Here is a 227,914-nt window from a genome sequence, read left to right as displayed (position 1 = left end):
TGAGCTTCTTCTTGGCCAGGTCGCCCGTGACACCGAACAGGATCAGGCTGCACGGCCCGGCGATGCGGGGGAGACGACGATCGGTGGGGTCGCGCAGAGGGTTGACGTGCTCCGCCGTCATGCCAGCAGCTCCCGGATGGTCGCGAGCCCGGCGGGGACGTCGTGCAGGTGCAGCCGCAGGACGGGGCGCCCGTGGTCACGCAGCACTGCGGCGTCGCCGGCGGCCTGCGAGTCGATGAACGAGCCGAAGGTGAAGTCGCGACCGGCGATCGCGAGATCCTCCTCGGGCGTCCCGGTGACCTGCAGGAACACGCCGTTGGGGGTGCCGCCCTTGTGGTACTGACCCGTCGAGTGCAGGAAGCGCGGACCCCAGCCGAACGTCACCGGGCGGGCCAGCCGCTCGGCCGCGACCTCGCGGACGCCCGCGAAGTCGGCGTAGGCGATGCGGTCGAGATAAACCTGGATCGCGAGGTAGCCGTGGTCGAGGTCGACCTGGCCGAGCAGCTCCTGCACCGCCTCGGTGAGGGACGAGCCCGAGCCGTAGACGTCGATGCCGTTCTCGGAGAAGTCGGGGTCGGGCACGCTGCCGCTGCCGCTCAGCAGCTCGCGGGCGGCCTTCTTGGCGCTCTCGACGTCGGGCTGGTCGAACGGGTCGATGCCGATGAGCCGGCCGGCCACGGCGACCGCGACCTCCCACAGCAGCATCTGCGCACCGAGATCGCCCTGCAGATCGGCCGAGAAGCCGGACTGTGCCTCGGGCGGTCCGTCACCGCCGATCGTGACCAGGATCGAGTCGGGGGTGCTCGGGTTGAAGTTGGTCGCGTTCTCGAACGGGACCACGACCGGCAGGATCCCCTTGCCGAGCTTGCCGGTCGACTCCGCGACGAGCTGCTCGATCCAGTCGCCCACACCGTGTCGGGTCTGGTCGGAGATCACGAGCTTGTCGACACGGTGCTGGTTGGCCACGCCGAGCAGGACACCCAGGCGAAGGGCGGGGTTGTCGGCGCTGTCGGAGTAGAGCAGCTTCTCCTCGGCCTCGGCGCTGGACAGCAGCGCGCCGATGTCGACACCGGCCAGGCCGCTCGGCACGAGACCGAAGGCGGTCAGCGCCGAATAGCGTCCGCCGACGTGCGGATCGGCCCGGAAGACGCGATAGCCGGTCTCGGTCGCCTCCTCGTCGAGCGGGGAGCCGGGGTCGGTCACCACGATGATCCGCTCGAGCGGGTCGATGCCCGCCTCGGTGAACGCCTGCTCGTACGCCCGGCGCTGGCTGTCGGTCTCGACCGTGCCGCCGGACTTGCTGGACACGACCACCACGGACCGGTCGAGCCGGTCGGCGATCGCGGCGCGCACCATGTCGGGGTGCGAGGAGTCGAGCACCGTGAGGTCGACGCCCGCCGTGTGGCAGATGACCTCCGGCGCGAGCGAGGACCCGCCCATGCCGCACAGCACGACGTGGTCGAGGCCCCGGGCCACGAGGTCCTCGCGCAAGGCGCTGATCTCGGCGACCAGCGGCCGCGACGACTCCGGCAGGTGCGTCCAGCTGAGCCGGATGCTGGCCTCGGACTCCGCATCAGGACCCCACAGCGTGGGGTCCTGGGCGTCGATCCGGGAGGCGACCCGATCGGCGATCGCGCTCTGCAGCGCGTCCTCGAACTCGGACTGCGACGGGACAGTGAGCGCGACCCCGATCACGGCCTCAGGCCTTGTCGAGCTCGGCCGACACGGTCTCGAGGAGCTCGTCCCACGAGGCCTCGAACTTCTGCAGGCCCTCGTCCTCGAGGATCTTGACCACCTCGTCGTACGAGACGCCCTCACGCTCGAGCGCGGCGAACGCGTCGCGCGACTCCTCGTACGTGTTGTGCACCCGGTCGCCGAGGACCTCGCCGTGATCGGCGAACGCCTCGAGCGTCTTCTCCGGCATCGTGTTGACCGTGCCGGAGACCACGAGCTCGGACACGTAGAGCGTGTCGGGCAGGTTGGGGTCCTTGACGCCCGTGGACGCCCACAGCGGACGCTGCGGGTTGGCGCCCTTCGAGACCAGGGCCCTGAAGCGGTCGGAGCCGAAGATCTCCTCGTACGCCTCGAAGGCGAGGCGGGCGTTGGCGAGCGCGGCGGTGCCACGCAGCGGGCTGTCCTCGGGCAGACGACGGTCGACCTCGGTGTCGACGCGGCTGATGAAGAACGAGGCGACCGAGTGGATCGTCGACAGGTCACGGCCGGCGGCCGCGGCCTGCTCGAGGCCCTCGAGGTAGGCGTCCATCACGCCGCGGTAGCGCTCGAGCGAGAAGATCAGGGTCACGTTGACGCTGATGCCCTCGGAGATCGCCGCGGTGATCGCGGGGAGGCCCTCGAGCGTGGCGGGGATCTTGATCATCAGGTTGGGTCGGCCGACACGCTCCCAGAGGCGGTGAGCGAGCTTGATCGTGCCCTCGGTGTCGCGGGCGAGATCGGGGTCGACCTCGAGCGAGACCCGGCCGTCGAAGCCGTTGCTCGCGTCGTAGACGGGACGCATGATGTCGCAGCCCATCTGCACGTCGGTCGCCGTGAGCTCGAAGACGGTCGTGGCGATGTCGGCGCCGGACTCCTTGAGCTTCTTGACCTGCGGCTCGTACTTCTCACCCTTGGCGAGGGCCGAGGCGAAGATCGACGGGTTGGTGGTGACGCCGACGACACCGGACTCCGCGACCAGCTTGGCCAGGTTGCCGGACTCGATGCGCTCGCGGGACAGGTCGTCGAGCCAGACGGATACTCCGGCGTCGGCGAGGGCCTTGAGACGGTCGTTCATGTGTGCTCCTTCGTGACGAAGATGGCAGCGCGTCAGTGGGTGGGCGCGTCTGAGTTGTCACCCGGACCGACAGGTCCTGCCGGACGGGCGTGGAACGGTGCGACGGGCTCGCCCGCAGCAGCGGCGATCGAGTCCTTGGCGGCTGCGACGACGGCCTCGGCGGTGATGCCGAAGGCGTTGTACAGCGTCGTGTAGTCGGCCGAGGCCCCGTAGTGCTCGAGGCTGACGATGCGGCCGGCGTCGCCGACCACGTCACGCCAGCCGAAGGCCACGCCCGCCTCGACCGAGACGCGTGCCCGCGACGTCGGCGGGACGACCTGGTTGCGGTAGGACTCGTCCTGCTGCTCGAACCACTCACGGCTCGGCATGGAGACGACCCGGGCGGCGATGCCCTCGGCTGCGAGCAGCTCGCGGGCCTTGACCGCGATCTGCACCTCCGAGCCCGTGCCGAACAGGATCACGTCGGGATCGCCCTCGGTGTCGAGCAGGATGTACGCACCCCTCGCCGTGAGGCTCGCCTCGGCGTAGCCGTCGGTGCCGCGGGGGAACGTCGGCAGGTTCTGCCGGCTCAGCGCGAGGGCCGACGGACGATCGGTGTTGCCCATGATCGTGCGCCAGGCCTCGATCGTCTCGTTGGCGTCGGCGGGGCGGATGACATCGAGCCCAGGGATCGCGCGCAGGGCCGCGAGGTGCTCGATCGGCTGGTGCGTCGGACCGTCCTCGCCCAGACCGATCGAGTCGTGGGTCCAGACGTACGTGACGGGCAGCTCCTGCAGGGCCGCGAGGCGGACCGCGGGGCGCATGTAGTCGCTGAACACCAGGAAAGTGCCGCCGTACGGGCGGGTCAGCCCGTGCTGGACGATGCCGTTCATGATCGCGCCCATCGCGTGCTCACGGATGCCGAAGTGCAGCACCCGGCCGTACCAGTCGCCGGAGAACTTCTCGGAGGAACGCTCCGGCGGGAGGAAGGACGGCTCGCCCTTGGGGGTCGTGTTGTTGGAGCCGGCCAGGTCGGCCGAGCCGCCCCACAGCTCGGGGAGGCCCGCGACGGCCGCCGACAGGAAGTCACCGGAGGCGACACGCGTCGCGACGCCCTTGGCGTCGGCCTCGTAGACGGGCAGGTCGGCGTCCCAGCCGTCCGGCAGCTCGCGCTTCTTGAGCCGCTCGAGCAGGGCTGCGCGCTCGGGGTTGGCCGAGGTCCAGGCGTCGAGCGACTCCTGCCACGTCTTGCGCTGCTGGGCGGCCCGGTCACGTACGGACTGGGTGTGGGCGATGACCTCGTCGTCGACGATGAACGTCTGGTCGGGATCGAAGCCCAAGAGCTCCTTGGTGGCGCGGATCTCGTCGTCGCCGAGCGCCGAGCCGTGCGATCCGCCGGTTCCCTGGGCCGACGGCGCCGGCCAGGCGATGATCGTGCGCAGCTGGATGAAGCTGGGACGGTCGGTGACGGCCTCCGCGGCCTGGTAGGCGTCCCAGAGTGCCTGGACGTCCTCTTCGTAGCCTGTGCCGCCGTTGGTCCAGTCGACGGTCTGGACGTGCCAGCCGTACGCCTCGTAGCGTGCGGCGACGTCCTCGGTGAAGGCGATGTTGGTGTCGTCCTCGATCGAGATCCGGTTGTCATCCCACAGCAGCGTCAGGTTGCCCAGCTGCTGGGTGCCGGCGAGCGAGGAGGCCTCGGCCGAGACGCCCTCCTCGAGGTCGCCGTCGGAGCAGATCGCGTAGACGTGGTGGTCGAACGGGCTCTCGCCGGGCGCGGCGTCGGGGTCGAGCAGTCCGCGCTCGCGGCGGGCCGCCATCGCGAAGCCCACGGCGTTCGCGACGCCCTGGCCCAGCGGACCGGTCGTCACCTCGACGCCGGGGGTGTGGTTGTACTCGGGGTGACCGGGGGTCTGGCTGCCCCACGTGCGGAGGCTCTTCAGGTCGTCCAGCGTCATCGAGTAGCCCGCGAGGTAGAGCTGGATGTACTGCGTCAGGCTCGAGTGGCCGCACGACAGCACGAACCGGTCACGGCCGGCCCAGTGCGGATCGGTCGGGTCGTGGCGCATGACCTTCTGGTAGAGCAGGTACGCCGCAGGCGCCAGGCTCATGGCCGTGCCGGGGTGGCCGTTGCCCACCTTCTGCACAGCGTCGGCGGCCAGCAGGCGGACAGTGTCCACGGCCTTCTTGTCGAGGTCGGTCCACTCCAGCGCGGGGGTTCCGGACGTCACAGCGGTGGCTCCTGATCGTCGTTCGTGAGACTTGGAAGACAGGCGTCGAAGCCCGTCACGCCGAGCCTACTCGCGTCCATTAGACTGATGCACGTGACTGCCGTAGATGTGAACTCCGCCAGCCATGCTGACGTACCCACATCGCCGCAGTTCAGCGATGTCGTCAAGGGCTACGTCGCACTGACCAAGCCGCGGATCATCGAGCTCCTGCTCCTGACCACCGTGCCGGTGATGTTCCTGGCCGAGCAGGGCGTGCCCTCGCTCTGGCTCGTGCTCGCGACGTTCGTCGGCGGTGCGCTGTCCGCGGGCAGTGCCAACGCGCTCAACTGCGTCGTGGACGCCGACGTCGACCAGCTCATGCGGCGCACGTCGCGCCGTCCGCTGGCCCGCCACCAGATCCCGACCCGCAACGCGCTGATCTTCGGCCTCGTGCTCGGTGTCGTGTCGACCGCGATGCTGGGCTTCTGGGTCAACTGGCTGTCGGCTGGCCTCGCGCTCGCGGCCAACGTGTTCTACGTCGTCGGCTACACCATGATCCTCAAGCGCCGCACCACCCAGAACATCGTCTGGGGCGGAGCGGCCGGCTGCTTCCCGGCAGTGATCGGCTGGACCGCCGTGACCAACGAGCTGGCGCTCGCGCCGTTCGTGCTCTTCCTGGTGATCTTCTTCTGGACGCCGCCGCACTTCTGGTCGCTCGCGATGCGCTACCGCGAGGACTACTCCGCGGCCAGCATCCCGATGCTGCCGTCGGTCGTCGGATCGGCCGAGGTGGCCCGCCAGATCGTGATCTACACGTGGGTCATGGTCGGCACCTCGCTGCTGCTGTGGCCGCTCGCGACCGGCTGGTTCTACCCCGCGGTCGCGATCGTGCTCGGCATCGTGTTCATCGTCGAGGCGTACGACCTGAAGTCCCGCGCTCAGGACACCGAGGAGCTGTCGGTCATCAAGCCGATGCGACTGTTCCACTACAGCAACGCCTATCTCGCGCTGCTGTTCGTCGCCGCCGCGATCGATCCCTTCCTGCGCTAGGGCGCCGGTGATCCGGCAGCTGGGGCCCGACGACTGGGCCGTCTGGCGTGCCCTGCGCGGCCGCTCGCTGAGCGAGGACCGTGCCGCGTTCTCCGCGTCCACCACGATGTGGACCGGTGACGATGACACCGAGGAGCGCTGGCGCGGACGCGTCGCTGACGGCCCGTGCTTCATCGCGTACGAGGACGAGCGGCCGGTCGGGATGGTCGCCGGCCAGCTTGCCGGGGAGACCGCCTCCCTCACCTCGATGTGGGTCGCCCCCGAGGTCCGCGGACGTGGGGTGGGCGCCGAGCTCGTCTCGGCGGTCGTGCGATGGGCCGCAGGCCGCGAGCTGTCGTTGCGCGTGATCGACGGCAACACCGCGGCCGTCGCGACGTACGAGGCCGCGGGCTTCGTGCTGCTGGACGGCGTCGACGACGAGGGCTGCCGGCGCATGGTGCGTCGTGCGCTGCCGCACCGGTTGGTGCAGCCCTCGGCCGGGAGCGCGACCGTGGCGTGGCTGCGGCGGGCCCGCCGGGTCGGGCTGCGCGGGGTGCTCGCCGACCTCAACCGGAGCGGACGCCACGTCGACGTGCCGGCCGAGGCCGCGGCGTACGGGATGGCCTGGCAGCGCACCGACGAGGACACCCAGCGGTGGTTCCCCCAGGGGATCACGACCTCCGCGGACGCCTACGGACCTGAGCCGAGCGGCGGCACGTACGAGGGGCACGACGTGGTGCTCGCGAGCTGGTACGGGCACGGGCGCATCGGTCGTCGGCTCGGCGCGCGCATCTCGGTGATCGACTGGCACGACGACGAGCCGCCCCGCTACCGCCACGTGCTGCTGGTCGAGCCGCGCCGGCTGGGGCCGCTGCACCGGCTGCGCCGCGTGAGGGTCCACGCGGGCGGCATCGTCTGGTACGGCGACCACCTGTTCGTTGCCGGCAGCTCGGCGGGTCTGCGCGTCTTCCGGCTCGACGACGTCGTGCGGGTCCGCAACCGCCTGCGCACCGGCGGCTACCGCTACGTCCTGCCCCAGCGGACCGTCTACGCCGCGGAGCACGACGGCGACGCCGGGCCGATGACGTACTCCTTCCTCTCCCTGGACCGCGGCGGCGTCGGCGACGACCATCTCGTGGCGGGGGAGTACGGCCGCAAGGGCGGCAGCCACCGGCTCATCAGCTATGCGATCGACGGTGCCACGGGCCTGCTGCGCAGCGACAGGCGCGGACGTGCCCAGCCCACCGACATGCACGAGCGCCAGGTGGCCCGCATGCAGGGCGCGGTCGTCGCGGACGGACGCTGGGTGCTCACCTCGAGCAACGGCGAGGGCCTGCCCGGAGATCTGTGGATCGGCCGACCGGGACGGTTCACCCGTCACCGCGGCGTCCTGCCGACGGGTCCGGAGGACATCACCTGGCTCCCGCAGCGGCGCCAGCTCTGGTCGCTCACGGAGTGGCCCGGCCGCCGGTGGGTCTATGCGATCGAGGCCGACCGCTGGTTCGCCCTCAAGCGGTGAGGCGCCAGCCGGCGACGTCGATCAGGAAGTGCGAGAGCACGAGCGCGCCGAGGTAGAACGTGGACACCGCGAGCGCCGCCGCCACGCGGTGGACGAGGTCGAGGCGGCGGGTCGCGCGGAACGCCACCGCGGTGGCCCACCCCAGCGCAGCCTCAGCCGGCAGCACGTACACCGCGACGCCCGCGAACCGGTGCGTGTCGCCGGTGGGCTCCCACAGGCCGAGCCCCGGCGCGGCCAGCTCGGCGCCGAAGAAGATCGCGGTGGCCAGCACCGCGGCGACGGCGGGTCGTCCTCCGCTCAGGGCGACCGCAGCGAACAGGGGAGCCACCCACATGCCGGCCATCGCCAGCGGGATGACGTCGTCGACGCGCACCCCGCCGGTGTCGGGGAACCGCAGCGTGCCGATCAGGTCGGCCAGCACCCAGTCGGGCAGCAGCTGGAACACCGAGACCGCCACCAGGAACGAGGCGAGCGCCTCGAGATCGCGGGCACCCGCACGCCGGCACGCTGCCCGCAGGGCGAAGACGTATACGACGACCGTGACCAGGACGCCCCAACCCTTCGCGGGGGCGTCCAGCGAGAGCACGACGGCACCGGCGACGGCGAGGGCGACGTGGACGCCGAGGACCGGCGCGAGGCTGGATCGGGACGCGGTGAGGGTGGGCACAGACGAACCGTAGGTGGTCAGCGTGTCAGCCTGCGAGGCTGACCGCTGGTTCAGGCACGATGGGCGTCCCAGCGACGAGCGCAGCACCGAGGAGACAGCATGAGCGTGGACCCGACCGGCAACGACCTGAAGCGCTATCTCGCCGAGGACGAGGGCGGCCCGGTCGTGATGCTGAACCTCCTGCGGTTCGCGCCGGACGGTCGCCAGTTCTACGACCAGTACGCCCGCGAGATCGGCCCGCACCTGCAGAAGGTCGGCGCCCGCGTGGTCTACATCGGCGACACCTCGACCGCGCTGGTCGCTCCCGACGGCTTCGACTGGGACGCAGTGCTGCTGGTGGAGTATCCGACCCGCGCCGCGTTCAGCGCGATGGTCGCGGACCCGGACTACCAGCGCATCACCCACCTGCGCACCGAGGCATTGTCGGAGGCGGTCCTGCAGGCCACGACGCCGCGCCGCTGACGTCGCTCAGGCGGCGACGTACTCCATTGCGATGGGGGGTACGGGTAGGTAGAGCTCGATGACGATCGGCTCAGCGGGTGGCGGCTTCGGTGGACTGGTGGACCAGTTCAGGAGTCCGTGTCCCTTGAGATTGTGATGTCTTCGACACAGGGGTCCCATGTTGTCGCCGTTGGTGGGGCCAACTGGGTGCGGTATCCGGTGGTCGAGGTCGCACCGTTCTGACGGCACCCTGCACCCCGGCGCCTGACACACACCGTGGAGGAACCGAAGCGCCAGAGCGAGGGAGTCCGGTGCGAACCGGCCCACGTATTCGTGTGAAAGGACGTCGTCGGTGACGGGGTCGACCACGATCCGGTGCCAAAAGGTGCTGCCGGTGGCGATCACGTCTGCCAGCCAGGGTGCGGGAACGGCCCAGCCGCCGTCGGTGGACTCCGCGAACCCGGAAGCCGCACCAGCGAGGACGTCGGCTCCGACGGTCACGGCGATGTTCGCGTCGATCGCCGAGGCGGTGGCCTTGGAGCTGGCGCACCAGCCGACCAGCAGGTCGGCCTCACGCTGAGCGACGGTGCGGTCGTCGTCCGGATCGGCAGCCTTGCGGGCCTCTTTGCGGAGACGAGCCTCTATGGCGGCTGCTTGATGAGAAGGCAGGTAGGCGTTGAGCCAGGACATGGAGTCGTCCCCATGGGTTACCGACACGTGCCGGTTGGCGCGCTCGGCGTCGGCCCGTTCGGTGGCGAGGTCGGCCTCGACCCGCTGGACGAACCGGCGCAGCCATTGCTGCAGCTCGGCCCCGGTGTGCTCAGTGGCGTAGGCGATGACCCGATTGTCGAGCCGGGCGATCGACTCGGGACGGTGCAGCTTCTCGATCGTCGCGCTGATATCACGGACCCGGGAGAAGTCGATCAGCCCCTCGACGAACGCATCCCACACCTGCGGGGTCTTCTCCCGCGCGCGGTCAGCGATCGACAGCCGCAGCTGGATCTGTGACTCCGACATCCCGGTGGCCTCGCCGATCGTCAACGCGATCGCGGAGCGCTCGATCTTGCGTCGAAGCGGCGACTCGATCAGCGCGGTGCGAGCCATCTCCACGTCCCGGCAGCCCAGCATCGTCAGGATCGTGTATGCCTCGGCCCGGGCCTGCCACCGCACGGCGTCCGACAGCTGCTCTGTCATCGAAGCTGTCGTCGTGGCCATACCTCAAACCTAGAGGTCGCCACCGACACTCTCTTCTACGCGAGCGCAGGGCGTTTCGCCATTGGGGACCAACGTGTTCAGAGACCGCCGGCCGAGCGGCGAGGAATCAGTCGCGGCCCCCGATCTGGGGTCGTTCGTAGCACTTTCGGGGGAGAGAGACGCAACTCCGCGGAACCTCCGGTCAACGAGAAGACGATGCCGCGCGTTCACGCCGCCGGTCGTCCCATGCCGCGATCAAAGCAAAGACCACTAGCCACACCACCAACGCAAGGGCAGCGACGACGGCTGCGTGGAGAACCGACCAGTCGTCTGGCACGAGAATGGCCCACACGATCCAGGGAACCACCATGATCGTCCACAGGACTGGCCGTTCTCTGGGCTTGATCGGCCGGAATAATGCGCGCAGCACTGTTCGGACACTAGCAGCGTCGCGACGACATCGTCGGGCGATATGCGATCGCTTACGTACGCGCCCGAGTCGCGGGGAGTCGCTGCCGACCAGGCGGCCATCGCGCTTCTTCGACCCGCGCCACGGACACAGGCCTCGCCAGAGCGCGAGCGATTATTCGTCCCTGATTGAGCGCATCTGCCGCCGACGCGCCGTCCGGGGCGTCGACGTCAGGCCCCCGTTGAGGGAGTGGTGCAGATTGCAGTATCGGAGGCGGTTGTGTTGCCGTCGGCAGACGCCCGGTGGCTCCGAATGAGCCGAGCCAGCTCGCGCAGGGTCAACCAAAGCATCAACATCCAGGGAACGCCGATGACGATGGTTGCCCAGCGAACGATGCCGAGCGTCAAAGGCCCCAGGAATGCAGAAGACAAGACCAGCATGACTAGCGTGAACGAACCCAGCTGGCTCCAGTGGGCCAGACGAGATGGCATCGAGATCAGTCGGTGAAAGCTGTTGCCGATCGTGACCAGAGGAACGGCCAGGATCACGAGGTTCACCGATACCCATAGGACGCCGCTTTCCGGTTCTCGCTGGAGGCTGATCGCGGTTCCGTTGGCCAATAGCGCGAGCACGAGCGCAGCGACCGGGGTGAACGGGCTGGCCGGGGCCGAGGAGAGCAACGTGAACGTACGTTCGGCGCCCTGGCTCATGCCGCTGATTCTGCCGTACTCGGCGGCGGGGGGGCCCGATCATGACGTTGCGATCCTGGTTTGCGTTGGCCCGGCGGAACATTCCGGACCGCGGGCCGCATGTAGAACTGGGCCGCGCCCTCCGACGTACATTCCGCTGGATCCGGACTCTGGGCTTATGGGGCCAATCAGCCGCCTAGTATCCGCCGGTTCCGCACGCGATCTTTACGGCCTCGAATAGCGGGTGCTGGAGGCTGATCTGAATTGCCTCTCGCACATCGCGGGACACCAGTCAGCCTCAGTTACAACGAAAAAAAACGGTGGAGTGGCGGGCCTGTTGAAGCGTCTCAAATGTCGGCCTACGTGCGTAGGGGCGCTTCATGGAACTTGGATCGCAGTAATCGCAGCGCTATCAGCGATAGCCGCCGCACTAGCCACAGCCATGTCGGGTCGCTTCGTCTGGCAGCAGGTGGGTCACCCCAGCGCAGGCATCGCGGAAGCCTGGGACGGAACTGACTCCAGCCCGCCGGGCCAGCTGGTGCGGAACTCATCCGCGGCTGCCTCGACATCGAATTCCAGGACTTCAACATCGTGCGCCTTGAGCACGTCCAGCACCTGCTCGGGCTTCACCCGGAAGAACTCCCGCCGCAGGTTGACTTTGTTCACTCGTTCCTCCGCGAACGTCCGGTGCAGCATCGCCTCCACTCCTACCGCGTCGTCAGAGAAGAACAGCGCATGCACGTCGAATGTGAAGGGCACCGACGCGTCACCTAGTTCCTTGACCCGATCCATCGGCTCAAGGCGGCGAGTCATGCCGATCTTTACCGTTCCCTCACCCAGGGAACCGACGTTCGAGATCACGTAGACGTAGCCGGCGCGGATGTTAGCCGCCCTGTAGTCCACGTCCTCGATGGCCCGGTCCACGTCAGCCAACTTCTCCTGGAGCCTGGCCATGCCCTCGGTGTCGCCCTTGCTGGCCAGCGCGGCGATCGAGTTCAGATAGTGGTTCCGCTCCTTTTCCAGGCGATCCTTCTCGGCCTTCATTTCTGCTTCGACCCGCTTCTGCTCGCGGAGCTCCGCCTTGCGCTCTCGCTCCATCTCACGCTCCTCCGCTAGGCGTTGGAGGTGCGCTGCGGCGAGCTCCTGCTCCTTCAAGCGCAGCCCGTGGTAGCGGTCATCGATTTTCAGGTCGATCATTGATCCCTGTTTTGCGATCTGATCCTTGACCATTCCGAGACGCTTCTGGGCCGCTGCCAAGTTCCCGGCTTTTGTCGACTTGATCCCGTTCTCGGCCTCAGCGTTGTAGGCACGCAGCATGATCGTCGACATGTTTCGCACGAACTTCGCGCCCTGTGCTGTCGAGTTGTTGAAGGTGAACGCCGAGGTGGCCCTGACCGCAGACTTCGCCTTGACCATGGCTTTTATCTGGTCACGCAGGGCCTCCAACTGGCCCTGCAACTGTGCCGACGTCTGGGCCGGGTGCACGTAGCGGAACAGGCCCGCCTCCTCCAGTGTCGCCTGCTCGCCGGCATCGACGAGTCCTTGGCGGGCAACGCGCAACTGGCTGTCGAGTTCGGACAGCTGTCGTTGCAGTCCCGCAACACGTGAGGACAGGTCATCTGCGCGCCGCGCGCGCTCCGCGACGTCAGCAATTCCGTACTCGGCCAGGACCTGGTCCTGCTGCGCCAACCGGGATCGCAAGGCGCCCACCTCGTCGGCGAGCGCCTCGGCAACCTTCTTCGCATTGAAAGCTGTGATCTTCCGGTCGGCCGCCGGCACGTGACCAAACGCCGCGGGAGCGTGGCCAACGGCGGTGTTGACGCCTGTGGCGACGGCGTCCGCTGCCGGTGATCCCTGGTCGGATCTGGACGGCGCACCATGAGCGCCGCCACTTGCACCCTGATCTTCTTCGAGAACGTCCTCTTGCGCTGAATCATCGACGTGCTGCTCCAGCGAGGGTTCCGTTACTAGGGGAGCCTCATCCCCGGGCGTCTCTGACGCTTGGACTGCCGCGGGGTCATGCGTGTGCGATGTCCACGAGGTGCCGTCCCAGTAACGCAGGAGGCCAACCTCGCCTTCGTACGGACTGGGATACCAGTCAGCAGGCGCGGTCATGTGACTCCTTCGGGACGGCCGTACACCGCGGTCAGCCGCACTGTATCGGGACAGATTGTCCCGATCCTAAGCCTGATGGATGGTTCACCGTGGCGAACGGGTGCAGGAGGGTGGTCCTGGGTCAAAGGCGGGGGGGGGTTGACGCAGATGCGATCTGAGGACGCGATTGGCAATTAGGGTGTCCGGATGGCTGTCGTGACTCGTTGCTTGAGCGTCTTGGTTCTCGTCGCTCTGCTTGTCCGCGCCGTGGTGCTCCTCTCCGGGGACATCATCGGGCGCGATTGGTTCGGCGCTGCCTTCGGCTTGGCGTTCTTGGGTGGGCTTGTCTGGTTCGTGTGGCCGTTCCGGCCCACCTCTGAATAGGTGCGTTGCGAGTTGCAGGCTTGGCCACGCACTACGTCACCGAAGAACGACACGTCGTATCGAAATCAGGCCATCCTGCGAAGAAGGTCTTTCCCTCCCGGGTCTGACCACATCAACACATGGAGGCGCGGGAGCGACCACACATTGAGGGGTTCGAGCGCGGTGCGGATTGAGATCGCCAGTCGTGACAGCCCCTTCCGTCGCTCAGCGAACTACAACAAACGTTCGCGAGGCGCCGGCAAGATGACGACGGGGACGGCCCCTGCCGTCCTCCTCACCTTCACGAAGAGGGCACTCGGCATCGACGGCTGACGAATCTCGGTGGGGCGGTGTTGTATCAACCAGGAATAAGGGGCGCGCTCAGCGAACGACGATGGGCGGCCGCGTACACCCACGGAGCGAACCGTGGCCCATTTGTCTTGCAGACCCACACGCGATGGCCAAGCCTAGTGCGGGTCGGGCCAGCGGGTATCAGAAGGGAAGTGAGTTACACACGGACGACGCGTGTCGTTTGAACGCGAGCAACTTTCCCCAGGCGCTTTCGGGATCAGCATCGGCTCGCGCACGGACATCAGCAGGGACCTCAGATCGATCCGTCAGGACCACGAAGTACGGCGGGGCGAGCCGTGCCACAAACCTCACCGAGTAATTTCGACTGAGGTCCGATTCTCGTCGCTGGTATCGGACGACAGAAGTGACCTGCGACGTGCCGAGGGGCGATCCGGTGCGCAGATTCTGGAGTTCACCAAGTGCGAGGCTAGGGCCGCTTGCATCAGCTGCCACGGGGTGAGCGCTCGAACATACCAACGCGAAGTGGCGTTCACCCCTCGGCCCCGTACCAGATCTGCTCGTCACGACCGAGTGCTCCGGCACTTGATAGGTCATCCCGTCAAGGCCGATTCCAGCGTGCCAGATTGATAGGGCGGTCGGGTTCACATCGATGGCCGCAGGCTGACTACGCATCGGTGAGAAACACACCGTCGGCTCTCTAGTCCGAGCAAGCAGGTCAACGATGGACGGCCTCAGACTGTTGCCAATTCCCCAAAGGAAGGTTCCGCCGTTTGCGGCTCGCTCGTGTTCCTTGCGTTCAAGGATTCGTTCCGCAGGCTCACCCGCTTCAGAGCCGTACTTCGTCCAGCAGAATAGTTCCGGGAGCCCTGACACTGCAGTATCGTTACGCGACAATGAGGGCCGTCCTCACTAGCGGGCTCAACGTCTGCACGAAGCCACCGTAGCGGATGGCGCAACCCACTCGGTGTCGTATCGCGACCGCGAACGGAGCTCAATTCAGAACATGGTTCTTCCCGCCGACCAGCTGCGTATGAAGCTGCGTCAACTTGGACTGTCACAGGACGTCGTTAACGCGGCGTGGCCTAACTGGTGGTCCGATGAGGCAGCGTCCTCCCTGTCAGCAACGGCCGAACTGAGCTACACGGTTGCTCGGCGACTTGGGCTCTCACCATCATCGTTGATCGAAGACCAGCCGCGGTTTGTATGGCACGACGTCGCAAAGTTCAAGAACCTCGAGCAGACGCTGAGTGAGAACGACATTGCAGCCATTACCTCATTTGGTCAGGTGGTCGGGCGTGCCACGATAAAGGCGACCGTGGCTGAGCCAGTGCACGTGTCAAGCGCTGCCGAGCTCCGTCGAGCAATCCTGGCTGGCTCCGAGACAGTAAACCTCGCATCACTCGTGACCATGTGCTGGGCATTCGGGATTCCCGTCGCTCAGCTAAAGAAGTTTCCACTCTCGGCGAAGCGCATGCATGCCATGTCTGTATCGCACCAGGGAACGTTCGCCATCCTGCTTGGTCACGAGTCGACCTCGCCATCGAGGGTGGCCTTCACCCTTGCACACGAACTCGGACACATAGTCCTGAATCACTTGAACGACGGACCCGCTGTCATCGACATGGAAGGTCTCGATACAGAAGCCCTTGAGGACAGCGAAGAACAGGCCGCGAACGAGTTCGCGCTGACTCTGCTTACTGGGCAGCCGGATTTCGAAGTGTTCGGCGTGCCCAGCGCGAGCCCCCGCGAGCTGGCAAGGGAAGCGGGGCGACTCGGCGATGAGCTGCGGATCGACCCGGGCGCCGTGGTCCTGGGGTACGGCCGGTCCTCGGGGTCCTGGGATGTTGTTGCGCTCGCGCTACGGGCATTGGGACAGGGCCGCACTCAGGTCTCGACCGAGTTGAATGCACTGGCGGAAAGTCAACTCGACTGGGAACGACTCTCCCAAGAGTCGAGCCAGTATCTCCGTCTGATACTCGGATTGGAGAACGATCGTGCTTGAAATTGTCATTGACAACGATGTCCTTCTGAAAACGGCGCGCTATGGGGTCGTCGACGCCTTGGACCACATTGACTGTGCAGACGGCTGCCCGCACGAGTCCGGGATTCTAGGAGCGGCGCGATTCGTTGTTGGTAAGAGGCTGGATCGTCTGGCAAGACGGGGCGATATCGGTGACCATCGAGTTTCGGCTTGGCGCGAGGCTCTTCCTAGGTTCATCGAAGTCGAGCCCACCGACGATGAACTGAGGTTGTCCGCCGAGATGGAAGAGAACGCTATCGCGCGCGGACTCGAACTTGATGGCGGGGAAAGCCAACTCGTCGCAATAGCGATCATGCGAGGGGAAGCGATCGTCTTAACTGGCGACAAGCGAGCCGTTGTGGCCGTCGAGCAACTGATGAGTGATGTTCACGAACTTGCCTCAATTGCGGGGCGCGTGGCGTCTTTCGAGCAGGCAGTGCGGCAGTTGGCCACCAGCCTTGACGTCCTTGAATTGCGAGCTTCGGTCTGCGCGGACCGCGCCGCCGATACCGCGGTTTACGTTTGCTTCAAATGCACGGACCCGACGATCGACTCTACTTTTGAGCCTAAGAGTTTGGAGAGTTACATCCGTGACCAGAGAGCATCCGCTCCGATTGTCATGTTTCCGGGAGACACGCTGACTCTTGCTAGTCCCTGACGAGGACCGCGTACGGCGCGCGAAGCCGTGCTGCAAGTTCGATCTTCACAGGGCGGCTGGCGTCCATCCGTGGTGCTCCCACCTCGAAGCACGCCTTGTCCACTCGATGCCCGATGTAATCGATCCCGCTGCGGCCCTTACTAGGACCTACGGCAACACGTGTAGTACCGAGATCGAGTTCGGTCTCGACCTGCTCGAGCGTGTCAATGCACAACGCCATTCGTGAGCCGAGCACATCGATCCCTGGCGGGATAGTCTCCCAGTCGACTCCGTTGGGCGAATACTCCGACGCGCGAACCGGCGTCGCGCTGTGCTTCGACTTCATCGGCTGCATCGCCAAGTAGATCGGGCCGCTCCCGCCCGCGACGAAAGGTTGAACCATGCTGTAGGGGTGGCACGTATTGCCGCCGTAGCCCCACATGGCCCAGCCCTCCGCCTCGATCTCCCGCTGTTTACGCTCGATTATGTCCTCTAAAGTCTCTTGGGCGTGGACTCCGACCTTCATGTAAAGAAGGCGATCACCAGTTTCAAATTGCATGCCTAGACCCTCTCAAAATCTGTCAAAGCGATAGTCGGAGGATGACGCGTGGCTGGGATCGCGCAGCTTGGTGTCGCGAACGTAGCGGACCTCAGGACTGAGTCCGCTCCCATAGAAGTGATCAAGGTCAACGGGATCGACGGCCGTGCTAGTGCTGGCAGGAGTTCCGTTAGAAAGCGGCGAAAAAATGAGGTTGCACGACCTCAACAAGGGGGCGTCGTCAAGGTGGTAGGAGTGTAGTTGCGGCATCATGCGACTCACGTAGTAGTTAGCCGCTAGTCCATAAGATTGGCAACTTTGTAGCACCTCTTTAGTCCACTCCAGCTCCGCGTCATCACCGATGACGATGACGCCGTCGCCCCGGTAGTTGGTGAGCTCAAACCCACGACGCATGAATAGGTGAACGCTGGATCCTTGGTTACTCGCACCCCAAGGCGGGTTTGTATAGAAGTAGTCAAAGGTTTCGACCGGAGGCAATGGGTCGAGGCAATTGTAGAGCTGAGCGCTCAGCCAAGGAATCTCATGCGCTTCTGCAAAGCGATTCACCGAGTTCACCATGCGCTCGTCGAAGTCGAATACAACAATCTCGGAAGGCGTGGTCTCCAGGATCCCTTGTGAATGCATGTGCGCGACGCAAACGCTGATTGCATCCCCGTCACCGACGAAGGCCAGACGCTTGGAGTCGGCCCAACGGGATACGAATTCGCTCTGCATGACCATGTCGCCTGTTTTCATATAAATCTGGTCGAATTCGCGGAGCGGCGGGGGACGGTTTTGAACTACATCCGAGACTGCATTGATTGCAGCCCGCAGATCGATGTCGCTCACGATCTTCTCCGATCAGTCACCCTTATCGCGCCGCGACTGCTGAGGTTGGCTGCCCTCGCGAAGGTTAGCGCCCTTCGATCGTAGGTGACAGGAGGTCATGATGTTGCGATTTCAGTAGACCCCTCGTCGCGAGGCGCGCTCTTCCTAACTGCTGCGAAGACCACAAGCACCGATCGTGAGCCGAAGGACCTCTTCAGGTGTGTCAGTTGCGTCTATGAAGTGCACAGGAACACCTGCAGTGTGGCTGTATGTCAGCGCTAGTGAGGCCTGCAGATCCATGTGGGTCGAAAGATGGAATGGTGTTCCTTCTCGCCTACCAGCTCTGTCGACGTCGTGACGTCGCCCAACGGTGGCTGGGTCGGCGAATAGACAGACGACAGTCGTGAGACCGAGAGATCTTAGGGTGGCGACGTCATATGGAATTGCACGAAACCCATACCTCTCGCGAGTCAGGGCATGAGAGTCGATTACCACGACAGACCGAACACTCTGGGCCACTCGTTCAGCCATGGCACGGTCTATGTCTTGCACAGAACTAGGCGTGATCACCTGGGCCGACTGCCGCCTTAGATCCGCCTGGTCGATGACCTTGTGAGTCTTGGTTAGGAGGCTTCCGTAACTAATTACCTCAGCTCCGGCTAGGCGCTCCAATCCTCCGGCCAGCGTGGTCTTGCCAATGCCAGGAGGTCCTGTGAGATAGATGACGGTCTTCATTCGCTCACGCTAAGGCCTGCTGCACGCTGCAGGCGGAACTCCGTCGAATTCCCAAATGGATATTAACGGTCCGGGCAGTCCAAAGCGCCCTGACCAGACGCGGCAATCCGGGCGGTGGGCACCTGCGTCTAAGTGGGCGGAAAGCCGCACCCTGCGGGACACGCCCATTCTGAGTGAATGCCTGCGTATTGCTGCGCATTTCGAGGTCGATGGGCCCCGGAGGAGCCAACGTCGAGCGGGAGCGACATCCTGCGATTTCCGGCGCCGTCTCGACGTGCGGCAAGCACTGTGAATCTGACCAGTGTCGGCGATGTGGTTGGCGTTCGCCGCGTTGTTCCTGAGCAATAGTCGAGTCGTGACCATGTTCGCCATCGCCGAAGGGTGTTCGTGTCGGCGCGTCTCAGATCCGCCCGACAGCGCCGACGCCCAGACCTTCGCGAGTTCGCAGAGCACGAGAGCACGACGGCGGGGGCAGGCCGAGGACAGGTGGAAAGTTGATCGGGAGGCGGTGGGGAGGCAGACCAGTGGTGGTCGGCCGAGGAGCCCAGGAGGGCCTCAGGCCCGGCGGAGAACGTCGAGCAGCTCTGCGACCGCCTGCGGGTTGCCGGCCACGTGCCAGCGGTGGCCGCGGTGCTCAACGACCTCGGCGCGTCCGCCGGCAGCGCGGACGAGCGCCTGTCCCGGGAGCCAGTCCCAGTCGGGGCACGAGTGCTGGGCCCAAACGCCGACGCGTCCGCCCGCGACACCGGCCAGGTCGCACGAACCGGAGCCGAGGACGCGGGGTGTCGCGGAGGCCTGCACCAGTGCGAGCCACACCTCGCGGACGTCGGGGTCGGCCAGCGTGGACGGGTGGACGTACGTCGCGAGGCTGCACTCGGACAGCGGCCGGTCGGCCAGCGGTGCGACGGGCACGCCGTCGAGGGTCGTTGGGTGGTCGCGTCCTCCGAGCCACGTCTCGCCAGTGACGGGCTGGTGCACCGCCCCCAGCACCGTGCCGTCGGCGTCCTCGAGGGCGAGGGCGCTGCACCAGTAGGCCAGCCCCGAGAAGAAGTTGTAGGTGCCATCGACCGGATCGATGACCCAGCGGCGCCCGGACGTCCCGTCGTGCTGGGCACCCTCCTCGCCAAGCAGCCCGTCGGCGGGGCGCAGACGCTCCAGGGTCGAGGTGACGAGATCCTCCGCCGCGCGGTCGGCCGCGGTCACGACGTCGCTCACCGAGGTCTTCTGCTCCGCGGAGAGGCCGTCGGCGCGCATCAGGGCGGCCAGTGCGCCGGCCTCGCTCACGAGAGCGGTCGCAAGCTCGAGATCGTCCATCGCGGTCAGACCCGCGAGGTGTCGCGGCTCGGCTCGGCGATGCGCCGGGGTGCGTGGTCGGGTGTCAGCAACAGCGCGGTCGCCGCCGCCATGAGCACCGCGGCGCCGATCAGGTGGGCTGCGACGAGCGTGATGGGCAGGTCGTTGAAGTACTGCACGAAGCCGATGAGGCCCTGGGCCAGCTCGACACCCAGCAGCACGATGGCCGCCGTGCGTACCCGCCCGGACTCCTTCCAGATCACCAGGAGCGTCAGGGCGACCAGGAGGTACACGCCCCAGGCGTGGACGTGGCTCATGAGGCGCGGGTCGAGCAGGTTGCGCGGGGACTCGTCGTCGCCGGCGTGCGGACCGCTGCCCGTGACGACCGTGCCGAGATAGACCACGACCCAGGAGACGACGTAGGTCAGCACGATGATCGGGCGACGGGTGCCGACGCGGCCCTCGCCGCGGACCCGGAAGAGCAGCAGGATCGAGGCGGAGACGAGCACCATCGAGAGCAGCAGGTGCAGCGACACGATCCACGGGTTGAGGTCGGTCAGCACCGTGATGCCGCCGATGACGCCCTGGAAGGGCACGCCGAGGGCGATGAGTGCGGCGAGCTGGCGCATGCGACGGTTCGTACCGGACCAGCGCCACACCGCCACGAACGTGGCGACCACGACGGCGATGAGGACGTACGTGAGCAACCGGTTGCCGAACTCGATGAGGCCGTGCATGCCGAGCTCACGGTGGGGGACGAACGACTCGTCGGTGCACTTGGGCCACGTCGGGCAGCCGAGGCCCGAACCGGTCAGTCGGACCAGGCCACCGGTCAAGATGATGATGCTGTTGGCCACCACGGTGGCCCACGCCCATCGCTCGACGATCGTGCGGTCAGGGTCGCGCAGACCCAGAGTCGGTGCCATCAGCTCACTCCCACTTGAACGTTCTCGAGACCATGAGGCTTGCGCACACGGTCCATATCAAAAGTACGACCACCGAGAAAGCGGTCGGGCCGTTGCCGGCGAAGGTGTCGCGCAGTCCCTGGCCGAGCGCGCCGGACGGCAGCAGCTCCAGCACGTGCCGGGCCGGCTCGGGATAGCGGCTCAGCGGCACGATCAGCCCGCCGCCCACGAGCAGCAGGACGTACACGAGGTTGGCGACCGCCAGGGTCGCCTCGGCCCGCAGCGTGCCCGCGATGAGCAGGCCGAGCGAGCCGAACGCTGCGGTGCCCAGCACGATCAGGCCCACCATCTCGACCAGGGCCTTGACCCCGCCGTGCGGCTCCCAGCCCAGCGCGAAGCCCACGCCGGACAGCACCGACAGCTGGACGACCTCGACGATCACGACGGCGCCGATCTTGCCGAACAGCAGCCCCCACCGGGGCAGGGGAGAGGCGCCGAGCCGCTTGATGATGCCGTAACGACGCTCGAAGCCGGTCGCGATCGCAAGCGACGTGAACGAGGTGGACAGGACGGCGAGCGCGAGGATGCCGGGCGTGATGATGTCGATCGTCCGGCCGGGGCCGAGATCGACGACCCCGCTGGCCTTCGCGCCCAGCACGAGCAGCACGAGCGGGATGACCATGGTCAGCAGCACCTGCTCGGCGTTGCGCCCCTGGAGGCGCAGCTCCATCATCGTCTGCGCCCGCAGCATCGCAGCGCGGGGAGCCGCGCCGGGGCGGGGGCTGAGATCGAGCGTGGACGGGCTGCTCATCGCAGGGCCTTCCCGGTGAGCTCGAGGAATCTGTCCTCGAGGGTCTGGCGCTCGACGAGCAGTGACTGGGTGAGGATCCCGTGGGACGCGCACCAGGCCGTGAGGGTCGCGAGCAGCGCGGGGTCGACCTCGCCCACGATGACGTACGAACCGGCCGAGATCTCGTCGACCTTGGTGTCGTGGGGGAGGGCGAGCATGAGGCTCTCGAGGTCGAGACCGGGCCGCGCGGTGAAGCGCACGGTGTTCTTGGCACCCGAGGCGGCCAGCGCAGCGGGGGTGCCCGACGCGATGACCTGTCCCGCGTCGACGATGTGGATGAGATCGGACAGCGCCTCGGCCTCGTCCATGAAGTGGGTCGTCAGGACGGTGGTGACGCCGCTCGAGCGCAATTCGGAGATGAGCTCCCACGTCGAGCGACGGGCGGCGGGGTCGAGCCCGGCGGTCGGCTCGTCCAGGAACAACAGCTCGGGACGACCGACGATCGCCATGGCCAGGCTGAGGCGCTGCTGCTGACCGCCGGAGAGCCGGCGGTAGGGCGTCGTGCCGTAGGAGCCCATGCCGAGGCGTTCGATGAGGAGGTCGACGTCGAGCGGGTGCGCGTGCAGCGACGCCATGTGGCGCAGCATCTCGTGCGACCGGGCGCCGGACCACGCGCCACCGGACTGCAGCATCACGCCGACCCGGGGGCGCAGGAGGTGCGCCTGGGCGATTGGGTCGAGGCCGAGGACGCGGACCGTGCCGCTGTGGGGGGACCGGAATCCCTCGCACGTCTCGATCGTGGTGGTCTTGCCGGCGCCGTTGGGGCCGAGGATTGCGGTGACCGTGCCGGGCGCGACCGTGAGGCTGAGGCCGTTGACCGCGGTGACCGATCCGTAGCACATCACGAGGTCGACGACTTCGACGGCGGGGGTCTCACTAGCCGACTCTGACACCCCCACAGTGTAGGTGTCGCGTCTGCGACGCTCGTCGCTGCGCTCCTCTGGCCACCTCGCCGCTCGTCGCTGCGCTCCTCTGTCCACCTCGACGCTCGTCGCTGCGCTCCTCTGTCTCGGTGCTTAGGCTGTGCTGCATGGATCTCCCCGTCATGCCGCCGGTCCGTCCGATGCTCGCCAAGTCGGTCAAGGGTGTGCCGGCCGCGGACTCGGTCGACGGTGGCCTGTCGTACGAGCCCAAGTGGGACGGGTTCCGCTGCCTGGTCTTCCGCGACGGGGACGAGGTCGCACTGGCGAGCCGCTCCACCAAGGAGCTGACCCGCTACTTCCCCGACGTCGTCGAGGCGATCCTGCGCGAGACGCCCGATCGTTGCGTGCTCGACGGCGAGATCTTCCTGGCGATCGACGGCCGGCTGGACTTCGACGCGCTGTCCCAGCGGATCCACCCGGCGGCGTCCCGGGTCGAGATGCTCGCGAAGGAGACGCCGGCTTCGTTCGTCGCGTTCGACCTGCTGGCGCTCGGGGACGAGTCGTTGATGGACGCGCCGTTCTCGGAGCGGCGGGCGCGGCTCGAGGAGGCGCTCGCGCCGGCGTCCGCGCCGGTCCACGTGACCCGGACGACGACGGATGCGGCGGTGGCGCAGGAGTGGTTCGGCATCTTCGAGGGCGCCGGGCTCGACGGCGTGGTGGCCAAGCCGCTCGCCAAGGCGTACGCGCCGAACGGCCGGCAGATGCTGAAGATCAAGCACGCCCGCACCGCCGACGTGGTCGTCGCGGGCTATCGCCTGCACAAGACGTCCACCGCCGAGCGGCCGCTGCTGGGATCGATGCTGCTCGGCCTCTACGCCGCCGACGGCCAGCTGCAGCACGTCGGCGTCGCGGCGTCGTTCACCGAGGCTCGCCGCGCCGAGCTCGTCGAGGAGCTCGCCCCGCTCGTGGTGGACAGCTCCGACCACCCGTGGGGCGCGTGGCAGGACCCGGACGCGCAGGCGTCCTCGCGGCTCCCGGGCGGGCAGAGCCGCTGGTCCGGCACCAAGGACCTGTCGTTCGTGACCCTGCGGCCCGACCTGGTCGCCGAGGTCGGCTACGAGCACATGGAGGGCGACCGCTTCCGCCACACGGCTCAGTTCAAGCGCTGGCGCCCCGACCGCGAGCCGACCAGCTGCACGTACGACCAGCTCGAGGAGGTCGCGAAGTACGACCTCGGTGCCGTCCTCACCTGACGCCGGGGGCTCCGGCCCGGTCCGGTCAGGAGTCGAGGTTGCGGAGGCGCTCGACGAAGGCCTCGTCGGGGACGACGTCCGAGCCCTGCTGCAGCTCGCGGCGCAGCTCGAGGGGCAGCGCCCCGGCCGTCTTGACCTCGGTGTGGAGCCGCTCCATCGTCACGTCGAGCTCGGTCGCGGTGTCGGCGGCCTGCTTGAGCCCGTCGAGCAGCGACTGGGGGACGTCCTCGCGGTACTTGTAGTGGATCTTGTGCTCGAGGCTGGCCCAGAAGTCCATCGCGATGGTCCGCATCTGCACCTCGACCAGCACCGGCACCTCACCGTTGCTCATGAACACCGGCACCTCGATGAGGGCGTGCAGGCTGCGATAGCCGTTCGGCTTCGGAGTGGTGATGTAGTCGCGGATGTCGACCACGTTGACGTCCGACTGGCTCGTGAGCAGCTCGAACACGTGATAGACGTCCGAGACGAAGCTGCACGTGACCCGGACTCCGGCGATGTCGGTGATCTTCTCGGTGATCGAGTCGAAGGTCGGCTCGCACCCCTTGCGGCCCATCTTCTCCAGCATGCTGTCGGGGTTCTTGAGCCGCGACGAGATGTTCTCGATGGGGTTGGCGTCGTGCAGGTGGGCGAACTCGTCCCGCAGGATCGAGAGCTTGGTGACGATCTCCTCCATGCCGAACTTGTAGCGCATCATGAACCTGGTGAAGTCCTGACGCAGCTGCTCGGAGTCCTCGTCCGTGAAGTCGTCCCCCGGACGATCGAGCAGGCGGCCGAGATCGATCCGCGAGGGCGTGATGTCCACGAGAGCCACTTTAGACAAACGTCCCGAAATCGCTCCGTGTGGCCCACGTCTCACGCCGAGCGCGCGGGCTACGCCTTCTTGGCCTTGCTCGGCTGCACCCGCTTCGGCTCGCCCGGCATCTTCGGGTACTCCGGGGGATAGGGCATCTCGACCGGGTCGGCGGCCCAGAGCTCCAGGAGCGGCTCGAGCGAGTGGTGGACGTCGTCGATCTCGGCCCACGCGTCGCCGTCGGCCGCGAGCTTGTCCGGGACGGTGTGCAGCGTGAACGCCTGCGGGCCGTCGAGGGCCGCGAGCTCGTCCCAGGTCACCGGCATGGAGACCGTCGCACCCGGGGCGGGCCGCAGGCTGTACGCGGAGGCGATCGTGCGGTCGCGGCAGTTCTGGTTGAAGTCCACGAAGATGTTGTCGCCGCGTTCCTCCTTCCACCACGCGGTCGTCACGCCGTCCGTGCGGCGCCCGAGCTCGCGGGCGAACGCGATCGCGGCATGGCGTACGTCGGTGAACGTCCAGGACGGGGCGACGCGCGCGTAGATGTGGACGCCGCGCTTGCCGCTGGTCTTGGCGAATGCGCGGATGCCCAGCTCGGCGAACAGGTCGCGGGCGACCGCGGCGACTCGCACGGCGTCCGCGAACGTCGCGGCGCCGAACGGATCGAGATCGATGCGCAGCTCGTCGGGCCGGTCGTTGTCGATGCGGCGGGTCGGCCACGGGTGGAACGTGATCGCCCCCATGTGCGCCGCCCAGGCCGCGACCGCGATCTCCGTCATGCACATCTCGTCCGCGGGACGGCCGGACGGGAACAGCACCTGCGTGCTCTCGACGTACGAAGGAGCGCCGCGCATCATCCGCTTCTGGTAGAACGCGTCGCCGTGGCTGTCCGCCCGGGTCGACATGACCATGCCCTCGCGCACGCCCTTGGGCCAACGCTCCAGTGCGACCGGCCGGTCCCGCAGGGCGCGCATCAGGCCGTCGGCGACCGCGACGTAGTACTCGGCGACCATGACCTTCGTGACCTCGGGCGAGACGTCGGTCGCCTCGAAGATCACCCGGGTCGGGCTCGACACCCGGACCGACCGTCCACCCGCCTCGATCTCGACCGCGTCGCTCGCCATGGGACGACTGTAGGGCGCGACGTGACGTTCGGCATGGGTCGGACGTGGCGCAAGGGGGTACGAAAGAGGTCCCCGAACAAGGAGTTGGCAGTGAAGGTCCTCATCGTTCTCACCTCGCACGACAAGCTCGGCGACACCGGCAACAAGACCGGCTTCTGGCTCGAGGAGCTTGCCGCCCCCTATTACGAGCTCACGAAGGCCGGCATCGAGGTGACGCTCGCGTCCCCGGAGGGCGGTCAGCCGCCGCTGGACCCCAAGAGCAACGAGCCCGACGCCCAGACCGACGACACCCGGCGGTTCGAGGCGGACCCCGACGCAAAGGCGGCCCTGGCCTCGACCGTGCGGCTCGACAGCGTCGACCCGACGGCGTTCGACGCGGTCTTCTACGCCGGCGGTCACGGCCCGCTGTGGGACCTCGCGGGCGACCCGGCCTCGAAGGCGATCATCGAGGGCGCCATCGCCGCGGACAAGCCGGTCGCGCTGGTGTGCCACGCGCCCGGTGTGCTGCGCGACGTCACGACGCCGTCCGGAGCCCCGCTGGTCGAGGGCAAGGACGTCACCGGGTTCACCAACACCGAGGAGGAGGGTGTCGGTCTGACCGACGTCGTCCCCTTCCTCGTCGAGGACATGCTCAAGGAGAAGGGCGCCCACTACTCCAAGGGTGACGACTGGGGGCCGTACGTCGTGCGCGACGGCCTGCTCATCACCGGGCAGAACCCCGCGTCGTCCGCGCCGGCCGCGGCCGCGCTGATCGAGCTGCTGCAGGGCACCACGAAGCCGTAGACCGCGGTGTCGGCGCCCGTTGCAAGGATGGGCGCATGGGAAGCAGCAGCAGGCAGCGCCGTGACGCCCGGCGACGAGTCGTGGGGCGGTCGACGGCTCCGGACGACGTCGAGGCGCTGATCGACGTCGCGTGCCGGTTCGCCGTCGCCGCCCCGTCCGCCGCGAGGCCCCGGATCGCGGTGCTCAACGAGCTGTCGGCGACGGCGACGGATCGCGCGGACGACCCGGCCGCCCTGGTCGTCGACGACGTGCTCGCGCGCATCGCGGGGGCCTGGGAGCACGGCTGGCAGCCGGCCGACCTGGTGCACGTCGTCCACCGGCGCGGCTCCAAGGGGGCCGCCCGGTGGGTGACCCGCGCAGTCCTCGTCGAGGCACGTCGCTGTCCGACCCGCGAGGCCGCTCCGCCGGCGTGGACGGACCAGCTCCGTACGCTCGAGCAACGCGCGGGCAGCCGGCACGAGCCGGCCGACCTGCTGCCGAGCGGCGGCGGTGCGAGCGTGGAGCAGTGGCTCGACGCTCTGGTCACGCTCGACCTGCTGCGCGTGCTGCCCACCTCGCAGCTGCTCATGCCCCCGCCGTCGCGCTGGAGCAGGAGCAGCCCCGCGGCGTCCGCCTCGCCCCGGCCCACCGAGCAGCGCACCAAGATGCTGTCGAAGGTCCGCTCGCTGCTGGCCAAGGCGGAGTCGACCGAGTTCGCGGCCGAGGCCGAGGCGTTCACGGCCAAGGCGCAGGACCTGATGACCCGCCACTCGATCGACGAGGCGCTGCTCGCGGCCGACGTGGGGGAGTCCTTCGACGTCGGCGGCGTGCGGGTGCTGATCGACCAGCCCTACGCGCTGGAGAAGGCGACGCTGCTCCACGTCGTGGCCGAGGCCAACCGGGTCCGCGCGGTCTGGAACGACTTCTCGGCGTGCGTGACACTGATCGGCCTGTCGGCCGACGTCGAGCAGGTCGACCTGCTGTTCACCTCCCTGCTCGTGCAGGCGACCCGGTCGATGACCCAGGTCCACGTGTCGGGCGCGGCCTTCCGCCGCGCGTTCCTGCACGCGTTCGCGGTCCGCATCGGCGAGCGCCTCACCACGGCCACGCACGAGGCGGAGGCGAGCTACGGCCAGGCGCTCGTGCCGGTCCTGGAGCGCCAGGCCGAGGCCGTCTCCGCGCACGTCGACCGGCTGTTCCCACACCTGACGACCGGATCGCGCCGCCGCCAGCTCGACGCCCGGGGCTGGGACGCCGGCACCCGCGCGGCCGACGCCGCGGTGCTGCCGGCCGGTGCGGTGGAGTCCCACTAAGGCTGTCCTTCGTTGAACCGGCGGAATCAATAACGGCACACTGGTGTTGTGAAATACATGCAGCCAGTGGAGAAGGTGTCGGTCGACGACGCTCCCACTCGTACGCGTGTCACCAAGAGCATCATGGAGAACGGCCCGTCCACCGCCGCCGATCTGGCGCTGCGGCTGCATCTCACCCCGGCAGCGGTCCGCCGCCACCTCGACCAGCTGCTCGCCGACGGGATCGTCGAGGCTCGTGACCAGCGGGTGATCGGCCAGCGCGGCCGCGGCCGCCCGGCCAAGGTCTTCGCGCTCACCGACGCGGGCCGCTCGACGTTCGACAGCTCGTACGACGAGCTCGCGGTCGAGGCTCTGCGCTTCCTGGCCAAGACCGGAGGGGACGACGCCGTCATGGCCTTCGCCCGTCACCGGCTCAGCGACCTGGAGGACCGTTACCGTCCGCTGCTGCAGCTCGCCGACCCGGCCCAGCGACCGCAGGTGCTGGCCGATGCATTGAGCCGCGACGGCTTCGCGGCGTCCATCGGCACCACCCCGGCCGGCTCCCAGATGTGCCAGCACCACTGCCCGGTCGCCCACGTGGCGGTCGAGTTCCCCCAGATGTGCGAGGCCGAGAGCGAGATGTTCGCGCGTCTCCTCGGCACCCACGTGCAGCGGCTCGCAACGATCGCCCACGGCGACGGCGTCTGCACGACCCACCTGCCACACATCCCAGACAGCCCAGACACCCCCAGCTCCACCGCAGCAGAGAGGTTGCCCTCATGACGACCACGTCAGAGACCACTGCACCATCCAACGGCGTACCCAACGCGATCGAGGAGGCCAACCCCGGCCTCAAGGACGTGGGGCGATACGAGTTCGGCTGGTCCGACACCGACGTCGCCGGCGCCAACGTCCGGCGCGGCCTCAGCGAGGACGTCGTCCGCAACATCTCGGCGCTCAAGAGCGAGCCCCAGTGGATGCTGGACCTGCGCCTGAAGGGTCTCAAGCTCTTCGGCCGCAAGCCCATGCCGACGTGGGGCTCCGACCTCAGCGGCATCGATTTCGACAACATCAAGTACTTCGTCCGGTCGACCGAGAAGCAGGCCGCGACGTGGGACGACCTGCCTGAGGACATCAAGAACACGTACGACCGTCTGGGCATCCCCGAGGCCGAGAAGCAGCGCCTCGTCTCCGGTGTCGCCGCGCAGTACGAGTCCGAGGTCGTCTACCACTCGATCCGTGAGGACCTCGAGGCCCAGGGCGTCCTGTTCCTCGACACCGACACCGCGCTCAAGGAGCACCCCGAGCTCTTCCAGGAGTACTTCGCGACCGTCATCCCGGTCGGCGACAACAAGTTCTCCGCGCTCAACTCGGCCGTCTGGTCGGGCGGCTCGTTCATCTACGTGCCCAAGGGCGTCCACGTGGACATCCCGCTGCAGGCCTACTTCCGGATCAACACCGAGAACATGGGCCAGTTCGAGCGCACGCTGATCATCGCCGACGAGGACTCGTACGTGCACTACGTCGAGGGCTGCACCGCGCCGATCTACTCCAGCGACTCGCTGCACTCCGCGGTCGTCGAGATCATCGTCAAGAAGGGCGCCCGCGTCCGCTACACGACGATCCAGAACTGGTCGAACAACGTCTACAACCTGGTCACCAAGCGTGCCGTCTGCGAAGAGGGCGCGACCATGGAGTGGGTCGACGGCAACATCGGCTCCAAGGTCACCATGAAGTACCCCGCGGTCTACCTCATGGGCGAGCACGCCCGTGGCGAGACGCTGTCCATCGCCTTCGCGGGCGAGGGCCAGCACCAGGACGCCGGCGCCAAGATGGTGCACGCGGCCCCCAACACGTCGAGCTCGATCCTCAGCAAGTCCGTCGCGCGCGGCGGTGGACGTACGTCGTACCGCGGCCTGCTGCAGGTGCTCGAGGGTGCCGAGGGCTCGGCCAGCACGGTCAAGTGCGATGCGCTGCTGGTCGACCAGATCAGCCGCTCGGACACCTACCCGTACGTCGACGTCCGCGAGGACGACGTGACCCTCGGCCACGAGGCGACCGTCTCCAAGCTCAGCGACGACCAGCTCTTCTACTTCATGTCACGCGGCATGGAGGAGGACGAGGCGATGGCCATGATCGTCCGCGGCTTCGTCGAGCCGATCGCTCGCGAGCTGCCCATGGAGTACGCGCTCGAGCTGAACCGTCTAATTGAACTCCAGATGGAAGGGGCAGTCGGTTGAGCACTAGCACCTCATCTCTGGCAGAAGCCCTGGAGCTCGCTCCAGTTGAATCACATCTTCACCCCGAGGGGTCGTTCGACCTGGCCGACCACGAGGTGCCCACGGGCCGCGAGGAGATCTGGCGGTTCACGCCGCTCAAGCGCCTCCGCGACCTGCACAAGGACGCCCCGCTCGACGGTGACGACTTCCGTGTCGAGGTCGACGCCGCTCCCGGCGTGACCGCCGTGTCCGTCCCCGTCGCGGAGTCCGCGCGCGGTCTGTCCGGCTACGTGCCGGTCGACCGGGTGTCGGCCCGCGCCTGGGCCGCAGCATCGTCGGTCTTCGAGGTCACGATCCCGGCCGAGGCCGAGATCGAGCAGGCGACGACGCTGCTGCTGCACGGCGGCGGCGTCGAGAAGGCCGCGGCCGGGCACCTGCTCGTCCGCGCCGGCCGGTTCAGCCGCGCGGTCGTCATCGTCGACTACGTCGGGTCGGCCACGTGGGCCGAGAACATCGAGATCGTCCTCGAGGACGGCGCCGAGCTGACCTTCGTGACGGTGCAGGACTGGAACGACGACAGCGTCCACGTCGTCACCCAGCACGCCCGTGTCGGTCGCGACGCGACGTTCAAGCACGTCGCGGTGTCGCTGGGCGGCGACGTGCTGCGCGCCAGCACCTCGGCCGACTACGTCGGCACCGGCGGCAGCGTCGAGCTGTTGGGCGTCTACTTCGCCGACGCCGGCCAGCACATCGAGCACCGTCTCTTCGCCGACCACACGGCCCCCAAGACCAAGAGCGACGTGCTCTACAAGGGTGCGCTGCAGGGTCAGGACGCCCACACGGTGTGGATCGGCAACGTGCTGATCCGCAAGGAGGCCGAGGGGATCGAGACGTTCGAACAGAACGACAACCTCGTGCTGACCGACGGCGCCAAGGCCGACTCGGTGCCCAACCTGGAGATCGAGACCGGCGAGATCGAGGGCGCGGGTCACGCGTCAACGACCGGCCGCTTCGACGACCAGCACCTGTTCTACCTGCAGAGCCGCGGCATCCCCGCGGAGGAAGCCCGTCGCCTCGTCGTCCACGGCTTCTTCAACGACATCATCCGCCGCATCGGCGTGCCCGAGCTGCAGGAGCGGCTCACCGCGTCGATCGAGGACGAGCTCGCCGAGCACGTGGGACGGCTCGACGGATGAGCTTCGTCGAGGCCGCCAAGCTCGCGGACGTCCCTGACGGGGGAGCGCTCGCCGTCGAGGTCGAGGGCACCGAGGTCGCCCTCGTGCGTGACGGCGACGACGTCTACGCGGTCCGGGACGAGTGCTCGCACGCGTCGATCCCGCTGTCCGAGGGCGATGTCGAGGGTTGCGAGATCGAGTGCTGGCTGCACGGCTCGCGCTTCGACGTCCGCACCGGCAAGCCGCTGAACTACCCGGCCACCGAGGCCGTCCCGACCTATTCCACCCAGATCGAGGGAGACACCGTGATGGTCGATCTCTCCACCCCCAGGAGCTGAACATGGCAACACTCGAGATCAAGGACCTGCACGTCTCGGTCAACACCGAGGAAGGCGCGAAGGAGATCCTCCGCGGCGTCGACCTGACGATCAAGAGCGGCGAGGTCCACGCCATCATGGGCCCCAACGGCTCGGGCAAGTCGACCCTCGCGTACTCGATCGCCGGTCACCCCAAGTACACGATCACCCAGGGCAGCGTGACCCTCGACGGCGTCGACATCTTGTCGATGACGGTCGACGAGCGCGCCCGCGCGGGCCTGTTCCTCGCGATGCAGTACCCCGTCGAGGTCCCCGGCGTCTCGGTCGCCAACTTCCTGCGCACCGCCAAGACCGCGATCGACGGTCAGGCGCCCAAGCTCCGCACGTGGGTCAAGGACGTCAACGAGGCGCTCGAGCGGGTCACCCTCGACAAGGAGTTCGCTCAGCGCAGCGTCAACGAGGGCTTCTCCGGCGGCGAGAAGAAGCGCCACGAGATCGCCCAGCTCGAGCTGCTCAACCCCAAGTTCGCGGTGCTGGACGAGACGGACTCCGGACTGGACATCGACGCGCTGCGCGTCGTCTCCGAGGGAGTCAACCGGTTCAGCGCGCAGGGCGACCGTGGCGTGCTGCTGATCACGCACTACACGCGCATCCTGCGCTACATCAAGCCCGACTACGTGCACGTGTTCGTCGCGGGCCGGGTCGCCGACCAGGGCGGACCCGAGCTGGCCGACGAGCTCGAGGCCAACGGCTACGACAAGTACGTCAAGGCTGCTGCCGAGGCTGTGACGCCGGCGTGACCGTCGTCGAGGGCACGACCGCGTACGACGTCGCGAGCCTCAGGGGTGACTTCCCGATCCTGGGCCGTCGCCTGGCCGGCGACCTCCCGCTGGTCTACCTCGACAGCGCGAACACGTCGCAGAAGCCGCGACAGGTCATCGACGCGATCGCCGACCACTACCAGCACCACAACGCCAACGTCGCTCGTGCGATGCACCAGCTCGGTGCCGAGGCGAGCGAGGCGTTCGAGCTGGGCCGCACCAAGGTCGCGAGCTTCATCGGCGCACCGAGCCGCGAAGAGGTCATCTTCACCAAGAACGCCTCCGAGGCGCTCAACCTCGTGGCGCGGGTGCTGGGCGACGCGGGGCGGGTCGGTGAGGGCGATGAGGTCGTCATCACCGAGATGGAGCACCACTCCAACATCGTGCCGTGGCAGCAGCTGACCCAGCGCACGGGCGCGAGCCTGCGCTGGTTCGGCGTCACCGACGAGGGTCGGCTCGACCTGGACGACATCGACGGGCTCATCACCGAGCGCACCAAGATCGTCTCGCTGACCTGGGTCTCCAACATGCTCGGCACGATCAACCCGCTCGACACGATCATCGCGAAGGCCCACGCGGTCGGAGCGCTGGTGGTCGTGGACGCGTCGCAGGCCGTGCCGCAGATCCCGGTCGACGTCGCAGCGCTCGGCGCCGACTTCGTGGCCTTCACGGGTCACAAGCTGGTCGGGCCGACCGGCATCGGCGTCCTGTGGGGCCGCTACGACCTGCTCGCCGAGCTGCCGCCGTTCCTCGGTGGCGGCGAGATGATCGAGACCGTCACGATGGGGGAGTCCACGTACGCCCCGCCGCCGGCACGGTTCGAGGCCGGCACGCCGCCGATCGCGCAGTCGGTCGGTCTCGGTGCAGCGGTCGACTACCTCAGCGCGATCGGCATGGAGAACATCGCCGCCCACGAGCAGGCCATCACGGCGTACGCGCTGGAGGCCATGCAGGAGATCGAGGGCCTCACGGTCATCGGCCCCAAGGAGCCGGTCATGCGCGGGGGAGCGATCAGCTTCACCCTCGAGGGCGTGCACCCGCACGACGTCTCGCAGCTGCTCGACTCGCGCGGCGTCGCCGTCCGGGCCGGTCACCACTGCGCCAAGCCCGCTCACCTGCGGTTCGGTGTGCAGTCGACGACGCGTGCGTCGTTCTACCTCTACACGACCGAGCTGGAAATTGATGCGCTCGTCGAGGCGTTGCACCACACCAAGAAGTACTTCGGAGCCTGAGAGGAGGTCTCGTGAACGTCGCAGCATCGAACATGGACGCGCTCTACCAGGAGATCATCCTGGACCACTACAAGCACCCGCACGGGGCTGGACTTCGCGAGCCCTACGAGGCTGAGGTCCACCACGTCAACCCGACCTGCGGCGACGAGGTCACGCTGCGCGTGCACCTCGACGGCGAGACCGTCTCCGACGTCTCGTACGCCGCGCAGGGCTGCTCGATCAGCCAGGCGTCGGTGTCGGTGCTCAACGACCTCGTCCTCGGCAAGTCCGTCGACCAGGGCATGGCCGTGCTCGACAGCTTCACCGAGCTCATGCAGGGCAAGGGCAAGGTCGAGCCCGACGAGGACGTCCTCGAGGACGGCATCGCCTTCGCAGGCGTCGCCCAGTTCCCGGCCCGCGTCAAGTGCGCGCTGCTGGGCTGGATGGCCTGGAAGGACGCCGTCTCGCAGGCCCTCGTCACCAACGTTTCGTCAACCACGGGAGATCCCGCATGACCACCGATCACAGTGACCTGCCCGAGGTGTCGACGGCTCCCGCCGGCGCCACCACGACCGAGGACGTCCTCGAGGCGATGAAGGACGTCGTCGACCCCGAGCTCGGCATCAACGTCGTCGACCTCGGTCTCGTCTACGGCGCCGAGGTCGACGAGCACAGCAACACGGTGCTGTCGATGACGCTGACGTCCGCGGCCTGCCCGCTGACCGACGTCATCGAGGACCAGACCCGCGCGGCGCTCGACGGCATCGTCAACGACTTCCGGATCGAGTGGGTCTGGATGCCGCCGTGGGGCCCCGACAAGATCACCGACGACGGCCGCGAGATGCTGCGCGCCCTCGGCTTCAACATCGGCTGACGCGCGCCTCCCGTCCGCTGACGCGCGCCTCCCGGCGTGGGGTGACGGAGGGTGAGGGTTTGGGGTTGCTGACGCTGCCGCAAGCCCTCATCGTTCGTCCCGGCTGGCCGCGAGGCGACGTGAGATGAGGGATTGCGGCTGTTGGGGGTGCCGTAAGCCCTCATCGTTGGTCACCTGCGTGTGACTGCAAACACCACAACTCTCCCCTCGGCGGACGTAACCCTCCCCTCAGCGGGGGCGTACGATGAACAGGTGAGTTTCTACCAGCGGGAGTGACGTCGAGCCCTGGCTCCGTCGACCCCCCACTCACCCATATCGAAGGTTGTTCATGCTCACCGTCTCCAATGTGGAGCTGCGCTTCGGCGCGCGCGTCCTGATGTCCGATGTCTCGTTCCGTGTCGACAAGGGCGACAAGGTCGGGCTCGTCGGACGCAACGGCGCCGGCAAGACCACCCTGACGCGGATGCTCTCCGGCGACGGGCAGCCCGCGGCCGGGTCGATCACGTCCACGGGCAAGATCGGCTACCTGCCGCAGGACCCCAAGTCCGGTGACCTGTCGACGACCGCGCGGGACCGCATCCTCGGCGCACGCGGCCTCGACGAGGCGCTCACCGCGATGCGCAAGGCCGAGATCGACATGGGCTCGCCCGATCCGGAGATCGCCGAGAAGGCCATGAAGTCGTACAGCCGCGCCGAGACGCTGTTCGGTGCCGGCGGCGGGTACGCCGCGGAGTCCGAGGCTGCCACGATCTCACACGCGCTGGGACTGCCCGATCGCGTGCTGGAGCAGCCGCTGTCGACGCTCTCGGGCGGTCAGCGCCGCCGCATCGAGCTCGCGCGCATCCTGTTCTCCGACGCCGACACGCTCCTGCTGGACGAGCCGACCAACCACCTGGACGCCGACTCGGTCACCTGGCTGCGCGGCTTCCTCAAGACGTTCAGCGGCGGCGTGGTGATCATCAGCCACGACGTGGACCTGATCGAGGAGACCGTCAACAAGGTCCTCTACCTCGACGCCAACCGCGGCACGATCGACATCTACAACATGGGCTGGGCGTCGTACGTCAAGCAGCGCGAGGCCGACGAGGCCCGGCGCAAGCGCGAGCGCGCCCTGGCGGTCAAGAAGGCCGACGCCCTGACGAGCCAGGCCAACAAGTTCCGCGCGAAGGCGTCCAAGGCGTCCACCGCCCAGCAGATGCTGCGCCGGGCCGAGCAGCTTGTCTCCGGCCTCGAGGGCGAGCGCGTGCAGGACAAGGTCGCCAACATCAAGTTCCCCAAGCCCGCCCCGTGCGGCAAGACCCCGCTCATGGCCGAGGGCCTGTCCAAGTCGTACGGCTCGCTGGAGATCTTCACCGGTGTGGACCTGGCGATCGACCGCGGCAGTCGCGTCGTCATCCTGGGCCTCAACGGCGCGGGCAAGACGACCCTGCTGCGCATGCTGGCCGGCACCCTCACGCCCGACACGGGCGAGCTGCAGCCGGGCCACGGCCTCAAGATCGGCTACTTCGCGCAGGAGCACGAGACCCTCGACACCTCCCGCACGGTGCTGGAGAACATGCAGGCCTCGGCCCCGCAGCTCACCGACACCGAGGCGCGCAGCGTCCTGGGATCGTTCCTGTTCAGCGGCGACGACACCTCGAAGCCCGCAGGCGTCCTGTCCGGCGGCGAGAAGACCCGTCTGGCGCTCGCGAGCCTCATCGTCTCCAGCGCCAACGTGCTGCTGCTCGACGAGCCGACCAACAACCTGGACCCCGCGTCACGCGAAGAGGTCCTGCGCGCCATCCGTACGTACGAGGGAGCCATCGTGCTCGTGTCGCACGACGAGGGCGCCGTGCGGGCGCTCGAGCCCGACCGGGTGCTGCTGCTCCCCGACGGCGACGAGGACCTGTGGTCCGAGGACTACCTCGACCTCGTCACGCTGGCCTGAGAGCGGCCGGCCCCGTCAGCTGACGGGGCTGCGCTCCTTCGCCGGCGCGAATCCGTCGATGCGGGTCGGCTTGCGGCGCTCCTTGGCCTCGGCGCGCGCGAACCAGAAGTAGCCGACGACGGCCAGCAGGGCGAAGAACCACCACTGCAGGGCGTAGAAGAAGTGCGGGCCCTGGCCGAGCTCGGGGTGGGGCTGGGCGGCCAGGTCGTCCGACGCCGGGGGCGTCTGCTCCTGCAGGTTCACGTAGCCGTCGAGCAGGTCGTACGGCACGAAGTCGGCCATGCCCTCGCTGGACACCGCGCGGACCTGGCCACCGTTGGGCTTGACCGCGTCCCCGCCGGCTCCGTTGTTCTGCCGCAGCCAGCCCTCGACGGTGACCTCGCCGCTCGGCGGCTCCGACACGTCGGGGCGGGTGACGTTGTTCTCGGTCTCGACCCAGCCGCGGTTGATGAGGATCGCGTCACCGGAGTCGAGGACCAGGGGAGTGATCACGTCGGCGCCCGGGGCGCCGTCGCGGGTCGTGAACTTGACCGTGACCTCGTGCTCGACGTCGTACGTGCCCGTCGCCCTCACCCGGGTCCACTCCGAGGTCTCGTCGACCTTGGCGCCGGCCGGCAGCGCCTTCGTCAGGTCGATCGGGTCGGCCTTGAAGTGCGCCGTGATGACGTCGTTGCGGTCCAGGCGGTGCTCGAGCTTGTGCATCTGCCAGAGCCCCAGTCGAGTGCAGACGGCCGCCAGGATGACCACGAAGATCGCGAATCCGATCCAGCGCGCACTCAAGATGAAGCGATACACACCCCGACGTTAGTTCGTCGCCCCAAAGATCACTCAGCCGGGCTGGGAGGGGGCGCCTAGGATGAAGCAATGGAGCTGATCGACAGTCACGGGCGGGTGGCGACCGATCTGCGCGTGTCGCTGACCGACCGCTGCAATCTGCGCTGCCAGTACTGCATGCCCGCCGAGGGACTTGACTGGCTGCCCACCGAGGACACGCTGACCGACGACGAGCTGGTCAGGCTGATCACGATCGGCGTCGAGGTGCTGGGCATCCGCGACGTCCGCTTCACCGGCGGCGAGCCGCTGCTGCGTCGCAGCCTGCCGGCGATCATCGCGGCCACCAAGGCGCTGCCGTCCAACCCGCGCACCGCGATGACGTCCAACGGGCTCGGGCTCAAGCACACCGCGCGCGCACTCGCCGAGGCCGGACTGGACCGGGTCAACATCAGCCTCGACACGACAGATCCCGCGACGTTCGAGCGCATCACCCGCCGCAACCGGCTCCACGACGTGGTCGCCGGACTCGCCGCCGCCCGCGACGCGGGCCTGACGCCGGTCAAGATCAACGCGGTGCTGCTGCGCGGCATCAACGACCTCGAGGCGCCCGATCTGCTGCGCTGGGCCATGGACCACGACTACGAGCTGCGGTTCATCGAGCAGATGCCCCTCGACGCCCAGCACGGCTGGAACCGCGAGGCGATGGTCACCGCCGACGAGACCCTCACACTGCTGGGCGAGCACTTCACCCTCACGGGCCTCGACGGACGTGGCTCGGCGCCCGCGGAGAAGTTCCTGGTCGACGACGGACCGCACACGGTCGGCATCATCGGGTCCGTGACGCGGCCGTTCTGTGGTGACTGCAACCGCGTACGCCTGACCGCCGACGGCCAGATCATGAACTGCCTGTTCGCCCGCGAGGAGTCCGACCTGCGCGCCGCGATGCGCGGGGGAGCGTCCGATGTGGAGATCGCCGAGCGCTGGGCGGCGGCGATGATGACCAAGCTGCCCGGCCACGGCATCGCCGACCCGACGTTCCTGCAGTCGTCGCGTCCGATGTCCGCGATCGGCGGCTGACGCCCTACTCGACGGGGACGGTCTGCTTCCAGAAGCCGCGGGCCCCGAGGAATGCGCGGAGCGTCTCCTCGTGCTCGTCGCACGCGAGCCAGATCTTGCGACGATCGGGCGTGTGCAGCTTGGGGTTGTTCCACATGACCTGGTGCTGTGCCTCGGCCGGGCACCCCTTGGCCGAGCAGATGAGCGCCTCAGCCATGGTCGAGGGGGGTCGAGCGGGGGCCTTCGATCTGCTTGCCCGGCTCGGGGCCGAACGGCGACGGGCCGTCACCCTTCTTGCGGACGCCCGCATTGGCGAAGATCACCGCGACGTACGGCAGGAAGATCGCGCCGACGAACATCAGCCAGCCGATCACGGCCCACGGCATGGGCTGCATGACGAGCACGACGCCGCCCAGGAAGCACACGGTGCGGACCAGCATCGAGAACGCATAGCGCTTCTCACGTCGAACCCGATCCTGGGTCTGCGACTCCGCCGCGGACGTGATCGAGAAGACCTGCTGCTTGCGGGGTTCGCGTGACTCGGGCACCCTCCCACTCTACGTCGGGGCTCCGAGGCTGCATGATGGGCACATGACTGACCGCACATACCGCATCACCGAGATCGTCGGCACCTCTCCGGATGGCATCACCGAGGCGGTGGACAACGGCATCAGGCGCGCGGGCCAGACCCTGCGCCACCTCGACTGGTTCGAGGTCACCGGCATCCGTGGACAGATCACCGACACCGACGTGTCGCACTACCAGGTGACGATGAAGCTGGGCTTCCGCCTCGAGGACGACGAGTGATCCTCAGTCCCGGGTCGTGAACGTCCGCAACAGCGCGGCCGACGCCGCCAGCACGACGACGACCGTGCCGTAGACGTACGTCGTCTCGGCCAGACCCAGGTGTGGCGCGGCGATGCCGGCGGCGACCGCCGGCACGCCGAACGCCAGGTAGCTCACGACGTACACCGACGCGAACAGCTCTCCACGCTCGTGCGGTGCCGCCGTGGGTGTGATGGAGCGCATGATGCCGAAGAACGACGCGCCGAAGCCCGTCCCCGCGACGACGGCGGCCGCCACGAAGGCCGCGTAGGAGCCGGCGGCGAGGGCCAGGAGCGACAGTGCCGTCCCGGCGGCCAGCGCCGTGGTGCCGAAGATCGTGACCTGGCGGGGCGAGTGGTGGCGCGCGACGAAGCACGTCACGGATCCGACGCCGGTCAGCACCGCCACCACGAGACCCTGCTCGAGGTGGGTCGTGCCGCCCAGCTCCTGCCCGACCAGGGGAGCGCCGAGCGACAGGTAGAGACCGCCGGTCGCCCACCCCGCGAACACCGCGGGGGCGCTGCGCAGGAACGCTGCCCGGGCTGCCACGGGCAGGCCCACCCGGGGCAGGAACGAGCGCGCGAGTCCCGTGCGCCGGGGTGACGTCTCGGGCACGAGCCACACGGCCGCGGCGATCACCAGGTACGCCGCGGTGAGCCCGCCGAACACGACGGCCGGCGCGGACGACGAGTGGTCGAGCAGCAGGCCCGCGAACAATGCGCCGGCTGCGAGCCCGCCGAGCGGGCTGACGCTGTTGAGGGTCGCGGCCGACCCCGGCCGAGTCGGCGGCTCCAGATCGACCACGGCGGCCGAGAGGGACGACATGAGCAGGCCTGCGGCGACGCCCTGCACGATCCGGGCCGCGAACAGCACGGCGACCGTGTCGGCGTGCCAGAACGCGACCATGCTCACGGCCAGCACGACGAAGCCCGCCGAGACCACCGGCTTGCGGCCCAGGTGATCCGAGAGCGACCCGGCGACCAGGAGCGTCAACAGGAGCGCGACGGCGTACACCGCGAAGATCGCCGTCATGGTGGCGGCGGAGAAGCCGATCTCCTGCTCCAGCACCGGGTAGAAGGGCGAGGGGGCGCTGGCGCCGACCATCAGCGCGACGACGGCGGTCACTGCGAGCGCGAAACCGTAGGTGCGGAGGGTGCGGCCGGGACGGGCGGCGGTGATCACGGTCATGTCGGCTCGCAGATCGTTCGAAAATTATGGAACTCGAGCGACTCTACTCGACTTTCACCATTGTTCAAGTATTCTCGAACCATGGCGACGATTGCACCGCTGCCGCACCCGGCCATCGAGGACGTCGCACTGACCGACGTCCTGTTCGCGCTGAGCGACCCGGCGCGTCTGGAGATCGTGCGCGAGCTCGCGGACGGCCCGCTCGGGATGGCCGAGTGCGGGGCCACCAACCCCGACCTGCCCAAGTCGACCAAGTCGCACCTCATGAAGGTCCTGCGCGAGGCCGGCATCGTCCGCAACGAGCCCGACGGGCGGCGCCGGGTCGTGACCCTGCGACGCGACGAGCTCGACGCCGCGTTCCCGGGCCTGCTGGACTCGGTGCTGGGCGCCCGCGACTAACCGGCGTCGGCGGCGTCCGCCGCCTCGACCTCCTCGCGCGTGATGCCGAGCAGGTAGATGATCGCGTCGAGGTAGGGGACGTTGACCGACGTCCTGGCCTGCTCCTGCACGAGCGGCTTGGCGTTGAAGGCGATGCCGAGGCCCGAGGCGGCGAGCATGTCGAGGTCGTTGGCTCCGTCGCCGATCGCGACGGTGTTCTTGACCGGGATGCGCGCGGCCTCGGCGAACGTGCGCAGCGCCTCGGCCTTGCCCGCGCGGTCCACGATGCGCCCCGAGATGCGGCCGGTCAGCCGCCCGTCGACGACCTCGAGATCGTTCGCGGCGTAGTAGTCGATGTCGAGCTCGGCCGCGATCTTCTCGATGATCTGGGTGAAGCCGCCGCTCACGAGCGCGAACCGGTAGCCGAGGCGCTTGAGCGTACGGATCATGGTGCGGGCGCCCGGCGCGTACGTCAGCGTGTCGTAGACCGCGTCCAGCGCGGACTCCTCGACGCCCTCGAGCAGCGCGACCCGGGCGACCAGCGACTGGGCGAAGTCGAGCTCGCCGCGCATCGCGGACTCGGTGATCCGGGCGACCTCGTCCTCGCACCCCGCGTGGGCGGCGATCATCTCGATCACCTCGCCCTGGATCAGCGTCGAGTCCACGTCCATCACGACGAGGCGCTGGGCGTGGCGCAGGATGCCGTTCTCCTGCACCGCGACGTCCACGCCCTGCTCGTACGCCACGGCGGCCAGGTCGGCCTGCAGCTGATCGGGATCGGCGCCCGAGACCTCCATGCGGATCGCGGTGACGGGATAGCGCGCCATGCGGACGATCCGGTCGATGTTGCCGCCGTCGTCCTTGATCCGCTGGGAGATCGCGGCCATCGCGGCCGGCTGCAGGGGAGCGCCCAGCACCACGACCTGGGACCGGCCGACGCGGCGGGGGCGGTTGTCGCCCGTCCCGTGCTCGACGCTGACCTCCAGCCCGAACGCTGCGCCCACCGAGTCGACCGTCGCGGCGAGGGCGTCGACGTCGGACGGGACGGTCAGCAGGACGCTCAGGATGAGGCGTCCGCGGACGACGAGCTGCTCGACGTCGATCACCTCGACCCCGTAGGGCTGCAGGTCGGCGAACAGGCGCGTCGTGACGCCGCTCTGGTCGGGACCGGTGAGGGTCACGAGGACGGTGGGGTCGGTGAAGTGCAGCGTGGGCACGGGATCGGTCATCGCACCCGAGGCTATCGCTGAGCCTCACCGGGCTCGCGATAGGTTGACACCACCGCCCCGCACCGCCGACCAGGAGGGTTCATGCCTGCAGCTTTCGAGCTCACCCACGTGAGTGTGGAGCGATCGGGCAAGGCGTTGCTGGATGACGTGAGCTGGACGGTCGGTGAAGGTGAGCGCTGGGTCGTGCTCGGTCCCAACGGAGCGGGCAAGACGACCCTCCTGCAGGTCATCGGGGCCATGCTGCACCCGACCAAGGGCACCGTCGAGATCCTCGGCGACACGCTCGGCCAGGTCGCCGTCGCCGAGCTGCGCACCCGCATCGGCCACACCAGCACCAAGGTCGCCGACCGCATCCCCCCGGCCGAGTCCGTCCGCGACGCGGTGCTGTCGGCCGCCCACGCGGTGACCGGGCGCTGGCACGAGGAGTACGACGAGGAGGACCTCGCCCGTGCGGAGCAGATCCTGGGCGAGTGGGGCGTCTCGGCGCTCGCGGGCCGGACCTTCGGCACGCTGTCCGAGGGTGAGCGCAAGCGCGTGCTGATCGCTCGCGCGCTCATGACCGATCCCGAGCTGCTGCTTCTCGACGAGCCGGGCGCAGGACTCGACCTCGGTGCGCGCGAGGACCTGCTGGCGAGCCTCGAGATGCTCTCCCGCGCCGACGACTCACCCGTGCTGGTGATGGTGTCGCACCACGTCGAGGAGATCCCGGTCGGGTTCACCCACGTGCTGCTGATGCGCGACGGCAAGGTCGTCGCGCAGGGCCCTCTGGAGACGACCCTGACCGCGGACAATCTCGGCGTCACCTTCGGCCAGCGCATCGCGCTGGACCGCGCGGGTGGACGCTATGCGGCTCGTCGGGCAGCATACGGACGACGCGCCGACCGAAGCCACCAGACAGGGGACACCGCATGATCGACTGGATGCAGGAGCACGCCTGGGCGACCTGGCTCGGGCTGGCCGTGGTCCTGGCGCTCATCGAGCTCGTGAGCCTCGACCTGGTCCTGCTGATGTTCGCGATCGGGGCCCTGTCGGCCGCGGTCGTCGCGGCGGTCGGTGGCCCGGTCTGGCTCGCGATCGTCGTGTTCGCGCTCGTGTCGGTGATGCTGCTGTTCCTGGTCCGTCCGCCCGTCGTCGAGAAGCTGCACGCCGGGCCGACCCTGAAGACCGGTCCCGAGGCGCTGGTCGGCGCCACCGGCATCGTGGTCGAGCCCGTCACCCCGCTGGACGGACGCATCCTGTTGCGCGGTGAGATCTGGTCGGCTCGCGCGATGGACGACGCTGCGTACGAGACCGGCCACCACGTCCTCGTCACCCAGATCGACGGCGCCACCGCCGTCGTCACCTCCAAGGAGATCTGATGTCAGCAGCACTCATCGTGCTCATCCTGCTCGCCGTCCTGGCGATCGTGGTCGTCTCCATGACGGTCAAGATCGTGCCCCAGGCGCGATCGGGGATCGTCGAGCGATTCGGCAAGTACCGCACGACCCTGTCGGCGGGCCTCAACATCGTCGTGCCGTTCGTCGACAAGGTCCGCTACGTGATCGACCTGCGCGAGCAGGTCGTCTCGTTCCCGCCGCAGCCGGTCATCACCGAGGACAACCTCGTGGTCTCGATCGACACGGTCATCTACTTCCAGGTGACCGACCCGGTCGCCGCGACGTACGAGATCGCCAACTACATCCAGGCGATCGAGCAGCTCACCATGACGACGCTGCGCAACATCACCGGTGGCATGACGCTGGAGCACGCGCTGACCAGCCGTGACCAGATCAACTCCGGCCTGCGCGGCGAGCTGGACTCCGCGACCGGCAAGTGGGGCATCCGCGTCAACCGGGTCGAGCTCAAGGGCATCGACCCGCCGCCGTCGATCATCGACGCGATGGAGCAGCAGATGCGCGCCGAGCGCAACAAGCGTGCCGCGATCCTCACGGCCGAGGGCGAGCGCCAGTCCGCGATCCTGACCGCCGAGGGCGACAAGCAGTCGGCCATCCTGACCGCCGAGGGCCAGCGCCAGGCGCAGATCCTCACCGCTCAGGCCGATCGGCAGGCGCAGATCCTGCGCTCGCAGGGTGAGGCCCAGGCCATCCAGACGGTCTTCCAGGCCATTCACGACGGCAACCCGGACCAGAAGCTGCTGTCCTACCAGTACCTGCAGATGCTGCCGAAGATCGCCGAGGGCGACAACGCCACGACGTGGATCATCCCCGCCGAGCTCACCAAGGCGCTCGGCACGCTGGGCGGCACGATCGGCTCGATCCCCGTCGACGGTGGCGGCAGCAAGACCCGCGTGGACTACGACGCGTCGATCGAGGACGACGTCGCAGCCGACACCGCGGCGACCAACGAGGCGGTCCAGGAGGCGCTGGACGCGGCCAAGGCGGCGGAGAACCCGGCGACCACTGCCGCGGACCTGCCGTCGCAGGAGGAGCCCCCGCCGCCGCCCCCCGCGGGCGGGACTCCGCAGGCCTGACACCGGCTGGGCGAGGCGTTCTGTGCAGACGCGCGGATACTGAAGAGGTGACCGCGTGCACGCAGGACTCCTCGCCCGACCGGGTGCGCCCGTGAGCGCGCCATGAGAAGGGTCGAGTCCAACGGGGACCGCTCGACGAACGGCCTGCTGCTCGCACTGAGCGGCGTCCTGGTCGTCGCGGCCGCGCTCATCGCGGTCTCGGCGCTGACAGTGGGCACCGACGACGTCCCGGACCGCTCCACCGGGCAGCCTCCCGTCACGCAGCAGCTGCCGGCACCGACAGCGACGCCGACCACCACGATGGCTCCGGTCCAGCCGGCCGACGAGGCCGTCAGGCCCGAGCCGGCCCGCGTCCGCTCGGGCGTCGCCCCGGCCTGGGTGGACCGGATCGCGGCGGGCACCGGGATCGGGCCGGTGGCCGTGGAGGCGTACGGCGCGGCGTCGCTGCGCCTGGCCAGGGAACGGCCCGCGTGCCGGCTGGGCTGGACGACCCTCGCGGGCATCGGCGCGGTCGAGTCGGGCCACGGCACCGAGGGCGGTTCCCGGCTGCGCACCGACGGGACCACGACCCGCAAGATCCTCGGGCCCGCGCTCGACGGCACGGCAGGCAGCGGGAGCATCCGCTCGGACCGGGACTCCGCGCGCCTGCACGGTGACGCGCAGTGGGACCACGCGATGGGACCCATGCAGTTCATCCCGTCCACGTGGCAGCGCTGGCGCTCCGACGGCAACCGCGACGGGGTCGCCGACCCGCACAACATCTTCGACGCGGCCTACGCGGCCGGGCGATACCTGTGCGCATCCGGCGGTGACCTGACGACCGGCCCCGGGTGGACCCGGGCGGTGTTCTCCTACAACCACTCCGACGCGTACGTCCTCAGCGTCCTGGCCCGGGCCAACCGCTACGCAGGCGACTGACCCCGGGCCCGACAACCCAGCCCAGATTTGCGGACTCCTGCACGGTTCCGCCCCTCCGGGGCGGTGCAGAACTCCGCAGATCTGGGCTGGGTGGGGGGACGGTCAGTGGGCGTACGTGCCGTGGATGATCGCGCGACCCAGCGTCTTGAACGCCAGGTTGAAGCCGACGACCGCGGGGGAGACGGACGAGTCGACGCCCAGCGTCTCCTCGCCCACCGCGTGGACCACGAAGAAGTAGCGGTGGACCTGATCGCCCTCCGGCGGCGCCGCGCCGGTGAAGCCGAGGCCGCCGCCGTCGTTGCGCACGTGGAACGCGTTGCCGGGCAGGGTGTCGTCGGAGGCGCCGGCGCCCGCGGCGAGCTCGGTCACGTCGGCGGGGATGTCGACGGCGACCCAGTGCCAGAAGCCGGACACCGTCGGCGCGTCGGGATCGAAGCACGTGACGACGTACGACTTGGTGCCCTCCGGGGCGCCGCTCCACGACAGCTGCGGCGACGTGTCGCCGGCGGCGGCGACCTGGTCGTCCTTGAGGGGCTGGCCGTCCGTCACGTCGTCACTCTTCACGGTGAACGAGGCGACGGCGGGCAGCAGCGGGTACGGATCGGGTGTGACGGGGCGTTCGAGGCTCATGGTCGATAGGCTAACGCGGTGGCTGCGATCGTACGACTGGACGACCTCGATGATCCGCGACTCCGGGACTACGTCGACCTGCGCGACGTCCAGCTGCGGCTGCAGCTGGAGTCCGAGCGCGGTCTGTTCCTGGCCGAGGGGGAGAAGGTCGTGCGGCGCGCGGTCGAGTCCGGGCACCGGCCCCGCTCGTTCCTGATGTCGCCGCGCTGGCTCGACGGCCTCGCCGACATCCTCGACGCCACCGACGCGCCGTGCTTCGTGCTCGACGACGCCGCGATCGAGAAGCTCACGGGATTCCACGTGCACCGCGGGGCGCTCGCGGCCCTCGAGCGTCCCGACCTCCCGTCGCCCGAGCAGGTGCTGGCGGACGCCCGCCGGGTCGTGGTGGTCGAGGACCTGGCCGACCACACCAACGTGGGCGCGATCTTCCGCAGCGTCGCGGCGCTGGGCTTCGACGCCGTGCTGCTCTCGCCGCGGTGCGCGGACCCGCTCTACCGCCGGGCCATCAAGGTCTCGATGGGATCGGTGTTCTGGCTGCCGTACGCCCGCGTGGACGACTGGTACACCGCCCCCGACCTGCTGCGCGCCGCGGGCTACACGACGTACGCGATGACGCTCGCCGACGACAGCGTGCCGATCGACGAGGTGGACCACGACGTCGAGCGTCTGGCGCTGGTCGTCGGATCCGAGGGCCACGGTCTGAGCGCGCGCTGGGAGCAGGGGGCGGACCACCGCGTCACGATCCCCATGGCGGCGCAGATCGACTCGCTCAACGTCGCGTCGTCCGTCGCTGTCGCGTGCTGGGAGCTGCGCGCCCGCGCCTAGGTGTCCTGGGTGTCGAGTGCGCGGCCGATGAGCGCCAGCGCTGCTGCGACGACCTCCGCGACATAGACGACGGTCTCCTCCGAGGTCGGCGTGTAGAACGTCGGGTGTGCGCAGTCGTCGCGCCGCTGGAGCAAGATGCCCAGGTCGTCGACCTCGGCGAGATCGACGAGGCCGAGCTGCGACAGCATCTCGAGCAGGAGCTCGCCGCTGGTGTGCATCGAGAGGTCCTCGACGGTCGTGCCCTTCCAGGAGGGGCGGACCGCGCGCACCGCGCCGAACTCGTCGGCCGCGAGGATCGTCAGCGCGGTCGCGGCGAAGGCGTTCCACACCGAGACGTGCGCGGGGCGGTGCAGCTCGTGGCTGAGGCACTCCAGGGCCTCGCTGTGCGCCGCGGTGAGGCGTCGCATCGCGGTCAGCCGCTCGCGGGCGGTGAGCTTGATCGTCCCCGACGGCTGCTGCTGGGTGGGCACGAGGACCGTCACGGTGAAGTCGGAGTGCTCGCACAGCACCAGGAAGCACTCGGCGGTGCGGGCGATGTGGTGCTCGGCGTACTCGGTGTGCCGGCGGATGACCCGGGCGAGGGCCTCTGCCGGCTGGTCGTAGGCGTCGTTGAAGCGCTGGAACAGCGGCGCGTACGCCGACCGCACCGCGGTCGCGAGGACGACGGCGGACTGGTCGGGGCGGCGGTAGCGGCTCCAGATGATCGTGGGGCGGCCGGCGCCGTCGATGAAGCCCAGGGCTCGCAGGAGCCCGACCATGTGGATGCCCTCGCCCTCCGGGAGGCCGTTGGCCTCGAGGAATTGCCCGGTGACCTTGCGGGGGACGGTGGCCGAGCGGATCGTGCGCAGCACGATCGGGATCGACGACGGGACCGTCGTGTGTGGCATCCCTGCCATCGATCCCTCCTTCATTCGTCCGGCCCCAAATCTACCGGGCGGCACCCACAGATCACGCAGCCCGGCGTCGCCGCCGGGAGCGGTGGGTTCAGTCCTCGTCGTCGTCGACGAGGATCGTGACGGGCCAGTCGTCGGGGTAGTTGTCGGCCAGCTCCTGGTGCTGCTTGTAGAGCTTCTTGCGCGCCCGCTCGGGGACACGGTCGCCGAACACGGTGCCGAAGAGGTGATCGGTCTCGTGCTGCAGGCAGCGGGCCAGGAGACCGGTGCCGTGGAACTCGACCGGATCGCCGTTCTCGTCCTGACCGGTCACGTGGGCGACGTCGGGGCGGGCGCACGACGTGAATGCGCCGGGGAGCGACAGGCAGCCCTCGTCCTCGTCCTCGAGGTGGCGGTCCTTGCCCTCGGGCAGCGTGAGGACGGGGTTGCACACCACGCCGCGGACGATGTTGTCGTCGCCGTCGGGGCAGTCGAACACGAAGACCTTGAGATCGACGCCGACCTGGTTGGCGGCCAGGCCCACGCCGCGGGCTGCGTACATCGTGGCGACCATGTCGGCGACCAGGGTTCGCAGCTCGTCGTCGAAGACCGTCACGTCGGCGAGCTCATGGTGCATGACCGGCGTCCCCCAGCGGGTGATGGGCAGGACGGAGCCTCCCTCGGGCAGGGGACGGGACTGGGAGGCGAGGCTTGACACGTGGACGGGGCTCCTTGGGTTCGGTGGCCCAAGGTTATCCGGCTGGCGACCCGGCCCGAGGTGCTGGCCCCCCGGGCCCGAGGTGGAATACGATGGTCACCCCGACCGCGTAACTCCCAGTTACATGGTCGTCGGGGCGGGCATGCTCGCCCGCACACACACTTCGAGGAGTTCTTGTGGCCACTCGGCGAGACCCCATGGGCATCGGGCTGGCGGTGCTGAATCGCATCGCGAGCTCATCGGCCGTCGACAGGCTCGGCCTGCGCAGGACTGCGGAGCGCGCGGTGTACGAAGGGGCGAGGAGCGGTTTCCGCGTCGCGGGCGCCACCAGCCGGGCCTTCCGGCACGTCAAGGGCGGCGGCGCGCCCGCGCGTCTCGCGCGTACGCCCGACAGCGGTGTGTTCGACCTCGAGCCGACCGAGGACCAGCAGATGATCGTCGGGGTCATCCGCGAGTTCGCGGCCGAGGTGCTGCGTCCCGGCGCGGCCGAGGCCGAGAGCGCGAATGACACCCCCAAGGAGGTGCTTGCGCAGACCAGCGAGCTCGGCCTGCCGCTGCTCAACATCCCCGAGAGCCTCGGGGGACTGTCCGAGGATCGCTCGGCCGTCACGGGGGTGCTCGTGGCCGAGGCGCTCGCCGAGGGCGACATGGGCCAGGCCGTCGCGTGCCTGGCGCCGGCCGCGGTCGCCACGGCGATCTCGCTGTGGGGCTCCGACGCGCAGCAGCAGACGTACCTGCCGGCCTTCGCGGGTGACGACATCCCCGCCGCGGCGCTCGCGATCGCCGAGCCCCGGCCCCTGTTCGACCCCTTCGGCCTGGAGACCACGGCAGAGGCCACCGACGACGGTTACGTGCTCAACGGGGTCAAGTCCGGTGTCGTCCGCGGCAGCGAGGCCGAGCTGTTCGTCGTGGCGGTCGAGCTCGACGGCGGCGATCCGATGCTCGTGCTGGTGGAGTCCAGCACGCCCGGCGTCACGATCGAGGCCGATCCGAGCATGGGCCTGCGGGCCGCGGGGCTGACCCGGTTGATCCTGGACGACGTGCGGATCGACCGCGACGCGGTGCTCGGCGAGGGCAGCGCGGACGACTACCGCGAGTGCGTCCGGCTGTCCCGCCTCGCGTGGGCCGGGCTCGCGCTCGGCACCGGAGCGGCCGTCCTGGACTACGTGAAGGACTACGTCAAGACCCGCTCGGCGTTCGGCGAGCCCATCGCGCATCGCCAGGCGGTCGCGTTCATGGTCGCCAACATCGCGATCGAGCTGGAGGGCATGCGCCTGGTGACTCTGAAGGCAGCGTCCCGTGCCGAGCAGGGCCTGGACTTCTCCCGCGAGGTCGCGCTCGCCCGGCGGCTCACGGGGGAGTACGGCATGAAGATCGGCACCGACGGCGTCCAGCTGCTGGGTGGCCACGGCTTCGTCAAGGAGCACCCGGTGGAGCGGTGGTATCGCGATCTGCGAGCCGTCAGCCTGATGGAAGGAGCAGTCCTCGTCTGAGGGCGGACCACGTCATGATCAATCTTGAGACCCCCCGCAAGTTCCGTCCGTTCGTCCAGCAGGCGCACCAGGTCGCGCAGGAGTTCCTGCGCGCCAACTCCCGCAAGTACGATCTCGCCGAGCACGCCTATCCCAAGGAGCTCGACCTGCTCGCGTCCCTCGTCGACGGGATGGCCGACTCGGGCCAGGGGCAGGGCGCGGGCGCGGCCGGCGTACGTCGCGGGGACGACGACGGGGACGCCAGGACGAGCAAGGTCCGCAACGGCGCCAACATGTCGTCGGTGCTGTCCGTGATCGAGATGTGCTGGGCCGATGTCGGCCTGCTGCTGTCGATGCCACGCCAGGGGCTCGGCAACTCCGCGATCGCCTCGGTGGCCAACGACGAGCAGCTCGAACGTTTCAAGGGCACGTGGGCCGCGATGGCGATCACCGAGCCGGGCACGGGATCGGACTCGGCGAACATCTCGACGACCGCGGTCAAGGACGGCGACGCGTACGTCCTCAACGGCGAGAAGATCTACGTCACGTCGGGGGAGCGGGCCGACTCCGTCGTCGTGTGGGCCACGCTCGACAAGAGCCTCGGCCGGGCGGCGATCAAGTCGTTCCTCGTGCCCAAGAGCCTGCCCGGCATCCGGGTCGAGCGGCTCGAGCACAAGCTCGGCATCCGCTCGTCCGACACGGCCGTCATCGTGCTGGACAACTGCCGCGTGCCGGCCGAGAACCTGCTGGGCAGTCCGGACATCGACACCAAGCAGGGCTTCGCGGGCGCCATGGCGACCTTCGACAACACCCGTCCGCTGGTGGCCGGCATGGCCGTGGGCTGCGCGCGGGCGGCGCTCGAGGACACCCGCGAGCTGCTGGAGGCCGCCGGCGTCGTCATCGACTACGACCGTCCCGCGCAGACCCAGTCGTACGCCGCGGCGACCTTCATCGCGATGGAGGCCGACTGGGAGGCGGCCCTGCTGCTGACCCTGCAGGCCGCGTGGATGGCCGACAACCGCAAGCCCAACTCGATGCAGGCCTCGATGGCCAAGGCCAAGGCCGGCCGCATCGGCAACGAGATCACCCTGCGGTGCGTCGAGCTGGCCGGCACCTACGGCTACAGCGAGCGCGAGCTGATCGAGAAGTGGTCGCGGGACTCCAAGATCCTCGACATCTTCGAGGGCACGCAGCAGATCCAGCAGCTCATCGTGGCCCGGCGGCTGCTCGACCTGACCTCGTCCGAGCTGCGCTGAGCGATGACCGAGCGATAGCGACATCCTCTCTCCGCTGTTCCGACCGGAGGGGAAGGGCGTTCGGGGTTGTTCTCTATGATGCAGCCATGACGAGCGAACTCCCGGCCGATCTTGACGTCGACTACGAGCTGACACGGTTCGTCCGCCGTGTACGAGGGCGCAGCCTCCGCTCCCTGGGAGACATCCACCCCCGCCTCGACTACGGCACGTTCACGTTCCTGCTCGCGATCTGCGACGCCCCCGACGGCATCCGCGGATCGGAGATCGCCGAGGAGCTCGGGGTGCACAAGTCGACTGCGAGCCGCGCGATCGCCTCGATGGAGAAGCTCGGGCTCATCAGCCGTGTCCCCGATCCCGACGACGGCCGGGCCCACCTGCTCGTGGCTCGTCCCGAGACGCAGGAGAAGGTCGCGGAGTACCGCCGCAAGAGCCACCAGGTGCTGATCGGCCTGCTCGACGACTGGACGCCCGAGGAGGTCGCGACCTTCGCCCGCAGTCTCACCCGGCTCAACGACCGCGCCGAAGGTGCTCTGTGAGGATCTTCCACCTCGCGACGGCGGACGCGTGGGCCGAGGCGCGGAGCCGCGGGACGTACACGGTCTCGACGCTGGGTCTCGACCTGTCCGACGTGGGGTTCATCCACTGCTCCCAGGAGGGGCAGGTGGACGGCGTCCACGAGCGGTTCTACCGCGAGGTCGCTGAGCCGCTCGCCCTGCTGGAGATCGACACCGACCTGCTGACGTCCCCGTGGCAGCTCGATGACGTGCCGGGCCAGCCCGAGCCCTTCCCGCACGTGTACGGGCCGATCAACGCGGATGCGGTGGTCGCGGCGGAGCCGTTCAGACCGTCAGCATCGACTTGATCGCCGTACGCTCGTCCATCGCCCGGTAGCCGTCGGCCACCCGGTCGAGCGGAAGGGTGAGGTCGAAGACGTCGCCGGGGCGCACGGTCCCGGCGAGGACGTCGGGGAGGAGCTCCTCGATGTACGCGCGAGCCGGTGCCACGCCGCCGCCGATGCCGATGTTGCGGCCGAACATCGTGGGCAGGTCGACGACCGCCTCGTGCGGGATGCCGACGTAGCCGATGCGGCCACCGGGGCGGGCGCTGCGGATCGCCTGCTCCATGCTCTCCTTGGTGCCCACGCACTCCAGGACGTGGTCGGCGCCGATGCCGTCGAACATCTCCTTGACCTGTGCGGCGCCCGCCTTGCCGCGCTCGGCGACGATGTGATCGGCACCGAACTGCTTGGCCAGCCGCTGGCGGTCCTCGTGCCGGCTCATCGCGATGACCGAGGCGGCGCCGAGTCGCTTGGCCGCGAGCACGGCGCTGAGGCCGACGGCGCCGTCGCCGACCACCACGACGTTGCTGCCGGCGGTGACCCCCGCGGCGAGGGCGGCGTGGTGGCCGGTCGGGAAGACGTCCGAGAGGGTCAGCAGGTGGGCGACCATGTCCTGGTCGGGTTGGGTGGGGGTCGCGACGAGCGTCCCGTCGGCCTGCGGCACGCGGACGATCTCGCCCTGACCGCCGTCGTTGTCCAGGCCCTGACGGTCCGGGCTTCCCCAGATGCCGCCGTTGCGGCACGAGGTGTGGACGCCGTGGCGGCACAGCAGGCAGGTGTTGTCGGCGTACATGAACGGAGCGATGACGAAGTCGCCCGGCGAGAGGGTCGAGACGCTCGCGCCGATGGACTCGACGATGCCGACGAACTCGTGCCCGATGCGTACCGGATGGGCCGGCGGGTGGATCCCGCGATAGGGCCACAGGTCGGAGCCGCAGACGCAGGAGGCGACGACCCGGACGATCGCGTCGGTGTCGTGCACCAGCTGCGGGTCGGCGACCTCGTCGAGGCGGATGTCACGGGGGGCATGGAGGACGGTGGCACGCATGGGCGACATTGTGGCAGCGTGGGGATGTGGAAGGATCGGAGCATGACCGAAAAGCCTGAAATCGACTTCATCGAGGGCCCCGCGCCCACCGAGCTCCAGATCACCGACCTCATCGTGGGCGACGGACCCGAGGCCGTCCCCGGTGGCGTCGTCGACGTCCACTACGTCGGCGTCGAGTTCGACACCGGCGAGCAGTTCGACTCCTCGTGGGACCGCGGCCAGTCCGCTCGTTTCCCGCTGCCGCAGCTGATCAAGGCGTGGCAGGAGGGCATCCCCGGCATGAAGGTCGGCGGTCGCCGTCAGCTCGTGTGCCCGCCCGAGCTCGCGTACGGCCCCGCCGGTGGCGGCCACCGCCTCTCGGGCAAGACGCTCGTCTTCGTGATCGACCTCCTGGGCGTCTGACCCCGTCGTCGGTTTCCCACGGTCCCGTGGGGATTCGTCACTTCCCTAGCGTTTCGACGCGAGGGAGGTGCGCAAACCCCACGGTCCCGTGGGAAACCGGCAACCCCCGGCAACCGCGGGCGGTCAGAGGGCGTCGACGAGGGCGGTGACGCGCTTGACCGAGACCGGGAACGCGGTCCGCAGGTTCTGGGCCAGGAGGCTCAGGCGGAGCTCCTCGAGGGCCCACCGGACGTGCTGCACCTCCGGTGAGAGCCGAGCCCACACCGACAACGATGCGGTACGCGCGTGGAACCGGGCCTCCAGCTCCTGCGTCGCGAGCAGGTCGTCGGTGAGCGGCGCGTCCAGCCTGCGCTTGGCCGCCTGCAGGTACAGCGGCAGCCGCCGCAGCTGCGCCACCCCCGCGTCCCGGATGAACCCGGGGTAGATCAGCCATGACAGCTGCACGCGTACGTCCTCGCCCGCCTCGGTCGCCGGCAGCGGCGTCACCTCGCCGAGAGCCTGCAGCGTCGCGATCACCGCGTGGACGGCCTGCTCGGTCTCGTCGTACGCCTCGGCGCGCACGGCGTCGTGCAGCAGGCCGAACGTCACCTCGTCCCACACCGGCCCGCCGTGCCGCACCACGAGCGACTCCAGGGCCGCGAGCCAGCACTCCTCGATGACCGCGGCCGCGTCCTTGTGCGGGCCCGTCGACAGCAGCAGCTTGGCGTGCAGGTCGAGCGCGCGTCCCAGCTGGGGCACGGGGGTCGGCAGGGCGTACGACAGCAGCCGCGCCTGACCCTTGACCATCGCGACGGACTGCTCGGCGGCGGTGTCGAGGATGCGCAGGGCCACGGAGGCCCCCTCGTCCACGAGCGCCGGATAGCCGGTCACCTGGCCGGCCGTGATCGTCGGCTCGATCGTGCCGACGTCCCACCAGCGCAGCCCCGCGCGCTCCTCCTGTCGCGCGACCTTCGTCAGGTCGGCCCGCACGTGGCTGGACAGCTCCTTCCGCAGCGCCTGGAGATCCTTGCCGCGCGCGAGCTCGACCCCGCCCTCGACCACACGGAAGGTCACGCGCAGGTGCGGCGGCAGCGAGTCGAAGTCGAAGTCGTCCGCCGACACGATCGTGCCGTTGAGCAGCCGCATCTGGCGGGCGAGCTCCTCGCTGAGATCGGACGCGGACGGGTCCATCGCCTCGACGAGGCGCGGAGCGAACTGTCCCGCCGGCACGAACTCGCGCCGCAGGCGCTTGGGCAGCGACCTGATGAGCTCGGTGACCAGCTCGACGCGGTGACCCGGCACGTGCCAGTCGAACGCGCGGTCGTCCACGGTCATCAGGCGATCCACCGGCAGGTCGACGGTCACCCCGTCGTCCTGCATACCGGGCTCGAACGCGTACGTCAGCGGATAGGACTCGCCGTCGGAGTGCCACTCGCGCGGGAACTCGTCGTCGGCCCCCTCGGGCCCGTCGCTCAGCATCGCGGGATCGAACGTCAGCAGGTCGGGGTCCTTGCGACGCGCCTGCTTCCACCACGAGTCGAAGTGCCGCGTCGACACGACGTCGGCGGGCACCCGCTGGTCGTAGAACGCGTACAGCGTCTCGTCGTCGACCCGCAGGTCGCGCCGCCGCAGCCGCTCCTCGAGCTCCTCGACGCCCTCGATCATCCGCTGGTTGGCCGCGAAGAACTCGTGGTGCGTACGCCACTCGCCCTGCACCAGCGCGTGACGGATGAACAGGTCGCGGGAGACGACCGGGTCGATCTTGCCGTATTGCACCAGCCGGTCCGCGATCAGCGGGATGCCGAACAGCAGCACCTTCTCGCGGGCCATCACCGCACCGCGGCGACGTGACCAGTGCGGCTCGCTGTAGACGTGGTTGACCAGGTGCGCGCCGACCTCCTCGGCCCACTCGGGCTGGATCTTGGCGGCCGTACGCCCCCAGAGCCGTCCGGTCTCGACGAGCTCGGCGACCATCACCATGCGCGGAGGCTTCTTGGCGAGGCCGGAGCCCGGGAAGATCATGAACTTGGCCTGGCGGGCGCCGAGGTACTCCCGGCCGTCGGTGTCGCGCAGGCCCACGTGTGAGAGCAAGCCGCTCAGCAGCGCCTGGTGGACCCGGTCGGGGTCCGCGCCGACTGCACCGGGCTTGAGCCCGAGCTCCTTGGCCGTGCGCCGCAGCTGCGCGTGCACGTCCTGCCACTCGCGGATGCGCAGCCAGTGCAGGAACTCGTCGCGGCACAACCGGCGGAACGCCGAGCTCGACAGCTCGTCGCGCATCTCGCGGATGTACTTCCACAGGGTCAGGTAGGACAGGAAGTCCGAGTCGGGCTCGCGGAAGCGGCGGTGCATCTCGTCGGCAGCCTGTTGGTGCTCGAGCGGACGCTCGCGAGGGTCCTGGATCGACATGGCCGAGACGATCACCAGGACGTCGCCGAGGCAGCCGAGCTGGTCGGCGGCCAGCAGCATGCGCGCGAGACGTGGATCGGTCGGCAGCGTCGACATGCGCCGGCCGATCTTGGTCAGCGCCCGGCCACCCTTCTTGGTGTCCAGGGCCCCGAGCTCGTACAGCAGGTTGAGGCCGTCGCTGACCGCGCGCGAGTCCGGCGGGTCGAGGAACGGGAAGTCCTTGATGTCGCCGAGGTCGAGGGACGCCATCTGCAGCAGCACGGACGCCAGGTTGGTGCGCTGGATCTCGGGATCGGTGAACTCGGGACGACTGTCGTGGTCCTCCTCGGAGTACAGCCGGATGCAGATGCCGTCCGCGACGCGGCCGCACCGCCCGGCGCGCTGGGACGCGCTGGCCTGCGAGATGGGCTCGATCGGCAGGCGCTGCACCTTGAGCCGCTGGCTGAAGCGCGAGATGCGGGCCAGGCCGGGGTCGATGACGTACCGGATGCCGGGGACCGTCAGGGACGTCTCGGCGACGTTCGTCGCCAGGACGATGCGGCGGCCGGGGTGGCTGCTGAAGATCTTCTGCTGGTCGGCGGCGGCGAGCCGTCCGTAGAGCGGCAGGATCTCGGTGCGCGGGTACTTCTTGCCGTTGAGGTGGTCGGTCGCGTCGCGGATCTCGCGCTCGCCGGACAGGAACACCAGGATGTCGCCCTCGGTGGGCAGCTCGGAGACGGCCTGGGCGATCGCGTCGAGCTCGTCGTCGGCGCCGGTCTCGGCCGGCGGGCGATAGCGGATCTCGACCGGGTACGTCCGGCCGCTGACCTCGATGACGGGCGCGTCGAACATCTCCGCGAAGCGCTCGACGTCGATCGTCGCGGACGTGATGACGACCTTGAGGTCGGGACGTCGGGGGAGCAGCTGCTTGAGGTAGCCGAGCAGGAAGTCGATCGACAGCGACCGCTCGTGGGCCTCGTCGATGATGACCGTGTCGTAGCGGGACAGCCTGCGGTCGCGCTGCAGCTCGGCCAGGAGGAGACCGTCGGTGACCAGCCGGATCGCGGTCGCCTCGCTGGTCTGGTCGTCGAAACGGACGGCGTAGCCGACCTCGGCGCCCAGGTCGACCTCGCACTCGTCGGCGATGCGCTTGGCGACCGAGCGGGCGGCGATGCGGCGCGGCTGGGTGTGCGCGATCGCGCGGCGACCCAGCTCGTACGCGATCTTGGGCAGCTGCGTGGTCTTGCCGGAGCCGGTCTCGCCGGCCACCACGACGACCTGGTGGTCGCGCATCGCCGCAGCGATGTCGTCGTGGCGATCGGTGATCGGCAGCGCCGGGTCGTACGAGATCTTCACTTCAAACCCAGGGACTCGGCGAACAGGAGGTAACCGACAAAGGCTACGACGTCGAGCAAGGTGTGGGCGACGACCAGCGGCATGACACGCCGGGAGCGGTGGAACCAGTAGCCGAAGACCAGGCCCATCACGAAGTTGCCGATGCCCGGGCCGACGCCCTGGTAGAGGTGATAGCTGGCCCGCAGGGCGGCCGCGGCGACGATCGTCGCCGGGACGCCCCAGCTCATCTGGCGCAGCCGGGTCATCAGGTAGCCGATGACCACGACCTCCTCCAGCACGGCGTTCTGCACCGCCGCAAGGATGAGGACGGGGATCGTCCACCAGTACTCGATGTCGGGCGACGGGATGATCTCGGCGGTGATCCCGAGCGCCCGGCCGGCGAAGTAGAACGCGAGACCGGGGATGCCGATCAGCGCGAAGAGGCCGAAGCCCGAGAGCGCGTCGAAGCGCCAGCGCGCGCGGTCCAGGCCGAGGCGGCGCGTGACGGGCTCGCGGACGGGGTCGAGCGAGAGCAGGTAGAGCACCAGCGCGACCGGCACGAGGGCGAACCCGATGCCGAGCACCTGGTAGATGAAGTCGAAGACCTGGCGGTCGTCCTGCGTGCTGTTGAGCGTCGCGGTCTGGTCGCGGAGCCCGCCCGGGAGCGTGGCCTTGCGGATCAGGCTGACGAGGGCGTACACCCCGGAGGCGCCGAGCGAGAGGCCGAGGACGATCCAGATCTCGAGCCCCAGGGGCCTGCGGTCCCAGGGGGCGTCCTCGGGGCTTACGGGATCAGCCACCGCTCACAGATCGTTCGTGCTGAACGTGTCGCAGGCGTTGACCGTGCCGCTCTCGTAGCCCGCGAGGAACCACTTCTGGCGCGACTCGCTCGAGCCGTGGGTCCAGGTCTCGGGGTTGACGGTGCCGCCGCCGAGGTCTTCCTGGATGTGGTCGTCGCCGACCGCGGACGCCGCCGAGAGAGCCGAGCGGATGTCGGCGTCGGTGAAGGGCTTGAGGAGCGTGTTGCCCTGGTCGTCCTTGGTGGTGGCGGCGTGATTGGCCCACACGCCCGCCATGCAGTCGGCCATGAGCTCGATGCGTACGCCGCCGCTCAGTGGACCCGTCTTGCGGTCCTGGCCCTTGGCCAGGAAGCCCAGGATGTTCTCGACGTGGTGGCCGTACTCGTGCGCCACGACGTACTCCTGCGCGAGCGCTCCGTCGTCGGCGCCGAAGCGGCTCGTGAGCTCGTCGAAGAAGCTCGCGTCGATGTAGATGCGCTCGTCGCTGGGGCAGTAGAACGGACCCGTCTGGTTCGAGGCCGTGCCGCAGGGGCTCTGGGTCGAGCCGGAGTAGATGACGGTCTTTGCCGCGCGGTACTGGCGGCCGACGTCCGCGGGAAGGGCGTCCTGCCAGTAGTCCTGCACGCTGTTGACGGTGCCGATGATGCGGCACGTGTCGTCGCGGTTGGCGTCCGCGCCGGTCTTGCACTGCTCGAAGGACTGCTCGGAGGTGGCGCCGCCCGGCTGCACCTGGCCCTGGTCGTACGGGTTCGCGGCGCTGCTGCCGAGGGAGGTGAGGTCGACGCCGAGGAAGGCGCCGATCAGGACGATGACCAGGGTGCCGATGCCGCCGCCGATCGCGAGTCCGCCGCGTGAGCCACCGCCCGTCACCTGGCTGGTGTCGAGGTTCGAGCCCTCGTTGAAGCTCATGCGGCGATCCCGTGGTTCATGTCCGGAAGTCTACGCAGCGCGGGCGTCGCCGCACGGGACTACTGTCGCCGTGTGACCTCGACAGATGCCGCCAGTCTTGCCATGCCCGAGGGGATGTCCGCGGGTGACGCCGTACGTCGCAGAGGGCTGCGCCGGATGCGGGCGCTCGCCCTGTCCCTGCTCATCCTCGCCGCGATCATCTATGTGCTGACCCGCGATCACGACTCGGGCTTCCTCGGCTACGTCAATGCCGGGTCGGAAGCGGCCATGGTCGGCGCGATCGCCGACTGGTTCGCCGTGACGGCGTTGTTCCGCCATCCCCTCGGGCTGCCGATCCCGCACACCGCGATCATCCCCAAGCGCAAGGAGGCGCTGGGGGAGAGCCTGCAGGAGTTCGTCGCGGACAACTTCCTCAAGGAGGACGTCATCCGCGAGCGGATCGGCTCGGCCGGGATGAGCCGGCGGGTCGGGGAGTGGCTCGTGGTCGGCAAGCACTCCGAACGCCTCGTCCACGAGGGATCCCGGATCCTGGCCGACGCCCTGTCGCACGTCCGGGAATCAGACGTCGCCGCAGTCGTCCAGGAGGCCCTGATCCCGCGGCTGAAGGAGGAGGAGCTCAGTCCCGTCGTCGGCCAGCTGCTCGAGGAGGTGCTGCGCGACGACGCCCACCGCGGGCTCGTCGACCTGGCCGTCGACGAGCTGAGCCGCTGGCTGGCCAGCAACCACGACGAGGTGGCGGCCCTGATCGAGAACCGCGCACCGTCGTGGACGCCGCAGTGGCTCGACAAGCGGGTCGCGACCTGGGTCCACGAGCAGGTCGTCGAGTGGGTCGCCGACATCGGCCGGACGCCCGACCACAACGCCCGCATCGCGCTCGACAACTGGCTGCGCGATCTCGCCGACGGGCTGCAGCACGACCCCGACACCATGGAGCGGTTCGAGCGCCTCAAGGAGCGGATGCTGTCGCAGCCGCGGCTCAGCACGACGTCCGTCCAGCTGTGGGAGGCGCTGCGCCGGGCGCTCATCGGGTCGCTCGGCGACGAGACCGGTCTGCTGCGCACCCGTGCGAACCAGGAGATCGACAAGCTCGGTCACCGGTTGATCGACGACCCCGTCCTTGCCGAGCGGGTGGACACCACGATCGCCGACATCGCGTCGTACGCGGTCAACAACTACGGCCACGAGGTCGCCACGGTCATCTCGGCGACGGTCAACCGGTGGGACGGCAAGGAGACCGCGGACCGCATCGAGCTGCACGTCGGCCGCGACCTGCAATTCATCCGTATCAACGGCACCGTCGTGGGCGGCCTGGCCGGAATCGTCATCCATGCGATCTCGACGGTCATCTGACTCTCAAGGTCTGGTGGAGGGTTACCCACACGTGTGGACAACCTGTGGGTAACGCACCGCGCTGATCGTTGGCATTCCAAGGCGTGCTGCTCGTGTGCCGGCTGAACGGCATCCCGGGTTCGGCACCCGGAGGGACGTTTGTTAGAGTTCAGTGCTGCACCGCGCCCCACCAAAACGGGGTGCATGTCCGGGTGGCGGAATGGTAGACGCGCTAGCTTGAGGTGCTAGTGCCCGGTTACGGGCGTGGGGGTTCAAGTCCCCCCTCGGACACACAAGAAAAGTGGCCCTGAACTGCGGAAACGCAGTCGGGGCCACTGTGCATTTGCGGCCATGGGAGCACATGCCGTCGGGCGTCGAGTCGAGGATCATCGTCGGCACAGCAGCCGCGACCGCGACAGTCGCTTGTCTCCCGCGGGAGGGTGCGTTTGCATGAAGCGGTGTCTTACCTCATCAGGGAGCGGCAAGATCTGGATCTCGAAGCCTGCGCCGCGATACTCGCCCAGGTGCATGTCGACCAGCGTTATCCCGTCCGATGGCCCGACGATCCTCGCGCCTGGCTGACGTATGCCGATGCAGCAGCTGCCTGGGTGGCGGTGCGGGACGGCCAGGTCATGGGTCATGTGTGCGTGGCTCGAAATCATCCGATGCCGCCGGAACTGACGCTCGAGCGCCTTTTCGTATCGCCCGATGCGGCGGGGTCTGGTGTGGGTGGAGCTCTGGTTGACCATGCGAGCAGGTGGGCGGCAGAGCGCGGACTTCGATTGACGCTCGACGTGGCCGAGAACTGCGCCCGCGCCATCGCCCTGTATGGACGGCTTGGTTGGCGCCTGACCGGGCGGACCCCGATCGACTGGGGCGACGACGCAGCGCAATTTCTCCTTCACTTCGATGCCCCGCCGGCCAGCTGAGCAGGCCGCGCTCATGGAGTCCCAAGACGGGATGTCGTCGAGTCGCTTGGTCGGGTCGCAGTCGGCCGGGAGCACGCCAGGGTGGATCGGTAGGTCAGGGGAGCGGAAAGTCCCTGAGCTGGCGCCGGGAGGTGATGTCCAGCTTGCGGAAGATGTTGCGGAGGTGGGCGTCGATGGTGCGGGGACTCAGGAACAGCTGCGCCGCCACCTCCCGTGAGGTCGCGCCGGTCGCCACGAGCCTGGCGATCTGCGCTTCCTGGGCGGTGAGCGCGTCCGTCGGTTGAGCTGTGCGCTTGCGAGGATGCTCGCCCGTGGCGCGCAGCTCGCGGGCGGCGCGCTCGGCAAACCCCTCGATCCCCATGTCCGAGAGCATGCTGTGGGCCGTGCGGAGCTGTTCGCGGGCGTCCTGCCGTCGGCCCTCGCGGCGCAGCCACTCGCCGTAGACCAGGTGGGCGCGCGCCAGGAAGACGGCCCACCGGCACTTGGTGAGCCGCGTGATGGCCTCGCGGTAGTGCTCCTCCGCGGCAGGGCCGGTCATCGTCATCGCGCGTGATCGTGCGGCCAGCCCCAGCGCGAAGTTCGTCCCGCTGGCCTGGGCCCTGGAGCTGAGCTGCTCCAGTGCGGCGGCGGCGCGGTCGTGGTCACCGACGCGCACTGCCGCCTCGACGAGCTCAGGAAGCGCCAGGCTGCTGTACGCCAGGTCGTCGTGCTTGCAAGGCGGTATCGCGGCGGCGAGCGCGGCGTCGTAGTTGCCCAGGCCGTTGTGGAAGGCGGCCAGCGTGGACTCGGCCAGGCTGACCGTCGCCCCCTCGCCACGCTCGGTCGCCTCCTCGACCATGGTTGCGTACAGCTCCAGCGTCTTGGGCTGTTCGCCACGCCACGCCGCGATCATGAGCCGCGCGTTCGGCAGCGGCGGGGCCCCGGTCGCCTCCGTGATGGCGGACTCCTCGGCGGCGAGCTCGGTGGCATGCGCAAGCTCGCCGGCGATCACGAGTATCGAGGCGACGGCGTTGAGCGCGGCAGGGAGGGCGGACAGCGCGCCGGCGTCTCGAGCGAGGCGGACCGCGCGGTTGGCCAGGACATGGAGGGCCTCGTCGTCCCACAGCATCGCCGCGACATGGCAGGCCAGCCAGAGCCAGCGGAGGTCTTCGTCGTCGACGCAGGTCTCGGGGTCGAGCAGCATCTCCAATGCCCGCTTCAGGGGTGGGACGCTGGCCTCGAACCCGTCCGTGAACCTCGTCGACAGCCCGTTCAGCAGCAGATCGACCGGTCGCAGCGACGCCGGCGGCGGGGGAGCATCGCGGGCGGCTTCGGCTGCGTCCAGCACGCCGCACCCACAGGCGAGGTGGCCGGCGTGGATCGCGGCATCGATCGCGTGCAGGTAGGTCTCGCGTGCCAAGGTCGGATCCAGTGGGGTGAGGGTCTTGGCCACGTCGAGCAGCGTCCCCGGCATGTCGCCGCCCCGGGTCAGGTGGAAAGCGATCCGTGCGTCCAGCAGCTCGAGCTGGGCGCGCTGCAGGGCGTCCAATGACCCGGTTCTGGCCACATCCAGCAACCCCAGGGCGGCCTCGGATGCGCCGGCCTCGTACTTGGCGTGGGCAGCGGCCAGTGCCCGCGTTGCGCGGGTGGAAGGATCAGGCGTCAGCTCTGCCGCGCGCTCCAGGAATGCGGCTGCGGCAGCCAGCCCGCCTCGCGCTCGGACCTGGGCCGCCGAGCGCGCCAGGTCGGCGGCAGCCTCCTCGTCGGTTCCCAGCACGGATCTCGCACGGTGCCACGCTCTCCGGTCGGGGTCCCGCTGGGCGTCGGTGGCGGCAGCCAGTGCGGCGTGGGCTCGACGCTGGTCCGGAGGTGTGGCCGCCTGGTAGACCGCCGAGCGGGCCAACGGATGGCGGAACCACACCCGATCGGCGATCTCCAGCAACCCGCTGGCCTCTGCGGGCGCAGCTGACTCAGGACCGATGCCGAGCTCAGCCGCTGCGCGCCACAACAGTGCCGCCTCCCCGGTGGGCTCTGCTGCGGCGAGCAACAGCAGAAGTCGGGTCTCGGCCGGCAGGTGGGCGGAACGACGTCGGAAGCTGTCCTCGATGCGGCTTGGCACGCTCGCCGCCTCCGGCACCTCGAATCCACCGGCCAGCAGCGCGGCAGACCCACCGCGAGGCAGCTCCAGGAGCGCCAAGGGGTTGCCGCGCGCCTCCGCGATGATCCGGTTGCAGACCGTTTCGTCCAACGGCGTGCCGACCGCGGTGGCCAGAAGCTGCCGTGCGTCGGAGTCACCGAGGCCGTCCAGCCTCATCTCGGGAAGGCCTGCGAGCGGATCGTCGCCCGCCACGGTGTCGCGCCGCGCGAACAGCAGAACCACCCGCTCGGCGGACACCCGCCGTGCCACGAACGCCAGGACCTGCGCAGACGCCTCGTCCAGCCACTGCACATCGTCGACCAGACACAGCACCGGCCCGTCCTCGGCGCCCCCGGCCAGCAGGTGGAGAACGGCCAGACCCAGGAGGAGTCCTTCCGGCGCGGGGCCGCTGCGCTGCCCGAAGGCCACGCCCAAGGCAGCTTGCTGGGGGACCGGCAGCTCGCCCGCGCGGTCCAGCAGCGGCGCACACAGCTGGTGCAGGCCCGCGAACGCGAACTGCGTCTCCGCCTCCACTCCGACCGAGGTCTCCACCCGGAACCCACAGGCGGACGCAGCTTCGCGAGCATGTTCCAGGAGCGCGCTCTTGCCGATGCCCGCCTCCCCGCGCACGACCAGCACCCCGCTGCGTTCGGCTTGCGCATCACTGAGCAGCCGCTCGATCGCCTCGCGCTCCGCAGGGCGACCTAACAGACCCACTGGGCGCACTCCCGTCTCGTGACGTGCGGACTAGGCGATTATCACCTACGCGAGCCGCCTCCCGCTGCGATTTCGCCGCAAGAGGGGGCGGGCAGCCGCCGACAACACCGAGGTTTTCACCGATGCGACAGCGTGTCCACCTGGGCGAATCTGATGACACAGCACCGGGACCCGCCGGTGCGCAGGCAAGGAGCCCACCATGTCCGCCGATCACGTCATCGAGGTCGACCGTCTCAGCGTCGCCTATGGCGACTTCGCCGCCGTCCGCGACCTGTCCTTCCACGTGAAGCGGGGTGAGCTCTACGCGTTGCTCGGATCGAACGGAGCCGGCAAGACGTCCACCCTGGAGGTCGTCGAAGGTCACCGCCCGGTCACATCGGGCGCGGTGCGGGTGTTCGGGGAGAGCCCGCAGAACCGGAGCGCGGTACGTCCGCGCATGGGAATGATGCTGCAGGAGAGCGGCTTCGCTCGCGATCTGACGGTCCGGGACTCCGTCGGTCTGATCGGCGCGCTGAGCGGAAGGCACGACGACCTCGACCGGGTGCTCGGGATGGCTGGGCTGACTCGCAAGCGGGACACCCGGGTCTCCCAGCTCTCCGGCGGCGAGAAGCGTCGCCTGGACTTCGCCACTGCCGTGTTCGGGGCGCCGGAGCTCATCATCCTGGACGAGCCCACGGCAGGCCTGGACATCCAGTCCCGGGATGCGCTCTGGGCCGCCGTGGACCAGCTTCGTGACAAGGGATCCACGGTCGTCCTGACCACCCACTACCTGGAGGAGGCGCAGCAGCGCGCCGACCGCGTCGGGCTCATGCACCGAGGCACCCTCCGGCGAGAGGGCACCGTCGAGGAGCTCACACAAACCCTGCCGTCGAAGATCAGCTTCGCGCTGGCTCCGGGTGACCCCGAACCGCCGGTCCTCGGTGCCCGCAACGGTGCCTTCCACGTCGAGACCTTCGACCTGCAGGGTGACCTCCACCGGCTCCTGGACTGGGCGCAGCGGGCCGGCGTGGAGCTGCAGCAGCTGGAAGCCGGACCAACCCGTCTCGACGACGTCTTCCGCACCCTCGACGCCGCCGCCTGAGCACTCCGACCCACCCCGTGCCACGAAGGAGCTCCGCCATGATCGAGATTGCCCGCACCGAACTGATCCAGATCTTCCGCAACAGGCTGGTCCTGGTGACCGGACTGATCATCCCGGTCGCCTTCAGCGTGTACGTCGTGCACCAGCGCCAGACGTTCCTCGACCTGGGAAGCCTCGGCTACGTCGCGGCGATCATGATGTTCGTCGTGATGGCCCTCGGGCTCTACACCACGGCGGTGACCACGTTGGCCTCCCGCCGGCAGGACCTCTTCCTCAAGCGGCTGCGGTCCACCGCTGCGAGTGACGTGAACATCCTGGCCGGGCTCCTCGCCCCGCTGACGCTCGTGGCCCTCCTGCAGGTCGGCGCGATGCTGGCCGTGCTCGGCGTGGTCGCCACCAGCCCGGTCCACACCTGGCTGCTCGTGGTGGCCGTCCTGGCCACCACGTCGATGATGGTCGCTCTTGCGCTGGCCACCGCGGGGCTCACGAACTCGCCCGAGCACGCCCAGGTGACCACGCTGCCGGTCACTCTCGCGGTGATTGCGGTAGCGAGCTGGGTCGGGATCACCGGTACAGAGAACCTCGCCCAGCTCAAACGACTGCTGCCGGGAGGGTCGGCCACCGAGCTGGTCGTCAATGCATGGGAGGGCAGTGTCCCTCTCGACCAGTCCCTGTTGCTCCTGATCCCGACCGTGGGCTGGGTCGCTGCCGCCGTCGCGCTGGCCACGCGGTTCTTCCAGTGGGAGCCACGCCGATGAGGCCGACGTCGCTGCTGGGCGGGCGCTACGAGCTGGGTGACGTCATCGGTCGTGGCGGGATGGCGGTGGTCCATGCGGGTCGCGACCTCCGCTCGGGCCGTCGGGTCGCGATCAAGGTGCTCCACCGGCACCTCGCCAAGGACCCCCTGTTCCGATCCAGGTTCCGGCGCGAGGCGCAGACGATGGTCGGCCTGTGCCACCCCGCCATCGTCTGCATCTTCGACACGGGAACCGACGTGATCGAGGACGGCTCCCACGCAACCGTGCGCGTCCCGTTCATCGTCATGGAGCATGTCGACGGGCAGACCCTGCGCGACGTGTTGCGGCTCGGGGAGCTCACGCTCGCCAGTGCGGTCCAGTATCAGCTCGGCGTGCTCTCGGCACTCGAGTTCAGTCACCGCGCCGGCGTCGTCCACTGCGACATCAAACCGGCCAACGTGATGATCACGTCCGAAGGGGCCGTCAAGCTCGTCGACTTCGGGATCGCGCGCGCCAGCGGTGACCTGGCACCGATGATCACCCAGGCGCAGGCCGTGCTGGGCACGCCGTCGTACCTCTCACCGGAGCAGGCGCTCGGTGAGACGGCGGACATCAGCAGCGACATCTACTCTGCGGGCTGCCTGCTCTACGAGCTGCTGACCGGACGGCCTCCCTTCGTCGGTGACCCGATCTCGGTCGCCTACCAACACGTCCATGAGCAACCTGCGCCGGCCAGCACCGATGTCGCCCGGCTCGACGCCGTGCTCGCCAAAGCTCTCGCCAAGTCCCGGACCGATCGGTTCCGGAGCGCGCGGGCCTTCAGCGAGGCCCTGGGGTCCGCGGCCGAAGGCATCGTCCGCGGCCCACGCACAGCACCAGCCATGAGCGGCCACGCCGAGGTGGCCGCAGTCGACTGCTGACCGACAGCAGATCAACGAGAGAGGGAAGACGATCATGGGACTCATCACTGTTGGGGACGAGAGCGGCACGCCGGTCGAGCTCTACTACGAGGATCAGGGCGGGGGACAACCCGTGGTCCTCATCCACGGCTATCCGCTGAGCGGGCACAGCTGGGAGCGCCAGACGCGCACGCTGCTCTCTGCCGGATACCGCGTCATCACCTACGACCGGCGCGGCTTCGGCCAGTCCTCGAAGGTCGGCACGGGTTATGACTACGACACGTTCGCCGCAGACCTGGACGTCCTGCTGCGGACGCTCGACCTGCGCGACGTCATCCTCGTCGGCTTCTCGATGGGTACAGGAGAGCTGGCCCGTTACGTCTCGACGTACGGGCCCGAGCGGGTGGCGCGGCTCGCCTTCCTCGCCTCGCTGGAGCCCTTCCTTCTCGCCGGTGATGACAACCCCGAGGGAGTGCCGCAGGAGATCTTCAGCGGGATCGAGGCCGCGGCGAAGGCTGACCGCTATGCCTGGTTCACCCAGTTCTTCGCTGACTTCTACAACCTTGACGAGAACCTCGGGACCCGGATCAGCCAGGATGCGGTGACTGGCAGCTGGAACGTCGCGATCTCCAGTGCTCCGGTCGCCGCCCACGCCGTCGTTCCGTCCTGGCTCGAGGACTTCCGGCCGGACATCGAGGCGGTCCGTGCGAGCGGCAAGCCGGTCTTGATCCTGCACGGCACCGCGGACAACATCCTGCCGATCGATGCGACGTCGCGTCGGTTCCGGCAGCTCCTCCCGGACGCCCGGTACCTCGAGATCGAGGGTGCGCCGCACGGGCTGCTCTGGACGCACGCCGACGACGTGAATGACGCGCTGCTCGCCTTCTCGGCGGACCGATGAGCGCCGTCGAGAGCATCGTCACCCGTGGCGACCTGATCACCAGCCTCTACGTCCTGATCGATGCGCCGTGACCGCCTCAACCACCACTACCAGGAGGACGCACACATGACAGCCATCCAGGTTCTCCCGGACCCGTCCCGCCTGCGCTACCAGGCGAGCATCGACGGTGAGGTCGCAGGCTTTGTCGAGTACATCGTGACCGATGAGCTGATCGTCTTCACGCACACCGAGGTGCACCCACGGATCGAGGGCAAGGGCGTCGGCTCGGCGATCGCCCGGTTCGCGCTGGACGACGTCCGTGCCACCTCGTGTACGGCGTCCCTGAGCCGGCGAAGGACAAGTAGATGATCACGACACTCAAGGACAAGCGCGGTGCGACCATGACGGTCGAGCTGGAGATCGACACCCCGGTCAGCTCGTACACGGTGAGCCCGGAGGGCGAGCCGGCTGTGGGACGTGCCGACTTCATCGATTCCCCCGGGACCGGCCATGACCGGATCTTCTTCCACACCGAGGTGGACGACGAGTTCGGTGGACGCGGCCTGGCGGGGTTGCTGGTCCGGGCGGCGCTCGACGACAGCATCCGCAGCAAGGTCACCGTCGTGCCGGTGTGTCCGGTCTTCGCGCGGCACCTGAGGACGCACGGCAGCGAGTTCACCGCGAGAGGCGGAGTGTTCCGCAGACCAACCCCTGCCGACATCGCCGTGGTCACCCGGGCTGCACGAGGCGAAGCATGACGGAGGAGGCCCGGTGCGACCCATCATTCCCGACTACCTGACCGATGCGCTCGCTGATGTCGAGCCGGACGTCTCGGGAGAGCTGGCGGCATACATACCCGAGCTCGCGGGAGCAGACCCTGATCGCCTCGGTGCCGTCTTCGCCACTCTGGACGGCACGATCTACGGCGCCGGCGACATCGACCACGAGTTCACGATCCAATCGATCTCCAAACCGTTCACGTATGCGCTTGCGCTGGCTGATCGCGGTTTCCATCCGGTGCTCGACAAGGTCGGCGTCGAGCCGTCGGGGGAGGCCTTCAACCAGATCTCCCTCGAACGTGGGAGTGGGCGCCCGCTCAATCCGATGATCAACGCCGGCGCGATCACCGCACACTCCTTGGCCGGCCCGCCAGGGCTGGATCCGGCAGGGCGGGTCGAGCGAGTGATCGACGGCTTGTCCGCGTTCGCCGGCCGACGGCTGGCGATCGACGAGGCGGTGTGCGCGTCCGAGATGAGGCACGCGCACCGCAACCTTGCCATCGCGCACATGCTCCGCAGCTACGACATCCTCACCGAGGACCCCACGGCCGTCGTCGAGGGCTACGTCCGGCAGTGCTCCGTGCTCGTCACCGTGCGGGACCTGGCCGTCATGGCCGCGACGCTTGCCAACGGCGGGGTGAATCCGCTCTCGGGTGAGCAGGTGGTCCATCGACCGGTCGTGCGTCAGGTGCTCAGCGTCATGGCCACCTGCGGAATGTACGACGCCGCAGGGGACTGGGCGACACACGTCGGCATCCCGGCGAAGAGCGGCGTGGCTGGCGGGCTCATCGGCGCATTGCCCGGACAGATCGGCATCGCCACGTTCTCACCACGGCTGGACGCGCATGGCAACAGCGTGCGGGGGGTGTCCTTGTTCGAACAGTTCTCGTCCGACGCGGGCCTGCACGTGATGGAGGTGCCGGAGTCTGCGCCCTCGGTCGTGCGATCGAACCGCGTCGATGGCGACCGATCGGATGCCGTCCGGGTGATCCAGCTGCAAGGGGGAATCCGCTTCGCCGGCGCCGAACGAATCGTCCGTGAAGCTGCTGGCGTGTTCCCCGAGACCAGGGTGGCTCTGGATCTCACCATGGTCTACTCGATCGACGACGTGGCACGACGCATGCTGCTCGAGGTCACGCGTCGGCTCACCCTGGACGGCCACGACGTCTACCTGGTGGACCCGGAATCGATCGTGCCGGATCCCGATCCCGGCGATGGCGGCCGAGTCACCGTCGTCGAAGACCTTCACCACGTGCCTCTCGCCCTCTAGAAGTCTCCGTCGTGTCGCTGAAGCCGTCTTGCCCCAGCTCGCCGTCCTCAAGTGGGACGATGGCGACGTGACGAACTCCTCGCGCCCGACGATCTACGACGTGGCGGCTCGTGCTGGGGTGTCCAAGTCCTTGGTCTCGTTGGTCCTGCGCGAGCCCGGCACCGTGAGTGAACGCCGGCGGCGCGCGGTCCTGGAGGCGATCGACGAGCTCGGGTACCGACCGAGCTCGGCGGCCGCGTCGCTGGCGGGGACACGGACCAGGACGATCGGCATGGTCGTGGAGGACTTCGCCAACCTGTGGTTCGTCGATCTGCTGCAGGGCCTGCGCGAAGTGCTGAAGCCCGAGGGACTGCAGGTGTTGATGGGGGACAGGCAGATGACGATGTCCCCCGGTCGCGACGCGATCGACGCGTTCGTGTCGATGCGCGTGGAGGGGCTGGTGCTCGCCCTGGATCCGCCGGACGTGCTGACGGGCCTGCACGGGATCCCCGCTGTCGTCGCCGGCGAGCGTGGACCGCATCCTGACGGTGTTGCGAAGGTGGCCAACGATGATCGCTCGGGGGCGAGGCTCGCCACCAGGCACCTCATCGAGCTCGGGCACACCCGCATCGCGCACGTCACCGGCGAAGGGGGCGCGGCGCAGGTCCGGCGCGAGGCGTACGAGGCCACGATGACCGAAGCGGGTCTCGAGCCGCTGGTCGTCGGGCACGGCAACCCCACCAACGACGAGGCCGCGACCGTGGCGACGCGCGAGCTGCTCGCCGCCCGCCGCGACGTGACCGCGATCTTCGCCGCCAACGACGCGATGGGGCTGGGGTGCATGGGCGCTCTGCGCGAGGTGGGTCTGTCGGTGCCGGACGACGTCTCGATCGTGGGGTACGACAACTCGCTGATCGCCCAGGCCGCGTACCTCGACATGACCACGGTCGACGACCGGAGCCTGGACGTCGGACGTGAGACCGCCCGGGTTCTCCTCGACCGGATCGGGGGAGCCATGACGGAGGCGTCCACGCTGCTGCTCACCCCGTCGCTGATCGTGCGGTCGACGACTCGTCCAGCCGCCAGGTAGCAGTTCTCACTTGGCAGGGGTTGACGTGTCCTGCATCACAGCGTACGTTTTGGAGCGCTCCAGAGTTGCGCCGAATGTCTAGACAAAGGTCGGACCGGGATCGGCAGGCTCACTGACTAGAGACGAGTGATGATGAAGAAGATCGCGATGATCGGTGCAGTCGCCGCAGGGATGCTGGCGGTGACCGCGTGCAGCGGCACCGGCAAGAGCGAGGGCCCCGCCAACTCCAAGGACCTCGACCTGACCTACGCAGTCGTGACGCACGCGCCGCCCGGCGACGCGTTCTGGGACCGGGTCAAGTCCGGCGCCGAGCGGGCCGCGGACGACTACGGGCTCACGATGACGTACTCCGGTGACCCGGATCCTGCCGAGCAGTCCAACCTCATCGACAGCGCCGTCGCGGACGGGGTCGACGGGCTCGTGGTCTCGATGGCCAACCCCGACGGCGTCAAGAGCAGCGTCGAGAAGGCTGTCGCGGCGGGCATCCCCGTGGTGACCGTGAACGCCGGGCAGGACCAGTCGAGAGCTTTCGGAGCCATCACCCACGTGGGACAGTCCGAGACCCTCGCGGGCGAGGCGGTCGGCGCTCGGATGAAGAAGGACGGCTTCTCGAACGCCGTCTGCGTCATCCAGGTCGCAGGTGCCGTCAACCTCGAGGAGCGGTGCGCCGCTGCCAAGGGCGCGATGGGCGGCACGATGAAGAACCTTCAGGTCGACGGCACGGACGACAGCCAGGTCACCACGACGATCACCACGCGGCTGCAGAGCGACAAGAACATCGACGTCATCCTCACGCTCGGCGGCCAGCAGGCCATCGACGCCGTGGCAGCGGTCAAGGACGCAGGCAGTGACGCGAAGGTCGTCACGTTCGACCTGTCCGAGGACGTCCTGGCGGGCATCGAGGCCGGCGAGATCCAGTGGGCTGTCGACCAGCAGCCGTTCGTGCAGGGGTTCGAGGGCATCTCGGTCCTGTATCTCAAGAGCGTCAACGGCAATGACCTCGGTGGCGGCCAGCCGATCTACTCCGGGCCCGCCTTCGTCGACTCCTCGAACGCCAAGGCCATCGCGAAGTACGCCGCGAACGGCACCCGATAGACCGGCGCGCACCCGCGACCTTGACGCCACCAGAGAAGGAGAACGACCGGTGACCACGCAGCAGGACGTCTCGAGCGTCGTCTACGACCCCTTCAGCGTCGCGTTCCAGGAAGACCCGTTTCCGGTCTACGAACGCCTTCGGGAGGACGCCCCCGTCTACCGCAGCGAGAAGTGGGGCTTCTGGGCACTGTCGCGGTACGACGACGTCCGCGCCGCGCTGCTGGACCCGGAGACGTTCAAGAACCATCCGGGCATCGACCTCGACGCGACGAACGACCAGGGCGGCGAGGGCAACATCCCCAACCTGGACAACCCACGCCACGACGAGATCCGCAACGTGGTCCAGCGACTGTTCATGCCGCGCAGCATCGCTCGGCTCGAGGACGACGTCCGGCGCATCACCCGCCGGATGGTTGACGGCTTCGCCCATCGCGGGACGGCCGATCTGGCTCAGGAGCTGTCGTGGCCACTGCCCTACGAGGTGTTCTTCGACTTCCTCGGTCTGCCCGACGGAGACGACCGCGAACAGCTCATCACCTGGTCGCACGGTCTGAAGGACCGGGTCCCGGACGACGACACACTCACGCCGTTGGCCATCCACTCCACCGTCAGCTCACGCGAGTACATCGCCGACCTGCTCATGCAACGCCGCGTCCATCCGAGGAACGACCTGCTGACCCACGTCGTGCAGGCGGAGATCAACGGCATCCCGCTCGCCGAGCCGGAGATCGAGCAGGCCTCAGAGATCGTCGGACTGGTGTTCGGCCTGTACCTCGCCGGCATCGAGACCACCGCGGGCTTGCTGTCGACACTGTTCCAGGAGCTCGCTGCGCGCCCCGACCAGCAACGCGCCCTGCGCGAGGACCCGAGCCTGATCCGCAACGCGGTCGAGGAAGGGCTCCGGTTCCGGACGCCGTTGCAGCTGACGGTGCGGACCGCGACCCGCGACGTCGAGCTGCACGGCGTGACCATCCCGGCCGGTGACCGCGTGGCGATGGTGATCGGCGCCGCCAACCACGACCCGCGGCAGTACGAGCGCGCGGGCGAGTTCGACGCACTGCGACCCAACGTCCGCCACCTCGGCTTCGGCGAGGGCCTGCACGGATGCCTGGGCAACCCGCTCGCACGGCTGGAAGCGCGAGTCGCGCTGGAGGAGGTGCTGCCCCGCCTGGGGGAGTACCGCATCTCCGGCCGCGTCGAGCGCTACCCGTCCACGCCCAACATGGCGGTGCTCGACCATCTCGACATCGAGTTCGACCCGGCGCACGCCTCCGCGGCGCAGTCGTCCGTGCCGAGCGCGGATCATCGGCACGCTCCGACCTCCCTGCCGATGGTGGTCGAGGAGCGGGTCGAGGTCTCCGACCAGGTGGTGGCCCTGACCCTGACGTCGAGGGACGGCTCGGACCTGCCGCCATGGCAACCCGGCGCGCACGTCGACCTCGTCCTCGGGGACGGCCTGGTGCGGCAGTACTCGCTCAGCGGGGATCCGGCCGATCGCTCCTGCTACCGCGTCGGGATCCTCCACGAGCCCGACGGGCGCGGAGGCTCGACGTTCGTGCACACGAGTCTGCGAGCCGGCAGCCGGGTGGAGGTCCGCGGGCCGCGCAACCACTTCGCGCTCGAGGAGTCGCCGCAGTACGTCTTCATCGCCGGCGGCATCGGCATCACGCCGATCCTGCCGATGATCGCCCAGGCCGAGGCCGCGGGCGCGGACTGGACACTCGTGTACGGCGGGCGGACCCGGGCGACCATGGCCTTCCTGGACGAGCTCGCTGCGTACGGTGACCGGGTCGTCCTGTGGCCCCAGGACGAGCGTGGCCACATCGATCTGGACTCGCTGCTGGGCGAACCGCGCGCCGACACCCTCGTCTACGTGTGTGGGCCCTCCCCGTTGCTGGACGCCGTCGAGGAGCGGTGCCGGGTGTGGCCGGAGAACGCCCTGCACCTGGAGCGGTTCGCTGCCAAGCCCGTGGGTGCTCCCGCCCTGGACGAACCGTTCGAGGTCGAGCTGTCACGGTCCGGACGAGTGCTCACCGTCCCCACGGACCGCAGCGTCGTGGAGGTGCTGGACGACGCGGGCGTCGTCGTGCTGACCTCGTGCGGCGAAGGGACGTGCGGGACCTGCGAGACGCAGGTGCTGGACGGCGTGCCGGACCACCGCGACTCCGTCCTGACGCCGGCGGAGCAGCGGCGCAACGACTGCATGATGGTCTGCGTCTCGCGCTCCTGCTCGCCAAGACTGGTCCTGGACCTGTGAAGGTCTCCATCGGCGCCGAGGAACGTGAATGGACTGAGCTGCTCCCTCGGGGCACCTCGAGCCCTGCGTGGATGCACTCCGGGATCGCGGTGACCGACAGCGGCGAGGTGGTCGTGGCTTCACCCGAGGGGGACGCGATGGTCTTCCTCGATCGTGACGGCGCGGAGCTGCGCCGGGTGGCGACGCCCACCACGGACCTGCACGGCATCGTGCGCGACGTCATCGACGGCCGCGACGTCTTCTGGCTCGTCGACCACGGCCACAAGTACGTCCCGGCCAGCCCGGCGTACCTCGACCACCGGGTGCAGGGGCGACTCGTTGCCGTGACTCCCGACGGAGACGTCGTCCACGAGCTTCACGCACCTGCCCACCCGGCGTACGCGCACACGGGCTGGAGCCCGACGGCCCTCGCGGTCGAGGGCGAGGACGGACGGATCTGGGTCGCCGACGGATACGGCGCGTCCCTGGTCCACGCCTACGCCCCGGACGGGTCCTGGCTGATCACCGTCGACGGAGCCGACTCCGGCACGGCCTTCGACTGTCCGCACGGCATCGTCGTGGACCAACGCGGCCCTGAGCCGGTCCTTGTCGTGGCGGACCGGGCCAACCAGCGACTCGTCGAGCTAGGGCTCGACGGACGCACCCGCAGGGTGCTCGCCGCCGACCAGGTCTGGAGCCCCTCGGGGCTCGCGATCGACGACGACCTCCTGCTCGTCACAGAGCTGTGGGGTGACCTGGTGGTGCTCAACCGCGACGGCGCGGTCGTCGACCGGGTCGCTGAACAGCCCGCGGAGCCCGGGCGTCCCGGTTGGCCCAACGCGATGGCCGCCGGAGCCATGGTCCGGCCCGACGTGCGTCCCGGAGCGCTCAACAGCCCCCACGGCGTCGCAGTCGACCCGACGGATCGCTCCTGGGTGCTCACCGAGTGGTTCATCGGAGGTCGCGTCGTGCGCCTCTCGCCTCGAAGGACAGGTGCCGGCGGAACAGGTTGACCCACGCTCGGCGTGGTGAGGCGGCGACTAGTCTTCGAACATGTCCGAGCCGCCGCCGTTCAGCCCGACCATCGCACTCCTGACGGTGGCGCGGGTGTGGGACGCTGCGCTTGCCGACGAGCTCAAGGCGTTGGGACTCACGAGCCGCAAGTACGGCCTTCTCGGACACATTCGCGGCACGCCGGGCATCTCGTTCAGCGAGCTCGCGCGTCGGTCCCGGATCACGGTGCAGAGCGTCCACACGGCCGTGGCGGGGTTCGTGCAGAACGGTCTCGTCGACGACGACACCGCCCACGCCGGGTCCGCGTCGGCCCTGCGGGTGACTGCTGAGGGCGAGGCGCTGCTGGCGCGGGCAGCGGAGGTCGTCGACGACATCGACGCCCGGTTCGCCGATCAGCACCCCGGCCTGGTCGACGCGCTGCGGGCGCACGTGGCGGAGGTGTTCGCCGCACGCCCCTAACCTTCAGATAGGCTGAAGGTCATGGAATCGTTCTTGCTGTCCGTGCACGTGGTGGCGGGCATCCTCTTCGTCGGCCCGGTGGCCGTCGCGGCCAGTCTCTTCCTGCGGTATGCGCCCACGACCGATGCTCCGGCGGGTCGCCCCGCGATCAGGGACGCGGGCACGGCGCGCGTGCTGCACCGCATCACCCGCAGCTACGCCGCGATGGCGCTCATCGTGCCGGTCGTCGGACTTGTCCTGGCCATGGTTCAGGGCCGGACGACCGAGGTGTGGGTCGTGGTGGCGATGGTGCTGACTGCTGTCGCGGGAGGCCTGCTCGCGCTGCAGGTCGTCCCGGCACAGTCCTCCGCCCTCGATCGTCCTGATGACGGCTCCCAGCTGCGGCGGCTCAGCATGATGGCCGGCGTCTTCAACCTGCTGTGGGTCGCGGTGGTCGTGCTCATGATCGTGCGACCCGGATCGGTGCAGGTGTGAGACCGCTGCTGCGGACGCTGAGCCTCCTGTCGGTCCTCGAGCTGATCAGTGTCGTGGTCCTGCTCGGGAACGCGGTGACGGTGCACGACCGGGCGGTCACGAGCGCGCTCGGGCCGATCCACGGCGCCCTGTACCTCGCAGTGGCCGTCACCGCCCTGCTCGGACGTGGCCTCGGCACCAGGACGCGCGTTCTCGCGCTGATCCCGTTGCTGAGTGGTCCCCTCACGATGCGCCAGGTGTGGCGAGAGGCACAGGCGGTCCCGTCGGAGAACACCACATCTGGGTAGTTACAAGACTGTTGTTTCCAGATAGAGTGGTCGACGCAGCTGGTTCGGCTCCTCAGCCAGGGGAGTCGTGGCAACAGGGAACCCGGTGTGAATCCGGGACTGCCCCGCAGCGGTAAGTGGGAACGACCTTCGTCATCAAGCACTTGGCCCTCCAGACAACTCTGTGGCCTGGGAAGCGACGAACAGTAGGCGGCGGTGCTCCGGCACCTCCTGGCCCATGAGTCCGAAGACCTGCCAGTGCCGCACCGTCCAGACGACGGTGTGGGTCCGCGACCTCGTGGGAAGGTCAGGGGATCTGGGTCGCTGTGTCGTCCCGTCTCCGTCACCCCTGAGCTCGGATTGCGTCCACGCACCAGTTCACGAGGGGTGAACCGCATGACCATCACTGTCATCAAGCGCGACGGAACGCGCGCACCGTACGACGGCTACGAGATCGCCAGGTCCATCGAGGAGGCGAGCGCCGGGCTCGACGACCAGGTCGCCCGCGTCACGCAGCTGCAGTCCGAGCTCGAGATCACGCTGTTCGACGGCATCACCAGCGAAGAGCTCGACGAAGCCGTCGTGCAGGTCGCCCTGCAGAACGTCAAGGACGACCCGGCCTTCGACACGATCGCCTCACGCCTGCTGGTCAAGACCCTCTACAAGAAGGTCTTCGGCGAGGGCGTCACCCGCGACGAGGTCTACGCCTTCCACGGCCCGGCGTTCGTCGCCTCAGTCCTGAGGGGCGTCGAGCTGCAGCTGCTCGACCCACGTCTGGCGGAGCTGTTCGACCTCGAGGTGCTGGGCGCCGCCCTCGACCCCGACCGCGACGACCTCGTCCGCTACATCGGCGCGCAGACCATGCGTACCCGCTACATGATCTGCGAGCCCGACGGGACGCCGCTGGAGGTGCCGCAGTTCTTCTGGATGCGGGTCGCGATGGGCCTGTCGCTCAACGAGGACGATCCGACCTCTGCTGCCGTCGGGTTCTACGACAAGATGTCGCGCCTCGAGTACCTGGCGGCCGGCTCGACGCTGGTCAACGCCGGGACGGCGTACAGCCAGCTCTCCAACTGCTTCGTGATGCAGATGGAGGACGACATCGAGCACATCGCCAAGAGCGTCCGCGACGTCATGTGGCTGACCAAGGGCACCGGTGGCATCGGCATGTCGGTCAGCAAGCTGCGGGCCGAGGGATCGCCCATCCGCAGCAACAACACCGCCTCGACCGGGCCCATCCCGTTCATGCACACGATCGACTCGACGCTGCGCGCCATCAGCCGCGGGGGCAAGAAGTTCGGCGCGTTGTGCTTCTACATGGAGAACTGGCACCTCGACTTCGCCCAGTTCCTCGACCTGCGCGCCAACTCCGGCGACCCGTACCGACGCACCCGCACCGCCAACACCGCGGTGTGGATCAGCGACGACTTCATGAAGCGCGTGCAGGACGACCAGGACTGGTACCTGTTCGACCCGCTCGACGCTCCCGACCTCGTCGAGCTGTACGGCGCGGCCTTCTCGGCCCGCTACGCCGAGTACGCCGCGATGGCCGACGCGGGACAGCTGCGGCACAAGAAGATGCGCGCCCGTGAGCAGTTCCGCGCGATCCTGGTCTCGCTGCAGGCCAGCTCGCACCCGTGGCTGACGTGGAAGGACACCATCAACACGCGGGCGCTGAACCACAACACCGGCACGATCCACCTGTCCAACCTGTGCACCGAGATCACGCTGCCGCAGGACCGCGACAACGTCGCCGTCTGCAACCTCGCCTCGATCAACCTGTCCCGTCACGTCACCGGGCGCCGCCAGCAGGCCCGCGTCGACTGGAAGCGGCTGGCAGAGTCGACCCGCTTGGCCGTCCGTCAGCTCGACAACCTCATCGACATCACGATCTCGTCGGTGCCCGAGTCGGAGCACTCCAACGAGCTCAACCGCGCCCTCGGCCTCGGCGTCATGGGCTTCACGGACGTCGTCGAGCGCTTCGGCTACTCCTACGAGTCCGAGCAGTCGTACGAGCTGATCGACCAGGTGATGGAGTTCATCAGCTGGCACGCGATCGACGCGTCGGCCGACCTGGCCCGCGAGCGCGGCGCCTACCCGAACTTCGAGGGATCACGCTGGAGCCAGGGCATGGTGCCGATCGACTCCCTCGACCTGTTGGAGGCCGACCGCGGCGTGCCCGTCGACGTCGACCGCACGACGCGCCTCGACTGGGACGCTCTGCGTGGCAAGGTCCAGGCGGGCATCCGCAACTCCACTCTCATGGCGATCGCGCCAACCGCGTCCATCGGGCTCGTCGCCGGGACGACGCCCGGCCTCGACCCACAGTTCAGCCAGATCTTCAGCCGGGCCACCAGCTCGGGCAAGTTCTTGGAGGTCAACCGGAACCTGGTCGACGACCTGCGGGCGCTAGGCCTGTGGGAGAGCGTCCGTGAGGACCTGCTGCGGCACCAGGGCGACCTGTCGAAGGTCGACGGGGTGCCGGCCGAGCTGCAGGAGATCTACCGCACGAGCTTCCAGCTCTCGCCGTACGCGTTCGTCAACGTCGCCGCCCGCGCGCAGAAGTGGATCGACCAGGCCATCAGCCGCAACATCTACCTGCAGAGCCGTGACGTCGGCGAGATGGTCGAGCTCTACGCCGCGGCGTGGCGCATGGGCGTCAAGACGACGTACTACCTGCACATGATGCCGCGGCACACCGCCGAGCAGAGCACCGTCAAGGTCAACAAGGCTGCGGCCTCGACGCCGGCCGGGGGAGCGGCCCGAAGGGGCTTCGGCGCTGTCGGCACCGCTGTCGCCACGGCCCCCGCTCCCGCCGTCGTCCCCGCAGAGGTCGTCGAGCTCGAGCAGGTGGACGTCGTCGACGGTGCCGCCTGCCCTGTCGACCCGCAGGAGCGACTGAACTGCGAGTCGTGCCAGTGAGCCGCGGCATCCTGGGCACTGGCATCGAGGAGGGTCTGCTGCTCAAGCCCGTGACCTACCAGTGGGCCATGGACCTGTACGACCAGGCCGTCGCCAACACCTGGTTCCCCAACGAGATCCAGCTCGGCGAGGACCTGGCCGACTTCGAGCGCATGAGCGATGAGGAACGTCATGCGCTGACGTTCTTGATGAGCTACTTCAACCCCAACGAGCTGCTCGTCAACAAGGCGCTGGCGTTCGGCGTCTACCCGTACGTCAACGCGGCCGAGTGCCACCTCTATCTCGCCAAGCAGATGTGGGAGGAGGCCAACCACTGCATGAGCTTCGAGTACGTCCTGGAGACGTTCCCGATCGACCGTGAGGCCGCGTACGACTCCCACGTCACGGTGCCCTCGATGGTGGCCAAGGAGGAGTTCGAGGTCCGCTACATCAAGCGGATGACCGAGCAGACACTCGACATCACGACGACCGAGGGCAAGCAGGACTTCGTCCGCAACCTCGTGGCGTACAACGTCATCTTGGAGGGCATCTGGTTCTACTCCGGCTTCATGGTCGCGCTGAGCTTCCGGCAGCGGAACCTGCTGCGCAACTTCGGCTCGCTCGTCGACTGGATCGTGCGGGACGAGAGCCTGCACCTGAAGTTCGGCATCAACCTGATCCTCACGGTGCTGGACGAGAACCCGGACGTCGCGACCGAGGAGTTCGCCGCCGAGATCCAGCAGATGATCCTCGACGCCGTCGACATGGAGGAGGCGTACAACCGCGATCTCCTGCCCAGCGGCATCCTCGGGCTCAACGCCGACTACATCAACCAGTACGTCCGCTACCTCGCCGACCGGCGCCTCGAGGAGCTGGGCTTCGGTCCGCACTACAACGTCGCCAACCCGGCCAAGTGGATGGCCACGGCCAACGACACGCTGCAGCTCGTCAACTTCTTCGAGTCGACCAACACCTCGTACGAGGTGAATGCGAAGCAGGGCTGAGTCGTGATGGTCGAGTGCGGCCGGACCATCGACCCGGCTGGCTCAGTCGCGTCAGATGGGGTGTCGGTGGTCACGTCTAGGTTTGAGGTATGGCCACCACGACAGCTCTGACGACAGAAGATCTGTCCGATGTCGTGCGGTGGCAGGCCCGAGCCGAGGCGTACGCGATCGGCCGGATGGTCGACTATCGCGACGCGGAGATGGCTCGCACTGCGCTGATCGAGTCGTCTCTGCGGCGCAAGATCGAGCGGTCGGCGATCGCGTTGACGATTGGTGAGGCGACCGGGATGTCGGAGGCGCAGATCCACCTGCGGCTGTCAGTGGCTGACCGGGTGCGGGAGAAGACACCGCTCGTGTGGGCCTCCTTTGTCGACGGGCTGATCGACTTCTCCCGGGTCCGGGACATCAGCGCGACGATCGAGAAGCTGCACCGCGACGAGTCCATCGCCCGACTCGAGAGTCGGGTGATCGGCTACGCGACCAGCCATACCGCGGCTGAGCTGCATCAGTGGTTGCGGCGGTTCGTCCAGCGGGTCGAGGCTGATCTGGCCGTCGAACGGGCCGAGACCGAGCGCGCCGATCGGCGCGTGACGGTCACTCATGGTGACGACTCGATGTCCTGGCTGAACGCCTACCTGCCTTCTCACCAGGCAGCGGCCATCGAAGCGCGTCTTCGCAAGGAGGCGCGCAAGCCGGCTGCCCCGGACGATGACCGCACCGTGGCCCAGCGTGAGGCCGACCTGCTGGTCGCCTGGTGCACCAGCTCCGAGGCCGTCACCTCAGCGGTTGACGCGAACATCGCGGTCACTGTCGGGGCAGACGTCCTTGCTGGTGCGGCACCGGGGTTTGCCGAATCCACCGACGGGACATGGGCCGTCCCCGCCCCGTGGCTTGAGGACGTGATCGCGACCGGCAGCACGTTTTGGCACCGCATCGTCGTCGACCCGGTCACCGACGACGTCCTTTCCCACGAGTACGTGGGCCGGTTCGCACCTGACTCCCTCGCTCTAGCGCTGCAGTTCCTGCACGGCGTCTGCCAAGCACCCGGGTGCATGGTGCCGTCGGAGCGGTGCGATCTCGACCACCGGATACCGCACCCGGTTGGTCCCACCAGTGGCGACAACATGGGGCCGCTCTGTCGAAGACATCACAACCTCAAGGGCCACGGCCTGCTCCACTGGTCGACCAGCCCACCGAAACCGCCACCCGAGCCGCTCGTCATCGAGATCCACCCACCCGCGACCCACTTCGTCATGGAGTACGTCGCCGCCTGAGCACAGCGTCGGGGATCCGCCACGGGGTAGTACTGGGGGCATGCGCATCTTCTTCACCGGCGGCAGCGGCAAGGCCGGCAGGCACGTTGTCGCCCATCTCGTCGAGCAGGGCCATCAGGTCACCAACATCGATCTTGTTCCTCTGGGTCAGCCGGGGGTCGCCGACCTGCGTGTCGACCTCACCGATGCCGGGGAGGTCTACTCGGCGCTCGCGGGGCTCGCGACGCTCGAGGAGCTGGATCTGCCCGAGAAGCCCACGTACGACGCGGTCGTGCACTTCGCGGCGGTACCCCGGATCGCGCTGACGTCGGACGCCGCGACCTACGAGACGAACGTCCTCAGCACCTACAACGTGCTCGAGGCGGCGACCCGGCTGGGAGTGAACAAGATCGTGTTCGCCTCATCGGAGACGACGTACGGGATCTGCTTCGCCCAGGGCGAGCGCCGTCCGCTCTACGTGCCCATCGACGAGGAGCACCCCACGGTGCCGGAGGACGCCTACGCGATGTCGAAGGTCGCGGGGGAGGTCACGGCGCGATCGTTCCAGGCGCGCACCGGGACGGACGTCTACGGCCTGCGGATCAACAACGTCATCGAACCGCACGAGTACGCCGAGATCTTTCCGGCGTTCCTCGAGGACCCGTCGCTTAGACGTCGCAACGTGTTCGCCTACATCGACGCTCGCGACCTCGGGCAGATGGTGCAGCGGTGCCTGGAGACTGACGGGCTGGGCTACGAGGTCTTCAATGTCGCCAACGCGGACATGTCCGTGGCTGCGACGACGGACGAGATACGCGACCGCTTCTACGACGGGGTGCCGGTGCGACGCGGGATGGGGCCGGACGAGACGTTCTACGCGATCGACAAGGCCCGCGACCTCCTGGGCTTCGAGCCGCGGTACTCGTGGCGGGACGTGCTCGCCGGGACCTGACCACCAAGTGGGGGACCGCGTCGTGTCGTGCTTCATCGCACCGGATAACGTCGACGACGGACATCCACCACATCGAGAGGTTCCACACCCATGGAGAACGTGTTCACCGCCGGCGGTCACGAGGATCTGTCAGCCGTGCTGGTAGGTGCGGCACTGGCACTGATCGTGATCGGCGTCGCGGCCGCCCTGCACCTGTTCAGGAAGGGTCAGTCGCGGGCCGCAGGTGCCGTGCTGGCGGTCGCGTTCGCAGCAGCCGTGGTCTCGTTCGTGTGCTCGACCGACACCGTGCTGGTCGACTCCGACAAGCGGGTGGATGCCTTCGTCACCGAGGCCAGGGACACGTACGGTCTGCCCCTGACCCACAAGGACGGCGAGGCCGCCTACCGCGCCTACCGTTCGGGCGACGGGACGTTCGAGGTCAATGTCCAGGGCACCGAGTACGCCCTCAAGGTCAAGGAAAAGGGCGACAAGCTGGTGCTGCTGGTGCTCGGCGCGGAGCCCAACGCCGCCGGCTGACGGGCGTCGTTCGGGGCGCAGTGGGCGTCTCGAGCAGTTTCACGGCGTGATGGTGATCATGTGCGCGCCGCGGCTCGATCCCGCGGCGCAGATGCCCTCATCGTGATGAAAACCACGAATGACAGCGAATTTTGCCGCTGAGGGGCACCGCGAACCCTTGAAACGTCGGATTACCGTCGAATGGGTAAGCGTGAACCGACGTAGTGGAGTTACCCGATCATCTGGAACGCAATCACCCAACAGCCCGACGAGACGACCAAGAAGACCACCCGCACGCCGAGCCGTTGGCGCCGGATCGTGGCAACCAGCAAGCTCTCACCCGCGATGCTGGGCGTCGTCGCCCTCGTAGCCGCAGGCCTGGGTTCGTTCGCGACGACTGAGGCCAGCGCCGCGGGACACACCCTGGTCAGCCAGGGATACCCGACATCGACGAGCGGCGGCGCAGACGACGACCGCGCGGAGGACGCCGGTGAGGTCGACGTGAGTCGCAGCTACGACCGCCCTCCGATCGAGCGGGAGACCGCCGAGCTGGTCCAGCAGCGTGAGGCTGCCGTGACCAAGAACGACCGGGTCATCGCGGCCCGGGCTGCCGAGCTCGTGAAGAAGAAGGAGCGTCGGGCGAAGCTGGAGAAGATTCGTCAGGCCAAGCTGGAGAAGAAGCGTCGCAACGGATGGGTCATGCCCGTCAAGGGCTACACCCTGACCGCCCGGTTCGGCCAGCAGAGCTCGCTGTGGTCGAGTGGCGCACACACCGGCCTCGACTTCGCAGGTCCGTCGGGGTCCAAGCTCGTGGCGATGGCCTCGGGCACGGTCACGTCGGCAGGCTACTCGGGCGCCTACGGCAATCGGACGGTCATCAAGCTGGCCGACGGCACTGAGGTCTGGTACTGCCATCAGAGCAGGATCGTGGTGAACGTCGGCGACAAGGTCTCGCCGGGAGAGGTGATCGGATACTCAGGCTCGACCGGCAACGTGACCGGTCCGCACCTTCACCTGGAGGTCAGGCCGTCCGGTGGCTCACCGGTGAACCCCGAGACGGTCATGCGCCAGCACGGCCTCACTCCATGACCTGTCGTCGGCCGCGCGCTCACGGCTCACGTGGACGGAAGTCGCCGATCACGTCGTCGCCGGGCTGGACGATGCCGTAGCTCGACTCGGGGAACGGCTGCCAGGCGCCGGCGAAGCTGCCCACCGGCTCGGACACGACGACGCGGGTCTCGTCCGACAGACCCACGAACGCGGGATTGTCCGGATACAGGTTGCGGAGCGTGGAGATGGCGGCGCTGACGTACAGCGTCCGGCTCTGGTGCTCGCTGGAGTAGCGGAACGACCACAGGCGCTCGCCGTCCGACGTCGCCACGGTCATCTGCACCGGGTGCTCGACCCCGTGCCGGCGCCCGGTCGCCTCGACGAAGCCGACCATCCGTTCGACGGCCGCCACCGGATCGTCCGTGAGCCCGAACGTCAGGGCCAGGTGGAACATGACCTCGGAGTCGGTCGATCCCTCGATGGACGGGTAGAGCGCCGGGTCCACCGCGAGGGCGAGGTCGCGCTTCAGCAGCGCGAAGTCCCGGATCAGGCCGTTGTGCATCCACAGCCACCGGTCGTGCCGGAACGGGTGGCAGTTCGTCTGCTGCACGGGCGAACCGGTGCTCGCGCGCAGGTGGGCGAAGAACAGGCCGGACGAGGTCGATCGGGCGAGCTCGCGCAGGTTCTGGTCGTTCCATGCGGGTTCGACGCCGCGGAACAGGACCGGGACGTCCGGACCGCGCGTGTCCGGCATGTCGCGCATGGTGGTGTCCAAGCCGTACCAACCGACGCCGAAGCCGTCGCCGTTGGTCGCCTCCGCCCCCATCTGCGCGTGCAGGCTCTGGTCGATCAGGGACGGTGATGGTCGGTAGAGCAGCTCCTCGAGCAGGATTGGGCTACCCGAGTACGCCAGCCAACGACACATCGTGTGCTCCTGTCATCCAGGGCCGCCACTCGAAGTGTCTCCCAGATCGTCGTCGAGCACACGCGGAGAGTCGTCTCACCCAATGTGGGTGAGGCGTCCCGGCTCGGTTGAGCGGACGATCGACAGGACGGACCCGGGAGGAGAGACGATGGATGACGCACGCACGGACGACCCGAGCACGGCGCAACGTCTGAGTGCCGAGGCGCTCGGCACCTTCTGGCTGGTGCTCGGCGGGTGTGGGACAGCCGTCCTCGCCGGACAGGCGGTCGGGGCCCTCGGTGTCGCCTTCGCCTTCGGCCTCACGGTCCTCACCGGCGCCTACGCGTTCGGGCCGATCTCAGGGGGACACTTCAACCCGGCCGTGAGCGTCGGCCTGGCGACGGCCGGCCGGTTCGCCTGGCGCGACGTCCCTGCGTACGCCGTGGCCCAGATCGTCGGCGCGACGATCGCCGGCGCACTCCTGCTGGCGATCGCCAACGGCCAGCCCGGCTTCGACGCCGTGGCGAGCGGCTTCGCGAGCAACGGGTACGGCGACCGTTCCCCGGGCGGGTACTCGCTCGCGGCGGTCCTGGTGACCGAGGTGGTGCTCACCGCGTTCTTCCTGTTCGTGATCCTGGGCGCGTCGTCGCGGCGGGCGGCCGTGGGCTTCTCAGGTCTGGCGATCGGTCTGGCGCTCACCCTCATCCACCTGATCAGCATCCCGGTCAGCAACACCTCCGTGAACCCGGCGCGCTCGCTCGGCGTGGCCTGGTTCGCCGGCAGCGACGCGATGGCGCAGGTCTGGGCCTTCATCCTCGCGCCGATCGTCGGTGCCGCCATCGCCGGCATCGTCCACGCACGACTCCTCGACGACACGTGACGAGGGCGTACTCAGTCCCGCGCCCGACCGAGCCTGGTGTGGGTCCGAACCAGTGAGACCACGACGACAGCGGTGAAGACGATGAGCGCGCAGACCAGTGCCCGAGCCGCCTGCCCTGTCGCGTGGACGTCGCCGTAGCCCACGGTGGCCATGGTGCTCAACGTGAAGTAGAGCGCGTCGGTGCGCGTCCGGAGCCCGGACATCTGATCGGGATCGGACAGCTCCATCAGGTAGAAGGTCATCGCGGACGTCACGACGACGAGCATGAGCATCAGGACCACCGCGCGGTCACTGCGCCTCGTCATGCCGTCCCTCACCGCCCGCAGCTCCAGCACCATCATGCCGGCCAGCAGGACCAGCCCGGCGACGGTGAGGGCCAGGCTGATGCCGATCCGGGTGGGAGAGCTGTCCCAGGTCACCGGCACCGCGAAGTAGACGAGCAGCAGGGCGACGGCGGTCCATCCGGGCCGGACCCAGGCCATCGTGTACCTCCTCGTCGATCCGCCCGCGGGCCAGCTCAGCATATCGGCCGCGTGTGACCGGGTGTCTGAGCTCGACCGGTTCGGGGCGCCTCAGCGGGGTAGTGCACAGGCACGGGTCGAGTTGCACCTAGGAAATGACGACGCCCCGAGGTGCCGCCGGTTCAAACCATGTGCCGGCGGCACCGACCTCACCTCGTGGGCCCGCGTGTGAGGATTCCGGGCCATCCGGCCAATCCGAACGGCCTCGGGCGCCGAAACACGAGTGTGGACCCCGGTCAGGCACTCGGTGTGCGGCTCGCCCGCCAGGACGAGTGCGCCCTCGAGGACATCTACGCGGCGTACGGCCCGGCGCTGCTGACGTACCTGCGCCGGTACGTGGGCCCGGACGAAGCCGAGGACGTGCTGCAGCGGACCTTCCTGGACGTGTGGCGAAGCGCGGGGAGGTACGAGCCCGAGCAGCGCTTCAGCAGCTGGTTGTTCACGATCGCCCACCACCGTGCCGTGGACACGGTCCGCCGCCGCCGCGCCACGGTCGTCGATGTCGACACGGTGCGCGGGCTGATCGGCGAGGATGGGCGCGAGACGGCCGCGAGGTACGCGGATGCGGCGGAGGTGCGGGCGGCTCTCGCTCGTCTTCCTGATCATGAACGGACGGTCCTCCAGCTGGCCTACTACGAGGACCTGACGCAGCGCGAGATCGCGACCCATCTCGACGTCCCGCTCGGGACGGTGAAGGCTCGCGCCTCGCGCGGCACCCATCGTCTCGCCGGCCTCATCACGGACGAGACCGACATCGACGAAGGCCATCATGAACGTTGACGACCACCCGGACCTGTTCGGGCTCATCACCGGAGAGCTCCCCAACCGCGACGCCACCGCCGCAGGATCACACCTCAGGCGGTGCGATCCGTGCCGCCGTGAGCTCGCCGAGACCGCTGTCGGGCACGCCCTCCTGACCCGCAGCTCGCGGACGCTGTCTCCGGACCCTGCCGGGGCCCAGGAGCACGGTGCGTTGCCGCCGATGGTGCAGCCACGCGCTCGACCGCGCAGGGTCGGAGTCCTCGTCGCGGCCGCCGCCGTCCTCTGTGCCGCGGCCGGCGGGCTCGCGCTGTCGGTGCTCGGCGACGACCCGTCGGTCCCACCGACGAGCGCTCCGCGGACGCTGGCGAGCGCCTCGTTGCTCCCTGTCGCGGACGGCGACGCGGCGGTGAGCGGCGAGGCCGAGGTGTACCAGGGGCGGGCCGGGCGCACGTCGATGAGGATCAGCGCCACCGACCTCCCACCGGCTGCCACCGGACACTTCTACTACGCCTGGTTGCTCGATCCCCGCACCCAGAAGATGCTGCCCCTGGGTCAGCTGGGGCCGGACGGTGGCTCGTTCGACGTGTCCGACACGACCCTGGCGGCGTACAGCGCGGTCGACGTGAGTCTCGAGGCCGACGACGGCGATCCCGGGCACTCGGTGACGTCGGTCCTGCGCGGCGGATACCAGTTCGACGATCGTGCATCCGATCAGGGCCCCTAGGACGAAGTACGGGGCAACGGTCGGACTCACCGGCCGAACTGGGAGGAACAGTCATGAAACGAGCTCTTGCAGCGGTAGCGGTGGCACTGATGACCGTCACTGGCCTGGTCGCCACGACCAGCACGTCGGCGTCCGCGCACAGCACGCGCCACTCGCAGTCCCACGCACGTCTGGGCTACACCCAGGTGGTCGTCGCGCCGCCGGTCTACGACCTGGTCACGTCCGCGGGGATCACCCCGGCCCCCCTCAACGGCGCCAAGGCGTCCGCCTTCAAGGGCACGCTCGCGGCCAAGTTCCCCATCACCAGCTACCGGCTGCGCGGCCTGCAGATCAGGCACACCGGCGGCATCAGCCTGACCGCCGGCACGGCGACGATCTCCCTCTCCGACTTCAACATCGACCTCGCCCGGGGTCGGGTCAGCGGTGTCGTCAACGGCACTGTCGGCAACGTCGGACGGGTCGACCTGTTCAAGATCAAGGGCTCGGACCGGGGCGATCTCGGCCTGGTGCGTCTGACGCTGACGGACACCGCGGCCGGAGCGCTCAACACCACGTTCGGTGTCGACGCCTTCGCCGAGAACGCCACCTTCGGCTACGCGACGCCGCGACCGTTCGCGAGGTTCTAGGCAGCACCGGGATCGCATCCGATCCCGCGCAGGGAGGGAGCCGCGACCGTCCTCGACGGTCGCGGCTCTCGCCGGTGCGGTATCCGTGCAAAAGTGGTGTGTGCCGTCCTCCGACAAGCTGTCCTGGTTCCTCACCGTCGCCGAGCGCGGCAACCCCCGCACCCGGATCGACGAGGGCCACCCGGCTGACCAGGCCTGGTCGACCGGCAACCGGGTCCGCCCCCTCGTGCACGGTGAGACGTACTTCGCCGAGCTGTTCGAGCGCATCGAGGCCACGCGCGAGGGCGATCTCATCTACTTCACCGACTGGCAAGGCGATGCCGACGAGCGCCTGACCGGTGAGCCGGGCAGCGAGGTCGTCGAGGTCCTCGGCCGGGCCGACGAGCGAGGAGTCGACGTGCGCGGTCTGGTGTGGCGCTCACACTCCGAGGCGTTGGGCTTCTCCTCGGGTGAGAACCGGCGTCTCGGCAAGGCCCTGCAGGACAGGGGAGCCGAGGCCCTGCTCGACATGAGGGTCAGGCTGGGCGGCTCCCACCACCAGAAGATGGTCGTCATCCGGCACCGCGACGACCCGACGCGCGACATCGCGTACGTCGGCGGCATCGACCTGTGCCACTCACGGCGCGACAACGCCGAGCACGGGGGAGACCCGCAGGCGCTGGAGATGGCCGAGGAGTACGGTCCCACCCCGCCGTGGCACGACATCCAGGCCGCGATCTCCGGACCGGCCGTCCGCGACGTCGAGACGGTGTTCCGTGAACGGTGGCTGGACCCGACCCCACTGAGCCGCAGCCCGATCAACCTGCTCGCCGACGTGGTGCGGCGGCTGGACCGCAGCCCGGACCCCCTGCCCGACCAGCAGCCCGCCCCGCCCGAGGTGGAGGGCGGCACGCATGCGGTCCAGCTGCTGCGGACCTACCCGGACCTGCGCCTGGATCGCGACTACGACTTCGCGCACGGCGGAGAGCGGAGCGTGGCCCGCGGATACAGCAAGGTCATCGCCAAGGCGCGACGGCTGGTCTACGTCGAGGACCAGTACCTGTGGGGGACCCGCATCGGCGACGTGTTCACCAAGGCGTTGCGCGAGCACCAGGACCTGCACGTCATCGTGGTCGTCCCGATCCATCCGGACAAGAAGGGCTTCTCCCGGACGGCCCAGCTCCTCGGCCGACGGCGGGCGATGCTCGAGATGATGGAGGCCGCGCCGGACCGGGTCGCGGTGTACGGCATCGAGAACCACGCGGGCACGCCGGTGTACGTCCACGCCAAGACGTGCATCGTCGACGACACCTGGGCGACGATCGGCTCGGACAACTTCAACCGCCGCTCGTGGACCCACGACTCCGAGCTGTCGGCCGCCGTGATCGACCTCGCGGAGGACGGATCGTTCCCGCGCGACCTGCGCCTCACGCTCGCTGCGGAGCACCTCGACCGCGAGGACGTGCAGGACTGCGCGGATCCGGCCACCATGTTCGCGGCGTACGCCCGAGCCGCAGCCGACCTCGACGACTGGCACGCGGGCGGACGGGCGGGGGACCGGCCGGACGGTCGACTCCGCCGCCTCGCTCCGCCGCACCTGGGCGTGGTCAAGCGCGCCCTCGCGGCCGTCCCGTACCGCGTCCTGCACGATCCCGACGGCCGCCCGCGGCCGATCCGGGGCACCGACAGGTTCTGAGACTCATCGGCCGACGCGCGCGGCGACCATCTCCCACCGGCCACGTGTGGTTCACTTCACGGACAGACATCGTGTCCGTTCCGGATGTCTTGGAGCGCCACCATGTGCCCGTCCCCGACCGGGGGCGAGAACGGGAGACTGCAGTGAAGCGATCCATCAAGTCCGCCACCCTCATCATCTCGATCGCCGCGATGAGCCTCGGTGCGGCAGCGTGCGGCGGTCCGCCGGACAAGGACTCCGACAGCACCTCGAAGGCCGCGAGCGCCACGTCGGCCAAGGACGTCGGCGGCATGGACGCGCTCGTCAAGGCCGCCCAGAAGGAGGGTCAGCTCAACGTCATCGCGCTGCCTCCGACGTGGGCCAACTACGGCAAGATCATCGACGCGTTCGAGTCCAAGTACGACATCAAGATCAATTCCGCCCAGCCCGACGCCGCGAGCCAGGACGAGATCAACGCAGCCAACACGCTCAAGGGCACCAAGCGGGCCCCGGACGTGTTCGACCTCGGCCAGTCCGTCGCCCTGGCGAACACCGCGATGTTCGCGCCCTACAAGGTCGCGACGTTCGACTCGATCCCCGAGGACTTCAAGGATCCCGACGGCACCTGGGTCAACGACTACGGAGGATTCATGTCGATCGGGTTCGACACTGACAAGGTTCCCGAGGTCACGAGTCTGGACGATCTGCTCGGCGCGAAGTACAAGGGCAAGGTCGCGCTCAACGGCGACCCGACCCAGGCCGGTGCCGCGTTCAGCGGTGTCGTCATGGCTGCGGTGGCCAACGGTGGCTCGGCCGACGACGTCGCCCCCGGAGTCGACTTCTTCGAGAAGCTCAAGAAGGCGGGCAACTTCCTGCCCGTCGACCCGACCCCCGCGACGATCGAGTCCGGGCAGACCCCCGTCGTGATCGACTGGGACTACACGAACGCTGCCGAGACGGCCAAGCTCCCGTCGTGGAAGGTCGTCGTGCCCGAGGGCGCGGCAGTGGGTGGCTACTACTACCAGGCGATCAACAAGGACGCTCCGCATCCTGCGGCGGCCCGGCTGTGGCAGGAGTTCCTGTACTCCGACGAGGGCCAGAACCTCTATCTCGGTGGCGGCGCCCGTCCGGTGCGTGCCGATGCGATGAAGGCCGACGGCACGCTGGACGAGGCGCTCTACGACAAGCTGCCTGCGGTGCAGGGCGATCCGGTCCTGCCGACCGAGGAGCAGACCAAGACGGCCGCGGCCTACCTGTCCAAGAACTGGTCGAAGGTCGCCGGCTGATGAGTCCGTCGACTCCGTGGCGGTGAGCCGGAGGGCCCGGCGCCTGGCCCCCTTGCTGGGCCTGGTGCCGTTCTTCGGCTACCTCACGATCTTCCTCCTGATCCCGACCGTCGCGGTCGTCGTCGGGGCGTTCGTGGAGAACGACCGTGCGAGCCTGTCCAACATCAAGGCCCTCGGCGACGACGTCGTGCTGCGCACCCTGTGGCACAGCGTCGTGCTGTCGGCCGAGAGCGCGGTGATCGGTGCCGTGCTGGGTGCGTTGCTCGCGTACGCGGTGGTGACCGGCAACCCGGACGGCCTGCTGAGGCGATCGGTGACCAGTGCGTGCGGCGTCCTCGCGCAGTTCGGCGGCGTCACGCTCGCGTTCGCCTTCATCGCCACGCTCGGATTCTCCGGTGTGGTGACCGAGGCCGGTCGCGACCTGCTCGGCATCGACCTGTTCGGCAGCGGGTGGCTGTTCGGCCTCAAGGGTCTGACGCTGGTCTACACGTACTTCCAGATCCCGCTGATGGTGATCGTCTTCCTGCCGTCGTTGGACGGCATGCGGGTGCAGTGGCGCGAGGCCGCGGAGAGCCTCGGCGCCTCCACCTGGCAGTTCTGGCGGTACATCGCCGGTCCGCTGCTCCTGCCGGCGTTCCTCGGCTCGATGCTGCTCCTGTTCGCGAACGCCTTCGCGGCGTACGCGACCGCCGCGGCGCTCGTGAGCCAGGGGAGCCCGATCCTGCCCCTGCTGATCCGCAACGCCCTCACCAGTGAGATCGTCCTCGGTCAGAGCCATCTGGCGTTCGCCCTGGCGCTCGACATGATCGTCGTCGTCGTGATCGTCATGACGCTGTACGCCCTGCTGCTGCGGCGGACCTCGAGGTGGCTGACATGAGCGTCAACCGCACCCGTGCCCGCCGCCGGCTCCAGGCGTTCCGCATCACGGTGTTCACGGTGCTGGGGCTGTTCTTCCTCGTGCCGCTCGCCTCGATGGCCGCCTACAGCATCCGGGTGCCCGGCGGCGGGCGGACGCTCGACTACTGGAAGCAGCTGGGCCAGGATCCGGATCTGCGCAGCGCGATCATCACCTCGCTCGAGCTCGCGTTCCTGACCGTCGTGCTGATGCTCGTGCTTCTCGTGCCGACCATGATCTGGGTGCGCCTGCGGGTCAGGTCGATGTCACGGGTCGTGGAGTTCTTGTGCCTGCTGCCCCTGACGATCCCCGCGATCGTGCTGGTGGTCGGGCTCAAGGGCGTCTATGCGTGGGTCGCCTACTTCTTCGGCGACACGAGCCTGACGCTGACCTTCGCGTACGTCGTGCTCGTGCTGCCCTATGCCTACCGGGCGATCGACGCTGGACTGGCCTCGATCGACGTGGTCACCCTGTCCGAGGCTGCCCGCAGCCTCGGAGCCGGCTGGTTCACCGTGATCGCCAGGATCATCGTGCCCAACATCGGCGCCGCGCTGCTCTCGGCGGCTTTCATCTCGGTGGCCCTCGTGCTCGGCGAGTTCACCCTGGCCTCGCTGCTCAACTACACGAACCTGCAGGTCGTGATCAACCTGTTGGGCAAGAGCGACAGCCAGACCTCCGTCGCGGCCTCCCTCGCCTCGTTGGTCTTCGCATTCGTGATCCTCATCCTGCTGTCCTTCGTCGGACGACGTCGGACCGCGCGCCGCGCGACGATCGACATCGCGCCGGCGCCTCAACCATCCACGAAAGAAGGCTGAGCCATGACCGCCCCGACGACGGCCACGCGTGAAGGTCTCGAGATCCGCCTGGAGGACTTGAGGCGCAGCTTCGGGGGCGTGACCGCTCTCGACGGCCTGTCCCTCACTCTCGCCCCGGGCGAACTGGTCGCGTTGCTGGGCCCCTCGGGGTGCGGCAAGACGACGGCGCTGCGCATCGTGGCGGGCCTCGACGAGCCCGACAGCGGACGGGTCGTGGTCGGCGACGACGACGTGACGGACGTGCCGGCCAGCAAGCGCGACATGGGCATGGTGTTCCAGGCGTACAGCCTGTTCCCGCACATGACGGCCCAGCAGAACGTCGAGTTCGGGCTCAAGCTGCGCGGACGCGACGCCCGAGGAAGGCGCGCCCGCGCATCAGAGGTCCTCGAGCTCGTGGGGCTGTCCGCCCACACGAACAAGTACGCCGCCCAGATGTCCGGCGGTCAGCAGCAGCGGGTCGCCCTGGCGCGTGCCCTCGCGATCGAGCCATCGGTCCTGCTGCTGGACGAGCCGCTGTCTGCGCTCGACGCCAAGGTGCGGGCGCAGCTGCGCGACGAGATCCGGCGGGTGCAGCTGGAGGTCGGCACGACCACGCTGTTCGTCACCCACGACCAGGAGGAGGCGCTGGCGATCGCCGATCGGGTCGGTGTCATGAGCGACGGGCGGCTCGAGCAGCTCGATGCGCCCGAGGCGCTCTACTCCCGCCCCGCCAGCACGTTCGTCGCCTCCTTCGTGGGCCTCATGAACCGGGTGCCCTGCCAGGTGCGGGACGGCGGTGCCGAGGTGCTCGGCCGGTCGATCACGACCCTGCCCGGCTCGATCACCGACGGGCCGGGTGTCGCGCTCGTACGCCCCGAGCAGCTGTCGGTCACCGACGCCGCCGACGCGGGGGACGGGGTCGTCGCGCACCTGAGCTTCCTCGGCTCGTACTCGAGGATCACGGTCGGCCGTCCGGACGGGACCGAGCTGCTCGTGCAGGTGCCGGCGTCGAGCGCTCCAGGTCTTCGCGTCGGGAGCAGCGTCACGGTGAGCCTGCACGCGACCGACCTGCTCGTCTCAGCAGGCGCGGTGTAGCATCGGACTCGCAAGACCTTCACACTCTCGCCGGTGTGGGGGTCTTGTTTTCATAGCAGGCCCACGCTCTCCGCATGCCGGCGAACCGCCGAGCTGTCGGCGGCCAGCACGAACGGCACATCCGGCGCCCAGTCCTGCGCGATCTGCTCCACCGTGCCGTCACCCGGGTCGAGACGGACCTCGCGGATGTACACCGCGAGGATCCTGCCGGGGTACGAGCGAACGATGTCGGCGTAGATCGCGGGGTCCTTCTCGCCGGAGTCGCCGATCAGCACGAACTGCAGGTCCGGGTGCAGGTCCAGGATCTCGCGGATGCGCCCGTGCTTGTCCTCCCTGCCGGCGCGGGTGCCGAGGAGGTCGCGCAGCAGCAGGGGGCCGCGGGGGAACTCGTGGTGCTCGAGGAACGCGGTCAGGAACGTGTGCAGGTTCCAGGGGCTCGACGAGACGTAGAAGACCGGATTCGTGTCGCCGGCCGCGAGATCGCGGTAGAGCGCCGCAGCCCCCGGGAACGCCTCACGGGTGAGCTCCGAGCCCGCGAGCGTGTGCAGGACCATCTGGCCGACCCGCTGCACCCCGGTCTTGATGACGGTGTCGTCCACGTCGGACAGGATCCCCAGGCGGGCGGACGGACCCGGGACACGGACGTCGACCGTGGTGCTGGTGCCCGGTCCGGGGAGGAAGCCTCGGTACTCCCCGTCGAGCGAGACCGTCCCGGCGGCCCACGGCGACGGAAGGGGGGAGGCGACGGGGACCGTGACGAGGAAGTAGCCGTCCTCGTCCGAGACGGTCCGGATCTGCGTCCCGCCGACCTCGACCCGGAGCGGGACCCCTGGCAGCTCCCGGGTCATGAAGTTCTGGACGCCGCGGCGCACCGCGGCGCCGACGCCCTCGCCCTCGGCCGCCCGGGTCGGCGGCGGATTGTCCAGGACGCGTCCCCGCACGACCACGCCGGCGGGACCGCCGTGCCCGCCGTACGACTCGATCCGAAACGTCGTGGGTGCCGAGCGAGGTGAGAGGAGGGGCGTCGACTCCAGGAACCGCTCGACCTTCGTGACCCACCGGCTCGCACCCATGCCGCCACCGTAGCGCCACGGTCGTGCGAGAGGATGCGGGCATGTACGTGAAGATCTGCGGCCTGCGTGAGCCCGAGCACGTGGACGTCGCCGTCGAGGCCGGTGCGCGCGCGGTCGGCGTCGTGATGAACGAGACCAGCTCGCGACGAGCGACCGAGACGGAGGCGGCCGCCGTCGTCTCCGCTACGGCTGGGCGGGTCGACACGGTGCTCGTCGTCAACGACATGCCGGCTGCCGAGGCCGCGCAGACCGCCCGCCGGCTCGGCTTCGACATTCTCCAGCTGCACGGCCCCGCCTATGGTCGCGCCGACTTCGTCGCGGCGCTGTCGGTGTTGCCCCGCGTCTGGCGAGCGACGTCGCTGGCCACGGCCCCGTCCCTGCAGGTCGGCGCGCACGGCGAGGAGATCCTGCTGCTGGACTCCCCGAGCCCCGGTTCGGGCGAGCGTTGGGACTCCTCGTCCCTGGCCGCCGACGCGCCGGCCGGCACGTGGCTGCTGGCCGGCGGGCTCACGCCCGGCAACGTGGCCGACGCGGTGCGCGCGGTGCAGCCGTGGGGCGTCGACGTCTCCAGCGGCGTCGAGACGGCGCCCGGGCGCAAGGACGGCGACCTGATCTCGGCCTTTGTGCGTGCCGCACTGCAGGCCTGACGCACGCCGCGCGTTTCACGCATCTTTGACGGTGGCGGGCTACCGTGCCGACCATGAGGAGGCTGGCCGGCCCGTTGCTGTCCGCACTGGTCGTCACCGCCGTCATCGCGACGGCCCCCGGACCGGCAGCGTCGGCAGGCGTCGCCGACGTTGTCGCAGGTGCCGACGTCATCACCACGGAGACGCAGCTGCGAGCTGCGTGGGCCGACCCTCGCCGCACGAAGCTCGAGATCGGCGCGAACATCGTCCTGCGCGACTGCGAGGCCGGTGACCCGATCCGCGAGACCGCGTACCCGGTGCTCGTCGAGGGGAACGACCACTCGATCCGGCAGACCTGCTTCGAGCAGCGGCTGCTGCGTCAGGACGGCACGGGTTACATCCTGCTGCGGGGTCTCACCCTCAGCCGAGGCGGCTCCGACGGTCCTGGAGCAGCCGTCACGACCCGGGGCGAGATCAGGGTCGAGAGCAGCGTGATCCGGCAGAACCTCGCCGAGGAGCCCGGCGGTGGGATCTTCTCGATGCGCGGTGCCACGATCGTCGACTCGGTGATGACGGGCAACCTCGCCAACGACGACGGCGGGGCCGTCTACGCCAGGCGAGGAGGGGTCAGGGTCTACGACTCGACCCTCAGCAACAACCTGGTGGACGGCTCGGGAGGCGCGATCGGCTCCACCGGCGACGTCGTCGTGGTGCGGTCGCACGTCGACGGCAACACCACCGACGGTGACGGCGGGGCGATCTACACCGACGAGGACGGCGACGTGACGGTCGTCGACTCCACCGTCGACGGCAGCGACGCCGACGGACCCGGCGGGGCGATCTTCACCCTCGACGGGGACGTGGCGATCTACGGCTCCACCCTCATCGGCAACCGCGCCGACGACCGGGGCGGGGCGATCTCGGGCGAGGCCGACGTGCTGCTGGTGAACACCACCCTGGCGCGGAACTTCGCGAGCGCCCACGTGGGAGGAGCGGTCTGGAGCCGGGGCGACATGACCCTGGTGGGCTCGACGGTGGCGGACAACTACGCGGAGGGCCAGGGCGGCGGCGTGCTCGCAGCGGGACGCCTCTCCGTGGTCAGCTCGACCGTGTCGTCCAACTCGGCCAGCTCGGCTGCGAACCTTGCCTCCGGGCACGGCCTGGTGATGTTCGGGAGCATCATCGGTCCAGCCGGCACGCGCGGCGGCATGGTGCCGACGACCCGGAACTGCGTGAGCGGCGAAACGACGGGCTCGACCTACAACGTCGTCACCGACCAGAGCTGCAAGCTGGACGATCCCACGAACGTGGTCGGTGTCGGTGACCTCCAGATCGACGGCCTGGAGCTGGACCCGGACAGCCGGATGCTCGTGCCGCGACCGGGCAGCCCGGTGCTCGACGTGATCCCGGAGGCGGACTGCCACCCGGTCATCGCTGCCCCCGAGGCACCCGACTTCCTGTTGAGCCAGCACGTCGACTGGCGTGCGGCAGCCTCGATGGACGGAGCAGGGCGCGTACGGCCGCAGGGCACGGCGTGCGACGTGGGCGCCGCTGAGCCCGGGTCCGATCGATGAGGGGCCGGACGGGGTTGGTCCTGCTGCTCGGCGTCGTCCTGGCCGGGGGAGCGCCCCACCTCGATGCCGATCCCATGGCGGGCACCGCCGTCGTGCGCGGCGACGCCGGTGCGAGCCAGCAGGTGTCGCTGGCAGAGGCGGGCCGGGCGACGACCCGAAGCACGCCGACGTCGCGCAGGAAGGCACGTCGGACCCGCCAGATCCTGAGGCTGGAGGCAGCAGTGCGGGCCACGAACCCCGCGATCGCGTCCAGGGACCGCGCCGCCCGCAACCTCGCAACCTGGCTGCGCTGCGTGAGCAGCGTCGGCGTCGATGAGGCCGGCGACCCGGCCCGCGGATCGGGCTTCGCCCTCGACGCGCGCGACGGGACGGGGGAGAGCAACCGGCGTGCCCTGACCGTCCACCGCGGAGCGGGACGACCGATGTGGACCTTGCTGACGTTCAGGCGGACCGGGTCCTGCCGCAGCGCCCCGACCCGAACGGGTGGAACCGCAGATGCGGCCCGCCGGGTCACCAGCCCGCCGAGCGCGAAGGTCCGGACGCTCACGACCCGGCAGGCCACGCGGCGGGTGGCCGCGCTGCGTCGCGCGGTCGACCGGCTCGAGCAGCGTGTCCGCCGTGACGAGACGGCGTTCGACCGATGGGACGAGTGGGAGTCGTGCCTGGAGTGGCTGCCCACCACCCAGCGCGGTGACGCGGCGCAAGACATGGGCTTCCGCTACGAGACCCCCACGCAACGGGGCCATCTCCCCGCGATCGGCATCGACCACTCGAGCTGGGACGACCCCGACTACCAGCTGCTCGCCTTCAAGGGCGCCGCGCTCCCGTTCACGAGGGGAGCCGCAGGCTGCGACCGCGACCCGGGGGAGTCGGCCGACCGTGTCGCGGTGGCCGGGTCGACCGCCGCTGCCAAGAAGAAGGGATCGAGGCTCGACCGACGCATCGCCAACCTCAAGGAGGACCTGCAGGACGTCCGCGAGGACGTCGCGGACCTGCAGAGCCCGATCGAGGACTTCCATCAGTTCGACGAGTGCATGTACACCGTGGGGGTGTCCGAGACGGGGGTGGACCGGGGCACCTCGGGCTACGTCTTCACCGGGACGGATGGCAGGAGGTGGTTGCGCTCGGCACTGTCGTTCGACCTGGACGGGTTCGACCTGCCGCAGCACGACGTCCTTGCCTTCCCGGGCGAGGAGCCACGCAGATCGAGTGCAACGAGGATGCCGGCGGGGTCGACACCGACGAGTGAACCCAGGGAACATGGTCCCCGCGCACGGGGTCGCTGTCCTCTTCGGGGCGAGCGCAGGCACGCATACGTTCGAGGTCCTGCTCACATCACAGGGGGATCAACGATGCCTGTTGCGCTCGGCGGCGACATGGGGCTGGATGCGGTCCTCCTTGACGTCAAGCTCTCAGTTCCAGGACGTCGTCCCGGTCTCGTGACCCGTGCGGCGCTGACGGACGCGAGGTGGGACGCCGAGGCAGCCACTGTCGGCGTCACCGCGCCGGCAGGCTACGGGAAGTCCACGCTGTTGATCGAGCGGGCCCACGTCGAGCGTCGGAAGGTCGGGTGGATCTCGCTCGATGCGATCGACGACCATCCGAGCACGCTGCTCTTCTTGCTCGCGTCGGCATTCGAGCGAGCGGTCCCGGCGCACAGTGGTCTCGCCGCCGCCATCAGCGGCGTGGGCGCCGCAGCGCTGAGGTCCGGCACCCTGCGTCTCGCGGCGGCCTTCCAACAGGCGTCGGCACCGTTCGTCCTCCTGATCGATGACCTGCACGAGCTCAGGTCGCCCGAATGCCACGACGTCCTGGGCGTCGTGCTGGCCGCAATTCCCATGGGCTGCCAAGTGGTGACGGCCAGCCGGCACGAACAACCGCACCTTGCTGGTCTGCGCGTGGCAGGAGGCGTGGTCGAGCTCGCAGCCCGGGATCTCACCCTCGACGCGGCTGCGGCAGAGCGGATCTTCGCCACGGCCGGCATCTCGATCGATCTCCGCCGGGCACATGAGGTCGTCGAACGGACCGAGGGCTGGCCGGCAGGGCTTCAGCTGGCGGCTCTCGTTGCGCGTGAGGAGGAGGACGGGGCGCCGAGCGTGACCGGGACGGACCGCTACGTCTCCGACTACTTGGAGCGCGAGGTCTTCCGGCGGCTCGAGCCGGCCGAGCAACGATTCCTGCGCCGCACCGCCGTTCTCGACGAGTTGCACGGCCCGCTGTGCGGTGCCGTCCTGGGGGAGCCGGAGGCCCAGGACCGCCTGCGAGACCTTGAGGCGTCGAGCGCGTTCCTCGTGCCGCTGGACCGGCGAAGGGAGCGGTACCGCTGCCACACCCTCTTCCGTGAGTTCCTCCTCGGTGAGCTTCATCGGCACGAGCCGGAGCTGATCGAGGAGCTGCACCTGCGGGCTGCGGACTGGTTCGAGTCCCACGACGCACCGGCGGCGGCCGTAGAACACCTCCTGGGCACTCACGAGCAGCGCAGGTGCACCGAGCTGGTCGCCGAGCTCGTGCAGTCCGAGTACGGGAGTGGACACGCATCGACAGTCCAACGGTGGATGAAGACGCTCGGCCACCCCGCTATCGAGGCGTACCCGCCACTGGCGGTCCTGGCGGGGTGGGTCGCTGCGTGGGAGGGCGGGACCGTCGAGGCCCTGCGGTGGGCGGCGGTGGCGGACGACGCCTTCCATTCCCTGGCGACGACCGACCGGAGGGCGTCCTTCGCAGCCTCCCGATCGGTGCTGCGGGCTATGATGTGTTCCGAGGGTCACGAACAGATGGTGGCCGACGCAGAGCTCGCCTCAGGCGACGAGGAGTGGAGCGTGTGGCGCCCATCTGCCCTCTGCGTCCTCGCGGAGGCCCGCCTGCTCGCCGGCGAGCCAGCTCGTGCCGAGATGCTGTTCGAGGACGCGACCCGGGTCGGGCTCGCGATGGGCGACTCGGTCCCGGTCGCCCTCAGCGAGTCGGGCCTGGCCCTCATCTCGATGGATGACGGTCGGTGGGACGAGGCATCCGAGCACGTCGAGCTCGCGCTGAGCACGATCGAACAGCACCACCTGGATAACTGTGCGATCAGTCTGATGCCGCGCGCGGTCGCGGCTCGACTGGCCGTGCACCAGGCGGACCTGACCCAGGCCGACCTCCAGATCGCGCGCGCCATGAGGGCCAGGTCGGCGTCCACGTTCGTGTTCCCGTGCCTCGCCGCGAGGGGCCGGCTCCAGCTCGCCCGAGCGTGCTGGACCCGCGGTGACTACGAGGGCGCCAGGGTCCTTCTGCGGGAGATCGACGATGTTCTCCGACGCCGTCCAGGGCTGGGAACGCTGGTCGGTGAGATCGCCGCGTTCCGTGAGATGACGACGTCCGCAACCCCCGGCACCGCGCCCCGTGGGGTGGCTCTGACCCCGGCGGAGTTGCGCGTCCTTCCCTATCTCCAAACTCACCTGCGGATCGCCGACATCGCTCAACGCCTCCACGTGTCTCGTAACACCGTCGCCTCCGAGGTCTCAGCGGTGTATCGCAAGCTCGGAGTCACCTCGCGCGGCGAGGCAGTCAGTCAGGCAACGCTGCTGGGTCTGCTGGGAGGGTGAGCCCGGCCCCGGCCGGGCTCACCCCTGCCATCAGTGGTGGAAACTGGTTCCCTCCTCGGCCGTCAGGGACTCCTTGGGTCCGTGCTTGTCGAGTACCGCCAGCGACCGGCGGTAGTCATCGAGCAGAAGCGAGGCCATGTCCCGGCTGAAGTCGTGACGCACCAGGATGCGCTGGATGGCCAGGTCCTCCCGATCGGGGGGCAACGTGTACGCGGGAACCTGCCAGCCGCGAGTGCGTAGCCGATCGGCCAGGTCGAACAGGTTGAATCCGTGGTCGATGCCCTCCTTGAGCTTCCAGGTGAGTCCCGGGATGCCGCCGCGGCCGTCGTAGATCATCTCGAACGGACCCATCTGGGCGATCTCGTCGGCGAGGTACCGTGCTGTCTCATAGCCCGCCTGGTGCACCTTGCGGTACCCCTCGCGGCCCAGGCGCAGGAAGTTGTAGTACTGCGCCACGATCTGCCCCCCGGGGCGCGAGAAGTTCAGCGCGAACACGGCCATGTCACCGCCGAGGTAGTTGACATGGAAGACCAAGTCGTCCGGCAGTTCCTCGGCATCTCGCCACACGACCCACCCCACGCCCAGTGGTGCCAGGCCGAACTTGTGCCCCGAGGCATTGATCGACTTGACGCGCGGCAGCCGGAAGTCCCAGACCAGGTCCGGCTCGACGAACGGGGCGATGAATCCGCCACTTGCCCCGTCGACATGCATCGGGACGTCGAGTCCGGTGTCCTCCTGGAGCTTGTCCAGCGCCGCCGCGACGTCTGCCACGGGCTCGTACTGGCAGGTGAACGTGACACCCAGCGTTGGGACGACGCCGATCGTGTTCTCGTCGACGCGCTTGAGCACTTCCTCGGGGTTCATGAGCAGACGATCTCCCTCCATGGGGATCTCGCGGTGCTCGATGTCCCAGTAGCGGGTGAACTTGTGCCAGCAGATCTGGACCGGGCCGGTGACCAGGTTGGGCCTGTCGGTGGACTTGCCCTCGGCACGTCGGCGCTCGCGCCACTTCCACAACAGGGCCATCCCGCCGAGCATCGCCGCCTCGCTCGACCCCGTGGTGGAGGTGCCCATCGTGTCTGCTGATTCCGGGCTGTTCCAGAGGTCGGCAAGCATGTGCACGCAGCGGGCCTCGAGCTCGGCGGTCTGGGGATATTCGTCTTTGTCGATCATGTTCTTGTCGACCGACAACGCCATCAGCTCGTCGATCTCGGGCTCGACCCACGTCTGGCAGAACGTCGCGAGGTTCTGGCGCGAGTTCCCGTCAAGCATGAGCTCGTCGTGCACGACCTGGTACACATGCCGCGCCACGTGCTCGTCCGTGGGGAACCGGTACTTGGGCATCGGGACCGAGAGGTCGGTCGACGCGAAGACGTCGTCCTCGATGGCCCCGCGGATCGTGTTCTTGTTGTGCAGCATAGGTTTTGCTCCTCGAGTCAGCGCATCGGTGCGCGATGGGGTGGTGCAGGTGGCAGGTGGTTCTCGTTCGCTAGGAGGTCGGGATGGTGTCGTCCGTCTTGAGCTCGCCGAGCACGTCTCGCAGCGAGCCGGCCTTCTCCGGGCAGTAGGTCGCAATCACGGCCACGTCATAGGCGACGATGCTGGGGTCGAGCCTCACTCGGCGAAGGTTGAGGGAGTTGTTGCCGAACTGGGACAAGGACAACTCATGCTGGAGCTCGTTCACGTTCTCGCAGCTCACCCCGCCGTCGGTGCCGTAGAGAGCAGTGGCGGTTTCCTGGTCGACAGGGGGGAGCTCGAGGCGGGCGAGGTTGGCGTTGAGCTCGTCGGCGAGCCGCTGGGCCCGGGCGCTGCCGGGGTCGCTCGCCGTCCCCGACGGCGTGCACGCTGAGAGCCCGGCAGCCAGTGCCGCCGCGAGAATCGCCGTGCGCAGCCAGGTGAGACGGGTGGGAGTAGATCGCGTGACGGTCATCGGACTCACGCCTCCTGTGCGGGGTCGTCGGAATGGGTGTGATCCGGGGAGGGGTCGATCTTCCACTCCGGTCTGCGCAGCTTGTACAGGACGAATGGCCAGATGCCGAGCAGGATGATGCCGGCCACCAGGATCAGGATGTACACGCCCTGGGGAGTCGAGTCCGCGTTCCCGGACGGTTCGACGAAGCCGAGGAAGAAGGCGGCGAGGCTGCCGAGGAAGCCGACCCACCCGACCACCGGCATCGCCGGTGTACGGAAACCGCGAGGTACGTCGGGGTGGGTGCGCCGCAGCTTCATGGCGGCCAAGAACATGACCATGTACATCAGCAGGTACAGCTGCACGGCCATCGCGGTCAGGATCCAGAAGACCGACTGTACGGAAGGCAGGATCGCGAACAGCACAGCCATCACGGTCACGATCAGGCCCTGGACCATCATGATCGGGACCTGCATTCCCCGGCTGTTGGTGCCCTGCAGTCGGGGCGGGAGATAGCCCTCCTTGCCGACCAAGAGGAGTCCACGGCTCGGGCCGGGGATCCAGTTGACCACGGAGGCGAGGATCCCGATGACGATCAACAGGGCCATCACCGTGGTTGCCCAGGGGATCCCGAGATGACCGAAGAAGACGTCGAACGCCTGGAGCACGCCCTGGGTCAGGTTGACGCTGGATCCCGGCACCGCCACGGAGATGGCGAGCGTGGGCAGGATGAACACGAACAGGATGAGGACGACCGACAGGACGATCGCCTTCGGGAACTCTGAGCTGGGCTTGCGCATCTCCGTCACGTGCACGGCGTTCATCTCCATGCCGGCGTACGAGAGGAAGTTGCTGACGATGAGCACGATGCTGGCGAGGCCCGTGAACTTGGGGAACCAGTTCGCGTCATCGATCGACTGCAGGTGCGAGGTGCCGCCGTCCTGCCAGAAGATGACCGCGAAGATGATGAGCGCCGCGGCGGGCACGATCGTCCCGGCCAGGAATCCCCAGGTGCTGACCTTCGCGAAGGTGTCGACCCCGCGGGTCGCGATCAGGGTCGAGAACCAGTACACGACGAGGATGACCAGGCCCGTGAAGAGGCCAGAGTTGGCGAGCTTCGGGTCGAACACGTAGGCGAGTGCGGAGGCGAAGAACGCCAGCTGCGCCGGATACCACGCAACGTTCTGCATCCACTGCTGCCAGATGGCAAAGAATCCGAGCCTGTCGCCGAAGGCCTCCTTGACCCAGACGAACACGCCGCCCTTCCAACCGCTGGCCAGCTCTGCTGCCACGAGGGCGACCGGCACCATGAACAAGATGGCAGGCAGGACGTACAGGAAGATCGATGCCCAGCCATACGCGGCCATCGCGGGAAGCCCGCGCACGCTCGCCACCGCAGTGGCGATGAGGATCGCCATCGAGGTCCAGCTGATGAACGTGCGGCCGGGTACAGATCTGCCGGAGGCAGGTGGATGTGCGTCTTTGTGCGTGGCCATCTCGGTACCTTCCGCTGGGGGTCCTTGTCCGACGACGCTATGGGCGTCGCGGGTTGGCCCTCATCACCCAGAACGTGTGATCCCTCCGGCCTGGCGTTGACCCACGCGGTGAAAAGGACCGACGGATCACGAAGCAGGGGGACCTTCGGCCCCGCCCGGGGAGCCGTTGTTCCTGGCCGTCGTACGTGTCAGAGGATGCGACGTCACTGAAGGACGTTCACCGCCCGGGCGACGACGAGGCCGGTGATGATGAGTGAGATCAGCGCCTGGATCGACATGATGGCCTTGGCCCACGGCACGAGCGGCATGACATCGGTCGGGCTGAACGCCGTGGCGTTGGTCAGGCCGAGGTAGAGGTAGTCGACGAAGCGCGGGCGCCACCCCTCGGGACTCACCCCGGGGTTGAGCTGCTGCGGAAACGCCAGGTCTGGGTAGCGCGGCATCCGCTCGGCGCGAGCTGCGGAGCCCCCGCAGTCGAGCTCGAAGTAGAGAACCGCGCACGCGATGACGGTGCCGAGCCAGACGCACGAGCCCGCCTGCAGCAGCTCCACCGCCGAATCGGTCTCGTGACCGTCCCTGCAGATGTCATCGACGAGCTGGATCGTCGACCAGATCGCTCCCAAGGACAGCACGACGCTCAGCGCGACGGATGCGATACGGAGCAGCGTGGTCCGTCTCGAGATCTGCCCCGGGTCGCCGGCGAGCAGTGCTGCGAGCAGCAGCCCGCACACAGTGGGCAGCACCCATGGCCGAGACAGCCTCAGGGTGTCCGGGAGCAGGGCGGTGATCACCATGGCAACCACCACCGCCACCGCCATGGGCCACCGTGTCTCGCCGTAGGCGTCCCCCGCGTGCCGAGCGTCCGGCTTGCGTCGCGTAGCCATCTCGGCACCTTCCGCTCGAACCTCCTCGGTGACGCTATGCGTCCCGTGGGCGGCGGTCGTCACCCACAGCAGGTGATCCTCGTCGCACGGGGTCCGGCCTCGGGCGGGGACAGACGGGGTCGTGACAGCTGTGCGTCTTCGGCAGTGGGCGCAGGTCGAGGAGCAGACCGTGCGGAGCTTCGACGCGCTCGCCGCGGCGTACGCGCCCGGCGCGGCGGACGCGGTCGAGCCGGACCCCGACCTGATGGATCTCGGAGACCTGGGCGAGGCCGTCCTGACGCGCCGGGCGCTCCGCTCCGGCCGCCCGAGCGGTTCCGCCGTGGCGCGCTCGGGGTCCAACGGCCCTACCTTGCGGCCCAGCGGCCAAGAAGAGTGCACGTGTAGCAACCCGTCGGGGGAGTCCCCGGTCGGTCCGACGGAGCAGAAGCCGGAGACCTCCATGAACCTCACTCCACGCGAGATCGACAAGACCTACGCCGCGACCTACGACGGGACCGTTGCCACGATCGAACCGGCCGAGACGCTGCCCGTGACGCAGCTGTTCTTCCTCGCGTGAGACGGCCATGGACGCCTCAGACCTGCGGCAGCTGCTCGCGAGCCTGCAATTCTCGGACTCGGCCTTCCCGAGCGGCTTCTACACGATGTCGCACGGACTCGAGGGCTACAGCCAGGCCGGGCTGGTCGACCGCGGTGACGTGCGCGACCTGCTGGAGGACCTGCTCGTCCACGCGCTCGGTCCCGGGGACGCGACGGCTCTGGCCGTCGCGCACCGGGCCGCGAGGGCCACTGACTGGGACGGGGTGCAGGAGGCTGATCAACGCCTCTTCGCGTCCAAGCTCACGGCCGAGATGCGCCGGGCCTCGGTGCGCAGTGGTCATCAGCTCATCGACATGGCCGGCGAGGTCGTCGGCGGCGACGGCATCGCGGAGTACGCCGGCCGGGTGACCGCCCGGGCGACACCGGGATGCCAGCCGGTCGCGACGGCCGTCGTCTACGCGTCCACCGGGCTCACCACCCGGTCGGCGGTCGCGTCGGACCTGTTCGCGTACGCGGTCAGCTTCGTGGGCGCCGCCCTGCGGCTCCGGCTCACGGACCAGCGGCACGCCCAGGTCGTGCTGTACGACATCGCCCCGGTGATCGAGCGCGTCGCCCTCGACGCGGTCGAGCGTGACCTGCAGGACCTCGGCGGATGCGCTCCCGTCGCCGACATCATGTCGGCCCGTCACGAACGAGCCGACGCGCGGCTGTTCGCCAGCTGAGCTGCACCGCATGTCGACCACGACCACGGAAGAGGACTCATGAACGACAACGCACTGAGGATCGCATCGGCGGTCCCGTCGGCTCGGGGAAGACCGCTTTCACGGAGGCGCTCGTCCCGATCCTGATCGCAGCCGGGCGCACGCCGGACTACGTGCCGTCAGCCAAGCGCACCTAGTCTCCCCCCGGGCGCGGTGCGTACGCCACCGTTTCCCCCTCGCGCGGTACGTACGCCACCGATTGGGGCCGGATACGCCCTCGTACGGCGCAGGAACCACCACCCCGTGGGGCCGCGCCGAGAGCCCCGCCGAGCGCGCCGCCGAGCGCGGCCAGCCACAAGGGCCGTATGTCCATGCACCGACGCTAGCCGCGCCCGGACAGGGCGTCCGGGGTCAAAGCGCCCACCGCGTCGGCCCCCGAGGGGCGCTGTGGGCACATGGTCCCTCGGCATGGGGACGCTGTCCCGTGGTCGTCCGGAGGGACGAGAAATACGTTCAGTGTTCGAGTCGACCGGGGGATAGCCCATGAAGGTAGTAGTGCTCGGCGGAGACGGATTCTGCGGCTGGCCCAGCGCCGTCCACCTCTCACGCGCAGGCCATGACGTGACGATCGTCGACAATCTCGTGCGCCGTCGCATGGACGACGAGCTCGGGGTCCAGTCGTTCACCCCGATCGCGACGCCGCTGACCGTGCACGGCACCGGTGGGCAGACCCGTGCGTTCATCAACTTCCAGGACACGGTCCGCGCATCATGAACCAGCTGGTCCAGTCGTACTGGAACGACACGCGGCGCGACGCGGCGCGACGCGTGATGGCTCGCTCGTGGGTGCCGAAGGGAGCCCTGGCGCTGCTCGGCGTGACGGTGCTCCTCGTCGCGGTCTTCGCAATCGCCAACCCGTCGTGGTTCGACAGCGACGACAACGCCACCGCACAGACCTTCACCATCCCGGTGCCGATCGAATCCCGCCTGGAGATGCCCGCGCTCGCGCTCCGCGGGCGAACCGAGGTCGCGAAGTCGAGCACGGTGAAGGACGGCGAGGTGAAGGTGCAGGTGCGGACGACCGGCAGTCCCGACCAGCGGCGGTGCGACCTGACGACCGAGCTCGGTCCCCTGGTCGTGCTGGAGGCGCGCACGCGGATCAAGGGGGAGCTGAATGAACGGACGCACACCGTGCGTGACGCGGTCGCCGTGCTCGACCACCACGTGACGGTGGTGCTGCCGGCCGCGGCGAGGAGCAAGGCATGGTTCGAGATGGACGCGCGGTTGTCAGCGTTCCTCACCCATCGCGGGCACGAGTTCTCGTACACCAAGGAGCTGCCGGAGGCCACCGGCGACCAGGTGACGCCCGAGGCGCTCGGTGCCGACACGTCCGACGAGCTGGTGGTCACCCGGGACCGGGACGTCGGCGGCTGCAACGTGCGTCAGACGCCATATGACGTCCAGCTCCTGCCGCAGCCCGCGCTCACGATCGGCACAGACGGCGTCGGCTTCACGGCGGTGCCACGTGCTTCGCGGCCGGGTTCGACACTCGAGGAGTTCGAAGGCTGACGACCGCAGCCCACCTACCGGTGGGACGTCGTCACGTCGGCCCGCGCAGAGAGGTCCCCGCCCCTGTCGGAGCGGGGACCTCGGCGACGGGTGCGTCAGCTGGCCAGTCCTCCCTGGGTGGCCGACACCGTGGAGTGTGACTTCGTGGCGCGGAGAAGGGCAGGGTCGTACGTCCCCGACGGCGTCACGATGGTGCCCGACTCGCCCGCGAGGATCTGGACGGTGTGGTCCAGCGCCCCGATGGCCGCCGCACCGCCGGTCAGCTCAACGAAGCGGCACACCGCCTCGACCTTGGGACCCATCGAGCCGGCGGGCAGGTCGAGGGCCCGGAGACCCGCCGGTGTCGCGCGCAGGATCGGCTCCTCGGTGGGCTGGCCGAAGTCCTTCATGACCTGAGGGACGTCGGTCGCCACGATCAGGAAGTCGGCGTCCAGCGCCTCGGCCAGCACCGAGCTGGTGAGGTCCTTGTCGACGACCGCCTCGACGCCCCGCAGGCGTCCCTCCTCGTCGCGGATGACCGGCACGCCGCCGCCTCCGGCGCACACCACGACGGCATCGCTTTGCAGCAGCTTCCGGATGAGGCGGGTCTCCACGACCCGCTGCGGACGCGGCGAGCCGACGACCCGCCGCCAGCCGCTGGAGCCGTCCGGCTTGACGACCCACCCGCGCTCCGCGGCCACGGCCTTGGCCTCCTCCTCCGTGTACATCTCGCCCACGAACTTCGTGGGGTTGTCGAAGGCGGGGTCCCCGGCCTCGACAAGCGTCTGGTTGATCACCGCGGCGACCTGCCGGCCGGGCAGCTCGTTCTGCATCGCCTGCAGCAGCCAGTAGCCGATCATGCCCTGGGTCTGTGCGCCCAGGACGTCGAACGGGTACGGCGACGTGAGGTTGGGGTCGGAGGCGGACTGCAGCGCGAGGACGCCGACCTGCGGCCCGTTGCCGTGCGTCACGATCAGCTCGTGCTGGGCACTCAACGGAGCGAGCGCGGCGACGGCGCGCCGCACATTCTCCTCCTGGACCTCCGCATCCGGCTTCTGTCCGCGCTGCAGCAGCGCATTGCCGCCCAGGGCCACCATGATCCGCATGTCAGCTGCCCAACGTCGCGACGAGGATGGCCTTGATCGTGTGCATCCGGTTCTCGGCCTGGTCGAACACGATCGAGGCGGGGGACTCGAAGACCTCGTCGGTGACCTCCAGCGCCTCCATGCCGGTCTTCTGGTACAGGTCCTCGCCGACCTTCGTGTGCCGGTCGTGGAAGGCTGGCAGGCAGTGCATGAACTTCACGTTCGGGTTGCCCGTGGCACTCATCGCCGCGGAGTTGACCTGGTAGTCCTTGAGCTGCTGGATGCGCGACTCCCACGCCTCGACGGGCTCACCCATCGACACCCAGACGTCGGTGTACAGGAAGTCGGCGCCGGCCACGCCTTCCTTGACGTCCGCGGTGTGCAGGATGCGGGCGCCGGTCTGGTCCGCGATGGCCTTGGCCTGGTCGATGATCTCGGAGTCGTTCCACAGCTCTTCGGGCCCCACGATGCGTACGTCCATCCCCATCATCGCCCCGCTCACCAGCAGCGAGTTCGCCATGTTGTTGCGCGCGTCGCCCAGGTAGGCAAAGGCGATCTCGCCGTCGTGCTTGGGGGAGTTCTCGCGCATCGTCAGCATGTCGCACAGCATCTGCGTGGGGTGCCAGTCGTCGGTCAGTCCGTTCCACACCGGCACGCCCGCGTACCTGGCCAGGACCTCCACGTTCTCCTGTGCCGCGCCCCGGTACTCGATGCCGTCGAACATGCGGCCCAGCACCCGGGCCGTGTCGGCCATCGACTCCTTGTGCCCGATCTGAGAGCCCTGAGGGTCCAGGTAGGTCACCTGGGCGCCCTGGTCGTACGCCGCGACCTCGAACGAGCACCGGGTGCGCGTGGACGTCTTCTCGAAGATCAGCGCGATGTTCTTGCCGGTCAGACGCGGCTGCTCCGCACCGGTGTACTTGGCCAGCTTGAGCTCGGCCGCGAGGTCGATCAGGAACTTCCACTCCTTGGGGGTGAAGTCCAGCTCCTTGAGGAAGCTGCGGTTACGCAGGTTGAACGCCATGGTCAGATACCTTCTCGCTCGATGGGGCACGACATGCAGCGCGGGCCGCCGCGACCACGTCCGAGCTCATTGCCCTGGATCGTGATGACCTCGACGCCGTTCTTGCGCAGGTACGTGTTGGTCGTGACGTTGCGCTCGTACGCGACCACGACGCCGGGGGAGAGGGCCAGCACGTTGCACCCGTCGTCCCACTGCTCACGCTCGGCCGCGTGCACGTCCTGCGTCGCGGTGAGTACCCGGATCGAGTCCAGTCCGAGGGCCGATGCGATCGCGTCGTGCATCTCCTCCGGCGCGTGGCTCGTGACCTTCAGGCCGGACTCGCTGTCGTCGGGCTCGACGGTGTACGAGGGCAGCATCCCCATGCCGACGTACTTGGTGAACGTGTGGTCGTCGACCATCGTCATCACGGTGTCGAGGTGCATGAACGCACGCTGCTGGGGCATGGAGATCGCCACGACCTTGGTCGCGCTGCCCGCCTCGAACAGCCGGCGCGCGAGCCGCTCGACGCCCTGGGGCGTGGTGCGCTCGCTCATGCCGATGAGGACCACGCCGCGACCCAGCACGAGGATGTCGCCGCCCTCGGTGGTCGCGTCCCCCGCTGTCCCGTCGGCCCACTCGGCGTACTGCGCATCGGCGAACGTGGGGTGCCACTGGTAGATCGCCTCGTAGTGGATCGTCTCCCGCGCTCGGGCACGCTTGCGCATCGTGTTGATCGACACGCCGTCGTAGACCCAGGCCGAGGTGTCGCGGGTGAACAGGTGGTTGGGCAGGGGCGGCAGCAGGAGATCGTCCAGCTCGAGCGCCTGCACCACCAGGGACGACGGCTCCTGCGTGTGCTCCAGCAGCTCACGCTTGGTCATGCCGCCGATGAGGTGCGTCGCGAGGGTCGCATCGTCCAGGCCGTCGAACACCGGGAGCAGGGCACCGACCGCGAGCGGACCGTAGACCCGCTCGTCGAGCGTCCGCTCCAGCACGAACTTGCGTGCGTCCGGCAGGGCCAGCGTCTCCTCGAGCAGCTGGCCGAGCAGGTGCACCGTGACACCTGCGTCGCGCAGCGTGTCGGCGAACGCGTCATGCTCCTGCTTGGCGTGCTTGACCCACAGCACGTCGTCGAACAGGTACTCGTCGTGATTGCTCGGGGTGAGCCTCTTGAGCTCCAGGTTGGGGCGGTGCAGGATGACCTGCCGCAGCGTGCCCACTTCAGAATCGACGTGCAGGTTCATGTTGATATCCCGTCTCGTTTGCCCGCCAGCCTCGCGGGCGCACACGGACGATGCGAGGGCCGAAGGTCCTGCGCGGGAGGGAGCAAAGCCTCATCCTCCGTGCGTGTCGCGCTGCTTGCCTGATCTGCATCCGATCATCCGTACGGAGAGGACCTCACCATGGCCGCCACGCACAAGGGCAAGGGCGCATCGGGCACGTCGGACGGAGGCGGGCAGGGGGACGGCGGGACCGGCGGCAAGACCCTGCGCTTCCCCAGCGCGTTCACGGTGCTGTTCGCCGTCACGGTCGCGGTGTGGCTCCTGGCGTTCGTGATCCCCACCGGGAGCTACCAGACCAATCAGGACACCGGTCGTCCGATCCCGGGCAGCTATGAGCGCACCGAGGCGGGCCTGTCGTTCCTCGATCGCCTGATGCAGCTGTTCCTGGCGCCGGTGAACGGCCTCTACGGCATCCTCAACTCGGACGGCTTCATCGGTCCCAACGAGACCGGTGAGCTGTACGGCGCGGCCGGCGTGTTCTTCTTCGTCGTCGCGATCGGCATCTTCATCACGATGTCGATGAGCACGGGGGCGATCGACAACGGCGTGGCGCGCATCGCCCAGCGCATGAGCACGCGGGGATCCCTCCTGATCGCCGTGCTCATGGTGCTGTTCTCGATCGGCGGCACCGCGGAGGGCATGGCGGAGGAGACGCTGGGCTTCTACGCCCTGGTGGTCCCGCTGATCCTCGCCCTCGGCTACGACCGGCTGGTCGCGGCATCCATCATCCTGGTGGGCGCCGGCATCGGCGTGCTGGCGTCGACGGTGAATCCCTTCGCGACGGGTGTCGCCTCGGACGCCGCCGACATCTCGATCGGCGACGGCATCGTCCTGCGGTTCATCATGTACATCGTGCTGGTCCCGATCGGGATCTGGTACGTCCTGCGCTATGCGCGCAAGGTCAAGGCCGACCCGGCCGCCTCACGGGTCGGGGTGGCTGACGAGGACGAGGAGCTGCGCTCCCAAGGCCTGCGCGAGGTCGGAGCCCTGCCGACGCGCGAGAAGATCGTGCTGACCGTCGTGGGACTCACCTTCGTGTTCATGATCTTCTCGATCGTGCCCTGGGCGCAGATCATCAACGGCCCCAACGCCGAGAGCTACGGGTGGCAGCTCGACTGGTACTTCCCCGAGCTCGCGGCCCTGTTCATCGTGATGTCGATCGTGGTCGGCCTGATCGGCGGCATGGGCGAGAAGGGGATGACGGACACCCTCGTGAGAGGAGCCGGCGACTTCATCGGCGTCGGGCTGATCATCGTGCTGGCACGCGGCGTGACGGTCATCATGAACAACTCAGAGATCACCGACACGATCCTGCACTCGATGGAGAACATCGTGAACAACACCTCGTCGGGTGTGTTCGGGGCGCTCATGCTGCTGATCAACCTGCCGCTGGCCTTCCTCGTCCCGTCGTCGTCGGGACACGCCGCCCTCGCGATGCCGATCCTCGCCCCGTTGGCGGACTTCGCCAACGTCGACCGCGCGGTGGTCGTCACGGCATACCAGTCGGCGTCGGGCCTGATCAACCTCATCACGCCCACCTCCGCGGTGGTCATGGGCGGTCTCGCGCTGGCCAAGGTCCGCTACGACCACTACCTGCGATTCGTCCTGCCGCTGGTCGGGATCCTGCTCGTGCTCAGCCTGGCGTTCGTGGTGATCGGCTCGGTGTGGTGAGCGATCGGCGTGGTGCCAGGGCGCTCAGGCCACCGTGCGGCGGCGCGCCTCGTGCACGACCCGGTCGTCCAGCAGCCGTCTGGCGATCTGCTCGCACAGCACGACCGGGTCGTCCGTGCTGCTCGCGGATCGCAGGACGAGCCGATCGGCTTGGTAGACCAGCCGCATGACCTGACCGGGCACGAGGATCCCCTCGAACTCGGATATCAGACGGCCGGCGAGGTCGGCGATCTTCAGGCGGTGGGTCACAGCGTCCATCACAGCTCCCTGGTTGGGGTTGGACAGTCCATTTTCCGCCCCGGTGCGTGCGCCGCGTAGTGACCAACGGCCCTGCGCGCCGGGGGGATCCCCCCGCAGGACCATCGCCTCTGGGTCGGGACGGGGGCCCGGGCTGGACTTGCGGGCATGGCCCCAGGTGCAGCAGGCGACGTGCAGACCTACCACGACCTCACCGCTCACGAGGCGTTGCTGCTCCTGGAGAGTGATCACCGCACGGGGCTCGACCGGGACGAGGCGCGGAGCCGGCTCGAGCGGTTCGGACCCAACAGCCTCCCGCAGGCGAAGGGCGAAGGGGCGGTACGCCGGTTCCTGCGCCAGCTCAACAGCCCGTTGGTGATCGTGCTGATCGTGGCTGGCATCGTCACGCTGCTGCTGGACGAGGTGGTGGACTCCTCGGTGATCTTCGGCGTCGTGGTCATCAACGCGATCCTGGGCTTCGTGCAGGAGTCGAAGGCCGAGTCGGCGCTGGAGGCGCTGCGATCGATGGTCCACACGAGCGCGACGGTCGTGCGCAGTGGCGCGCAGCAGAGAATCCCGTCGGAGGAGCTCGTCCCGGGTGACCTCGTGCTGATCGAGGCGGGGGACCGGGTGCCGGCCGATGTGCGTCTCATCAGCGAGAGCCACCTGAAGGTCGACGAGTCGGCGCTCACGGGGGAGTCCCTGCCGGTCGAGAAGGGGCACCTCCTCCTGCCGACCGAGACCGCGGTCGCCGACCGGGTCAACATGGCCTTCTCCGGCACGTTGGTCACCAGCGGGTCGGGGTCCGGCATCGTGGTCGGGACCGGCGGGGAGACCGAGCTCGGCGAGATCCACCGCCTGGTGGGCAGCACCGAGACGATGGCCACCCCGCTGACCCGCAAGCTCGCGAAGTTCAGTACCCAGCTGACCGTCGTCATCCTGGCCCTGGCAGTGATCGCCTTCATCGCCGGCGTCGCCCAGGGTGAGTCGGCGACGGACATGTTCGTGGCCGTCGTGGCCCTCGCGGTGGGTGCCATCCCCGAGGGTCTCCCGGCCGCGGTGGCGATCACCCTGGCGATCGGGGTGTCGCGGATGGCGCGGCGGCGCGCCGTGATCCGCCGGCTCCCGGTGGTGGAGACCCTGGGCAGCGCGACCGTGATCTGCTCGGACAAGACCGGGACGCTGACCGAGAACCGGATGACGGTCCAGAGCGTCTGGACGGTCGACGGGGAAGTCGCCGTCGCGGGAGACCGGGCGAGCCAGCCCGGCTCGGTCGGTGGTGCGGTCCACTGGTGCCTCCTGGTCGGCGCCAACTGCAATGACGCGTGGATGGCCGAGGACGGGACGCCGTCGGGCGATCCCACCGAGACCGCGATGCTGACGGTCGCGCAGCACCACGGCATCGAGCCGCGCGGTCTCGAGCGGGTCGGGTCGCTGCCGTTCAGCTCGGAGCGGCAGTACATGGCCACGACCCACGTGGATCCGCAGACCGGCGACCGGCTGCTGATGGTCAAGGGCGCCGTGGAGCGGGTCCTCCACGTCAGCACACAGCAGATGGCCGCCGACGGGACCACCGAGCCCCTCGACGAGGGCGCCGTGATGGCTGCGGCCGAGGGATACGCGCAGCAGGGCATGAGGGTGCTTGCCACGGCGTTCCAGCGCAACCCCGAGGACGACGCCCTCGACGGGCTCGTGCGCGGCGAGGTCCACGGCCTGGTCTTCACCGGGCTGGAGGCGATGATCGACCCGCCACGGGCGACCGCCGCTGACGCCGTGCGGTCGTGCCACGAGGCCGGCCTGTCGGTCAAGATGATCACCGGTGACCACGCGACGACGGCCGCGGCGATCGCCCGCCACATCGGGATCCTGCGGGAGGACGGCGACGGCAGCGTCCTCACCGGCGGTGAGATCGAACGCATCGACGAGAGCGGTCTGCCGGAGGCGGTCGAGCGGGCCTCGGTGTTCGCACGGGTCACCCCCGAGCAGAAGCTGAGGCTCGTGAAGGCCCTGCAGTCACGCGACCACGTCGTCGCGATGACGGGGGACGGGGTCAACGACGCGCCGGCGCTCAAGCAGGCCGACATCGGCATCGCGATGGGAGTCGTCGGCACCGAGGCGGCCAAGGACGCCGCGGACATGGTGCTCACCGACGACGACTTCGCGACGATCGAGGCTGCGGTCGAGGAGGGGCGCGGCGTGTTCGACAACCTCACCAAGTTCATCGTCTGGACCCTGCCGACCAACCTCGGTGAGGGGCTGGTGATCCTCGTGGCGATCCTGCTCGCCACCGACCTGCCGATCCTGCCCACCCAGATCCTGTGGATCAACATGACGACCGCGGTGCTCCTCGGACTGACCCTGGCGTGGGAGCCCAAGGAGCCCGGCATCATGGCGCGTCCACCGCGGGACCCGCACGCGCCGATCTTCGGACGTCCCGAGGCGATCCGGACCGTGCTCGTCTCCCTGTTGCTCCTCGCGGGCTCGTGGTGGGTCTACCGCTCCGAGCGCGACGCAGGGGCGTCGATCGACGCGAGCCGGACGGCCGCGGTCAACGTCTTCGTCATGGTCGAGGCGTTCTATCTGTTCAGCTGCCGCTCGCTTCGACGTCCCGGCTGGACCGCGGGCCTGTTCGCGAACCCTTACCTGGTGGCTGGCGTCGCGCTGCAGGCCGTGGGCCAGCTCGGCCTGACGTACGTCCCGGCGATGAACACGCTGTTCCAGACCGCTCCGATCGGGTGGGACAGCTGGCTGCGGATCCTCGCGGTGGCCGTGGTCGTCTCCGCGGTCGTGGCGGTCCACAAGCATCTCGAGATCGGCCGCGCCGCACGGGAGACCGGCACGAGCACGGCCCGTCACGCGCGAACGACGTCCCGTCGATCCTGACGGGACGTCGTTCGCGGCGGTGTGGTCAGACCGTGTAGTCCGGGGGCACCACTGCCACGGGCCGTCGCCCGGCGCGGGCCAGTGCGCGGGCCACGGGCGCCCGCCACCCGCGCAGGGCGCCCGAGTGCGGACGGCCGGCGACCACCAGGGCGCCGTCGCCCGCGACGGCCAGGGTCTCGTCCGCAGGATCCTTGCCCTCGATCAGCTCGGACGTGACGTTCAGGTCCGGATAGGTCTCCGACCAGCCCGCCAGCACCTCGGCCAGGTGCACCCGTGACATCTCGATGTCCTTGGCCGCCTCCCGGTGGCGCATCACGTGCAGGACGCGCAGGTCGACCGAGATCTTGTCGGCCAGCTCGAACGCGAACTGCACGGGGCCGGACGCCGACGTCTGGGTGTCGACCGCGACGATGATCTGCTCGACCTCGAAGCTGTCGACCCCGGGCGGGACCACGATGACCGGGCTGTGGGCGTGCAGGACGAGGAAGTTGGTGACCGCCTCACCCGTGAGCCGGTCCAGCCACCCGACGTCGTCGGTGCCGACGACGACCGACTTCGCGCCGTCGCTCTCGGATCCGAGCACCGCGGGAGGGAAGCCGGCGACCAGCTCGTACGCGATGTCGGGCTGCGGCTCGTCGGCCTCGAGGTGCTTCTCGGCGTCCGTCAGCGTCTTGCGCGCAGCCGTGACGATGCTGTCCGGCAGGTCGCCCACCGAGAGGGGCGAGAACGCGTACGGATACGGGATCTGGCACGCGTGGACGACACGCAGGCGGGTCTCGTAGAGCCTGGCGAGCTCGCGGGCGAAGTCCAGCACCCCCGGTTGCTGGTCGCGGACACCGACCACGACGGGGCGCTCATTGGCTGGCAGGTTCATCGGGCCTACTCGCCTCGCTCGATCGTGACCTTCTGCGCCTGGTCGTCAGCGGTCTTGACGGGCACACGGACCTCCAGGATCCCGTTCGTGTACGTCGCCTTCACCTCTGACGCCACGGTGCCCGTCGGTACGCGGACCTTGCGGGTGAACGATCCGTAGCGGTGCTCCTGGAGGTTCTTCTCCTTCTTCTCCTCGTGCCGCTCGCCGTGGATCGTCAAGATGTCGCCCTCGACGGTCACGCTCACGTCCTTGTCCGGGTCGACGCCCGGCAGCTCGGCCCGCACGACGTACTGACCGTCCTCCACGAAGTCCTCGATCGGGACTGCGGGAGACACGCCCACGCGGCGGACCTCACCGTCGAGCCAGTCCATCAGGTCCGTGAAGGGTCCTTGTGGACGTCGAACGATGCTGGGGGTCATGGCAGGTCCTCACTCTGGCAGGGGAGGGGCGCGTGCGCGTCCCGCGTTCACGCTCGCACTCGTCCGCCCCGCAGGCAGCGGCCGGACGTCCCAGCGACCAGGGACTGCGGACCCTGTTGAGGGACGTCGACGGACGCGGGTCGAAGGAGGCGACGCACGGCCGCCCCACGTGCTCCGAGGGAGGGGCGCGTGGGGCGGTCGAGGAGATCGAGAGCACCGTTGGATGGGCCGGTGGTGCTGTCGTCTCGGGTTCCACTGTGAAGGTGCGAGGCGAGCCGCTCAAGGGACCAATGTCATCGGTGATCGTGCCGCGGCCCAACTCGTGCGAGCAGGTTCAGGGGGGACGTTAGGCCCTATGCCCCAGAGCACGCCCGGGATGGTCTGGAGCCTGCAGGAACGGGGCGGCGGCAACTCCCACCGACTCGTGATCGCGGCCCAGATGCCAGATAGTGGCGCAGGTGTCACAGTCAATGAGCGAACTACGTCACACGCCACGCGGTTCGGAGGGGGAGCGGTCATGATTCGTGTGTTCTTGCTGGACGATCACGAGGTGGTACGGGCGGGCGTCAAGGAGCTGCTGGAGCGAGACGGTGACATCGTGGTCGTCGGCGAGGCAGGCACGGCTGCAGCGGCGCTGTCGCGGATCCCGGCCGTGAAGCCTGACGTCGCAGTCCTCGACGGCCGCCTGCCGGACGGGAGCGGGATCGAGGTCTGCCGGCAGATCAGGTCGCGGCAGGCCGAGATCGGCGCGATCATCCTCACGTCGTACGACGACGACGACGCGCTGTTCTCGGCCATCGTCGCGGGCGCCGCAGGCTACGTGCTCAAGCAGATCAGGGGGCAGGAGCTCGTCGATGCGGTGCGCCACGTCGCGGGGGGCGGCTCCCTCCTGGATCCGCTCGCGACGGCGAAGGTCATGGAGCGGCTCCGCGTCGGCAGTCCGGAGGAGCCGGACGAGTTCAAGCGGCTGACCCCGCAGGAACGCCGCATCCTGGTGCTGGTCGCCGAGGGGCTGACCAATCGACAGATCGGCGAGCGTCTCAAGCTCGCGGAGAAGACCGTGAAGAACTACATGTCCAACGTGCTGGCCAAGCTCGGGTTCGAGCGGCGCACCCAGGCAGCAGTCTTCGCCAGCCGGTTGCTCGAGGAGCCCGAGTCCGGGTCGGGCGAGGCGAAGAAGGTCGAGGCGGCCCAGAACGGCACGGGGGAGTGGCACGCAGGATGGCGGCATGACTGAGCGGTTCGGGCGTCCGGGGACGTTCGCACGACCACCCGACCCGGGCCGTCAGCCGGTCATCACCGTGGTGGTGCTGGGCGATGAGTTCTCCGGCGCGATGGCGTACGCGCTCGACTGTGCACTGTTCATGCCTGCGAGTGTCCGTGCCGTCCGGGTACGTCCGCGGTCGCGGCTCGAGCGGCCGTGCCCGATCCCGGTCGACGACCTGAGCGGGGTCCCGTCCGCTTCCCTGGCCAAGGTCAGCGCGTGCTCGGACCGCATGGTCGTCCAGAGCGGGGGGCGGGACGTCGATCCCACCCTCCTCGACCTCCGCCGGCAGACGTCCAGCCCGGTGGTGGAGGTCGACGGCAACGGGGTGGTCATGCGGGTCTCGGATCCGCGCGGGTGGTCGATGCCGGCCGTGGGACGACATGCCGGCTGACCGGTCCCGCGACGTCAGATGGGCACTGCCCAGGCCACTTGGGTGCCTCCGCCGGGAGCCTCCTGCAGTGCGAACGTCCCGCCCAGGGCCTCCGCACGGCGGCGGAGGTTGGCCAGGCCGCTCAGCTCGTTGCCCCGGCCCGGACCGATCCCGTCGTCCGTGACCTCGACGCTGACCTCATGGGGCGTGACCGTCACGGCGATGTCGACCCTGGTGGCCTCGGCATGACGGACGACGTTCATGAGCGACTCGGTGACGACCGCGGCCACGTCGTCCCTGCGCGTGCCCGACACGACGGTGTCCACGGGCCCGGCGAGGACCACATGGGTCGTGCCCGGGGACTGGCCGGTCACCCGGTCGATGATCTGCAGGATCCGGGTGCGGAGATTGACCGCACCCGGCCCCTCGTCATGGCGCAGCGCGAAGATGCTCTGCCGGATCTGCGCGATGGCGCCGTCGATCTCGTCGACCTGGCGGGAGATGCGCTCGGCGGCGTCGCCGCCGAGCATCGCGCCGACTCCCTCGAGATTGAGACCGGTCGCGAACAGGCGCTGGATCACGTGGTCGTGGAGGTCGCGGGCGATCCGGTTGCGGTCCTCGAGGACGGCAACCCGGCGCTGGCTCCGCAGCAGCTCGCGGCGCTGCAGGGACACGTTGATGTGCGTCGCGAACGACTTGCCCATCTCCAGGTCGCGTCCGCCGAAGGCACCCCCACCGACCTCACGGCACACCACGAGCACACCGGGCGGCTGGTCGTGCCGGGTGAAGGGCACGATCATCGACGGCCCGGACAGCGCAGGGATGGCCAGTCCGCCCAGCCCCGCACGACTCACGCCGTCGGCGAGGACCGACTCACCCCGGAAGATCGCCTCGGTCAGCACCATCTCGTTCAACGGGAACGAGAGCTCGCTCAGGTCGCCGGCGTCATCGCCGGACGCGCGTTCGACGACGGCGTGCCCCTCGCTCGTGACCAGCGCGACGAACGCCAGATCGGCCCCGGCCAGCGTGCGCACCTCGTCGACGATGTGGCCGATCTGGTCCTCGTCGTCGTGCTCCACGAGCCTGCGGGCCATGTCGGCGAGGGCCGACGACCAGGTCGCGCGGTAGGTCGAGGCGTCGAACAGCCGCGCGTTCTGGATCGCGATCCCGGCGGTGGCGGCGAGCGCCTCGGCCAGCTCCTCGTCAGCTGCGGTGAACGTCTCCGTCCGGCTGTCGGCGATGTAGAGGGTCCCGTAGAGCGCGTCGTGCACCTTGATCGGCACGCCGAGGAAGCTGCGCATCAGCGGGTGGTGCGGCGGGAACCCCACCGACCGCTCGTCGGCGTCGACCAACGAGAGCCGGACCGGGCGCGGATCGTCGATCATGGCTCCGAGCAGACCCCTGCCCTGCGGGACGCGGCCGATCATGTCGACCACCTCCTGCTCCATCCCGGCGTGGATCAGCTCCTTGATCCGCCGTTCATCGCCGAGGATCCCGATCGCCGCGTAGCGGGCGTCGAGCAGCTCCTTGCCGACCTCCACGATCCGCTGGAGGATCTCGGCCATGTCCAGGCTGCTGGTGAGCTCGTGGTTGATCCGCACGAGGTCCCGCAATCGGTCGTGCGAGTAGGCCGCGTCCGGAACCCGGGCCGGCACATGCATCGTTGTGTGGTCTCGTGACCGTCCTGCGCTCCCCGGCCTGGATGCGTCCATGACTGTCTCCCTCGATCGTGCTACGGCCTAACACGTTCAATAAGGCTACGCCCGAAATCCGTTGTCGGCTGGCATCGCGGCGGTCGAGGGCGCACGGGTCCCAGAATTATTTTTTTGGCAGGGGCGTTGGTCCCGGGCCACGCGGGACGACCGGCCCCGCACAGTCACCCTGCCGGCTACAGGTGCCGCAGTAGCGTGGATCACGTGACCCCTCCTTCCATCGCCACGGTCGGTGAGCTGCGCGCCTCCGGCCACGTCCTGAAGTCCCTCCGAGCCGAGATCCGCGACAACCTGCTCTCCGCGCTCCGCGAGGGACGTGATCCGTGGCCCGGGCTCCACGGGTTCGAGTCCACCGTGATCCCGCAGCTCGAAAGGGCCCTGATCGCGGGCCACGACATCGTCCTGCTCGGGGAGCGCGGCCAGGGAAAGACGCGTCTGCTGCGCACGATGGTCGGATTGCTCGACGAGTGGTCGCCGGTCATCGACGGCTCCGAGCTGGGCGAGCACCCGTACGAGCCGATCACGACCGCCAGCCGGCGCCGGGCCGAGGAGATGGGCGACGAGCTGCCCATCAGCTGGCGCGGACGGGACGAGCGGTACGCCGAGAAGCTCGCGACCCCTGACACCAGCGTCGCGGACCTGATCGGCGACGTCGACCCGATGAAGGTCGCCGAGGGACGCAGCCTGGGTGACCCGGAGACGATCCACTTCGGGCTGATCCCGCGCAGTCACCGCGGCATCGTGGCGATCAACGAGCTGCCCGACCTCGCCGAGCGCATCCAGGTCGCGATGCTCAACGTGATGGAGGAGCGCGACATCCAGATCCGCGGCTACGTGCTGCGCCTGCCGCTCGACGTGCTCGTCGTGGCGAGCGCCAACCCCGAGGACTACACCAATCGCGGCCGGATCATCACACCCCTGAAGGACCGCTTCGGCGCCGAGATCCGCACGCACTACCCGACAGAGCTGGCCGACGAGGTGGCGGTGATCCGTCAGGAGGCCGAGCTCGTCGCGGACGTGCCCGACCACCTCGTCGAGATCCTGGCGCGCTTCACCAAGGCATTGCGCGAGTCCAGCGCGGTCGACCAGCGCAGCGGCGTCAGCGCCCGGTTCGCGATCGCAGGTGCCGAGACGATCGCCGCGGCAGCGCTGCACCGGGCGACGCGACAGGGTGAGGACGTCCCGGTGGCGCGTCCGGTGGACCTCGAGACCGCGGTCGACGTGCTGGGCGGCAAGATCGAGTTCGAGTCGGGCGAGGAGGGTCGCGAGGACGAGATCCTCGACCACCTGCTCCGGACGGCCACGGCCGAGACGGTCCGCAGCCACTTCCGCGGCATCGACCTCGCGGTCCTGGTGGACGCGATCGAGGGCGGTGCGATGGTGTCCACCGGCGAGCAGGTCACCGCACGCGACTTCCTCGCCGGGCTGCCGGTGTTGGGGGAGTCCGAGCTGTACGACGAGGTGTGCGACCGGCTGGGCGCGACGAATGACGGCCAGCGGGCCGGCGCGATCGAGCTGGCCCTGGAAGGGCTCTACCTCGCCCGGAGGGTGAGCAAGGACAGCGGGGGCGGCGAGACGATCTATGGCTAGGCAGAACCGTCGCCTCACGCGGGACGCCCGCTACGGCAAGTACGTCGACGGACCCGATCCGCTCGCCCCACCTGTCGACCTGACCGAGGCGCTCGACGCGATCGGCGAGGAGGTCATGGCGGGCTACTCCCCTGAGCGCGCGATGCGCGAGTTCCTGCGCCGTGGCGGCAAGGACCAGGCCGGACTGGACGAGCTCGCTCGCCGCGTCGCGGAGCGTCGGCGAGAGCTGGCCGAGCGGCACCACCTCGACGGCACGCTGCAGGAGGTCAAGGAGCTCCTCGACCGCGCGGTCCTGGCCGAGCGCAAGCAGCTGGCCCGCGACGTGGACATCGACGACGGCGATCGCATGCTCGCCGAGATGCAGCTGGACCACCTCCCTGCGTCCCCGGCCGCCGCGGTCAGCGAGCTGGGCGGCTACGAGTGGAGGAGCCAGGAGGCGCGCGCGGACTTCGAGCGGATCAAGGACCTCCTCGGCCGCGAGATGCTCGAGCAACGCTTCGCGGGCATGAAGGACGCCCTCGAGAACGCGACGGACGAGGACCGGGCCGCGATCCAGGAGATGCTCGGCGATCTGAACACGCTGCTCGACGCGCACCGCAGGGGCGTCGACACCCAGGAGCAGTTCGAGGAGTTCATGGCCAAGCACGGCGGCTACTTCCCCGAGCAGCCCGCCACGATCCAGGAGCTCCTCGACACCTTGGCGGAGCGGGCCGCCGCGGCACAGCGCATGCGCAACTCGATGACGGCCGAGCAGCGGGCCGAGCTCGACGCGCTCGCGCAGCAGGCGTTCGGCTCTCCGGAGCTGATGCAGTCGCTCGCCGAGCTCGACGCCAACCTGCAGTCCTTGCGCCCCGGCGAGGACTGGGGAGGCTCCGAGCGCATGGACGGCGACGAAGGGCTCGGGCTCGGCGACGGGACGGGGGTCTTCCAGGACATCGCCGACCTCGACGAGCTCGCGGAGCAGCTCGCGCAGTCGTACGACGGCTCCCGCATGGACGACATCGACCTGGACAAGGTCGCCCGTCAGCTCGGCGACGAGGCTGCGGTGGACGCCAAGACCCTCCAGGCCCTGGAGAGGGCCCTGCGTGACTCCGGGACGGTGAAGCGCGGCACCGACGGCCAGCTCAAGCTCACCCCCAAGGCGATGCGTCAGCTCGGCAAGGCGCTCCTGCGCGACGTGGCCGACAAGATGTCAGGACGGCAGGGCAACCGCGACCTGCGGCAGGCCGGCGCCGCGGGCGAGCGCTCGGGCGCGACCCGCGAGTGGGCCTTCGGGGACACCGAGCCGTGGGACGTCACCCGCACGATCACCAACGCGATCACCCGCACGGCCGGTGAGGGCGGCTCGACGGCGGCCGGTGTCCACATCGAGATCGGCGACGTCGAGGTCCAGGAGACCGAGGCCCGTACCCAGGCCTGTGTCGCGCTCCTGGTCGACACCTCCTTCTCGATGGCGATGGACGGACGCTGGGTCCCGATGAAGCGCACCGCCCTCGCGCTGCACACCCTCATCACGAGCCGCTTCCGCGGCGACGACCTGCAGCTCATCGGCTTCGGGCGCCACGCGGAGGTCATGGACATCGAGCAGCTCACCGGGCTCGACGCGCTGTGGGACAAGGGCACCAACCTGCACCACGCGCTGCTGCTCGCCAACCGGCACTTCCGCAAGCACCCCAACGCCCAGCCCGTGCTCCTGATCGTCACCGACGGCGAGCCGACCTCCCACCTGGAGTCCAGTGGCGACGTGTTCTTCAGCTATCCACCGCACCCCGTGACCGTCGCGCTCTCCGTGCGCGAGCTGGACAACTCGATGCGCCTGGGTGCCCAGACCACCTTCTTTCGTCTGGGGGACGACCCGGGCCTGGCCCGATTCATCGACTCGATGGCACGGCGTGTGGGCGGGTCGGTCGTCGCGCCCGAGCTCGACGATCTCGGTGCCGCGGTGGTGGGCTCCTATCTCGGATCGCGCGATCCCGGCGGGCGGGGCGGGCACGGCGACTCGTTCTGGGGAGGCCGCGGCTCCTGGGCCGGTTGACCGACGGTCGGCTGGGTACCTGCGAGCCATGAGTGACTACCAGAGCGAAGAGATCGAAGCCATCCAGTTCGTCGTCAACCGCGTCTCGGCCTACCAGGACGGTGCCGAGGAGGGATTCGTCGAGAAGGAGCTGCGCAAGGGCTTCGACGAGGCCGAGATCCAGGTGGCTCCCGAGCACGTCGACAAGCTCGCCGCGGCCATCTACGACAAGGACGGCGACGTGTCGGCGGTCGACGTGCTGAGTGCATGACGACCCGCGGCGAGCACGTCGAGAAGCTGGTCGAGCTGACCAAGGACTCCCGGTTCTGCATGTTGACGACCGTCGACTCCGACGGCACGCTCGTCAGCCGACCGATGTCGCGCCAGGAGGTCGACCTCGACGTCGAGATGTGGTTCATCGCGACGCGCGACTCCCGCAAGGCCCAGCACCTGCGTGCCAACCCGACGGCCGCCGTGACTGTCTCCACCGACAACTCGTGGGTGTCGCTGTCGGGCACCGCTGAGATCGTCGACGACACCGCCAAACTGGAGGAGCTGTGGAGCACCTTCGCCGAGGCCTGGCTGCCTGAGGGCCCGAAGGACCCCAACGCGGTCCTGGTGCGGTTCGACGCGAGCACCGCGGAGTACTGGGACAACCCCGGCGGACGTGTCTCGACGCTGATCAGCCTCGCCAAGTCCAAGCTCACCGGCAAGCCCTATGACGGCGGCGAGAACGAGGTCGTCACCGGGCTCTGACCGGAGCGGCGACCTACGTGAGGTCGTCGTGCACGCCGTTGACCCAGTCGGCGTGCCGGTCCGCCGACCAGCGCATGATCGCGCGGGCGTCGGCGGCGATCAGGTTGCGGCCGAAGTTGCCGTAGACCCGGTCGAAGGCGAACGCCTCGAGGTGTGTGGTGACCCGCTGGGCCACGGCACCGGAGAGCGGGAGGCGGTTGGGGAAGCTGCGCATGAAGCTGAACGAGCGGCGGTCCGGGTTGGGCGCCACGGTGTCGCCGGCCAGGAGCACTCCCTTTCCCTCGGCTCCCGCTGCCCAGTGGGCCACGGCGCTGCCGGGGAAGTGACCGCCCGGCTGGGTCAGGGTGACCCCGGGCAGGATCTCGACGTCGTCTGCCCAGGTCTCGATGATCGCGTCGGGGCGGGCGACCCAGCGTTGATCGGCCTCGGCGACCAGCACCGCTGCGCCACCGAGACGCCTGCTCCACTCCACCTGTACGCCGAACATGTGCGGGTGGCTCGCGACGATCGCCCGCACCTCGCCCAGGGCGCGGACGCGTCGAGCGATGTCGTCGTCGACGAATCCGACGGGGTCCCACAGCAGATTTCCGTCGGGGGTCCGCACGAGCTTCGCCTGCTGGCCGATGCCGACGTCGGGCGACGTCGTGATGCCCCAGAGATCAGGCTCCAGCTCGACGAGCTCGGCGCGACACCCCTCGTGGGTCATCTGGTCCAGGGTGGTCCACTCCTGACCTCCGGCGGGGACGTACTGGCGCTCGTCGTCGCAGATCGCGCAGACGTCGACCCGGTCGGCGTGCTCCACGGCGCAGGTGCGACAGATCCAGAACTGCTCCGCGGCATGGCTCATGTGGTCAGAGTAGGTCAGGCCGGCGGCGTGGTCAGCCGTCCGACGTCCTCCGGCCGGCGGGGACGAGGTGTCGCGTGCACCGTGGGTGGCAGCCCCCACTCGTCCTTGCCGAGGCGCGAGACGGGCTGAAGACGCGCCATCTCCGGGTGTCCCTCCACCAAGGCGTAGTCGTCGACCGTGATCGCGACGACGGCGCCGAGCACCAGCACGGAGTCACCGAGCTCGATCGTGGAGTGAAGCCGGCACTCCAGCGAAGCGGGCGATCCGGCGACACGCGGCGGGGCGACGCTGTCGCTGGGCTCCATCTCGATGTCGAGCCGGACCGCCTCGTCGTCGTCTGGTGCGAACGCTGCGCTGCTCGCGTTGACGAGGTCGAGCTGGGGCAGCGTCGCGAGGTTCACGACGAACTCCTCGGTCGCCAGCACGTTCGCGAGCGTGTCCTTGCGGCCGACCGAGGTCCACGAGACGATCGGCGGGTTCGCACACGCGACGCTGAAGAACGAGTGCGGCGCGAGGTTGCCGATGCCCTCCGCGGACAGCGTCGAGATCCAGGCGACCGGGCGGGGGACGACGAGGGCCGTGAGCAGCCGGTACGACTCGACGTCGGGGTCTGCGGTGTGAAAGACGGTGCGCATCGCCCCATCCTTGCCTGAGGAGCCGGGAACGGCACGTCGCATCTGCGCCCGCGTGAACCCCCCATCAAGGCGATCCGAGGCCGTATCGTGATCCCGGGTGCTCCATCGGGCCCGGCACGCACCCGCACGACGTCCGAGATCGAGGTGACCCCCATCGTGTCCCAGGCAGGCTCCGCGACCGGGACGACGGTGCGCCCGCGGGTCCAGGGATCGCGCTGGTGGGTCCCGACGTGGGCAGTGGTGGTGGTCTTCGGTGCGGTCGCCCTGTGGCGCTCGCGCCAGGTCGACGTGCCGTTCCGTGATCCCGACGGGCGGGTCTTCATGTCCCGCATCGCGCTCTCGCTCGGGATCCTCGTCGTCCTGATGGTCCTCGACGGGGTCGTCCGGGCCCGGCGCGGCGGCTGGAGCCTGCGTCGTACGCGGGAGGCCATCTCGACGCGGTGGACGCGGGACCGGGTGCTGCTCGCGGTCACCGGCCTCCTGGCGTACCACCTCGTCTACGCGTCCTACCGCAACCTCAAGAGCTGGAACGCCTTCCGGACCCAGCACGACGACGCGCTCGTCGACAGCGACCGGTGGCTCTTCTTCGGCCACAGCCCGGCGGTGCTGCTGCACGACCTCTTCGGCCGGGACGTGGCCCCGCACGTCTTCCGGGCGATCTACGAGTCGTTCTCGGTCATGGTGCCGATCTCGTTCGTCGCCGCCCTCGTCCTCGCGCCGCGGATGCGTGAGGGTTACGTGTTCCTCACCTCCGCGATGTGGGTCTGGATCCTCGGCGTCGCGTCCTACTACCTGATCCCGGCGATCGGCCCGTTCGACGCCGTGCCGCAGGAGTTCGCGGGGCTGGACCGCACGAGCGTCACCGCGACCCAGGCCACGTACATGGCCGAGCGCTCCGAGCTCCTCCTCGACCCGGGCGCGGCCGGCTCGTTCGCCAGCATCGGTGCGTTCGCGAGCCTGCACACCGGCTTCACGTTCCTCGTCCTGCTGATGCTGCGCTACTACGGCCTGCGCCGGGCCGCGAACCTCATGGTCCTCTACCTCGTGGCGGTCATGGTGTCCACGATCTACCTCGGGTGGCACTACGTGCTCGACGACGTGGCCGGCCTGGCCATCGCCTGGGCCGCGGTGCGCCTCGGCCGCCTCACGGTCCACCCACCCGGGAGGTCCGCGGCGTGACGGTGCTGGACGAGCGGGTCGAGGTGCCGACCCCGCGGACGCGCGACTCGCTGATCCGGTGGTGGCTGCTGTGCGCCGGCGTCGTCGTCCTGCTGCGCACCCCCTTCATCAACGTCCCCCTGGGCATCGACGAGGGCGGCGGCTCGTTCGTCGCCCGTGCGTGGGGCTCGACGGACGGCTCGATGTACGGCGGATCCTGGCTCGACCGCCCACCGCTGCTGGTGCTGGTCTACAAGATCGGCGTGCTCGGAGGTGATCTCGGGGTGCGTCTGGTCGGGATGGTCGCGGCGGTCCTGCTCGTCGCGGGGACCATGGCGATCGCGCACCGCATCAGCGGGGCCCGGGCGGCGCGCATCGCGGGCATCCTGACCGCCGTCATGACCTCGTCGGTCGTCCTCGGGGCGGTGTTCACCGACAACGAGCTCATCGCGAGCGTCCCTGCGACGTACTCGATCCTCGCCCTCATGCGGGCTCGCGACGCGGTCGTGCCCCACCGGTGGCTGTTCGTCTCGGGCGCCCTGGCCACGTGTGCCCTGTTGGTCAAGCAGTCGTTCGCCGAGGTGCTGGTGGCCGGTGCGGTGTTCCTGCTCGTGAGCTGGGTGACCCGGGCGCGCTCTGACTTCCGGTGGTCCTGGCTCGGCTGGTGGCTCGGCGGTGTGGCGACGCCGGTCCTGGTGACGTTCGCGTGGTTCGAGGCGTACTCGGTCGGCGTCAGGGGCTTCGTGTACGCCGCCGCGGGCTTCAGGCTCGACAGCATCGCCGAGATCACCGGCGCTCCGCAGGGGGCCGGCTTCATGCTGGTGCGCCTCGGGCTGCCGATCCTGATCGTCTCGGGCTGCGTGTTCCTCGTGCCGTGGTCCGTGGCCTGGTTGGTGCGCCGCCGGGCCGACCCGCAGCTCGTGCTCCCGCTGACGGCGTGGCTCGCGTTGGGATTCCTCGCGGTCGCGGGCGGAGGCAACTACTACCCCCACTACTTCATCCAGCCCGTGGCCGCACTGGCGGTGCTGTCGGGCTGCGCCCTGGCCGTGACGGGACGTCGCATCCTGGCCAGTGCGACCGCGGCGCTGGTCCTCGTGCTCGCGGTCGGCAACGTGGCCGTGGGCACGACCCTGCAGACCGTCAACCCTCCGCAGCAGCGGACCCTGGCGGTCGCGGACTACCTGCAGAGCAATGCGCGCCCCGACGACACCCTCTACGTGCTGTACGCCCGTGCGAACCTGCTCTACTACGCGGACATGACCACCCCCTACCCGTACTCGTGGACGCAGATGGTCCGCACCGTGCCGAACGCCGAGGAGCGGCTGCGCGACATGCTGCGCTCCTCGAGTCGCCGTCCCACCTGGATCGTGGAGTGGCAGGAGGCGACGATCTTCGGGATGGACGCGTCGGGGGAGACCCGCCGGCTCATCGCGAAGCACTACGTGGGGGTCGACGAGATCTGCGGCAAGCAGGTGCTCATCCGGCGGGACGAGGCTGCCCGCACGCTGCGCAAGTCCTCGCACGGGGAGTGCGCCACGCTCGACCTGCCGAGGCACCTCGGTCCGAGCGAGTCACGAACGCCTGAGGACAGCGCCGACTACCTCTGGCAGTGACGGGGACCGCCGATCCCCGGACCAGCGGGGCGAGGCAGAAAACTGTCCGCCCGGAATACGATCATGACGTTGAGCGCTGCAACCAAGCAGCACGAACTCGCCCCGGCCCGGCCATGTGTGGGCTCCGCCGCCGCGATCCCCACTCGACTCATCCCCCGAGGACATCCGATGACTGCTGCTGACCCCGTGCTGCCCGAAACGGAGCGAGAGCCCGATCCCCGACGATGGCTGGCGCTCGGCGTCATCGCGATCGCCCAGCTCATGATCGTGCTCGACGCCTCCATCGTGAACATCGCCCTGCCGTCGGCCCAGAAGGATCTGGGCATCAGCGACGCCGACCGCCAATGGGTCGTCACGGCCTACACGCTCGCGTTCGGCGGGCTCCTGCTCCTCGGCGGCCGCATCGCGGACTTCGCCGGCCGCAAGCGCGTCTTCGTCGTGGGACTGATCGGCTTCGCCGTGGCGTCCGCCCTCGGCGGCATCGCGTCGACGGCAGGCCTGCTCTTCGCGGCCCGCGGGCTGCAGGGGCTCTTCGCGGCTCTCATGGCTCCCGCCGCGTTGTCGCTGATCTCGGTGACGTTCACCGAGTCCAAGGAGCGGGCGACCGCGTTCGGCGTCTTCGGTGCGATCTCCGGCGGCGGTGCCGCGATCGGCCTGATCGTCGGTGGCGTCCTGACCGAGTACGCGTCGTGGCGCTGGTGCCTCGGCGTCAACGTCCCGATCGCGCTGGTCACCGCCTTCGCCGCGACGCGCGTGGTGCGCGAGAGCAAGGCCGAGGGCAACACCAAGTACGACATCCCCGGCGCGATCCTGGTGTCCCTCGGCCTCGTGTCGCTGGTCTACGGGTTCACCGAGGCCGCGAAGGAGAAGAACCCGGGCAAGAGCACCGAGGTGCTGGGCTGGACCGACAGCAGCACGTTGACCTTCCTCGGCGTGGCCGTGGTCCTGCTGGTGGCGTTCGTCCTGTGGGAGCGCCGCACGGCGCACCCGCTGCTGCCCCTGCACGTGGCGCTCGACCGCAACCGCGGCGGCTCCTACCTGGTCTTCTTGTTCGTGGGTGCCGGACTCTTCGCGATGTTCCTGTTCCTGACGTTCTACTTCCAGGCGACGCTCGGCTACACCCCGCTGCGCTCGGGATTCGCCTTCCTGCCGTTCAGCATCGGCATCATCCTGGGTGCGGGCGTGATCTCGCAGGTGCTGCCACGCCTCGGCCCCAAGCCGATCATGGTGCCCGGGCTGGTGTCGGCCTCGATCGGCATGGTGCTGCTGACCCGGGTGACGGCCGACACCTCCTACTGGACGCACGTGCTGCCCTCGCTGGTGCTGCTCAGCGTCGGCATGGCGGCGGTGTTCATCCCGGCGTCGAGCACGGCCCTGGTCGGGGTCGGATCGCACGACGCCGGCGTCGCCAGCGCACTGCTCAACACCTCCCAGCAGGTTGGCGGCTCGCTCGGGACCGCGCTGCTCAACACGCTCTACGCGGGCGCCGTGACGGCCTACCTGACCGACAACATGCGCGGAGCGCGCAATCCCGACGCGGTGATGGCCGATGCGTTCGTCAGCGGCTACCACGTGGCCTTCTTCTGGGGAGCGATGCTGCTGGTGCTCGCCCTGATCACCGCGGTGACGCTGATCAATGCCAAGAAGGACGACATCCCGGCGGTCGAGGGAACTGCGGCCGTCGCCTGACGCCAGGGTCACCTGGGGTTGATCGCCACCGTGCAGACCAGCCCCAGGTGGTCCGAGCTGTCCGGCTCGGTCATCTGCACGCGGCCGTCGATCGCGGTGACCCGGGGACCGAGGTAGATCGCGTCGAGATGGCGTCCGTTGCGCTTGAGGGGCTCGCCGATGCGGTGATGGACGTCGACGTCGACGTCCTGCACGTCGGTCGCGGCGCGCCAGTCGGTGTAGCCGGCCGCCTGCAGGATGCCGCGCGGTGTGTCGGCCCGCACCGCGATGTTGTTGATGTCGGCCGCCACGACGTCCACGGCGTGCTCCGCGCAGAGCTCGACGAGCCGGGTGGCCTGGAGCTGCCTGGAGGCCTCGGCCTTCTCGGGGGTCGTGTGCACCGAGGACGACAGGTGGGTCGTGGCCGCGACCCATTCCAGCCCTGTCGCCACGTGCTCGTAGCGGGCGATGAGCACGTGGCGCTGCTGGCGGGTGAACGTGCCGAGGGGGTGCTCGTGAGTCTCCAGGAGCCGATGGACGGCCGGATCGCTGTAGCCGTCGTTGTGGCCGTGGCGCGACCGCGCGACCTCCCAGCCGGGCAGGATGTGCGCCAGGCTGCGGCGCTCAGCGCGCCGGTTGACCTCGACGAGGAAGTACACGCTGGCCTGCATGCCGCCCGGTGCGTGCATCTCGCGCTCGAGCATCTCGGCCCGTCCCGGCCAGCGGTGGTGGGTGCGGGTCCAGTTGGACCCCAGCACGTTCTTGAACCCGAGGCGGAAGATCGCCGACATCCTGTGAGGCTAGCGGACCGCCGCGGTCGAGGTGTGGGTCCGGGGCAGAGCCAGTAGCGTCGAAGCTGATGACCTCCAAGACCCGCGGCCTCTCCCGACGCCTGATCGCGCTCGCCCCCCGTGAGCTGCGCGAGAAGGTGCCGCGCGACCACCTCGAGACCGATGCCGCGTTCCACCGTCGTCGCCGAGTCGTCGGGGGAGTCAGCATCGCAGGGGCGGCGCTCCTCGGCCGCTCGCTCACGACCGAGCCGGACTCCAAGCAGTTCTACGGGCTCACCCTCGGCGTCGCCGCCACCTGGACGGCCGGCGCCCTCGCGTCCGGCCCGCTGCACCGCGGCTGGGAGCAGGCCGACGACAACCTGCTCCGGCGGCCCCTCGTCACGCCGGTCGCCCTCGGCGTCGCGTCGTTCGGGGCGTTCTACGGCGCGGCGCTCGTGTGCCGCCGGGTGCCGGTCCTCAACCGTGCGCTCACCGACATCCTGGCGTTCGCCGACCAGGGGTCCGCGCCACTCGTCGCCGCGACGACGTTCGCGAACGGGGCGGCCGAGGAGGTGTTCTTCCGCGGCGCGCTCTACGCTGCGGCGGGCACCCGCCACCCGGTCGCCAAGTCCACCGCGATCTACACCCTGGCCACCACGGCGACCCGCAATCCTGCCCTGGTGATGGCCGGGGGCGTCATGGGCACGCTGTTCGGTCTGCAACGCCGGGCGTCCGGGGGCATCCAGGCCCCCCTGCTCACCCACCTGACGTGGTCGGCGCTGATGCTGCGGTTCATGCCGCCGCTGTTCCGCCGGGAGGGTCACGACGAGGTGGACCAGGACCTGCCGCCGAGGGTCTGACCGCGCACGGAGGGGGCTCGGTCCGGGTCCCGGCCGGCGATCGACAAGAATGGCCCGGTGCCGTGGCCGTCGTGGGAGCAAGCGGGTGTTGCCTGCCTGGTCAGCGTCATTGCTTGGCTCGTGCTGAGGTGGCTGCCGCCCAGCCGGGTGGGCGATGCGATCCTGCCCGCATTCCGCGAGTTCGCGCTGATCAGCGGTCTCTACGGGATCTGGCGGCTGGCGCGGATGCTGCCGATCACCCACGAGAGCGGAGCCCTCGACCGGGCCCGCGAGATCGACCACCTGCAGCGCCTGCTGCACCTGCCGACCGAGATCTCGATGCAGCACTTCGTGGTCAACCACGACTGGCTCGCCCGGTTCGTCAACGCCTACTACGCGATCGTCCACGTGCCGGCCCTGATCGCGTTTCTCGTCTGGGCGTTCGTTCGGCACCGCGACCTGTACCCGCACTGGCGCAACGGACTGGTGGCGGTCACTGCGGGCTGTCTCCTCATCCGGTTCATCCGCGTGGCGCCGCCGCGGTTCGTCGATGAGCTGGGCTTCGTCGACCTCTCCAGCCGGTTCGGCCTGGGCGTCTACGGTGACGTCGGGACCGGCGTCTCCGACCAGTTCGCCGCGATGCCGTCGATCCACGTCGGCTGGGCCGCGGTCGTGGCGCTCGGCACGTTCGCGATGGCGAGCGGCTGGTGGCGGTGGCTGGTCCTCCTGCACCTGCCCGTCACGGTGTTCGTCGTGGCGGCCACGGGGCACCACTGGTGGCTCGACGGCATCGTGGCGGTGGCCTTGATGGCTGCCGGCCTGGTGATCGACTCCCGGGTGCGTGGACGACGCGCGGCCAGGCGTACGTCCGAGGTCACCGTCGAGGTCTGAGCCCGACTCGCACTGCCGCGGTCGCGACCCGCACCTAGGGTCGAGTCATGCCTCGTCCTGATCGCCTGCTCCTCGCCGCTCTGCTGGTGCCGCCGGTGCTGATCGCCCTGGTGGGGACGACGCACCCCGACCGCCTGACGATGGACGCCGCCGTCCACTGGCGCAACATGCACATCGTCCTGCTGCCGCTCTTTCCTTTGCTGGCGGTGGGACCATGGCTCCTCGCGCGCTCGGTCGACCCGCTCTACGGACGGATCACGTTGGTGCTGGGCTACGTCTACGCGTGCTTCTACTCTGCGCTCGACATCCTCGCCGGCATCGCGGCGGGCGGCTTGAAGGTCGACCGCGAGAGCGGGCTGGGCACGGTGTTCGGGTTGGCCTCCGACCTCGGCGAGGTGGGATCGATCGCCTACATCGGCGCGACCGCTGCCGCCGCGGGGTGCGTGATCCGCGTGGTCGGCCTGCGCGCCCTGCCCGGTGCCCTGGTCGCGATCGGCGGCGCCTACGCCTTCATGCAGGAGCACGTCTACTGGCCCGCGGGCGTGCTGTCGATGATCGCCATCGCGCTGGGCTGGGCCTGGATGCTCGTGACCCTGCACGTCGGTCAGCGGTCGGCGAGCAGGTCCTTGCCCTGATGGACCCGCACCCAGTCGACCTTGTAGCTGAAGTCGTCGCGGGTGTGCTCGGCGTCGGGCCAGCCCCAGTAGCTCGACCCCACCTGCATGTTGAGACGGATGTGGAACGTGTCGTCGAAGCTGCTCTCACGGAAGTACGACGCGGTGCCCGGGGCGTCGAAGTCGACGATGCCGACGGTCCGCCCGTCGTAGAGGTAGCGCAGGCAGCGCGGCGACCAGTTCACGCCGTACGTGTGCCAGCCCTGCCAGATCTTGTCCGCGCCGACGTCGGCACGGCCGTGCGTCTGTCGCTTCGTGATGCCGGTCATCGAGCCCTCGGCCGTGTCGGCCCAGCTGTTCCACTCGTACGAGCTCGACGGGTCGAACGACCGGATCGTCGGTCCGCCGTAGGACTCCATGGGGTCGATCTCGCCGGCCTTGTGATCTGCACGCAGCCAGAACGCAGGCCAGATGCCGCGTGACATCGTCGGCTCGCTCGGCACCCAGGCCCGGATCTCGAAGTGCCCGTACTTCTGGCCGAAGCGGTCCGCGGCGGCGTTGCCGTAGCCGGCGCCGTCCATCGTGTCGACGTACCCCGTGGAGTAGTCACGCTCCACGTTGGCGGGGTAGAGGGCGTTCTTGTTCTGCTTGTGCTCGCCGTCCGGGAGCCGGCGGCCGCGGATGTCGAGATGGCCGTCCTGCACCGAGACGGCGTCCTTGGTGATCCACGCCTTGTCCTGGTTGAGGAACGTGTTGTCGCGCACGCGCCACCGCGAGCGGTCGATCGACGAGCCGTCGAAGTCCTCGCGGAACGTCTCGACGCCCTGATCGGGCTGGGAGTAGTCGATGTCCTCGCACGCGGGGCCGCCGACGTGAGGGCGCGTGACGGCCACACGGATGTCGGTCGCGCGGACGTGCTGGCCCCCGCGCAGCCGCTTCGCCTCGGTGACGAGCCGCAGGTGACTGCCCGACCGGGTCGTGCGCAGGGTGACCCCGACATGGCGCCAGGACCGGGACCCGGGCTTCAGGGTCGTCGAGCGACTGGCCACGACGCGTCCGGCCACGATCTCCTGGACGCGGAACGTGAGCCGTCGACCGGGCTGTGACGTCTGCAGGCGGGCCGTGGCCCTGACCGTCGAGGAGGCGGTCATCGCGGCCCCCGTCGAGACCGGCGACCTCATCCAGACGCTTCGCACCCCGGTGGCCCGTCTCGCCTTGAGCTGCAGGGCGGCCGCGGGCCTGTGGGGACGCAGATTCTTCACCCGGGCGTTCGACGACGGCTTCCAGGCGGCGCTCTCGTCGGCGATCGACACCCGCACCGCGCTCATGGCCTCCTCGGTGGCCTGGCCCGGTCCGGCGGGTCCCACGAGCAGACCGGCGCCGGCGACGACAGCGACCGCCAGGGCGCCCGTGCGCAGACGACGGGCGCGGACGATCGACGAGACGTGCCGGGTCCTCATCACTCCACGGTAGGACCTGGGTGCCGATAATGGGAGGTTTTGTCAGAACTTCCCCACCGACACCACCAGTCCCACGCGTGATGCGCTGTCACACGGGCAACAGCCTGGTGATGAACCGGGTGAGCTGGTCGACGTTGCAGCACTCGTGCATCTCGACCACCTCCGCGTACGCAGGGGCCTCCGAGTCGCCCAGGCCCCAGCGCATGGACGCCTCCGGGTTGAGCCAGAAGGTCCGGCGCGCCTTCTGGTTGATGTCGTGGAGGGCGCCCAGGTTGGGGTCCTGGTTGTTGTTGCGGGCGTCGCCGAGGATCAGGACCGCGGTGCGCGGGCCGATCGCGTTCATGTGATCGGCCCGGAAGTCCGCGAACGCCTCGCCGTAGTCGCTGCTCGTGTGCCACTTCGTGATGTGGGCGTCACGCGCGATGCGGGCGGACAGATCGTCCTGCCCGCCCTCGGCGGCCTGCTTGACCAGGTCGGTCACCTCGTCCATCGCGTTGACGAACGCGAACACGCGGACCTTGCTGAACTGGCCGCTCAGGGCCTGGACCAGGTGCATCGTGAAGCCGGAGAAGCCCGACACCGACCCAGACACGTCGCACAGCAGGACGAGCTCAGGACGTGACGGGTGCGGCTTGGCCAGGACCGGGTGCATCGGGACGCCGCCGGTGGACATCGACCGGCGCAGCGTCCGGCGGATGTCGATCTTCCCGCGGCTGGCCTTGCGCCGGCGGGCGGACAGGCGGGTCGCGAGCTTGCGCGAGAGCGGCTTGACCGTGCGGCCGAGCTCCTCGAGCTGCTGCTTGCTGGCGCTCAGGAAGTCGATGCGGTCGGTGCCTGCCCGGACCGCGTGACGGGTCACCGTGTCGCGTCCTCGGACCTCCGCCGTGCGACGACGCGCCTCGGCGGCCACCATCGCGCGGAAGCGCTCGACGTTGCTGCGGACCTCGTCACGCTCCAGGCGTTGCGTGAAGCCGGCGCCCTGGCCCGAGCCCTGCCCCTGGCTCTGCCCGCCACCCTCGCCGCGCATCTGCACGGCCCGGGCGACCGTGGTCTGGGGCTGGAGCCGCTCGAGCGTCTGGTACGCCGACCAGCCCGCGGTCTGGGTACCGGGCGATCCCACCTGCCCGAGCTGGTCGACCGCGATCTCGGCGACCTGCTCCATGCCGCGCAGGTCGTTGTCGGCGAGCGCCGCCGTGAGCACGTCACGGAGGTCGTCCAGGTCGAGCGGCCCGTCGGTGTCGATCGCGGCCTGGGGGGTGCCCACGCCCGCGGGGAAGTAGAGGTCGAACGCCATGTCGAAGACATCGCGCTGGCCCCCACGGCGTATGAGGGCGGCGGCGAGCCCCTCACGCAGCTGGTTGCGGTCGGCCATGCCGAGCACCCGGATCACCGCTGCGGCGTCCACGGTCTCGCTCGTGCCGGCGGGGATGCCCTTGCTCCGCAGCGCCGCGACGAGCTCGACGAGCCGCCCCGCCAGGTCCTGCGGCCCCTCCGTCATACGGCTCCTCGGGTCATGGCGTGCTCAGGACCGCGTCCAGGTCAAGACGCGTGCGCGCCTTCTGCAGATCATCCTGGTGCTTGAGGATCACGCCCAGGCTCTCCTTGACCACCTCGTCGTCCAGGACATCGGCGCCGAGCGCGACGAGCGTACGGGCCCAGTCGATCGTCTCCGACACCGACGGCGCCTTGCGCAGCGGCATGACCCGCAGTGCGTTGATGACGCGGACGAGCGACTCGCCCAGGGCGGTGTCGAGCTCGGGCACCTTGAGCCGGACGATGTCCTGCTCGAGCTGTGCGTCGGGGAAGTCGACGTGCAGGAAGAGGCAGCGCCGGCGCAGCGCCTCGGACAGCTCGCGCGTCGCGTTGGAGGTCAGGACCACGAACGGGCGGTGCTTCGCGGTGATCGTCCCGAGCTCGGGCACCGTGACCTGGAACTCGCCCAGCACCTCCAGCAGGAGGCCCTCGATCTCCACGTCGGCCTTGTCCGTCTCGTCGATGAGCAGCACGGTGGGGCTCTCGCTGCGGATGGCTGTCAGCAGGGGGCGGGGGAGCAGGAACTCCTCCGAGAAGATGTCGTTGCGCGCCTCGTCCCACGACTCGCCCTGGCCCGCGGTGATGCGCAGCAGCTGCTTGGCGTGGTTCCACTCGTACAGCGCGCGGGCCTCGTCCACGCCCTCGTAGCACTGCAACCGGATGAGCTCGGCCCCGCACGCGTCCGCGACCGCGCTGGACAGGGCCGTCTTGCCGACGCCCGCCGGACCTTCGACGAGCAGGGGCTTGCCGAGCTCGCTCGCGAGGAACACGGTGGTCGCGATCGCGTCCGACGCCAGGTAGCCGGCGGCGGCCAGCTTGGTCTTGACGTCGGCAATCGAGTCGAACGGCATGGTGCGCATGCCTACGATGATGCCGTGGCCCTGATCGAGATCGTCCGTGAGGTACGTCTCCCACCTGCCGAGGCGTTCGCGCGGCTCACCACGTGGGAGCGGCACGGCGACCACGTCCCGCTCACGCGCATCACGCGCACCCCGGACGGCTTCGACGCGTTCACGGGCGTCGGGCGCATCGGCTTCCACGACCCGATGGACGTGGTCCAGTGGCGCGAGCCGTCGTTCTGTCGCCTGGAGAAGCGCGGCCGGGTGGTGACCGGCTGGGCCGAGCTCAGCGTGGACCCGATCGACGGCGGGAGCAGGGTCACCTGGCGCGAGGACATCCACGTCACGGGCATGCCGCGGCTCATGGACGCCGTCACCCGGGCGTCCAGCCGCCGGCTGTTCTCCCGCGTCATCGACGGTTTGCTGGCCTGACGCGCGTCCACCCGTACGATCGCAGCATGGGCTACTCACCGGAGACCGAAGCACTCGAGATCTGCCGCGACCTGATCCGGATCGACACCAGCAACTACGGTGACGCGTCCGGGCCGGGGGAGCGCAAGGCCGCCGAGCACGTCGCAGGGCTGCTCGCCGAGGTGGGCATCGAGTCGCAGATCCTGGAGTCCGAGTCGGGCCGCGCGAGCGTCGTGGCGCGCTGGGGCGACCAGGACTCGAGCCGTCCCGGTCTGCTGATCCACGGCCACCTCGACGTCGTGCCCGCTCAGGCCGCTGACTGGAGCGTCGACCCGTTCGCCGGTGAGGTCGTCGACGGCTATCTCTACGGCCGCGGCGCGGTCGACATGAAGGACTTCGACGGCATGCTGCTGTCGGTGGTCCGCGCCCGTCAGCGCGCGGGCGTCCTGCCCAACCGCCCGGTCACGCTGGTCTTCACCGCCGACGAGGAGGCCGGCGGCGTCCTCGGCGCGCACTGGCTCGTCGAGCACCACCCGGAGCTGTTCGAGGGGTGCACCGAGGCGATCGGCGAGGTGGGCGGCTTCTCGACCGAAGTCGGCGGTCAGCGGCTCTATCTCATCGAGACCGGCGAGAAGGGCATCTCGTGGATGCGGCTGCGCGCCCGGGGCACCGCCGGGCACGGGTCGATGGGCAATGACGACAACGCGATCACGCACCTGGCTCGTGGCCTGCTGGCGCTGGGGGAGCACGAGTGGCCCGCCGCGGAGGGCCCGTCGATGCGCATCCTGCTCGACAAGGTCCGCGAGCTCACCGGCGCGGACGGCACGGTCGACGAGCTGCTCGCCCACTTCGGTCCCGGCATTCGCATGATCGGCGCGGGACTGCGCAACACGACCAACGCGACGATGCTGCAGGCCGGCTACAAGCACAACGTGATCCCGGGAGAGGCCGTCGCGTACGTCGACGGCCGGTTCCTGCCCGGCGCCGGCGAGACGTTCCCGGCGACGGTCCAGCAGATCGTCGGCGACCGCGTGCAGGTGGAGCCGTTCATCAGCCAGCCCGCGCTGGAGTACGCCTTCGAGGGCGACCTGGTCGATGCGATGACCGTCGCCCTGCACTCGCAGGACCCGGATGCGCACGTCGCGCCGTTCCTGATGTCCGGGGGCACCGACGCCAAGGCCTGGCACAAGCTCGGCATCACGTCGTACGGCTTCGTGCCGCTGCGCCTGCCGGCCGACCTCGACTTCACCGCGCTGTTCCACGGCGTCGACGAGCGCGTCCCGGTCGACTCCCTCGAGTTCGGCGCCAAGGTCTTCGACGAGTTCCTCAACCTCGCCTGACCCCACCAACGCTGACGCGCGCCTCCCGTCCGCCGACGCGCGCCTCCCGTCCGCCGACGCGCGCCTCCCGTCCGCTGACGCGCGCCTAGGCGCGCCGCAACGCGCGCGTCGGCGGACCGGAGGCGCGCCTCAGCGGAAGGGGGGAAGGGGGGAGGGGTCAGAGGGTGCTGCGCATGCGGATGATCTTGCGGCGCAGGGTCACGGTGCGCTGGCCGGAGCCGTCCTTGCGCAGACGGTCCAGCTCCCAGCCCTGGTACTCGGCTGCGTCGGTGAGCATGCGGCACACCGCGGACCGCGACTTGGCCCGGTCGATCGTGAGGTTCCAGAACTCGTACTCGACCATCGACTGTCCTTTCACCCTGCAGCCTCCGAGACGTCGTCCAGTGCCTGGTGGATCTCGGCGGGCAGCTCGACGTCCTCCGCGGCCAGGTTCTCCTGCAGCTGCGAGGTCGTGCGGGCCCCGACGATCGCCGCGGAGACCTGCGGACGCTCCAGCAGCCAGGCGAGGGCGACGTGCGCGATCGTGACACCGAGACCTTCGGACGCACGGGCGAGGGCCTCGACGACCCCGGCCTTGCCGGGCGTGAGGTACTCGCCCACGAACGCGTCCCAGCCGGGGGTCGCGGCGCGGGAGTCGCCGGGGATGCCTGCGCGGTACTTGCCGGACAGGACGCCACGGCCCAAGGGCGACCAGGCCAGCAGGCCCATGCCGAGGTGGGCCGCGGCGGGCACGACCTCGTCCTCGGGGTCGCGGTTGACCAGCGAGTACTCGACCTGGGTGCTCACCAGGGGGATCGTGTCGGCGCGACCCGCGAGCCAGGTCTGGGCGATCGCGGTCTGCCACCCCGTGTAGTTGGAGATGCCGACGTAGCGGACCCGCCCGGTGCGCACCGCGTGCTCGAGGGCGCCGAGCGTCTCCTCCATCGGCACGTCGGGATCGGGCGTGTGGATCTGCCACAGGTCGAGGTGGTCGGTGCCGAGCTGGCGCAGTGACAGGTCGAGCTGGTCGAGCAGATTGCCCCGCGACCCGTCCCGGACCGTCTGACCGCCCCGCCGGACGAAGCCGGCCTTGCCCGCGAGCACGAGGCGATCGCGCACGCCGTTCTTGGAGATCAGGGTGCCGAGCAGCTCCTCGCACGCGCCGTCGCCGTAGATGGGCGCGGTGTCGACGAGCGTGCCGCCGGCGTCGAGGAAGGTGGTGAGCTGGTCCTGCGCCTCGTACGAGTCGACCGTCCCACCGAAGTTCATGGTGCCGAGCGCGAGGCGGGACACGGTCAGCCCGGAACGACCGACGCGGCGATACTGCATGTCTGAAGGCTAGTGGGACGTCCCCAGCGGCGCCGGTAGGCTCGCGCTGTGGATTTCCTACAAGCCGTCGTCCTGGGCGTGATCCAGGGGCTGACCGAGTTCCTCCCGATCTCCAGCAGTGCGCACCTCGCGATCTTCCCCAAGTTCTTCGGCTGGGACGATCCCGGCGCCGCGTACACGGCGGTGATCCAGATCGGCACCGAGCTCGCGGTGCTGCTGTACTTCTGGCGGGACATCTGGACCATCGGCTCGGGCTGGGTACGCGGGGTGTTCTCCCGCGAGGCGCGTCAGGCGCCCGAGTGGCGGATGGGCTGGTTCGTCATCATCGGCTCGCTGCCGATCGTCGTGCTGGGCCTGCTCCTGCAGGACGCGATTGACCGCGAGTTCCGCAATCTCTGGGTCATCGGCACGACCCTGATCGTGCTCGGCATCGTCCTCGGCATCGCCGAGCGGGTGGGCCGCAAGAGCAGCCCGATCGAGGACCTGACGATGAAGCACGCGATCCTGCTCGGCCTCGCGCAGGCCGGAGCGCTCGTCCCGGGCGTCTCCCGCTCCGGCGCGACCATCAGCATGGGCCTGTTCCTCGGCTACGAGCGCGCTGCCGCCACGAGGTACGCCTTCCTGCTCGCGATCCCCGCCGTGGTGGGTGCGGGCATCTACAAGCTCAAGGACATCGGTGGCGACAACGCCTACGGGGTCGGGCCGACGATCGTCGGCACCGTCGTGTCGTTCGTGGTCGGCCTTGCGGTCATCCACTGGCTGCTGCGCTACGTGAGCACCCACTCGTACACGCCGTTCGTGGTCTACCGCATCGGCCTCGGTGCGCTGGTGCTCGTGCTGGTCGGCACCGGCGTGATCGCCGCAGGCACGACAGTCGGCTGAGTCACAGCCTGTTCCCGTTATGCTCGGGACCGCGCCACCCGTCCGTGAAACGCCACGACCGAACAGGACCCCTATGTCGGCCTTTGACCGCGTCACCGAGAGCTGGGGCGATCTGAAGTACATGGATCTCCCGCGTGCCACCTATCTGCGCGACCTCGTCGTCAAGAACGACCTGAAGGACCTGCTCGAGCTGGGGTTCTACAAGGGCAAGAGCAGCGCCTACCTCGCCGGGATGCTCGAGGACCTCGGCCGGGGCCACCTGGTCACGATGGACCGCCCCAGCGCGCGCAAGCAGCAGCCCGAGATCAACGAGGTGCTCTCGACGGTCGGCCTCTCGCACCGGGTGACGCCGATCTTCGCGCACCGCTCGTTCACGTGGGAGCTCGGCAAGATGCTCGAGCAGACGCCGCGCCCGCAGTTCGACTTCTGCTATCTCGACGGCGGCCACACGTGGGACGTCACGGGATTCGGCTTCCTGCTCGTGGACATGATGCTCAAGCCCGGCGGCATCATCTTGCTGGACGACCTCGATTGGACGATCGCGCGCTCGCCGCAGGCCAAGACCGAGGCGGGGCAGCGGACGTACGCGGCGTACTCCGACGACGAGAAGGCCGCCAAGGGCGTCCGGATGACGTTCGAGCACATCGCCGAGCACCTGGGCTACGACGTCGAAGAGGTCCCCGAGTTCCAGTGGGGCATCGCCCGCAAGCGGGCCCCGAAGAAGGGGCTGTTCGGACGCGGATGACGGGCGGGCTCAGAGCCACCCGGAGCGCTTGAAGCGGCTGTAGATGTACAGGCACAGGGCCCCGATCACGGCCAGGCAGGCCGGATAGCCGTACGTCCAGCTGAGCTCGGGCATGTGCTCGAAGTTCATCCCGTAGACGCCCGCGATCGCGGTCGGCACCGCGAAGATCGTGGCGCCCGCGGTGAGCTTGCGCATGTCCTCGTTCTGCTGGACGCTCAGCTGGGCCAGGTGCGCGTTGAGCGCGTTGTCGAGCAGGTGGTCGATCGAGTCGATCGACTCCGCCGCCCGGGACAGGTGGTCCGAGATGTCCCGGAAGTACGGTCGGGCGCGCTCGGGGGCCGACACCGTGGCGAACCGGTGGACGGGCTCGCGCAGCGGCATGACCGCCCGCCGGAACTCCAGCGTCTCGCGCTTGAGCCGGTAGATGCGCGTCGAGTCGTTGGACCGCTGCGCGGAGAACACCGAGCTCTCGACCTCCTGGACGTCGGTCTCCAGCTCGGTGGCTACGTCCTCGTAGTGGTCCACGATCGAGTCGACCACCGCGTACAGCGCCGCGGTGGGGCCGTGGGAGAGGTGCTCGATCATCGACTCGGCGGCCTTGCGGGCACCGTGCAGCTCGGGACCGCCGTGCCGCACGGTCAGCAGGTAGTTGGGGCCGAGGAAGATGTTCACCTCGTGCGTCGTGATGTCGTCGTCGCTGTAGGACACCGTGCGGATCGACATGAAGGTGTGATCCTCGTACTTCTCGATCTTCGGGCGCTGGTGGGCCTCCAGTGCGTCCTCGACCGCCAACGGGTGGAGCGACAAGGGCCCGGCGATCCGGTGCAGCTCGTCGGACGTGGGGTTGGCGATGCCGATCCAGAGGAAGTCGTCGGTGCCCAGACCTGCGAGCGCCGCGTCGAGCGCCGCCGAGTCGTCCGGGGTCGTCTCGCGCACTCCGTCGCGGTAGACCGCGCAGTCGATGATCATGGCGCCATTGTGCCTGCCGGTCGGTGGGCGGCCGTGCACCACTCGCTACCGCTCAACAGATACGCTCGTCACCATGCGCAGCTGGTCGATTCCCGAGGTCCCTTCTCTTGCGGATCTCGGGCTCGGTGCCGGTCCGGCCGTCCAGGTCCACGACACGTCCTCGGGGCACGTTCAGGCCCTCGATCCCGACGGACGCGCGCGACTGTACGTCTGCGGGATCACTCCCTACGACGCGACCCACATGGGCCATGCCGCGACCTACCTCGCGTTCGACCTCCTGCAGCGCGCCTGGCGCGACCGGGGCCTGGACGTGACCTACACGCAGAACATCACCGACGTCGACGACCCGCTGCTGGAACGCGCCAAGGCCACCGGCGTCGACTGGGTCGAGCTGGCCGAGCGCGAGATCCAGCTGTTCCGCGAGGACATGACGGCGCTGCGGATCATCCCCCCGCAGCACTACATCGGTGCGGTCGAGTCGATCGACCTCGTGGTGGACCTCATCGACCGGCTCCGCGCCGCCGGAGCGGTCTACCAGGTCGACGACGACCTCTACTTCGACGTCCACGCGGACCCGGGCTTCGGCCTGGTCTCGAGCTTCGACGAGGAGGAGATGCTCACGATCTTCCCGCAGCGCGGCGGCGATCCCGACCGACCCGGCAAGAAGCACCCCCTGGACTGCCTGCTGTGGCAGGCCGAGCGCCCGGACGACCCGTCGTGGGAGACGCGTCTCGGCAAGGGACGACCCGGCTGGCACATCGAGTGCGCCGCAATCGCGCTGCACCACCTCGATCCCGCCTTCGACGTGCAGGGCGGCGGATCGGACCTGGTCTTCCCGCACCACGAGATGTCCGCGTCGGAGGCCACCGTCGCGACGGGCGAGCCGTTCGCGAAGGCGTACGTCCACGCCGGCATGGTCGGCTACGAGGGCGAGAAGATGTCCAAGTCCAAGGGCAACCTCGTCCTGGTCTCCCGGCTCCGCGCCGCCGGCCACGACCCGATGGCGATCCGGCTGTCGTTGCTGGCCCACCACTACCGCAGCGACTGGGAGTGGTTCGGCACCGAGATCGAGGAGGCCGAGGCACGCCTGGCCCGCTGGCGTGACGCGGTGGCCCGCACGGTCGCACCGTCGGGCGAGGCCGTCCTCGCGGCGATCCGCGCCGCGATGGCGGACGACCTCGACGCGCCGGCCGCGATCGCCGCGGTGGACGCGTGGGCCGCGGACGACTCGGCCGAGGACCCCCAGGCCGGCCGGACGGTGCGCGCCGCGATCGACGCCCTGCTCGGCGTCGCGCTCTAGCCCCGCGCTAGAAGCTCGGGCCCCGGCGGTTCTCGGGGATCGGCTGGGTGCGCTGGCGACCCAGCTCACCGCCGATGCGCCCCCCGTACGGACGTCCGTGGTCGGCGTACTCGTCGCGGACGTAGGACATGCGCCAGGTGCCCAGCTCGATCCGGGCACCCGTGCGCAGGATCTGCTCGGGCAGCTGCTGCCCGCCGACCGTGCTGAGCATGCGGGTGCTGCGCGCGACCAGCACGTACTCGTCGTCGTCGGTGCGGACGATCTCGGCCTGCAGGTCGTCGATGCCGGCCAGCTGCAGACCGACTCCCTCGCCGCTGCCGATCGTGACCCCGTCCGGCGACAGCTCGAAGACCCCGACGGGCCACGGCGCGAGCGGGTCGGACGTGTCGCAGAGGTAGAGGCGCGGATGGCCGCCACCTGCGGGGTCGTGGGTCGTCGACGCGACGTAGGGGTGCGGCGCCATGGCCGGCAGCGGTGGCCAGGGGGTGCCAGGGGGAAGGCCCGGTCCCCGCAGCCTGGTTGCCCGGCTCGACGGACGCAGCCGGGCCCGCGCGGCTGCTGCGGCACGCGTCCAGCTGCCGAGCCGCATGTGCCGCGAGCGCGTCACGAGGCGGTGTGCGGGGGAGGGGTCGACGGCCCCCAGGCTCACGATCAGGCCGTCGGGGCCCGAGACGTCGACGACCAGACCGAGCCGCGCGAGCTGTGCCGCCATGGACCGGACGGCTGCGCGCGAGGGCTGGCCCACGAGCGAGAGGATGTCGTCGCTGTGGACGCGGACGTGGTTGCCCTCGGCGGTCACCGTCGCGTGCACGTGAGCGGCGGGATGTCCTTCACCCGCGGGGACATCGATGTCGAACGTCAGGTCCGCCTCGAGCTGCAGATCCCGGGACATCTCATTCCCCGGGCCGGTCGGCGCGTGCGGCCAGGTCTTCGTCGCTCGTCGTGACGCGCAGCGTCCCGCTGACCTTCCAGGTCGCGCGGGGCGCGTCCGGCCCGGTGTCGCGGGGGACCTCCACCGCCATGTCGATGAACTCGTAGTTCACCGCGGCTCCCTTGCCCGTCAGGTACGTCCACATCTCGCGGCCCAGGTCGGACCAGTCGGTGACCGGCTGGACGGTCGGGGAGGTGACGTTGTCGTGAGTGCTCATGATTGCTCCTCGAGTCACACAGGCGAGTGGTGCCGCCCGTTACTTCGAGAGTCCCACTGAATCCGGAGGGCGCAAATCGTGATCGGGCGATCTACTCGGGGTCGACGTTGCGGCGGCGCAGGTAGCGCTCGAACTCGCGGGCGATCGCGTCGCCGGAGGCCTCGGGCAGCTCGCTGGTGTCCTGCTCGTTCTCGAGCGCTTCGACGTACTCGGCGATCTCGTCGTCGTGGGACGTGAGGTCGTCGGCTCCGCGCTGCCACGCCTCGGCCATCTCGGTGAGGACGCCCTGGGGCAGGGGGATCCCCATCGCGTCCTCGAGCGCCCCGAGGAGGGCCAGCGTGGCCTTGGGGCACGGGGGCTCGGCGAGGTAGTGGGGGACCGCGGCCCACAGCGAGGCCGCGCCGATGCCTTCGCGGGCGGCCATCTCGTTGAGCACCGAGGTGATGCCGACCGGTCCGGTGTAGCGCGAGGGCGTGAGCGACATGCGCTCGATGAGCCGCGGATCGCTCGTGGAGCCGCTGACCGGCACCGGACGGGTGTGGGGGGAGTCCGCGAGCAGGGCGCCCAGCGTCACGAGCTCGGTGACGCCCGCGAGCTTGGCCACACCGAGCACGGTCGAGCAGAACGCCTTCCAGCGGAAGTTGGGCTCGGGACCCCGCAGCAGCAGGACGTCGCGGTCACCGCGCGGGGGACGCGCCTGGTAGATCGCGGGTGCGGGCCAGCTGATGACCCGCTCGCCCGAGTCGGACGGGCCCACCTCGGGGCGGTGCACCTGGAAGTCGTAGAAGTCCTCGGGGTCCAGCTCGATCAGCAGCTCGGCGTCCCACTCCTCGATGAGGTGGTCGACGACGCCCGAAGCGGCGTCGGCCGCGTCGTTCCACCCTTCGAACGCCGCCACCATCCAGGGATCGCGCAGCGGTGGGATGTCAGTAGGTGAGCTCACGGATCAACCCTAGCCGCGCCCGTCCATCACTCGTTCTCGGTCCGGTAGCCCAGGTTGGGTGACAGCCACTTCTCGGCCTCGGCCACGGACCAGCCCTTGCGCGCCGCGTAGTCCTCGACCTGGTCGCGACCGATCCGGCCCAGGACGAAGTACTGCGAGTCCGGGTGCGAGAAGTACAGGCCGCTGACCGAGGCGCCCGGCCACATCGCCATGCTCTCGGTCAGCTCGATGCCGGTGTTGGCCTCGACGTCCAGGAGCTCCCAGATCGTCTGCTTCTCGGTGTGCTCCGGGCACGCGGGGTAGCCCGGGGCCGGCCGGATGCCGTCGTACTTCTCCTTGATGAGGTCCTCGCTGCTGAGCGACTCGTTGGGGACGTACGCCCAGAACTCCTTGCGGACGCGCTCGTGCAGACGCTCGGCGAAGGCCTCGGCCAGTCGGTCGGCGAGCGACTCCAGCAGGATCGCGCTGTAGTCGTCGAGGTTCTTCTTGAACTCCGCGATCTTCTCGCCGATCTCCGCCCCTGCGGTGACCGCGAACGCCCCCACGTAGTCGCGCAGCCCGGTCTCCTTGGGCGCCACGAAGTCGGCCAGTGACTTGCGCGCGGACCCCTCACGGCCCTCGCCCTGCTGCCGCAGCTGGTGCAGGGTCGTCAGGACGGTGGTGCGCGACTCGTCGGTGTAGACCTCGATGTCGTCACCCGCGACCTGGCTGGCCGGGAACAGGCCGAAGACGCCGTTGGCCCGGATCCACTTCTCGGCGATGATCTGGTCGAGCATCGTCTGCGCGTCCTCGTAGAGCTTGCGCGCAGCCTCGCCCGTCGACGGGTTGTTGAGGATGTCGGGGAACTTGCCCTTCATCTCCCACGCGTTGAAGAACGGCTGCCAGTCGATGTAGGACCGCAGCTCCTCCAACGAGTAGTCGGTGAACGTCTTGACGAACTGGGTGGCCTCGCCGTGGCGGTGGTCGCAGCCCGGACCGCTGCACAGGTCACGCGCCTGCTGCGCGAGCATGCGGGGCCGGGGCGGCTGGTAGCTGCTCCAGTCGATCGGGGTCGCCTTCTCGCGGGCGGCCTGGATCGACAGGAGGGAGCGGGTGTCCTGGCGGGCAGCGTGCCGCTCGCGCAGCGCCTCGTAGTCGGCACTGGTGTCGGCGAGCAGCTTCGGGCGCTGCTCGTCCGACAGCAGGGCCGCGACGACGGGGACCGACCGCGACGCGTCCTTCACCCAGATGACCGGCCCGTGGTACTGCTGGGCGACCTTGACGGCGGTGTGGGCGCGGGACGTCGTGGCGCCGCCGATCATCAGCGGGATGTCGAAGCCCTGGCGCTCCATCTCCTTGGCGAAGTTGACCATCTCGTCCAGTGACGGGGTGATCAGGCCGGACAGGCCGATCACGTCGGCGCCCTCGGCCTTCGCCGCGTCCAGGATCTTCTGCGCGGGCACCATGACGCCGAGGTCGACGACGTCGTAGTTGTTGCACTGCAGCACGACGCCGACGATGTTCTTGCCGATGTCGTGCACGTCGCCCTTGACCGTCGCCATGACGACCTTGCCGTTGCTGCGCTCGACGTCGCCGGGCTGCTTCTCGGCCTCGATGAACGGGATGAGGTACGCGACGGCCTTCTTCATGACGCGCGCGGACTTCACGACCTGGGGCAGGAACATCTTGCCCTCGCCGAACAGGTCGCCCACGACGTTCATGCCGTCCATGAGGGGGCCCTCGATGACCTCGATCGGGCGCCCGCCGCGCGCCGAGATCTCGGCCCGCAGCTCCTCGGTGTCGGACTCGGCGAACTCGTCGATGCCCTTGACCAGTGCGTGGGTGATGCGCTTGCCGACGGGCAGCGATCGCCACTCCTCGGTCGCGATCTCCTTGACCGAGCCGTCGCCGGCGAAGTCGCCCGCGATCTCGAGCAGTCGCTCGGTGCTGTCGGGGCGCCGGTTGAGGATGACGTCCTCGATGCGCTCGCGCAGCACCTCGGGCACCTCGTCGTAGACCTCCAGGGCACCCGCGTTGACGATTCCCATGTCCATGCCCGCGTTGATCGCGTGGTAGAGGAACACCGCGTGGATCGCCTCACGCACGGGGTTGTTGCCTCGGAACGAGAACGAGACGTTGGAGACGCCGCCGGAGACCAGCGCACCCGGCAGGTTCTGCTTGATCCAGCGCGTCGCCTCGATGAAGTCGACGCCGTAGTTGGCGTGCTCCTCGATGCCCGTCGCGACCGCGAACACGTTGGGGTCGAAGATGATGTCCTCGGCCGGGAAGCCGACCTCGTCGACCAGGATGCGGTAGGCGCGCTCACAGATCTGCTTGCGCCGCTCGAGGTTGTCGGCCTGGCCGTCCTCGTCGAACGCCATGACGACGACGGCGGCACCGTACTTGCGGCACAGGCGTGCCTCGCGGATGAACTTCTCCTCGCCCTCCTTCATGGAGATCGAGTTGACGATCGACTTGCCCTGGACGCACTTGAGACCGGCCTCGATGACCTCCCACTTGGAGGAGTCGATCATCGTCGGCACGCGGCAGATGTCGGGCTCGGTCGCGATGAGCTTCATGAAGCGGTCCATCGCCTCGACGCCGTCGATCATGCCTTCGTCCATGTTGACGTCGATGACCTGCGCACCGGCCTCGACCTGCTGGCGGGCCACGGCCAGCGCGGTCACGTAGTCGCCGGCCTTGATGAGGTTGCGGAACCGGGCGGAGCCGGTGATGTTGGTGCGCTCGCCGACGTTGACGAACAAGGTGTCCTCGACGACCGTGACCGGCTCGAGGCCCGAGAGCCGCAGGGCGGGGCTCGTCTCGGCAGGCACACGCGGTGCCTTGCCCTCGACGTCGCGGGCGATGGCTGCGATGTGCGCCGGCGTCGTGCCGCAGCAGCCGCCGACGAGGTTGACGAAGCCCGCGTCCGCGAACTCCGCGACGATCGCCGCGGTCTGGTCGGGCTCCTCGTCGTACTCGCCGAACGCGTTGGGCAGGCCCGCGTTGGGATAGCACGACACGAACGTGTCGGCGATGCGCGCCATCTCGGCGATGTAGGGGCGCATCTCCTTGGCGCCGAGGGCGCAGTTCAGGCCCACGAGCAGCGGGTCGACATGACGGATCGAGTGCCAGAACGCCTCGGTGACCTGGCCCGAGAGCGTACGCCCGGAGGCGTCCGTGATCGTGCCGGAGATGATGACGGGCCAGCGGCGTCCGTACTCCTCGAACAGGGTCTCGACCGCGAAGATCGCCGCCTTGGCGTTGAGGGTGTCGAAGATCGTCTCAATGAAAATGACGTCGGAGCCGCCGTCGAGCAGGCCGCGCCCGGCCTCCTTGTATGCCTCGACGAGCTCGTCGTAGGTGACGTTGCGGGCGCCCGGGTCGTTGACGTCGGGGGAGATCGAGGCGGTGCGGGAGGTGGGGCCGAGCGCGCCGGCGACGTAGCGCGGCTTGTCGGGGGTCTCGGCGGTGACCGCATCGCACTCGCGGCGGGCGAGCCGGGCCGACTCGAGATTGAGCTCGTAGGCCAGGTCCTGCATGCCGTAGTCGCTGAGGGAGATCGAGTTGGCGTTGAACGTGTTGGTCTCGACGATGTCCGCGCCTGCTTCGAGGTACTCGCGGTGGATGCCTGCGATGATCTCGGGCTGGGTGAGGGTCAGCAGGTCGTTGTTGCCCTGCACGTCGGACGGCCAGTCCTTGAAGCGCTCTCCGCGGTAGCCGGCCTCGTCGGGGCGGTCACGCTGGATCGCCGTGCCCATGGCGCCGTCCAGCACCATGATCCGGCTGCGCAGCAGCTCGGTCAGGGCCGCGGTCGCGTCGGGGCGAAGGTCAGGGGCGTGGGACACGAGCATTCCTCGAGGTCGATGGACGAAGGAGTGCTGGGGAACTCCAGCCGGCGGCGGGCTCGCCTGGGCCTCGGGGGTTCCCGAACTACCCGTCCATTGTCGCATGATCGGCAAGTGCTGGGGGGCACCCGACACCACGTGGACACGGCCGTCCCCGTGACCTCAGCCGGGGAGGCGCCTCGCGAGCTGCAGGTTGCGGATCAGCTCGTCGCGGGTCTGGCCGTCAACGATGTGGCGCCACATCGGCGTGCCGGGAGCGCTGCGCCACGACTCGCTCAACGGGCTGTTGTCGACGGCGTCGAAGCCGAGCTCGTCATAGAGGCCGGTGATGAGCCGGACCGCCTCCGGATGGTCGCTGGAGACCACGAGCGCCTTCCGGTCGGGGGCGCCCGCGCGCCTGGCCAGCCGGATGATGCCGGGCAGCCGGTCGGCAGGCACGCGGATCTCGTGGCGTGCGTGGAACTGTACGTGCGAGAACGCCTTGACGAGCTTGGCACCCGGCAGCTGCTCCTGGCGCAGCTCGTGGATCGTCCTCGCACCGGAGTCGACCTCCGGGAAGTGCCCGTCACGCCACACCATGTAGTTGTTGTTGTCGATCACGACCTTGCCGGCGAGCTCGTCGACGGGGAGCCGGTCGTCCGAGGCGTACGGGAAGGCGACGAAGGCGACGTCGGCCGCCGCGGCGGCCTCTGCGACCGACGCCGCGCGTGCGTGCGGGCCGAGCCGCTCGACCAGGTCCTTGAGCGTCGCAGGCCCGCGCGAGTTGGCGATGACGACGTCATGTCCCACCTCGATCACGGCCCGGGCCAGCGTGGACCCGACCTGGCCCGCGCCGAGTATGCCGATGGTCGTCATGTCTGTTGCCCCCAGTTGTGCGCCGTCCGGTTGCGCGCCGTCCGGCGTCAGCCACGAACCTATGGGCGTCACGGGCGGCGGACCAGTGCCCTGGCAGACCGGGGACCGCCAGGTCACCGGTCCACTACCGTGGGGCCGGTGACTTCCTACGCCGCCGTCCTGTGGGACCTCGACGGCACGATCGTCGACACCGAGCCGCTCTGGATGGCCGCCGAGCAGGAGCTCGCCGAGGCCCACGGCAAGATCTGGACCGAGGAGGACGCCCTCCAGCTGGTGGGCAACTCGCTCATCGCGTCGGGGGAGTACATCCGCACGGCGCTCGAGATCGACATGACACCTGAGCAGATCGTCGACCACCTCGTGGCGAGCCTGGCGACGTCACTGCGTGGCAACGTCGTCTGGCGGCCCGGTGCACGGGAGCTCATCGAGGCGCTCGACGCCCAGGGCGTGCCGCAGGCGCTGGTGACGATGTCGTACGTCCAGATTGCCGAGCCGATCGCCGAGGTCCTGCCGTTCGCCGCGGTCGTCACCGGCGACGCGGTCACCCGTCCCAAGCCGTTCCCGGACCCGTACCTGCGGGCCGCTGAGCTGCTCGGCGTGGACGCCTCGGACTGTCTGGCGATCGAGGACTCCGCCACCGGGGCCGCGTCGGCGACCGCAGCCGGCTGCGACGTGCTCGCCGTCCCCCACTACGTCCACGTGCCGGTGGCCGACCGGCGGGTGCAGGTCCCGACCCTCGCCGGCCTCACCCCCGCGGACCTCGACGGCCTCTTCGGCTGAGCGGCCACTGCGCCGCGCCCGTTACGTTGGGGTGGTGAGCTCACCCCAGCACCCCGGCACGTGGCGGATCGGCCGCGTCGCCGGCGTCGACGTGCTCATCAAGCCGTCGCTGCTGGTCATGGGCGCCGCGCTCGTCGTGGTGTTCGCACCGCGCTACGAGGACCGCTCCGACACCAGCCCGTACTTCCTGGCCGCGGTGTTCGTCGTGGCCCTCTACGTCTCGGTGCTCATCCACGAGATCGCGCACGTCCTGGTCGCCCGGGCCTATCGGATGCAGGTCGACTCGGTCACCCTGCACCTACTCGGCGGCGAGACCCTCATCGCGGGGGAGAGCCGCACCCCCGGGCAGGAGCTGGCGACGTCGATCGCCGGGCCCCTCGCATCGCTCGGCATCGCCCTCGGGGCGTTCGCCGTCTCCGGCTCGATGGAGATCAGCACGACGTCCGACATCATCTGGTCGATCGCGTACGTGAACCTGATCGTCGCGGCCTTCAACATGCTGCCGGGCCTGCCCCTCGACGGCGGACGCGTGTTCCGGGCGATCATCTGGAAGGTCACCGGCGACGAGGAGCGCGGCATCCGGATCGCGGCGTGGATCGGGCGCCTGGCTGCTGTCGCGCTGGTCGGGGCCACCCTCGTGCTGGCGGGGGACGACGCCCGGGACACCACGATCAACGTGCTCATCGCCGCGTTCGTGGCGTTCTTCCTGTGGCAGGGCGCCGGGGACGCCCTCCGCAACGCGGGACACGCCGCCCGCGTCGACCGGTTGGTCGCGCGCGAGATAGGGTTCCCCGGCGCGACCCCTCCGCCCAACGCCGCGACGTTGTCGGCGGATCTCCGTGGTCCCGACCTGCTGCGCGCGATGGCCGCGCGGCCGGCCGAGGCCTATGCCCTGACCGAAGCCGACGGAAGCGTGTTCGGTGTCCTCACCTCACGCGCCGTCGACGAAGCCTATAGAGCGAGCCGCCGATGACCTCCTTCACCCGCAGTGGACCCCTTCTCGAGGGGGAATGGGTGCGACTGACCGACCCCAAGGGCCGCAAGCACAACGTGCAGCTCGAGGCCGGTCGTGAGTTCTCGACCAAGAAGGGCCAGATCAAGCACGACGACATGATCGGCCAGCCCGAGGGCATCGTGATCCACTCCTCGATGGATTTCCCCTACCAGGTCTTCCGTCCGCTGCTGTTCGAGTACGTCGTGTCGATGCCGCGCGGTGCGGCGATCATCTATCCCAAGGACGCCGCGCAGATCGTGGCCCAGGCCGACATCTACCCGGGCGCACGGGTCGTCGAGGCGGGTGCCGGCTCCGGCAGCCTCACCGCGTACCTCCTGCGCGCGATCGGGCCCACCGGCACGCTCGGCTCGTACGAGCTGCGCGAGGAGTTCGCCGAGAACGTCACCAAGAACGTGCACCAGGTCGCCGGCACGGACCTGCCCGGCTGGACGCTGACGGTCGGTGACGTCCGCTCGTGCATCACCGAGACCGAGATCGACCGCCTGATCCTCGACATGGTCGACCCGTGGACGTGCATCCCGCTCGCGTCCGAGCGTCTGGTGCCCGGCGGCATCGTCTGCGCGTACGTCGCGACGACCACCCAGCTGTCGCTGTTCGTGGAGACGGTGCGCGCCGACGGTGGCTTCACCGAGCCGCGCGCGTGGGAGACGCTGGAGCGGGACTGGCACCTCGAGGGCCTCGCGGTCCGTCCGCAGCACAAGATGAACGGCCACACCGCCTTCCTGGTGACCGCGCGCCGCATGGCTCCGGGCTTCCGTTCGATGGGCACGTCGCGTCGTCCCGCACCCGGTGCGTACGGGCCGGACTACAAGGGACCCCGTCCCGCCGGCCTCGACGAGGAGTAGCACCTCGTCGTGCCCTCCGCCGCACCACGCCCGGCCATGTCTGCGAGATGGCCGTGCATCCGTGGTGACGGCGGGTAGGGTCGTGCGTACGAGCAGGAGGTGTCTGATGAGTGAGAACGAGCACACCGGCATGAGTGGTCCGGCGCGCGGGTCCGAGCAGGAGGCCGCCTACTTGCGGGCCGAGGTCGAGCATCTGCGCCGCCGTCTCGGCACTCAGCGCTCGACCGACTCGCGGCTCTCCGAGCTCGAGGCCAAGCTGGCCGCCACGAGCGGCCAGAACGAGCGGCTCACCGTGACCCTTCGCGAGGCCCGCGACCAGATCGTGACGCTCAAGGAAGAGGTCGACCGGCTGGCCCAGCCCCCGACCGGCTTCGGCACGTTCCTGCAGCGCAACGACGACGAGTCGGTCGACGTGTTCACCGGCGGACGCAAGCTGCGGGTCACCGTGAGCCCGTCGGTCGACAAGGACGCCTTGCGCAAGGGCCAGGAAGTCATCCTGAACGAGGCGATGAACGTCGTCACGGCCCTGGACTTCGAGCAGACCGGCGAGGTCGTCTCGCTCAAGGAGATCCTCGCCGACGGGGAGCGCGCCCTGGTGATGGGCAATGCCGACGAGGAGCGGGTCGTGCGTCTGGCCGAGCCGCTGCTCGGCCTGAAGATCCGCCCCGGCGACTCGCTGCTGCTCGACAGCCGCTCGGGCTACGTCTACGAGCGCGTCCCGAAGTCCGAGGTCGAGGAGCTCGTCCTCGAGGAGGTGCCCGACATCGACTACGAGTCGATCGGCGGCCTGCGTGGCCAGATCGAGTCGATCCGTGACGCGGTCGAGCTGCCCTACCTGCACCCCGACATCTTCATCGAGCACGAGCTCAAGCCGCCCAAGGGCGTGCTGCTCTACGGTCCTCCCGGCTGCGGCAAGACCATGATCGCCAAGGCGGTCGCGGCGTCCCTGGCCAAGAAGGTCTCGGAGAAGACGGGGGAGGAGGGACGTTCGTTCTTCCTCAACATCAAGGGCCCCGAGCTGCTCAACAAGTACGTCGGCGAGACCGAGCGGCACATCCGCCTGGTGTTCCAGCGGGCCCGCGAGAAGGCCAGTGAGGGCACCCCGGTCATCGTGTTCTTCGACGAGATGGACTCGCTGTTCCGCACCCGCGGCTCGGGCGTCTCCTCCGACGTCGAGAACACCATCGTCCCGCAGCTGCTGAGCGAGATCGACGGCGTCGAGGGTCTCGAGAACGTCCTGGTGATCGGTGCGTCCAACCGCGAGGACATGATCGACCCGGCGATCCTGCGTCCCGGGCGCCTGGACGTCAAGATCAAGATCGAGCGCCCCGACGCCGAGTCGGCCCGCGACATCTTCAGCAAGTACCTCACCGCGGGTCTGCCGCTGCACGCCGACGACCTGGCCGAGTGGGGCGGCAACCGGCAGGACACCGTCGACGGGATGATCCAGCGCACGGTCGAGCGCATGTACACCGAGTCCGAGGACAACCAGTTCCTCGAGGTCACCTACGCCAACGGTGACAAGGAGGTCCTGTACTTCAAGGACTTCAACTCCGGCGCCATGATCCAGAACATCGTCGACCGCGCCAAGAAGATGGCCATCAAGGATCTCCTCGAGCACGGTCAGCGCGGGCTGCGGGTGCAGCACATGCTGCAGGCGTGCCTCGATGAGTTCAAGGAGAACGAGGACCTGCCCAACACGACCAACCCCGACGACTGGGCGCGGATCTCGGGCAAGAAGGGTGAGCGCATCGTGTTCATCCGCACCCTGATCTCCGGCAAGAGCGGCAATGAGCCGGGTCGGTCGATCGACACGGTCGCCAACACCGGCCAGTACCTCTGACACCTCGATGGAGCACGCCCTGACGCACGATCTTCGCGTCGTCTCGTACGCCACGGACGACGCCCAGCAGCTCACGGCCGAGGTCCAGGCGGAGTACGGACGACGCTACGGCGGCGACGGCGACATCTCGCCGATCGACGTCCACCAGTTCGACCCGCCCGGCGGCCACTTCGTGATGATCTACGTCGACGACGTGCCGGCCGCGATGGGTGGCTGGCGCCGCGGTGGACCTGCGGGGGAGTCCGACGGCGAGATCAAGCGCATGTACGTCCGTCCCGTGTACGCCCGCCGGGGCCTCGCCCGGGCGATCCTGGCCGAGCTCGAGCGGTCGGCCGCTGCCGCCGGCATCACCCGACTGGTGCTGGAGACCGGGCTGGCGCAGCCCGAGGCCATCGCGCTCTACCACTCCTCGGGGTACGTCGAGGTGCCCAAGTTCGGCTTCTACCGCGACTACGACGACAGCGTCCACCTCGGCAAGCAGATCGCCTGACGTCTCACCCGCGCACGTCAGCCGTGGCGGCCGCAGGGGAGCGGATCGCGAGCGCGACCCCCAACGCGCTGACGCCGAGGCCGACGAGCCCGAGCGGGGTGACCCGGTCGCCGAACATCAGCGCGGCCCACAGCATCGTGGTGGGCGGGGTGAGGTAGAGCCACGTGCTGGCGCGGGTGGCTCCCTGGGTGCGCGTGACGTACAGGTAGGAGCCATAGCCGCCGAAGCTCGAGAGCACGACGACCCAGGCCACGGCCGTCCAGAACCCACCGGTCGTCGGCGCGGTGGCGGAGCCGTCGACGACCGCCAGCAGCCAGAAGCCGACCGCGCCCGTGAGCGTCTGGATCGTCAGGGACAGCAACACGGACTCCGACGGCTGCCACCGCTGCTGCAGCACCGTGGCGGACGACAGCGCCAGCATTCCGCCGACCGGCAGCAGGTAGACCCACCACGCGACGTCGCCGGACGACAGGTCGCCGCCGACGACCAGCAGGACCCCCGCCAGGCCCAGGCCGAGCCCGCCCAGCTGCGCCCCACGAGCGCGCTCGCCCAGCACCGCGGCGGCCAGGGCGACCACCACGAGCGGCTGCAACGACGCGATCAGCGCGGTGGTGCCTGCCGTCGCACCGAGGGCCACGCCACCGACGACCAGGCCGAGGTAGGCGACCTGGGCGAGCGACCCCAGCAGCACCTGGCGGCGGACGACGTCGCGCTCGAACCGCTCGCGACGCCACACGCACACCGCGACCAGGATCGCTGCGGCCACCAGGTAGCGCCAGGCGAGCAGGGTGGCGGCGGGCGCCTCGCGGGTGCCGAGCTCGGCTCCGATGAACCCCGAGCTCCACAGCACCACCAGCGCAAGGGACGGGGCGAGGCTCGCACGCAGCGGGGGGATGGACATGTGCCCCAGATAACCATACCGTTCGGTATACCCGCAGTGTAGGTTCCGGAGGATCTCCCATGACGACCGTCCTCGAGCCCCGCATGACCCCGACGGCGGTGCGCATCCTGCGCACCGCGTCCGAGCTGTTCTACGACCACGGCATCCGTGCCGTCGGCGTCGAGCGCATCGCGGAGGAGGCCGGGACGACGAAGAAGACGATCTATGACCGGTTCGGGTCCAAGGACGGACTGATCAACGCCTATCTGTGTGAGCGTCGCGACCGCTGGCGCGCGTACGTCACGACCTATGTCGACGAGCACCACCCCGAGCCGGGTCCCGCGCGGGTGCTCGCAGTTCTCGACGCGCTCGAGGGATGGCTGGCGCGGAGCTCGCGCGGGTGCGGCTTCGTCAACGCCTACGCCGAGCTGGCCGGCACCGGGCACCCGGCCCTGCCGGTCATCGCCGAGGAGAAGGGCTGGACCCGCGACTACTACGTCCGGCTGCTCACCGAGCTCGACGTGCCCGAGGCGGGACGACGGGGCCGTGAGCTCGCGCTGGTGCAGGAGGGCGCCACCGTGCAGCTGACCGCCGGCTCCCAGCCCGAGGCCCTGGCCGACGCGCGCTCGCTCGCGACGCGCCTGGTCGCCGCGGGCCTCACAGCGCGTGACTCCACCGCCGGGACCGTAGGCTGACGCCATGACTGTTCGTCGCGTCCAGGGCAGCGAGGTCGAGTACGGCATCGCCGTGCAGGGCCAGCCCCACGCCAATCCCATGGTGGCGTCGACGCACGTCGTCAACGCGTACGCCGCAGCGCACGGCCTGACCCGCCGCGCGCGGTGGGACTTCGAGGAGGAGAGCCCGCTGCGGGACGCACGGGGGTTCGACCTGAGCCGGGCCGCCGCCGACCCGTCGCAGCTCACCGACGAGGACATGGGCCTGGCCAACATCATCTTGACCAACGGCGCCCGGCTGTACGTGGACCACGCGCACCCGGAGTACTCGAGCCCCGAGGTCACCAACCCGCTCGACGTCGTCCGGTGGGAGAAGGCGGGCGAGAACGTCATGCGCCTCGGCGCCGACCTGGCCGGTCAGATCCCCAACGCCGCACCGATCGTCCTGTACAAGAACAACGTCGACAACAAGGGCGCGTCCTACGGCTCGCACGAGAACTACCTCATGCGACGTGACGTGCCGTTCGACCAGATCGTCGAGCACCTGACCCCGTTCTTCGTCTCCCGCCAGGTGTTCACGGGCGCCGGTCGAGTGGGACAGCGGCAGGACGGCAGCGTCCACGCGTTCCAGATCAGCCAGCGCGCCGACTACTTCGAGGTGGGCGTCGGTCTCGAGACGACCCTCAAGCGTCCGATCATCAACACCCGGGACGAGCCGCACGCGGATCCCAAGAAGTACCGGCGCCTGCACGTCATCATCGGCGACGCCAACTGCTCCGAGACCGCGATCTACCTCAAGCACGGCACGACGTCGCTGGTGCTGGCGATGATCGAGGCCGGTTTCATCCACCGCAGCCTCGCCCTGGCGGCACCCGTCACGGCCGTCCACGACATCTCCCACGACCCGACGCTGACGCAGAAGGTCGAGCTGGCCGACGGGCGGACCGTCACGGCGCTGGAGCTGCAGGGGGAGTACCTCCAGCTCGCGAAGGAGTTCGTCGCGCGAGAGGGTTCCGACGAGCAGACCGACGACGTCCTTCGCCGCTGGGAGAGCGTGCTGGACCGGCTCGGCCGCGACCCCATGGAGTGCGTCCGCGAGCTCGACTGGGTCGCGAAGCTCGCCCTGCTCGAGCGCTACCGCGAGCGCGACGCGCTCGACTGGGACCACCCCAAGCTGCACCTGGTCGACCTGCAGTACCACGACGTCCGGCTGCACAAGGGGCTGTACCACCAGCTCGTGCGCACCGGGCGCATGGACCGGCTCCTCACCGACGACCAGGTCTCGGCCGCCGTGGTCGATCCGCCGCGCGACACCCGGGCGTACTTCCGGGGCATGTGCCTGGCGAAGTTCAGCAGGGACATCGCCGCGGCGTCGTGGGACTCGGTGATCTTCGACCTGCCCGGGCGCGACTCGCTGCAGCGGATCCCCACGATGGAGCCCCTGCGCGGGACGGCCGAGCACGTCGGCGCGCTGTTCGAGTCCAGCACGACCGCTGCCGAGCTGTTCTCAGCGATCACCGGACGCTGAGACGCCGGCGCGATCGGGCGCCACGCCGTGACGTCCGATCGGCAGCATCAGCGGACGCCCCGACACGGGGTCGACGATCACGCTGCACTCGAGGCCGAACACCTCGCGCACGACGTCCTCGGTCAGCACCACGTGCGGCTCGCCCACCGCGTGCACCCGGCCACCGGCCAGGGCGATGAGCTGATCGGCGTACCGCGCCGCGAGGTTGAGGTCGTGCAGCACCATGACGATCGTGGTGCCGCGGTCGCGGTTGAGGTCGGTCAGCAGGTCGAGCACCTCGATCTGGTGGCTGACGTCGAGGAATGTCGTGGGCTCGTCGAGCAGCAGGACGTCGGTGCGCTGGGCCAGCGCCATCGCGATCCAGACCCGCTGCCGCTGGCCGCCCGACAGCTCGTCGACCGAGCGGTCCGCCAGCTCGACGGTGTCGGTCGCCTCGAGCGCCGCCGCGACCGCCTCGTCGTCCTCGGCGGACCACCGCGACATGAGCCGCTGGTGCGGGTGACGTCCGCGTCCCACGAGATCGCTCACCGTGATGCCCTCGGGCGCCAGGGGTGACTGGGGCAGCAGGCCGAGGGTCCGTGCGAGCTCCTTCGCGGGCAGCCGGTGGACCTGCTTGCCGTCGAGCAGCACCTGGCCGGCCCGCGGGACGAGCAGGCGGGACATCGAGCGCAGCAGGGTCGACTTGCCGCACGCATTGGCCCCGACGATCGCGGTGACCCGGCCCGTGGGGACCACCAGGGACAGGTCCTCGATCACGGTGCGGTCGCGGTAGCCGAGGGTGAGGCCCTCGACCGTGAGGGTGTGGTCGGTGGTCACAGCGAGCCTCCGGCGCGGTTGGTGCGGATGATGAGATAGATCAGGTACGGCGCGCCCAGCACACCGGTGACGACGCCCACGGGATAGCGGTGCCCGAAGGCGTACTGGCCGCACAGGTCGGCCACCAGCACCAGGAGGGCCCCCACGAGTGCGGCCGGTACGAGCAGCGACCCGCCCGGACCGACGATGCGGGCGGCGATCGGGCCGGCGAGGAAGGCGACGAACGCGATCGGTCCGGTCGCGGCGGTCGCGAAGGCGATCAGCCCGACCGCGCTCACGATCACCACGAGCCGGGTCAGCTCGACGCGCACACCGAGGGCCGATGCCGCGTCGTCGCCGAGCTGCAGCATCCCCAGGTCGCGCAGCTGCGAGAGCAGGAGGGGAGCGAGGACGAGCAGTGCGACCAGCGTCGGGAGCACGTCCTCCCAGCCGGCGCCGTTGAGGCTCCCGGTCAGCCACCGCTGTGCCTCCTGCAGGTCCCACTGGGCGGCCCGGCTGAGGACGTACGCAGTGAGGCTCTCCAGCATCGCCGCGACGCCGATCCCGATGAGGATGAGTCGGGTGCCGGCCACACCGTCCCGGTAGGACAGGACGTAGATGAGCATCGCGACGCCGAGACCCACGGTGATCGCGAACAGGGACACCGCGGGACCGCTCAGCGAGAGCGACACGATCGCGAAGGCGGCAGCCGCGCTGGCGCCCGCGCTGATGCCGATCACGTCGGGACTGGCCAGCGGGTTGCGGAGCATCGTCTGGAAGGTGACGCCGGACAGCCCGAAGCACAGTCCGGCGATGAGCCCCATGACCGCGCGGGGGAGCCGGAGGCGTCCCACCGTGAAGGATGCGCCCGGCACGTCGTGGCCGGTGATGACGGCCCAGACGTCGGCCGGCGGGTAGAACGTCCGGCCGACCATGAGGCTGGTCGCGAACGCGGCGACGACCAGGACCGCCAGGACGGCCGTGACGACGCGACGGCGTGCGGACCGGCGCGCCCGGCTGCTCGTGACGAGCTGCACGGTCTGGCTGCTCACAGCTCACGCACCTTGTGCCGGCGGACGATGTGGATGAAGAAGGGCGCGCCGATCAGCGCGGTGATGATGCCGACGTCGATCTCGCTGGGCCGGGCCACGACGCGTCCGGCGACGTCCGCGGCCGTCAGCAGCGCGGCCCCGCCGACGGCCGAGAACGGGATGAGCCAACGGTGGTCGACGCCCACCAGGAGGCGGCACAGGTGGGGGATGAGCAGCCCCACGAAGCCGATGGGCCCCGCGACGGACGTGCTGGCGCCGCACAGCATGACGGCTCCGACGGCTGCCGCCGCACGCGTCAGCCCGACGTGCTCGCCGAGGGCAGACGCGACGTCGTCGCCGAGGGCCAGCGTGTTGAGCCCGCGCGAGGTCAGGAGGCAGATCGCGAAGCCGATCAGCAGGAACGGCAGGACGAGGCGGATCGTGTCGAACGAGGCCCCGCCGACACCACCAATCTGCCACGAGCGCACATTGCCGGAGATGTCGCCGCGGGGGAGCACCAGGGCGGTGATGAACGAGGCGAACGCCGCCGAGGTCGCGGTGCCTGCGAGCGCCAGCTTGAGCGGTGTCGTCCCCCCGCGTCCGAGCGACGCGACGACGTAGACGAACACGGCTGCAGCCGCGGCGCCGCCGATCGCGACCCACACGAAGCTCGAGGGGGTGCTCATCCCGAACCAGGCGATGCCGACGACGACTGCGAGCGAGGCGCCCATGTTGACGCCGAGGATCTCCGGATCTGCCAGGGGGTTGCGGGTCACGCCCTGCAGCACGGCTCCGGCCGCACCGAGCGCGGCACCGACCACGACCGCGAGGAGCGTGCGGGGGATCCGCTTGGTGACGGCCGCCTCGCCGAGGGTGTCGCTGGACCCGCCGAGGCCCGCGACGATGTCGGACCAGCCCACCGGGCGGGAGCCGACCGCGACGGACAGCAGCATCAGGGCGACGAGGACGGCCAGGGCCAGCACGAGCCACGCCAGGCGCACCTGCCTCGGGCGTCGCACGACGGCGACGCCCGAGGAGGTGACCCGGTCGGGCCGCTGGTCAAGACTCACGCGCCGGCAGCGGCCTTCGCCATCATCTCGACGTAGTCCTTCAGGACGTACGAGATCGACAGCGGGGTCGGGTTCGCGGCGGTGCCGAGCGGCGTGTTGGGCAGCAGGACGATCGAGTCGTTCTTGACTGCGGGCATCTTGGACAGCAGCGGATCGTCCTTGAGCGCCTTGACCAGCTTCTCGTCGCCGTACGTCACGACGATGTCGACGTCGTCCAGCGCGTCGACCTGCTCGGCGCTCTGCGTCATGGAGAACTGATCGGTCGAGCTCGAGGCCTTCTCGATGCTCGCCGGCGTCTTCAGGCCGAGGTCCGCGAAGAACTTCGCGCGGGTGTCGTGCGTCGTGTAGAAGCTGACCTCACTCAGGTCGGTGGTGTCGACGTGGGTCAGGAACATCGCGGACTTGTCGGCCAGCTCGGGGGCCTTGGCCACCGTCTCCTTGATCTCGGCCTCGAGGTCCGCGACGAGCTTGTCGCCCTCGTCGGCCATGCCCATCGCGGTGCTGTTGAGCTCGATCATCTCGCGCCAGTCGGTCGCCCACGCCTGCTCGGGGTACGCCACGACCGGGGCGATCTCGCTGAGGGTCTTGTAGTCCTCCTTGGTCAGTCCCGAGTAGGACGCCAGGATGACGTCGGGGGCGGTGTCGGCGACCGCCTCGAAGTCGATGCCGTCGGTCTCGTCGAACAGGACCGGCTTCTCGCCGCCGAGCTCCTTGAGCTTGTCGTCGACCCACGGCAGCAGACCGTCGCCGTCGTCGTCGCCGAAGTTCGCGGCGGCCATGCCGACGGGGACGACACCGAGCGCGAGGGGGACCTCGTGATTGGCCCAGTTGACCGTCGCGACGCGCGTGGGCTTCTTCTCGATCGTCGCGGTGCCGAGCGCGTGCTCGATCGTGATCGGGTACTGGGTCTTGGAGCCCGATCCGTCCGCGGACGGGGAGTCATCGGAGGTGCTGCCACAGCCGGCGAGGAGGAGGGACGCTGCGGCGACGCAGGCGAGGAGGCGCGGTGTACGCACGGGAGTTCCTTTCGAGTGGTGACGCGCTGGGAGCACGCGGTGACCAGAGGGGCGGCCGCAGGACGACCGGGGTGTGGTGAGCCTAGCCTTACCTCCGGTCAGGCTGTCACCGGGTCGTCCTGAAGCGCGTGAAGGACGCGCCGGCGCTGGCAGGTGGGGCTAGTGTTGTGTCATGTCAGAGCAGCAGCACAAGAACACGCGCAAGCCCGCCGAGGCCGAGGACCAGGTCGACGCGACCGAGGTGGACGCCGACGCCAAGGCCAAGCTCGACGACGACGTCGACTCGATCCTCGACGAGATCGACGACGTGCTCGAGGAGAACGCCGAGGAGTTCGTCCGCAGCTTCGTGCAGAAGGGCGGCCAGTGATGCTGCCCGAGGGCACCCGTCTGACCGGATCCTCCTCGTTCGCGGACTACCTGGCCGGTACCGCTCCTGAGCTCATGCCGGGAGCGGCCTCACGGACCGGCGGTGCGCACGCGGACCTCGCACCCCACGCCACGACCATCGTCGCGGCGACCTTCGACGGCGGTGTGGTGATGGCGGGCGACCGGCGCGCCACGATGGGCAACGTGATCGCCCAGCGCGACATCGAGAAGGTGTTCCCGGCCGACGAGTACTCGTGCATCGGCATCGCGGGCAGCGCGGGGCTCGCGATCGAGATGGTGCGCCTGTTCCAGGTCGAGCTCGAGCACTACGAGAAGATCGAGGGCACGGTGCTGTCGGCCGACGGCAAGGCCAACCGCCTCGCCGCGCTCATCCGCGGCAACCTCGGACTCGCGATGCAGGGTCTCGCGGTCGTCCCGCTGTTCGCCGGCTTCGACCTGGAGACGCAACGCGGACGCATCTTCTCCTACGACGTGACCGGTGGTCGCTACGAGGAGCACAGCGGCTTCCACTCCGTCGGCTCCGGTTCGGTCTTCGCCCGTGGCTCGCTGAAGAAGCTCTACAGCCGCGGCCTGACCGAGGGTGACTGCGTCACCGCCGCGATCCAGGCTCTCTACGACGCCGCGGACGACGACTCGGCCACCGGTGGTCCCGACCTCACCCGCAGGATCTTCCCGGTCGTGTCGGTCGTGACGGCAGACGGCTACCGTCGCCTCGCCGACGACGAGGTCGGCGCGATCGCCGACGACGTCATCGGGGGACGCCTCGTGCGTCCCGACGGCCCGTCAGCGCCGCTCAACTGACTTCAGACGTGGACCGAGGAGAGGAATCCGATGACGCAGCAGTTCTACGTCTCGCCCGAGCAGCTCATGAAGGACCGGGCGGACTTCGCCCGCAAGGGCATCAGCCGCGGTCGCAGCGTGGCGGTCGTCCAGTACGCCGACGGCATCCTGTTCGTGGCCGAGAACCCGTCGCGGGCGCTGCACAAGGTCAGCGAGATCTACGACCGCATCGGCTTCGCCGCGGTCGGGCGCTACAACGAGTTCGAGAACCTGCGGATCGCGGGCGTCCGCCTGGCCGACCTGCGCGGCTATTCCTACGACCGTCGTGACGTCACCGGGCGCAGCCTCGCCAACGCGTACGCCCAGACGCTCGGGACGATCTTCTCGGCGGGCAGCGAGAAGCCGTACGAGGTCGAGATCTTCGTCGGCGAGCTCGGTGCCGACTCCGCGTCCGACCAGGTCTACCGGCTGATGTACGACGGCTCGGTCGCCGACGTGCAGGGCTTCGGCGTGATGGGCGGGCAGAGCGAGCAGGTCGAGGCGTACCTCGGCGAGCACTACACACGGGGTCTCGACCTGGCCTCGGCCATCAAGGTCGCCGTGACCGCCCTGGGTCAGGACACCGACCCGGCGCGCACGGTCGACGCCGCGGCCCTGGAGATCGGCGTCCTGACCCGTTCGCGCCCCCAGCCGCGCAAGTTCAAGCGGCTCAGCGACGCCGACGTGGTGGCAGCGCTCGAGGCCTAGCTACGAGCTGCGCCGGGCCCGACGTTCCTCGACGGTGCGCTGGACCCGGCGCTTGACGTGCCCGAGGCGTGCGCGGACGCGATCCTTCAACGCGCCCGGGCGACGCAGGATGATCAGGTCCTGGAAGATCGTGCCCGGCTCGCCGCACCACGTGCCCCGGTCGATCGTCACGATTTCGAGACCGGCGGCCTCGACCATCGAGCGGACGAGGGACTCCTCGAACGCGATCGCCCGCAACGGGTCGTCGGGGTCGTTGTAGCGCGTGTGCGCGTCCAGCTCGTAGATCATGGGATAGACGCTCGCGTCGGACTGGATCAGCGGCAGCCGCGCGTCGTCGTACACGAACCAGGTCGTGACGGCGATCCCGCCAGGCTTGAGCACGCGCTTGAACTCGCCGAGGTAGTGCTCGATGTCGGCGCGGTAGAAGTGGGTGAAGATGCTGAACAGCGAGATCGTGTCGATCGAGCCGATCTTCGCCGGGAAGCGGACCTCGAGCGGGTCGACGGTGCCCGAGGGGTTGTAGCGGTCGTTCCTGACGTCGATGTGGTGGAACCTGAAGTTCGGGGCCACGGGGGTCAGGCTGCGCTTGCACCACCTGACCTGCTTGCGGAGCACGTCGAAGCCGATGTAGGTGCCGTGGAAGTCCGTGCCGGCCAGCAGCCCGAGAGGGAGACGCCCGTAGCAGCTGCCGACGTCGAGCAGGGTGCCGTCGGCCTTGAGCCCACGTTCCATCATCAGCCGGGCCAGGGAGGTGCCGCTCCTCACGAGCGCTTCGTCGTCCTCCTTCATGATGCGCAGCTGCATGGGGGGCATGGGCAGGTCGATCGCCAGGGACGTCATGCCGCGATGGTAGCGGCGATGCGGCGTAGATCACACCCGTTCGCGCGTCAGCACGCACAGTGTGCAGTGCCGGTCTAGGCTGACGACATGGACCGGCGCATCTTCGGTATCGAGAACGAGTACGGGGTCACGTGCTCGTTCAAGGGGCAGCGCCGGTTGTCACCCGATGAGGTGGCTCGCTACTTGTTCCGGCGGGTCGTGTCGTGGGGGCGCAGCAGCAACGTGTTCCTGCGCAACGGCGCCCGTCTGTATCTCGACGTCGGCAGCCATCCCGAGTACGCGACGCCGGAGTGCGACGACCTCGTCGACCTGGTCACGCACGACCGTGCGGGCGAGCGGATCCTCGAGGGCCTGATGATCGACGCCCAGAAGCGGCTCGCCGACGACGGCGTCGAGGGCGACATCTACCTGTTCAAGAACAACACCGACTCGGCCGGCAACTCCTACGGCTGCCACGAGAACTACCTCGTGAGCCGGGCGGGGGAGTTCAGCCGCCTCGCCGAGGTGCTGATCCCGTTCCTCGTCTCCCGCCAGATCATCACCGGCGCCGGCAAGATCCAGCAGACGCCCCGCGGCACGATCTTCTCGGTCAGCCAGCGGGCGGAGCACATCTGGGAGGGGGTCTCGAGCGCGACGACCCGTTCCCGCCCGATCATCAACACCCGTGACGAGCCGCACGCCGACGCCGAGCGCTTCCGGCGCCTGCACGTGATCGTCGGCGACTCCAACATGAGCGAGACCACGACCCTGCTCAAGTTCGCGACGACCGACCTCGTCCTGCGGATGATCGAGGCCGGCGTCTCGATGCGCGACATGACGCTGGACAACCCGATCCGGGCGATCCGCGAGATCGCGCACGACATGACCGGCCAGCGCAAGGTGCAGCTCGCCAACGGTCGTGAGCTGTCCGCGCTCGAGATCCAGGCCGAGTACTTCGGCAAGGCGGCCGAGTTCGTCGACAAGAACGGCCTGCACACGCCGACGATCACCCGGGCGCTGGACCTGTGGGAGCGCACCCTCAAGGCCGTCGAGTCCGAGGACCTCTCGCTCGTCGAGCGCGAGATCGACTGGGTCATCAAGTACAAGCTGCTCGACCGCTACCGGTCCACGCACGACATGGCCTGGAGCGATCCGCGGATCGCCCAGCTCGACCTCGCGTACCACGACATCCGTCGCGACCGCGGCATCTTCTACCTCCTGGAGAACAAGGGTGCGGTCGCCCGGGTCACCAACGACCTCGACGTGTTCGCGGCCAAGAACGTCCCGCCGCAGACCACACGGGCGCGGCTCCGCGGCGACTTCATCAAGCGGGCGCAGGAGCGGCGCCGTGACTTCACGGTCGACTGGGTGCACCTCAAGCTCAACGACCAGGCGCAGCGCACCGTGCTCTGCAAGGATCCGTTCCGGAGCCAGGACGAGCGCGTCCAGAGGCTGATCGACGGGATGTGAGCACCGGGGCCTTGCGCCCGGTCGTTACGATTGCCCACGATCTGTCCCCCTCCCTTCGAAGGTTGTCTCCGTGCGCCGCATTCTCCTGGCATCCATTGCCGCAAGCCTCGTCCTCGCCGGATGCGGTGGCAGTGACGGCAAGGACGGCGCCGGCCTGTCGGCCATCAAGGTCACCGGCGGCAAGACCCCCAAGGTGACCTTCGACAAGGGCTTCGAGGTCGCCAAGACCGAGAGCAAGGTCCTCAAGAAGGGCGGCGGCGACACGATCGAGGAGGGTGACTCGATCAAGCTCGACTACGTCGGCGTCAACGGCACCACGGCCAAGCTGTTCGACAGCACGTACGCCGCGAGCCCCCAGACCGTGGCCCTGTCCAAGGACACGATCCTCGCCGGATTCGTCAAGGGTCTCGAGGGCCGCAAGGTCGGCAGCCGCGTGCTGGTCGCGATCCCGCCGACCGACGGCTTCGGCGAGCAGGGCCAGCCGAGCTTCGAGATCGGCAAGGCCGACACCATGGTGCTGGTCTTCGACATCCGGTCCAAGGTCCCCACCGAGGTCACCGGCGACGCCAAGGCGCTGCCGTCCTCGCTGCCCAAGCTCAAGCTCGACGGCGACAAGCACCCGTCCGGCTTCACCCCGACGGCCACGACCAAGAAGAAGCAGACCAAGGCGAGCTCGCACACCGTCATCCAGGGCGACGGGGCCAAGGTCAAGGCCGATCAGAGCGTGACGGTCCAGTACGTCGGCCAGGTGTACCCGGACGGCAAGGTCTTCGACACCAGCTGGACCAAGGGCGTCCCGTTCACCCAGTCGCTCGGCGGCCTCATCAAGTGCTGGCAGAGCGAGCTCGTCGGGCAGAAGGTCGGCAGCCGCGTCGTGCTGGTGTGCCCGCCCGACACCGCATACGCGGGCACCGAGAGCGAGCTGAAGGACGACACGCTGATCTTCGCCATCGACTTGCTCGACGCTTCCTGACATCCTCCTGTCATGGCCGAGCGCAAGACTGAGAGGTTGATGAACCTCATCTTCGCTTTGTTGGTGAGTCGTCAGTACCTCACGAAGGACCAGATCCGCGAGTCGATCGCCGACTACCGCGACTCGACGCCCCAGGCGTTCGACCGCAAGTTCGAGCGCGACAAGGAAGAGCTGCGTGAGCTCGGCATCAACGTCGAGATGGGCTCGATCGACAAGTACTTCAACGACGAGCCGGGCTATCGCATCCGCCGCGACGAGGCCGAGCTGCCCGATCTGGAGCTGACCCGCGAGGAGGCCGCGGTCATCGGTCTGGCGACCCAGGTGTGGGAGCACGCAGGTCTTGCGAGCGAGTCGACGACCGCCCTGGTGAAGCTCAAGGCGATCGGTGTCGACGTCGACACCAGCGTCCTGCGGATGGCCGAGCCCAAGCTGTCGGCCGACGAGCCGTCCTTCGACGTGATGTGGGACGCCGTGACCCGTCGCATCCCCGTCACCTTCGCGTACGCCCGCCCCAACCAGGAGCCCATGCAGCGGCACCTGGAGCCGTGGGGGATCATCTCGTGGCACGACCGCTGGTACGTCGGTGGCCTCGACCTCGACCGGGGCGAGCCCCGCATCTTCCGGCTCTCGCGGGTCATCGGCGACGTCGAGACGCAGGGCCCCGCGGGGTCGTACGACATCCCCGAGGGCACGGACATGAAGGACCTGGCGCGCGCCCTGTTCCCGCCCGATCCCGTCGAGGCGGCCGTCCTGCGCATGCGCAAGGGGCGGGGCCAGTCGCTGCGCCGGCTCGCCGAGAAGGTCACGCCGATCGACGAGGACCACGACGAGGTCGAGGTCCGCTACTCCTCGCGCTGGGAGCTGGCCGCGGAGGTCGCCTCGTACGGCCCCGACGTCGTCGCCCTGTCGCCCCCTGAGGTCCGCGAGGCCGTGGTGCAGCGTCTGCGCGCGGCCGTGAGCGGCACGCTGGGTCTCGGGGAGGGGTCCGCATGAGCAGGTCGAGGCAGCAGGTCGTGCGGATGCTGGCACTCGTGCCCTACCTGCAGGGCAATGACGGCGTCCCGGTCAACGAGGTCGCGGCGGAGTTCGGCGTGGCGCCCAAGGTGATCCGCGACGACCTGCGGCTGCTGATGTACACCGGCACGGGGGAGTATGCGGGCGAGCTGATCGACTTCGACCTCACCGCGCTGGAGCAGGACGGCATCGTGCACATCCGCGACGCGGAGTTCATGACCCGCCCCCTGCGCATCAGCGCTCGTGAGGGCATCGCCCTCATCGTCGCGTTGCGCACCCTGAGGGCGTCGGCCAGCGGGCCCGAGCTCTCGGTCATCGACAGCGCCCTGGCCAAGCTCGAGAGCGCGGTCGGCGACACCGCCTCCGCGCCCGTCGACGTCCTGCTCGACGAGGTCGACCCGGTCATCCACGGGGAGATCGTCCACGCGCTCGCCTCGGGCAAGCGGCTGCAGATCACGTACGCCACTGCCACGAGCGATCAGCAGTCCGACCGTGAGGTCGACCCGCGCCGGCTGTTCACCGAGCAGGGGCGGCTCTACCTCGAGGCCTGGTGCCTCCGTGCCGAGGACCTGCGGTTCTTCCGCCTGGACCGCGTCATCGCCGCCCGGGCGACCGAGGTCGACGCGCAGGACCACGACGCGAAGGCCCGCGATCTCTCCGACGGCTTCTTCACGGTGGGCGAGCAGACCCCGTACGTCCTGGTCGATCTCCACCCACGCGCCCACTGGCTGACCGAGTACTACCAGGTCGACCTGTTGGAGGAGGGCCGGGACGGCGTCTGGCGGGCCAAGATCTACGGTGCGGACTGGGGATGGCTGCGCCGACTCGTGCTCCGCAACGCCGGATCCGTGGCCGTCGTCGAGCCCGAGTCCCTTCGGGTGCGGGTGATCGAGGAAGCCCGCGTAGCCTTGCAGGCGTACGATGAAGTGGTCACGTCGAACTAGAGGAAGGGAGCAATCATGTTCCGAGGTGGAATCGGTGCTCCGGAGATCCTGATCATCCTGGGGATCGTCGTCCTGCTGTTCGGCGGCAGGAAGCTCCCCGAGCTGGCCCGCGGCTCGGGCAAGGCCCTGCGCATCTTCAAGACCGAGGTCTCGGCGCTGCACGACGATGACGACGACAAGCCCGCGAAGCCTGCGTCGCTCGAGACCGTCGAGGCGTCCGAGGCGGACAAGAAGCGCGAACAGGCCTGACGCTTGGCGCTGAGGCGCGGCACGCCACCCCCGGCACCGGGCGGCACGATGCCGCTCATGGGACATCTGCGTGAGCTGCGGTCCCGGTTGGTGCGCGCGGTCCTGGCGATCGCCGTCGGCACGATCATCGCGCTGGTCTTCTACGACCCGGTGCTGGACTTCCTGACCCGACCCTACGAGTCGATCCAGCCGTTGCTGCTGGAGCGCGGGATCGACTCCGAGCTCGTCATCACAGGAGTCGGCGGCGCCCTGCAGTTCCAGCTGAAGATCTCGCTGGTCGTGGGCATCTTGCTGTCGAGCCCCGTGTGGCTGTGGCAGATCTGGGCCTTCGTCCTGCCCGCCCTGCACCGGCACGAGAAGCGGTGGGCCCTGCTGCTCACCGCCACCGGGGCACCGCTGTTCATCGCCGGAGCCGCGCTGGCGTACCTGATCCTGCCCAAGGCCATGGACGTGCTGATCGGCTTCGTGCCCGACGGGGTGGGCAGCCTCATCACCGGAGCGGAGTACTTCAACTTCATCATCCGCATGCTGCTGGTCTTCGGCGTCGCCGCCGAGATCCCCCTGGTGGTCGTGCTGCTCAACCGCATCGGCGCCGTGAGCGCGGCCCAGCTCGCGAGTGCGCGGCCGTGGATCGTGATCGGCATCTTCGTGTTCGCGGCGGTGGCGACCCCCACGACGGACCCGCTGACGATGCTGTTCCTTGCCGTGCCGATGACCGTGCTCTATCTCTTCTCGGAGATCATCGCGAAGCTCACCGACCGCAAGCGCCGCAAGATCGCCGCCCGGACCGAGCTCGCCGACGACGAGCTGTCCCCGCTCGACGACTGAGCCCGCCCGGCGCCACGCGCCCAAGATTTGGCGGTTTCGGCCCCTCGTCCCCGCCCGAGCGGTGGATGCTCCACCGTCTCAGCCCGATGCGGGGGCCTGACGGTGGCACACCCACCGCACCCAAGATGTGGCGGTTTCGGCCCCCGCGGTCCGGGCTGCCGTGCTGGGCGCCTGCGCGCCACCGCCTTCCACGTAGGCTGGGACCATGAGCGAGCTTGGCGTGTCGTCCCCGGCCGAGCGGTACTCCCGATCGCGCGCCAGCCGGCAGTACCCACGCCTGGCCGAGTTCCGCGGCCTCTACGACTTCGCCCTCGACGGCTTCCAGGTCGAGGCGTGCAAGGTCGTCGAGGACGGGCACGGCGTGCTCGTCGCGGCGCCCACCGGATCGGGCAAGACGCTGGTGGGGGAGTTCGCCGTCCACCTCGCGATCGCGACGGGCCGCAAGTGCTTCTACACCACCCCCATCAAGGCCCTGTCCAACCAGAAGTTCGCCGATCTCGTGGATCGCTACGGCGCCGACAACGTCGGCCTGCTGACCGGCGACAACACGATCAACGGTGAGGCGCCCGTCGTCGTCATGACGACCGAGGTGCTGCGCAACATGCTCTACGCGGGCTCGCGCACTCTCGACACCCTCGGCTACGTCGTGATGGACGAGGTCCACTACCTGGCCGACCGCATGCGCGGGGCGGTCTGGGAAGAGGTCATCATCCACCTGCCCGAGTCGGTCTCGGTGATCTCGCTGTCCGCGACGGTCTCCAACGCCGAGGAGTTCGGCGACTGGCTGACCGAGGTGCGCGGAGACACTGTCACGATCGTCGAGGAGCGCCGCCCCATCCCGCTGCACCAGCACGTGATGGTGGGACGCAAGATGTTCCCGCTGTTCGAGCCGAGCCCGGACGACCGGGGCGTCGAGGTCAACAAGGCGCTGGAGCGGCTGGCCCGGGAGGACTGGCAGCTCTCGCGGATGATGAAGGGCCACAAGGGCAAGGGCGGCAAGCGGCCCCGCAGCCGCAACCGCACGCCCAGCCGGGTCGAGGTCGTCGAGCGGCTCGACGCCGAGGGCCTGCTGCCCGCGATCTGCTTCATCTTCAGCCGGGCCGGCTGCGCCGCCGCGGTGCAGCAGTGCCTCGACGCACGGCTCACGCTGACGACTCCCGACGAGCAGGCGCACATCGCCGCGTTCGTCGACACCGCGTGTGCGCACCTGCCCGAGGACGATCTGCACGTCCTCGGCTACTACGAGTTCCGCGACGCGCTGGTCCGCGGCATCGCGGCCCACCACGCCGGGATGCTGCCGACGTTCAAGGAGTGCGTCGAGGACCTGTTCAGCGACGGCCTGGTCAAGATCATCTTCGCGACCGAGACGCTCGCACTCGGCATCAACATGCCCGCGCGCTCGGTCGTGATCGAGAAGCTCTCGAAGTGGAACGGCGAGACCCACGCCAACATCACGCCGGGGGAGTACACCCAGCTGACCGGCCGCGCCGGACGCCGCGGCATCGACGTCGAGGGTCACGGCGTGGTGCTGTGGCAGCACGGCCTGGACCCCAAGCAGGTCGCGGGCCTGGCCAGCACCCGGACGTATCCGCTCAACTCCTCGTTCCACCCGTCGTACAACATGGCGGTCAATCTCGTGGGCCAGGTCGGGCGCACCGTGGCCAGGGAGCTGCTCGAGCAGTCGTTCGCGCAGTTCCAGGCCGATCGTGCGGTCGTCGGGCTCGCGCGGCAGATCCGCAAGGCCGACGACGCCCTCGACGGCTACCGCGAAAAGGTCGTCTGCGATCGAGGCGACTTCATGGAGTACGCCTCGTTGCGCCGCGAGCTCAGCGACATCGAGGCCTCCGGCTCGAAGGCGCGCCGCCAGGCTGAGCGCGAGGAGATCATCGCCTCCTTGGTCAAGCTGCGTCCGGGCGACGTCATCCATGTGCCGGTCGGCAAGTTCGCCGGTCTGGCCGTCGTGCTGGATCCCGGACGCGTCACCGATCACGAGGGTCCGCGACCGATGGTGCTGACGGCCAACCGCCACGCCCGGCGACTCGCGATGATCGACTTCCCGGCGCCGGTCCAGCCTTTGACCACGATGCGCATCCCGAAGTCGTTCAACCCGCGCAACCCCCAGGCCCGCCGCGACCTCGCGTCGGCCCTGCGCAGCCGCGCCGACGCGGCCTCGTTCCACCGCGACAAGCCGTACCGCGACCAGCCGGGGCGCGAGGACCCGCGCATCGCGGCGATCCGGCAGAAGCTGCGTGAGCACCCCTGCCACGAGTGCCCCGACCGCGAGTCCCACGCCCGCTGGGCCGAGCGCTACCTCAAGCTCGAGCGCGACACCAAGAACCAGCGGGGACGCATCGAGCAGCGCACCAACACCGTCGCCCGCCAGTTCGACCGGGTGTGCGAGGTGCTGGACGTGCTCGGCTACCTCGACGGCGACGTGGTGACGCCCGACGGGCTGCGTCTCAAGCGCCTCTACAGCGATCTGGACCTGCTGGTCAGCGAGTGCCTGCGTCAGGGCACCTGGGACGGTCTCGACGCGGCCGAGCTGGCAGCGGTCGTGAGCGGGCTGACGTACACGTCGCGGCTCGCCGACGACCTGCCCGCGCCTCGCTACCCGACCCGCAACGTGCGCGAGGCCGCCGAGACGATGGCGCACCTGTGCGCGGACCTGCAGCAGCTCGAGCGCGAGCACCGCGTCAAGTTCTTGCGGTCGCCGGACTTCGGCTTCTCCCAGGCCGTGTGGTCGTGGTGCAAGGACGCGACCCTCGACGACGTCCTGGGCGACATGGACCTGGCCGCGGGCGACTTCGTCCGCGCGATGAAGCAGCTCATCGACGTGGTGGCGCAGATCGCCGACGCCGCGGGGCCGGGGCCGTTGCGCACGACAGCGCGCGAGGCTCTCGACCTGCTTCGCCACGGCGTCGTCAGCTACACCAGCATCACGGCCTGACCGTCACGCCCGGCGGGAGCGGGCGGCCAGGGCGCGCTCGGTGACGCCGCCGAGCCCCCAGGTCTCGCCGAACGCCGTGAAGGCGTCCTCGTCCGCCGATACGTCCAGGTCGGGCAGCTCACAGACGTCGCGGCGCACCGTGACGACCTCGCGGGCCGCCGTGATGTAGTCGACCGAGTCGCGCAGCGACTGGCGCACTCGGGGCTTGATCGAGGACCAGGTGTCGTCGGCCGCAGCGAGGATGGCGTCGAGGTCGCCGAACTCGGCGAGCAGCGTGGCCGCGGTCTTGTCGCCGATGCCGGCCACGCCCGGCAGGCCGTCCGACGGGTCGCCACGCATGACCGCGAAGTCGACGTAGTCGGAGGCATCGATGCCGTACTTGCTGCGCAGCCACGCATTGTCGACGACGTCGTGCTTCGAGACGCCCTTCGCGACGTAGAGGACGCGGATGTCACGGTCGTCGTCGACGAGCTGGAACAGGTCGCGGTCGCCGGTCACGATGTCGACCGGGCCGTCCCAGGCCTCGGCGAGGGTGCCGATGACGTCGTCCGCCTCGTAGTCCGCGGCGCCGACCACGGGAATGCCCAGCAGGCCGAAGGCCTCGGCGATGAGCGGGACCTGCGGACCGAGAAGGCCGTCGGTGGTGTCGGCCTCGCCGCCGTCCTCGTCGAGTCGTTGCGTCTTGTACGTCTCGAGGAGCTCGACCCGCCACTGCGGCCGCCAGTCGTCGTCCCAGCACGCCACCACGGCCTCGGGCTCGTACTGGGTGGTCAGGGTCGAGGTGAAGTCGAGGATGCCCCGCAGCGCGTTGACGACCGTGCCGTCGGGCGCCGTGAGGGTCTTGGGGATGCCGAAGAACGCCCGGAAGTACAGGCTGGCGCTGTCGAGGAGGAGAAGTCGACCGTGGGACATGTCCCGAACTCTAGGCTCTACGAGCCCGGGACGTGTCCCACGGTCTCCTCATGTCCTGATCAGCGCGTCAGCGCGTGACCCGGGCTGCGGTCGCCGGCGCGCTTCATGGCCGCGAGCTTCTTGCCCGAGACCTTCGCACGTCGCTGATCGCCGTAGAGGCCCTTCTTGGACAGCGCCAGCACGCCGACCGAGTGAGCCGCCGCGTCACCGAGCTGGTCGATGGCCCGGGTGCTCACGTTGGTGATGTCGTCGCACGCCTGGTGGTAGCAGACGTCGTACGCGACACCGGCGGTCCCGCCGAACAGCTTGGCCTCGGCCGGCGACTTGACGCCCTCCGCACCGCTGAACAGCCCGCCCGCCGGAATACCGGCCTCGATGAACGGCCCGTAGTCGGACCGGCCGTCGAACGACGTGGGCGCGGACGCGAGCTTGCGCTTGGCGAAGTAGCGGGTGAACACCTTCTCGATCTCTGCCGAGCCGGCAGGCCCCGCATTGCCGTCCGACGAGCCGTCGCCGTCGTAGACGAACCGGGCGAAGTTGGGCGAGCCGATCATGTCGAAGTTGAGGTTCGCGTAGATCTTGCCCCGCTGGGTGTCGGTCAGGCTGTCGACGTAGTGGTACGCGCCGAGCAGCCCCTTCTCCTCAGCACCCCAGAAGGCGAACCGCACGGGGCGCTGCGCCTTCTTGGCCGTGCGCGTCTTGGTGTACTGCTTCGCGATCTCCAGCACCGCGGCCGTGCCCGTGCCGTTGTCGTTGATGCCGGGCCCCTCCGCGACGCTGTCGAGGTGTGCCCCGACCACGACGACCTGGTCCTGGTTCTTGGTCTTGCGCGGCAGGTCGGCGATGACGTTGGTCGTCTTGCGGTTGAGGTCGACCTCCGTGCTGGCGAAGACCCGCACCGTGGCGCCCGGCTGCTGGCTGAGCGCGACCCCGTCCTCGTACGAGACGCCGACGACGGGGATGTCGACGGGGGTGCCGAGGGTGCCGGTGAGCAGCTCCTGGCGTCCCTCCTGCCCCTCGTTGAAGATGATCACCGCGTCGTAGCCCGCAGCCTGCGCATTGGCGGCCTTGACGCCGAAGTCGCACGCCCCGCGCTGGATCAGCGCGACGGACGGTGCGGAGCCCGGCGCCGGGAAGTCACCCGGCGTGCAGCCGGACGTCGTCGACCCCGGCGCGCCGGTCGGGGGGATCACGAGCTTGATCGGGGTCACTGCGCCGGTCACGTCTCCGGAGCCGGAGTAGTCGAACGCCGCGGTCTCGATGTCCCTCGCCGTCGGGGTGACCTGCTGCAGCTCGGCGGGCGCGAGATCGCGGCTGAACGCGAACGTGAAGGTCTGCTTCTTGACCTTGTAGCCGGCCTTCTTCAGCTGCGAGGCGACGTACGCGGCCGAGGCGTCGTAGCCGGGCAGGCCCGACGCGCGGTTGCCGCCGTTGCGGTTAGCGATGACCTGCAGCTGACGCAGCGTCTTGAGCTGCCCGTTGACCGTCACGCCTCTCGTGAGCTTGCTGGTGTCGATCGGTTTTGCCTTGGACTGATGCTTGTTTCCCGCGTCCGCGGGTGCGGCCACGAAGAGGCTGCCGGTCAGGATGACGGCAGCGGTGGAATACAGCGCTCGGCGCATGTGATGCCCCCCAAATGGTTGATGTGTTCCACATCACACTAGGTGCGGAGGCGGGCGATGAACACCCCTGTGCCGCAGCAGATCGGGTGCGCCGCCCGCAGGCGGATCGGCCCATGACCGCACCGGTATCGTCATGGTGTGAACACGTGGCGCAAGGCTCAGGAACTGGCAGCTCAACAGGGGATCGACGCCCTGCTCGTGACCCCCGGAGCGGACCTCCGCTACCTGACGGGCTACGTCGCGTTGCCGCTCGAGCGACTGACCTGCCTCGTGCTGCCCGCCCGGGGCGAGCCGACCCTGGTCGTGCCCCACCTGGAGCGGCAGGCCGCGATCGCGTCAGGCGTCGACACCGCGATCGCGTCGTGGCAGGAGACCGAGGACCCGTACGAGCTGGTCGCCCGCCTCGTCGGAGACGTGGCCACGGTCGGCGTGGACGACCACATGTGGGCCTCGCGGGTGTTCGCGCTGCAGGCCGCGATGCCCACCGCACGCCAGGTCCTGGCCGGACCGCTCGTGCAGCAGCTGCGGATCCGCAAGGACGACACCGAGATCGCCGCGCTGCGTGACGCGGGTGCCGCGATCGACCGCGTGCACGAGCGGGTGGGCGAGTGGCTGCGTCCCGGTCGCACCGAGCGCGAGGTGGCAGCCGACATCGCCCGCGCGATCATCGACGAGGGCCACGAGACGGTCGACTTCGTGATCGTGGGGTCCGGGCCCAACGGGGCGTCCCCCCACCACGAGGTGTCCGATCGGGTCATCGAGACGGGGGATCCCGTCGTGGTCGACATCGGCGGCACGATGCCGTCGGGCTACTGCTCGGACTCGACCCGCAACTACCTGGCCGGCGGCACCGCCCCCGCGGCCTACCGCGAGGCGTACGCCGTGCTCGAGGCCGCGCAGAGGGCGCAGCTCGAGCACGCCCGCCCCGGCGTGACGGCCGAGTCGGTCGACGCGATCGGCCGGCAGATCATCGCCGACGCAGGCTACGGAGAGCTGTTCATCCACCGCACAGGGCACGGCATCGGCCAGGAGACCCACGAGGAGCCGTACATCGTCGAGGGCAACGGGCTGGTCCTCGAGGAGGGCATGGCGTTCTCGATCGAGCCGGGCATCTACTTCGACGGACAGTTCGGCGCCCGCATCGAGGACATCGTGGTGTGCACGGCCGACGGCCTCGAGGTGCTCAACAACACGCCCCGCGGGCTCGTCTCCCTGTGAGACGACCCCAAGTCGGGTGGAAGGTCGCCTGGCCCTCGGCAGCCGCCCTCGGGGTGCTGTCGTCGCTCAACTTCGACCCGGTCTCGCTGCCGTTCGCGATGCTGCTGGGCGTCGCCGGGCTCATCTGGCTGGCCCGGGCACTGGACGTCGCGAGCAAGCGGGTCGTGGCCGTGACCGGTCTGCTGTACGGCGTGGGGTTCATGGGACCGCTCATCTGGTGGATGAACGCGGTCAGTGCCGGCGCGTACGTCGGCCTGGCGCTCGCCGAGGCCTTGTTCTTCATCCCGATCATGCTCGCGCTGCGAGCTGCCACCCGGCTGCGCCTCTGGCCGCTGTGGGGCGCCGCGGTGTGGGCCGCGGGGGAGTGGGCTCGTGGCCACTTCCCGTTCACGGGCTTCCCGTGGGGCCGCCTGGCGCACACCTCGATCGACACGCCGTTCTCCGCGTACGCCCGGCTGGTCGCCATGCCGGGCACCAGCGCGGTGCTGTTCGTGGTCGCCGCGCTGCTCGTGGTCATCGTGGTCGGTCCGGGCCGGCGCGCGCGTATCGGTGCCGCAGCCGGTGTCGTCGCGTTGACCGTCGTGGGCGCCCTCCTGCCGACCGGCGTCGCGGGCGCCGACGGCACCCGTCAGGTCGCTCTCGTGCAGGGCGACGTCCCCGGGGTCTTCCTCACCTGGCCGCGCGGGGAGATCCTCGACCTGCACCTCGCCGAGACGCAGCGCCTCGCCGACGCGATCGAGGCGGGCACCGTGCCACAGCCCGACATGGTGCTGTGGCCCGAGAACGCGACGGACATCGATCCGTACCGCGACGCGCTCACCCGCGGCCGGATCGAGTCGCTGGCAGCCAGGCTCGGCGCGCCGATCCTCGTCGGCGGCCTCTTCGACGGGCCCACCGAGGACACCGCGTACAACTCCGGCGTGGTGTGGACGGCAGACGGGCCGGGAGACCGCTACGACAAGCTCAAGCCCGTACCGTTCGGCGAGTACGTCCCGTTCCGCAAGGAGGCCGGCGCCATCGTCGGACGCCTGGGGCGCGACATCCCCCGCGACATGTTGGCCGGCGACGAGCCGGGGGCGATGACGATCGGCGACACGCGCATCGGCGACACGATCTGCTACGACATCGCGTACGACGACGTGACCCGCCGGGCCGTCGACGGCGGCGCCCAGATGATCGTCGTCCAGACGAGCAATGCGGCCTTCACGGGCACGTCCCAGCCCGAGCAGCAGTGGGACATCTCCCGGCTGCGGGCCATCGAGACCGGGCGCTGGGTGGTCGTGCCCTCGACCAACGGCATCAGCGGGGTCGTGGACCCGACCGGTCGCAGCGTCGAACGGGCGCCGATGCACGAGCCCGCCACGGTGAGCGCCGAGGTCACGCTCGCCTCGGACAAGACGCCGGCCCTCCTGATCGGTCGCTACCTCGAGTGGTTGCTCGTCGCGGCCGGGGTGGGAGCATGGTGGCTCGGCACACGACGACGGAAGGCGATCGGGACCTCATGAGGACGTTGATCATCGTCCCGACCTACAACGAGTCGGACAATCTCGAACTGATCGTCCAGCGGATCCATGCCGAGCAGCCGGGGGTCGACATCCTGATCGCCGACGACGGCTCCCCGGACGGCACCGGCGAGATCGCGGACCGCCTGGCCGCGGACGACCCGCGCGTCCACGTGATGCACCGGACGTCGAAGCAGGGACTCGGCTCGGCCTACCGCGCGGGATTCGCGTGGGGCCTCGCACGTGACTACGACGTCCTGATGGAGATGGACGCCGACGGCTCGCACCGTCCCGAGGACCTCGCCAAGATCCTGGCCGCGAGCGAAGCCGGGGCCGATCTCGTGCTGGGCTCGCGATGGGTGCCAGGTGGCGGCGTCGTCAATTGGCCCTGGCACCGTCGCCTGATCTCCCGCGGCGGGACGCTCTACGCGCACCTGATGCTGGGCATCCCGATCAAGGACGCAACCGGCGGCTTCCGTGCGTTCCGGCGCTCGACCCTGGAGCGGCTGCCGCTCGAGGACGTCGCCTCGCAGGGCTACTGCTTCCAGATCGACATGGCGCGCCGGGTCGTCGCGGCGGGGATGAGCGTCCAGGAGGTGCCCATCACGTTCGTCGAGCGCGAGCGGGGCCAGTCCAAGATGAGCGGCGCGATCGTGCGGGAGGCGCTGTGGCGCGTCACGCTCTGGGGCCTGGCGCGGGCCGTGCCCCGTTCGCTGCGACGAGACCGTCAAGAGCCGGCCCGGACCCCGGACGCAAAAGAACCCCGGCCGTAGCCGGGGTCCTTCCTTCCGCCTGGGGCCGCTGGCCTCAGGCGCTCTTCTTCTTGGCCGCGCTCTTCTTGGCGGGCCGGTGGAGGTGCGGCGGACCGATCTCCCCACCGCGGAGAAGCTCGAGCCGCTCCGTCAAGATCTCCTCGAGCTCATCGACCGAGCGGCGCTCGAGAAGCATGTCCCAGTGTGTGCGAACCGGCTTCTCGACCTTGCCTTCGGGCTTCTCACCGTCGGCGAGCCGTCCGATCTGACCCGTCTTGGGGTCCTCCCACTCGTACGGGATCTCGGCCTCGTCGGCCATGACCACCGTGAACGTGTGCCCGTCCGGGCAGACGTACTCAACCTGCTGCCGGGGAGCCATCTCCACGCCACGCTCGTCCTCGAAGCTCTGCGTTCCGAGCCGAGCACCTCGCAATGCACGTTCAGCCATGTGCGTCCCCTCTCTAGTGCCGTACCAGTTTCAACATAGATGACGCGCATGAGATTCCCCTGAACGGCAGGTGACTTCACAGGACAGCCGGCGGGACGTTCCCCGCCTCGACGACCCCCTTGCGCGGATCCAGCCTCCACAACAGCGTCCCACCGATCACGAAGAACGCAATCAGGGCCAGGATCGCCGGGCGGTAGGAGCCCGTCAGCTGGTGGACCAGACCGAAGACCAGGGTGCCGAACCAGCTCGTGCCGCGCTCACAGGCCTGGTAGAGGCTGAAGTACTCGGCCTCGCGCCCGCGGGGGATGAGCTGGGAGAACAGTGACCGGGACAGGGCCTGGGTGCCCCCGAGCACGAGCCCGATCAGCACGGCGAGCACGAAGAACGGCACGACCTGCTCCGCCGGCAGGAAGAAGCCGATGCACACCACGAGCACCCACACCACGAGCCCACCGAGGATCGTGCGGTGACCGCCGTAGCGAGCGGCCACCCGGCCGAACAGCAGGGCGCCGCCGAAGGCGACGAACTGGACGATGAGGATCGTGGTGATGAGGACGCTCGTCTCGAAGCCCAGCTCCTTCTCCCCGTAGACCGAGGCGGAGTAGATCACGGTCTGGATGCCGTCGTTGTAGAACAGGTACGCGACCAGGAACAGCAGCGTCTGGGGATAGCCGCGCATCTCGCGCAACGTACGGAACAGCTGGCCGAAGCTGCGCTGCATGAGGGTGCCGTCGTCGACCGTCACGGCACCACGTACCGGGTGATCCTTGATGCGTCGGTAGGGGATGATCGTGAACGCCGCCCACCACAGCGCGGCGGACAGCAGGCTGATGCGCACGGCGGTCTCGGTCGACAGCCCGAACGGCTTGATCGTGACGACCGCGAGGTTCAGCGAGAGCAGCAGCGCGCCCCCGAGGTAGCCGAAGGCCCAGCCGCGCGACGACACGTGGTCCCGGTCGTCCGGAGCCGCGATGTCGACCAGGATCGCGTCGTAGACCACGATCGACGAGCCGTAGAAGAGATTGGCGACGACGAGCAGGATTGCCCCGAGCTGCCAGTTGTCGCCCGTGACGAAGAACATCATCGCCGCGGCGAACGAGCCGGCCCAGGCGAGGCCGCACATCAGGCGGCGCTTGGAGTCCACCCGGTCGGCGACCGCGCCCACCACCGGCAGCACGAACGCCGACAGCACGGTCGCCAGCGTGACGACGTAGAAGACGAGGGAGCCGGCCGACAGCGAGAGGCCGAGGACGTGCAGGTTCTCGGTGCACTTGCGGTCGTCGTCGCCGGCGAAGCCGCAGGCGGCCCGCTCCGCGACGCTCGTCAGGTACGGCGCGAAGAGCACCGTGCCGATGGTCGTGATGTAGGCCGAGTTGGCCCAGTCGTAGAAGTACCAGCCGCGCTGCTCGGACGTCGCTCGCGCCCTCGTGGTCGTGCTCATGCGGGGTCCCTCCACGTGCCTCGGGCGACCAGCACGTCCTTGAGGACGTCGGTGCGGTCGGTGATGATGCCGTCGACGCCTAGGTCGAGCAGCTCGTTGATCTCCTGCGCGTCGTCCACGGTCCACACATGGACCTGCTGGCCGAGCGCGTGGGCCCGGCGGACGAAGCGGCGCGTGACGACGCGCAGCGGCCCGTGGCGGTGCGGCACCTGCAGGCACCGGCCGCCCGGGACGCCGACGAGTCGCAGCAGGGGAGCGGGCAGGAATCTCGTGAGGACCACCTCGAGGGTCGACGCCGAGGTCGTGACGCCGGGCAGCATACGTCGCATGCGCCGCAGCCGTGCGTGCGAGAACGCGCTGAGGCAGGCCCGGTCGACGGCGTCGTGCGCCTTGAGCACCCGGCACGTGGCGTCGACCGCAGCGTCGGACTTGACGTCGATCATGAGCCGGGCGTCCGGGAACGCGTCGAGGAGCGCGTCCAGGCGGGCGAAAGGCTCCCGCTGGTCGAGGCGCTGCAGGTCGAACGACTCCGACGTCAGGGCGTCGATCGCGTCGGCGCTGCCCGTCAACCGGTCGAGGCGGGCGTCATGGACCGCATAGACGACGCCGTCGGACGTCGCGCGGACGTCCGTCTCGAGGTAGCGGTAGCCCAGCGCGTACGCGTGTGCGAACGCCGCGAGCGAGTTCTCGATGCCGATGTTGTCGCCGGTGGCCGCACCGCCTCGGTGCGCGATGGCCAGGGGCGGTGGATCGAGGAAGCTGGACACGCGCCAACGCTAGCCCCGACCAGGTGCACCCCACCCAGATTTGCGGACCCGTGCACGTTTCCGCGCGCGGATTCGGTGCAGGACTCCGCAAATCTGGGCTGGGGTGGGGTGGGGGGGTGGGGTGGGCTAGATGTCGCGGAAGGTCTCGATCTGGGCGCCGAGTGCGTTGAGCCGCTCGGCGAGATCCTCGTAGCCACGGTTGATGACGTAGACGCTGCGGAGCACCGACGTGCCCTTGGCCGCGAGCATCGCCAGCAGGATCACGACGGCCGGCCGCAGGGCCGGCGGGCAGATCAGCTCGGCGCCGCTCCAGTGCGTCGGTCCCTCGATCAGCACCCGGTGCGGGTCGAGCAGCTTGACCTGGGCACCCAGCTTGTTGAGCTCGGTCAGGTAGATCGCGCGGTTCTCGTAGACCCAGTCGTGCAGCATCGTCTGACCCTCGGCGGTCGCCGCGATGACCGCGAAGAACGGCAGGTTGTCGATGTTGAGGCCCGGGAACGGCATCGGGTGAATCTTGTCGATCGGCGCGTGCAGCGCCGAGGGATGCGTCGTGATGTCGACAAGTCGAGTCTGGCCGTTCTCGGCCGCGTACTCGGCGCCTCTGTCGTACTGGAAGCCCATCTCCTCGAGCAGCGCGAGCTCGATCTCCATGAACTCGATCGGGACGCGGCGCACCGTGATGCTCGACTTGGTCACGATCGCGGCCGCGATCAGGCTCATGGCCTCGATCGGGTCCTCGCTCGGGGCGTACTCGACGTCGCAGTTGATGACCGGCTTGCCGGTGATGCGAAGCGTGGTGGTGCCGATGCCCTCGATGCCGACGCCCAGCTTGACCAGGAAGAAGCACAGGTCCTGGACCATGTAGTTGGGGCTCGCGTTGCGGATCACGGTCACGCCGTCGTAGCGGGCCGCGGCGAGCAGCGCGTTCTCGGTCACCGTGTCGCCGCGCTCGGTCAGCACGATCGGCCGCTCGGGTCCGACGCCCTCGGCCGCGGCGGCGTGATAGCTGCCCTCGGTCGCGACGACCTTCAGCCCGAACGGACGCAGGGCGGTCATGTGGGGCTCCACGGTGCGGGTGCCGAGATCGCAGCCGCCCGCGTAGGGCAGCTCGAAGTCGTCGTAGCGGTGCATCAGCGGGCCGAGGAACATGATGATGCTGCGCGTACGCCGTGCGGCGTCCGCGTCCATCGCGGCGAGGTCCAGCTCGGCGGGGACGATGAGCTCGAGATCGTTCTCGTCGTTCAGCCACGTCGCCTTGACGCCGATCGAGGTCAGCACCTCGAGGAGACGGTTGACCTCCTCGATGCGGGCGACCTTGCGCAGGACGGTGGTGCCGGCATTCAGCAGCGAGGCGCAGAGGAGGGCGACGCCCGCGTTCTTGCTGGACTTGACGTCGATCGTCCCGGAGAGCGTCGTCCCTCCCGCGACCCGCAGGTGGCTGGGCCCGGAGGTGCCGACGCTGACGAGCTCGGAGTCGAGGGCACTGCCGATGCGCGCGAGCATGTCGAGGGTCAGGTTCTGCTGCCCCTTCTCGATGCGGTTGACGGCGCTCTGGCTCGTCTTGAGCTCTGCGGCCAGCTCTGCCTGTGTGAGCCCGGTGTGCTGTCGAGCGTCCCGGATGAGGGCGCCGATGCGGGCGAGGTAGTCGTCACGAACAGTCATGTTCGCAACCATATATCAGTTATGAGATAACTCAATTCCCGTCGGGATCAGGCCGTGGTCGTGTCGGACTGGCCCAGGAGACGGGCGTCCTCGACTCCGCTGTGGGCCGTGAGCTGGCCCCAGTAGATGCCGTACGCGGCCTCGGAGATCGTGCGGTCGTGGATGGGGAAGAGGGTCTTCGGCCCGACACGCTGGGCGAAATCGACGGTCTCGCTGAGCTTGGCCCACGGGGCAGAGAGGGGGAGCGCGAGGACGTCGACACCCTCCGGCGCGGTCTCGTAGGAGTCGCCTGGATGGAACATCGTCGGCTCGCCGGGCGCGTGGAGAAGCACGCCGACGTTGCCGATGCGGGGGATGGTGGGGAGGATCACGGCGTGCTGGGCGCCGACGCCTCGAAGCGTGATCCCGCCGACGACCGTCTCGACACCGTCGCCGTTCTGTGTCCAGTCACCCGCCTCGACGATCGAGGCGGTCTCGGGGTCGCACAGCAGCAGGGCGTCGCGGTTGCGCTCGAGCAGTCCGGGCCAGCGTCCCTGATCGAGGTGGTCGGGGTGCTGGTGGGTCACGACGATGGCGTCGAGCCCTTCCAGAGCGAATGTCTCGTCGGGGCTGAAGCCTCCGGGGTCGATCAGGACGCGGGTGTCAGCGGCCTCGACGAGGACGGCGGCGTGGCCGAAGCGGGTGATCTGCATGCGTCCCATCTTGCACCTGCGCCCGTGGGCACGCAGGCCTGAGTGTCAGTTGAGATATCTCTCCACGACGTCGGGGGAGCGCTCCTCGGCGTCGTCCTCGGAGCCACCGGTCTCGCGGAGCGCCTTGCGTTGACGCAGCAGGTCCCAGGCCTGGTCCAGCTCGATCTCGAGGGCGCGCAGGCGAGCGCGTTCCTCCTCTCGGCTGATGTCACCGCTGCTCAGCTGCTCGCGGAGCGTCTTCTCCTCGGCGACGAGGTTGTTGATGTGCTCGTGAATTCCCTTGTCGGTCGTCATCTGCGGAGTCTACGTCCGCGGAGGCAGCCGGGGGAGCGCCTCGGGTACGGGGGAGTTGGGCACAGGTCCTAGCATCTGAGGCATGAATCGGACCCGCGACAGACGTTTGTCGCTGGGTGTGGCCGCGACGGCAGGGATGCTCGTGGGCGCCTACGTCGTGCTGCTCTACGCGGTCGAGATCATCGACGTCGCGACGTCCGAGCGCCTGGAGCGCAACGGCGTTCATCCACGCAGCCTCGAAGGGCTCGACGGGATCGTCTTCGCGCCCCTGTTGCACGACGACTGGGCGCACCTGATCGGCAACACCGCCCCGCTGCTCGTGCTCGGATTCCTGATCGGTCTGTCGGGCGTCCGGACCTGGTTGCAGGTGACGGCGATCGTGTGGGTCGTGGGCGGCGTCGGGGTCTGGTTCCTCGGTGACTCCGGGACCAACCACGTCGGAGCCTCGGGCGTGGTCTTCGGCTGGCTCACGTACCTGATCGTCCGTGGTGTGTTCAATCGCAGCCTGGGCCAGATCGTCGTGGGGCTCGGGGTCCTGGTGATCTACGGGAGCGTCCTGTGGGGCGTCCTGCCGGGACGTCCCGGTGTGTCGTGGGAGGGGCATCTGTGCGGCGCCGCAGGGGGCGCGCTCGCCGCGTGGCTCCTGGCAGAGCGGTCCACCAGACGGACCGGCTGACCTGCTTCTCAGGTCCGTCGACTTGCCCGGACCGCCCGGGTCGGCAAGTCTGGACGTTTGGCGATGCCACTGACGAACAGGAGAACGACATGTTGACCCTGACCGACAATGCAGCCGACGTGGTGAGGCAGATCACCGAGCAGGTCCCGGACTCCCAGGAGTCGGGCCTGCGCATCAGCCAGGCCGGCCCCGAGAAGGATGCCGGCCTGGCCCTGACGCCCGTCAACGCCCCGCAGCCGGGTGACCAGGTCGTCGACGACGGGGGAGCCCGTGTCTTCCTCGACGCGACCGCCGCCGAGCTGCTGGGAGACAAGACGCTGGACGCGCGGGTCGAGCAGGACGGTTCCGTCCAGTTCGGGCTCGGACAGCAGGCCTAGCTCACCGCGCCGACACGTCTCCCACGACCACGATGTCGTGGGAGACGACGTCGCGTCATCTGGGTCGAGGGTGCCCCGGCTCGCTCACGCGCGGCCTGCCATCCTGCGCCGGACGACCAGCACCGCTGCGCCCGCCACCAGGAGCGCGATGCCCAGTGTCAGTGGACCTCCGGGTGCGCCCGCGCCGGGCAGGAATCCCGAGCTGATGGGTCCTCCGCCGCCGCTGCCTCCGCCGCTCTGGTCGCCACCACCGCCACCATCGCCGTCGCCGTCCTCCTCGGACTCGCTGTAGCTGTTGGTGATCGTCACCTCGCTGGTCTCGCTGTCGGCGATCGTGACGGACTCGGGACTGATGGTCGTCTCGTCGAGCAGGATGGTGTCAGTGGCGCCGCTCGCGGTCTCGGTGACACGGCACTCCGTGCCCGCCGGGATGCCGGTCACCCTCACGACCGGATACGTGCCGGCCGGCGACTCCGCAGGGACCGAGAGCTCCTGGTCGAACGCGTCCCCGTCGTCGTCGCAGTCCACCGCGAGGACGATCTCGTCCTGCGCGCCCGCGGCCGGGCCCTCGATGACCTTGGTCACCTGCAGCTCGCCGACCGCGCGCTCGTACTCGTTCGTCGCGACGACGGGCGAGTTGGTGCCCTCGACGATCGTCACGGTCTCGGGGTCGAGCGAGGAGGCCGTCAGGTTCACCTGACCGTTGTCGCCGTCCTCGGTCTCGGTGACGGTGCACGTGGCGCCGGCGGGGAGTCCGGTGTACGTGACGCTCTGCGGTCCTGCTTCCGTCTCCTCCGGGATCGTGAACGTGCGCTCGATCGGGTCGCCGTCGGTCGGCGTGCACACGATGGTGATCTCGATGGCGCCTTGCAGTCCGGCACCCTCACCGCTGATGGTCTTGGTGACCTCGATCCCGCCTGCGGCGAACCGGTTGGTGCGGACGCTCGCAACCGCTTCGAGGGTCGACTCCCGGGCCAGGATCAGCTTCTGCCCCGTATCGCGACCAGGCGTGGCGCCGTCGTAGAGATACACGGTGCTCTCGCGCACGGTTTGCGCCCGCCGCAAGGAGAACCCTTGGCCCTCGCCCGGGCCCGACGACCGCGCCCAGAGCTGCGTGCCCGGCGCGACGGTCTCTCCCTCCGCGACAGGCTGCGTGCCCTCCTGGTCGGTGAAGACCTCGACGCCTTCGAGGCGCAGGACCGACGGCCCGTCCGCCGTCACGGTGAAGGGGCCGACGATCTCGCCGGTCGAGGGGGTGTCTGCGGACTCGGGGGAGATGCTCAGCGACGGCTGCGCCGGCTCCGTCGCCGGCCCGTTGGCGATGGCGTCCGCGACGATGTCCGAGGTGAGATCGTACAGCTCCGGCTCGGCATTCGGGTCGAGCACGAGGTTGTCGCTGAAGAACCAGATCGCGGACTGGACCGCGGCGGACCTGACGTTGTTGGCGACTCCGGGCGGGTTGTCCGGCTCGGTGGGGTAGTAGTTCTGCAGGATGTAGGCGACGTAGCCGAGGTTGCGGACGTTCGCGTCGTTCCAGTCTCCTCGCTCGTAGGTGACACCCGACTGTGTGGTCGTGAACAGGTCGATGCAGTAGGTGAGGACATCGTTGCCCTCGGAGTCCGACGCCGGGATGAGCCCGGCATAGGGGAGGTTGTGCGCGTCCCACCCGCCCGGGATGGTCGTGGGGTAGCCCGACAGCGGATCGAAGTCGCTGGGAGCGTCATAGGCGTCCACGTCGGAGACACCGAGGGCCCCCGTGATGGGGCCGATCTGGAGCTCGGTGAATGGCGAGCTCGAGAACGCGGGATCTGCTCGGGTCGGGATCGGCTCGGCATGGGCCGAGCTCCCCACCAGCAACAGTCCGCCGAGCATGATCAGAGCCACGAACACCCGGAGCAGTCCCGCCGTCCGGTTCATCAGCATGGGTTTCACAGCCACGTGCCTTCCCCCGTAAAAAGAGCGTGCGGGCCTCTGTGCGGCTCCGCCCCCCGAAGCCTCACACCCGCGGCGACACCCCATACAGGGCCCTTGGGCCCTGTATGGGGCTGCCCGGATGTGTCACTACGCCCGGTCCTGGGGCTGACCCGGCTTCCTCATGCGCGGCCTGCCATCCGGCGCCGGATGAACAGCACCGCTGCGCCCGCGACCAGGAGCGCGATGCCCAGCGTCAGTGGACCTCCGGGTGCGCCCGCGCGGGGCAGGAACCCTGAGCTGACGGGTCCTCCGTCGCCGCTGCCTCCGTCGCTCTGGTCGCCGCTGCCTCCGTCACTCTGGTCGCCGCTGCCTCCGTCGCTACCGCCGGTACCGCCACCGTCGCCGTTCTCCTCGGACTGGCTGTAGCTGTTGGTGACCGTGACCTCGCTGGTCTCGCTGTCGGCGATCGTGACGGACTCGGGACTGACGGTCGTCTCATCGAGCTGGACGGTGTCGGTGGCGCCGCTCGCGGTCTCGGTGACGCGGCACTTGGTGCCGGCGGGGATGTCGGTCACCGTCAGGAGCGGGTATGTGCCGGCCGGCGACCCCGCAGGGATCCTGAGCTCCCGGTCGAATGCGTCGTCGTCGCAGTCCACCGCGAGGACGATCTCGTCCTGCTCGCCCGCGGCCGGACCCTCGATGACCTTGGTGACCTTCAGCTCGCCGAACGCCCGCGCGTACTCGTTGGTCGCCGCGACCGAGACATTCTCCCCGGCCACGATCGACACGCTCGCGGGCTCGATCGAGCTGGCCGTGAGGTTGACCCGCCCGTTGTCGCCGTCCTTGGGCTCGGTGATCGTGCACTCGGACCCGGCGGGGAGCCCGGTGAACCTCACGGTCTGCGAGCCCGTCGCCCCGGCGGGAATCGTCGACGTGCGTTCGATCGGGTCGCCACCGTCCGCGGGTGTGCAGACGACGCGGATGTCGATCGGCCCTTGGAATCCGGCGCCGTCACCGCTGATCGTCTTGGTGACCTCGATGCCGCCGGCCGCGAACTGCGTGATGCGCACGCCGGCCACGGCCTCGAGCTCCGTCGTCTCAGCAAGGACGAGCGACTGGGCGGCGTCGCGCCCGGGTGTCGCGCCGTCGTAGAGGTAGACCGTGTTGGCCAGGACGGTCTCCGCCCGTCGGAGCGAGAAGCCTTGGTCGTCGCCTGCCTCGGTGGAGCGCGCCCACAGTCGGGCCCCCGGCTGCACGGTGGCGCCCTGGGCCAGTGGCTGTGTCCCTGCCTCGTCCGCGAACACCTCCACGCGCTTGAGCTGGAGCGTCGACGGACCGTCTGCCGTGACCGTGAATGGCCCGACGATGTCACCGGTGGAGGGCGCCACTCCCGAGCTCGGAGAGATGCTGAGCGTCGGCTGCGCGGGCTCGCCGACCGGGTCGTGTGCGAGGGTGTCCGCGACGATGGCCGCGGTCAGGTCGTACAGCTCGCCCTCTGCGGGGTGGACCACGAAGTTGTCGCTGAAGAACCAAATCGCGGCCTGTACGGCAGCAGACCTCACGTTGTCCGGCTGGTCGGCCGGCTGGTCGGGGACCGTGGGGTAGTAGTTCTGCAGGATGTAACCGACCCGGCCGAGGTTGCGGACATTCGACTCGGCCCAGTCCCCGCGCTGGTAGGTCACCCCGGTCCCTGTGTCGGTGAACAGATCGATGCAGTACGCCAGGGACGGGTTGCCCTGGTCGTCGAGCACCGGGATGATTCCGACATAACCCCGCGTGACCTGAGTCGACCCGGCCGGAGCCTTCGTGGGATAGCCGTTCTCGGGATCGAACGTTTCGGGAGCCACGAAGGCGCTCACCCGCCGGACACCCTCGTCACCCGTGATGTTGCCGGTCCGAAGCTCGGTGAAAGGGGAGTCCGCCGCCGGGACCGGCTTGTCCCCTATGTCTGGCGCGGCATCTGCTGGACGTCCTACTAGAACAGTCAGTGCCACGAGGATCAGGACCGCGAACGCACGCATCGTCCGCATCGCCCGATTTGCAAGGATGAAGTCCACACGTACCTCCCGAGACAGCGAGAAGCGGAGCCCCGTGACTCCGCACGAGCACCTTTCATTGTGTCAAGCCTGTTCAACCGGGCCCTTGGACTCTGGGCAAGTCTCAGGGCGAGTGCGGCACGCTCGAGAACCGCTGAACGTGGAACCCGGGCCGCCGAGTCTGCGTGCTGGTCGAGGCGACAACGGTCTGTCGAAGCGACCGGACGTGTCAACTAATCGTTGACGCCGGACGACGGGTGCGGGGGATGACCTGACACGGCGGCCGCTGACTGACGTCGAGCACGGTGCACCAGGACCGTCGACATCGCCAAGACGAACGACAGCAGCATCGAGCCTGCGCCGAACGTCTTTGCCGGAAATCCGTCAGCGTGGCCGGTTGCAGCAACAACCAGCGAGACGACGATGCCACCGATGAAGACACCGGCGGCAAGAACAGCTGGCAGCCAGATCGGCACCCGCGCAAGAAGTCTCGTCTGCTGGTTTTGCTGTGAACGGTCTGGCATTGATGCACCGTCTCATACGGCGATGCCGGTGTCCGGGAGACTATGTCCATAAGTGTCCGATAATGCACATTATGTCAACTTACAGGTTCGCCAGGGACGCTCGGCCGCGCCGCGCCTCAGCGTCGAACGACAATATGCTCTCAAGATTGCCGCCAGCCCCTGTGCCGGCTGAACACGACCGTTCTTGGTACGCCGCGTTTCAGGCAAAAACTGCATCAATCGCATCCTCTGGTTCTCAAACTGTGAGTCGCGCCATAGAGACACCCTGTAGTTAAGAGCTACGTTCGAAAGGACAGATGAACCAATCACACCCTGCTCCGGCGGGTGGACGAAAGGCAAACATCATGCGCAACCGAATGATCGCCCGCACTGCAGGGCTCCTGGCCGCCAGCGCGGGGCTCATCTTTGGAACGACGACCGCCGCGACCGCCGAGGACCTCGGCGACCTGGGCCCCGGGTGGGCTCCGCCAGTCTGCGAGCCCAAGGAGCAGGTCCTACCCGCGGGTGTCATGACCGCGGTGTGGTACCCGACCGGCGGGGTCTTCTCGGCCGGTCGCGGCTTCTACACGTTCCGCGTCAAGGCGGTCACGTACATCGGCGGCGTCGAGGGCGAGCCGATCGAGGGCACCACTTACTGCACCCCCAACTGAACCAACCCCGACTCCGCCGCGTCCGACGATCCCCCGTCGGGCGCGGCGGTGATCGTGGACCACGCGATCGTCACCGAGATCCGACCGTCACGAGCCGAACCTCCGATGCTTTCCGCGAATCCGTCAAGGATGAGGGGTCGCGGTCGCCCGGGCGACCGTAAAGCCTCATCCTCCGTCCCAGGACGGACGAACGATGAGGGTTTGCGGCGGCCTCAGCGACCGCAAACCCTCATCGTCCGTCCCTTGCAGATGACCTCAGCGAGGCGTGTCCATCACGACCGGGAGCGCCCTCCCCTGGGTGCTGGGAAGCGTGCCGGGCACGATCTCACTGCGCTTGGGCAGCCAGCCCCAGCCGGACGCCCAGTCGGGGTGCGGCAGGGCCAGGCCCGGCAGCACGAACTGCGACTTCGCAAGATCGAGGGTGTACGTCGACGCCGACGTGTCGACGTTGCGCACCCGACCGTTGGCCGCGCCCACCACGACCACTCCGAGCCGGTGGCCCTTGGCGACGACGGCGTCGTCGGGGTCGAGGGTCACCGTCACGTCGTGCGTCCCCGCGCCGTCCAGGCGGGCCCAGCCGCGGCCCAGGACCTGCAGCGGCGTCGTGCCGATGTTGCGGTTCATCGTGAAGTAGCAGGCATCGTCGTTCGCGGTCGACTGTCCGGCGCAGGTCTCAGTCGTCGTCGTGGACGCACCGTCGCCGGTGGCCAGGACCCGCTCCCCCTCGCCGTAGTCGACGAGCATCACGCCCACCTGACCGGTCGGCACGGTGGTCGTCACCCGCAGCTTCGCGACCATCGAGCCGCTCATCCGGGCGTCCGCCAGGAGCGGATTCGTCGCGTACAGGAGGCGGTTGGGGTTGTCGCCCTCGGTCACGGCGACGTTCTCGCGCTGGCTGGGCGAGTTCACCCAGCTCTGCGTGCCCCGCTCGGGCACCCGGCTGAGATCGCCGTCGGCCTGGGGACGCAGGGTGGTCGTCGCGAGCCGTGCGGGCCACGAGTAGGAGCTGACCCAGCTGTTCGGCTTGGTCTCGACCTTGACCGGCGGCTCGAGCATGATCGTGTTCTTGATGTCCATCAGCTCGTGGTCGAACCACCGGTGCAGCGTGCGGACCCACTCGTCGCGGTTGATGTCGAACGGGTCGACGTGCCCGACCCGGCTCAGCCACATCTTGCGGGTGACGCCGGCCTTGCCGAGGTCCTTCCACCAGGTGGAGAAGTGCCGCGTCTTGACGTTGGTGTCCTGCAGGCCGTGATAGATGAAGACGCTCGCCTTGACCTTCTTGGCGTTGAGCTGGGCGGAGTCGCGGTAGTTGCGCTCGTCCCAGAACGCGTTGTGCTCACCGGTCTCGTCCGCGTCCTCGGCATCCATCCGCGCAAGTGTCGCGGAGCAGTCCTGCGGCTGCGTGCGATTGGTGCCCACCCGGCTGGCGAGTCCGCTGGAGTAGTTCCAGCTGTACGGCAGGCCCTGCGAGCGGCTGTAGTCGTACCAGGAGCTGATCGCGCTGATCGGCACGATCGTCTCCAGTCCCTTCACGCCGGTGGCCGCGACGCCGTTGGCGAGGGTGCCGTCATAGCTCTTGCCGATCATGCCGGTCTTGCCGTTGCTCCAGCTGGCCTTGACAGGCTTGCCGTCGGCGTCGACCGCATCGGCGTTGCCGTTGAGCCACTGCACGACGGCCTTGGCCGAGCCGACGTCGGACTTGCCGCCGGTGTCGACGCAGCCAGTCGACCGCGACGTCCCTGCGACGTCGGGCGCGACGTAGGCGTAGCCACGCGGGACGAAGTAGTTGTCGTAGAACAGCGGGAACTTGACGAGGTTGCCCTCGGCGTCAAAGGACTTGAACTCCGTCTCGTTGCCGCGCCCGACGCTCGTGTAGTACGGGCTCGCATCCATCACGACCGGCACCTTGACCTTCTTGGCGTCCAGCTCGCGCGGTCGGACGATGTCGACCGCGATGCGATCCTTCTGCCCGTCCCCGTCGAAGTCGGGGGCGATGACCCACACCGTCTCGCGGATCGCATCGGCATAGCTGTAGACCGGGGCCGACGCTCCCCCCTTCAGCACGTACGGCTTCGGCGCCGGGGCTGCGGACGCCGTGCCCGCAGTGGCGGCGACCAATCCCGAGCCGGCGAGGGTGAGGGTGAGCAGAGCACCTAGGACGGGTCGGGATCTGCGTGCGCGCCACGCCACGTTCGTCGCTGTCATGACGGGATTCTGGTGCACCTCCGCCGGGGTGGCAATGGTCAATTTATGAAAACCTGTGACAAACGCTGCGATCTCGGCTAGTACTCGTGGTCGCCATGTCGATGACGCTCTTCCCCAGTGCTCCTACTGATCCGCCAGACTGACGAGGAGGCACACGAATGCCGCCGTCGTGAGCAGCGACCGGAGATGGTTGAAGACCACCCATCGCTGCTCGAACGCGTCACGCAGCTGCGCTGCGCCGCCCGCGCCGGTGTCGAGAGCATCGTTGAGCGGGACGTTCACGGCGCCGGTCACCAGGAACGCGCCGACGACGTACAGCACCGCCCCCGCGACGATCCACGGACGGGCATCGGTGTGCCAGCCCAGGACCAGCGCGACCGCAGTGGCTGCCCCCGCGCCGACGAAGACGAGGGCGAACACCGGATTCAGGATCGCGGCGTTGACCGCGCGCATCGCCTGGACGAAGCTCGCGTCGTCGAGGCGACGCAGCCCCGGCATGACGGCGTACGAGAACGCCGCGAACAGGCCTGCCGAGAGGCCCATCAGAGCGGTCGCCACGACCAGGGACGCCCGGGTCATGCGCCCGCCGCCCACACCCCGGTCGCAGCAGTGGCCGTCGCGTAGTCGTGGAAGTCCCGAGGCGGGCGCCCGAGGATCTGCTCGAGGTCCCCGGTCAGGTGGGAGTTCCGACCGTCGAGCACCTTGGTGAACAGGTGGGTCAGGAACTCGACGAGGTCCGGGGGCACGGCCTGCTCCGCGAGGCCGGCAGCGAACTCGCGGGTCGACACCGGCACGTAGCTGATCTGTCGGTGTGAGGCGTGGGCGATCTCCTCGACCGCGTCGCCGAAGGTCAGGAGCCGAGGCCCGGTCAGCTCGTACGTCCTCCCCTCGTGCTCCGGACGGGTCAGGGCGGCCACGGCGGCGTCGGCCAGGTCGTCGGCGTCGACGAATGGCTCGGTCACGGCGCCGGTCGGAAGCACCAGCTCCCCCGCCAGGACCGAGTCGAGCATGAACGACTCGCTGAAGTTCTGCGAGAACCAGCTCGACCGCAGAATCGTCCAGGCCAGACCGGAGTCGCGCACTGCCTGCTCGGTGGCCCATCCGTCCTCCTCGCCGCGGCCCGACAGCAGCACCAGCTGCTCCACTCCCCTGTCGGCGGCGATCTTCGACAGCGTGCCGACTGCCTCCGCGGCGCCCGGTGCTGCCATGTCGGGGTGGTACGCGAGGTAGGCCGCGCTGACGTCCTCCAGCGCGGCCGGCCACGTGGACTCGTCGGCCCAGTCGAAGCGCGGCGTGCCGGCTCGCGATCCGCTCCGGACCGGTGCGCCCAGTGCCGTGAGACGAGCGACCACCCGCTGGCCGGTCTTTCCTGTGCCGCTGAGGACGGCTGTCAATGATGAGGTCATGGCTCCATCGTCGCCGGGCGCGGCGAGATGATCCATGGTCGAGATGCCCATTTCCATGCTCGAGCGTCTAGCCTTGAGCATGGACACTCTCAGCGCACTGCTCGACGGTCCCCGCGCCAACGGCGCGTTCATGCTGCGGTCCGTCATGACCGCGCCATGGGGCCTGCACGTGCGGGACGAGGCACCGCTGTCGATCGCCGTGGTCGTCACCGGGGAGGCCTGGGTGGTCAGCGACGACGCCGAGCCCGCCCACCTCGGTCCCGGCGACGTGATGATCGCCCGCGGGCCTGAGTCCTACACCGTCGCCGACGCTCCGACCACTCCCCCGGGCATCTTCATCGAGCCCGGCCAGCACTGTGTCGACGCCGAGGGCAACAGTCTCGAGGACGTCATGACGCTCGGCACCCGCACCTGGGGCAATGACGTCGCCGGCGAGACCCTCTTGGTCACCGGGACGTACGAGTCCACGCGTGCCGTCAGCGATCGCCTGCTGCGGAGCCTCCCGGCAATTCTGGTGCTCCGTGCGGCGGAGTGGGACGGGCGCCTGGTCGACGTGCTCTGCGACGAGATGACCCGCGATGAGCTGGGCCAGGAGGTCTACCTGGACCGCCTGCTCGACCTCGTGCTCATCGAGGCTGTCCGCGCGTGGTTCGCGGGTGACCCGGCGCGGACGCCCGCCTGGCACCGTGCCGCCCGCGAACCGATCGTCGGCCCGGCCCTGCAGCTGCTCGAGGCCGACGTCGCACGCCCGTGGACGCTTGACGCCCTCGCTCGCGAGATCGGCGTCTCGCGTGCCGCACTGGCCCGACGCTTCACCGCCTCGGTCGGACAGCCGCCCATGGCGTACCTGACCGATCTCAGGCTGGACCACGCGGCCGATCTGCTCCGCGATCCGACGATGACGATCGCGGCCGTTGCCCGCCGGGTCGGCTACGGCAGCTCATTCGCACTCAGCGCAGCCTTCAAGCGCGTGCGAGGCGTCAGCCCCAGCCAGCACCGCGTGCACGCGAGCTGAGGCGCGCGCTCGACACGTTCAGGGGCGGTTGAGCTCACCTCGTTGGGCACGTTCGACCAGCTCGGCGGCGGCGGCGGTCAGGGTGACACCTGACGCCCTCGCCGCTGCGATCAGCAGATCGTACGCGTCGCCCATCTCGACATCGTGGAGCCGGGCGAGGACTCCCTTGGCCCGTTCGATGAGCACGCGCTCGGCCAGCGCCGCGTCGACGCGCTCCTGCGCGGAGACCGTCTCGGTCTGCTCGCCGTCCATCACCGCGTGGGCCACCACGTCGGCGAAGGACCGTGCTGCGTCGTGCTCGCGGCTGTCGAGAGCAACGGCGTCGTGGCGGAACAGTGCCATGGCACCCAGGATCGATCCCTCCCAGCGCAAAGGCGTGGAATGGACTGACTGGAAGCCGGCCGCCAGCATGGCCGGCCCGAAGTGTGGCCATCGTTCGCGCAGGGTGGCTTCGTCGGCGACGATGATCGACACGTCGCCCTCGGCTGCGTCGACGCACGGACCCTCGTCGACCTGGGACTGGTAGAGCTCCAGCTCCGCGGACTGGTGGCTCGACGCAGCCAGGAGCTGCAACCTGCCGCCGCGCGAGAGCACCATGATCCCGGTGGCCTCGACGGCCAGCGCTCGTTGGCACACCTCGATGAGGTCGGCGAGAAATCCCGCAACGTCTTGGCGTTCCCGGAGGGCGGACGTGGCGTGCTCTACTGCCTGGTCCAGGCGAGTGTCATCCATCGTCAGTCTCCTTCCATGCTCAGATTGTCGAACTCAAGGTCCTTGTCCACAACCTGAACCGCCACCTCGAGGAGTGTGGAGTCGGTTGCGTAGGCGTGCGCGCGCAGGAGAGCCAAGGCGTCCTCGGCCGAGATGCGCAGATCGAAGATGAGCATCCCGGTGGCCTGGTGCACGACCGCTCGCGACGACCAGTCCTCCGTGAGCTCGGCCTCCAGTGCCTCGGGACTGATGTGGTCCAGCAGGACCGGGCCGAGGGCGTACGCCAGATAGTGCGCCGCGGCAGCGTCGAAGGCGTGCGAGGGGGCGAAGGTGTGTGCGACGAGCACTCCCATGCGTCGCCCGTGGGCGGTGATCGGCAGCGCCAGCACCGTTCCGGCGAACCCGAACTTCGCCACGCAGTCGTTCAGCGCCAACCAGGGTGTGCCTTCCGAGGCGCCGAAATCGGCGAAGACGACGTGTCCGGTGCGAGCTGCCTCGAAGCCCGGACCCTCGCCGGCCACCTCCTGCGCCTCCTCGATCATGAGGGCGAGGGTCGACGTGGAGCTGGCCGTGTGCCGCTGGGGCTCCCCGTAATACACCGTGATGGCGGTTCCTTCGGCCCCGAGCATCACCCTGCTGGCCTCGCAGAACCTGTCCAGGACCGATCCGCTCGGGTCGAGAGAGGCAATGATGTAGGCGAACCTGGCCGCTTGCACCTGATCGCGCACTCCGCCCCCGCTCCCTCGTGCCGCCGTCCCCGACGGGTGGGAGATACCCGCAGACGCCGCCATGAGACATTCTGCCCGCCGCCGGTGTCAGGCGCGCGTCCGGTCCGCGGGTGCCGTCGGGGCGGTGGATTCTCCACCGTACGAAGCCGACATCCGGCTCATACGGTGGCGTACGCACCGCGCCCCACGGGACCGCGGCCACGGGATCACAGCTGGAGCGCACCCGTGGCCAGGAACACCGCGGCGACGGCCGCCGCGGACCACAGCAGCACGCATCCGAGCAGCTCGAGGCGGGTGAGCCCGGGCTGTCCGCGCTCGCGCCGGGCCCGGAGGTACAGGAGGGTGCCCGGGGCGTAGATCAGGCAGCTGAGCAGCAGGTAGCGGGTCCCCGCGGCGTACAGCAGGAAGATCGCATAGATGATCGCCAGCACGGCCACCGCTCGGTCACGACGTCGTCGCCCGGCGTCAGCACTTTCGTACGTCTGCCCCGTCAGCGTCAGCTTGAACGCGTAGGCCGCGACGAGCAGGTACGGCACGAGGGCCAGCGCCGTGTCGAGCTTGAGCATGAAGTTGAGCGCGTCCTTGATCACCAGCACGAGCAGGAGGAACAGCTGCACCGAGATGCTCGTGGTCACCAGGGCCGCGATGGGCGTCCCGTTGCCGCTCTGCCGGGCCAGCGCACGCGGCATGACCTCGGTGCGTGCGGGCATGAACATGACCTCCGCATTGAGCAGGGTCCACGCCAGGTACGCCCCCAGCACCGACACGATCACGGCCAGGTCGATGAGGGTGCCGCCCCACTCCCCCACGACCGACTTCAGCACGACACCCATCGACGGCTGCTCGGCGTGCGCGAGCTCGCTTCGCGGCAGCACGCCGTACGACACGAGGGTCACCGAGGCGAACAGCGCGAGCGTGCTGACGAAGCCGAGCACCGTGGCCCGGCCGATGTCCTCGCGCCGCTGTGCGAGCCGGGAGTAGACGCTGGCGCCCTCGACACCGAGGAAGACGAACGTCGTGACGAGCATCGTTGCCTTCACCTGTTCGAAGAGCGACTCCGCCGTGTGGGGCTTCCCGCCCCAGAGGTTGTCGCCGAAGACACCTGCGTCGAATGCGACCGCGGCGATCACGACGAAGACCAGGATCGGCACGATCTTGGCGATCGTCACGATGCGGTTGACGATCGTGGCCTGCCGGACGCCGCGGGAGATCATCACGTGCAGCAGCCACACCACTGCGGACGCGAGGAGCACCGCCAGCACGGTGTTGCCCTGGCCGAGCCCCGGCAGGAACGCGCCGATGCTTGCCATCGCGAACGTCAGGTAGAAGACGTTGCCCACGACGTTGCTCGCCCAGTAGCCCCACGCGACGTTGAAGCCCGCGTAGTTGCCGAAACCTGCCTGCGCGTAGACGTAGATGCCGTTGTCGAGGTCGGGTCGCCGGACCGCCAGCGACTGGAACACGAAGGCCAGCATCAACATCCCGAGGCCCGCGATGGACCACGCGATGACGGCGCCCAGCACGCCGGTCGCGTCCCCGAAGTTCTCCGGCAGCGTGAAGACGCCGCCGCCGACGATCGACCCGACCACCATCGCGGCCAGCGTCAGGACGGAGACCTTCTGCGTGCCGGAGGTCGCCTTGTCCGCCGTCATGTCCTCAACGCTGGGGCTTGACGAGCGGGAACAGGATCGTGTCGCGGATGCTCAGACCAGTGAGGTTCATGACGAGGCGGTCGATGCCCAGCCCCATCCCCCCGGTCGGCGGCATCCCGTACTCCAGCGCCATGAGGAAGTCCTCGTCCACCTGCATCGCCTCCGGGTCGCCGGCCGCCGCCAGGAGCGACTGCGCGACGAGACGCTCGCGCTGGTCGACCGGATCCACCAGCTCGGAGTACGCGGTGCCCTGCTCCGCACCGAAGATCACCAGGTCCCACTTCTCGGTGAGCCGCGGGTCATGGCGGTGCGGCCGGGTCAGCGGGGCGTTCTCCTTCGGGAAGTCGGTGTAGAAGACGGGCGTGACCGTCGTCCCTTCGCAGAGCTCGCCGTAGATCTCCTCGAGCACGAAGCCCCAGGACGGGTCGAGGTCGAGCTCGATCCCGAGCCGGTCGGCGTGCTTGCGCAGGGTGCTGGTCGGGGTGTCCGCGGTGATCTCCTCGCCGAGCGCCTCCGAGACCGCTCCGCAGATGGTCTTGACCGGCCACTGTCCCGACAGGTCGTACTCCTGCACCTTGCCGTCGCGGTCCGTGCGCCGCGCCATCGGCGATCCGTGGACCGCGGTGGCAGCCTCCTGGATCAGCTCCTGCGTGAGGACGCGCATCGTGCCGTAGTCGCCATAGGTCTCGTAGACCTCCAGCGAGGTGAACTCGGGGTTGTGCTTGAAGTCAGCGCCCTCGTTGCGGAACTGGCGGCCCACCTCGAAGACCTTCTCCATGCCGCCGACGATCAGCCGCTTGAGGTGCAGCTCCGTCGCGATCCGCAGGTACAGGTCCATGTCGTACGCGTTGATGTGCGTCTCGAACGGTCGTGCGTTGGCGCCCCCGTGGATGGTCTGCAGGATCGGCGTCTCCACCTCGGTGAAGCCTCGCGCCTGCAGCGAGTCGCGGACGCTGCGGACGATCGCCGTCCGCTGGTACGCGACGGTGCGCGAGTCGGGGCGCACGATCAGGTCGACGTACCGCATCCGCACCCGGGCATCCGGATCGGTGAGACCCTCGTGCTTGTCGGGCAGCGGGCGCAGGGACTTGCTGGTGAGCATCACCGAGTCCGCGCGGACGGACAGCTCCCCGTGGTGGGTGGTGATGACCTCCCCCGTCACGCTCACGTGGTCGCCGAGGTCGATCGAGTGCTCCCAGAACGACAGCTGCTCAGCCGGCAGGTGCTCGGCGTCGACCATCACCTGCAGGTCGCCGCTGCCGTCGCGCAGCGTGGCGAACCCGAGGTGGCCCATGTCGCGCTTGAGCAGCACCCGCCCCACCACCGAGACCGTGGTGCCGGTCAGCGTGTCGGGCGGCAGCTCCTCGCCGACGAGGGCGCGGACCTCCGCGAGCGTGTGGGTGCGCGGCGCCGTCACGGGATAGGGATCGATCCCGCTGGCGCGGATCCGCTCCAGCTTCTCGCGCCTCACCCGCATCTGCTCGGGCAGGTGCTCCGCCGAGATGGCCTCGGCCACCACGTCGGGTGCCGGTGGGATGAGCGCCAGGACGGCGGCGGCGTGCTCGGTGTCCCCCGAGCGCAGCCCGCCCGCCTCACCTGGCCGGCGTCGCAGGCTCGCGATCGTCGGCGCGACGAGAAATCCCTCGGCGCTGCCCGCGGCAGTGCCGACCCGCGGCAGGTCCGAGGCGTACTCGTAGCCCATGTAGCGCGGCTGCCACTCCGGCAGGTACTTCGCATTCGACCGGTAGAGCGACTCCAGCTCCCAGTTCTTGCTGGCGATGAGCAGGCTGTGCCGCCACAGGCGGGCCACCGGTCCGGCACCGATCTCGGCACCTCTGGCGAAGGCCTCGCGGAACATCGCGAAGTTCAGCGACACCGGCCCGATGCCGAACGTGGCCGCCTCATCGGCCAGAGCCGCCACCATGAGCTCCACCACCCCGTTGTCCGCGTGCGGGTCGCGGCGCATCAGGTCCAGCGAGAGCCCGGTACGTCCCCAGGGCACGAAGCTCAGGAACCCGCGGAGCCGACCCTCGCCGTCGCGGGTCTCGACCAGCACGCACGCCTCGTCGAGCGGGTCCCCCAGCCGGCCGAGCGCCATCGAGAAGCCGCGCTCGTCTCCCCCGTCACCACGCCACGAGCGAGCCGCCTCGCTCAGGGCGGCGAAGTCCGTGTCGCTCAGGCTCGCGTGACGCCTGACCCGGGTGGTGTACCCGCGCCTGGTCAACCGCGTGACCGGCTGCCGTACGCCCTTCATGCCCGGGCCGTTGAGCGAGAACGTCGCCATGTCGACGATCGCCTCGTCACCGATGTCCAGCAACGACAGGCCAGCGTCGGCATGCGCCACCGCGCCCTCACGTCCTGCTCCCATGACCGCGAGCGACCATCCGTTGGATCGCGCCTCGTCGCGCCAGCGGGCGATCGCATCAGGCCAGTACGCCGGATCGCCCACGGGGTTGCCGCTGGCCAGGCTGACCGATCCGACCACGCGGTACGAGACCCCCGCCCGGGCGGTGTCCACCTCCCCGGTGTCCCACACGACCGCCTTGTCGCGTCGCGTCGCGAAGTAGCCGAGGGAGTCGTGGTCGCCGAAGTCGCGCAGCAACGCCCGCACCCGCGCCTCGTCCGCGACTCCCAGCGTGCGGGTGCCGCGTGGTGCACGGAACAGGATCACCGTCGCGCCCAGGACGACGACCGCTCCCACCAGACCGATCAGCAGGCGCACCCACCACGGGGCCGTCGCGGAGGTCTCGATGCCTTCGCGGCCGAGATCGAGCAGCATCGAGTCGAACACGTAGACGATCGAGTCGCGGAAGCCGGGCGACCGGCCGGCCGCGCTGACGAGCGCCGCGCCCCCGAAGGCCATCACCAGCCCTCCGCCCAGGAACACCACGACGGCCGTGAGCAGGCTGCCCGGCACCCGAAGGGCGGCGAACTGGGGACGCACGCGTACGGCCAGCACGATCACCGCCCCGACCAGCACCAGGCCGATCGAGGCCAGGACGACGTTGTCCCCGGCCACGATGTCGTCGATCCGGCCGACCTCAGGAACTCCGAGCCACCAGAGGACCCCGAGCCACCACGCCGCCCTCAGCCTGCGGCGGAGCCCGACACCGGTGACCAGCAGCAGCGCCGCGTACACCAGGCTGGGGACGACCGGGATCGTCAGGAGCGACAACGGGTCGTCGTAGTTGGCGAAGTACCTGCGCCACGGCGGGACCAGCGTGACGATGATCGTGAAGACGCCGAACAGGAACATCACGCCGGCGAAACGATCGGGCCACCTGTCGTCGACGGGGCGGCGAAGTGTCGGCAGCCTCAATCCGGAGTGCCGGTCAGGCACGGACGGGCGATCGGGAGCGCGGTGCTCGCTGGCGGCCTCGGTGTCGGTCATGGGGGTCCTCCTGGTCGAGATGAGTGGGCCGGTTGGCGGGCCGCGAAGACGCTGAGGCACACGATCCACGCGCTCATGCCCGCGATGTGCACGCGCTGGCTGGCGCCCAGCGCCCACTCCGGCCAGTCGGCGACCACGGAGAGGCCCATCAGCACTCCCGCGGTCGCGCCGGACAGCCAGAACAGCCACCACGCGCAGCGGTGGAACCACCGTGGACCGGTGCGCCGGGTCGCCGCCCAGGCCGCGGCCATGCCGACGTACAGCCCGACGTCCGACACGGTGGAGAAGGCATTGTGGAGGAAGCTCTGGGAACGCTGCGCGGCTGAGCCGCACACGGTTCCTTCGCTGCACGGTGCCGTGATGACCGCAGCGGCCGCGGCGCCGAGGGCAAAGACCAGGGTGCTGACGAGCAGGACGGTGCGGGTGGGGCGCGGCGGCATGGCCGCACCCACGAACGCCAGCAGCACCAGCACCAGGACGGCACACAGCAGGTCCAGCAGCCGCGACAGCGTCGCATGCGGGGCCCCCGGCGCTGCCAGCTCGCTCACGACCTCGGTCATGCCCTCGAAACCGCGCAGCACCCAGTCGATCACGAAGCTCGAGTACGCCAGGCCGGCGATGACACCGGCCAGGACCAGCAGCGCCGCGCGGCGATCCACCCGGCCGCTCACGCGGGGCTCGCCGCGGTCGACGCACCGGCACGGACCCGGGAGGCGTACTCGCGTGCGCCCGGGGTGGACAGTGCCAGGATCACCAGGATGCTGCCGCCCGCCGTCAGGAGGCTGTGAAACCCCTCGGGGCGGCCGTTGCCGGCGACCCAGTCGATCATCACCGCCAACGCAGTCATCGAGCAGAAGCCCATCAGCGTGAGCCGCGCCCAGTTGTGGCCGGACAGGATGGTCAGCGCCAGCACCACGTCGACCGCCGCGGCGCCCACGAAGAGCACCGCCAGCGCACGATCGGACGCGTCGGTGCCGAGGGCGAGAGCCGCGATGACGTAGCCGGTGCCGCGTGCCAGCGCGACCCCCGCACCGATCAGCACGGACGACGGCCGGCGCGACACCTGTTCCTCCACGCGCACGAGATCGGGAGCGGCCGGCGTGTCGCTGAGATCCACGATCGGCAGGTCGCCGTCGGTCCGGATGCGGTCTCCGCCTCCGTTGACGTGGTGGTATCCGGACGAGAAGTTGTTGATCGTCGACACGGACGCACCGGGCACCGCCGCCTGGACCGACTCGACCAGGAAGTCCCGCTCGACATCGGTGTTCGCGTCGATGTGGTGCGTGACCTGCAACGTGAAGAGGCTCAGCCCGACCCGGCTGTCGAACGTGGCGGCCGCCAGCCAGTCCGCCCGAGCCCCTCCCGGCAGGAACCACCCGTCGGGACATCGCCAGAAGCGGGCGTGGTGACGTTTGGAGGGGCTGCCCCGCACCTCCTGCTCGTACGCGAAGTCCTGCGGGCGGTCGAACAGGTGCAGCGGACTGACCGGCGCGGCGGCGTAGCTGCGTCCCCGTAGGACGCTGAGCACGATGTGCACCGACGAGCGCAGGTCGACCGGTTCGGCCATCGTCCACCCGGCTGCCGACAGCGCCGCGTGGACCTGGCCCTCTCGACCCAGGAACCCCAGGTTCACCGGGTCGCCCAACAGCCCGTCGCTGGTGCGGGTCCGGCCGATGAAGTAGTCGGGCAGATAGATCGCGGTGAGGATGCGGTGCAGGCGCGGCAGCACGAGATAGCTGAAGAACACCCAGAACACCACCAGCAGCAAGGTGGGCCAGCCCAGCGTCAGGCCGTCGCGCAGCAGCACGTACGAGTACCAGAGCCCCGCGACGGAGGAGAGCGCGAAGAACCAGCCGTCGAGGATCCTGCTCGACGAGCCGTGCCCAGCCCTGCGCGGTGCCGCCATGCGGTCACCTTGTCCGTCCGCGACCGCGGGCGGCAGAGTCCTCGTCCCCTATCGTGGAGAGATGCTCCTCGGTCTTCTGGCTGCATCGGGAGCGGCGCTGTCCTACGGCGTCGCCTCCGTGCTCGAGGCCGTCGCGACCCGCCGGACCGAGACCGTCGAGGGCCTCGATCCGCGACTGATGGTGCGGCTGCTCAGGTCGTGGCAGTACGTCCTCGGGGTCGCGCTGGACGGGCTGGGGTTCCTCCTCAGCCTGGTCGCGGTCCGCTCGCTGCCCCTGTTCGCCGTGCAGTCCGTCGTCGCGAGCTTCCTGGCGGTCACCGCGATCCTGGGCGCGATCTTCCTGGGCATGCGGCTGGGCCGCGGCGACTGGATCGGTCTCGGGGTCGTCGTGCTGGGTCTCGTGCTGGTGGGGGCATCGGCGACCTCGGACAGCAGCGTCGACGTCAGCCGCGCCGAGCAGTGGGGAGTCCTGGCTGCCGCGGCGCTGCTCGCGGTGCTCGCCGTGCCGCTCGCCAAGCTGGACGGCGCAGCGGGGGCGACAGCTCTCGGGGCCGTCGCGGGCCTGGGCTACGGCGTCACTGCGGTGGCCTCCCGGATGCTGCCCGGCGACCTGTCGCTCGCCCACATCGCCGGTGAGATCGACACCCTTCTCGCGAGCCCGGCGACGTACGCCCTCGTGGTCGGGGGTGCCGTGGCGATGCTGACCTATTCGGTGGCGCTCCAGCGCGGGAGCGTCACACGGGCGACCGCCCCACTGGTCGTCGGCGAGACCGTGGCGCCGGCCGTCGTCGGACTCCTCCTCCTCGGCGACCACGCGCGTCCGGGATGGGGACCGGTCGCCGTCGCGGGATTCGTTCTGGCGGTGGTCGGCGCCGTCAGCCTCGCCCGGCACGGTGAGATCGAGGCCCCTGAACCTGCGGCCCCCGAGCAGGGCTGAGGGGTGAGCGACGCGTCACAGGGCGCCGTCATCACGAATACCGAGGTCCGCCCACGCGTTGACGATGAGTGCCGCCTTGCCGGCGGCACCACTTCGCAGGAAGGACACGACATGCAGAACCTCACTGTCCTGGGCACGGGTGTGCTCGGCTCGCAGATCATCCTCCAGGCCGCTTACCACGGCAAGGACGTCGTCGCGTACGACATCAACGACGAGATCCTGGGCAAGCTGCCCGCGCGGTGGGAGTTCCTGCGTGAGCGCTACCTCGCCGACCTGCCCGATGCGACCGAGGAGAAGGTCGACGCCGCGGTCGCGCGCATCCGTGCGACGAGCGACCTCGCCGACGCGCTGAAGGACGCCGATCTCGTCATCGAGGCGGTTCCCGAGGTGCTGGACATCAAGCGGGACACGTGGGCGAAGGTCGCCGCGGTCGCTCCGGAGAAGACGATCTTCGCGACCAACTCCTCGACCCTGCTGCCCAGCGACATCGCCGACGCGACCGGACGTCCCGAGAGGTTCTTGGCGCTGCACTTCGCGAACGAGATCTGGCGCAACAACACCGGCGAGGTCATGGGGCACGCGGGCACGTCAGCCGACGCGTTCGAGGACGTGGCCCAGTTCGCCGAGCAGATCGGCATGGTGGCGATCCGCGTCAAGAAGGAGCAGCCCGGCTACGTCCTCAACTCCCTGCTCGTCCCACTGCTGAGCGCGGCGGCCGACCTGTGGGTGCGCGGCGTCGCCGACATCGAGACGATCGACCTCACCTGGCGCAAGGCCACCGGCGCCCCCGCCGGACCGTTCCAGATCTTCGACGTCGTCGGCATGGAGACGCCGTACAACCTGAACGTCCGCAGCGACGACCCGGTCAAGCGGGAGTTCGCCGAGATCATCAAGCGCGACTACATCGACAAGGGTCGCCTCGGACTTGCCGCAGGCAAGGGCTTCTACGACTACGAGGCTTGACTCTCCCTGCGTACGCTGGACAGGTCCGACGACGGGGTGAGGTGGCAGTGAGCGAGGGTGACCGCAGGAGGCACGACTATCGCCGGCGCCTGGAGAGCGAGCAGGCCGGGCACGACGAGTCCGAGGACTCCCCCGAGGCGGCTGCGAAGGCACGCGAACGGCGCATCGCGAGCCGGCCCGCGTGGGTCGAGGTCCAGGTCCAGCAGGCCATGCGCGACGGCGAGTTCGACAACCTGCCCGGTGCGGGCAAGCCCATCCCGGGCATCGACCGCCCGCACGACCCCGACTGGTGGCTCAAGCGCCTGGTCGAACGGGAGAAGATCAGCGTCCTGCCACCCGCGCTGGCGCTGCGGACCGAGGATGCCCGTCTCGATGAGGTGCTGGACCGCGAGGCCGTCGAGGACGGCGTGCGCCGGCTGGTCGAGGACTTCAACGCGCGGATCATCGACGCGCGTCGTCAGCTGCAGGGCGGACCCCCGGTCATCACTGCGCTGCGGGACGTCGACGTCGAGGTCGAGGCGTGGGCTCGGCGTCGGCGCGTGCGTCTCGCGGAGCAGAAGCGCCGCCTCGCCGAGATCAGGGCGGCCGAGCGTGCTGCCGCTCCCCCCTCGCGGTGGCAACGCCTGATCGCCCGACTGCGCCGCATGGTGGGTCGGCGCCCGTGACCGATCCGTCCGATGCCCCACCGTTGACGAGGGAGCTCGAGCTCACGTCCGATGTCAATGTGATGTTGACGCTGACGTTGTTGCGCCGGGGCGCGGGCGACCCGACCACGCGTCGGGACGGCTCGGTGCTCTGGCGGACCAGCCGCATGGCGACGGGGCCGGTCACCTATCGACTGCATCAGCCGCACCGGCGGCTCGTGACGGCCGAGGCCTGGGGGCCCGGCGCCGCCGAGATGCTCGACGGTCTGCCGGCGCTGGTGGGCGCAGAGGACGATCCGACCGGATTCGATCCGCACCACCCGATCGTCGTGGACTCCCATCGGCGACACCCCGGTCTGCGGGTCCCCCGCACCGGCCGCGTGCTGGAGGCGCTGATCGGGGGTGTGATCGAGCAGCGGGTCGTCGGGCTGGACGCCTTCGCCGCGTGGCGTCGGCTGCACATGAGGTTCGGCGACCCGGCGCCCGGCCCCGCGCCCCACGGCATGCGGGTGTTCCCGACCGCCGAGACGTGGGCGTCGATCCCGTCGTGGGAGTGGCACCTGGCCGGCGTCGATCCGCAGCGCGCCCGCACCGCCCAGGCCTGCGCCCGGCTGGGTCGGCAGGTCGACGACCTCGTGACGGCGCACGGCCGCGACCACGCTGCGGTCGTCCGTGGTCTGCGCAGCGTCCCCGGTGTCGGCGTGTGGACCGCGGCGGAGGTCGGCATCCGCGCGCTGGGCGATGCTGACGCCGTCTCGTTCGGCGACTTCCACGTGGCCAAGGACATCGGACACGTCCTGGCAGGCCGCCCGTTCGACGACGCGGAGCTCGCGGAGGCGCTCGAACGGTGGCGCCCGCACCGTCAGCGGGTCGTGCGCCTCATCGCCCTCAGCCCCTTGGTCCGGCCCGAGCGCCGCGGCCCTCGCAGTCCGCGGGTCGACCACCGCGCGATCTGACACGATGAGTCCCGATCATGGACGACTCGACCTCTCACGCGACGACGCCGGCGATCCGGCCGCGTGCTGTCGCCGGTCGGGTCCCCGGATGGGCGCGCGTCGCCCTCGCGATGTTCGCGGTCGGCTGGGGCGCCAACCAGTTCGCGGCGATGCTGCTGGTCTATCGCGATGAGGACGGCGTCTCCAGCCAGGTGGTCACCGCCCTCTTCGGCGCATACGCACTCGGCCTCATCCCGGCTCTCCTGATCGTCGCGCCCATCTCCGACCGCATCGGCCGACGTCGTGTCGTGCGGCCGGTGCTGGTGCTGTCGACGCTGGCGACCGTGGTGCTGATCATCGCCGGCGACAGCTTCGGGCTCCTGCTGCTCGGTCGGCTCGCGGCCGGTGTCGCCTCGGGCGCGGCGTTCGCTCCCGGGACCGCGTGGGTCAAGGAGCTGTCCGCGGACCGGCCCACCGGCACCGGCGCCAGACGGGCCGCGCTCGCCCTGTCAGCGGGGTTCGGATCCGGCCCGCTCGTGGCGGGCATCTGCGCGCAGTGGCTCCCCGCCCCGACCGTCCTGCCGTACGTCCCGCACCTGGTGCTGATGGCGTTCGTCATCGCGATCGCCTGGCACGCCCCCGAGCCGTTCGTGCCGCGGAGCAGCGACGAGCCCCGTCGGCGCAGCGAGGTGCGGGAGGCGCTGCTGTCGCGGCCGTTCCTCATGGGGGTCCTGCTGACCGCCCCATGGGTGTTCGGCGCCGCCTCGACGAGCTTTGCGACCCTGCCCACGTTCGTCGACATCGGTGTCGCGCCGATCGCGGTCACCGGAGCGCTGGCGGGCCTCACCCTGTGGACCGGGGTGGCCATCCAGCCGCTCGGACGTCGTCTGGGCGATCCGCGGCGGATCATCACCACCGGTCTCGCAGCCGCGGTGGCCGGCCTGGCGACGGGTCTGGTCCTCGACCTGACCGGGGCGGCCTGGCTGGTGCTGCCGTCGGCGATGCTGCTCGGCGCGGCGTACGGGCTGGTCCTCGTCGGCGGACTGACCGCGGTCGAGGCGCTCGCGCGTCCGGACGATCTCGGCACCCTCAACGCGGTGTTCTACAGCCTGACGTACGTCGGCTTCGCCGCCCCGCTGCTCAACACGCTCGCGCTCACCCACGTCTCGCCGGAGACGCTCATGCTCGTCGGCATCGCGGTGATCGCCGCCACCGTGCCCCTGGTGCTGGCCGCACGTCCTAGTCGGCCGCGATGATCGAGAAGACGTTGCCCGACGGGTCGGCGAGCCACGCGATGTCCGGGCCGTGGCCGCGCATGACGCTGTCAGGGTCCTGGGGCAGGTCCGGGTAGCGCAGCAGCTCGATGCCGCGGCCGGTCAGCTCGGCCCTTGGGATAGACCAGGACGCTGTGCCCGTCGCCGAGATCGATTCGCGCCAGGCCTCCCGTTACGTCCTCGACCTGCAATCCCAGGGCCTCACGGTAGAACCGCACTGCCTCGGCGACGTCACGCACGGAGAAGCCACTGAACGGGCCTCGGTAGTCGACCATCGCACTCACCTCGTCCGCTGGTTCGCGGCTGCCGTCACTCGAACGGCGTGGGGTCCCCCGCGCCCACACGGACGACCTCGGCCACCCCGTCGGTGAAGTCCACGACGGTCGTGGGCTCGGCGACGACGTCCTCGCCTGACTCGATCACCGCGTCGACCTGTCCGTCGAGCTCCTCGGCGATGACCCACGCCGCGCTCATGGCCTCGGACTCGCCCGGCAGGATCAGCGTCGTGGACAAGATCGGCTCCCCCAAGGCCGTGAGGAGGGCTGTCACGATGCGGCTGTCGGGGATGCGCACCCCGACCGTCTTCTTCTTCTCGTGGAGCAGACGGCGGGGCACCTCGCGCGTCGCGGGCAGGATGAACGTGTACGGCCCGGGGGTCGCGTTCTTGACCGCCCGGAAGATCGCGTTGTCGACGTGCACGAAGTGGCCCAGCTGCGCGAAGTCCTTGCACACCAGGGTGAAGTGGTGCTTCGCGTCGAGCTTGCGGATCGCGCGGATGCGGTCGAGCGCGTCTTTGTTGCCCAGCTGCGCGCCCAGCGCGTAGCCGGAGTCGGTCGGATAGGCGATCAGCCCACCGTCCTGGATGATGGCCGCAGCCTGGTCGACCGACCGCTGCTGCGGGTTCTCGGGGTGGATGTCGATGAAGCGCATGCCATGAGGCTACGACGATTGCCCGGACATGGCGAAGGGCCGTGCGCCTGCACGACCCTTCGCCATGATTCAGCTGAAGATGCTCACGCCTCCAGGGCCCACCAGGAGCGCGACGACGATCAGCACGGCTCCGTAGAGGAAGTCACGCTGGACGAGCCGGATGACTCCGAACACGCCGATGATCAGTGCGGCGATCCACAGAATGGTCTCCCACATGGTTTCCCTCCCTGTTGGTGACGACTCATGCCGTCGGCGCAGCGGGTACCCCGCTGGATCCTTCGTAATCGACGGCCCCGCGCGTGTGACCTGGGTCACCGGATCGCGTTCCGGGATACGGACGAGCCGTCGACGCCGACGACACGCGGCGCGGCGCGACCTACGCTGGGCGACGACCGGGAACCGCCGACGTGTCCAAGAGGGGTGCACCTGATGAGCGAAGTCGCCCTGACCCTGGCGGAACGCCGCGAGCGACAGATCGCGCACCAGGAGGCACGTGCCACGCACCTCGCCTCCCGCGAGGCGCTGCTGTCCCCCCGCCGCAGCAACGAAGAGCTCCGCGCGATCGCCGAGGCGGCGCAGCAACGGCTCGCCGACACGGACACCGACACCGTGCTGGCCTGGGTCGGCCAGGAGTTCGGCTACCGCACGGCCGTCGCGTGCTCGATGGCCGACGCCGTGCTCCCCGCGGTCGTCGCCCGGCACGTGCCGTGGGTCGACACCCTCTTCCTGGAGACCGGCTATCACTTCGCCGAGACGATCGGCACCCGCGATGCGGTCGAGGCCTCGATGCGCCTGACGATCGTCGACGTGAAGCCCCGCCTCAGCGTGGCCGAGCAGGATGCCGAGTTCGGCGAGCGGCTCTACGAGCGCGACCCCACCCTGTGCTGCGCGATGCGCAAGGTCGAGCCGCTGCACGAAACCCTGCAGGGCTACGAGGTCTGGATCACCGGCGTACGACGCGACGAGGGTCCCACCCGCGCGGACACGCCGTTCATCTCCTGGGACGACAAGAACGGCCTGGTCAAGATCAACCCGCTCGCGGCGTGGACGTTCGACGACCTGCTGGCGTACGCGGCCGACCACGACATCATCGTCAACCCGCTCGTCAACGACGGCTACCCCTCGATCGGCTGCGCCACCTGCACCCGCCGGGTCGCGCCCGGCGAGGATCCGCGCGCGGGCCGCTGGGTGGGGCTCGACAAGACCGAGTGCGGCCTGCACTCCTGATCTGCCCGACCTGCACCTGACAAGACCTGCACCTGACAAAGGGAACGATGACCCAGACCGACGAACGCCGTCTCACCCAGCTCGAGTGGCTGGAGTCCGAGGCGATCCACATCATCCGCGAGGTCGCCTCGGAGTTCGAGCGACCTGTCCTGCTGTTCTCCGGCGGCAAGGACTCGGTCGTGATGCTGCACCTGGCGACCAAGGCCTTCTGGCCGTCCCCCGTGCCGTTCCCGGTGCTCCACGTCGACACCGGACACAACTTCCCCGAGGTGCTGGCCTTCCGCGACGCCACGGTCGAGCGACTGGGCCTGCGGCTCGAGGTGGCCAGCGTGCAGGACTACATCGACGACGGGCGGCTGCGCGAGCGCAGTGACGGCACGCGCAACCAGCTGCAGACCCAGCCCTTGCTCGACGCCATCACCGGGGGGCGGTTCGACGCCGTCTTCGGTGGTGGTCGTCGCGACGAGGAGAAGGCACGGGCCAAGGAGCGCGTGTTCTCCCTGCGTGACGAGTTCGGCCAGTGGGACCCGCGCAACCAGCGTCCCGAGCTGTGGAACCTCTACAACGGTCGCCACCGCCCGGGCGAGCACGTCCGGGTGTTCCCGCTCAGCAACTGGACCGAGCTGGACGTGTGGCAGTACATCGGTGCCGAGGACATCGCCCTCCCCGAGCTCTACTACGCCCACCAGCGCGAGGTCTTCGAGCGCGACGGCATGCTCGTCGCGGTCAGCGACGTGTCGCTGCCCCGTGACGGCGAGACGACGTCGAAGCGCCAGGTCCGCTACCGCACGGTCGGTGACATGTCCTGCACGGGCGCGGTCGAGAGCGACGCCGTCACCGTCGAGGACGTCATCGTCGAGGTGGCAGCCACACGTCTGACCGAGCGAGGCGCGACCCGCGCCGACGACCGGGCCTCCGAGGCAGCCATGGAGGACCGCAAGAAAGAGGGCTACTTCTGATGCGTACGCTTCTGCGTCTCGCGACCGCCGGATCGGTCGACGACGGCAAGTCGACCCTCGTCGGGCGGCTCCTGTACGACTCCAAGTCGGTGCTCGCCGACCAGTTCGACGCCGTCGAGCGGGTCAGCCGCGACCGCGGCCTGGCGTCCGCCGATCTCGCGCTGCTGACCGACGGACTGCGTTCGGAGCGTGAGCAGGGCATCACGATCGATGTCGCCTACCGCTACTTCGCCACGGCGGAGCGCTCCTTCATCCTGGCCGACTGCCCCGGGCACGTGCAGTACACGCGCAACACCGTCACCGGCGCCAGCACCGCCGACGTGGTGGTCCTGCTGGTCGACGTGCGACACGGCATCCAGGAGCAGACTCGCCGCCACCTCGCGGTCGCCTCGCTGCTGCGCGTGCCCCACGTCGTGGTCGTGGTCAACAAGATCGACCTCGTCGACTTCGACCAGGCCACGTACGACCGGGTCTCCGAGGAGGTGCTCGCCTCCGCCAGGAGCCTCGGCCTCCACGACGTGGCGACCATCCCGGTCTCGGCGCTCGACGGCGACAACGTGGTCGAGCGCTCAACGCGTACGCCGTGGTACGACGGCCCGAGCCTGCTGGCGTTCCTCGAGCAGCTCTCGCCGGTCGGCGACCCGCACTCCGAGCCGCTGCGCTTCCCGGTGCAGCTGGTCATTCGTCCGCAGTCCGCCGCCGGCGAGGAGTTCCGCGACTACCGCGGCTATGCCGGACAGGTCTCGTCCGGGCTCGTCCGGGTGGGTGACGCGATCACGGTGCAGCCGAGCGGCCGCACCAGCGTCGTGACGGGAATCGACTTCGCGGGGCGCGAGCTCGCCGAGGCGTACGCGCCGCAGTCGGTGACGCTGCGCCTGCAGGACGACATCGACATCTCGCGCGGTGACCTCATCGTCACCTCGCGCAGCGTCCCGCCCGTCACCCAGGACATCGACGGCACGATCGCCTGGCTCGCGGAGAGCAGGCTGGTCCCTGGCACCAAGGTGCTGCTCAAGCACGGCACCCGGACGGTCCAGGCGATGGTCAGGTCGATCGGCGGCAAGCTGGATCTCGACGATGCCCGCCTGCTGCCTGCCGACGGCCTCGGTCTCAACGACATCGGGCACGTCACGCTGCGGCTCGCCTCCCCCATCCCGGCCGAGGAGTACCTCCACTCGCGCGGGACGGGCGCGTTCCTGCTCGTCGACGGCCAGGACGGCACGACGTTGGCCGCGGGCATGGTGGGCGATGCGCTGCTCGACACCGTGACCGAGATCGAGGCCGACGCCGCGGCTACAGTCCCTGCATGACCGGAAGCCTCCCGCTGACGCTCCGGATCGCGGGACGTCGTGTCGTGGTCGTGGGCGGCGGGCACGTCGCGACGCGGCGCACGCTGTCGCTGCTCGAGGCAGGCGCCGCGGTCGTGGTGATCTCGCCCGAAGTCTCCGCGTCTCTCGCCGCCTCGATCGCCCGCGGTGAGGTCGAGTGGGTCGAGCGGACGTACGTCACGGGCGACCTGACCGGAGCGTGGCTCGTGCAGACCGCCACGGACTCCCCCGTGGACGACCTCGTGGCCCGCGATGCCGAAGCGGCTCAGATCTGGTGCCTCAAGGGGGGCGATCCCGAGCACGCGACAGCGTGGGCGCCCGCCGTGGCCCGGGTGGACGACGTGCTGGTCGCGGTCAGCGGCGGCGGCGACGCAGGTCGTGCCACCGCCCTGCGCGACGGCGTCGCCGCGGCGCTGCAGGCAGGTGAGCTGCCGATGCGGCACCGCACCCATCACCCGGACGGTTTCGTGGCCCTCGTCGGCGGGGGACCCGGTGACCCCGGCCTGTTGACGACCCGTGGCCGACGGCTCCTGGCCGAGGCGGACGTCGTGGTGGTCGACCGGCTCGCACCGCACGCGGTCCTGGCCGAGCTCGACGCCGACGTGGAGGTCATCGACGTCGGGAAGATGCCGGACCACCACCCCGTCCCCCAGGACGAGATCAATGCGCTGCTCATCGCCCGGGCCCGCGAGGGCAAGGTCGTCGTCCGGCTCAAGGGTGGCGACCCGTACGTCTTCGGGCGCGGCGGCGAGGAGCTGATCGCGTGCCGGGACGCCGGGATCCCGGTCGAGATCGTCCCCGGCGTCACGAGCGCGATCTCGGTCGCGGCGGCCGCCGGCATCCCGGTCACGCACCGTGGTGTGGCGCGAGGCTTCTCGGTGGTCACGGGCCATGAGGACATCGCGACGCTCCCCCACGACGGCGACCACACGCTCGTCATGCTGATGGGGGTCAAGCGCCTCGCACAGACCTGCGCGGACCTCATCGCGTCCGGTCACAGCGCCACGACGCCCGCCGCGATCGTCGAGCGGGGCTACAGCCCGACGCAGCGGGTCACCGTCGCGACCCTGGACACGCTCGCCGCCACGGCAGCCGCCGCAGGAGTCGAGTCGCCCGCGATCACGATCATCGGCGACGTCGTCACGCTCTCTCCGGCGTGGGTCGGCCGGACATGACGATGGTCCCGAGCCGCGTCAGCAGCTCGGGACCATCTGTTGGTGCGACTACTTGATCGTGCCCTTGCCCTCGCCCTCGATCCGCTTGTCGTGCAGCAGCTCGCCCTCGGCGTCGACGGGGACGACCGTGACCTCGAAGGTGATCGGCGAGTTCTTCTGGTACTTGAAGTTCTCACCGTAGGTGTACTTCTGACCCGCACCGAAGGGGTAGACGCCCTTCTCGTTGAAGGCGCCCGGAGCCAGGGCGTCCTTGTTGACCTGCTGCTCCTCGAACAGCGCGTCGTCGACGATCGAGTCCATGCCCTGCATGTACTTCCAGTCGTCGTAGCGCGCCTCCACGCTCACCCGGGACGAGCCGAGATCGATCGGCTGGCCGTTGTTGGTGATCACGTAGTTGACGAACACGATGTCGTCGCCCTCGTCGAGCAGGGGCTTGTTGGTGTCGGGATCGACGAACTGACCGGTCTTGGTCGCCTTCGTGGTGCCGACCTGGAAGACGTCGACCGTGATGTCGCCGGCCTTGACCGTCGAGATCTTCTCCCCGGCCTCCTTCGCCGGCAGGGCCCATGCGGGCTGGTCGCCGGACGCTGCCGGAGCCGCTTCCGAGGTCTCCTCGGTGGGCTCGGGAGCAGGAGCCGCGGCGGACGACTTGGTGTCCTCCTCCGGCTCGTCGGATCCGCCACAGGCGGAGAGCCCGACGAGGGCGAGTGTGGCGATGGTGGCCGCGGCGACCCGGCGTGTGCGAGTGATGAACATGCAGTCCCCTATCTGTTCGCGCCGGGGGCAGCGGCCGACACTCAGGAAGTCGGCAACGTTCAAAGCCGTCCGGCGAGACACACTGTAACGACCCGGCTCGCCGCCTCTCCCCGCAGGTCGCGGCGGACGGTGTCGCTCAGGCTGCTCGAGGTCTCTGCCGGGCGAACCTGGCGTGCCGCCGAGGGTTCTGCTCGGGGTCGACCCGCTTGGGCGGGATCACCTCGACGACCCCGTCGTCGGCCATCCGCGCCGTCCACTCCCCCTCGTGGAGCAAGAAGTGGTGGAAGTGGCACAGCAGCGCCGCATTGTCGAGGTCGGTCGGCCCGCCCTCGGCCCAGAAGTTCAGATGATGCGCCTCGCACCACGCCGGTGGCCGATCGCAAGCCGGGAACACGCAGCCCTTGTCGCGGACGGCCAGTGCGAGGCGCTGGTGGCGGTCGTAGATGCGCCGCGTCGCGCCGAGATCGAGGATCTTGGACTCCGAGTCCAGGTAGAGCGCCACGAGGCGGGCGTTGCAGGCCAGGCGCTGCGCCTTGCTCGCCGAGGTCGTCGTCCCGGAGGTGTTGGTAGCCGTGCCGCGCCCGGTACGCAGGTCGTCGACATCGACGGTGACAGCGACCGTTGCAGCCAGGCCTCCCGACTGCGGCAGCGCTCCGGTCGGCAAGTGGGCGATCAGCTCGGTGAAGGCATGGCCCATCTTCTGCTCACGCGGCAGCGCGTCGAAGTCGCTGACGTCCATGCCGTGCCTGGCCGCGTTGATCATCGAACGGCGTGGGGCGATGATGCCCTCGATCGCGGCTCTCAGCGTGTCGGCGTCCGCGTCCGGGATCGTGAACGCGCCGTGCGTGGTGCCGTCGCCACGACGCTTGATCATCAGGCGGGTCGCCTCCCACGCCTTCTGCTCCTCGCGGCGGACCTGCTCGCCGAGCACGTCATCGGCCCCGTCGGGATCGATGACCTCCAGCACCCGGTTGGCCAGCCGCCGCAGGTCGTCCAGGTGGTATCGCCCGGCAAGCTCGATCAGGTGGGCCTCGGCGTCCGTACGCTCCTGCTCGCCGACCCAGTCCGGCAGGCGCTCGATCGCCTGCATGATCACCTTGGCCTGGTCCGTCGAGATCGCGCCGCTTGCCCATGCGGCCCGGGTGGTCTCGGTGCTCGCTGTGATCCGGGCCAGAGACGCCAGCTTGGCCGCCTCGCCCTTCGGCATCCCCGTCGTCGACGCCAACCACGCGGTCACGGACACGGCGCCGTCGTCCTTCGGCAATCCCATCGCGTCGGCTGCGCCGGCCAGCCGGGACATCAGCGCGTCCAGCGCGGTGCGGGTCTGCTGGACGGTCCTGGCGACCTCCCGGACCTCCGCCCCGGTCAGCGACCAGGGCTCGAGCGCAGCCACGTCCTCGGTGAGGCAGGACAGCTGGTCGAGGATCATGCGGAACTCCACATCGGGGACTAGAACGTATGTTCGAGTGTATCTCGGAATCGCCCCGTCGCACAACCCCTGCGGGGCGCTTTTTCGCTGATTTTCCAGTAGATTTCGTGCCGACCGTGATTCACTGCTCACCTGCCCTACGGGCCGTCAGGATCGATGGTTCCACACCCCTATATCGGGCACATCGCCCTCGAAGTTGCGCGCACCGTTGAGCAATTGAACGTGCATGACGGTCTCGTGGGCGTTGATCCGTCGCCTGGACGACACCGCTCCGATCCGACGGGATGACGATTTCACGGGCTCGGGTGGCAAACCGCTCTTCTACGGCGCGGATCGTTACGGCGTAGACGTTGAGCCGCCCGGCGGTCCGACGATCGTGTCGCCGATCTTGTCCGCGTAGTCGCCCGCCGTTGGTGCGCTGAAGATCCAGTTGGGTCCGACGAGGTGTGTGTTCGGCTCGACGTCCGCATCGGTGAGCATGCCGTCCATCTCGCGGCCCACATCGAGCTGGGCCTGCAGGTCGCCTTCCCAGGCGAACGTGCTGAACACATCCGAGTCGTTGCAACTACCCGACTCCGCAGCGAGGTCCACAACGTTCTCCTACGTCCAGCCTGTGCAGTCGTAACCGGCGTCCATGAGTGCGTCGCGGAGCTCGACCACCGAGGGCACCCTGCCCAGGTCGTTGCTTGCTGACTCCGCGGAATCTTCGTCGCTGTTGCTCCCCCGCACGCGCTCAACGTCATGAGCGCTGCCGCTGCCAGCAAGAGTCCCAGTCGCTTCATTCGCGCACCCTCCAGACCAAGGAGCCAGCGTGTCTGAGTTCGTTCGAGCCAAGCACCCCCTGTTCGCCCCTTTCAGCACTCGGCCCATTGACGCCTTCGGCGGCGAAGTGATCGACGACGCGACAGCCCACATCCGGTGCCGTTTCGGGCAGCTCGGGTCAATACTGGGCCCATGCACCGCGCGAGGACAGGCCCCACGTCGCTCGTCGTCGCGGTCGTGCTGGTGTCGTCGGCCGCGTGCGGTGGTGGCGCGGACGTCGAGCGCGCGCCTCTGCCCGATGGGATCAGCGTGCACATCGACCAGAGCCGCACCGAGCGAAAGGGACGTGAGGTCTTCCTGCGAGTCCACAACGGCGCCCGGCGCCCGCTCACCGTGGAGCGCTTCGTCCTCACCTCGCCGCGCTTCGCGACCGTCCGGTGGACGGGCACGGAGGAGATCGGGTCGACGTACGAGACCGACCTCGAGTTCGCGATGCCCCGCGGGCGCTGCGGCGGCGCCCTCGACGCCCGGGTCGCGCTGACGTACCGGATCGGTTCGGGCGAGCGTCGCGAGTCCAGCGTCCGGGTGGGTGACCCGTACGGCAACGCCGCCTACTTCGTCGACCGCGACTGCGCGCAGCTCACCCTCGAGAAGGCGGCCACCGTCACCGTCGGCGACCCGGTCGTCAGCAACCAGGACGGGCGGCCCGTGCTGCGGACCCCCATCACGCTGGCCCCGACCGGTCGGGTCACGGGCGTGCGCCTGACCGGGTTCAGGTCGACCCCACTGTTCCGCCAGGCCGGTCGCACCACGCTCGACGTCGCTCTCGACCCCGGAGACCCGCCGACCACGGTCGAGATGTCGGTCGTGCCGGCCCGGTGCGATCCGCACGCGCTGGCTGAGGACAAGGTCGGCACGCTGTTCGGCATCGGCGTCGACGGCCCGGGGCTGAGCGAGAACGCCTCCTACTTCCTGCCGCTCACGCGCGCGCAGCGGACGGCGTTCTTCACCTTCTTCCGCAGCAGCTGCGGCATGAGCTGACGCCCGGCTAGACCCTCTGCGCCTCAAGCCAGCGCCGCAGGTTGCGCTCGCCCTGACGCATGATCAGGTGGTGGCCGGCGACGAACGCCGGCCGCAGGAACCAGCCGGTCAGCCTCATCCACCGACGGTCGACCGCGACCCGCCAGTCGATGTCCATCCGGGACGAAGACGGCCCCAGCTCGACGAACGTCACGATGCCCCGGCCCCGCAGGTCGCCGTCCGACGTGAAGCTCAGCGTCTCCGGCCGCTGCCGCACCAGGTCGTCGAGCGAGAATCTCAAGGCGTACCCGAGCACGCTCCGCGCCCGCAGACGCAACGTGCTCCCGTCGTACGACTCGGTGTGCACCGAGGGCCACCAGACCATCGGGTCGTCGGTCGCCAACCACTCGTCGAGGACGTCCCAGAGATCCTCGCGTGAGCGAGCCACCGACCAGTGCGAGACCAGCACGTACTCCGAGCTCATCGAGGCGACGCCGAACGACGGACCCACCACAGGCCGACGATCGGCAGCACGAGCGGGATGAAGCCGTAGCCGCGGCCGAAGTCCGACCAGACCGTCTCGTCGGGGAACAGGTCGTGGTCGAGCAGCGAGAGCAGCCCCACGACGAGCACCCCGGCGAGCTCGATGCCGATGGTCACGACCGCGAGCCGGTGACGGTTCGTCGCGAGCGCGTACGTCGCCACGACGTAGACGACGCCGGCGACCGCCGACAGGACGTAGGGCACCGCGGTGTCTGAGTCGACCTTGGCGATGAGCTGGTAGATCGAACGGGCCGATGCTGCCAGGGCGAACACCGCGTAGACCGCGACCAGTGCGCGGCCGAAGCCGTGGGAGGTGTCCGACCGCTCAGACATAGGTGCCCTTCCAGATGCCGAGGAGCCGGGCCGACAGCGCAGCCACGGTGATCATCGCGACCACCACGACCCCGGTCCCCCAGCGGGATTTCTCGGCGATGCCCCACAGCACCGCGGCGGGCGGGATCACCACGAGCGTGACGAGATACGACACGAAGAGCACGCCGTCCACGTCGCGGTCGGTCTTGCCGAGGGCGACCGAGCTGCCGACCAACAGGGCGATGAGCGCGATCTCGAGCACCGCGATGGCGTAGAACAGCGGATTGCTGAAGTTCTCCCGACGGTACGTGAGCCAGCCCGCGTACGCGGCGATGGCGAGGGCCAGGATCGCGATGCCGTAGGCCACGAGATCGGTCACGCACTGCCTTTGCTCGAAGCCGCCTCGCTCGAGGTGGCGATGTCAGATGTCCGAGGAGCAGTCTTTCACGCAGCACCGCACCCGTCGTCGCGGGTCAGGTCAGCTGAACGCGCTCTCCCCCGTCAGCGCCTGGCCGAGGATCAGCTGGTGCATCTCCACCGTGCCCTCATAGGTCAGGACCGACTCCAGGTTGTTCATGTGCCGGATGACGGGATACTCCAGCGAGATGCCGTTGGCGCCGAGGATCGTGCGGGACGTCCGGCAGATCTCGAGGGCCTCGCGGACGTTGTTGAGCTTGCCGAAGCTGACCTGCTCGGTCGTGAGCCCCACGCCGTCCTTGCGGCGTCCGAGGTGCAGCGCGAGGAGGAGCCCCTTGTGCAGCTCGAGGCACATGTCGGCCAGCTTGGCCTGGGTGAGTTGGAAGCCGCCGATCGGGCGGCCGAACTGTTCGCGCGTACGGGCGTAGTCCAGGGCTGCCTCGTACGACGAGCGGGCCGCACCCATCGATCCCCAGACGATGCCGAACCGGGCCTCGGTGAGGCAGGACAGCGGGCCCTTCAGGCCGCGGACCTCGGGGAACCGGGCCGAGTCCGGCAGGCGTACGCCCTCGAGGACGAGCTCGGCCGTCGCGGACGCCCGCAGCGACATCTTGTGCTTGATCTCCCGCGCGGTGAAGCCGGGTGAGTCGGTGGGGACGGCGAAGCCGCAGATGCCTTCGTCGGTCTGCGCCCACACGACCGCGACGTCCGCGAACGTGCCGTTGGAGATCCACATCTTGGTGCCGTCCAGGACCCAGTCGTCGCCGACGCGCCGCGCCGTCGTGCGCATGCTGCCCGGGTCGGAGCCGTGATCGGGCTCGGTGAGGCCGAAACAGCCCACGATCTCGCCCGTCCCCATGCCGGGGAGCCAGCGCTGCTTCTCCTCCTCGGACGCCCAGCGCCAGATCGCGTACATCGCCAGCGATCCCTGCACCGAGACCATCGAGCGCACCCCCGAGTCGCACGCCTCGAGCTCGACGCACGCCAGCCCGTAGTCGACCGACGACATCCCGGGCAGCGTGTAGCCCTCCAGGTGCATCCCGAGCAGGCCGAGCTTGCCGAACTCGCGGAACAGCTCGCGCGGCGCGGCAACCTGGCCGGCCTCGAACCACTGCGCGACGTGCGGCTGCACCTGCTGCGCGAGCATCGACCGGACGCTGTCGCGCACCGCGACCTCGTCGGGCGTCAGCAGGTCGTCGAGCGACAAGGGGTCCAGGCGGTCGAAGGCAGGCATGCGACCACGGTAGCCCCACGCGCAGACCACCTAGGATGATCCGTACGGCGCGTCAGAGTTCTGGCGCGATCGACCCATCTCTACCGGAGGCTGCACCGAATGGCTCGTAGAAAGCTTCTCGGAAGGGAGAACGCGGTGTCGCCATCTGCACGGCTGAGACTCGCCGGTGACCCAGGCGACGACGGGGACCCTGTCGTCGACCTCGGTGACCTCCTGACCCGGGTGGGTCGAGGTGACGAGGAGGCCTTTGCCGCCGTGTACGACGCGCTGGGCGCCTCGGTGTTCGGCCTGGCCAGGCGCGTCATCCGCGACCCGTCGCGTGCGGAGGAGGTGGCTCAGGAGGTGTTCATCCAGGTGTGGCAGTCCGCGGCTCGTTTCGACGCCGCCCGCGGCAGCGCCAAGAGCTGGGTCCTGACCCTTGCCCATCGGCGCGCGGTCGACGCCGTCCGGCACGATCAGGCCGCGACCAATCGCGAGAACAAGTACGACTGGTCCAACGGGCCCGACTTCGACGAGGTCGAGGAGACCGTCACGATCAGCCTCGAGCACGAGCAGGTCAAGCGGTGCCTCGACGGGCTCACCGAGCTGCAGCGCGAGGCGGTCAACCTGGCGTACTACCAGGGCTACACCTACGCCGAGGTCGCCACGGCCCTCGAGGCCAACACCGCCACGGTCAAGACCCGGATGCGAGACGGCATCGTCCGCCTGCGCGACTGCATGGGGGTGGCCTCATGACCGCCGACCTGCACTCGCTGCTGGCGCCGTACGCCCTCAACGCCCTTGATCGGGAGGAACGAGCGCGCTTCGAGGCCCATCTCGACCAGTGCGCGCACTGCCAGGACGAGCTGGCCGGTTTCGTGGCCACCGCCGCGCGTCTCGGCGACGCGGTCAGCCACACCCCGCCGCCGGCATTGCGTGACCGCCTGCTTGCCGAGATCAGCCAGACACCGCAGGAGCGTCCGGTCGTCACGGCACTCGCCCAGCGCCGCGGTCTGCGGCGTACGCTCCCTCGCCTCGCGATGGCGGCGGCGTTCCTGATCGGCGCGGTCGGCGTCGGCGGCTACGTCGTGGAGCACCAGAACGCGTCGCAGGAGCGGGCGCACAATGCCGACCTGCAGCGGGTGCTCGGGTCCCCGGACGCGCAGACCGTCGAGAAGGTCTTCGAAGGCGGCGGCAACGTCCGCATGGTCATGTCGCCGTCCAAGGACGCAGCGGTGATCTTCGCCAACGAGCTGCCCAACCCCGGCAGCGGCAAGGTCTACCAGGTGTGGCTGGTCACCGACGACGGTCCGTCGAGCCAGGGCTGGTTCAAGCGCAGCGACGAGATGGTCATGAACGGCATCACCAAGGCCGACCGGGTCGCCGTCACGGTCGAGCCCGAGGGCGGCTCCAAGCAGCCCACCTCGCCGCCGATCGCGACGATCCCTGTCTGACCTGCGCCCCACGGTGCCGCCCTCGCGGTGGGATCATGACGACGTGACCGCACCTCTCGTCCTGATCTCCGCCGCGATGGCGGTGCCGTCGGGCTTCTACCGACCGCTCGTGGCCGCGTTCGAGGAGCGCGGCTGGGAGGCGCAGGCGTTGCCGACGCGCGGCTTCGAGCGCGGGGAGCCCACCGCGAGCCGCGAGCACGACTGGAGCTACGACGACGGCATCCAGCAGATCGCCGACGCGGTGGGCAAGGCTCGGGCCGACCAGCCGGACCGGCCGGTCATCGTCTTCGGGCACAGCCTCGGCTCCCAGTTCTGCCTGGGCCACGAGCTCAACCACCCGCCGAGCGACGGCTTCGTCTCGGTCGGTGCGGGCGTGCCGCACTTTCGCCACTACCCCTACGGCGGGGTCCCGCTGCTGGTGCTCAGCCTCGCGGTGCCCGTGGTGTCGCGCCTCCTCGGCCACGTCCCCAAGCCGTTCTTCGGCGCGCCGGGCGCTCGTACGCTCATGACGGAGTGGGCCGGCTTCATGCGGACCGGGACGCCCCCGTTCCCGGCCGAGGGCACCGTGCGTACGCCCTCGTTGGTCATTCAGCTGCAGGGCGACGCGCTGGCGGTGTCGACGGCCAACAAGGCGTTCGTGGCACGCTTCCTCGACCCTGACGTCACGACGCGCTGGGTCTACACCCGGGACGCCGCGCCCGAGGGTGGCAGCACCGACCACGTCCGCTGGGCCAAGACCCCCGGCCCCGTGGTCGACCAGATCCTCACCTGGTGGACCACGACCCACCCCCACCCCGCCCCCCACCGCTGACGCGCGCCTCCCGTCCGCCGACGCGGGCCTCCCGTCCGCCGACGCGGGCCTCCCGTCCGCTGACGCGGGCCTCCCGTCCGCTGACGCGGGACGCAAACTCTCCCCTCAGCGGACGCAAACTCTCCCCTCAGCGGACCGGACCCTCCCCTCAGCGGACGGGGGCCTCCCCTGAGCGGACCGGAGGCGCGCCTCAGCGGACGGGGCGGGCGCGGCTCAGTCGGCGAAGGCCTCGACCGGGGGGCAGGAGCAGGCGAGGTTGCGGTCGCCGTAGGCCTGGTCGATGCGGCCCACCGGCGGCCAGTACTTGTCGTCGACCGATCCGGCCGGGAAGGCCCCCGTGCCGATGTCGTACGCGTGCTGCCAGTCCAGCAGCGTCCGCATCGTGTGCGGCGCGTGCACCAGCGGGTTGTCGCCCTCGGGCCACTTCCCCGCCACGACGTCGTCGATCTCGGCGCGGATGGCCAGCATCGCGTCGCAGAACCGGTCGAGCTCGGCCAGGTCCTCGGACTCGGTCGGCTCGACCATGAGCGTGCCGGGCACCGGGAAGCTCATCGTCGGCGCGTGGAAGCCGTAGTCGATGAGCCGCTTGGCGACGTCGTCGATCGTGAGCCCCGCGGCCTTCGTGAGCGGGCGCAGGTCCAGGATGCACTCGTGCGCAACGAGGTCGCTGTCGCCCGTGTAGAGCACCGGGAACGCGCTCTCGAGGCGCTTGGCGATGTAGTTGGCCGACAGCACGGCGACCGAGGTCGCGTCCGTCAGTCCCTCGGCGCCCATCATCGCGATGTACGCGTAGGGGATCGGCAGGATGCCGGCCGATCCGTAGGGCGCCGCGCTGATCGCGCCGACGCCCTCGCGCTTGCTCTCGACGGGGTGCAGCGGGTGGGTCGGCAGGAACGGCACGAGGTGCTCGGCCACCGCGACCGGTCCCACGCCCGGTCCACCGCCGCCGTGCGGGATGCAGAACGTCTTGTGCAGGTTGAGGTGCGACACGTCGCCGCCGAACACGCCGGGCTGGGCGTGACCCAGCAGCGCGTTGAGGTTGGCGCCGTCGACGTAGACCTGGCCGCCGTGGCCGTGCACGATCTCGCACAGCTCGGTGATCCCGTGCTCGTAGACGCCGTGCGTCGACGGGTAGGTGACCATGATCGCGGCGAGGTCGTCGCTGTGTGCGTCGCACTGCTTGCGCAGGTCGTCGAGGTCGACCTCGCCCTGGTCGGTCGACTTCACCAGCACGACCCGCATGCCGGCCATGACGGCAGACGCGGCGTTGGTGCCATGGGCCGAGCTCGGGATCAGGCACACCGTGCGGTGCTCGTCACCCCGGCTGCGGTGGTACGCCCGGATCGCCAGCAGGCCCGCGAACTCACCCTGCGAGCCCGCGTTGGGCTGGATCGACACACCCGCGTAGCCGGTCACCTCGGCCAGCCACGACTCCAAGGTCTCGATCAGCTCGATCATCCCGGCGGCGTCCTCGGCCGGCACGAACGGGTGCAGGTCGGCGAAGCCGGGCCAGCTGATGGGCTCCATCTCGGCGGTCGCGTTGAGCTTCATGGTGCACGAGCCCAACGGGATCATGCCCCGGTCGAGCGCGTAGTCGCGGTCGCTGAGCTTCTTGAGGTAGCGCAGCATCTGGGTCTCGCTGTGGTGCTCGTGGAACACCGGGTGGGTCAGGATGTCGTCGGTGCGCAGCAGCTCGGACGGCAGCGACTCGGGCGCCTCGTCCACCGCGGAGACGCCGAACGCGTTCCAGACCGCCTCGAGATGCGCCCGCGTCGTGGTCTCGCTGGTCGAGACCCCCACGTGGTCCTCGTCGACCAGGCGCAGGTGGATGCCCGCCTCACGTGCCTTGGCCACCACGTCCGCAGCCGAGCCGGGGACGGACGCGATCACGGTGTCGAAGAAGCCGCCCTCGGCGACCTCGACTCCCCCGTCCCGCAGTCCTGCGGCCAACAGCCGCGCGGAGGCATTGACCTCCGAGGCGATCTGCCGCAGCCCGTCGGGACCGTGGTAGACCGCGTACATCGAGGCCGCGACCGCCAGCAGCACCTGCGCGGTGCAGATGTTGGAGGTCGCCTTCTCACGCCGGATGTGCTGCTCGCGGGTCTGCAGCGCGAGGCGGTACGCCGGACGGCCCGCACTGTCGACCGAGACGCCCACCAGGCGACCGGGCAGGTGCCGCTCGAGGCCCTGCCGCACCGCCATGAAGCCTGCGTGGGGTCCGCCGTAGAACATCGGCACCCCGAAGCGCTGGGTCGAGCCGACGACGACGTCCGCGCCGAGCGAGCCGGGCGAGGACAGCAGCACCAGCGCGAGCGGGTCGGCCACCACCACGGCGAGCCCGCCGTTCGCGTGCGCAGCCTCGATCGCGGGCCGCGGATCGACGATCTGTCCGTCCGCGCGCGGGTACGCGATGATCGTGCCGGCCGCCTCGACGTCGGGCACCCCGCCCGCCAGGTCGGCCTCGACCAGATCGATCCCGAGGGCCTCGGCGCGCGTGTGTGTGACCGCCAGCGTCTGCGGCAGCAGCCCTGCGTCGATGACGATCGGCAGCTGGTCCTTGCCCTTCGTCGCGCGGCGGATCAGCGTCATCGCCTCCGCGACGGCCGTGCCCTCGTCCAGCAGCGACGAGTTGGCCGTGGGCAGACCCGTGAGATCGGAGATCAGGGTCTGGAAGTTGATCAGCGCCTCGAGCCGGCCCTGCGAGATCTCCGGCTGGTACGGCGTGTAGGCGGTGTACCAGGACGGATCCTCGAGCACGTTGCGCCGGATGACCGCGGGCGTCACGGTCGGGTGGTAGCCCAGTCCGATCATGGCGACGCCGGGGTTGTTGCGCTCGGACAGCGCCCGCAGCGTCGACAGCGCCTCGGTCTCGGTCTGCGCGGCGGGCAGGCCCAGGGCGGACGTGCTGCGGATCCCCGAAGGGACGGCGGCCTGCATGAGCGCGTCCAGCGAGTCGTAGCCGACCCGGCGCACCATGGCGTCCTGGTCGGACGGGGTGGGGCCGATGTGACGGCTGGAGAAGGCGTGGGACACGGAGGGCTCCGAAGGGTCGAGGCGTGGTCGGGCGACGCCTCCCCTTCTGTCACGCCATGCCGCGAACGGCCGGGTGCTCCAGAATTGCCTCGGTCGCGTGGTCCTTGGTGCCTGAGAGGTTCCGGGGAGGAATTGCCCCTTCGGCGCCGCCTGGGCGATCTCTCCCACGCGCGGTCGACAGCGTGGCCAGCCTACCAACCACGCAGCAGTGTGACCGACGCGATCACGTGATGTCGCGCACCTGCGGAGATCCGGTCAGCTGGACAGACGCGCGCGACGTCGTGCCGCGAGCTCGTCGTCGGCAGCCGGGATCTCGACGGCGCGCTCGCTCGGCAGCGTGTGCAACGACCCCTCGATCTCCTTCCACACACCGCCGATCGCGATGCCGAAGACGCCCTGGCCGCCCTGCAGGAGGTCGATGACCTCATCGGCCGAACGGCACTCGTAGACGCTCGCCCCGTCGCTCATGAGCGTGACCTGGGTCAGGTCATCCGTGCCGCGTACGCGCAGGTGGTCGATCGCGATGCGGATCTGCTGCAGCGAGACGCCGGCGTCGAGGAGCCGCTTGATGATCTTGAGCAGCAGGATGTCCTTGAACGAGTACAGGCGCTGCGTGCCGGAGCCGGTCGCGGAGCGGACCGTGGGCTCGACCAGCTTCGTGCGGGCCCAGTAGTCCAGCTGGCGGTACGTGATCCCGGCGGCGTTGCAGGCGGTCGGACCGCGGAAGCCCGCGTCCTCGGGCAGCGGGGAGACGTCGTCGTTGAACAGCAGGCCCTGATCGCTGGCCTCCGCTGCCGCGTCTGAGGCGGTGGTGTCGTTGTCGTGCGACTCGATCATCCGAAACGGCCTTCCAAAGCTGGTATGGGGGAAGACTACCGTCACAGAACTACAT

Annotated in this window: 220 protein-coding genes, 1 tRNA gene and 2 riboswitches (1 of these 223 only partly in view); of the genes, 125 read left to right on the top strand and 96 right to left on the bottom strand. The window is 69.3% G+C overall.

Annotated elements, in window-relative coordinates; genetic code table 11:
* The 4 genes in view from zwf to tkt are tightly spaced (at most 32 nt apart) and all read right to left on the bottom strand, a layout consistent with a single transcriptional unit that may run on beyond the window.
* Positions 1-121 carry the start of a glucose-6-phosphate dehydrogenase gene (zwf, locus tag GEV27_RS10605; protein ID WP_153652565.1) on the bottom strand. It extends 1,406 nt beyond the left edge of the window, so only the first 121 of its 1,527 coding nucleotides appear in the window; the start codon lies at positions 119-121; its stop codon lies off the left edge, out of view.
* A complete protein-coding gene (locus GEV27_RS10600; RefSeq protein WP_309222173.1) occupies positions 118-1,695 on the bottom strand; it encodes a glucose-6-phosphate isomerase in 1,578 nt (525 codons plus the stop codon). Before GEV27_RS10600 ends, zwf begins: the two co-directional genes overlap by 4 nt.
* Before the next feature lie 4 nt (positions 1,696-1,699).
* Positions 1,700-2,788, bottom strand: a complete 1,089-nt coding sequence (gene tal / locus GEV27_RS10595) for a transaldolase (protein ID WP_153652567.1) — start codon at positions 2,786-2,788, stop codon at positions 1,700-1,702.
* 32 nt (positions 2,789-2,820) lie between these two features.
* A complete protein-coding gene (gene tkt / locus GEV27_RS10590) occupies positions 2,821-4,995 on the bottom strand; it encodes a transketolase (protein WP_309222172.1) in 2,175 nt (724 codons plus the stop codon).
* An 87-nt stretch (positions 4,996-5,082) separates the two neighbouring features.
* On the opposite strand from tkt, the gene GEV27_RS10585 reads away from it, so the two are divergent.
* Both GEV27_RS10585 and GEV27_RS10580 read left to right on the top strand, forming a co-directional pair.
* Positions 5,083-6,024 (top strand): heme o synthase, encoded by a 942-nt coding sequence (locus GEV27_RS10585; RefSeq protein WP_153652569.1) that lies wholly within the window; start codon positions 5,083-5,085, stop codon positions 6,022-6,024.
* Between the two features lie 7 nt (positions 6,025-6,031).
* Positions 6,032-7,522 (top strand): GNAT family N-acetyltransferase, encoded by a 1,491-nt coding sequence (locus tag GEV27_RS10580; RefSeq protein ID WP_153934234.1) that lies wholly within the window; start codon positions 6,032-6,034, stop codon positions 7,520-7,522.
* Here the strand turns inward: GEV27_RS10580 and GEV27_RS10575 are convergent.
* On the bottom strand, positions 7,512-8,189 hold the full coding sequence (locus GEV27_RS10575) for a DUF6989 domain-containing protein (protein WP_153934233.1): 678 nt from the start codon (positions 8,187-8,189) through the stop codon (positions 7,512-7,514). The genes GEV27_RS10580 and GEV27_RS10575 overlap by 11 nt on opposite strands.
* Before the next feature lie 99 nt (positions 8,190-8,288).
* Between GEV27_RS10575 and GEV27_RS10570 the strand changes: the two genes are divergently transcribed.
* Complete coding sequence (locus tag GEV27_RS10570) at positions 8,289-8,651, top strand: DUF1330 domain-containing protein (RefSeq protein WP_153934232.1); 363 nt, start codon at positions 8,289-8,291, stop codon at positions 8,649-8,651.
* 6 nt (positions 8,652-8,657) lie between these two features.
* Here the strand turns inward: GEV27_RS10570 and GEV27_RS10565 are convergent, their stop codons facing one another.
* From GEV27_RS10565 to GEV27_RS10555, 3 genes are all read right to left on the bottom strand, one after another.
* A complete protein-coding gene (locus tag GEV27_RS10565; RefSeq protein ID WP_228765149.1) occupies positions 8,658-9,824 on the bottom strand; it encodes an HNH endonuclease signature motif containing protein in 1,167 nt (388 codons plus the stop codon).
* A gap of 639 nt (positions 9,825-10,463) precedes the next feature.
* The gene (locus GEV27_RS10560; protein ID WP_153934230.1) at positions 10,464-10,943 is read right to left on the bottom strand and encodes a hypothetical protein; all 480 of its coding nucleotides are present in this window, start codon (positions 10,941-10,943) and stop codon (positions 10,464-10,466) included.
* A 453-nt stretch (positions 10,944-11,396) separates the two neighbouring features.
* Complete coding sequence (locus GEV27_RS10555; RefSeq protein WP_153934229.1) at positions 11,397-13,037, bottom strand: DUF4041 domain-containing protein; 1,641 nt, start codon at positions 13,035-13,037, stop codon at positions 11,397-11,399.
* 1,657 nt (positions 13,038-14,694) lie between these two features.
* On the opposite strand from GEV27_RS10555, the gene GEV27_RS10550 reads away from it, so the two are divergent.
* Both GEV27_RS10550 and GEV27_RS10545 read left to right on the top strand, forming a co-directional pair.
* Positions 14,695-15,693 (top strand): ImmA/IrrE family metallo-endopeptidase, encoded by a 999-nt coding sequence (locus GEV27_RS10550; protein ID WP_153934228.1) that lies wholly within the window; start codon positions 14,695-14,697, stop codon positions 15,691-15,693.
* Positions 15,686-16,369, top strand: coding sequence for a hypothetical protein (locus GEV27_RS10545; RefSeq protein ID WP_153934227.1), 684 nt, complete (start codon positions 15,686-15,688; stop codon positions 16,367-16,369). Before GEV27_RS10550 ends, GEV27_RS10545 begins: the two co-directional genes overlap by 8 nt.
* Here GEV27_RS10545 and GEV27_RS10540 read toward each other — a convergent pair.
* From GEV27_RS10540 to GEV27_RS10510, 7 genes are all read right to left on the bottom strand, one after another.
* On the bottom strand, positions 16,359-16,907 hold the full coding sequence (locus GEV27_RS10540; protein ID WP_153934226.1) for a hypothetical protein: 549 nt from the start codon (positions 16,905-16,907) through the stop codon (positions 16,359-16,361). The genes GEV27_RS10545 and GEV27_RS10540 overlap by 11 nt on opposite strands.
* 12 nt (positions 16,908-16,919) lie before the next feature.
* A complete protein-coding gene (locus GEV27_RS10535) occupies positions 16,920-17,735 on the bottom strand; it encodes a bis-aminopropyl spermidine synthase family protein (RefSeq protein WP_309222171.1) in 816 nt (271 codons plus the stop codon).
* A 144-nt stretch (positions 17,736-17,879) separates the two neighbouring features.
* Complete coding sequence (locus GEV27_RS18315; RefSeq protein WP_153934225.1) at positions 17,880-18,449, bottom strand: ATP-binding protein; 570 nt, start codon at positions 18,447-18,449, stop codon at positions 17,880-17,882.
* Between the two features lie 555 nt (positions 18,450-19,004).
* Positions 19,005-19,763: an inositol monophosphatase gene (locus GEV27_RS10525; protein WP_153934224.1), complete on the bottom strand. Its 759-nt coding sequence runs from the start codon at positions 19,761-19,763 to the stop codon at positions 19,005-19,007.
* A gap of 5 nt (positions 19,764-19,768) precedes the next feature.
* The gene (locus tag GEV27_RS10520; RefSeq protein WP_153934223.1) at positions 19,769-20,668 is read right to left on the bottom strand and encodes a heme A synthase; all 900 of its coding nucleotides are present in this window, start codon (positions 20,666-20,668) and stop codon (positions 19,769-19,771) included.
* Between the two features lie 4 nt (positions 20,669-20,672).
* Positions 20,673-21,458 carry an ABC transporter permease gene (locus tag GEV27_RS10515; RefSeq protein WP_153934222.1) on the bottom strand — a complete coding sequence of 262 codons (786 nt, stop codon included), beginning with the start codon at positions 21,456-21,458 and terminating at the stop codon, positions 20,673-20,675.
* The gene (locus GEV27_RS10510) at positions 21,455-22,390 is read right to left on the bottom strand and encodes an ABC transporter ATP-binding protein (RefSeq protein WP_309222170.1); all 936 of its coding nucleotides are present in this window, start codon (positions 22,388-22,390) and stop codon (positions 21,455-21,457) included. The genes GEV27_RS10515 and GEV27_RS10510 overlap by 4 nt, the downstream gene beginning before the upstream one ends.
* A 137-nt stretch (positions 22,391-22,527) precedes the next feature.
* On the opposite strand from GEV27_RS10510, the gene GEV27_RS10505 reads away from it, so the two are divergent.
* Positions 22,528-23,613: an ATP-dependent DNA ligase gene (locus tag GEV27_RS10505; protein WP_153934221.1), complete on the top strand. Its 1,086-nt coding sequence runs from the start codon at positions 22,528-22,530 to the stop codon at positions 23,611-23,613.
* A 25-nt stretch (positions 23,614-23,638) separates the two neighbouring features.
* Here the strand turns inward: GEV27_RS10505 and GEV27_RS10500 are convergent, their stop codons facing one another.
* Together GEV27_RS10500 and GEV27_RS10495 are read right to left on the bottom strand one after the other, a co-directional pair.
* Positions 23,639-24,418: a GTP pyrophosphokinase family protein gene (locus GEV27_RS10500; protein ID WP_309222169.1), complete on the bottom strand. Its 780-nt coding sequence runs from the start codon at positions 24,416-24,418 to the stop codon at positions 23,639-23,641.
* Between the two features lie 68 nt (positions 24,419-24,486).
* Entirely contained in the window at positions 24,487-25,530 is a 1,044-nt protein-coding gene (locus GEV27_RS10495) for a DNA polymerase domain-containing protein (RefSeq protein WP_153934220.1), read from the bottom strand.
* 90 nt (positions 25,531-25,620) lie between these two features.
* Here GEV27_RS10495 and GEV27_RS10490 point away from each other — a divergent pair, with 90 nt between their 5' ends.
* From GEV27_RS10490 to GEV27_RS10440, 11 genes are all read left to right on the top strand, one after another.
* A complete protein-coding gene (locus GEV27_RS10490; RefSeq protein WP_309222168.1) occupies positions 25,621-26,313 on the top strand; it encodes a type 1 glutamine amidotransferase domain-containing protein in 693 nt (230 codons plus the stop codon).
* Between the two features lie 35 nt (positions 26,314-26,348).
* Positions 26,349-27,605 carry a DUF2786 domain-containing protein gene (locus GEV27_RS10485; RefSeq protein WP_153934219.1) on the top strand — a complete coding sequence of 419 codons (1,257 nt, stop codon included), beginning with the start codon at positions 26,349-26,351 and terminating at the stop codon, positions 27,603-27,605.
* 57 nt (positions 27,606-27,662) lie between these two features.
* Complete coding sequence (locus GEV27_RS10480; protein ID WP_153934651.1) at positions 27,663-28,367, top strand: metalloregulator ArsR/SmtB family transcription factor; 705 nt, start codon at positions 27,663-27,665, stop codon at positions 28,365-28,367.
* Positions 28,364-29,824 (top strand): Fe-S cluster assembly protein SufB, encoded by a 1,461-nt coding sequence (gene sufB / locus GEV27_RS10475; RefSeq protein WP_153934218.1) that lies wholly within the window; start codon positions 28,364-28,366, stop codon positions 29,822-29,824. The genes GEV27_RS10480 and sufB overlap by 4 nt, the downstream gene beginning before the upstream one ends.
* Positions 29,821-30,999, top strand: coding sequence for a Fe-S cluster assembly protein SufD (sufD, locus tag GEV27_RS10470; RefSeq protein WP_153911359.1), 1,179 nt, complete (start codon positions 29,821-29,823; stop codon positions 30,997-30,999). Before sufB ends, sufD begins: the two co-directional genes overlap by 4 nt.
* Positions 30,996-31,316: a non-heme iron oxygenase ferredoxin subunit gene (locus GEV27_RS10465; protein ID WP_153652589.1), complete on the top strand. Its 321-nt coding sequence runs from the start codon at positions 30,996-30,998 to the stop codon at positions 31,314-31,316. Before sufD ends, GEV27_RS10465 begins: the two co-directional genes overlap by 4 nt.
* A gap of 2 nt (positions 31,317-31,318) precedes the next feature.
* Positions 31,319-32,095 carry a Fe-S cluster assembly ATPase SufC gene (gene sufC / locus GEV27_RS10460; RefSeq protein ID WP_153652590.1) on the top strand — a complete coding sequence of 259 codons (777 nt, stop codon included), beginning with the start codon at positions 31,319-31,321 and terminating at the stop codon, positions 32,093-32,095.
* Positions 32,092-33,348 carry a cysteine desulfurase gene (locus tag GEV27_RS10455; protein ID WP_153652591.1) on the top strand — a complete coding sequence of 419 codons (1,257 nt, stop codon included), beginning with the start codon at positions 32,092-32,094 and terminating at the stop codon, positions 33,346-33,348. The genes sufC and GEV27_RS10455 overlap by 4 nt, the downstream gene beginning before the upstream one ends.
* A 32-nt stretch (positions 33,349-33,380) precedes the next feature.
* Positions 33,381-33,842, top strand: a complete 462-nt coding sequence (gene sufU / locus GEV27_RS10450) for a Fe-S cluster assembly sulfur transfer protein SufU (RefSeq protein ID WP_153655016.1) — start codon at positions 33,381-33,383, stop codon at positions 33,840-33,842.
* Positions 33,839-34,201, top strand: coding sequence for a metal-sulfur cluster assembly factor (locus GEV27_RS10445; RefSeq protein ID WP_153652592.1), 363 nt, complete (start codon positions 33,839-33,841; stop codon positions 34,199-34,201). The genes sufU and GEV27_RS10445 overlap by 4 nt, the downstream gene beginning before the upstream one ends.
* A gap of 328 nt (positions 34,202-34,529) precedes the next feature.
* The gene (locus tag GEV27_RS10440) at positions 34,530-36,128 is read left to right on the top strand and encodes an ABC-F family ATP-binding cassette domain-containing protein (RefSeq protein ID WP_153652593.1); all 1,599 of its coding nucleotides are present in this window, start codon (positions 34,530-34,532) and stop codon (positions 36,126-36,128) included.
* Between the two features lie 15 nt (positions 36,129-36,143).
* On the opposite strand, the gene GEV27_RS10435 is transcribed toward GEV27_RS10440, so the two are convergent.
* The gene (locus tag GEV27_RS10435) at positions 36,144-36,923 is read right to left on the bottom strand and encodes an SURF1 family protein (RefSeq protein ID WP_153934217.1); all 780 of its coding nucleotides are present in this window, start codon (positions 36,921-36,923) and stop codon (positions 36,144-36,146) included.
* Between the two features lie 69 nt (positions 36,924-36,992).
* On the opposite strand from GEV27_RS10435, the gene moaA reads away from it, so the two are divergent.
* Positions 36,993-37,979, top strand: a complete 987-nt coding sequence (gene moaA, locus GEV27_RS10430; protein ID WP_153652595.1) for a GTP 3',8-cyclase MoaA — start codon at positions 36,993-36,995, stop codon at positions 37,977-37,979.
* A gap of 4 nt (positions 37,980-37,983) precedes the next feature.
* Here moaA and GEV27_RS10425 read toward each other — a convergent pair whose 3' ends face one another.
* Positions 37,984-38,175, bottom strand: a complete 192-nt coding sequence (locus tag GEV27_RS10425; RefSeq protein ID WP_153652596.1) for an acetone carboxylase — start codon at positions 38,173-38,175, stop codon at positions 37,984-37,986.
* Complete coding sequence (locus GEV27_RS10420; protein WP_153652597.1) at positions 38,168-38,506, bottom strand: DUF3099 domain-containing protein; 339 nt, start codon at positions 38,504-38,506, stop codon at positions 38,168-38,170. The genes GEV27_RS10425 and GEV27_RS10420 overlap by 8 nt, the downstream gene beginning before the upstream one ends.
* Positions 38,507-38,549: 43 nt before the next feature.
* Here GEV27_RS10420 and GEV27_RS10415 point away from each other — a divergent pair, with 43 nt between their 5' ends.
* Positions 38,550-38,765, top strand: coding sequence for a dodecin (locus GEV27_RS10415; protein ID WP_153652598.1), 216 nt, complete (start codon positions 38,550-38,552; stop codon positions 38,763-38,765).
* Between the two features lie 3 nt (positions 38,766-38,768).
* On the opposite strand, the gene GEV27_RS10410 is transcribed toward GEV27_RS10415, so the two are convergent.
* Positions 38,769-39,971, bottom strand: coding sequence for an MFS transporter (locus GEV27_RS10410; protein WP_153934216.1), 1,203 nt, complete (start codon positions 39,969-39,971; stop codon positions 38,769-38,771).
* Between the two features lie 81 nt (positions 39,972-40,052).
* Between GEV27_RS10410 and GEV27_RS10405 the strand changes: the two genes are divergently transcribed.
* The gene (locus tag GEV27_RS10405; protein ID WP_153934215.1) at positions 40,053-40,370 is read left to right on the top strand and encodes a helix-turn-helix transcriptional regulator; all 318 of its coding nucleotides are present in this window, start codon (positions 40,053-40,055) and stop codon (positions 40,368-40,370) included.
* Here the strand turns inward: GEV27_RS10405 and serB are convergent.
* Positions 40,367-41,578, bottom strand: coding sequence for a phosphoserine phosphatase SerB (gene serB, locus GEV27_RS10400; protein ID WP_153934214.1), 1,212 nt, complete (start codon positions 41,576-41,578; stop codon positions 40,367-40,369). The two genes, GEV27_RS10405 and serB, sit on opposite strands and share 4 nt — an antisense overlap.
* Before the next feature lie 81 nt (positions 41,579-41,659).
* On the opposite strand from serB, the gene GEV27_RS10395 reads away from it, so the two are divergent.
* From GEV27_RS10395 to GEV27_RS10380, 4 genes are all read left to right on the top strand, one after another.
* A complete protein-coding gene (locus tag GEV27_RS10395; protein WP_153652602.1) occupies positions 41,660-42,490 on the top strand; it encodes an ABC transporter ATP-binding protein in 831 nt (276 codons plus the stop codon).
* Entirely contained in the window at positions 42,487-42,936 is a 450-nt protein-coding gene (locus GEV27_RS10390; protein ID WP_153652603.1) for an NfeD family protein, read from the top strand. The genes GEV27_RS10395 and GEV27_RS10390 overlap by 4 nt, the downstream gene beginning before the upstream one ends.
* Complete coding sequence (locus GEV27_RS10385; protein ID WP_153911354.1) at positions 42,936-44,048, top strand: SPFH domain-containing protein; 1,113 nt, start codon at positions 42,936-42,938, stop codon at positions 44,046-44,048. The genes GEV27_RS10390 and GEV27_RS10385 overlap by 1 nt, the downstream gene beginning before the upstream one ends.
* A gap of 102 nt (positions 44,049-44,150) precedes the next feature.
* Complete coding sequence (locus GEV27_RS10380; RefSeq protein ID WP_153934213.1) at positions 44,151-44,966, top strand: lytic transglycosylase domain-containing protein; 816 nt, start codon at positions 44,151-44,153, stop codon at positions 44,964-44,966.
* Between the two features lie 102 nt (positions 44,967-45,068).
* Here the strand turns inward: GEV27_RS10380 and GEV27_RS10375 are convergent, their stop codons facing one another.
* Complete coding sequence (locus GEV27_RS10375) at positions 45,069-45,596, bottom strand: YbhB/YbcL family Raf kinase inhibitor-like protein (protein WP_153934212.1); 528 nt, start codon at positions 45,594-45,596, stop codon at positions 45,069-45,071.
* 18 nt (positions 45,597-45,614) lie between these two features.
* Between GEV27_RS10375 and GEV27_RS10370 the strand changes: the two genes are divergently transcribed.
* Positions 45,615-46,421, top strand: coding sequence for an RNA methyltransferase (locus tag GEV27_RS10370; protein WP_153652607.1), 807 nt, complete (start codon positions 45,615-45,617; stop codon positions 46,419-46,421).
* Here the strand turns inward: GEV27_RS10370 and GEV27_RS10365 are convergent.
* The gene (locus tag GEV27_RS10365) at positions 46,418-47,317 is read right to left on the bottom strand and encodes a DUF5343 domain-containing protein (RefSeq protein WP_153911353.1); all 900 of its coding nucleotides are present in this window, start codon (positions 47,315-47,317) and stop codon (positions 46,418-46,420) included. The genes GEV27_RS10370 and GEV27_RS10365 overlap by 4 nt on opposite strands.
* Positions 47,318-47,405: 88 nt before the next feature.
* On the bottom strand, positions 47,406-48,011 hold the full coding sequence (def, locus tag GEV27_RS10360) for a peptide deformylase (RefSeq protein WP_309222167.1): 606 nt from the start codon (positions 48,009-48,011) through the stop codon (positions 47,406-47,408).
* A 176-nt stretch (positions 48,012-48,187) separates the two neighbouring features.
* On the opposite strand from def, the gene GEV27_RS10355 reads away from it, so the two are divergent.
* The 4 genes from GEV27_RS10355 to GEV27_RS18070 all read left to right on the top strand — a co-directional run bounded on the left by GEV27_RS10355 (position 48,188) and on the right by GEV27_RS18070 (position 51,601).
* Positions 48,188-49,504, top strand: a complete 1,317-nt coding sequence (locus GEV27_RS10355; RefSeq protein ID WP_309222166.1) for an acyl-CoA dehydrogenase family protein — start codon at positions 48,188-48,190, stop codon at positions 49,502-49,504.
* A gap of 14 nt (positions 49,505-49,518) precedes the next feature.
* Positions 49,519-50,739 carry an acyl-CoA dehydrogenase family protein gene (locus GEV27_RS10350; protein ID WP_153934211.1) on the top strand — a complete coding sequence of 407 codons (1,221 nt, stop codon included), beginning with the start codon at positions 49,519-49,521 and terminating at the stop codon, positions 50,737-50,739.
* An 86-nt stretch (positions 50,740-50,825) separates the two neighbouring features.
* Positions 50,826-51,275: a MarR family winged helix-turn-helix transcriptional regulator gene (locus GEV27_RS10345; RefSeq protein WP_153934210.1), complete on the top strand. Its 450-nt coding sequence runs from the start codon at positions 50,826-50,828 to the stop codon at positions 51,273-51,275.
* Positions 51,272-51,601, top strand: a complete 330-nt coding sequence (locus GEV27_RS18070; RefSeq protein ID WP_309222165.1) for a DUF952 domain-containing protein — start codon at positions 51,272-51,274, stop codon at positions 51,599-51,601. Before GEV27_RS10345 ends, GEV27_RS18070 begins: the two co-directional genes overlap by 4 nt.
* Here GEV27_RS18070 and GEV27_RS10335 read toward each other — a convergent pair.
* Positions 51,579-52,625 (bottom strand): zinc-dependent alcohol dehydrogenase family protein, encoded by a 1,047-nt coding sequence (locus tag GEV27_RS10335; RefSeq protein ID WP_153934208.1) that lies wholly within the window; start codon positions 52,623-52,625, stop codon positions 51,579-51,581. The genes GEV27_RS18070 and GEV27_RS10335 overlap by 23 nt on opposite strands.
* A gap of 42 nt (positions 52,626-52,667) precedes the next feature.
* Here GEV27_RS10335 and GEV27_RS10330 point away from each other — a divergent pair, with 42 nt between their 5' ends.
* Positions 52,668-53,027 (top strand): FKBP-type peptidyl-prolyl cis-trans isomerase, encoded by a 360-nt coding sequence (locus tag GEV27_RS10330; RefSeq protein ID WP_153934207.1) that lies wholly within the window; start codon positions 52,668-52,670, stop codon positions 53,025-53,027.
* 123 nt (positions 53,028-53,150) lie between these two features.
* Here the strand turns inward: GEV27_RS10330 and hrpA are convergent, their stop codons facing one another.
* From hrpA to GEV27_RS10315, 3 genes are read right to left on the bottom strand one after another with little or no spacing between them, the layout of a single operon-like run.
* On the bottom strand, positions 53,151-56,747 hold the full coding sequence (hrpA, locus tag GEV27_RS10325; protein ID WP_309222164.1) for an ATP-dependent RNA helicase HrpA: 3,597 nt from the start codon (positions 56,745-56,747) through the stop codon (positions 53,151-53,153).
* Positions 56,744-57,526: a CPBP family intramembrane glutamic endopeptidase gene (locus tag GEV27_RS10320; protein WP_309222163.1), complete on the bottom strand. Its 783-nt coding sequence runs from the start codon at positions 57,524-57,526 to the stop codon at positions 56,744-56,746. The genes hrpA and GEV27_RS10320 overlap by 4 nt, the downstream gene beginning before the upstream one ends.
* Positions 57,527-57,529: 3 nt before the next feature.
* The gene (locus GEV27_RS10315; RefSeq protein WP_153934206.1) at positions 57,530-58,435 is read right to left on the bottom strand and encodes a neutral zinc metallopeptidase; all 906 of its coding nucleotides are present in this window, start codon (positions 58,433-58,435) and stop codon (positions 57,530-57,532) included.
* A 72-nt stretch (positions 58,436-58,507) separates the two neighbouring features.
* Between GEV27_RS10315 and GEV27_RS10310 the strand changes: the two genes are divergently transcribed.
* The 3 genes from GEV27_RS10310 (at position 58,508) to GEV27_RS18065 (ending at position 60,693) form a co-directional block, all read left to right on the top strand.
* Entirely contained in the window at positions 58,508-59,785 is a 1,278-nt protein-coding gene (locus GEV27_RS10310; RefSeq protein ID WP_243839029.1) for a DUF445 domain-containing protein, read from the top strand.
* 185 nt (positions 59,786-59,970) lie between these two features.
* A tRNA-Leu gene (locus GEV27_RS10305) sits at positions 59,971-60,055 on the top strand.
* Between the two features lie 167 nt (positions 60,056-60,222).
* Positions 60,223-60,693, top strand: a complete 471-nt coding sequence (locus GEV27_RS18065) for an N-acetyltransferase (protein WP_194840001.1) — start codon at positions 60,223-60,225, stop codon at positions 60,691-60,693.
* Between the two features lie 94 nt (positions 60,694-60,787).
* Here the strand turns inward: GEV27_RS18065 and GEV27_RS10295 are convergent, their stop codons facing one another.
* Positions 60,788-63,526, bottom strand: a complete 2,739-nt coding sequence (locus GEV27_RS10295) for an AAA family ATPase (protein ID WP_309222162.1) — start codon at positions 63,524-63,526, stop codon at positions 60,788-60,790.
* 199 nt (positions 63,527-63,725) lie between these two features.
* Here GEV27_RS10295 and GEV27_RS10290 point away from each other — a divergent pair, with 199 nt between their 5' ends.
* The 20 genes from GEV27_RS10290 to GEV27_RS18260 all read left to right on the top strand — a co-directional run bounded on the left by GEV27_RS10290 (position 63,726) and on the right by GEV27_RS18260 (position 83,479).
* Complete coding sequence (locus tag GEV27_RS10290; protein ID WP_153934204.1) at positions 63,726-64,607, top strand: ABC transporter ATP-binding protein; 882 nt, start codon at positions 63,726-63,728, stop codon at positions 64,605-64,607.
* A 38-nt stretch (positions 64,608-64,645) separates the two neighbouring features.
* Positions 64,646-65,365: an ABC transporter permease gene (locus GEV27_RS10285; RefSeq protein WP_153934203.1), complete on the top strand. Its 720-nt coding sequence runs from the start codon at positions 64,646-64,648 to the stop codon at positions 65,363-65,365.
* The gene (locus tag GEV27_RS10280; RefSeq protein ID WP_153934202.1) at positions 65,362-66,264 is read left to right on the top strand and encodes a protein kinase; all 903 of its coding nucleotides are present in this window, start codon (positions 65,362-65,364) and stop codon (positions 66,262-66,264) included. The genes GEV27_RS10285 and GEV27_RS10280 overlap by 4 nt, the downstream gene beginning before the upstream one ends.
* Positions 66,265-66,298: 34 nt before the next feature.
* Complete coding sequence (locus GEV27_RS10275) at positions 66,299-67,144, top strand: alpha/beta fold hydrolase (RefSeq protein ID WP_153934201.1); 846 nt, start codon at positions 66,299-66,301, stop codon at positions 67,142-67,144.
* A gap of 105 nt (positions 67,145-67,249) precedes the next feature.
* On the top strand, positions 67,250-67,492 hold the full coding sequence (locus GEV27_RS10270; RefSeq protein WP_153934200.1) for a GNAT family N-acetyltransferase: 243 nt from the start codon (positions 67,250-67,252) through the stop codon (positions 67,490-67,492).
* Positions 67,489-67,881: a GNAT family N-acetyltransferase gene (locus tag GEV27_RS10265; RefSeq protein ID WP_153934199.1), complete on the top strand. Its 393-nt coding sequence runs from the start codon at positions 67,489-67,491 to the stop codon at positions 67,879-67,881. The genes GEV27_RS10270 and GEV27_RS10265 overlap by 4 nt, the downstream gene beginning before the upstream one ends.
* A 13-nt stretch (positions 67,882-67,894) precedes the next feature.
* The gene (locus tag GEV27_RS10260; protein WP_309222161.1) at positions 67,895-69,172 is read left to right on the top strand and encodes a glutaminase; all 1,278 of its coding nucleotides are present in this window, start codon (positions 67,895-67,897) and stop codon (positions 69,170-69,172) included.
* 67 nt (positions 69,173-69,239) lie between these two features.
* The gene (locus GEV27_RS10255; protein ID WP_309222160.1) at positions 69,240-70,241 is read left to right on the top strand and encodes a LacI family DNA-binding transcriptional regulator; all 1,002 of its coding nucleotides are present in this window, start codon (positions 69,240-69,242) and stop codon (positions 70,239-70,241) included.
* 129 nt (positions 70,242-70,370) lie between these two features.
* A complete protein-coding gene (locus tag GEV27_RS10250) occupies positions 70,371-71,336 on the top strand; it encodes a substrate-binding domain-containing protein (protein ID WP_228765148.1) in 966 nt (321 codons plus the stop codon).
* Positions 71,337-71,385: 49 nt separating this feature from the next.
* Positions 71,386-73,593, top strand: a complete 2,208-nt coding sequence (locus GEV27_RS10245; RefSeq protein ID WP_309222159.1) for a cytochrome P450 — start codon at positions 71,386-71,388, stop codon at positions 73,591-73,593.
* Positions 73,590-74,585 carry a hypothetical protein gene (locus GEV27_RS10240; protein ID WP_153934195.1) on the top strand — a complete coding sequence of 332 codons (996 nt, stop codon included), beginning with the start codon at positions 73,590-73,592 and terminating at the stop codon, positions 74,583-74,585. Before GEV27_RS10245 ends, GEV27_RS10240 begins: the two co-directional genes overlap by 4 nt.
* A gap of 40 nt (positions 74,586-74,625) precedes the next feature.
* Positions 74,626-75,045 (top strand): MarR family winged helix-turn-helix transcriptional regulator, encoded by a 420-nt coding sequence (locus GEV27_RS10235; RefSeq protein WP_153934194.1) that lies wholly within the window; start codon positions 74,626-74,628, stop codon positions 75,043-75,045.
* A 21-nt stretch (positions 75,046-75,066) separates the two neighbouring features.
* Complete coding sequence (locus GEV27_RS10230; protein ID WP_153934193.1) at positions 75,067-75,519, top strand: hypothetical protein; 453 nt, start codon at positions 75,067-75,069, stop codon at positions 75,517-75,519.
* A complete protein-coding gene (locus GEV27_RS10225; RefSeq protein ID WP_228765147.1) occupies positions 75,516-75,806 on the top strand; it encodes a hypothetical protein in 291 nt (96 codons plus the stop codon). Before GEV27_RS10230 ends, GEV27_RS10225 begins: the two co-directional genes overlap by 4 nt.
* A gap of 23 nt (positions 75,807-75,829) precedes the next feature.
* Positions 75,830-76,060, top strand: a riboswitch (cobalamin riboswitch).
* Between the two features lie 121 nt (positions 76,061-76,181).
* On the top strand, positions 76,182-78,707 hold the full coding sequence (locus tag GEV27_RS10220; protein ID WP_153934192.1) for a ribonucleoside-diphosphate reductase subunit alpha: 2,526 nt from the start codon (positions 76,182-76,184) through the stop codon (positions 78,705-78,707).
* On the top strand, positions 78,704-79,690 hold the full coding sequence (locus GEV27_RS10215; protein WP_309222233.1) for a ribonucleotide-diphosphate reductase subunit beta: 987 nt from the start codon (positions 78,704-78,706) through the stop codon (positions 79,688-79,690). The genes GEV27_RS10220 and GEV27_RS10215 overlap by 4 nt, the downstream gene beginning before the upstream one ends.
* Positions 79,691-79,779: 89 nt before the next feature.
* Complete coding sequence (locus GEV27_RS10210; RefSeq protein ID WP_153934191.1) at positions 79,780-80,964, top strand: HNH endonuclease signature motif containing protein; 1,185 nt, start codon at positions 79,780-79,782, stop codon at positions 80,962-80,964.
* Positions 80,965-81,004: 40 nt separating this feature from the next.
* Positions 81,005-81,895, top strand: a complete 891-nt coding sequence (locus GEV27_RS10205) for an NAD(P)-dependent oxidoreductase (RefSeq protein WP_153934190.1) — start codon at positions 81,005-81,007, stop codon at positions 81,893-81,895.
* A gap of 90 nt (positions 81,896-81,985) precedes the next feature.
* Positions 81,986-82,411 (top strand): hypothetical protein, encoded by a 426-nt coding sequence (locus GEV27_RS10200; protein WP_153652635.1) that lies wholly within the window; start codon positions 81,986-81,988, stop codon positions 82,409-82,411.
* Between the two features lie 297 nt (positions 82,412-82,708).
* Positions 82,709-83,479 (top strand): M23 family metallopeptidase, encoded by a 771-nt coding sequence (locus GEV27_RS18260; RefSeq protein WP_208430827.1) that lies wholly within the window; start codon positions 82,709-82,711, stop codon positions 83,477-83,479.
* Between the two features lie 19 nt (positions 83,480-83,498).
* On the opposite strand, the gene GEV27_RS10190 is transcribed toward GEV27_RS18260, so the two are convergent.
* On the bottom strand, positions 83,499-84,365 hold the full coding sequence (locus GEV27_RS10190; RefSeq protein ID WP_153652636.1) for a class II glutamine amidotransferase: 867 nt from the start codon (positions 84,363-84,365) through the stop codon (positions 83,499-83,501).
* 148 nt (positions 84,366-84,513) lie between these two features.
* Here GEV27_RS10190 and aqpZ point away from each other — a divergent pair, with 148 nt between their 5' ends.
* Positions 84,514-85,224, top strand: coding sequence for an aquaporin Z (gene aqpZ / locus GEV27_RS10185; RefSeq protein ID WP_153652637.1), 711 nt, complete (start codon positions 84,514-84,516; stop codon positions 85,222-85,224).
* A gap of 11 nt (positions 85,225-85,235) precedes the next feature.
* Here the strand turns inward: aqpZ and GEV27_RS10180 are convergent, their stop codons facing one another.
* Positions 85,236-85,706 carry a potassium channel family protein gene (locus tag GEV27_RS10180; protein ID WP_194944179.1) on the bottom strand — a complete coding sequence of 157 codons (471 nt, stop codon included), beginning with the start codon at positions 85,704-85,706 and terminating at the stop codon, positions 85,236-85,238.
* Positions 85,707-85,994: 288 nt separating this feature from the next.
* Here GEV27_RS10180 and GEV27_RS10175 point away from each other — a divergent pair, with 288 nt between their 5' ends.
* The 8 genes from GEV27_RS10175 (at position 85,995) to GEV27_RS10140 (ending at position 93,581) form a co-directional block, all read left to right on the top strand.
* Entirely contained in the window at positions 85,995-86,525 is a 531-nt protein-coding gene (locus GEV27_RS10175) for an RNA polymerase sigma factor (RefSeq protein WP_208430826.1), read from the top strand.
* A complete protein-coding gene (locus GEV27_RS10170) occupies positions 86,515-87,231 on the top strand; it encodes an anti-sigma factor (protein WP_153934187.1) in 717 nt (238 codons plus the stop codon). The genes GEV27_RS10175 and GEV27_RS10170 overlap by 11 nt, the downstream gene beginning before the upstream one ends.
* An 89-nt stretch (positions 87,232-87,320) precedes the next feature.
* Positions 87,321-87,857 carry a hypothetical protein gene (locus GEV27_RS10165; protein WP_153934186.1) on the top strand — a complete coding sequence of 179 codons (537 nt, stop codon included), beginning with the start codon at positions 87,321-87,323 and terminating at the stop codon, positions 87,855-87,857.
* Positions 87,858-87,957: 100 nt separating this feature from the next.
* On the top strand, positions 87,958-89,532 hold the full coding sequence (locus tag GEV27_RS10160; RefSeq protein WP_309222158.1) for a phospholipase D family protein: 1,575 nt from the start codon (positions 87,958-87,960) through the stop codon (positions 89,530-89,532).
* Positions 89,533-89,675: 143 nt separating this feature from the next.
* Entirely contained in the window at positions 89,676-90,797 is a 1,122-nt protein-coding gene (locus tag GEV27_RS10155) for an ABC transporter substrate-binding protein (protein WP_243839031.1), read from the top strand.
* Between the two features lie 22 nt (positions 90,798-90,819).
* On the top strand, positions 90,820-91,674 hold the full coding sequence (locus GEV27_RS10150) for an ABC transporter permease subunit (protein WP_309222157.1): 855 nt from the start codon (positions 90,820-90,822) through the stop codon (positions 91,672-91,674).
* Positions 91,671-92,507, top strand: coding sequence for an ABC transporter permease (locus tag GEV27_RS10145; RefSeq protein WP_153652644.1), 837 nt, complete (start codon positions 91,671-91,673; stop codon positions 92,505-92,507). The genes GEV27_RS10150 and GEV27_RS10145 overlap by 4 nt, the downstream gene beginning before the upstream one ends.
* 3 nt (positions 92,508-92,510) lie before the next feature.
* On the top strand, positions 92,511-93,581 hold the full coding sequence (locus tag GEV27_RS10140; RefSeq protein WP_153934185.1) for an ABC transporter ATP-binding protein: 1,071 nt from the start codon (positions 92,511-92,513) through the stop codon (positions 93,579-93,581).
* Between the two features lie 50 nt (positions 93,582-93,631).
* On the opposite strand, the gene GEV27_RS10135 is transcribed toward GEV27_RS10140, so the two are convergent.
* Positions 93,632-94,654 carry an App1 family protein gene (locus tag GEV27_RS10135; protein WP_153911332.1) on the bottom strand — a complete coding sequence of 341 codons (1,023 nt, stop codon included), beginning with the start codon at positions 94,652-94,654 and terminating at the stop codon, positions 93,632-93,634.
* Between the two features lie 41 nt (positions 94,655-94,695).
* Here GEV27_RS10135 and GEV27_RS10130 point away from each other — a divergent pair, with 41 nt between their 5' ends.
* From GEV27_RS10130 to GEV27_RS17805, 3 genes are read left to right on the top strand one after another with little or no spacing between them, the layout of a single operon-like run.
* Positions 94,696-95,301 (top strand): phosphoribosylanthranilate isomerase, encoded by a 606-nt coding sequence (locus tag GEV27_RS10130; RefSeq protein WP_153911331.1) that lies wholly within the window; start codon positions 94,696-94,698, stop codon positions 95,299-95,301.
* Positions 95,302-95,354: 53 nt separating this feature from the next.
* Positions 95,355-96,854 (top strand): hypothetical protein, encoded by a 1,500-nt coding sequence (locus GEV27_RS10125; RefSeq protein WP_153911330.1) that lies wholly within the window; start codon positions 95,355-95,357, stop codon positions 96,852-96,854.
* Positions 96,851-100,438 (top strand): LuxR family transcriptional regulator, encoded by a 3,588-nt coding sequence (locus tag GEV27_RS17805; RefSeq protein WP_228765146.1) that lies wholly within the window; start codon positions 96,851-96,853, stop codon positions 100,436-100,438. Before GEV27_RS10125 ends, GEV27_RS17805 begins: the two co-directional genes overlap by 4 nt.
* A 30-nt stretch (positions 100,439-100,468) precedes the next feature.
* Here GEV27_RS17805 and GEV27_RS10115 read toward each other — a convergent pair whose 3' ends face one another.
* The 4 genes from GEV27_RS10115 to GEV27_RS10100 all read right to left on the bottom strand — a co-directional run bounded on the left by GEV27_RS10115 (position 100,469) and on the right by GEV27_RS10100 (position 104,727).
* Complete coding sequence (locus GEV27_RS10115; RefSeq protein ID WP_153934184.1) at positions 100,469-101,857, bottom strand: glutamate decarboxylase; 1,389 nt, start codon at positions 101,855-101,857, stop codon at positions 100,469-100,471.
* 70 nt (positions 101,858-101,927) lie between these two features.
* Positions 101,928-102,368 carry a hypothetical protein gene (locus GEV27_RS10110; RefSeq protein ID WP_153652652.1) on the bottom strand — a complete coding sequence of 147 codons (441 nt, stop codon included), beginning with the start codon at positions 102,366-102,368 and terminating at the stop codon, positions 101,928-101,930.
* 5 nt (positions 102,369-102,373) lie between these two features.
* Positions 102,374-103,843 (bottom strand): APC family permease, encoded by a 1,470-nt coding sequence (locus GEV27_RS10105; RefSeq protein ID WP_153652653.1) that lies wholly within the window; start codon positions 103,841-103,843, stop codon positions 102,374-102,376.
* A 203-nt stretch (positions 103,844-104,046) separates the two neighbouring features.
* A complete protein-coding gene (locus GEV27_RS10100) occupies positions 104,047-104,727 on the bottom strand; it encodes a hypothetical protein (RefSeq protein WP_153911327.1) in 681 nt (226 codons plus the stop codon).
* A gap of 121 nt (positions 104,728-104,848) precedes the next feature.
* Between GEV27_RS10100 and GEV27_RS10095 the strand changes: the two genes are divergently transcribed.
* From GEV27_RS10095 to GEV27_RS10075, 4 genes are all read left to right on the top strand, one after another.
* A complete protein-coding gene (locus GEV27_RS10095; protein WP_153911326.1) occupies positions 104,849-105,283 on the top strand; it encodes a hypothetical protein in 435 nt (144 codons plus the stop codon).
* A gap of 7 nt (positions 105,284-105,290) precedes the next feature.
* Positions 105,291-105,986, top strand: a complete 696-nt coding sequence (locus GEV27_RS10090; RefSeq protein ID WP_153934183.1) for an urease accessory protein UreF — start codon at positions 105,291-105,293, stop codon at positions 105,984-105,986.
* A 522-nt stretch (positions 105,987-106,508) separates the two neighbouring features.
* Positions 106,509-106,739: a hypothetical protein gene (locus GEV27_RS10080; RefSeq protein ID WP_208431046.1), complete on the top strand. Its 231-nt coding sequence runs from the start codon at positions 106,509-106,511 to the stop codon at positions 106,737-106,739.
* Positions 106,736-107,533 carry a hypothetical protein gene (locus GEV27_RS10075; protein WP_153934181.1) on the top strand — a complete coding sequence of 266 codons (798 nt, stop codon included), beginning with the start codon at positions 106,736-106,738 and terminating at the stop codon, positions 107,531-107,533. The genes GEV27_RS10080 and GEV27_RS10075 overlap by 4 nt, the downstream gene beginning before the upstream one ends.
* A gap of 95 nt (positions 107,534-107,628) precedes the next feature.
* On the opposite strand, the gene arcC is transcribed toward GEV27_RS10075, so the two are convergent.
* Genes arcC through GEV27_RS10060 form a run of 3 tightly spaced genes read right to left on the bottom strand, consistent with a single transcriptional unit; the run spans position 107,629 to position 110,844 of the window.
* A complete protein-coding gene (gene arcC, locus GEV27_RS10070) occupies positions 107,629-108,618 on the bottom strand; it encodes a carbamate kinase (RefSeq protein WP_153911323.1) in 990 nt (329 codons plus the stop codon).
* Between the two features lies 1 nt (position 108,619).
* Positions 108,620-109,621, bottom strand: coding sequence for an ornithine carbamoyltransferase (argF, locus tag GEV27_RS10065; protein WP_153652658.1), 1,002 nt, complete (start codon positions 109,619-109,621; stop codon positions 108,620-108,622).
* 2 nt (positions 109,622-109,623) lie between these two features.
* A complete protein-coding gene (locus GEV27_RS10060) occupies positions 109,624-110,844 on the bottom strand; it encodes an arginine deiminase (RefSeq protein ID WP_153911321.1) in 1,221 nt (406 codons plus the stop codon).
* Positions 110,845-111,003: 159 nt separating this feature from the next.
* On the opposite strand from GEV27_RS10060, the gene GEV27_RS10055 reads away from it, so the two are divergent.
* Positions 111,004-112,554, top strand: coding sequence for a YfcC family protein (locus tag GEV27_RS10055; protein WP_153934180.1), 1,551 nt, complete (start codon positions 111,004-111,006; stop codon positions 112,552-112,554).
* A 24-nt stretch (positions 112,555-112,578) separates the two neighbouring features.
* Here the strand turns inward: GEV27_RS10055 and GEV27_RS10050 are convergent, their stop codons facing one another.
* Entirely contained in the window at positions 112,579-112,812 is a 234-nt protein-coding gene (locus GEV27_RS10050; protein ID WP_153652661.1) for a hypothetical protein, read from the bottom strand.
* A 147-nt stretch (positions 112,813-112,959) separates the two neighbouring features.
* On the opposite strand from GEV27_RS10050, the gene GEV27_RS10045 reads away from it, so the two are divergent.
* On the top strand, positions 112,960-115,674 hold the full coding sequence (locus tag GEV27_RS10045; RefSeq protein WP_153934179.1) for an HAD-IC family P-type ATPase: 2,715 nt from the start codon (positions 112,960-112,962) through the stop codon (positions 115,672-115,674).
* A 25-nt stretch (positions 115,675-115,699) separates the two neighbouring features.
* On the opposite strand, the gene GEV27_RS10040 is transcribed toward GEV27_RS10045, so the two are convergent.
* Together GEV27_RS10040 and GEV27_RS10035 are read right to left on the bottom strand one after the other, a co-directional pair.
* Positions 115,700-116,548, bottom strand: a complete 849-nt coding sequence (locus GEV27_RS10040) for a universal stress protein (protein WP_153652663.1) — start codon at positions 116,546-116,548, stop codon at positions 115,700-115,702.
* A gap of 5 nt (positions 116,549-116,553) precedes the next feature.
* A complete protein-coding gene (locus GEV27_RS10035) occupies positions 116,554-116,967 on the bottom strand; it encodes an Hsp20/alpha crystallin family protein (RefSeq protein WP_153652664.1) in 414 nt (137 codons plus the stop codon).
* A gap of 517 nt (positions 116,968-117,484) precedes the next feature.
* On the opposite strand from GEV27_RS10035, the gene GEV27_RS10030 reads away from it, so the two are divergent.
* Both GEV27_RS10030 and GEV27_RS10025 read left to right on the top strand, forming a co-directional pair.
* Positions 117,485-118,204, top strand: coding sequence for a response regulator transcription factor (locus GEV27_RS10030; RefSeq protein ID WP_153652665.1), 720 nt, complete (start codon positions 117,485-117,487; stop codon positions 118,202-118,204).
* Positions 118,197-118,625, top strand: a complete 429-nt coding sequence (locus GEV27_RS10025; RefSeq protein WP_153652666.1) for a hypothetical protein — start codon at positions 118,197-118,199, stop codon at positions 118,623-118,625. The genes GEV27_RS10030 and GEV27_RS10025 overlap by 8 nt, the downstream gene beginning before the upstream one ends.
* Positions 118,626-118,639: 14 nt before the next feature.
* Here GEV27_RS10025 and GEV27_RS10020 read toward each other — a convergent pair whose 3' ends face one another.
* Positions 118,640-120,259 (bottom strand): GAF domain-containing protein, encoded by a 1,620-nt coding sequence (locus GEV27_RS10020; RefSeq protein ID WP_194944178.1) that lies wholly within the window; start codon positions 120,257-120,259, stop codon positions 118,640-118,642.
* A gap of 261 nt (positions 120,260-120,520) precedes the next feature.
* Between GEV27_RS10020 and GEV27_RS10015 the strand changes: the two genes are divergently transcribed.
* The 4 genes from GEV27_RS10015 to GEV27_RS10000 are packed head-to-tail and all read left to right on the top strand — an operon-like array spanning position 120,521 to position 124,676.
* The gene (locus GEV27_RS10015; protein ID WP_153652668.1) at positions 120,521-121,906 is read left to right on the top strand and encodes a magnesium chelatase; all 1,386 of its coding nucleotides are present in this window, start codon (positions 120,521-120,523) and stop codon (positions 121,904-121,906) included.
* Positions 121,899-123,941 (top strand): VWA domain-containing protein, encoded by a 2,043-nt coding sequence (locus GEV27_RS10010; RefSeq protein WP_153934178.1) that lies wholly within the window; start codon positions 121,899-121,901, stop codon positions 123,939-123,941. The genes GEV27_RS10015 and GEV27_RS10010 overlap by 8 nt, the downstream gene beginning before the upstream one ends.
* Before the next feature lie 28 nt (positions 123,942-123,969).
* The gene (locus GEV27_RS10005; RefSeq protein ID WP_153652670.1) at positions 123,970-124,191 is read left to right on the top strand and encodes a hypothetical protein; all 222 of its coding nucleotides are present in this window, start codon (positions 123,970-123,972) and stop codon (positions 124,189-124,191) included.
* Positions 124,188-124,676, top strand: coding sequence for a pyridoxamine 5'-phosphate oxidase family protein (locus GEV27_RS10000; protein WP_153934177.1), 489 nt, complete (start codon positions 124,188-124,190; stop codon positions 124,674-124,676). The genes GEV27_RS10005 and GEV27_RS10000 overlap by 4 nt, the downstream gene beginning before the upstream one ends.
* Positions 124,677-124,689: 13 nt before the next feature.
* Here GEV27_RS10000 and GEV27_RS09995 read toward each other — a convergent pair whose 3' ends face one another.
* Positions 124,690-125,523, bottom strand: a complete 834-nt coding sequence (locus GEV27_RS09995) for a hydrolase (RefSeq protein ID WP_153934176.1) — start codon at positions 125,521-125,523, stop codon at positions 124,690-124,692.
* A 14-nt stretch (positions 125,524-125,537) separates the two neighbouring features.
* On the bottom strand, positions 125,538-126,158 hold the full coding sequence (locus GEV27_RS09990) for a flavin reductase family protein (RefSeq protein ID WP_153911314.1): 621 nt from the start codon (positions 126,156-126,158) through the stop codon (positions 125,538-125,540).
* A gap of 144 nt (positions 126,159-126,302) precedes the next feature.
* On the opposite strand from GEV27_RS09990, the gene GEV27_RS09985 reads away from it, so the two are divergent.
* The 3 genes from GEV27_RS09985 (at position 126,303) to GEV27_RS09975 (ending at position 130,618) form a co-directional block, all read left to right on the top strand.
* Positions 126,303-127,337, top strand: a complete 1,035-nt coding sequence (locus GEV27_RS09985; RefSeq protein ID WP_153934175.1) for a phosphatase PAP2 family protein — start codon at positions 126,303-126,305, stop codon at positions 127,335-127,337.
* On the top strand, positions 127,334-128,929 hold the full coding sequence (locus tag GEV27_RS09980; RefSeq protein ID WP_153934174.1) for a glycosyltransferase family 39 protein: 1,596 nt from the start codon (positions 127,334-127,336) through the stop codon (positions 128,927-128,929). The genes GEV27_RS09985 and GEV27_RS09980 overlap by 4 nt, the downstream gene beginning before the upstream one ends.
* 168 nt (positions 128,930-129,097) lie before the next feature.
* Entirely contained in the window at positions 129,098-130,618 is a 1,521-nt protein-coding gene (locus GEV27_RS09975) for an MFS transporter (protein WP_153934173.1), read from the top strand.
* Between the two features lie 8 nt (positions 130,619-130,626).
* On the opposite strand, the gene GEV27_RS09970 is transcribed toward GEV27_RS09975, so the two are convergent.
* A complete protein-coding gene (locus tag GEV27_RS09970; protein ID WP_153911310.1) occupies positions 130,627-131,388 on the bottom strand; it encodes a hypothetical protein in 762 nt (253 codons plus the stop codon).
* 68 nt (positions 131,389-131,456) lie between these two features.
* Between GEV27_RS09970 and GEV27_RS09965 the strand changes: the two genes are divergently transcribed.
* The 3 genes from GEV27_RS09965 to GEV27_RS09955 are packed head-to-tail and all read left to right on the top strand — an operon-like array spanning position 131,457 to position 133,732.
* Entirely contained in the window at positions 131,457-132,227 is a 771-nt protein-coding gene (locus GEV27_RS09965) for a CPBP family intramembrane glutamic endopeptidase (protein WP_153934172.1), read from the top strand.
* Between the two features lie 57 nt (positions 132,228-132,284).
* On the top strand, positions 132,285-133,097 hold the full coding sequence (locus GEV27_RS09960) for a phosphatase PAP2 family protein (RefSeq protein ID WP_243839033.1): 813 nt from the start codon (positions 132,285-132,287) through the stop codon (positions 133,095-133,097).
* A gap of 47 nt (positions 133,098-133,144) precedes the next feature.
* Entirely contained in the window at positions 133,145-133,732 is a 588-nt protein-coding gene (locus GEV27_RS09955; RefSeq protein ID WP_153934171.1) for a hypothetical protein, read from the top strand.
* Here the strand turns inward: GEV27_RS09955 and GEV27_RS09950 are convergent.
* The 3 genes from GEV27_RS09950 to GEV27_RS09940 form a co-directional block, all read right to left on the bottom strand.
* Positions 133,702-135,171, bottom strand: coding sequence for a family 16 glycosylhydrolase (locus GEV27_RS09950; RefSeq protein WP_153934170.1), 1,470 nt, complete (start codon positions 135,169-135,171; stop codon positions 133,702-133,704). The two genes, GEV27_RS09955 and GEV27_RS09950, sit on opposite strands and share 31 nt — an antisense overlap.
* Positions 135,172-135,259: 88 nt before the next feature.
* Positions 135,260-136,669 (bottom strand): VWA domain-containing protein, encoded by a 1,410-nt coding sequence (locus tag GEV27_RS09945; RefSeq protein WP_153934169.1) that lies wholly within the window; start codon positions 136,667-136,669, stop codon positions 135,260-135,262.
* Between the two features lie 13 nt (positions 136,670-136,682).
* The gene (locus GEV27_RS09940; protein WP_153652683.1) at positions 136,683-137,564 is read right to left on the bottom strand and encodes a MoxR family ATPase; all 882 of its coding nucleotides are present in this window, start codon (positions 137,562-137,564) and stop codon (positions 136,683-136,685) included.
* Positions 137,565-137,579: 15 nt separating this feature from the next.
* Between GEV27_RS09940 and GEV27_RS09935 the strand changes: the two genes are divergently transcribed.
* Together GEV27_RS09935 and GEV27_RS09930 are read left to right on the top strand one after the other, a co-directional pair.
* The gene (locus tag GEV27_RS09935) at positions 137,580-137,975 is read left to right on the top strand and encodes an SRPBCC family protein (protein ID WP_309222156.1); all 396 of its coding nucleotides are present in this window, start codon (positions 137,580-137,582) and stop codon (positions 137,973-137,975) included.
* A 26-nt stretch (positions 137,976-138,001) separates the two neighbouring features.
* Positions 138,002-139,294, top strand: a complete 1,293-nt coding sequence (locus tag GEV27_RS09930) for a M20/M25/M40 family metallo-hydrolase (RefSeq protein ID WP_153934168.1) — start codon at positions 138,002-138,004, stop codon at positions 139,292-139,294.
* Positions 139,295-139,451: 157 nt separating this feature from the next.
* Here GEV27_RS09930 and GEV27_RS09925 read toward each other — a convergent pair whose 3' ends face one another.
* Entirely contained in the window at positions 139,452-139,637 is a 186-nt protein-coding gene (locus GEV27_RS09925) for a DUF5703 family protein (protein WP_153652686.1), read from the bottom strand.
* Positions 139,638-139,648: 11 nt separating this feature from the next.
* The gene (locus GEV27_RS09920; RefSeq protein ID WP_153652687.1) at positions 139,649-140,602 is read right to left on the bottom strand and encodes an aldo/keto reductase; all 954 of its coding nucleotides are present in this window, start codon (positions 140,600-140,602) and stop codon (positions 139,649-139,651) included.
* A 48-nt stretch (positions 140,603-140,650) separates the two neighbouring features.
* Between GEV27_RS09920 and GEV27_RS09915 the strand changes: the two genes are divergently transcribed.
* Positions 140,651-141,484 carry an undecaprenyl-diphosphate phosphatase gene (locus GEV27_RS09915; RefSeq protein WP_153652688.1) on the top strand — a complete coding sequence of 278 codons (834 nt, stop codon included), beginning with the start codon at positions 140,651-140,653 and terminating at the stop codon, positions 141,482-141,484.
* Between the two features lie 73 nt (positions 141,485-141,557).
* A complete protein-coding gene (locus tag GEV27_RS09910) occupies positions 141,558-142,229 on the top strand; it encodes a class I SAM-dependent methyltransferase (RefSeq protein ID WP_194840005.1) in 672 nt (223 codons plus the stop codon).
* 9 nt (positions 142,230-142,238) lie between these two features.
* Here GEV27_RS09910 and corA read toward each other — a convergent pair whose 3' ends face one another.
* A complete protein-coding gene (gene corA / locus GEV27_RS09905; RefSeq protein WP_153652690.1) occupies positions 142,239-143,198 on the bottom strand; it encodes a magnesium/cobalt transporter CorA in 960 nt (319 codons plus the stop codon).
* 73 nt (positions 143,199-143,271) lie between these two features.
* On the opposite strand from corA, the gene mshC reads away from it, so the two are divergent.
* Positions 143,272-144,498, top strand: coding sequence for a cysteine--1-D-myo-inosityl 2-amino-2-deoxy-alpha-D-glucopyranoside ligase (gene mshC / locus GEV27_RS09900; RefSeq protein ID WP_153934167.1), 1,227 nt, complete (start codon positions 143,272-143,274; stop codon positions 144,496-144,498).
* A 7-nt stretch (positions 144,499-144,505) separates the two neighbouring features.
* Here the strand turns inward: mshC and GEV27_RS09895 are convergent, their stop codons facing one another.
* The 5 genes from GEV27_RS09895 to GEV27_RS09875 form a co-directional block, all read right to left on the bottom strand.
* Positions 144,506-145,390, bottom strand: coding sequence for an FHA domain-containing protein (locus tag GEV27_RS09895; RefSeq protein WP_153652692.1), 885 nt, complete (start codon positions 145,388-145,390; stop codon positions 144,506-144,508).
* Position 145,391: 1 nt separating this feature from the next.
* A complete protein-coding gene (locus GEV27_RS09890) occupies positions 145,392-145,646 on the bottom strand; it encodes a hypothetical protein (protein ID WP_153652693.1) in 255 nt (84 codons plus the stop codon).
* 91 nt (positions 145,647-145,737) lie between these two features.
* Positions 145,738-146,589, bottom strand: a complete 852-nt coding sequence (locus GEV27_RS09885) for a PAC2 family protein (protein WP_243839035.1) — start codon at positions 146,587-146,589, stop codon at positions 145,738-145,740.
* 26 nt (positions 146,590-146,615) lie between these two features.
* A complete protein-coding gene (metH, locus tag GEV27_RS09880; protein WP_309222155.1) occupies positions 146,616-150,416 on the bottom strand; it encodes a methionine synthase in 3,801 nt (1,266 codons plus the stop codon).
* 162 nt (positions 150,417-150,578) lie between these two features.
* Complete coding sequence (locus GEV27_RS09875) at positions 150,579-151,271, bottom strand: NADPH-dependent F420 reductase (RefSeq protein ID WP_153934165.1); 693 nt, start codon at positions 151,269-151,271, stop codon at positions 150,579-150,581.
* A 138-nt stretch (positions 151,272-151,409) separates the two neighbouring features.
* Between GEV27_RS09875 and GEV27_RS09870 the strand changes: the two genes are divergently transcribed.
* From GEV27_RS09870 to GEV27_RS09850, 5 genes are all read left to right on the top strand, one after another.
* Complete coding sequence (locus GEV27_RS09870; RefSeq protein WP_208431047.1) at positions 151,410-152,051, top strand: HAD family phosphatase; 642 nt, start codon at positions 151,410-151,412, stop codon at positions 152,049-152,051.
* A gap of 34 nt (positions 152,052-152,085) precedes the next feature.
* Entirely contained in the window at positions 152,086-153,024 is a 939-nt protein-coding gene (locus GEV27_RS09865; RefSeq protein WP_153934163.1) for a site-2 protease family protein, read from the top strand.
* On the top strand, positions 153,021-153,911 hold the full coding sequence (locus tag GEV27_RS09860) for a tRNA (adenine-N1)-methyltransferase (protein WP_153911297.1): 891 nt from the start codon (positions 153,021-153,023) through the stop codon (positions 153,909-153,911). Before GEV27_RS09865 ends, GEV27_RS09860 begins: the two co-directional genes overlap by 4 nt.
* Positions 153,912-154,017: 106 nt before the next feature.
* The gene (gene arc, locus GEV27_RS09855; protein ID WP_153652699.1) at positions 154,018-155,754 is read left to right on the top strand and encodes a proteasome ATPase; all 1,737 of its coding nucleotides are present in this window, start codon (positions 154,018-154,020) and stop codon (positions 155,752-155,754) included.
* Between the two features lie 7 nt (positions 155,755-155,761).
* Positions 155,762-156,244: a GNAT family N-acetyltransferase gene (locus GEV27_RS09850; protein WP_153652700.1), complete on the top strand. Its 483-nt coding sequence runs from the start codon at positions 155,762-155,764 to the stop codon at positions 156,242-156,244.
* Positions 156,245-156,248: 4 nt separating this feature from the next.
* Here GEV27_RS09850 and GEV27_RS09845 read toward each other — a convergent pair whose 3' ends face one another.
* Positions 156,249-157,145, bottom strand: a complete 897-nt coding sequence (locus GEV27_RS09845; protein WP_153934162.1) for a DMT family transporter — start codon at positions 157,143-157,145, stop codon at positions 156,249-156,251.
* A gap of 59 nt (positions 157,146-157,204) precedes the next feature.
* Here GEV27_RS09845 and GEV27_RS09840 point away from each other — a divergent pair, with 59 nt between their 5' ends.
* Positions 157,205-157,819 carry a TetR/AcrR family transcriptional regulator gene (locus GEV27_RS09840; RefSeq protein WP_153934161.1) on the top strand — a complete coding sequence of 205 codons (615 nt, stop codon included), beginning with the start codon at positions 157,205-157,207 and terminating at the stop codon, positions 157,817-157,819.
* 4 nt (positions 157,820-157,823) lie between these two features.
* Complete coding sequence (gene dop / locus GEV27_RS09835; RefSeq protein WP_153934160.1) at positions 157,824-159,326, top strand: depupylase/deamidase Dop; 1,503 nt, start codon at positions 157,824-157,826, stop codon at positions 159,324-159,326.
* On the opposite strand, the gene GEV27_RS09830 is transcribed toward dop, so the two are convergent.
* The 4 genes from GEV27_RS09830 to GEV27_RS09815 are packed head-to-tail and all read right to left on the bottom strand — an operon-like array spanning position 159,306 to position 163,238.
* Positions 159,306-160,142 (bottom strand): ABC transporter ATP-binding protein, encoded by an 837-nt coding sequence (locus tag GEV27_RS09830; RefSeq protein ID WP_153652704.1) that lies wholly within the window; start codon positions 160,140-160,142, stop codon positions 159,306-159,308. The genes dop and GEV27_RS09830 overlap by 21 nt on opposite strands.
* The gene (locus tag GEV27_RS09825; protein WP_309222154.1) at positions 160,139-161,173 is read right to left on the bottom strand and encodes an iron chelate uptake ABC transporter family permease subunit; all 1,035 of its coding nucleotides are present in this window, start codon (positions 161,171-161,173) and stop codon (positions 160,139-160,141) included. The genes GEV27_RS09830 and GEV27_RS09825 overlap by 4 nt, the downstream gene beginning before the upstream one ends.
* Positions 161,170-162,222 (bottom strand): iron ABC transporter permease, encoded by a 1,053-nt coding sequence (locus GEV27_RS09820; RefSeq protein WP_309222153.1) that lies wholly within the window; start codon positions 162,220-162,222, stop codon positions 161,170-161,172. The genes GEV27_RS09825 and GEV27_RS09820 overlap by 4 nt, the downstream gene beginning before the upstream one ends.
* The gene (locus GEV27_RS09815; RefSeq protein WP_208430823.1) at positions 162,219-163,238 is read right to left on the bottom strand and encodes an iron-siderophore ABC transporter substrate-binding protein; all 1,020 of its coding nucleotides are present in this window, start codon (positions 163,236-163,238) and stop codon (positions 162,219-162,221) included. Before GEV27_RS09815 ends, GEV27_RS09820 begins: the two co-directional genes overlap by 4 nt.
* Before the next feature lie 172 nt (positions 163,239-163,410).
* On the opposite strand from GEV27_RS09815, the gene GEV27_RS09810 reads away from it, so the two are divergent.
* From GEV27_RS09810 to prcA, 3 genes are read left to right on the top strand one after another with little or no spacing between them, the layout of a single operon-like run.
* Positions 163,411-163,605 (top strand): ubiquitin-like protein Pup, encoded by a 195-nt coding sequence (locus tag GEV27_RS09810; RefSeq protein WP_153934159.1) that lies wholly within the window; start codon positions 163,411-163,413, stop codon positions 163,603-163,605.
* Positions 163,605-164,426 carry a proteasome subunit beta gene (gene prcB / locus GEV27_RS09805; RefSeq protein WP_153655026.1) on the top strand — a complete coding sequence of 274 codons (822 nt, stop codon included), beginning with the start codon at positions 163,605-163,607 and terminating at the stop codon, positions 164,424-164,426. The genes GEV27_RS09810 and prcB overlap by 1 nt, the downstream gene beginning before the upstream one ends.
* Positions 164,427-164,456: 30 nt before the next feature.
* Positions 164,457-165,152: a proteasome subunit alpha gene (gene prcA / locus GEV27_RS09800; RefSeq protein WP_153652708.1), complete on the top strand. Its 696-nt coding sequence runs from the start codon at positions 164,457-164,459 to the stop codon at positions 165,150-165,152.
* Here prcA and GEV27_RS09795 read toward each other — a convergent pair whose 3' ends face one another.
* Positions 165,153-165,992: a class I SAM-dependent methyltransferase gene (locus GEV27_RS09795; RefSeq protein ID WP_153934158.1), complete on the bottom strand. Its 840-nt coding sequence runs from the start codon at positions 165,990-165,992 to the stop codon at positions 165,153-165,155.
* An 87-nt stretch (positions 165,993-166,079) separates the two neighbouring features.
* Between GEV27_RS09795 and pafA the strand changes: the two genes are divergently transcribed.
* The 7 genes from pafA (at position 166,080) to GEV27_RS09760 (ending at position 174,396) form a co-directional block, all read left to right on the top strand.
* Positions 166,080-167,441, top strand: a complete 1,362-nt coding sequence (gene pafA / locus GEV27_RS09790) for a Pup--protein ligase (RefSeq protein WP_153652710.1) — start codon at positions 166,080-166,082, stop codon at positions 167,439-167,441.
* A 70-nt stretch (positions 167,442-167,511) separates the two neighbouring features.
* Positions 167,512-168,414: an FKBP-type peptidyl-prolyl cis-trans isomerase gene (locus GEV27_RS09785; RefSeq protein ID WP_153652711.1), complete on the top strand. Its 903-nt coding sequence runs from the start codon at positions 167,512-167,514 to the stop codon at positions 168,412-168,414.
* Between the two features lie 63 nt (positions 168,415-168,477).
* On the top strand, positions 168,478-169,407 hold the full coding sequence (locus GEV27_RS09780) for a WYL domain-containing protein (protein ID WP_309222152.1): 930 nt from the start codon (positions 168,478-168,480) through the stop codon (positions 169,405-169,407).
* A complete protein-coding gene (locus tag GEV27_RS09775; RefSeq protein WP_153934157.1) occupies positions 169,404-170,372 on the top strand; it encodes a YafY family protein in 969 nt (322 codons plus the stop codon). Before GEV27_RS09780 ends, GEV27_RS09775 begins: the two co-directional genes overlap by 4 nt.
* A 15-nt stretch (positions 170,373-170,387) precedes the next feature.
* On the top strand, positions 170,388-170,621 hold the full coding sequence (tatA, locus tag GEV27_RS09770) for a twin-arginine translocase TatA/TatE family subunit (RefSeq protein ID WP_153652714.1): 234 nt from the start codon (positions 170,388-170,390) through the stop codon (positions 170,619-170,621).
* A gap of 57 nt (positions 170,622-170,678) precedes the next feature.
* Positions 170,679-171,449, top strand: coding sequence for a twin-arginine translocase subunit TatC (gene tatC, locus GEV27_RS09765; RefSeq protein ID WP_228765145.1), 771 nt, complete (start codon positions 170,679-170,681; stop codon positions 171,447-171,449).
* Positions 171,450-171,654: 205 nt separating this feature from the next.
* Positions 171,655-174,396 carry an RNA helicase gene (locus tag GEV27_RS09760; protein WP_153934156.1) on the top strand — a complete coding sequence of 914 codons (2,742 nt, stop codon included), beginning with the start codon at positions 171,655-171,657 and terminating at the stop codon, positions 174,394-174,396.
* Between the two features lie 3 nt (positions 174,397-174,399).
* On the opposite strand, the gene GEV27_RS09755 is transcribed toward GEV27_RS09760, so the two are convergent.
* Both GEV27_RS09755 and GEV27_RS09750 read right to left on the bottom strand, forming a co-directional pair.
* Positions 174,400-175,308 (bottom strand): 5'-3' exonuclease, encoded by a 909-nt coding sequence (locus GEV27_RS09755; protein ID WP_153934155.1) that lies wholly within the window; start codon positions 175,306-175,308, stop codon positions 174,400-174,402.
* Between the two features lie 59 nt (positions 175,309-175,367).
* Positions 175,368-176,930, bottom strand: coding sequence for a M28 family metallopeptidase (locus tag GEV27_RS09750; RefSeq protein ID WP_153934154.1), 1,563 nt, complete (start codon positions 176,928-176,930; stop codon positions 175,368-175,370).
* A gap of 138 nt (positions 176,931-177,068) precedes the next feature.
* Here GEV27_RS09750 and GEV27_RS09745 point away from each other — a divergent pair, with 138 nt between their 5' ends.
* Genes GEV27_RS09745 through GEV27_RS09735 form a run of 3 tightly spaced genes read left to right on the top strand, consistent with a single transcriptional unit; the run spans position 177,069 to position 180,423 of the window.
* Positions 177,069-178,148, top strand: a complete 1,080-nt coding sequence (locus tag GEV27_RS09745; protein WP_309222151.1) for a Xaa-Pro peptidase family protein — start codon at positions 177,069-177,071, stop codon at positions 178,146-178,148.
* Positions 178,145-179,653 (top strand): apolipoprotein N-acyltransferase, encoded by a 1,509-nt coding sequence (gene lnt, locus GEV27_RS09740; RefSeq protein WP_153934153.1) that lies wholly within the window; start codon positions 178,145-178,147, stop codon positions 179,651-179,653. The genes GEV27_RS09745 and lnt overlap by 4 nt, the downstream gene beginning before the upstream one ends.
* Positions 179,650-180,423, top strand: a complete 774-nt coding sequence (locus GEV27_RS09735; protein WP_153652720.1) for a polyprenol monophosphomannose synthase — start codon at positions 179,650-179,652, stop codon at positions 180,421-180,423. Before lnt ends, GEV27_RS09735 begins: the two co-directional genes overlap by 4 nt.
* A 34-nt stretch (positions 180,424-180,457) precedes the next feature.
* Here the strand turns inward: GEV27_RS09735 and GEV27_RS09730 are convergent, their stop codons facing one another.
* From GEV27_RS09730 to GEV27_RS09705, 6 genes are all read right to left on the bottom strand, one after another.
* Positions 180,458-180,850 (bottom strand): RNA polymerase-binding protein RbpA, encoded by a 393-nt coding sequence (locus GEV27_RS09730; RefSeq protein ID WP_153652721.1) that lies wholly within the window; start codon positions 180,848-180,850, stop codon positions 180,458-180,460.
* Between the two features lie 76 nt (positions 180,851-180,926).
* Entirely contained in the window at positions 180,927-182,291 is a 1,365-nt protein-coding gene (locus tag GEV27_RS09725; RefSeq protein WP_153652722.1) for an MFS transporter, read from the bottom strand.
* The gene (locus tag GEV27_RS09720; protein WP_309222150.1) at positions 182,288-183,058 is read right to left on the bottom strand and encodes a glycerophosphodiester phosphodiesterase family protein; all 771 of its coding nucleotides are present in this window, start codon (positions 183,056-183,058) and stop codon (positions 182,288-182,290) included. Before GEV27_RS09720 ends, GEV27_RS09725 begins: the two co-directional genes overlap by 4 nt.
* 126 nt (positions 183,059-183,184) lie before the next feature.
* Positions 183,185-184,720 (bottom strand): UDP-N-acetylglucosamine 1-carboxyvinyltransferase, encoded by a 1,536-nt coding sequence (locus GEV27_RS09715; protein ID WP_153652724.1) that lies wholly within the window; start codon positions 184,718-184,720, stop codon positions 183,185-183,187.
* 47 nt (positions 184,721-184,767) lie between these two features.
* Positions 184,768-185,412, bottom strand: a complete 645-nt coding sequence (locus GEV27_RS09710; protein WP_153652725.1) for an MBL fold metallo-hydrolase — start codon at positions 185,410-185,412, stop codon at positions 184,768-184,770.
* 45 nt (positions 185,413-185,457) lie between these two features.
* Positions 185,458-185,706, bottom strand: coding sequence for a DUF2630 family protein (locus GEV27_RS09705; RefSeq protein WP_153652726.1), 249 nt, complete (start codon positions 185,704-185,706; stop codon positions 185,458-185,460).
* Positions 185,707-185,788: 82 nt separating this feature from the next.
* On the opposite strand from GEV27_RS09705, the gene GEV27_RS09700 reads away from it, so the two are divergent.
* Together GEV27_RS09700 and GEV27_RS09695 are read left to right on the top strand one after the other, a co-directional pair.
* Positions 185,789-186,382, top strand: a complete 594-nt coding sequence (locus GEV27_RS09700; protein WP_153652727.1) for a rhomboid family intramembrane serine protease — start codon at positions 185,789-185,791, stop codon at positions 186,380-186,382.
* Positions 186,383-186,471: 89 nt separating this feature from the next.
* Positions 186,472-186,759, top strand: a complete 288-nt coding sequence (locus GEV27_RS09695; RefSeq protein ID WP_153652728.1) for a Fe-S cluster assembly protein HesB — start codon at positions 186,472-186,474, stop codon at positions 186,757-186,759.
* An 84-nt stretch (positions 186,760-186,843) separates the two neighbouring features.
* Here the strand turns inward: GEV27_RS09695 and GEV27_RS09690 are convergent, their stop codons facing one another.
* From GEV27_RS09690 to GEV27_RS09680, 3 genes are all read right to left on the bottom strand, one after another.
* Complete coding sequence (locus tag GEV27_RS09690; RefSeq protein WP_228765184.1) at positions 186,844-188,682, bottom strand: thioester domain-containing protein; 1,839 nt, start codon at positions 188,680-188,682, stop codon at positions 186,844-186,846.
* 170 nt (positions 188,683-188,852) lie between these two features.
* The gene (locus GEV27_RS09685) at positions 188,853-190,532 is read right to left on the bottom strand and encodes a thioester domain-containing protein (RefSeq protein ID WP_153934151.1); all 1,680 of its coding nucleotides are present in this window, start codon (positions 190,530-190,532) and stop codon (positions 188,853-188,855) included.
* A gap of 410 nt (positions 190,533-190,942) precedes the next feature.
* Positions 190,943-191,233: a hypothetical protein gene (locus GEV27_RS09680; protein WP_153934150.1), complete on the bottom strand. Its 291-nt coding sequence runs from the start codon at positions 191,231-191,233 to the stop codon at positions 190,943-190,945.
* A 344-nt stretch (positions 191,234-191,577) separates the two neighbouring features.
* Here GEV27_RS09680 and GEV27_RS09675 point away from each other — a divergent pair, with 344 nt between their 5' ends.
* On the top strand, positions 191,578-191,883 hold the full coding sequence (locus GEV27_RS09675) for a hypothetical protein (protein ID WP_153934149.1): 306 nt from the start codon (positions 191,578-191,580) through the stop codon (positions 191,881-191,883).
* Between the two features lie 255 nt (positions 191,884-192,138).
* On the opposite strand, the gene GEV27_RS09670 is transcribed toward GEV27_RS09675, so the two are convergent.
* The 3 genes from GEV27_RS09670 to GEV27_RS09660 form a co-directional block, all read right to left on the bottom strand.
* Positions 192,139-194,091, bottom strand: coding sequence for a CocE/NonD family hydrolase (locus tag GEV27_RS09670; RefSeq protein WP_153934148.1), 1,953 nt, complete (start codon positions 194,089-194,091; stop codon positions 192,139-192,141).
* Between the two features lie 123 nt (positions 194,092-194,214).
* A complete protein-coding gene (locus tag GEV27_RS09665) occupies positions 194,215-194,670 on the bottom strand; it encodes a DUF1772 domain-containing protein (protein ID WP_153652735.1) in 456 nt (151 codons plus the stop codon).
* On the bottom strand, positions 194,667-195,497 hold the full coding sequence (locus tag GEV27_RS09660) for an NmrA family transcriptional regulator (RefSeq protein ID WP_153652736.1): 831 nt from the start codon (positions 195,495-195,497) through the stop codon (positions 194,667-194,669). Before GEV27_RS09660 ends, GEV27_RS09665 begins: the two co-directional genes overlap by 4 nt.
* A 79-nt stretch (positions 195,498-195,576) precedes the next feature.
* On the opposite strand from GEV27_RS09660, the gene GEV27_RS09655 reads away from it, so the two are divergent.
* On the top strand, positions 195,577-196,512 hold the full coding sequence (locus tag GEV27_RS09655) for an AraC family transcriptional regulator (protein ID WP_153652737.1): 936 nt from the start codon (positions 195,577-195,579) through the stop codon (positions 196,510-196,512).
* Positions 196,513-196,530: 18 nt separating this feature from the next.
* Here the strand turns inward: GEV27_RS09655 and GEV27_RS09650 are convergent, their stop codons facing one another.
* The 6 genes from GEV27_RS09650 to GEV27_RS09625 all read right to left on the bottom strand — a co-directional run bounded on the left by GEV27_RS09650 (position 196,531) and on the right by GEV27_RS09625 (position 204,900).
* On the bottom strand, positions 196,531-197,244 hold the full coding sequence (locus GEV27_RS09650; protein ID WP_153652738.1) for a GAF and ANTAR domain-containing protein: 714 nt from the start codon (positions 197,242-197,244) through the stop codon (positions 196,531-196,533).
* A gap of 2 nt (positions 197,245-197,246) precedes the next feature.
* Positions 197,247-197,951, bottom strand: a complete 705-nt coding sequence (locus GEV27_RS18255; protein ID WP_153652739.1) for an ANTAR domain-containing protein — start codon at positions 197,949-197,951, stop codon at positions 197,247-197,249.
* A gap of 206 nt (positions 197,952-198,157) precedes the next feature.
* Positions 198,158-199,603 carry a basic amino acid/polyamine antiporter gene (locus GEV27_RS09640; protein ID WP_153934147.1) on the bottom strand — a complete coding sequence of 482 codons (1,446 nt, stop codon included), beginning with the start codon at positions 199,601-199,603 and terminating at the stop codon, positions 198,158-198,160.
* Between the two features lie 4 nt (positions 199,604-199,607).
* A complete protein-coding gene (gene lysX / locus GEV27_RS09635; protein ID WP_153934146.1) occupies positions 199,608-202,994 on the bottom strand; it encodes a bifunctional lysylphosphatidylglycerol synthetase/lysine--tRNA ligase LysX in 3,387 nt (1,128 codons plus the stop codon).
* A complete protein-coding gene (locus GEV27_RS09630) occupies positions 202,991-203,665 on the bottom strand; it encodes a DUF998 domain-containing protein (RefSeq protein WP_153934145.1) in 675 nt (224 codons plus the stop codon). The genes lysX and GEV27_RS09630 overlap by 4 nt, the downstream gene beginning before the upstream one ends.
* A complete protein-coding gene (locus tag GEV27_RS09625; RefSeq protein WP_153934144.1) occupies positions 203,662-204,900 on the bottom strand; it encodes an LssY C-terminal domain-containing protein in 1,239 nt (412 codons plus the stop codon). Before GEV27_RS09625 ends, GEV27_RS09630 begins: the two co-directional genes overlap by 4 nt.
* 61 nt (positions 204,901-204,961) lie before the next feature.
* On the opposite strand from GEV27_RS09625, the gene GEV27_RS09620 reads away from it, so the two are divergent.
* The 5 genes from GEV27_RS09620 to GEV27_RS09600 all read left to right on the top strand — a co-directional run bounded on the left by GEV27_RS09620 (position 204,962) and on the right by GEV27_RS09600 (position 209,635).
* Positions 204,962-205,837, top strand: coding sequence for a hypothetical protein (locus tag GEV27_RS09620; protein ID WP_153934143.1), 876 nt, complete (start codon positions 204,962-204,964; stop codon positions 205,835-205,837).
* Positions 205,838-205,948: 111 nt separating this feature from the next.
* Positions 205,949-206,800 carry a 3-hydroxyacyl-CoA dehydrogenase gene (locus tag GEV27_RS09615; RefSeq protein ID WP_153934142.1) on the top strand — a complete coding sequence of 284 codons (852 nt, stop codon included), beginning with the start codon at positions 205,949-205,951 and terminating at the stop codon, positions 206,798-206,800.
* A gap of 41 nt (positions 206,801-206,841) precedes the next feature.
* On the top strand, positions 206,842-207,465 hold the full coding sequence (locus GEV27_RS09610; RefSeq protein WP_309222149.1) for a DUF1992 domain-containing protein: 624 nt from the start codon (positions 206,842-206,844) through the stop codon (positions 207,463-207,465).
* Positions 207,466-207,527: 62 nt separating this feature from the next.
* Complete coding sequence (locus GEV27_RS09605; protein WP_153934613.1) at positions 207,528-208,400, top strand: DNA-3-methyladenine glycosylase; 873 nt, start codon at positions 207,528-207,530, stop codon at positions 208,398-208,400.
* A gap of 17 nt (positions 208,401-208,417) precedes the next feature.
* A complete protein-coding gene (locus tag GEV27_RS09600) occupies positions 208,418-209,635 on the top strand; it encodes an MFS transporter (protein ID WP_153934141.1) in 1,218 nt (405 codons plus the stop codon).
* Between the two features lie 68 nt (positions 209,636-209,703).
* Here GEV27_RS09600 and GEV27_RS18310 read toward each other — a convergent pair whose 3' ends face one another.
* The 3 genes from GEV27_RS18310 to GEV27_RS17570 all read right to left on the bottom strand — a co-directional run bounded on the left by GEV27_RS18310 (position 209,704) and on the right by GEV27_RS17570 (position 210,799).
* A complete protein-coding gene (locus tag GEV27_RS18310) occupies positions 209,704-209,928 on the bottom strand; it encodes a VOC family protein (protein ID WP_375335589.1) in 225 nt (74 codons plus the stop codon).
* Between the two features lie 34 nt (positions 209,929-209,962).
* On the bottom strand, positions 209,963-210,583 hold the full coding sequence (locus GEV27_RS09590) for an L-threonylcarbamoyladenylate synthase (RefSeq protein ID WP_153652747.1): 621 nt from the start codon (positions 210,581-210,583) through the stop codon (positions 209,963-209,965).
* A 69-nt stretch (positions 210,584-210,652) separates the two neighbouring features.
* Positions 210,653-210,799 carry a GPGG-motif small membrane protein gene (locus GEV27_RS17570; protein ID WP_194840006.1) on the bottom strand — a complete coding sequence of 49 codons (147 nt, stop codon included), beginning with the start codon at positions 210,797-210,799 and terminating at the stop codon, positions 210,653-210,655.
* 213 nt (positions 210,800-211,012) lie between these two features.
* On the opposite strand from GEV27_RS17570, the gene GEV27_RS09585 reads away from it, so the two are divergent.
* Genes GEV27_RS09585 through cobA form a run of 4 tightly spaced genes read left to right on the top strand, consistent with a single transcriptional unit; the run spans position 211,013 to position 215,272 of the window.
* A complete protein-coding gene (locus GEV27_RS09585) occupies positions 211,013-211,810 on the top strand; it encodes a phosphoadenylyl-sulfate reductase (RefSeq protein ID WP_153934140.1) in 798 nt (265 codons plus the stop codon).
* Positions 211,811-211,857: 47 nt separating this feature from the next.
* The gene (gene cysD / locus GEV27_RS09580) at positions 211,858-212,769 is read left to right on the top strand and encodes a sulfate adenylyltransferase subunit CysD (protein ID WP_153911261.1); all 912 of its coding nucleotides are present in this window, start codon (positions 211,858-211,860) and stop codon (positions 212,767-212,769) included.
* Positions 212,769-214,079: a sulfate adenylyltransferase subunit 1 gene (locus GEV27_RS09575; protein ID WP_153911260.1), complete on the top strand. Its 1,311-nt coding sequence runs from the start codon at positions 212,769-212,771 to the stop codon at positions 214,077-214,079. The genes cysD and GEV27_RS09575 overlap by 1 nt, the downstream gene beginning before the upstream one ends.
* The gene (gene cobA, locus GEV27_RS09570; protein ID WP_153934139.1) at positions 214,076-215,272 is read left to right on the top strand and encodes a uroporphyrinogen-III C-methyltransferase; all 1,197 of its coding nucleotides are present in this window, start codon (positions 214,076-214,078) and stop codon (positions 215,270-215,272) included. The genes GEV27_RS09575 and cobA overlap by 4 nt, the downstream gene beginning before the upstream one ends.
* A 48-nt stretch (positions 215,273-215,320) precedes the next feature.
* Here cobA and GEV27_RS09565 read toward each other — a convergent pair whose 3' ends face one another.
* The 3 genes from GEV27_RS09565 to GEV27_RS09555 all read right to left on the bottom strand — a co-directional run bounded on the left by GEV27_RS09565 (position 215,321) and on the right by GEV27_RS09555 (position 218,048).
* Positions 215,321-216,028: a hypothetical protein gene (locus tag GEV27_RS09565; protein WP_153911259.1), complete on the bottom strand. Its 708-nt coding sequence runs from the start codon at positions 216,026-216,028 to the stop codon at positions 215,321-215,323.
* 136 nt (positions 216,029-216,164) lie between these two features.
* On the bottom strand, positions 216,165-217,457 hold the full coding sequence (locus tag GEV27_RS09560; protein ID WP_153934138.1) for an HNH endonuclease signature motif containing protein: 1,293 nt from the start codon (positions 217,455-217,457) through the stop codon (positions 216,165-216,167).
* A gap of 336 nt (positions 217,458-217,793) precedes the next feature.
* Positions 217,794-218,048, bottom strand: coding sequence for a hypothetical protein (locus tag GEV27_RS09555; RefSeq protein WP_153934137.1), 255 nt, complete (start codon positions 218,046-218,048; stop codon positions 217,794-217,796).
* A gap of 363 nt (positions 218,049-218,411) precedes the next feature.
* On the opposite strand from GEV27_RS09555, the gene GEV27_RS09550 reads away from it, so the two are divergent.
* Positions 218,412-219,260, top strand: coding sequence for a hypothetical protein (locus tag GEV27_RS09550; protein WP_153934136.1), 849 nt, complete (start codon positions 218,412-218,414; stop codon positions 219,258-219,260).
* A gap of 7 nt (positions 219,261-219,267) precedes the next feature.
* On the opposite strand, the gene GEV27_RS09545 is transcribed toward GEV27_RS09550, so the two are convergent.
* The 4 genes from GEV27_RS09545 to GEV27_RS09530 form a co-directional block, all read right to left on the bottom strand.
* Positions 219,268-219,753, bottom strand: coding sequence for a hypothetical protein (locus GEV27_RS09545; RefSeq protein ID WP_153934135.1), 486 nt, complete (start codon positions 219,751-219,753; stop codon positions 219,268-219,270).
* Complete coding sequence (locus GEV27_RS09540; protein WP_153934134.1) at positions 219,720-220,115, bottom strand: hypothetical protein; 396 nt, start codon at positions 220,113-220,115, stop codon at positions 219,720-219,722. The genes GEV27_RS09545 and GEV27_RS09540 overlap by 34 nt, the downstream gene beginning before the upstream one ends.
* Positions 220,108-220,473 (bottom strand): hypothetical protein, encoded by a 366-nt coding sequence (locus GEV27_RS09535; protein WP_153652756.1) that lies wholly within the window; start codon positions 220,471-220,473, stop codon positions 220,108-220,110. Before GEV27_RS09535 ends, GEV27_RS09540 begins: the two co-directional genes overlap by 8 nt.
* Positions 220,474-220,572: 99 nt before the next feature.
* Positions 220,573-221,745, bottom strand: coding sequence for an acyl-CoA dehydrogenase family protein (locus tag GEV27_RS09530; RefSeq protein ID WP_153934133.1), 1,173 nt, complete (start codon positions 221,743-221,745; stop codon positions 220,573-220,575).
* A gap of 135 nt (positions 221,746-221,880) precedes the next feature.
* Here GEV27_RS09530 and sigK point away from each other — a divergent pair, with 135 nt between their 5' ends.
* From sigK to GEV27_RS09515, 3 genes are read left to right on the top strand one after another with little or no spacing between them, the layout of a single operon-like run.
* On the top strand, positions 221,881-222,480 hold the full coding sequence (gene sigK, locus GEV27_RS09525) for an ECF RNA polymerase sigma factor SigK (RefSeq protein WP_243838672.1): 600 nt from the start codon (positions 221,881-221,883) through the stop codon (positions 222,478-222,480).
* Positions 222,477-223,178, top strand: a complete 702-nt coding sequence (locus GEV27_RS09520) for an anti-sigma factor domain-containing protein (protein ID WP_153655031.1) — start codon at positions 222,477-222,479, stop codon at positions 223,176-223,178. The genes sigK and GEV27_RS09520 overlap by 4 nt, the downstream gene beginning before the upstream one ends.
* Positions 223,179-223,221: 43 nt before the next feature.
* Positions 223,222-223,989: a serine aminopeptidase domain-containing protein gene (locus tag GEV27_RS09515; protein ID WP_309222148.1), complete on the top strand. Its 768-nt coding sequence runs from the start codon at positions 223,222-223,224 to the stop codon at positions 223,987-223,989.
* A 213-nt stretch (positions 223,990-224,202) separates the two neighbouring features.
* On the opposite strand, the gene gcvP is transcribed toward GEV27_RS09515, so the two are convergent.
* Together gcvP and GEV27_RS09505 are read right to left on the bottom strand one after the other, a co-directional pair.
* Positions 224,203-227,022 carry an aminomethyl-transferring glycine dehydrogenase gene (gene gcvP, locus GEV27_RS09510; RefSeq protein WP_309222147.1) on the bottom strand — a complete coding sequence of 940 codons (2,820 nt, stop codon included), beginning with the start codon at positions 227,020-227,022 and terminating at the stop codon, positions 224,203-224,205.
* A gap of 88 nt (positions 227,023-227,110) precedes the next feature.
* Positions 227,111-227,199, bottom strand: a riboswitch (glycine riboswitch).
* Positions 227,200-227,277: 78 nt separating this feature from the next.
* Entirely contained in the window at positions 227,278-227,859 is a 582-nt protein-coding gene (locus tag GEV27_RS09505; protein WP_153652761.1) for a MerR family transcriptional regulator, read from the bottom strand.
* Positions 227,860-227,914 lie beyond the last annotated feature (55 nt).

This window comes from Aeromicrobium sp. S22 (assembly GCF_009661045.1).
In the GTDB taxonomy this organism is placed as follows: domain Bacteria; phylum Actinomycetota; class Actinomycetes; order Propionibacteriales; family Nocardioidaceae; genus Aeromicrobium; species Aeromicrobium yanjiei.
This window is presented reverse-complemented; position numbering and strand designations above follow the sequence as displayed.

Coding starts and splice junctions, on each gene's coding strand:
- GEV27_RS09600 (WP_153934141.1), top strand. CDS start 208,418: ATGGACGACTCGACCTCTCACGCGACGACGCCGGCGATCCGGCCGCGT.
- sufU (WP_153655016.1), top strand. CDS start 33,381: ATGGACGCGCTCTACCAGGAGATCATCCTGGACCACTACAAGCACCCG.
- dop (WP_153934160.1), top strand. CDS start 157,824: ATGACTGTTCGTCGCGTCCAGGGCAGCGAGGTCGAGTACGGCATCGCC.
- GEV27_RS09725 (WP_153652722.1), bottom strand. CDS start 182,291: ATGAGCACGACCACGAGGGCGCGAGCGACGTCCGAGCAGCGCGGCTGG.
- GEV27_RS10075 (WP_153934181.1), top strand. CDS start 106,736: ATGAACCAGCTGGTCCAGTCGTACTGGAACGACACGCGGCGCGACGCG.
- GEV27_RS09845 (WP_153934162.1), bottom strand. CDS start 157,145: ATGTCCATCCCCCCGCTGCGTGCGAGCCTCGCCCCGTCCCTTGCGCTG.
- tatC (WP_228765145.1), top strand. CDS start 170,679: ATGGGACATCTGCGTGAGCTGCGGTCCCGGTTGGTGCGCGCGGTCCTG.
- sufC (WP_153652590.1), top strand. CDS start 31,319: ATGGCAACACTCGAGATCAAGGACCTGCACGTCTCGGTCAACACCGAG.
- GEV27_RS10110 (WP_153652652.1), bottom strand. CDS start 102,368: ATGACCGTCACGCGATCTACTCCCACCCGTCTCACCTGGCTGCGCACG.
- GEV27_RS10230 (WP_153934193.1), top strand. CDS start 75,067: ATGGAATCGTTCTTGCTGTCCGTGCACGTGGTGGCGGGCATCCTCTTC.
- GEV27_RS10045 (WP_153934179.1), top strand. CDS start 112,960: ATGGCCCCAGGTGCAGCAGGCGACGTGCAGACCTACCACGACCTCACC.
- GEV27_RS10550 (WP_153934228.1), top strand. CDS start 14,695: ATGGTTCTTCCCGCCGACCAGCTGCGTATGAAGCTGCGTCAACTTGGA.
- GEV27_RS10290 (WP_153934204.1), top strand. CDS start 63,726: ATGTCCGCCGATCACGTCATCGAGGTCGACCGTCTCAGCGTCGCCTAT.
- GEV27_RS09680 (WP_153934150.1), bottom strand. CDS start 191,233: ATGCCAGACCGTTCACAGCAAAACCAGCAGACGAGACTTCTTGCGCGG.
- GEV27_RS10520 (WP_153934223.1), bottom strand. CDS start 20,668: ATGGCACCGACTCTGGGTCTGCGCGACCCTGACCGCACGATCGTCGAG.
- GEV27_RS10445 (WP_153652592.1), top strand. CDS start 33,839: ATGACCACCGATCACAGTGACCTGCCCGAGGTGTCGACGGCTCCCGCC.
- GEV27_RS09810 (WP_153934159.1), top strand. CDS start 163,411: ATGTCAGAGCAGCAGCACAAGAACACGCGCAAGCCCGCCGAGGCCGAG.
- GEV27_RS10515 (WP_153934222.1), bottom strand. CDS start 21,458: ATGAGCAGCCCGTCCACGCTCGATCTCAGCCCCCGCCCCGGCGCGGCT.
- GEV27_RS09705 (WP_153652726.1), bottom strand. CDS start 185,706: ATGACGACCGACAAGGGAATTCACGAGCACATCAACAACCTCGTCGCC.
- GEV27_RS10270 (WP_153934200.1), top strand. CDS start 67,250: ATGACAGCCATCCAGGTTCTCCCGGACCCGTCCCGCCTGCGCTACCAG.
- GEV27_RS10415 (WP_153652598.1), top strand. CDS start 38,550: ATGACTGACCGCACATACCGCATCACCGAGATCGTCGGCACCTCTCCG.
- GEV27_RS10010 (WP_153934178.1), top strand. CDS start 121,899: ATGGCTAGGCAGAACCGTCGCCTCACGCGGGACGCCCGCTACGGCAAG.
- GEV27_RS09675 (WP_153934149.1), top strand. CDS start 191,578: ATGCGCAACCGAATGATCGCCCGCACTGCAGGGCTCCTGGCCGCCAGC.
- GEV27_RS09775 (WP_153934157.1), top strand. CDS start 169,404: ATGAGCAGGTCGAGGCAGCAGGTCGTGCGGATGCTGGCACTCGTGCCC.
- GEV27_RS10035 (WP_153652664.1), bottom strand. CDS start 116,967: ATGACCCCCAGCATCGTTCGACGTCCACAAGGACCCTTCACGGACCTG.
- GEV27_RS10100 (WP_153911327.1), bottom strand. CDS start 104,727: ATGGCTACGCGACGCAAGCCGGACGCTCGGCACGCGGGGGACGCCTAC.
- GEV27_RS10210 (WP_153934191.1), top strand. CDS start 79,780: ATGGCCACCACGACAGCTCTGACGACAGAAGATCTGTCCGATGTCGTG.
- GEV27_RS09930 (WP_153934168.1), top strand. CDS start 138,002: ATGGGCTACTCACCGGAGACCGAAGCACTCGAGATCTGCCGCGACCTG.
- GEV27_RS09590 (WP_153652747.1), bottom strand. CDS start 210,583: ATGCGCTTCATCGACATCCACCCCGAGAACCCGCAGCAGCGGTCGGTC.
- GEV27_RS09970 (WP_153911310.1), bottom strand. CDS start 131,388: ATGTCGGCGATCTTCCGCCTCGGGTTCAAGAACGTGCTGGGGTCCAAC.
- GEV27_RS10205 (WP_153934190.1), top strand. CDS start 81,005: ATGCGCATCTTCTTCACCGGCGGCAGCGGCAAGGCCGGCAGGCACGTT.
- GEV27_RS09670 (WP_153934148.1), bottom strand. CDS start 194,091: ATGACAGCGACGAACGTGGCGTGGCGCGCACGCAGATCCCGACCCGTC.
- GEV27_RS10165 (WP_153934186.1), top strand. CDS start 87,321: ATGACCGTCACTGGCCTGGTCGCCACGACCAGCACGTCGGCGTCCGCG.
- GEV27_RS10060 (WP_153911321.1), bottom strand. CDS start 110,844: ATGAACCTGCACGTCGATTCTGAAGTGGGCACGCTGCGGCAGGTCATC.
- aqpZ (WP_153652637.1), top strand. CDS start 84,514: ATGGATGACGCACGCACGGACGACCCGAGCACGGCGCAACGTCTGAGT.
- GEV27_RS09755 (WP_153934155.1), bottom strand. CDS start 175,308: ATGTCCCACGGTCGACTTCTCCTCCTCGACAGCGCCAGCCTGTACTTC.
- GEV27_RS10280 (WP_153934202.1), top strand. CDS start 65,362: ATGAGGCCGACGTCGCTGCTGGGCGGGCGCTACGAGCTGGGTGACGTC.
- GEV27_RS10560 (WP_153934230.1), bottom strand. CDS start 10,943: ATGAGCCAGGGCGCCGAACGTACGTTCACGTTGCTCTCCTCGGCCCCG.
- GEV27_RS09910 (WP_194840005.1), top strand. CDS start 141,558: ATGTCGGCCTTTGACCGCGTCACCGAGAGCTGGGGCGATCTGAAGTAC.
- GEV27_RS18310 (WP_375335589.1), bottom strand. CDS start 209,928: ATGGTCGACTACCGAGGCCCGTTCAGTGGCTTCTCCGTGCGTGACGTC.
- GEV27_RS09550 (WP_153934136.1), top strand. CDS start 218,412: ATGCACCGCGCGAGGACAGGCCCCACGTCGCTCGTCGTCGCGGTCGTG.
- GEV27_RS10555 (WP_153934229.1), bottom strand. CDS start 13,037: ATGACCGCGCCTGCTGACTGGTATCCCAGTCCGTACGAAGGCGAGGTT.
- GEV27_RS10350 (WP_153934211.1), top strand. CDS start 49,519: ATGATCAATCTTGAGACCCCCCGCAAGTTCCGTCCGTTCGTCCAGCAG.
- GEV27_RS09655 (WP_153652737.1), top strand. CDS start 195,577: ATGGACACTCTCAGCGCACTGCTCGACGGTCCCCGCGCCAACGGCGCG.
- GEV27_RS10235 (WP_153934194.1), top strand. CDS start 74,626: ATGTCCGAGCCGCCGCCGTTCAGCCCGACCATCGCACTCCTGACGGTG.
- GEV27_RS10250 (WP_228765148.1), top strand. CDS start 70,371: ATGATGAAGAAGATCGCGATGATCGGTGCAGTCGCCGCAGGGATGCTG.
- GEV27_RS17570 (WP_194840006.1), bottom strand. CDS start 210,799: ATGTGGGAGACCATTCTGTGGATCGCCGCACTGATCATCGGCGTGTTC.
- GEV27_RS09710 (WP_153652725.1), bottom strand. CDS start 185,412: ATGCAGATCACCCGCTTCGGCCACGCCGCCGTCCTCGTCGAGGCCGCT.
- GEV27_RS10050 (WP_153652661.1), bottom strand. CDS start 112,812: ATGGACGCTGTGACCCACCGCCTGAAGATCGCCGACCTCGCCGGCCGT.
- GEV27_RS09995 (WP_153934176.1), bottom strand. CDS start 125,523: ATGAGCCATGCCGCGGAGCAGTTCTGGATCTGTCGCACCTGCGCCGTG.
- GEV27_RS09715 (WP_153652724.1), bottom strand. CDS start 184,720: ATGACTGTTCGTGACGACTACCTCGCCCGCATCGGCGCCCTCATCCGG.
- GEV27_RS09735 (WP_153652720.1), top strand. CDS start 179,650: ATGAGGACGTTGATCATCGTCCCGACCTACAACGAGTCGGACAATCTC.
- GEV27_RS10130 (WP_153911331.1), top strand. CDS start 94,696: ATGTACGTGAAGATCTGCGGCCTGCGTGAGCCCGAGCACGTGGACGTC.
- GEV27_RS10055 (WP_153934180.1), top strand. CDS start 111,004: ATGGCCGCCACGCACAAGGGCAAGGGCGCATCGGGCACGTCGGACGGA.
- GEV27_RS10505 (WP_153934221.1), top strand. CDS start 22,528: ATGGATCTCCCCGTCATGCCGCCGGTCCGTCCGATGCTCGCCAAGTCG.
- GEV27_RS10140 (WP_153934185.1), top strand. CDS start 92,511: ATGACCGCCCCGACGACGGCCACGCGTGAAGGTCTCGAGATCCGCCTG.
- GEV27_RS10345 (WP_153934210.1), top strand. CDS start 50,826: ATGACGAGCGAACTCCCGGCCGATCTTGACGTCGACTACGAGCTGACA.
- moaA (WP_153652595.1), top strand. CDS start 36,993: ATGGAGCTGATCGACAGTCACGGGCGGGTGGCGACCGATCTGCGCGTG.
- GEV27_RS09605 (WP_153934613.1), top strand. CDS start 207,528: ATGTTGACGCTGACGTTGTTGCGCCGGGGCGCGGGCGACCCGACCACG.
- GEV27_RS10440 (WP_153652593.1), top strand. CDS start 34,530: ATGCTCACCGTCTCCAATGTGGAGCTGCGCTTCGGCGCGCGCGTCCTG.
- mshC (WP_153934167.1), top strand. CDS start 143,272: ATGCGCAGCTGGTCGATTCCCGAGGTCCCTTCTCTTGCGGATCTCGGG.
- cobA (WP_153934139.1), top strand. CDS start 214,076: ATGACCGGAAGCCTCCCGCTGACGCTCCGGATCGCGGGACGTCGTGTC.
- GEV27_RS10365 (WP_153911353.1), bottom strand. CDS start 47,317: ATGGCAGGGATGCCACACACGACGGTCCCGTCGTCGATCCCGATCGTG.
- GEV27_RS09990 (WP_153911314.1), bottom strand. CDS start 126,158: ATGCGCACCGTCTTTCACACCGCAGACCCCGACGTCGAGTCGTACCGG.
- argF (WP_153652658.1), bottom strand. CDS start 109,621: ATGGCGTTCAACCTGCGTAACCGCAGCTTCCTCAAGGAGCTGGACTTC.
- GEV27_RS10285 (WP_153934203.1), top strand. CDS start 64,646: ATGATCGAGATTGCCCGCACCGAACTGATCCAGATCTTCCGCAACAGG.
- GEV27_RS09540 (WP_153934134.1), bottom strand. CDS start 220,115: ATGTCTGAGCGGTCGGACACCTCCCACGGCTTCGGCCGCGCACTGGTC.
- GEV27_RS09690 (WP_228765184.1), bottom strand. CDS start 188,682: ATGCTGATGAACCGGACGGCGGGACTGCTCCGGGTGTTCGTGGCTCTG.
- GEV27_RS09945 (WP_153934169.1), bottom strand. CDS start 136,669: ATGACGGAGGGGCCGCAGGACCTGGCGGGGCGGCTCGTCGAGCTCGTC.
- GEV27_RS10385 (WP_153911354.1), top strand. CDS start 42,936: ATGTCAGCAGCACTCATCGTGCTCATCCTGCTCGCCGTCCTGGCGATC.
- GEV27_RS10030 (WP_153652665.1), top strand. CDS start 117,485: ATGATTCGTGTGTTCTTGCTGGACGATCACGAGGTGGTACGGGCGGGC.
- GEV27_RS10315 (WP_153934206.1), bottom strand. CDS start 58,435: ATGAGCTTCAACGAGGGCTCGAACCTCGACACCAGCCAGGTGACGGGC.
- GEV27_RS10005 (WP_153652670.1), top strand. CDS start 123,970: ATGAGTGACTACCAGAGCGAAGAGATCGAAGCCATCCAGTTCGTCGTC.
- prcB (WP_153655026.1), top strand. CDS start 163,605: ATGCTGCCCGAGGGCACCCGTCTGACCGGATCCTCCTCGTTCGCGGAC.
- GEV27_RS09530 (WP_153934133.1), bottom strand. CDS start 221,745: ATGCCTGCCTTCGACCGCCTGGACCCCTTGTCGCTCGACGACCTGCTG.
- GEV27_RS09875 (WP_153934165.1), bottom strand. CDS start 151,271: ATGACGACCATCGGCATACTCGGCGCGGGCCAGGTCGGGTCCACGCTG.
- GEV27_RS10080 (WP_208431046.1), top strand. CDS start 106,509: ATGAAGGTAGTAGTGCTCGGCGGAGACGGATTCTGCGGCTGGCCCAGC.
- GEV27_RS10040 (WP_153652663.1), bottom strand. CDS start 116,548: ATGAACCTGCCAGCCAATGAGCGCCCCGTCGTGGTCGGTGTCCGCGAC.
- lysX (WP_153934146.1), bottom strand. CDS start 202,994: ATGACCGACACCGAGGCCGCCAGCGAGCACCGCGCTCCCGATCGCCCG.
- GEV27_RS09665 (WP_153652735.1), bottom strand. CDS start 194,670: ATGACCCGGGCGTCCCTGGTCGTGGCGACCGCTCTGATGGGCCTCTCG.
- GEV27_RS10180 (WP_194944179.1), bottom strand. CDS start 85,706: ATGGCCTGGGTCCGGCCCGGATGGACCGCCGTCGCCCTGCTGCTCGTC.
- GEV27_RS09700 (WP_153652727.1), top strand. CDS start 185,789: ATGAATCGGACCCGCGACAGACGTTTGTCGCTGGGTGTGGCCGCGACG.
- GEV27_RS09620 (WP_153934143.1), top strand. CDS start 204,962: ATGCTCCTCGGTCTTCTGGCTGCATCGGGAGCGGCGCTGTCCTACGGC.
- serB (WP_153934214.1), bottom strand. CDS start 41,578: ATGACCGATCCCGTGCCCACGCTGCACTTCACCGACCCCACCGTCCTC.
- GEV27_RS09860 (WP_153911297.1), top strand. CDS start 153,021: ATGACCTCCTTCACCCGCAGTGGACCCCTTCTCGAGGGGGAATGGGTG.
- arcC (WP_153911323.1), bottom strand. CDS start 108,618: ATGCGGATCATGGTGGCCCTGGGCGGCAATGCGCTGCTGCAGCGCGGA.
- pafA (WP_153652710.1), top strand. CDS start 166,080: ATGGACCGGCGCATCTTCGGTATCGAGAACGAGTACGGGGTCACGTGC.
- GEV27_RS10540 (WP_153934226.1), bottom strand. CDS start 16,907: ATGCAATTTGAAACTGGTGATCGCCTTCTTTACATGAAGGTCGGAGTC.
- GEV27_RS10380 (WP_153934213.1), top strand. CDS start 44,151: ATGAGAAGGGTCGAGTCCAACGGGGACCGCTCGACGAACGGCCTGCTG.
- GEV27_RS10410 (WP_153934216.1), bottom strand. CDS start 39,971: ATGACCGTGATCACCGCCGCCCGTCCCGGCCGCACCCTCCGCACCTAC.
- GEV27_RS09950 (WP_153934170.1), bottom strand. CDS start 135,171: ATGAGGACCCGGCACGTCTCGTCGATCGTCCGCGCCCGTCGTCTGCGC.
- GEV27_RS10465 (WP_153652589.1), top strand. CDS start 30,996: ATGAGCTTCGTCGAGGCCGCCAAGCTCGCGGACGTCCCTGACGGGGGA.
- GEV27_RS09565 (WP_153911259.1), bottom strand. CDS start 216,028: ATGTTCATCACTCGCACACGCCGGGTCGCCGCGGCCACCATCGCCACA.
- GEV27_RS09895 (WP_153652692.1), bottom strand. CDS start 145,390: ATGTCCCGGGATCTGCAGCTCGAGGCGGACCTGACGTTCGACATCGAT.
- cysD (WP_153911261.1), top strand. CDS start 211,858: ATGACCCAGACCGACGAACGCCGTCTCACCCAGCTCGAGTGGCTGGAG.
- GEV27_RS10000 (WP_153934177.1), top strand. CDS start 124,188: ATGACGACCCGCGGCGAGCACGTCGAGAAGCTGGTCGAGCTGACCAAG.
- GEV27_RS10135 (WP_153911332.1), bottom strand. CDS start 94,654: ATGGGTGCGAGCCGGTGGGTCACGAAGGTCGAGCGGTTCCTGGAGTCG.
- sufB (WP_153934218.1), top strand. CDS start 28,364: ATGACGACCACGTCAGAGACCACTGCACCATCCAACGGCGTACCCAAC.
- GEV27_RS09695 (WP_153652728.1), top strand. CDS start 186,472: ATGTTGACCCTGACCGACAATGCAGCCGACGTGGTGAGGCAGATCACC.
- GEV27_RS10330 (WP_153934207.1), top strand. CDS start 52,668: ATGACCGAAAAGCCTGAAATCGACTTCATCGAGGGCCCCGCGCCCACC.
- GEV27_RS09760 (WP_153934156.1), top strand. CDS start 171,655: ATGAGCGAGCTTGGCGTGTCGTCCCCGGCCGAGCGGTACTCCCGATCG.
- GEV27_RS09520 (WP_153655031.1), top strand. CDS start 222,477: ATGACCGCCGACCTGCACTCGCTGCTGGCGCCGTACGCCCTCAACGCC.
- GEV27_RS10395 (WP_153652602.1), top strand. CDS start 41,660: ATGCCTGCAGCTTTCGAGCTCACCCACGTGAGTGTGGAGCGATCGGGC.
- GEV27_RS09965 (WP_153934172.1), top strand. CDS start 131,457: ATGACCTCCAAGACCCGCGGCCTCTCCCGACGCCTGATCGCGCTCGCC.
- GEV27_RS09640 (WP_153934147.1), bottom strand. CDS start 199,603: ATGACGGCGGACAAGGCGACCTCCGGCACGCAGAAGGTCTCCGTCCTG.
- GEV27_RS10525 (WP_153934224.1), bottom strand. CDS start 19,763: ATGGACGATCTCGAGCTTGCGACCGCTCTCGTGAGCGAGGCCGGCGCA.
- GEV27_RS09795 (WP_153934158.1), bottom strand. CDS start 165,992: ATGACGTCCCTGGCGATCGACCTGCCCATGCCCCCCATGCAGCTGCGC.
- GEV27_RS10405 (WP_153934215.1), top strand. CDS start 40,053: ATGGCGACGATTGCACCGCTGCCGCACCCGGCCATCGAGGACGTCGCA.
- GEV27_RS10090 (WP_153934183.1), top strand. CDS start 105,291: ATGGACGCCTCAGACCTGCGGCAGCTGCTCGCGAGCCTGCAATTCTCG.
- GEV27_RS09505 (WP_153652761.1), bottom strand. CDS start 227,859: ATGATCGAGTCGCACGACAACGACACCACCGCCTCAGACGCGGCAGCG.
- GEV27_RS10220 (WP_153934192.1), top strand. CDS start 76,182: ATGACCATCACTGTCATCAAGCGCGACGGAACGCGCGCACCGTACGAC.
- GEV27_RS10275 (WP_153934201.1), top strand. CDS start 66,299: ATGGGACTCATCACTGTTGGGGACGAGAGCGGCACGCCGGTCGAGCTC.
- GEV27_RS10565 (WP_228765149.1), bottom strand. CDS start 9,824: ATGACAGAGCAGCTGTCGGACGCCGTGCGGTGGCAGGCCCGGGCCGAG.
- GEV27_RS10375 (WP_153934212.1), bottom strand. CDS start 45,596: ATGAGCCTCGAACGCCCCGTCACACCCGATCCGTACCCGCTGCTGCCC.
- prcA (WP_153652708.1), top strand. CDS start 164,457: ATGACGCAGCAGTTCTACGTCTCGCCCGAGCAGCTCATGAAGGACCGG.
- GEV27_RS09625 (WP_153934144.1), bottom strand. CDS start 204,900: ATGGCGGCACCGCGCAGGGCTGGGCACGGCTCGTCGAGCAGGATCCTC.
- GEV27_RS09955 (WP_153934171.1), top strand. CDS start 133,145: ATGCCTCGTCCTGATCGCCTGCTCCTCGCCGCTCTGCTGGTGCCGCCG.
- GEV27_RS09660 (WP_153652736.1), bottom strand. CDS start 195,497: ATGACCTCATCATTGACAGCCGTCCTCAGCGGCACAGGAAAGACCGGC.
- arc (WP_153652699.1), top strand. CDS start 154,018: ATGAGTGAGAACGAGCACACCGGCATGAGTGGTCCGGCGCGCGGGTCC.
- GEV27_RS10115 (WP_153934184.1), bottom strand. CDS start 101,857: ATGCTGCACAACAAGAACACGATCCGCGGGGCCATCGAGGACGACGTC.
- GEV27_RS09585 (WP_153934140.1), top strand. CDS start 211,013: ATGAGCGAAGTCGCCCTGACCCTGGCGGAACGCCGCGAGCGACAGATC.
- GEV27_RS09840 (WP_153934161.1), top strand. CDS start 157,205: ATGACGACCGTCCTCGAGCCCCGCATGACCCCGACGGCGGTGCGCATC.
- GEV27_RS09575 (WP_153911260.1), top strand. CDS start 212,769: ATGCGTACGCTTCTGCGTCTCGCGACCGCCGGATCGGTCGACGACGGC.
- GEV27_RS10585 (WP_153652569.1), top strand. CDS start 5,083: ATGCACGTGACTGCCGTAGATGTGAACTCCGCCAGCCATGCTGACGTA.
- GEV27_RS10145 (WP_153652644.1), top strand. CDS start 91,671: ATGAGCGTCAACCGCACCCGTGCCCGCCGCCGGCTCCAGGCGTTCCGC.
- GEV27_RS10190 (WP_153652636.1), bottom strand. CDS start 84,365: ATGTGTCGTTGGCTGGCGTACTCGGGTAGCCCAATCCTGCTCGAGGAG.
- GEV27_RS10495 (WP_153934220.1), bottom strand. CDS start 25,530: ATGGCGAGCGACGCGGTCGAGATCGAGGCGGGTGGACGGTCGGTCCGG.
- GEV27_RS09615 (WP_153934142.1), top strand. CDS start 205,949: ATGCAGAACCTCACTGTCCTGGGCACGGGTGTGCTCGGCTCGCAGATC.
- GEV27_RS10170 (WP_153934187.1), top strand. CDS start 86,515: ATGAACGTTGACGACCACCCGGACCTGTTCGGGCTCATCACCGGAGAG.
- GEV27_RS18315 (WP_153934225.1), bottom strand. CDS start 18,449: ATGAAGACCGTCATCTATCTCACAGGACCTCCTGGCATTGGCAAGACC.
- tal (WP_153652567.1), bottom strand. CDS start 2,788: ATGAACGACCGTCTCAAGGCCCTCGCCGACGCCGGAGTATCCGTCTGG.
- GEV27_RS10485 (WP_153934219.1), top strand. CDS start 26,349: ATGGGAAGCAGCAGCAGGCAGCGCCGTGACGCCCGGCGACGAGTCGTG.
- GEV27_RS10335 (WP_153934208.1), bottom strand. CDS start 52,625: ATGCGTGCCACCGTCCTCCATGCCCCCCGTGACATCCGCCTCGACGAG.
- GEV27_RS17805 (WP_228765146.1), top strand. CDS start 96,851: ATGAGGGGCCGGACGGGGTTGGTCCTGCTGCTCGGCGTCGTCCTGGCC.
- GEV27_RS09940 (WP_153652683.1), bottom strand. CDS start 137,564: ATGCGCACCATGCCGTTCGACTCGATTGCCGACGTCAAGACCAAGCTG.
- GEV27_RS09925 (WP_153652686.1), bottom strand. CDS start 139,637: ATGGTCGAGTACGAGTTCTGGAACCTCACGATCGACCGGGCCAAGTCG.
- GEV27_RS09850 (WP_153652700.1), top strand. CDS start 155,762: ATGGAGCACGCCCTGACGCACGATCTTCGCGTCGTCTCGTACGCCACG.
- GEV27_RS10390 (WP_153652603.1), top strand. CDS start 42,487: ATGATCGACTGGATGCAGGAGCACGCCTGGGCGACCTGGCTCGGGCTG.
- GEV27_RS10265 (WP_153934199.1), top strand. CDS start 67,489: ATGATCACGACACTCAAGGACAAGCGCGGTGCGACCATGACGGTCGAG.
- GEV27_RS09560 (WP_153934138.1), bottom strand. CDS start 217,457: ATGATCCTCGACCAGCTGTCCTGCCTCACCGAGGACGTGGCTGCGCTC.
- corA (WP_153652690.1), bottom strand. CDS start 143,198: ATGATCATCGACTGCGCGGTCTACCGCGACGGAGTGCGCGAGACGACC.
- GEV27_RS10570 (WP_153934232.1), top strand. CDS start 8,289: ATGAGCGTGGACCCGACCGGCAACGACCTGAAGCGCTATCTCGCCGAG.
- GEV27_RS09750 (WP_153934154.1), bottom strand. CDS start 176,930: ATGCGCCGAGCGCTGTATTCCACCGCTGCCGTCATCCTGACCGGCAGC.
- GEV27_RS10125 (WP_153911330.1), top strand. CDS start 95,355: ATGAGGAGGCTGGCCGGCCCGTTGCTGTCCGCACTGGTCGTCACCGCC.
- GEV27_RS10480 (WP_153934651.1), top strand. CDS start 27,663: ATGCAGCCAGTGGAGAAGGTGTCGGTCGACGACGCTCCCACTCGTACG.
- GEV27_RS10025 (WP_153652666.1), top strand. CDS start 118,197: ATGACTGAGCGGTTCGGGCGTCCGGGGACGTTCGCACGACCACCCGAC.
- tatA (WP_153652714.1), top strand. CDS start 170,388: ATGTTCCGAGGTGGAATCGGTGCTCCGGAGATCCTGATCATCCTGGGG.
- GEV27_RS09975 (WP_153934173.1), top strand. CDS start 129,098: ATGACTGCTGCTGACCCCGTGCTGCCCGAAACGGAGCGAGAGCCCGAT.
- GEV27_RS09730 (WP_153652721.1), bottom strand. CDS start 180,850: ATGGCTGAACGTGCATTGCGAGGTGCTCGGCTCGGAACGCAGAGCTTC.
- GEV27_RS10200 (WP_153652635.1), top strand. CDS start 81,986: ATGGAGAACGTGTTCACCGCCGGCGGTCACGAGGATCTGTCAGCCGTG.
- GEV27_RS09920 (WP_153652687.1), bottom strand. CDS start 140,602: ATGCAGTATCGCCGCGTCGGTCGTTCCGGGCTGACCGTGTCCCGCCTC.
- GEV27_RS09890 (WP_153652693.1), bottom strand. CDS start 145,646: ATGAGCACTCACGACAACGTCACCTCCCCGACCGTCCAGCCGGTCACC.
- GEV27_RS10105 (WP_153652653.1), bottom strand. CDS start 103,843: ATGGCCACGCACAAAGACGCACATCCACCTGCCTCCGGCAGATCTGTA.
- GEV27_RS09650 (WP_153652738.1), bottom strand. CDS start 197,244: ATGGATGACACTCGCCTGGACCAGGCAGTAGAGCACGCCACGTCCGCC.
- GEV27_RS10425 (WP_153652596.1), bottom strand. CDS start 38,175: ATGGCTGAGGCGCTCATCTGCTCGGCCAAGGGGTGCCCGGCCGAGGCA.